Origin of the sequence: Vibrio kanaloae, assembly GCF_024347535.1 — a bacterium.
GTDB lineage: Bacteria > Pseudomonadota > Gammaproteobacteria > Enterobacterales > Vibrionaceae > Vibrio > Vibrio kanaloae.
Window position 1 is genome coordinate 576,714 of the sequence record NZ_AP025498.1, and the last position, 230,686, is coordinate 807,399.

Genomic DNA, 230,686 nt, shown 5'->3' on the forward strand with positions numbered 1-230,686 from the left:
CAGGCCTATCTAAGCTAATTACTGGTAAGATCGGTACTGAATGGCCAGCAAAACTTGAGCAGCTAGAAGGCATCGCTAAGTTTGCAACAGACGCGAAATTCCAGAAAGAATTCATGGCGGTTAAGAAAGAAAACAAACAGCGTCTTGCTGATTGGGTTCAAGAGAACATGGGTATCGAGCTAGATACTAACGCTATCTTTGACGTTCAAATTAAACGTCTGCACGAATACAAGCGCCAGCACCTAGATTTACTACACATTCTATCTCTGTACCACCGTATTCTTAACGAACCTGGTTTCGAATGTGAGCCACGCGTATGTTTCTTTGCCGCGAAAGCAGCGCCGGGTTACCACCTAGCGAAAGAGATCATCTTCGCGGTTAACAAGATTGCAGAGAAGATCAACAACGATCCTCGCATCGGTAACAAGCTTAAAGTGGTATTCATCCCTGACTACCGTGTAAGCATGGCTGAAATCATCATCCCTGCAGCAGACGTTTCTCAGCAAATCTCACTGGCTGGTAAAGAAGCATCGGGTACGGGCAACATGAAGATGGCTCTAAACGGCGCGCTAACTATCGGTACGATGGATGGTGCAAACGTTGAAATTCGTGAAGAAGTGGGTGATGAAAACATCTACATCTTCGGCCTAGACGTTGACGGTGTTGTGGCATTGAAAGCTCAGGGTTACAACCCATACGATTACTACAATGCAGATCCACTACTGAAAGCATCTCTAGACTTATTGACTGGCGATGAGTTCACTCCGGGCCAGCCAGGCCTTCTATGTGCAACGTTTGATAGCCTGCTAGACGGTGGTGACCCTTACCTATGTCTTGCTGACTTCGCATCTTATGTGAAAGCGCACGAAGACATGAGCGCGCAATATAAAGACCAAGCAGGTTGGGCTAAGAAAGCGATTCTTAACACAGCATTGGTTGGTAAGTTCACATCAGACCGCTCTATTCGCGACTACGTGAACAACATCTGGAAACTTAAAGCGGTTAACCGTTAATACTTCTAAAGTAGCCAAGGCAGTTTCTGCCTTGGCTCAATTAGCTTGTGGGCAAATAGATGGTTGAGGCATTTTTTGTTTATAAACTGGTCGCTTACAAACTGATTGTCACAAGCTAATTGATCAGTAACAAATTAAATAAACAACCCTACAAAAATTGAAAGCGTTAAGGCGTTTTCGGAGAGAGCGATGAAAGAACAAAACGTATTAAAACAAATCGCAGAAATGGCAAATATTGCCGATAGTTACGTTAGTGCGTGGGGCGATGAAGCACAAGTATCAGACGATACTATTACGTCTCTATTGGCTTCATTGGGCTACGATACAAGCAGCGATGATGCACTATTAAAGTCAGCAGAAAGAAAACACAAAAAAGATGTACTAAACCCAGTTCTTGTATTGCGTGACGGTGAGCCAGTAGAAGTGGCGCTGAATTTAGGTGTTAGTGCTCGTGAGAGCGAGTTCAACTGGCGTCTAGAAACCGAGCAAGGAGAGGTACTCGAAGGCTATCTTCAATCTCAAGTCATTCGTGATGAGCGTGCAGAAGGTGGCCCTTTAGTGTTTGAATTGCCAAGTGATTTGGCATGGGGGTACCACAAGTTAATTGTAAGCCGTAAGCGCCGTAAGAAGCCTTATGAGATGACACTGATTATTACGCCAAAAGCGTGTTTCAAGCAGTCACCAATCGAGCAAGGCAAAAAGCTTTGGGGCCCAAGCGTTCAACTTTACACACTCAGAACTCAGCACAACTGGGGTATTGGTGATTTCGGTGACCTAAAACAGCTTGTTGCGGATATCGCTTCTCGCGGTGGTGATTTCGTTGGTCTAAACCCAATTCACTCATTGTTCCCTGCAAACCCTGAAGGTGCGAGCCCATATAGCCCGTCTTCTCGTCGCTGGTTGAACATCCTATACATTGATGTGAGTTCAGTACCTGAATTCGCACTAAGTGCAGAAGCACAACAGACTGTAGGCAGCGCAGAGTTCCAACAACGCCTACAAAAAGTGCGTGAAGCGCATTGGGTGAATTACACCGAGGTGTCTGAACTGAAGATGGGCATCTTGCCTCTGTTATTCGCAGAATTTAAGACTCGCCATCTAGATAAGAACAGTGACCGTGCTCAAGCCTTCCTAGCTTTTGTGGAAGAGGGCGGCGATAGCTTGATGCATCAGGCGGCGTTTGATGCTCTGCATGGGGAATTGCATACTGAAGACTCTGGCATGTGGGGATGGCCGGTATTTCCTGAGAAGTACCGTACATTCGACAGCCCAGCGACACAGAAGTACATCAAAGATAACTTAGATCAGGTACATCTTTACATGTACCTGCAATGGTTAGCAGATTGTCAAATCAACGATGTTCAATCGCTTGCTGAAGAGAAAGGCATGGCCGTTGGCTTATACCGAGATCTTGCGGTAGGCGTTGCGGATTCAGGCAGCGAGACTTGGGCTGATCAAGGCAATCTAGTGATGGATGCAAGCATTGGTGCTCCACCAGATATTCTTGGTCCTTTAGGCCAAAACTGGGGATTACCACCACTGAACCCTGAAGTGCTTCAAGAGACAAGCTACGATGCATACATTAAGTTGCTTCGTGCAAACATGAAACACTGTGGTGCGCTGCGTATTGACCACGTGCTAGGTTTATTGCGTTTGTGGTGGATTCCAAAAGGTGAAAACGCAACGAAAGGTGCGTACATCTACTACCCAGTGCAAGATATGCTGTCGATTCTGGCGCTTGAATCCCACCGTTATCAATGTAGCGTTATCGGTGAAGATTTAGGTACAGTTCCAGATGAGATCGTCGACATCCTAGCAGATGCTGGTGTGCACTCTTACAAAGTATTTTTCTTTGAAACATCAGAAGAAGATGGTGGTTTCATTTCACCAAAACATTATGCATCACAATCAATGGCGGCACTGTGTACGCACGATATGCCAACACTACGTGGCTTCTGGCACTGTGATGACTTGAAGATGGGTCAAGATATTGGTCTATACCCAGATGCAGCACAGCTAGAAACTCTGTTCGATGACCGTCTAGAGTGCAAACAAGGGATCTTAGATTCGGTGGCATGGCATGGTTTCCTACCTGAAGGTGTTGGCCGCGATGCAAGCCAAGTACCGATGGACTCGTACCTTGCGGAAGCACTTCAACTGCACGTTGCGGCTGGTGGTTCAACATTACTAAGTGTTCAACTAGAAGATTGGTTAGAGATGGACAAGCCAGTCAACATTCCTGGCACTGTAGATGAGTACCCTAACTGGCGTCGTAAATTATCAATGAACTTGGACGAAATCTTTGCTCACGAAGGGGTAAACCGTATTGCTTCTAAGCTGACAGATGTTCGAGAGAAAGCAGCTAAGTAGTGGTATTGAGTGACTTGAATATACGTGGTTTTTTGCTTACGCCGTACGAAACTATAACCTCGGTCACTCAATGATCAATGCTCATCTGGTAGAATAAATAGTCGTTATATTGCCCGCACTAATAGCGGGCATTTTTGTATTATATTTTTTTGGATGTTTGGTTAGGGAGAAGCGTTTTGGAACTAAGTTCTATTTCAAAGCAAAAACAAATATATGCCCAACTATCACAGGCTTGCTTCACAGACCCATTTGCATTTTTAGGGCCATACTTACCTTCTAATCAAGGAGCATTACGTGTATGGATTCCTGGGGCAGATAAAGTCGAGTTGATTGTTGGAAAGGAACCTCGTATAGAGTTAGCGCGAGAGGGTGAAAGTGGTTTCATTCTTAAGCAGAAAAGAGACTTACGCTTTACTCACTATAAGCTTGCAGTTGATTGGGCTGGAGTCGAGCAGATCATCGATGATCCGTACCAGTACCATGATCTGTACGCAAGTTATGAAGATCTTCATACACCGAAAGATATGTATCATCACATGGGGGCTCAGTTTATTACGCTAGAGCGTGATGGACAGACGATTTCAGGTACGCGTTTCTTGGTGTACGCTCCGCATGCTACAGCGGCAAGCTTGGTGGGAAACTTCAACGCTTGGGATGGTCGTCGTCACCCAATGCAACGTCTGGACTACGGTATGTGGGGCCTATTCATTCCTGAACTGGAAGAGGGCGCTCAATACAAATTTGAATTAAAAGGACCAAATGGCGAAGGCTTACCACACAAAGCTGACCCATGGGGTTTCTACTCCGAACAATACCCATCGTTCTCATCTGTGACTTATGATCACGCTCGTTACGAGTGGCAAGATACTCAATGGCAGAATCGCCCAGTCACGCAAAAGCGTAAAGAAGCGCTTTCATTCTATGAATTACATGCTGGTTCTTGGAAGCGGAACGCTGACGGTGAATTCTTAAATTACCGTGAGCTAGCTGCAGAGCTGATTCCATACCTAACGGATCTTGGTTACACGCACGTTGAATTGATGCCAGTTTCAGAGCACCCATTTTATGGCTCTTGGGGCTATCAGCCAGTAGGTCTATTTGCACCAACGAGCCGTTTTGGCTCACCAGATGACTTTAAATACTTCGTAGACCAATGTCACCAAGCAGGTCTTGGTGTGGTACTTGATTGGGTTCCAGCTCACTTCCCAAGTGATGATCATGGCTTAGAAAACTTCGATGGTACGCCGTTGTTCCATGACCCGGATCCTCGCCGCGGCTGGCACCAAGATTGGAACTCGTACATCTATGATTTAGGTCGTGAACATGTACGTCGCTTCTTAGTTTCTAATGCTCTCTACTGGTTCGAGCAATTCCACATTGATGGCATTCGTGTTGATGCCGTCGCTTCAATGCTCTACCTCGATTACTCGCGCAGTCATGACCAATGGATTCCAAATGTGGATGGTGGTAACGAAAACTACGACGCTATCGCAACGCTGAAGTGGATGAACGAAGAAGTTTACAAACACTTCCCAAATGCGATGACGATAGCTGAGGAATCAACAGCTTTCCCTGGTGTTTCAGCCCCAACTTTTATGGGCGGCTTAGGCTTTGGCTTTAAGTGGAATATGGGTTGGATGCACGATAGTTTGTCTTACATCCAAGAAGATCCAATCAACCGTAAATACCACCACAATACAATTACGTTCCCATTGGTTTACGCACATAGTGAGAACTACGTATTGCCTCTGTCTCACGATGAGGTGGTTTACGGTAAAGGCTCTATCCATAACAAGATGCCTGGTGATGAATGGCAGCAAACGGCTAACTTACGCGCTTACATGGGCTACATGTACGCACAGCCGGGTAAGAAATTGAATTTCATGGGAACTGAATTTGGCCAGACGGCGGAATGGAACCATGATGACCAGCTGCAATGGTTTTTGCTAGATTATGATCGCCATCAAGGTGTTCAGCGCTTGACCAAAGATTTGAACAACTTATACCGCTCTGAAGCCGCTATGCACGACCTTGATTTTGACCCGAAAGGATTTGAGTGGCGTCTTCAAGACTCTGCAGAAGCAAGTGTCTTAGCTCATGAACGTATTAGTGAGTCTGGTGAGCGTGTCTTGGTGGTATCTAACTTTACCCCTGTTCCTCATGAGCACTTCCGTTTAGGTGTTCCAGCACAAGGCAAGTACTCACTATTGTTGAATACGGACTCGACTGATTACGCTGGTAGTGGTTTTGAAGTGAAGCAGACTGCTGAAATTGAATCCGTAGAAAGCGAAGGCTTAGACACATCGATCGAGCTACGCCTACCACCGTTATCGACGATTTTCTACAAGCTCAATTAGCCTATAAGTGAAATTAACCAGCGGTTAAAATAAAGAATGGGAGCACTAGTCTCCCATTTTTACTGCTTAAAAACTCTTTCTTACGGTGCTCTAAGGTTCGTTAGTTGTAGAAGGGATCTACCTAAAACGATCTCAATGATTTGTTGAGTATCTTCACCAAAACTTTCCATCATTTTGTGACGAAATACGCCATTAACCTGTAGGTTAAGCTCTTCAGAAGCTGGGTTCTGTGAGGCATGGAAAAACATAAGCTTGATAGCGTTTTTGAATGGCTTGTCATTCAACGCTGCTTTCCAAGAGTCATAGAATGCAGACTTCGTAGAGAAATCTAAAGGTGCCATCATAATAGACAAAACATGTTCGTGTAGAACAGCTCTTATTGCACGTGTTGAAGGAAAATATCCCTGTAAAGTTGTGAGGCTAACGCCCGTTTCTTGAGCAATCCTTGCATAGGTGAGCGCTTCGTGTCCTTCAGATAGAAACAGCTGTAATACAATATTGTTGTATTTCTTTTGGTTTTCTATTTTCTGTAGTTGAGTTATTCGAGCCATTACAAACCTATATTAGGTGTGACATTCTGTATAGAAATTACGGAAAATGGATGTTAACAAAATCTCGAACCATAGACCTTAAAAAAACAAAAAATCGCGTATAAAAAAATATAATTAATACATATTTTAGACTAATTTATTGTTTATTTAAAAAAGACCGCTTTATCAAACGGCCTTTAGGGAGGCATTAATATTTTATATTGTTGTACGAGCCTAGAAAGGGTACCAAAACAGTTGCTCTTCGAGCACTCGCTTTGCGATAGCGACTACCACTACTAATGTAATGACAGCGAGACAAATGAAGTCAACACGCTGCAAAGGTGCGTAGCTATACCAAGTTCGATCTTTGTGTCTGCCAAAGCCTCGTAACGTCATCGCATTTGAAATTTCGTCTGCGCGGTCCAAGCTAGAGAAAATAAGCGGGCCTAGAACCTTAGCCACATTTTTGATTCGAGTAATTAGGGGAGCCTTCTTTGAAAGCTCTACACCACGAGCCTGTTGAGCATGCATGATATTGATGAAGTCTTTTTTAACTTCTGGCAAGTAACGCAGTGTTAAGCTCACCGCGTAGGCGATCTTGTAGGGAACACCCATACGGTTGAGGCTAGCTGCAAACTCAGTCGGATGCGTTGTGAAGACAAAAATCAACGCTATCGGGAACATGCTCATGTATTTGAGCGTCACAGTGACTAAGTAAAACAGGGTCTCTTGGCTCAATGAGTAATTGCCAGGAAGCGTCAGTAATAGCGTTTCACTGCCGATAAGTTCAGTACCCTGCTGCGGCGCAAGCAGGTACATGAACAAAGCATTTAGGCTTAATACACTCGCCGTACCCACTAACAAAGGCTTATATACGCGCATTGGCACATTGGTGAGCTTTAATAGATATAAGCCCGTCAGGATCAAAACAACGATGAGTCTGAGATCGAACGTTGTAAGTACAACGGTTACCCAAGCTAAAAACAACGCAAACTTGGTGATGCCATTTAGATCGTGTAGCGGAGATTTGGTATCAATATAATTGATGCCGAATTTTACTTTTGATGCATTCATTGAGCGCTTCTCTCGTAGTCGATGAAGTACTGCATAAATGCATTAGTGTCGTCGATTTTCATCATAGTCGCGAGTTCATAAATGCTAGTGGTACATAGGTTTGCGCGTTCTAGAAGTGATGGCTGACTGAATACTTCCGTCATCGCGGCATTGGCAATCAGCTTGCTGTCGGCAATCACGATTGAGCGTGTGGTGTACTCTAGAACGAGATGCATATCGTGTGAAATGATCACAACGGTGATTCCCAAGTCGCGGTTGAGTTTTTGAATAAACGCCAGCATCGATGTGTAGTTCCGGTAATCTTGACCAGCGGTCGGCTCATCTAAGATCAGAAGTTCTGGTTCTAGAACCAAGATAGACGCAATTGTAACGCGCTTTTTCTGGCCGTAGCTCAGTGCTTCGATTGGCCAGTGGCGGAATTTGCTCAAGCCACAAAGCTCAAGAACGTTTTCTACTTTCTCTTTTATTTCGTCTTCTGTAACGCCACGGTTACGAAGGCCAAATGCAACCTCGTCAAAAATCATATGATGCGAGATCATATGGTTTGGGTTCTGCATTACCACACCGACTTTCTGACTTCTTTCGAAGATGGAAAGCTCAGATAAGTCTTCGCCGTTCAGATACGAAGAGCCAGAATCCGCGTCAATCACACCCATGATAATCTTGGTAATGGTCGATTTACCGGAGCCGTTTTTACCCAGTATTGAAACAAACTCACCCTTGCCAATCTTAAAGCTGACATCTTCGAGTGCGTTTTTATCACCGTCATAAGAGTAAGTTAGTCCATGAACTTCGAGTAAGGGAGTGTATTGCTTCTCTGCTATCGGGGCAGGGCGCTTTGCAAACCAATCTTGAACCGCAGGACGGAACCTTTTGTAATCCAAAGCTTTTAGGTTGGACAGCTTGTCTTCGCTTGTTAAAGGTGCTTTGGCTGCTTTAAGTGCTGATAGGTAAAGCGGCTCACGAATACCGTGTGTCTCAAGCAGTTCAGAAGCCAAGATTTCATCGGGTGTCATGTCGGCAACGATTTCGCCGCGTTCCATTAAGATCACACGATCAATATCGCGATGCAGAACATCCTCAAGGCGGTGTTCGATAATCACAATAGTCTTGTTGGTTTCTTTATGAAGTTGGTCGATGATCTCAATCGTTGCCTTGCCTGTTTTAGGGTCAAGGCTTGCTAAAGGCTCATCAAACAGTAAGATATCGACATCATCAACTAAGATACCCGCTAACGATACTCGTTGTTTTTGACCACCAGAAAGGTCATGTGGAGAACGATCAAGCATATCCACCAAGTCGACCATTTTTGCTGTCGACTTAACCAACGGATACATATCTATGTTCGACATCAGCTGGTTTTCCAATGCGAATGCGATGTCTTCGCCGATACTTAAACCCACAAATTGGCTGTCCGTATCTTGCAATACCGTGCCGATTTGCTCGGTATAGTCGTGCATTGAAAATTCAGAGATGTTATTGCCGTTGATCTCTAAAGAACCGGTGACCTCACCTTTAATAGCATGAGGTATCAAACCATTCAGACACTGGCCTAGGGTAGATTTACCACTACCACTTGGTCCAATAATGACGATTTTCTCTCCTTTCTCTATCCTTAGATTGATATTTTTTAGCGTCGGTTTATCCAGCGACTCATATCTAAAAGAGAAGTTCGAAAATGCTATAGTCATTATCGCCTATGCCTCAGTCAGGTTACGGCTTTGTTTGTTACGCTTAGCGACTGATTTTAGGATCAGGAAGCCAACAACTGCGATCAGAACGGTATTACCCGCTGCGATGATAGACAGTTGAGTAAAGACTTTGGTAAACGGTTCTGCGTATAGAATGGTATCTAGGAATGCGGAACAGCCGTAGCCGACAACGTTACCTGCGAGAGCAAGCACGACAAATAGCGCGAAATCTTTCATTGGTAGTTCGCCTTTTTGAAGACGGTTTTTAGTCATCATAGGGAATAGACCAATAACCAACCCTACGATACCTGAACCTAATACCCACGTTAGCCATACGCCCCAACCTGCGAATAAGTCTGTTACCCAGTGACCGATAAAACCAACCAGGAAGCCAACAATCGGGCCGAACAAAACAGAAAACAGTGCTAGGACTGCCATTGCTGGTTTCAATGTCGTGTTAGCAAACACTGGGACACCAAACATAGGTAGACCACCAATGCCGTACAGTGCCGCGCCAATGGCGATAACGACGACTGTTTTCGCTGAAAAGTTCATAGATAACCTCGAATACTGAAAGATAAAGCATGATAAAGAACGAATATTCGCCATTATTAATATGCGTCTCAATGAGAACGTTTTTTAGGCAAATATGAAAAATAAGGCGCGCATTATACAGTAGAATCCTTCCATAAGGGAAGGTAAGTGTCTAGATGTCTAAAATTCCGTCTGAACGCCCAAATATCATAAAAAATGCGTGATTTTACGGTTAATTGAGCAACAAAAAAGCCAGAACAGGTCCGGCTTTTTTACTTATATTAACAATATGTTAGGTCCACTTGAGGGCCAAGTGCCGTTAATTTAGTGACCTAGAGAGCAGTGACTTAGTGATCTAGGTATAAATAATTCTGCCAGCTCTTCATGCGAATAAGGACCTTACGCATGATAGACACGTGAGTGAAGCTGTCTGAATAAACAGCAACCTCAACCGCGGTACCCATAGGCAAGTGGTATTCCGACAGATCGTCCGTTATGGATAACTTAACAAATACACGGCCGTTAGTGCGTAGGGCATCAGTACCTAATAGTGCGCCTCTGGCTTGGAATTGACTCTCTCCAATTGCTGGAATTACTTCGTCAATACGTCCTTTAAAGACTTTCCCTGGTAGCGCTCTGAATAAAAATTCAGCTTCGTAGCCAGGCTTTAGACGTTGTAATGAATTTTGTCTGAATGCTGCGGTATAGAATTTATCTTCGGTATGAACAAAAGTCATAACTGGAGCGAGAGGCAGCGGGACTGACATTACGCCAGGGCGGAGAGCTAATTGAGTCACGTAACCATCGGTTGGTGCTCTAACTACGGTTTGCTCAAGGTCGAACTTAGCTTTGCGCAATTCAGCTAACAAGCTTAAAACGGCTGTGTTCTCGCCACCTATTTCAGAATCTAAGGCTATTTTTGTTTGTTCTAGGCTAGCGTTGGCCACTTTTACCGCAGCTTCCGATGCCTTGTACGCTTGCCTGCGAGTGTCGAGTTGTTGCTCGGTAAAGGCCCCGCTGTCATAACCACGCTTATAACGAGAGAATTCACGCTGGGCTTTATCTCTCTCTGCTATCGCTTTGATTCTTGCGGCCTCTGCTTCGGCTACTTCTGATTCCATCCCAAGAGCACCTTGGCTTGCTTCTTTTACTTTAGCCTCTAATCTTGCGACTTCAGCTTCGAATGGAACAGGATCGATTTTGAAAAGTATATCCCCTTGTTTAAGAGGCTTGTTTGCCTTTACAGGCACTTCGATAACTTTGCCCCTAACGCCTGAAACGACTGGCGTTGTTGAGTAAACTTGGTTACCAATTTGCGTGAAAGGGTGGTTGTAGTTCATCAGCAGGATCAAAGTACCAATGATGATAACACCACCAAGAACAGCCGTTGGTACAGTCCACTTGTTTAGCGGGATCTTAAATACTTTGAATATGGTGATACAAAGTGCCGCATAGGTCATTATCAGCAGTAAATCCATTATTTAGCCTCCTGATCTTGAACGTTATTTGTCTCTTTCTCTAGACTGCTTTGCTTTGTACTCGCTTGCTTGAGTTGTACGATTTCTTCCTGAAGGGTACTCACTTGATCGATGAGAATATCGACGCGATGATGAATGTCGTGCTGTTCTTCTTCAAGCTTAGCGAAGCCCCAACCACGATCTTTGCGCCATAGAGTGGCCCAAATCCAGAGAAACGGCCATATTGCATGTAAGGTGAATAGGCTAACCCAACCAGAGACGTGAATAGCATCTTGATGAGGGTGGTTACGTTCTTTTGCTATTTCATAAGGAATATCGTGAATAACGATGATGCCGTAAAAGATTACTAATGCTACGAATACAAGTAAACCTAGTGCAAAGTAGTCTAAAAACATAACAGATCCTTCCAATGATAGATATTAGTTATAAATATATTACGCTATGATCCAAGTAATTGTTATAGAAATGATTTACCAAGTTGAAAATAAATGTGTTTGCTTTTAACACGAGTACTACCCTTGTGAAATCTTATTGAATCCTATTCACGTTAAGTTAGGAAGCTACTGTTATCTTGGTTGGAGTTGTCAGAACGAAATTTTGTCGTAAGCCTATTCACTCATAATTGCTCACAACCAGAAATTGAGGTGATGAAGATTACTATTTTTAGTGAAATGCATAATTACTGAGGATAAACACGGATGTATATAGGGGAATTAGCGGCCATAGGTGCTGCGATTGTATGGGCCTGCGCGACATGGATTTATGGGCAATTCGGACATCGCTTTTCAGCTATGCAACTTAACATTGTTAAGGGTATTGTGGCTTCAGGCATGATGCTGCTTGTGATGCCTTTTATCCCAATGCCTGAATTTGAACTCAGTGCCAACCATTTTTGGATATTGGCTATTTCGGGTGTTATTGGCATCGCTATTGGAGATAGTGCTTATTTTGCGGCATTGAAAAGAATCGGTGCCAATAAGACCTTATTACTTGAGTCTTTAGCTCCCCCTCTTTCTGGCGTACTGGCATTAATGTTCCTTGGCGCTGTATTGACGTTACAAAGCTGGTTTGCTGTCGTAATAACGACGGTAGCGGTGACGTTTGTCGTCTTTCAACCGTCTGGGCTAGCGAGCGGAGACTCTCTTTATAATGACAAAGTACAATGGAAAGGTATTGGATTTGGGCTTGTGGCGAGTGTGTGTCAGGCTTCGGGCGTGGTCATTTCTCATTACGCTCTTGTGGCGGGCGATCTTCCACCATTGCTAGGGGCATTGATTCGCCTGACCGTCGGTGTACTTGCTGTGATGTTTATTATTCCTTTTGTTGAGAGTAAGCCTTACTCATCTATAAAAAGAGATTTATGGGAAATGACGAAGCTCGACAAACTTTGGCTATCAGGGGCGATATTTGTTGGAACGTTTTTGGCGTTGTGGCTTCAACAAGTTGCGTTGAAAAATGCTAACCCTGCTATCGCACAAACGTTGATAGCGACTAGCCCAGTCTTTATTTTGGTGATTTATGCCTTACAAGGGGAAAGAGTCTCAAAACAGAGTGTTATTGGGACTATTGCTGCTTTAGGTGGAATCTCTCTTTTTTTCTATCAATAGTTCTTTTTCTATCAATGGGTGTATTTTTCTATAAGTAGTGGCATGCCGGTCCATTGTGACCTTAGAGGGAGTGAAGGTACAGACCGTTATTTACATAGTAAAAATACTACTCTATACATACTTGATTTCGGCCATTAGCTTTGGCTCGGTACAGAGCTTTGTCTGCTCGGTAGAAGGTGCGCTGAGTATTTTCTCCCTCGCGATGCATAGTGATACCAATACTGACGGTTAAGCCTCGCTCTCCCAATATCTCATGCCAGCCGAATTGGAAAATGCGTTCTCGATAATTTTCAGAGTGCATTTTTGCTTTTTCAAGATTGGTGTTCTCAAGAATGACCAAAAACTCTTCACCACCAAACCTGACGCATGACGCGCCTTTAAACTTAAAGTAAGAGTGTAATTCTTGAGAAACACTGACAATCGCTTTATCACCGACTAAATGGCTAAGCTCGTCGTTAATCGATTTGAAGTGATCAATATCGACAACCATCAACGCGAAAGGTGTTTCGTGCAACAGCATATCTTTAAGCTTTACATCTAACCATCGTCTGTTATGTAGGCCTGTTAGTGGATCGGTGAATACATCTTGTTGTAGTTGAGCAACTGCATTTTTATGTTGTTCAGTGGTTTCTTTCAACTCACGATTTTCTTGCTCAGACAGAATTAGCTTTAGTTGTAGCTCAAAACGCGAAAGACGGCGCAGTTGGCTCGACCCGAGTTCGCTGATCGGGATCTGTTTCATGAGATCCGTTTCAATCCGGTAGCCCTTTTTCTCATAGTTCAGTGCTTCTTGAAAGCGACCTTGATTCATACACACATCGCTCAAGGAGTCGTAGAAACGCTTTGCAAGAACGGGGGATGAGTATTCATTCACACGTTTGCTTGTATTCGAAAGAATCATGCTGGCGTATTCTTGTTTGCCATTCGCGCTGAAGCAATGCGCGAGTTCTAGACGCGTCATGATAGAAAGCCAACTCGCTTGGGTGTTGTTAGCAGAATAGTGAACTTTAGATAGGCAGCGTAGTGCATCGTGATATTTTTTCTTGGCGCGGAGCACTTTTGCTTGATAAAGCAGTATCTGAGCCGTGAGTAGCTTGTCACTTACCAAAATACTCAGTTCTTCACATTCGTTCAGTAAATCATTGGCCGCTGTAATACGGTTGAGCAACAAGAGGCTAGCCACCATATGCAGTTTGAATTTGAGTCGCAGTGAACGACTACTTATCGCATGGTCAATGCTATTTATTTTTTGGTAATAACGTAAAGCTCGGTTGTGATCACCATAGGCATCACACAGGTTGCCCATACCTAAAATGGCCATCACGTACTCATCGATGTAGCCGTATTCAACAGCGATGGACGAAGAACTTACGAATTCATTCAGTGCAGAGGTGTAATTACCTATTTCAACTAAGCGATCACTTAGGCTAGTCTTGACCGTAAGAATGTCTTCTATATCAGTGGGTAAATGCAGTAAGTCGAGAGCAAGTTTCAATTCTTCTATACTGGTTTGATTTTGTTGCAACTCAGCTCGATATTCAGAGCTGATAATATAACAGTGTGCTTGTTCTGTTTTTGTTGTTGAAACGTGCTGACGAATATGATTCCAGAATATGATCGCCTCTTCACCAGAAACTGATGATGGGTCTAAACCAGCATCCGTGATCTTGCTTAATAGGATTTCCATCATAATCTTACCTTTGCATCGTCTTCTTCAAGTTGTTCAAGAGTAAACGGGAACGTCAATATGTCGTTGAGACTAACGGTAGGTTTCGAACCTTTTAGCCCTTTTCTGTGCCATGGGTATATATCAAGCATGGTGGTAAGGGTTTGAAAAGTTTTCTCTGCGGCCTCTCCTTTTTCGGAAAGCATAAGAGCAACACGTTCTGAACTTAACCTTGAAATGAAATCGTTTTGGTTACATAAAGTGTGAGCAATTTCGGTGCAGACATCTAAGTAATCGGTATCGATGTGCTGAAACATAATAATGCTGTGGTTTGAACGTTTGAGCTCTGTTTTAAAGAGAACCAGTTGCTCCCACCAAAAGGTTTCAGAAACGACATGAGAAAGGTGTTTTTCGGGGTCATACTCATGTTGACCACGAATACGATTAATCAGCTTTCGAGCTCTCTGCTCTAATTGACGCTTTGAACTGCGTGCTTTATCTAAACCGACTCGGGTAGTTTGCTCTCGAAGCATATCGATAGAATACTGGCGATACTTTTTAAAAGCGATTAACGCCACTTTAAACTCTTGGTTTTCTTCTGCAACTAGAGACTGTTGGTAACAAATTTGACTAAGTAACTCACCGTTATCGAATTCGTTCGCAGATTGTTCGGCGAGTCTGAGTAGTTCTGCCGCTTGCTCTGGCCTTTTTCTTAGGAGCTCTAATCGAGCTCGACTGATGTAGGAGTGTGCCTTCATCCATACTAGATTGTGTTTTACTGCCAAATTATGTGCTTTGGCTGTCGCGCGTTCTGCGTCATCTATACGTTCAAGGCCAAGTAGTGCTAGACCTCTAAAATCCCATACCTCTGCATGCCAAGTATTGTCTTTATGATCTTTTAATGCTTCTTCTGCACCGTCGAGTACCGACAGCATTTCAACATAGTTGTTGAGCAGATAGTAATCCCAAGCGAGCAGTATCCTGGCTTTACCTTCTAACCAACCAATACGGCTGTTGTTAGCGACTTTCACGGCGAGCTGGTGGGTTGAGCGTGCTAGCTTATATTCATGGGTCATTCGCCAAATATTACCTAGGCCAATGAGACATTCAATTTGTATCTCCACTTCATCAACTAGCGCTGATTGTTCTAATGCATTGATCCAAAACTGTTGGGCGGAGTAGTACTTGGCTTGCCCCCAAAATTGGAGCGCGTGTAAATGGAGTATTTCAGGGAGAAAAAGATCAGTATCTAATCGGCTTTGTCGTTTGAGGGCTTCTTTGATGTACTTTAAACCTTTCTGGTAGTCCATTAGGTTCCAGCAGCATCTGGCCATTAACATCAGTGACTGGATCGCGCCCTCTTCAAACAGAACTTGCTCTGACCTAACGAGGCATTGCTGTGCAATCTCTAAGATCACCAATGGTTCAGAGTCGACGCGAGTTTTGAGTTGTTCTAGTTCTGTTTCAAGAAGGTACTGATTTTTGTCCAAGGCTTAGATCCATAATTATCGAGCATATTGATAGCACAACCATTATAAGAGTGTGATTTAGGATAAACACTAATTATCTTTCTTAGAGCATTAAAGGAACATCTATCTTTTACAATTATGGGGGATACATCATGTTGCTACTTTTAAATCAACGAGTTCCCGAATAAATCGCTACATGTTCTATTTCTATGAAAGCAGTTGCTTTAGGGTCAATGGTTGCTCCGCGACACCTAAACGTTGCGCTGCAGTAAGCCCTTGCTTATCTTGGTAGCACAGATTGTGCCAAGCTCTAAATATGTCGAGTAATGGAAGAATTCCTCCAGGACGAAGTTTACGTCTAGGTTCATTAATGAAGCTATCAAATAAGACTTGAAAACGCTGTTGATAGAACTTAGTTTGCTGTATTGAGGCGATGTTAAACCACTGTTTTGGCTCGGGATTACTACCAGTTAGGTAGCAAATTCCTTTTTGATTATAACCTTGATTTGCGATAGCCCAACGATCACGCCACCAACTCATATGAACAATGTCGATTTTTTCAAAACTTTGACCATCTTGCCAGCCCGAATCTTCCTCTACATACATAAGGTCAATATTTTGACTCTGGATGCGCGGCAAACATACGCTTAGGGCGGCAGACCTTAGTAATGGGTCTTGTGGCATATAGATAGCGACGTGTTTATTCTCATCACACATGTCAAGTACATGTAGAAAGTGAGCATAGGAGGTGTAAGGTGGTCGAACTAGCGCCCCTTTCGAAGGGTAGCTAAACGTGGTGAGGTTACCCATAGGATCCTCAACGTTTCCTCTCGCAAGAATGACTTGGTATTGCTGTTCAATGCGTTCTTTCAGTTTGTCAGAGGGCTGAGGTATTTCTAGGTTAGCTTCTGAAGAGTGTTCTTTGGATACAAAGCGCGCAACATCATCATAAGGGTTATGATCAACATTCCCTGACGGTTCTTCATTTTGAGAGTAATTAACGTGTTGGCAAAGGATATAGCCGGAATGGGCCTCGCCAGTCGCGATCCAAACGACGCCATTATTACTTTGCGGCTGCAAGCGCTGATAATGGGAAGCGAATTGATAGTCTTGAGCATGGTTAACCCATCGTGCATCTATCATCGCTAACTTGCGACGACAACGGCTCGCGATATGGTCAACATGATCGTAGAAAGTCTTAGGGTTGATATCAAGCTTTCTACAGATTTCACGTACGGAATAGCCCATGAACAATAAGCCCATAAGGTTTTCTTGAAACTGAAGTTTTTTATTGGATCCAGACCACTTGTCAACGAAGGTGGATTGACAGTCTTTGCATCGATATCTTTGCTTGTCGCCACTATAGCCAAAGGCATGATAAAGGTGCTTGTGGGTATGGACCGATAAGCCGAAATTATCGCAATCATCATTGCGACAAGCAGGAAGGCCATCGCTGTGAAGTTGTCGTAGGCGATGAAGTTCGCTTAACACTTCACGATTGTTAAGTAAGGGGGGGAAAGCTCCACACTCACGACAAACCATCGCTGGACGCTTAGGATTCGCATGTTGCAAAACATATCGTTTTGCATCGCTCAAGCCAAAGTTGTCACACGCCAATGTTTTACAAAAGTTGAGTTGTAATCCATCCGCATCTTTTGGCAGCTTGTCGTTGGACACAATCGCCCCCTCGGGGTTATTTAGGCAGCCAAGCGAACTTGGCTGCGTGGTATTGCGTTTCAAACTATCTATTAGCAAAAATACAGTTAGTGTTAGAAATGCATCTATTGTCTAATGATTAGATGTTGATTGCAGTCTCTAAAGCGACTTTCATCATGTCGTTGAACGACTTTTGACGCTCTTCTGAGCTTAGTTTCTCACCACGAATTATATGATCAGAAACTGTCAGAATAGTCAGTGCTTTAGCACCTAGATCCGCAGCAACACCGTAAATACCAGCCGCTTCCATATCAACACCAAGAATGCCTAGTTTTTCCATTTTTTCGAAAAGGTCAGCTTCTGGTGTGTAGAAAAGGTCTGCAGAAAATACGTTACCTACTTTTACTGGAACTTCCTGCGCTCGTGCTTGATTTACCGCTTCTTCTAGAAGATCGAAATCAGCGATAGCTGCGAAGTCGTGGTTGTTGAAACGAATTCGGTTAACTTTTGAATCGGTAGATGCACCCATGCCAATAACAACGTCCATTAGTTTAACGTCGTCACGTACTGCGCCACAGCTACCAACACGAATAACATTTTTGACGCCGTACTCAGCAATAAGCTCGTGTACGTAGATGCAACATGATGGAATACCCATACCGTGACCCATTACAGAAACTTTTTTACCTTTGTAAGTGCCTGTGTAACCAAACATGTTACGAACGTCACAAACTTGCTTCACATCATCAAGGAATGTTTCAGCAATGTATTTTGCGCGAAGCGGATCGCCCGGCATAAGTACTGTTTCTGCGAAATCACCAGCTTGCGCGTTAATATGAGGTGTAGCCATGGTCGTTCTCCAAAGTTTAAACGGTAATGATAGGAACTAGATTGAGTAAATTACCGATTCTGTTGAATTGAATTCATTTTGTTGAGGCAATATTAGCGAGTTAAAACGAGGCTCCATGAGATGTTTGTCACAAAATGGTTCTGCACTTACAGTTTTATTATTATAGATAACTAAATATGTTGAAATCGTAAAGGCAATCGATTTTGTGTGGTTAAATCGCTTGGAATCAAAAGAAGAACACGCATATTAAGAGCAAGATGGATATGCATTTACGTCAACTAATCATTGTAGAGACGTTTTATCAGCGATAATCTAAACTTTGATAAAAGACAAACCAAGGAATTGTATGTCCTATTGCGCTAACTCGACGCTTTTGATCTCTATGAAAACACAACTACGTAAGATCGCGCTGTTTGCCGTGAAAACGACTTTGCTTGTCGGAGTGACGACGGCTTCATCGTGGGTATCAGCGGCGACTTTTGAGTTACCTTCTGCTGAAAGTCGCATAGTAGGCAGAATACAGCAACATGAAGTCGTTGAGGGTGAAACGTTAGCGATTATTGCCAAGCAGTACGATATTGGCTTTCTTTCGTTGATGGCAGCAAACAAAGGTGTGGACCCTTTTCTCCCAAAGGTAGGTTATGTATTAAGTATTCCTAGCCGTTTTATTTTACCGGACACTCCAAGGGAAGGGATTGTCATTAACCTTGCAGAGCTAAGGTTGTATTACTTTGAGCCTACTAAAAATCTGGTCCATGTCTTCCCAGTCGGAATCGGGCGGGTGGGGCGTGATACTCCAGAAATGATCACCAAGATAAGCCAGAAAAGACCAAACCCGACTTGGACCCCTCCCAACTCAATTCGTAAAGAGTATCTAGAGAAGGGAATTGAGTTACCACGAGTGGTTCCCGCAGGGCCGGAGAATCCGCTTGGTGAATATGCATTGAGACTTGCATATGGTATCGGGGATTATTTGATACACGGCACGAACAAAGATTTTGGAATAGGCTTGCGAGTCAGTTCTGGGTGTATACGTATGGAACCTAAAGATATTGAATGGCTCTTTGAGCAGGTCAGCCGTGGTGAGCAAGTCACAATAATTGATGAGCCGATTAAAGTATCTCTCGAACCAGACAGAAGTGTGTTCGTTGAAGCGCACGAACCATTGACGAGAAGTGACGGTTCTAAGAAATCTCTACAAATTCCGGTCGAATTGAAATGGTGGCTGGAAGATGCAGAGCTGCCTAACTCAAAAGCGAAAGCGGTTATCTTTGCTCAAAACGGTGTGCCTGTTGAGATAGCACCACCTGTGATTGAGTTTTAATTCGATGACTCCTGTGGAAAGCGATACGGCTTCTCTCTCCTTGACCTTCATTTTTCTTATTTCAAATAAAAGCACCACTTCCGTCAAGAGGTGGTGCTATCTAATTACTGCTTTTTATTTCTACGACTTATTTGATTTAAAGCGCAATAGCGCTTGTATCTCAATTACTTCGTGTAAGACTCTGCAATGTTGTCGATACGGTCGTTAGCACGATCCGCTTCTTCTTTTGCTGCCATAGCGGCTGCAGATGCTTCTTGAGCCTTCATTTCAGCGGCAGCTTTGTCACTCTTAAGCGCTTCAACTTCGTTGCTTAGTTCAGCAACTTGGTTAGTCAATTGATCCATTTCTGACATTGCAGCCTCTTCTGGCTCAGAAGAACAACCAGCTAGAATGAAAACTGAGGCTGCAGCTGCGATTAATGTCTTATTCATAAGAACTCCTTGCTTATTTATCATCAAAAGATGCGCTATACATTTTTTATCATATAGTCGCTTCATTAATGATTGTAGCGACTAATTTTTTAAGCGCAAAATCAATAACTAAAGAAATTGTTAAATTTTTGAGGTAATTAGCTAGCTATCACAGTCTGTTTCATTTTTGAGATGGCGGTATTGGAATCAATTTTTGTCTCATTTAGTAGAGCTATCCCTTTGTTAGCAATGTATACAATGCTCTAGTGAACTTATAGATAACGGGATAAATTTACTGTGATCTCTATCCTTAGAAAGTACTTTCGCGGTATCATGTCACGTTAAAATAATTTTATTCAATACCATCATGACTGGAGAGTCCTTTGCACTTTAAAGATTTAGGCTTAGATAATCGCTTACTGAAGAACTTAAAACATTATGACTTTAAGAAAGCGACAGAGATCCAATCGAAAGCGATCCCTGTTGTTATTGCCGGTAAGGATCTATTGGCTTCATCAAAAACGGGATCCGGCAAAACATTGGCGTTTGTGTTGCCGATGATACACAAAGCATTAAAAACCAAAGCGTTTTCTGCTCGTGATCCTCGTGGTGTAATTTTGGCTCCTACTCGTGAATTAGCGAAGCAAGTCTACGGCGAATTACGTAGCATGCTTGGTGGCTTGTCTTATGAAGCGGCACTGATCTTAGGTGGTGAAAACTTCAACGACCAAGTTAAAGCATTGCGTAAATACCCTCGCTTTATCGTGGCGACTCCAGGCCGTCTTGCTGATCACCTAGAACATCGCTCATTGTTCCTCGATGGTGTTGAAACGCTAATCCTTGATGAAGCTGACCGTATGCTGGATTTAGGTTTCGCACCTGAATTGCGTCGCATTGCGAATGCAGCTAAGCACCGTCGTCGTCAAACGTTGATGTTCTCTGCGACGCTTGATCACGCGGAAGTGAATGGCATTGCAAATGAAATGCTAGACGCACCTAAGCGAATCTCTGTAGGTGTTTCTAACGAGCAGCACCTTGATATTACTCAGAAGTTTTACCTGTGTGATCACCTCGACCACAAAGAAGCTATTTTAGATCGTGTATTAGAAGAAGCTGAGTACCGTCAAGTGATGATCTTTACAGCAACTCGTGCCGATACTGATCGTCTAACAGAAAAATTGAACGAGAAGAAGCTTAAAGCGGTGGCCCTGAGTGGTAATCTAAACCAAACGCAACGAAATGCCATCATGAGCCAGTTCGAGCGTGCGGTTTATAAGATCTTAGTAACAACAGACGTTGCTTCACGTGGTATTGATATTCCAAATGTAAGCCACGTTATCAACTTTGATATGCCTAAGCACACGGAAGAGTATGTTCACCGTGTTGGCCGTACTGGTCGTGCTGGCAATAAAGGTGACGCGATTTCTTTGGTTGGCCCAAAAGATTGGGATAGCTTTAAGCGTGTTGAACTATATTTGCAACAAGACCTGACTTTCTCTGTGCTAGAAGGCCTAAAAGGCAAATTCAAAGGCATTAAACCACGTAAACCTGCTTTTGCTAAAGGTGCTCCAGCGAAGAAGAAAGCGAACACTCAAGCTAAGAAAACACCTAAGAAACCGGTTAAGCGCGATAAGAGCTTCCACCAGAATGTGGCTGTGGGCGATACTGTCTTTATCCCTAAGAAGAAAGTCGCACCAAAATTGGACGACGAGTAACCAATCAGTGTGAGCTAAACTGACGTAAATAAAAACCGCCGATAATGGCGGTTTTTTGTATCTGAAGCTTATTTGTATCGACTTTCGCTATTGAAGGCACCCCCAATTGAAAAAGTGAACTAAAACAGTAGAACCTTTCATTTACGTCTGACGGTCATTTCAATGATTAGAAATCGAACGTCGAGAATGAATACGCCAAGATATGATCTGCGATGTATTTGTGCGTTGCTGTCGTTGGGTGTGTAACTCCCCAAAATACATAACTGTCAGAACCATATGTAGCACAATCGTTTGTTAGGTTATGGCTTTGCAAATAGTCGGTTGATGAGCTTCTGCGAATATCCAGGCAAGCGTCACTCGCGTTTCGAAATCCATGCTGCTCTGGGTTATCAGTAATACTTGCGAAGAGTGCATTTGCGTCAAACAGTACCACGTTTTTTCCCATGCTTTGGTAATACTCGGCTTGGGTTTTGATAAATTTATTGAACTCCAAAATCTTGCCACGAACTTTGATAATTTCTTGCTCTGTCGAGTATTTGAATTGCGGAGCCTCTGTGGCATCTGGCAATGTGAACAGCAAGATATTGTTTGCCCCAGACTCTGTTAAGCGGATCAAAGCGCTGCTGAAATCGGCTTTGACATCAGCGACTTCTCGGTTGTAATTCATGAAATCATTGAGGCCAAACTCTAGAGTAAACAGTGAATTCTCCGGACGATAGTTTTTCGCTAATTTCATATAGGTTAAGTACGACGTTACCTGGTCATAAACGCCAGTCAGCGCAACGTATTGATTAGTCCCGGCCGCTCCACCGACAGCCCAATTATACAACGGGACATCTTTGGCTTTTGCTAAATACTCAGTCCAGACGAGCCCGTTTGAAAAATGGCCTAAAAACCATGAGTTAGCATTGGGGAAAATCCATTGAGAGCCATTAAATAGGTTCCCTGTATCTGAAAGGCTATCACCAAAAGTGACAATGCGATTAATGGCATTGGATTGAACAACGTTATCGTTGGTCCAGATGGAGTGGTTGTAAGAGAAGCGATTGTCTGCCGCAAAGTAGGTGATATCTGCGACATCATGTTGGATGTCGAGAGTTTGTTCACAACGCTCTTTGATTTCGGATTGAGGTACATCGCTGTAGAACATGTTTTTGAAGGAAACAGAAGACCACCAATATCCGTTAATCGTGTAATCATCGCCATTTTCTTTTTTTGCCCATTGCCAATCTGTACCTGGAGAGTCGTGCGATGCATCGGTTCGGTACCAACATCGAACATACGAATAGGTTTCTGAACCCTGTGTGCTGAGAACCTGCGCAGATGTGATGGATTGCGGTGTTGGCACCGAATCTTCAGTTGCATAAGCACCAAAAGGTATAGTTAACGCGAGTATTAAAGCGGTATTTTTCATCACTGGATCTCTTGTTGTATTTAGGTAAGCCAAACAAAGACGTTGTTGCTTGTTTATAATTGAACATCTGTGTAACTGGTACGACCTATACCTAAAATCAATAACTTACGTCAATGCATTCGGGCTTGTTTCGATTCATAACTGGCATAAACATCAAATTTTCAACGAGTTTTCAGTTGTGCAATCACCAAGGTAAGAGACGCAATGTGCTAATTTATCTTTTGTCTTACGAGTAACAATTATCGATGTTAATTGCAGCTGTTTAATTTAAGTTAGAAATCACAAATATCGATCCCTTATTTTTTATTTTACAAAATTATAACCTACGGTTCTTTTACTCATCAGAGGTCTAATCTGTTTAAGGAAAGAACATTGAAAAAGATATTCATTTGGGTAATTACCTACCTATTTTGCTTTAGTGCCTATGCTGGTACGAGTGCTTCGGCATTGGAAGCAAGCGGTTACACTGAAACGAAATATCCTATTGTGTTAGTACATGGGTTATTTGGTTTTGATACCTTGGCTGGTGTTGATTACTTTTATGGCATACCAGAATCTCTAGCAAAAGATGGCGCGAGGGTATACGTCGCTCAGGTATCGGCGACCAACAGCTCTGAAGTTCGAGGAGAGCAGTTACTTGCTCAAGTTGAAACGCTTATAGCAGCGACGGGGGCGAGTAAGGTTAATTTGATAGGGCATAGTCATGGAGGACCGACAGCCCGTTATGTGGCATCAGTTCGCCCTGATCTCGTTTCGTCTGTTACGAGTATCGGTGGTGTCCATAAAGGCTCAAAAGTGGCCGACCTAGTACGTGGAACTGTCGCAGAAGGCTCACCAACAGAAGATATTGCCGTTAAGCTAGCTGGTGGGTTAACGACACTTATTAACTTGTTGTCTGGTGGTTCAGACCTAGACCAAGACGGGCTTGCTTCCCTAGAAGCCCTAACGACAGAGGGCTCATTGGCGTTTAATCAGTTTTACCCTGAGGGGGTTCCTACCTCTGAATGTGGTGATGGTGAGTGGCAGGCGAGTAATGGCGTTTATTACTATTCGTGGACAGGGTCATCCACTTTTACCAACCTTCTTGATCCTACCGACGGAGCGATGACAATCCTTGGCTTAGCCTTCAATGAACCGAATGACGGACTAGTGGGAGCATGCAGCGCGCATTTAGGCAAAGTGATAGGGGATGACTACAAAATGAATCACCTCGATGAGATCAATGGAATGCTGGGTATTCATCACCTGTTTGAAACCGATCCGGTGACTTTATATCGTCAACACGCTAATCGATTGAAGTTAAGTGGCCTGTAGTTCGCAGTGTCATTGATTAAGGTAACAAGGAAACCATGATGACAAAGACCGCCATTTTTTCGATAACTACGATAGCCCTGATGAGTATAGCGGCGGTCTTTTTATATGTAGAAAAAGACGATTTGAAATCAAACAATAATAGGGAACAAGAGGGCTCTTCATTGAAAATAGCTTCGCAGCAAGATACCGATATTGATACAGCTTCAACCAAAGACATGATGGAATATTTCGTATCAGGTAATACAAAGTTAACCCTTGAAGATATTCGGACTAACGTTGAGAAACACTACGCGCAATCACAAGTTGCAGTTGTTGATGAAGCACTATTTTCAAAATATATTGCGTATAAGTCGGCACTGGCTTCACTGGATGTGGGGGTTAACATTGTCTCAGTTTCTGTTGAGGATTTACGTCTGCTTAATCAAGCGCTGCTCGACCTTCAAGCTCAGTTTTTTAATGAGGGCGAGATAAGTATCCTGTTTACGCATGATAATCGAATGAGGGAGATCGCTCTTGAAAAGTTGTTACTTAAACAAGAGGGGTTGCAAGGGGAGGAGTACCAGCAGCGGCTTGAGTTATATATGTTAGATCAGCCTGATTATGTGCAGTCGAGTTTTACAAACCAGAGATTACTGCAACAGCTATCAAATTCCGAGGCCATGGATCAGCAGGACAAATATTTGCTGAGAAGTGAACTCGTGGGTGAAAAGGCTGCTCTGAGGCTTGAAGCACTTGATAAGCAAAGAGCGAACTTTGAAGGAACCCTAGAAATATATCTTACAGAACGAAATGAGATTTTGGATGATTCAGTACTCTCGGCACTTGAACAACAAGAGAGGATTACTCAGCTTAGGAATACACATTTTCTGCCACAGGAGTTTAGAAGAGTAGAAGCGATTGAAAGAATCAGATCAGCAGAGCTTAGCCAATAAAATTTTCCCAGAATCAAATAGCCACTATTTTTCCTAAATGTTAGCTAATTAATTGATTATAAAAGGAGTAACCTCCTAACCACGTAGACTCATTAACCCCCCAATATTTCAGTTCATTGCAAGCTCAACCGATCGTTAATTGACACACTCTCTGTGATTTCTGTCACACAATCATGCAAATGATAATTGATCTCATTATCGTTTGAGTGCAGTATACGCGAAATTTATTAAATTAGCGTGTGGATTTGTTGTATTTATGAAAGCGTTTGTGTTGTTAGTTTTTGTTCTCGCACTCTCGGGAACGGTTAGCGCTTCTGATGAGTTCTCTTGGCTTAAGGATGATTCACGTAGCGCTAGCAAAGTCCTCGATTATCTCTATAAGCAAAATGATAGGACTCATCTGTATCAAAAAAAAATTCGATCTCTGAGTGAATCTCTACAACAAGATTGGCAAGACAAGCGTCCGGTACGTGCCGATAAACCATGGCAGGAAATCAGTGGGTATGAGTATGCGATCCTAAACCGGAATGGTAAAAGAACCTTACTGTCTCGATTAGTTGGGAGTGAAGATTCAACCGAGTTGCTTAACATTGATGCTCGAGCTGCTGATCTCGACTATTACCAGCTCGGTGCTTGGGCATTAGACCCAACCAGAACAAAGCTTGCAATAGCAGAGGATGTAAGCGGTGCAGAACAGTACCGAGTGAGTGTTGTCGATCTTGAAACTCATCAAGTGACACCCATTGCTCAAAATGCAGACAGCTCACTGGCGTGGTCGAAAGGCGGTCAGTTTCTGTATTTGATTGAACTTGATAAGCAAACGTCTAGACCTTATGCGTTAACAAAATACTCCTTAAACAAGTCAAAGCCAATTCGCCTAATTGAAGAGGCAAATTCCGCATGGTTGCTTTCGTATTACCTTTCCAGTGATAAGCAATTTGCTGTGGTTCAGGCAAACAGTGAAAACTCCAGCGAGCAACGCTTACTAAATCTTGATAACGGTGAGGTCTCTGAACCAATTTTACCACGCAAAGCAGGAGTGGAATACTACGTTGATGTTGCGGGTTCTATGTTGTTTGCCAACAGCAATCACGAGCGCAATGATTTTGCTTTTTACTCTGCACCACTTACTCAGGCTACACATATCAACTTTTGGCGAACGGTTTTTGAACCAACGGACGAATCTAGAATCAGTAACTTTTACTTGTTTGAGTCTGGTACCGTGATTATTAGTCAAAGTGGAGCAATTCAGTCTCTACACTTTTTCGATACGGATAACCGCCATCGAGCAAGTCAGCTTTTAGCAAAGCCGGGTCAAGTTGCTTGGGTAAGCCAAGTGGGTGACTATCAAAGTAATAAATTGCACATTCGTAGTATGTCGCTGATTCAGCCAGCAAAGTGGGAACGGTTGAACACTGACACTCTAAAACGAGAAGTCTTCTCTCAGGATCGTTATCCAGAATACCAAAAATCTAAGTATCACACAGAGCAAGCTATGGTGAATTCTGATGGGGTAATGATCCCGGTCACTTTGGCTTATCGTAAAGATAAACTTACCGATACCACGCCAGTGTTTTTATACGGATACGGGGCTTATGGCATGACGATGAAGCCCTACTTTATGCCTCAAATCATTAGCCTACTTGATGAAGGTGTAATTTATGCGATTGCACATGTTCGAGGTGGTGGCTTCTATGGTGACGCTTGGTATCAAGCTGGGAAAGGAATTAAAAAAGAAAATGCCATCTTGGATTTCATCGCCGCTGCTCGTGATTTGACTGCATACAATCTCGGTAAGCGCCCTATTTACGCGATGGGGGGAAGTGCTGGAGGCACTCTGGTTGCTGCTGCATTAAATGAGGCTCCTGACTTGTTTGATGGTGCGGTCCTGAAAGTGCCATTTGTTGATGTTGTGAATAGCATGTCTGACTCGTCGTTACCTTTAACTGCTCAGCAGTACGGTGAATGGGGAAATCCACACATTGCTGACGAATTGAAAGTGATGCAGCAATACGATCCTTATTTAAACCTTCGTGAAAAAAACTACCCACCGATATTGATTCAAGTTGGCCTTAACGACCGCCGCGTTCCCTATTGGGAAGGGGCTAAATATTACGCAAGATTAAGCGAGCTAACGACTGGAAGTGGGCCTTATCTATTGTCGACAAACTTTACTCAAGGGCATTCGACAGACAGGCGACAGTCCCAATCGCAACAAGCGTTTGAGTACGCATTTCTTTTATCACTTACCCTGAAAGACATTAAAGCGGAGCAGTAAATGAAGCTTTCCCCCCTATCAGCGGCAGTACTGAGTGTACTTGCTGCCAACCTCGTGCACGCTGAATCTGAGGTTTATCACTTTGAAGAAGTGATTGTAACAGCCAATAAAATAGAGCAACCATTATCTGAAGTAGCGGGCTCAGTTGCCGTGATTACTGGTGAAGATCTAGAAAGAAAAGGCGCAACGGAGCTTTATGACGCAATAAAGAGCGAGCCTGGAGTCAGTGTTTCTGGGGGAGCTGGTCGACCTCAAAACATTACGATCCGTGGGATGACAGGCAACCGGATTTTGATTGTGAAAGACGGAATAAAGTCTGCTGATGGCTTTGGCGCCAACGACATCAATGACAAGGTAGGGCGTAACTCGTTTGATATGTCTAACTTGGAAAGTATTGAGGTTATAAAAGGGGCGAGTTCATCCGTATATGGTTCAGGCGCTATTGGTGGCGTGGTGGTTGTTAGGACAAAAAAACCGGGAGATTACCTCGGAGATAAAGATTTCTACAGCGACGTATCTGCAACCTATACCGGTATCAGTAATAAATACAAAGGCGCGACAAACCTTGCCTTCCGTTCGGGGAAATTCGAAAGCTTGGTCAATCTTTCTTATTGGGAAGGTGAAGAAACCCGTAATTTTGATGAAGACCGATATAACCGAAGTATCGATGGCGTCGGTGGTGGCTATACCCTGAATTACTGGTCAAGTGATGCCTTGATGCTCAAAGGCAATGTTGAGTACTACAAAGATAATCTAAGTCGAAAAGAAGGATCCTCTAAGATCCAAAAAGACGGAAAATGGGACACTGAAGATTTTGACCAACAGTCTTATACCGAGACGTTTTCTGCGTATGCGGGGTTTGAGTACCTACCTGCCAATACTTGGTTTGAAGAATTAGATGCCAAGATCTATTGGCGCGATATGACTAATGAAGATACCACCAATCGTTTGATGTCTCGAACCAACAACAACGTTTCTGAGTTACGTAGAACGATTGATTTTCGTGGTTTTACGGATCAACTTCTGGGTGCAAACGCTGATTTTATTAGCGCATTTCAACATCACGACATGAGTCATACGCTGTCTTATGGTTTGAATATGGAGTCGAACCTTCATGAGCGCCCTAGCCAATCTTCTGTTTTAGACTGGAATGGAGTGTCACTTAACGCGGATGTGCCTTTTGCTCCAGCTCGTTCGTACAATTTTGCTGCTTTTATCCGTGATGCGATTGAGATCGATGATTGGACTGTAACAGCAGGTGCCCGTTTTGATTTACACCAGTTGAAGCCTGAATCACAGAACTCGATTAATGGCTATGAAGTGAAGGAGCAAAATTCGAGTGAGTTCTCACCTAGCTTATCGGTGAGTTATCAGTTAACAGAATCACTCAACACATACCTTTCTTACAACCACGGCTTTAGAGCACCGGGTTATGACAAAATTTATGGTTATCAGAACCATGATTTTGTCCCAATTACCCCATTTGTCATTGTGCCGAATATGGACCTAGAGGCCGAAACCAGTGATTCATTTGAATTAGGCAGTAAGTTTGACAATGGACAGACGCAATTATACGCCGCCGTTTTTTATCAGAAGTTCGATAATTTTATCGACGTGAAGCAGGTTACATTTGTCCCAGACTCAAATACGGGTAACTACTACAAGCAATACCAAAATGTAAATGGAGTCGAGACATATGGCATTGAGGCTTCTATCGCGCACCGCTTAAGCGAGTTTTGGAGTGTGGGGACCAAAGCCGGCTATGTTGATGGGGAAGATGAGGATGGCGAAAAAGTTCGCACACTAACGCCTTGGGAAGGCAATGCCAGCGTTACTTATGATGACAACGCATTATCAGCGTATGCACAAGTTAATTGGGCGCAAGCGATGAGCAGCGTGCCTCAATGTGAAAATGATTTAGGTATCGTTACTGACTGTGCGACTACTTCTGGTTGGGCGAGTGTTGACCTTGGCGTAAGTTACTCTTGGAACTCTGGCTTGGATATCAGCGCCAATGTGATGAACTTATTCGACAAAGAATATATTCGTTACCAAGACGTTGCGGGTATTGCGAACAGCAATAAAACCTACTCCACAGAACCTGGTCGTTACTTCACCGTCAACGCCAAGTACGCATTTTAAGGAGGATATATGAAAAAGAGTCCTCTTTACTTAGCACTATTATTAGCATCAGTAACCAGCTCTGCTGCTGAGTGGGATTACCCGAGTGGCAATACGGTAGTGACAACGCAACAGGAAGCTAAAGCCTATTTAGAACAAGCTTACCCAGAGGTGGGTACTTTTAGGTTTCGCTATGAAACCCTGTCTAAATTAGGGCATCACTATAACTTTGATGTGCTAATTGAAGGTGAATATCAACCGCAACAGTCCGTTGTTTTATCAACTGACACAGATGAACAGGTCTCACGAGTTTTCAGAAGTTTAGAAAATACCGTGTTACTGAATGGAAAGCCAACAACGGCCGCCGAACTGGAAGCTCCCCGCCAATTGGAGGCAGAGCACGCGCCAAGTTTAAGCAGTGGACAAGTTGTGTCGACTCACGTGAATGTGTTCAGCCCTGATTTGAGAACCATGGACAGAGCGGCACCACCAGAAACTTTATTAACCGATGTCAGCCAATACCCGAGTCTTCCACATTATGTACAAACTGATGTGGAGGTATTGAACCACAACGATGGTATCTACCTTACCAATGCTCGTGTATCTCAGGTTGATGCAACAGCCTTGTATTCTCTTGACCCAGACTCAGGTGCGACAACGAACCGTGACTCTTCAAATTTTCTCGCAGCTGAAGGTGTCACAAAGTTTGCCGATCTGAACGAGCTACAAAATGTGGATTGGCAAGATACTCGATTCTCGCAATTAATGGTTTTTGCTCATCTTGACCAGTCTTTACGCTATATCAGTAGTTTAGGTTTTGATGTGTTTGATTCACCTCTTGAGTTTGATGGCAGAGGCTTATCAGCAGACAACTCAACCTATTATTACGGTCCTAAAGCCGTCTTGTTTGGTATCGGAGGGGGATCTCCAGACGCATTAGACGGTGATGTGATTCTGCATGAGCTGGGGCATGGGATTCACTATCACATCGTGAAAGATTGGGCATATGGGCATACAGGTGCCATCGGTGAAGGGTTTGGAGACTACTGGGCGGGGAGTTTTAGCTTTCGTACTCAGTATGAAAATGCCCAGACTCGAGGACAAGAGTTCGAGATAGATACTGTTTTTAACTGGGATGGGTACTTTGGCGTCAGGAATACTACTCGTAGCCTATGGAACCAAAGAGCACGTTACTTTAGACAAGCGGAATATCGCCCTCATGAAAGTGTTGCTGGCGAACTAGGTGATGAGCTTTGGTCAACGCCTTTGTTCCAGGCTCTGAAAGCCTCGGTTGAACAATATGGTGATCTCGCTTTTAAAGAGTTTGATTCCATCATACTTGAGTCTATGTACGGGCTAGGTCGTGGCTTGAAAATGCACGATTTAGCTGAGAGCACACTGTTTGTGGCTCAACAACTATATCCAAATCGAGATTATGCTGAAATATTGAAGCAAAAGTTTGATGTGCATGGATTGATCATCGAGCCATTTAAAGTAGAGGCTCTTGACCGTTATGTTGATCCAAAGAAGCCGTTGATGATTGAGTTGTACCCGACATTAAGACAGGCTCAAGTGGATGGCCAAATCAATATTTCAGAATTAGTGAAGTCGTTCGTTAGCGAGCCTGTTGATCAATTGTCGATAGAGGCGACACTTCCAACAGGCGAGATGTGTGGTTCTTCAGTCACCATGAATACGAGTGTTGACTATCGATACAGCGACGAACTGAAATTACAAAACTGGCAACATGATTTGTCACTTGTTTATGGCTTACCTGTATTCGAATCCGATATTAAAGAAGTAAACAGCTACCTTCCCGATAGCCGGTTTAGCTCAACCAATCAGCCGATCGTTGGCTTTAAAACATTCAATTTCATTCTAAATGGAATGGGTCAGATCGCAGACGAGAATTTCGGTCTGTATTTAGATATCGACCACCCTCGGTTGAGCGATTTAGTGGTGACCCTTATTTCCCCGAAGGGAACACGAGTTGATTTACTTAACCATAAATCGACGCGATTTTCTGGCTTTGATGGTTATTTCACACTTAAGCATGACTCGGTTCTTGATTCGTTTAAGGGGGAGCCTATTAACGGGTCTTGGCGTTTAGAGATCGCCGATTATGTGAATGGTGAAACTGGGAACCTAAAGCGTTGGGGACTCGGCACTATTTCGAAATACGAATGCGGCGAAACGACGGTTCCACCTCAAGAACCAACAGTTACCAGTGGCTCTTCTGGTGGTTCAGCTTCACCCATATTGATTCTATTCATGTCCTTGCTCTCGTTCGGCAGGTCATTTGGTACGCGTTACTTGTCTTTAATGGCAAGGCTCTTTAAAAACAAAACAAGAAGATAACTCTATGAAACCTCAATTGACAATTTTGGCCATCTCTTTGGCTCTTGCTGGCTGCGGTGGTTCAGGCGGTTCCGATACCTCTGCATCAGCAGCACCAACCTATACAGTGTCAGGTACAGTGACAGCACAGAATATAGATTTACAAAGTAAGGTCTGCGCAGACTTAAATCAAAACTACATGTGTGATAGTGGGGAACCAAGTTCGACGGCAAACACGAGTGGCGAATTTAGTATCACCAGCACTAAGAAATCGATTTTATCGGTTCCTTTATTAGCTCAAGTGGATTCGGGTATAGCAGCCAATAGCTCAGGTGGTTCTGCATCGTCTTACGCTTACATTGCCGCTCCCGGTCTTCAAAAAAATACGGGGAATCAGATTAATGGTATCAGTTCACTATTGGCGGGTTATGTTGCTGACGGATTGACGGTAGCTGAAGCTAACAAAAAATTAAAAGCGCAGTTGGCGAAAAGTGGCATCACTATATCTGGCGATATTCAAGACGATTTATCTGCATCTGAACTCGCGAGTCTGGAACAAAATATCGTATCAACAATTAAGGCGTTTAAGCACTCTAATCGTGCGTTCATGCTGGCTCAATTGAGTGCGAAATTTGATAAGAGTGCGGCCGATTATGTAGGTGGAGTACTCACTAATGACCAAGTTACTGCTTTTGCAAATTTCCTCGAAGGAGAGCTAAAAGCTGCGACAGCATTGAATGATACGGGTGTTTTACGCTATTTCTCAGATATCGATGACACACAAAATGTCGTTGAACCACAGAGTTCATTCCCAGGTCAAGATGCAGAATACGGCTTTGATAAAACAGAGCTGAATGACAATACCGGCAATGGTTTCCAGTTCGCAAAGTTAGATTCAAGTGGTCAGGTGCTTGCTGATGATGCTGCGGAGTGGTCTTGTGTTTTGGATCAACGCAGTGGCTTGATTTGGGAATCGAAAACGGATGACGAAAGCTCTATTCAATATAAAGATCGCATATTAGCGCTTGAGCTACCCGGACTAGTAACGCCTTACGATCAAGATGTTGCCCTAGCCACGTGTCACACAAAAGGCGATCACGTTTGTACTACCCAAGACTATGTTGAATATATTAATTCCATTAATTTGTGTGGTAAGTCAGACTGGCGTTTGCCAAAGTTCCATGAGTTCTACAACCTTCTCGATTTTGGCGAAACCGAAAAAAATAAAGATGGTGAAGTTTACGGTTTAACTTACAAGTACTTCCCACATCAGACTCTTGGTATTGAAAATACGACTTATACTGGCTCGGTATGGACTCAATCCATTACTTATAACCTATATACGAACACTGCCGTTGAAGGTGGCTTCTATTATAACGAAATTGGTACCCAGGGAGCCGATAGAGGAAACGTTGGTCCTGTTGAAATCTATTCAGGTGATGTTGATTCTTCAGCCAATAATGACTCGTACCAATTCCCTGCTCGTCTAGTTTCACTACAAGGTAAATAGCGATGAAAAACTTACTAACTATAACTTTACTTGGTCTATTTTCTGCGGGTGTAATGGCACAAGAGTGCAGTTTAGATATGGAGAAATCTGCGGCTAGTTCGCGTTACATCGCGAATGATAACGGTACGTTTAGCGATGAATCGACGGGGTTGACTTGGATGCGTTGTCAACTGGGAAAAACCTGGGATGCAAAGTCTTTATCCTGTGAAGGAACTGCCGAAACGTATCACTGGCAGAGTGCTCTCGTGATGGTCGAATCTATTAATGATAAGAGCGGTCATCATGCTTTGCATCAGTTTGCTGGGCAGAAAGAGTGGCGTATGCCAAATATTAAAGAGTTGGTATCTTTAAAAGAAGTGGCTTGCCATTCTCCTGCAATGAGTACCAAAGTGTTCGGTGATACGTTCAATTTTGAAACAGGTAACCTAGCCGCTTATTTATGGAGTTCGACTCCTGCGGGTGATGGACAAAACATAGTGACGCTTGATTCAATTAATGGTGAGGTTTACCAGTACAACGCTGCGGAATATAAGTTTAGTGTTTTGTTGGTAGCTGAATGATCATCGAGTAATGTTCTACTACAGAGGCCGTGGTTTACCACGGCCTTTTTGTTCTATAGGTTTGGCTACACCTGAGCCTCGAATTTTATACTTTAAAAAAGCCTAACTGCTGCTTCTGCTGTTCAGCTAGGTTAGACAGCTCGTAGCTTGCTGCTGCGGCTTGAGTAATACCGGTTACGTTTTGGCTCACCAAATTATAGATGTTTGAGATATTGCGGTTGATGTCTGACGTCACCTGGCTTTGCTCTTCGGCAGCAGAGGCTACTTGAGTGTTAATTTCTGTCATATCTGTTACTGAGTTGGCAATGCCTGAAAGCGCTGAGCTAACTTCACCTGCTAAGTGTTGGTTATGCTGTAGCATTGACAGTGAACTGTTCATACTCTCGTTTGCGTTACCAGATTGAACCTGTAAGCCCTCGATAATTGTTTGTATCTCTTTGGTTGAATCTTGCGTACGAGCCGCTAGCAGTCGTACCTCGTCTGCAACCACGGCAAAACCACGGCCACTTTCACCTGCGCGAGCGGCCTCGATGGCTGCATTAAGCGCAAGCAGGTTGGTTTGTTCTGAGATGCTTTGAATCACTTCGATGACGTTCCCAATTTGTTCAGAGTGTTCTTTCAGTGTGCTTACAACGTTAGCGGCTTCGCTAAGTTGAATAGCCATTTGTTCGTTAGCTTGGCTGCTTTCATTGAACAAGCTCATGCTGTGAGCCGCCATTTCATCTGCTTGTTTCGAAGCCGAATCGGCTTGTACCGCATTTTCGTTAACGTGCGATGCTGTGCTCTCAAGTTGGTTTACAGCAGAAGCGACTTGTTCGACTTCTTGCTTTTCTTGGTCTGAGTTGGCGCTTGATTGTGTCATTACTGCAGCCAGCTCTGTAGATGCAGAAGCGACTTCGATACTGATGCGAGACAGTGAGCTGACGGTTTCTCTTAACTGTTCAATGGATGTGTTTACGTTTTGTGCAAGGCGTGATACTTCGTTATCTCCACACTCTTCGGCTTTAACCAGTAGATTGCCTTTGGCTACTTCACGCATGGTTTCTTGAATATTGCTAAGCGGCTTAACAATGATGCCTGCAAGCGTCCAACTGATGACTAATGCGATAGAAAGAACCACTGGCAGGGCTATGGTCGCGGTATCCAGTGTGTTGGTGTGTTGCTGACCATTCACGCTGATTGCTTGAGTAGCGAGGTGGTTAAGTTGTTTTGAAAGCAGGTTGATTGATTTGACCATTTCATTGCCAGCGTGACGGTATTGGTCAGTGGCAGCTTGATAACGAGCATCGAAATCGGAAGTCTGGGCGTCGGTGTTGTGTTTCATTCTTAATAGAGGAAGCATCGTATTACGTGAGAAATCAACGTAATGTTCCATGGCCTTACGCATGCCCGCGACTTCGTTTTGCATTCCTTGTACGGTGTCCAATGAATCCAATAGGCGAGTATTCTGATCACGCTTTTGGTTAAGCGTTTCTACTAGAGTTTTTACATCATCGGCGTTAAATAAACTGTAAATTGCTTTAATGCGCATACCGTAGCTGTTGTCGACGATTTCGCTAAGCTCTTCTTTATGTAGGATGAGTTGGTCCGTTGCTGTTGATACATCTTTAAATGCGCTTTCCAGCTTATCACCACCGATAATGACGCCCGCTAAAAGTACTACAACGGAAAATAGCACTGGAATAAGAATCTGTATTTTTATAGATAAGCCACTGAGTAGTTGGCGCATGTATTGTCCCTCTTTGAATAAACGAATAAATGAGAATTGTTCTTATTAGAATTGATTGGCGATTTTAACTAATAAGATTGATAATTCAATCAGTAATGGCTTCTGCTTTGATAAATGCGATAGATATTTGATATGTATTATTATTTCTCGTTTTAAATGGCAGTTTGGTAAATCTTTCCATCATTCATGGCTGTTTAGTAAGAAATAGTGGCAGCGTTCGAGATAAGTAAAGCCGTTACTTGAAGTTGAGCGCTTAGATTTTTTGTGAGGAGTGGATGGAATAAGTGAATCAATGGCTATGACTATCAAGTGGTGGAGTAGGGGAGAAATTAGTCATTCATCTGTAGTTGTCATATAGGCTTCAATTTAGTGAAACACAACTGTCACATTCAGATTCTAAAGTGGGCACCGTTCAAGCAAAACATAACATTACGGCAATAACGCCACTAAAGGAAATTTGTGATGAAAAAGACAGTTATCGGTGCAATCGCCCTTCTAGGTGCACTAACAGTGACTCCAGCTTCAGCTAAAGAAACTATTTCAGCAGTTGGTTCAAGCAGCGTGACTCCACTGATGGAAGTTTTCTCTGAAACATACATGAAAACGAATTCAAATGTATTTATTGAAGTGCAAGGCCCTGGTTCTTCCGCTGGTGTTAAAGCGGCTAAGAACGGCAGTGCAGATTTAGGCATGTCTTCTCGTAACCTTAAAGACAGCGAGAAAGAAGCAACTTTAGTTGAAGAAGTGGTTGCTCGTGATGGTATTGCAGTCGTCGTTAACCCTAAGAATAGCCTTCCGGGTCTAACCGCTGAGCAAGTTACAGCTATCTACAAAGGCGAAGTAACAAACTGGAAAGACGTTGGTGGTGCAGACAAGCCAATCGTAGCAATCACTCGTGACACAGCATCTGGTACTCGCGGTGCATTCGAAGACATCATGTCTCTTAAAATGAAGATTTCTGGTAAGAAAGTGTCAGCAATCTCTCAACGTGCTCAAGTTGCTAACGGTAACGGTGCACTAAAAACAATGGTTGCATCTAACCCTTATGCAATCGGCTACATCTCTCTAGGTACAGTAGATAACTCAGTAAACGCGCTTGCAATTGACGGTACTGAAGCATCTGTGGACAACGTTAAGAACGGCTCTTACAAAGTAGCTCGCCCTTTCTTAGTTCTCTATAAAGAAGGCCAACCTTCTTCTGAAACTCAAAAGTTCCTAGATTGGATGCTAACAGACGAAGCTCAGTCTTTAGTTGAGAGCAACGGCTACATCTCAATTAATTAATCTAAACCTAAATTAATAATATTGCTCAGCCTACCTTTTCAGGCTGAGCCTTTTCTATCCCACTTCGAGTTAACCCGGTACGCTCATGTTACGTGCTAGGGATTATCGATATGTGAGACTTGTTATGACCATCGCAACGAATAGTGAACAGCTTATGAATAGCGAAGCGACTCAACTGAAACGCAGCTTACGTCAAAAGAAGCGTGTAGATTGGAAAGAGCGTATTTTTCACGGCTTATTTCTTACAAGTGCAATTATCGGCATCGTATCTCTTGCTGTTATTGCTTACTTCATCGTTAAAGAAAGTATCCCCGCATTCCAAGAAGCGGGCCTATCAGGTATCGTTTTAGGGCAAAACTGGTTACCACCTGCACTTTACGGCGTTGCTACCATGATTGTAGCTTCTGTTGTGTCGACATTAGGTGCGGTCGTTGTTGGTGTCCCTATTGGTGTACTAACGGCAATATTTATTGCGGAAATTGCACCAAAGCGTCTCGCGGACATCATTCGCCCTGCTGTTGAATTGTTAGCGGGTATACCATCGGTAGTTTACGGCTTCTTCGGCCTAGTCATTATTGTCCCTTTGATTCAAAACGTCTTTCAAGTCCCTGCGGGCAACACCATCTTGGCGGGAATCATTGTACTCGGCGTGATGATCCTTCCGACGGTAATCACGGTGTCAGAAACGTCCATTCGTGCAGTGCCAAGAACATATAAAGAAGGATCTTTAGCGTTAGGTGCTTCAAAGATCTTTACCATCTTTAAGTTGCTCGTTCCTGCTGCTCGTTCAGGCATTATGACTGGTGTTATTTTGGGTATCGGTCGTGCGCTAGGTGAAACGATGGCAATCATCATGGTGATGGGTAATGCGCCAGCTATGCCGGAAGGTATTTTGGATTCTGCTCGTACACTTACCGCGAATATTGCGATTGAAATGTCTTACGCAAGTGGTGTTCACGCAAGTGCGCTATACGCAACGGGTGTTGTTCTTCTTATTTTCATCATGTCTCTAAATGCGATTCTCCTTTACTTGAACCGTGAGAAGGCGAGGTAAACATTATGTCTTTAGAAAATAACGTAACACCTCAAGCTAAAACAATAATGTCACAAGGTAGCAAGATGGATAGAGTCGCATTGAAGAAAGCACGTGTACGTACAGATGTCGTTCTAAGTGGCTTTATTTGGGCGGCAGCCGCTTTAACAGTTGGCTTCCTGTTCTGGATTATGTGGTACATCCTTTCTAACGGTTTACAACACGTAGATTGGAAGTTCATTACTGATGACTACACTCGTACTGGCGATGAGCACGGTATTTTCCCGATGATAATCTCTACGATTTATATGGTTATCGCTTCGATTGCTGTTGCCGCTCCACTTGGCATTATGACGGCAATTTATCTAACGGAGTATGCCAAAGTTGGCAGTCGTTTGGTTAAGATCATTCGTTTTTGCACAGAATCGTTAGCGGGTATCCCGTCGATCATTTTCGGTTTGTTTGGTATGACATTCTTCGTAGCTATTTTAGGTTTAGGCTTCTCTATCCTATCGGGTGCGTTGACCTTGAGTATCCTGATTCTCCCGGTGATTATTCGAACCACAGAAGAAGCGTTGATGGCTGTTTCTCAAACTTACCGTGAAGGTTCGTATGGTTTGGGAGCTTCTAAAATATATACAATCTGGCGTTTGATTCTTCCAAGCGCAATGCCAGGTATCTTAACTTCGGTCATTCTTAGTATTGGTCGTGTAATTGGTGAATCTGCGCCAGTATTTTTGACCGCAGGTATGGTTGCTCGTATCCCAGATTCATTATTGGATTCTGGTCGTACACTAACGGTTCACTTATATAAATTAACGACCGAACTGTTTACCATTGAAGAATGGAATCAAGCATACGGCACAGCAACAGTACTGATTGTTCTTGTACTGCTGATCAACACACTCACTAAGTTGATCGCAAGACGTTTTAATACTGCAACTTACTAAGCAGGTTTTTCTAGAGCTAAATGAGCTCATAAAACAAACACAGTACAGACTTTGACGAATTACGAGATTACGAACATGAACAAATTTAATATTAAAGACCTAGACCTTTTTTATGGTGACAACCAAGCACTTAAGTCAATCAATTTACCCGTACCTGAGCGTCAAGTTACCGCGCTTATTGGCCCGTCTGGTTGTGGAAAATCAACGCTATTACGCTGTCTTAACCGCATGAATGACCTAATTGAAGGTGTTAAGATTACAGGCCTTCTTGAGATGGACGGTACCAATATCTACGGTAACATCGATGTTGCAGACTTACGCATTAAAGTGGGCATGGTATTCCAAAAGCCAAACCCATTCCCAATGAGCATTTATGAAAATGTAGCTTACGGGTTACGTGCTCAAGGCATTAAAGATAAAAAGCACATTGATGAAGTTGTTGAAAGCTCACTTCGCGGTGCAGCATTGTGGGATGAAGTAAAGGACCGACTGAAGTCGCACGCTTTCGGTCTATCTGGTGGTCAGCAACAGCGTCTATGTATCGCTCGTACCATTGCAATGGAACCGGATGTAATCCTGATGGATGAACCAACATCGGCTTTAGACCCAATCGCGACACACAAGATTGAAGAATTGATGGAAGACCTGAAGAAAGATTTCACTATCGTAATCGTAACGCACTCAATGCAGCAAGCGCGTCGTATTTCAGACCGTACAGCTTTCTTCCTAATGGGAGAGCTTGTAGAGCACAACGAAACAAGTGTTATCTTCAGCGAACCCAAAGATGATCGTACCAAAGGTTACGTAAACGGTGACTTTGGTTAATTGAATATTTAAGTGTTGTATTTGACCTTTTGTTTCCGCTGTCAAATACCCAAGCACGCTAACTGAAACGCAGGCTAGATAATCGAATAGATCGACAGAATTATCACTATAACTATAAGCGATGGAAGTTTTGCCCCACTTTGGTTGGGGCTTTTTTGTGCTTCTAAAAAAGCACCAATGTCGATGTAACTTTGGGCAAGAAATCCCATTTTTGTAGTGCTTCTCATGTCTGTAATAATGTTAAAAGTGAAATTGCGATCCGCTTAACATCTCATTTTTAGTTATATTGATTGCATATTAAGGCTTCGGTATTTTTGCTTCATTCTTAATAGCCAATGGACGATCGCTGTGTCTGTAAAAGCCTTTGCAAAGCAAATATCTGCTATTCGTGATCATCGTTTATTGGCTGAATCTCTTTTTGAGTACCTTGTTGAAGTGCTTATTCCCAAAGGGATTGGAATATTTTCTGAGCCGAAACCGGAAAGTGAGTCGTTGCTGCTATTTTCTGGCGGTAACCTAACTCCATTGTCGAGCTACCCCGCGCCATTTTGGTCATGGATTTCACAATTTGATACTGCTGATGGAATGTTGCCTATGGCCTCTAATCCATGTCAATGGGAGCATGTGGACGTATTGAGTCGTGAGTCATTCATCATGGTACTCGACAATGCCCCTGATTGTAGAACTTATTTAATGGTTCAGAATTGCAATACTGAAACACTCAATCAGGCTTTTGAGCAGAAGTTTGATATTCTTCAGTTAGCTGCAGCCCGTTGGCAGTGTATTCGCGCAGAAAAAAATACGGCGATTGAGATGAAGCACAGAGATATTCGTGAAGCTCAATACCTCGATGAGATCAAGCTACGTGATCTATTTGTCGATAACATGAAGTTAGTCCATCAGGTGGCATTAGAGCTTTCTAACCCTGAGTCATTGGATGCGTTGTACAAGGCTTCAGTTGAAGCGGTTCGCGACCGATTAGGCTTTGATCGTGCCATTTTCATGCTACTCGATATGAAGAAGCGTTGTTTCAGTGGTACTTATGGCACTGACGAAACGGGTAAAACAAACAGCGAACACCATACTCAGTACGATTTACATCAATTAGAAGCTGAATACATTGAGGCGCTCTCTGACAACCACACCAACTTAGTCATTATTGAACAAGCGCCACTCTACACTGAAGGCAAGGTGGTGGGGCAGGGCTGGAATGGGATGCTTATATTGCGTGAAGGGGACAAACCTGTCGGCTGGATCGCCATGGATAACTACATTCACCGCTCGCCAATTACTAACTATCAAAAGCAGATGCTCGAATCCTTCGGCTCTCTGTTGTCTCAGATCTACATTCGCAAACGCCAAGAGCAGAACATACGCATGTTGCATTCGAGTATGGTTGAACTGTCTCGTTGCGACAGCGTCAGTGAAGTGTGTAAATCAGCCGTCAGTTTTGCGATTCAGCACTTAGGCATTGACCGATTAGCGGTTTTTCTCACGGATAAAAACTGTAGCTATATGCAAGGCACGTGGGGCACCGACATTAAGGGCGATATTGTCGATGAATCCTATTATCGTTCAGAACTGGTGGAGCGTGACATCGTAGCTGCGGCTCGTGCTTGTCCGAATCAAGTCGCGTTCGAAGAGTCTGTGCCTATTTATCACGATTTCAATATTGTCGGAGTCGGTTGGACGGCAATGACCATGCTCACCACAAACACCGGTGAGCCGATTGCGTTTATTGCCGCCGATAACTTGTTAACACGTAGCCCTTTAACTTCTCAACTACGCGAAGTGATTCGTATCTTTGCCTCTAGCCTAGCAGAGGTGTTGCAAAGAACTATGGCGCAAGAAGAGCTCAAAAAGCTCAATGAAACGCTAGAGCAAGAAGTCAGTAAGCGAACTCAAGAGCTGGAATTAGCCAATGAGCAACTGGATGTGATTTCTAAGCTTGATCCGCTGACTCGCCTTGGCAACCGCCGAATGTTGGCTCAGGTTCTAGATGATTTAAATTGCGACGATCAAGGCGCATTCGCCACGCAATGCGAAGTCACATTTGGATTAGTTTTAGTCGACCTCGATCACTTTGGTTTGTACAACAGCGTATATGGTCATACTGAAGGGGACGCAGCTCTACGCACCATTGGCAAGATACTTAATGCTCATGTTCATAGTGACAAGGAAACCTTCTGTCGTATTGGGGGAGAGGAGTTTATGTTGTTGATGATCGGCACCAACCACTCTGAGACCAAGCGGCGAGCAGAGTCGATCAGAAAATGCATTGAAGAGGCGAAGATCCTCCATTGTGAAAGCAGTATCAGCCAGTATTTAACTGCGTCTGTCGGGTATGCCTCGATAACTTCTGATCAGCACCAGTTTGACTTCGACTTACTGTATGGCAAGGCGGATAAAGCTTTGTATCAAGCCAAAGACTCAGGGCGAAATCGGATCGTTTCTGCGTTGAAACGTAAAAAGGTCGCAGTTTCAATTTCTTAGTGCGGTATTTGTTTCTTCCTAGCGTAAAAACGAATGAAGCCGTGATGGTCACAAGGTGGTCATCACGGCTTCGTTCATTTTTATTTACTTAGATTTTCTGCTTACTTAGATTGCTGGTTAACTAAAGCGTTTCTAGTGAGCTTTTACGCGTTTTGCTTGTGACTCGCTTTGGTTTTTTAACTGCTTTGAGCACCTCAGAAGGGTCCCATGACTGAATTGGTGAACCTGCTTCACCATAGAGGCTCTGATTGAGCTTCGTTAGCTCAGTTTCAATCACTTCTATTGTCTCGTCACTCAAGTCTGGATTTTCTGCTTTCCATTGATCAAACAAGGTTCTGGTCATCACACCATTTTTCGCTTTCAGCGCTTCAATAAGAGCGTCTGCCGTATCTGATTGATGTTGAACTGGGCGCTTTGGTTTTACTGCTGCGCCGCGGCGTGACCAGAAGTAGAAAGCAACCGCAGAGCTGATTACCCACAAGACTGCAAATAGCGCGGTTAGGTAAGGCCATATCCCAGGGCTATCCACAGTAACAACCGTCGGGCTTACTTGTTGGGCGGGCGTAGCAGTAACTGGTGGAGTGCTTGACGCTGTGCGATCACTTGCTTTGACAGCTAACTCTAGCCCCTGCGCTTTGCTGGTTTGTTCTGATTGCGAATCGGTGTTAAACCAAGCTTGAGACACATCAGGGAGCGAGGTAGTTCCTGCCTCTTTCGGAATCAATACTTGCTTGTAAACAACGACAGCATCACCTGACTGAGTTGTGCCAAATTGCGGCTTCTCTTCATAAACACGTACCGAATTAGGGTACGTGATATTCAGTTTTGGCAGCTGGTGTTGCGTTAAATTGCTAGCGGTCATGGTGATGGTTCGAGTTAACGAATCACCGGCTTCCATTTTAATGGTTGGGTTACCGCCTTCTAAACCATTACTATTTCCCAGTTGATTGCCTTGGCTATCGGACCATTGTTGAATCAGTTTAAAGTTTGATGTTGGTAACCACTCACCTTGGTAGCCTTTTGGCACCTCTTTGACGGTTACGTTTAAGGTTTCAACAGGTGTATCGAGCTGGAACAGACGCGTTGTACTGGAGTTGTTGGTTGAGTAAACAACGGCTCCAGTCAGCTTGGGTCCGTTTAGCTTAAAGTGTCCGGCCTTTTGTGAAGAGATACGGAACGACTGCTGAACAACTGTGACTTCTTGTCCATTGAGAACATCTTGAAATTGCTTCGATTCACCAATAGGTTCCACATCTAAGCCCGGCGAGCTCGGTGGCGCAATTTTAGGATCTTGCAGCCTTCTTGGGTCTGCTTTGATGATGAGTTTTACATCAAGCTCAGCCACTTCTTGTGGGTACAGCGAGTTCTTGCTGAGATTAAGCTGGAACTCTGCCATGTCATGTTGAGTGGGTGCAGCTTTATTAACGGCAACATTGATGGTGATTGGCTTAGTTTTCGCCCCTTCAATATCGAAGCTAGGAATTTGGATCTTGCCTAAACGTAGAGGAGCAAGGCTGATGTTCCATTCACTTGACACCGAACGGCTGCCATTGACGATTCGCATCGATGACCCAAAGTTTGGTGTGCCGACATAGAAATCCTGCTGGAGCACCGTTAGATCTAAAGCATCAGAAGAGACCTTTTCATCGGTTGCGACTCTAAGAAGAAATACTTCATCTTTGGTGACACTGTTATGTGAAACACTCGCCACGGCGTTTGCAGCCAATGCTGAGAAGGACGAGAAAGCTCCCAACAACAATGTTAGGAGTACGGATAAAAATGGCTTGTTTAGAAATCGCATGGTTACCACTTTTTGTTCTGGTTGTTAGGAGCACTTTTTTGTCGTGCTTGTAAAATCATTTGCGCTTTAAGCAGTTGGCTCGGGTCACGGGCGCTTTCTACTTGCTCAAGTTTTCGCATGTCCGGATCGCTCGACAAAGGTTGATCTGAGGTTTGTGCTATAGCTTGCTGACCACTTTGCTCACCATCTTTTTTTGAAGCTTGTTGTGCGCTAGCACTTTGAGGTTTAGCGCTTTCTTGGTCACTCTGTTTCGGCTGATCACTCTTACTTTGTTGAGCGGCTTGCTTGTCGTCTTGTTTAGACTTTTCAGAGTCAGAGTGATTTTCAGGTTGGCCTTGAGATGAGTTTTGGTCTTGGCTATCGCGCTGCTCTTGGTTACTGCTTTGATCTTGTGACTTGCCATTGTCAGCAGGGCTTTGTTGTTGATCCTGAGAGCTTTGCGAAGAATCATTTTGCTGACCTTGCTGGTTTTGGTCTTTCTGGTCTTTGGAGTCAGAATCGCCTTGCTGTTGCTGTTGCTTCTGGGCTTGTTTGACGATCTCTAGATTCTTCTTCGCATAGGCATGCTCAGGGTTGTTTTCTAAAATGTGTTGATACTCTTCTATTGCTTGATCGTACTTGCCTTGCTGAGCTTGCGCATTCGCCAGGTTGTAGCGAGCATCTTCGCCATTCAAACTTTGTAGTGTTTGCTCTGCAGCTTCGAAGTCTCCTGCTTTGTATTGTGCGATGCCTTTCCACTCTTGTTGGGTAAATTGTTCAGCAGCTTGTTGGAAGTCCTCGTCCTGATACAGCTGGTAGCCTATTTGATCATCGGTTTTCCACGGATTTGCAAACGCAGTATTTGGTTGGCTGAAAGAGATAACCACGGCTAAAGCACACCAAATAACCCCTTTTCTGAATAATCCAAGAGCCGAAAGTAATAGCAAAGGCAGTAACCAGAAACCGTTGTTCACTCTGGTGTTGAGTGAGTTATTGGTCTTGGTTACTTCCGATGTTGTTGCCACTCGATCGAGGTAGTTCGCGATATGCTCAACATCTGAGTTATCGAATTGCACCTCAGTGAACGTGCCACCATAACTGCGAGTCAGGTCGCTCATGTTCTCTAAGTGGGTTCTCGCGACCACGGTTTGCCCGGAGCCGGTTAGCAGCATCGACCCGCTTGGCAAAGAGATTGGGGCACCGCTTTCAGTACCGACGGCTAAAATTGACAATGTCCAATCGTTGCCAGAGAGTAGGGAATCGATCGCTTCCTTCTCTTGAGCATCAATATCGTCAGCAATCAGCACTAGATCGCCTTGGTAGATATGAGCGCGAGTCATCATATCAATCGCTAGCTTAACGGCTGATGCGGCATTACCGCCTTGGTAAGGCATGATATCCGGGGAGAGATTCGGCACTTGGCTCTTAATGGTGTTAATGTCTGACGTAAGCGGGCTAATGGTGTAAGCATCGCCAGCGTACGCGATCATTCCAGTTAAACCTTCTTTCCACAACGAAAGCAGATCAAGAGCCTTGTATCGCGCTTGAGTCAGACGATTTGGTTTTATGTCGGTAGCGTATAGAGACATCGACATATCCATTATCACAACTCGTGCCTGCGTTTTTTCAAAGCTCGGCTGTTCGTTTTTCTCGAAGCTTGGTCCAGCTAATGCAATAACGCCGACCAGCCACCAAATACCGAAGTAAGTACTGCGATTTTTCGACGGCTTACTCGATTCAGGAGCCAGATAACGGGCGATGTGTGACGCGAGTAATCCTTGCTTGGATTGTGTCTTGCTCAGCCACCAAATAGCGGGCAGCACGGCAAGCGCCAAGAACCAATATGGGTAGATAAAAGTAAAGTTAGACATTGTTTCTCCTAATGGCTAACAGCATAAATGCGAAGAACATTGCCGCCGACAGTGGCCATACAAACCACTCTTGTTGCGGTCGCCAGATCTTAGTGGCGTTCGTCACGGGCTCTAACTGGTTGATGGTGTCGTAAATCGTCGCTAGCTCTTTGCTGTCTCGCGCACGGAAGTACTGACCGCCAGTGCGTTTGGCAATTTCCATTAGTGTGCGTTCATCCAAATCTTGAGCAGTATTGACCTTACGCGTCATGAAGAACTCTTTGACCATCATCTCGCCTGCACCGACACCCACGGTGTAAATTGTCGCGTCGTATTTCTTGGCAATATCCGCCGCTTCTAATGGGTCTAATACCCCGGCGGTATTACTGCCGTCACTGAGTAGAATCATCACACGCTGAGGGGCATCGCTGTCGACAAAGGTCTTGGTGGCAAGGCCAATACCATCACCAATCGCAGTTTGAGTACCGATAAGCTTTAACACCGCTTGATTGAGCTGTTGTGAAAGCGTATCCCTATCTAGCGTAAGAGGGGTCTGCAAGTAAGCGTGATCAGCAAAGAGCACCAACCCCACTCGGTCGCCTTTACGACGCTCAATAAAGTCACTCAATACATGTTTGACTGCTGCTAATCGGTCTATGTATTCTCCATTGAACTGCATGTCCTCTTGGCTCATCGAGTAGGAAAGGTCGACAACCAACATCAAATCACGATGTTTCGGCTGAAATTCCACCGGTTCGCCATACCATACAGGGCGTGCGCTCGCCGTAACTAGCAGAAGCCAGATAACCACGGACAACGCCTTTGGTAAGCGACTGCTCGGTGTTTTGGTATTGCTGTCTTCGGGCAGAAATGGAAGCCTTAGGGCATTGCTTGATTCTGACTTTGGTGAGAACAAGTAAACGAGCAACGGCAGTGGCGCGATGAAGAACATCCACCACCAAACGAACTCGATGTTTAGCAAGTCCCTGCTTAGAAACATAGGGCTTAGAAAATCACTCATAAAGACCTCGCTTAGGAGGAAGGGCTTTACGAAGCCAAGTTTCGCAATCATTAACCAATTGCTGTTGAGCCTTTTTCTGTTCGTCGTTCATTAGGGCTACATCTTGATAGAGCGCTTGTTGCCACTGGGATTGTTTTGCTACAAATAACGGCTTCGCCAATTGCGCATCTAAGAACTTCAACCAATCATCACCAGACAAACCTGCAATTTTTTCGCGTGGGAAATAGCTCAGTGCAGCCTGACGAACGATGTCTTGAGCTTTGCTCGGAGACAAGCCATCTTGGGACTGACTATTACTAAAGTAAGACAGCGCTTCTTGCTTCGCTTGTTGATTGTTTTTTCTACGTTTTAGAATGAAAAACACCAAGGCAATCAGGGAAATGGCCGTGATAATCACGGCCCACCAACCCCACGCCAAAGGCCACCAAGTCGGTGCGTCTGGCGCAATAACCGGACTTAAATCTAAGGGCTGTTTCATGACTGAGCTCCTGATATCTGGCTCATGAGTGACTGCGCACTCGACAGCGAGCTATAAGGTATCGCGAGAGACAACCCCATCTGTTGCAGCTGCTGTTTCTTAAGCGAAAAAGCATGGTTGAGCTTTTGCTTTTCTTTATTAGAAGAGAAATTAAACCATTGAGTTTTGCTGCCATCGGTGACCTGTTTAGAACCTTTATAGGCGGTTTCACCTTGCTCTAGCGGATCGTAGAAATGCACCAGACGTACTCTGTTGTGTCGGCGAATTTGACTGATAAGTGAGTAGTCACTTTCTTGGTAACGCACAAAGTCACTGAGCATAATAATATCGCTTCCTTTAGGGCAAAGCTGGTGCAGAGATTTCAGCCCATGCTCTAAGGTCGTGTCATTATGATTGTCGTGATTAGATAGTGCCGCATTATTGATTTCTATGACTTTTTGCAAAATACGCAGTGGAGCATGGTTGCTTGCACTTGGCTTAATCTCAATGACCTCTTTGCCCGTATCAATCACAGCACCAATTCGGTCTTTTTGAGCCACAGTTAGCCAACACAGTTGACTGGCAAAGTGCGCAAGTTGAACCGATTTAAGCAACAAGGTTGAACCAAAAATCATACTGCTTGATAGATCCAAGAACAAAATGACAGGCTGCTCCCTTTCTTCAGAGAACAATTTGGTATGCGCCTTGCCCGTTCTGGCTGTCACGCGCCAATCAATGCTACGAATGTCATCGCCTGCTTGGTACTGACGAACTTCCGAGAAATTCATCCCGCGACCTTTGCGGTTGCTTTCGTGTTGACCATTGAGCTGTGACCATAGGCTCTTCGCCGGAGGCAACCATCGAACAGACTGCGCCTTGTATTGCAGCAGCTCATCCAGATTCAGCATCACGCCGTCACTGTGGTTAGGTAGTTGATTATTCATGCGCGTATCCCTATGCGCTACCAACCAGTGAAATAAGGTGTGCGATCACTTGGTTTGCAGTGACACCTTCAGCTTGTGCGTGGTAGCTACGAAGTAGGCGGTGACGCAGCACAGGGTATGCCATCGCTTGAACGTCTTGTGGCGTTACATAATCGCGGCCAGCAAGCCATGCGTGAGCACGCGCGCAGCGATCCAAAGCAATAGTTGCGCGTGGGCTGACACCCATATCTAACCATTGATCAAGTTGATCGCTGTATTGCTTGGGTTGGCGAGTCGCCATAACCAGTCTGATGATGTATTGCTCAATGGTGTCTGCCATATGAATGTTGAGCACTTCTTGGCGCGCTTCAAAGATCGTTTGCTGAGATATCTGTTGTGGCTGAATAGATTCGTCACCTTGAGCTTCGCCTCGGTTCAGGCGCAAGATCTCCAGCTCGCTTTCCATATCTGGGTATTCAACTTCTAGGTGAAGTAAGAAACGGTCTAACTGAGCTTCCGGCAGCGGATAAGTCCCTTCTTGTTCAATCGGGTTCTGTGTTGCCATGACCAAAAAAAGTTCAGGCAGAGCATAGGTTTTTCGACCTGCAGTGACCTGTTTCTCTGCCATTGCTTCTAGCATAGCCGCTTGTACTTTCGCCGGAGCACGGTTGATCTCATCCGCTAGAATGAGTGAGTTAAAAATCGGGCCAGATTGGAAGGTAAACTCTCCTGTCTCTGGCCGGAAAATGTCGGTACCCGTTAAGTCAGCAGGCAGTAAGTCAGGGGTAAATTGAATGCGGTGAAAGTCGCCCTCGACACAGTCTGCCAGTGATTTTACCGCACGGGTCTTTGCTAACCCGGGAGGCCCTTCGACTAGGATGTGACCATCCGCCAGCAGGGCGATCATCAGTTGTTTCACTAGTTCTTGTTGACCAATGATTTGAGACTCTAAATAGCTTTGAAGGACTTCGAAATTTGTTTTGTGCATTTTGGACTCTCTGGGTATCCATTTGATTTTTATTTTGAGTATTAGTCACTGATTTGTTGGAAAAAGTTCCAGTACATTTGCGGAATTTATTTTTCCAAAATTAGAGTGGTTTAAGCGCGGTTAGCTAAAATACCGTTAGCAATGATTTTTATCATATCAATCGCTTTTTATATACTAAAGCTCAAAAAAGTGCATCGTTGTGTGAGTTAGGTGAAATCTAAAGTTCAGATTAGAAATTCATAACAAAAATCATTATATTTGCCTTGGTTATCATAACTTAAGAATAAGCGGAGCCTGTTGTTACATCATATTTGCAAATTTTTGCGAGAATCCTCTCTAGTTTTATAGGCATTGGCCGATATATTGCTCAGGTTGTGCATTGCTTGTTGGAGTGCACTAAACAAGTCCTGTTCAGGGTATACCAATAACGAGCGATTCTTTTAAAGGTCCAAATATGTTGAAAACTAACTCTCTGAGTATCAAACAAAAAGTTGTACTTGGAATTACCTTTGCGGTTCTTGCATCGACAGTGATTGTTGGTGCGATGGCCCAGCAACAAGCAAGAGATGTATTGAGTCATCGATTGATCGATATTGAGCTTCCAGGGATGCTAGAGCGAATCAATGGTGAAGTTGATCGCGAAGTCTCTCAGCTGTTGTTGGCGGCGGAACAAATTGCTTCAAATGAATTTGTTTCTGATGCTATCGAATCGACCGATCGCGATGCAGCATTAGAGAATAAGCTGGTTAAACAACTGAATAATGTTCGTAACCAATATCAGTTGAACGATGCCTCGGTAGCTAACCGCGAAACGGCTTACTACTGGAATCAAGATGGTTTTTTACGTCAACTTAATCAACAGCAAGATGACTGGTTCTTTGGCTTTACACAATCTGGTCAGAAGACAATGGTCAGTATGTTCCAAGAAGCCAATGGTGATGTGAAAATGTTCGCTAACTACCAACAGCCTTCAGGTTTGGCAATGTCTGGCTTATCAAAATCGATGGATGACATGGTTAGCCTACTTAACAGTTTTAAGATTGAAGATACAGGTTTTGTGTTTTTAACGGATAGTCAAGGTGACGTACAAATTCACCGCGAACGTTCTCGTAGTGATTCTTCACTCCAACAACTTTACGGTTCTCAATCAAGCCAATTATTGAACAAGTCGGGTTTCAACCTGATTACCACTGAAAGCCAGGGACAAGAGCTGTTCGTTGCGAGTTTATACGTGTCGTCAATGGACTGGTTTGTTGTTGGCGTAGTACCAACCGATGAAGTCTTTGCTGAGCTCGATGCTACCGCGCAAAAGATGCTGATCATGACTGCTATCGTTGCTTTAGTCTTTATCCTAATGGGCGTAGTGCTAGCAAACAGCATTACTCAACCGATTAAGCTGTTGGCTAAGCGTTTTGGTGATCTTGGTGAAGGTGATGGCGATCTTGCACAGCGTATTGAAGTGAAAGGCAATGATGAAATTGCACAGCTTTCTGCTGGCTTTAATGGATTCATTGAAAAAATCCATGAGTCGATGAAAGAGGTATGCTCAACCAGTCAAGCACTTCAAGTGGCGGCGGAGAGCGTTTCTAACAAAGCACATATCACTCATGACAACAGCCAAGAGCAGCGCGACCAAACCCTTCAAGTGGTTGCTGCTATTAACCAAATGGGCATGACCATCAGTGAGATTGCATCAAATGCAGCAACAGCAGCAGAAACAGCCACGCAAGCTTCGGGCAATACTGAAGTGGGTCGTTCTGTTGTGAACAAAGCAAAAGACGCGATTAGCCGTTTAGCTCAAGACATTGAAAGTACAGGTCAAGTGGTTGAGCAGCTTGCTTCAACAACGCAAGACATTGGCTCTATTCTGGGTGTTATCCGTGATATTTCAGAGCAAACTAACTTACTTGCACTGAACGCAGCGATTGAAGCAGCCCGTGCGGGTGAGCAAGGTCGTGGTTTTGCCGTGGTAGCAGATGAAGTACGAAACCTAGCAAGTCGTACTGCAGATTCAACGGAAGAGATTCAGAAGATGATCAACCAATTGCAAAGCGATGCGAAAGATGCGGTAACTGCAATGAGTGCAGGCAAGGTTATTACTCTTGAGGGTGTATCTGCATCGGATGAAGCGGTAGACGTGCTGGGTGGTATCTCAGACCGTATCGTTGATATTACCGACCGCAACACGCAAGTTGCTACGGCAACGGAAGAGCAATCGACTGTGGTTCACACCATCAACCAGAACATTGAAGAGATCAATGCGATCAACGAAGTGACGACGGGCACTGCTGAGCAACTTGCAGAAGCGAGCCAAGAGCTTCGCGACCTTTCTTCTCGTCTAGATAAGATGGTTGGCTCATTCAAGCTTTAATGCCTTTAAGCTTTCATACTGTAGGTCATAGCATGGCTTAGATAGTTACATAGACGAAGAGCTGGATTCATTTAATCGTGACTCCAGCTCTTTTTATTTACGGGCTTGTTTTCTTCTAACTGGCCTTAGCTTGATCTGGTTTCGGGCTTTAAACTCAATCACCCTAGCATCACAGGGCGTAAATGAGTAAAATCTGATTAGGTTTAATATTTAGGTAAGTATCATGAGCGATTTTGAAAAAGAACTAGAGCAGATGACTCAAGAGATGGGCGATGAGCCCGAAGTGAAACTGCCATCACTTGAAGAGCAAAAAGCGATCGTTGCTGAATTTAAGCGACTAGAAGCGGAAGGCGAGCTAACACCTGAAGTGTTAGAAAAGCATTTTGGCCAGTTCAATAAAAAAAGTGATACGCCAATCCACTAAGCTCAAAACAAACCATAGTGCTTAAAGTATCTGGTTGTGCTGAAGCTCAAATTAAACAGATAAAGGTCTAGCACATGCTAGACCTTTTTTATTGCCGTGATCAAAAACCGCCTATTCAATGAAAGAGAAATGAGTTTTAGAAAATGAAAAAATCCCCCTTGTACTAAGTAAGAGGGATTTGATATGGGCAAGTTATATCTTAAAAGGCGAACTGGTTAATCTGTACCGTACTCTTTGTACAAACGACGACATCCGCGGCCATCGCTGTGGAACAGGTGACAACGGTGTGCTGGGATACCAATCGCCAACTTGTCACCTGATTCGATTGTTAACGTGTCTGGCTGGCGATAGATAACGTCAGCATCGGCACTTTCAAGGTTTAGGTAAACCTGAGTTTCGTTACCTAGCTTCTCAACCATCATCACTTCAGCTTCAATTGTCGCATCACCTGATTCAGCAGACATCAAGTGTTCAGGACGAACACCCAGAGACATACGGTCACCAGCATTAACGGTTGTACCATCAACAGGGATCCAGAAAGTCATGCCGTTTGAAAGCTGTACCAATACGCGTTCTGCTTCAGCCTGTTCAATGTGTACAGACATAAAGTTCATCTTCGGCGAACCAATAAAACCAGCAACGAAACGGTTTTGAGGGTAGTGATAAAGGTCTAGCGGCTTACCTACTTGAGATACGGAACCACCGTCAAGAACAACGATCTTATCTGCCATTGTCATCGCTTCGACTTGATCGTGGGTCACGTAAATCATGGTACAACCAAGTTGACGTTGCAGCTTAGTGATTTGCGAACGCATTTGAACACGTAGTGCAGCATCAAGGTTTGATAGCGGCTCATCAAGTAGGAATACGTTTGGTTGAGAAACCAGAGTACGACCAATCGCAACACGTTGACGTTGACCACCAGAAAGTGCTTTAGGTTGGCGCTCTAGTAAGTGACCAAGCTGAAGAATCTCAGCAGCATGTTCAACACGCTTATCAATTTCGGCTTTGTTAGCGTTTGCTAGCTTCAGGCCAAAAGACATGTTGTCGTAAAGGTTTAGGTGAGGGTAAAGCGCGTAAGACTGAAACACCATACCTACGCCACGTTTGGAAGGTTCAACGTCATTCATGCGTTGGTCACCAATGTACAAATCACCAGACGTAATGTCCTCTAGACCTGCGATACAGCGTAATAGCGTCGATTTACCACAACCTGATGGTCCCACGAATACTACGAACTCACCTTCGTTGATGTCTAAGGTTACGTCCTTAGAAATCTGTACATCACCATATGATTTATAAACGTTTTTTAACGTGACATTCGCCATCTAGCTAGTCCTCGATCGATCAAATTTTAAGTTTTACTGCTTATCATTATAAGAAATTTTTGGGTCAGCAGTAACTGTAGGAATTGGTAAGTATTGAATGAGTAAGAAAAAAGTGGGTGAGACTTGGATTCTGTAACCAAGCCCACCCGTCATAGCCAAACTGGTGCCTATTTCCCCCACATCCAGCTAAATCTCCCCCGTGATTCAATCACAGATTTAGCTCGATGCTTAATAAAGACACCAGCGGGCAGTGAAGCCAACTAAATGAACAATGCTTAAACGCATAACATCTGCTGGTAAAGGGTTCTTACTATCCACTCTTGGATGAATGCAGTTTCGGTGAATTGGTGCAATCGTACATCCTCCCAATGAAAATTTAACGAGGGGGAGTAGGAGGGGAGGAGTAGATAAATGAGGTTATTGATAATAGCCGATCCAGTTCAAATAAATCCACGGCATAACGGTGACTGTGATCACGATGAGTATGTGTTTTGTGATTTTAGTCTCTAATCTGACCGGATGATGATCACGAAATTAAGCCATAATAGCTAGGGCGTAGTGGCTAGGATGATGAGTTAAAGTCTATTTTCTCAGATCATAAGCGCTGAAAACTGGCTCGTCTTGGTTGATGTGCCCTACGTATAAATATAAAAAGGATATTCACATGAAAAACGCTCTAAGCGCTGTAGCTCTAGGTACATTAGTTGCTCTGGGTTCTTTTGGTGCAAATGCTGCTATCGAAGAAGGACAACTAACAATCTGGGTAGGTGGTGACAAAGCTTATGAAGGCATGGCTGAAGTAGGTAAACGCTTCGAAGAAGATACTGGTGTTAAAGTAACAGTGGCTTTCCCTGACAAACTAGAAGAGAAATTCTCTCAAGTTGCAGCAGCTGGTGATGGCCCAGACATGATCTTCTACGCACATGACCGTTTTGGCGGCTATGCAGAAGCAGGGCTTCTTGTTGATATTAAACCTTCTAAAGAAACGAAAGAAGGTATCGTAGATTTCGCATGGGACGCTGTTTCATACGAAGGTAAAACAATCGCATACCCTGTAGCGGTTGAGTCAGTTTCTCTAATTTATAACAAAGCGCTTGTTCCTAACCCACCTAAGTCTTGGGAAGAAATTCCAGCACTTGATGCTGAGCTTCAAAAAGATGGCAAAAAAGCGATCATGTGGCCTCTACGTGGCGGCGCTTACTTCACATGGCCTCTACTTGCAGCTGACGGTGGTTACGCATTCAAACAGACTGCAGAAGGTTATGATATTAAAGATGCGGGCGTAGCGACTGACGGTGTTCAGAAGTCTCTAGGTTTCATCGAGAAGATGGTACAAGACAAAGTTATCTCTGCAGACATGGATTACTCAGTTGCTGAGTCTGAATTTGTAGCGGGTAACGTTGCAATGACAATCAACGGCCCTTGGGGTTGGGAAAACATCAAGAAAGCTGGCGTAGATTACGGCGTAACAACTTTACCTAAGTTCAACGGTAAAGCGTCTAAACCTTTCGTTGGTGTATGGGCGGGTGGTATCAGCACGGCGTCTCCAAACCGCGACCTAGCTGTTGAATTCATGGAAAACTACCTACTAACAGATGAAGGTATGAAGAGCCTGAACGACGACAAGCCACTAGGCGCTGTTGCTCTTAACTCTTTCCAACGTCAACTAGACAGCGATACTCGTATTGCAGCAACAATGGACAACGCGATGAACGGTGAAATCATGCCTAACATCCCTCAGTTCACAACATTCTGGTACAGCATGGAAGAAGCGATCGGCAACGTAGTTGACGGCCGTCAATCAGTAGACCAAGCACTAAAAGCTGCTGAAGGTCGTATGGTTAAGTAACACCTAAGCACTACCTTTTAAGGAGGGGGTAACCTCTCCTTACTTTTCTATTTTTTATCTATATCGCTAGCAGGTTCCTCTATGCAGTCAGTTCAAGGTACAGATGCTATCCCAGCACCATCAAGCCTTCCAGGCAGTAAAAGCGTCTTCATCAAATGGGGGTTGCTTGGTAGCGTTGGCTTAATAAACGGCTACGCTACAATTCTTATGTATTCTCGCGGTGAGCTCGCTTTTGCGCTGCTTACAGTGATCTTAACGGCTTTGGCACTTTACATTTTTGGCAGCAAAAAAACTTACGCCCACCGTTATATTTACCCAGGTATTGCCGGAATGATCTTGTTCATTCTTTTCCCTTTGGCATACACCGTAGGGCTTGCGTTTACTAACTACAGCGCGAAAAACCAGCTTTCTCTGGAGCGTACTCAAACCGTTCTTTTAGACCGTTCTTTCCAAAGCGGTGAGAGTTACCCATTTACTTTGTACAAAACAGGTGATGGTCACCAGATCGTCGTAAAAGATGGCGACCAGCTGTTAGCGACTGATGTATTTTCTCTAGACAATATGACATCGTCAGAGATGGACCTATTTGTCATCGAATCTGCGCAAGGTGAGAAAGAGAAGATCAAGGCGATCATCCAAAACCGAGCAGCGATCAGTGGTGTTGATTTTAATTTACCAAACGGTGATGACATCCGAATGAGCGGCTTACGTAAGTTTGCTTCTGTTGCTCCGCTTTACACGCTACAAGACGATCAAGAAACGTTAATCAACAATGAAACGGGTGAAGTTCTCAAGCCAAATATGGATGTGGGTTTCTACCAGCCTGTTGATGCAAACGGTGAGTTTACAGGTAATACAATCTCTCCAGGTTTTGTAGTTAGCATTGGTACGCATAACTTTGAACGTGTTTGGAAAGATGATGGTATTAAAGAACCATTCATCAGCATCTTTATTTGGACGGTGATCTTCTCGGTATGTACCGTAGCGTTCACACTTGTTATCGGGCTTGTACTTGCGAACATCGTGCAATGGGAAGAGCTGAAAGGTCGTTCTATCTATCGTGTTTTACTGATTCTGCCTTACGCCGTACCCGCGTTCATCTCGATTCTTATCTTTAAGGGTCTATTCAACCAAAGCTTTGGTGAGATCAACATGGTGCTCGAGAATATATTCGGCTTAAGCCCGAACTGGTTCTCAGACCCTATCTTAGCGAAAACCATGGTGTTGATGGTTAATACATGGCTAGGTTTCCCTTACATGATGATTCTATGTATGGGTCTGCTTAAAGCGATTCCTGATGATTTATACGAAGCGTCAGCAATCGATGGTGCGAACTTCCTTGATAACTTCAAGCGCATTACGTTCCCATTGATGATTAAGCCGCTAACACCGCTATTGATTGCAGCGTTTGCGTTTAACTTCAACAACTTCGTAATGATTCAACTATTGACGAATGGTGGACCGAATATGATTGGCACTTCTGAGCCAGCGGGTTACACAGACTTGCTTGTAAGCTACACGTACCGAATTGCATTCGAAGGTGGCGGCGGTCAAGACTTTGGTCTAGCAAGTGCAATCGCAACGCTTATATTCCTATTGGTTGGTGCACTCGCGTTACTCAACCTTCGTTTCACTAAACTGTCTCAAGATTAAGGAGCACGACAATGGCTATGGTACAAGGTAAAGGCCTTAAATACCGAGTGTGGGCAACGCATGCAGTGTTGTGGTGCTTCTTGGCAATGATTATCTTCCCGCTATTGATGATCATCGCGATCTCGTTCCGTGAAGGTAACTTCGCAACCGGTAGTTTGATTCCAGATAACCCATCATTGGAGCACTGGAAGCTAGCATTGGGTATGTCAGTGGTGAACGCAGATGGCTCGGTAACGCCGCCTCCATTCCCAGTACTAACTTGGTTATGGAACTCAGTTAAAGTAGCGGGTGTGACATCGATTTTAATCGTGGCACTGTCAACGACATCGGCTTACGCATTTGCTCGTATGCGCTTCAAAGGTAAAGAAACTATCCTGAAAGCGATGATGATTTTTCAAATGTTCCCAGCAGTACTGGCTCTTGTGGCTATCTACGCGCTGTTCGACAAACTTGGTCAATACATTCCGTTCTTAGGCTTGAACACACACGGTGGTCTAATCTTCTCTTACCTAGGTGGTATCGCACTGCACGTATGGACGATTAAGGGTTACTTTGAAACGATTGATAACTCTCTGGAAGAGGCTGCAGCCCTTGATGGTGCAACGCCTTGGCAAGCATTCAGACTGGTTCTACTACCGCTGTCTGTGCCAATCCTAGCGGTTGTGTTTATCCTATCTTTCATCGCGACAGTGGGTGAGGTGCCAGTAGCGTCTATCCTACTTACAGATGTGAACTCTTACACACTAGCAGTAGGTATGCAGCAGTACCTATACCCTCAGAACTACCTATGGGGTGACTTTGCGGCAGCGGCTGTACTTTCAGCACTTCCGATTACTATCGTGTTCTTACTTGCTCAACGTTGGTTAGTTGGCGGTTTGACGGCAGGTGGTGTAAAAGGATAAGCTGTAGCCTATAAGAAAGAAAAGAGCGACCTTTAGGTCGCTCTATATTGGCATTTTTATTACATCATTTGGTTTGGCCGCCGATCAGTAATAAAAATAACCCTCAGGTTACGCATAGCTGGCTGCTAATCAGGTTCCTTACGCTATTAATGATTAGTGGTTTTTGTAACTCTAACCCAGGTATTTACTTGGGTTTTTTTATGCCTGCTACTTTTTGCTTTTTATGTCAGCTTTACTCGTCAAAGCTTCGAGTCATCTCTCTTCCAACTCTTTCCTACTTCAATCTTCTTACTTGAAAAATGAACGAGTCTCACAAATCAGGCTCATCAGTATAAGGAGCTGTTGTTATATTGACATATTACTAATAATCCAATGCGTGATACTTCAATTATTTGCATGCAACGAATCCCTAGGTTGCATAGAAAGTGTGTATAGAGACGGAAGGCAGTTGTGAATCTTAAGGAGTTATAATTCAGGGTTATGGAATGGAGCTAAAGCAATAGTGAATGGCTAATGGCCGAAACTCAGCGCTCAGGCCAACTTAAGATTGATAGTCATAGAATATGAACTTTGAGCTTTCGAAGCTAAAACTCTCGACTCGAAGGCGCGCAACCCAAATGTTGCAACAACACATAGATGCTTTCTTGATCGAGTGCTACGCGACGAAATAAATCCGCAAACGTTGGGTCACCGCCGAAACAAGTCTGGATATAGTGGTTAATTTCACTGTTGTCGTAGCCTTCGACGTACAACGTTCTAACCCATTGATACTCAACCGCCTTCAAGTTGTTCAGTGTAGCTTCGCTAAGAGTAGGGGGTGTCACGCTCAAGTTTGGCTCCGGGGAAATAAAATACAATCTATTATGAGTGGTGGTATTTAATCAGAGCAAAATGACGACTTTATTACAGTCAAAATAAATCAGTGAACCAGCGTTAAATCATTCCAACCTTTGGCTGAATATCACGTTTTATCGACAACATTGAATTTGTAGCGGTTTTATTTGTGTGGGGTATTAGATACAAAAATGCCAAGCATGTGCTTGGCATTTTAATAAATCTATGTAGGGTAGCATGACCTTATTTGAGGTACCTCACGTGCGCTTCCATCTCTTCGCCAATTTGTTTTCGCATTTTCATTAGGCGAATAGCAGAATCTCTTAACTCGATGTCTTCTGGTGTTTCAGGGACCCATTCAGGCACTTTAGTTGGAGTGCCATTTTCATCTACAGCCACCATTATAACAATACAGTGAGTCGTCAGGCGGTTGTTAAGGTCTTTTGGATCGCTCGCTTGAACGTCTATTGCAATATGCATTGAAGATGACCCCGTGTAGATTACCTTCGCGCTGACCTCCACCAAGTTGCCTACATGGATTGGTGCGACAAATCGAATACCGCCGGCATAGGCCGTTATACAATACTTACCACTCCACCCTGCAGAACAGGCATAAGCCGCTAAATCGACCCATTTCATTACTGCTCCCCCATGAACCTTACCACCAAAGTTCACGTCCCCAGGCTCAGCTAAAAAACGCAGTATAACGTCTCGTTTACCATTTTTTTGGCTATTGTTACTGCTCATCTATCTTCCTTCATTATTATTGTTCTGCATAACATGCTTGTTACTTGCTAGTAACAATATACTTAAGATGACATAAATTAAAGCGGATAATTTCACGGTTAAGACTATTTTTTCAAACAGATGACAAACCGGTGAATATTGATGTCTATTGGGATGGGAGGCGAGAGGTAAACGCTAGGTGGCTATCTTGTGAGTAAGCTGAGAAGAAGAAAAAACACCTAGCGCGATGCTAGGTGTTTTTAAGCCGTTAGATACTCATATTGGTACCTTTTTATATTTGCCAACTAACCGCTGTTTGTCTGGTTTAGTTTAAATGATTCTAGCTTATTTACCACTAAAGTGGTAGTCAGGTTGTTTTGTTAATCAGCTCATCTTTTACTCTTTTGCAAAGTATAGATCCTTTACGTGAGTTTTGCCTTTCGGAATATTGATTGGTAATTACTTATTTACACTTGGTACTAACTTCAATCTTGTAAAGGTATTCATGTTAAAAGTACATTAAGTGATTTCTTAATTACGTTACACGTTCAAGTTGATTCTCCCACCTTGTGAACTTGTTGCAAAAGCTCACTGTGGCTAACGGAGCAGGTACTGAGGAAATGTCGATGAAAGTGTTTTCACTAATCTAACCGAGCTAAAACGAGCTTAGCTTTGTTGTGGCAAAGGCGCTTCAAGTATCGGTTTTCTTTTAATTTGCGCGAGAATAACACCAGAGATCACCATCACACCGCCAATGATATGGAATTGATTAATCTCTTCACCTAACCATGTAGCAGCCAGTACAATCGCGACAACAGGCATTAAGTTCATAAACATCGCACTGGAATCTGCTCCTATGGTGTCAATCGCCTTCACCCACATCCATGGCGCGAGAATAGAAGCAGCAACCGCAGCGTAAGCTATGAGCGGGATGGCTTGCTGTGATGGTATTAGTTGCTTACTTGTCAACCAAAGTGGAGTCAACATCGCTACGGCAAACAAACCTTGAACATAAATCACAACTCCGCTGCTAACTGGCATTTTCCAACGTTTTAGCAAAACACAATAAGAAGCGTAAACGAGTGCTGCAATCAGCATGTACCCATCACCTTGAGTGAGTTCTTGGTGAATGAAGAACAGAGGGTCTCCTTTACCAAGCATGAGTGCCAAACCCGACAATGACAATACACCACCAATAATACTTAAGCGAGAAATCGATTTGTGTAGCAAAGGAACGCTCAAGAAGACACTGAACAATGGTACCAAAGAAGTGATCAATGCCATGTTAGAAGCGGTTGTCGTTAAACCCGCGTAATAACCCAGAGATTGGTTCATCGCCATGCCTAAAAAGCCAAGGAAAGCAAGCTTAGGTAGGTTAGGTTTGATTATTGCCCATTGTTTTATCACTGAACGTATACAAAAAGGAGTAAGGATTAACATCGCGATGAACCAGCGGTAAAAACTCATTGCACTAGGTTCAATGGCGCTTGCTGCAAGTTTATTGACGATTGCATTTGCGCCCCATATACAGACCGTAAAAAATGGTAAGAGGTAATACATGTTAGTTCCGTTGCAAATGATTTGATGTGGCTAGTTTGACAGGTCGTTATACTTATAGATATCTTTAAAAAGACATCAGGCGCGATAGGAAGACAAGATTGAAAAAACACTCGAGAAACCTTCACCCATCCTTATCAATTGATAAGGCACCATCCAACGTATTTATGAATTTCGAAGCGTTCTTATCGAACACCGAAACTCGTGTACATAGCCACCCTTGGGGACAAGTGCAGTTGATTAGCGGTGGAATTCTTGAAATGGAAGCTGAAAATACTCGCTTCCTAGCACCACCACATTTAGCTATTTGGGTACCTGCTGGGGTGACGCACTGTAGTTACAACCGTAAGCCATTGGACTACTGTTCACTGAACATCGCTCGTGAGTTAACTCATCACTTGCCTGAAAAAACAAGCTTAATAACAATCACTCCCATTGTGTCTTCGATCATTGATGACTTTCGTCAGAGAAGCATCAATATTGCTGAGAGCGAGCAAGACCAAAGACTAATCCAAGTCTTACTGGATCAATTGGCTGAGCGTCAGGTTGAGCATCATTTTTTACCATCGACAGACAACAAATACTTAGCGCCGATCCTATCCGCTATAGAAGAAAACCCGACTGATGATATTTCCTTAAAAGATTGGGCAGAAAAAGTACACACGACAGAGCGTACTTTGTCACGACACTGCCAGAGTGAGTTAGGGATGAGTTTTACGGAGTGGCGATTGAGAGTACGCTACTTGTACTCTATGGATTTGTTGAGAAACGGCCAATCAGTCAAAGAAGTAGCACTAACTTTAGGTTATAACCAAGCGAGCCCGTTCATTTCAATGTTCAAAAAGTATTCGGGAAGTACCCCTGAACAATATAAGAACCGGTTGTTGTAATTCACTTATCTCGCTAAAACTGTATATTTTTCTGCTTTCTTTGATATTGAAGTATGCGTAACATAATTTTGCGTCATCACTTCGTATACTAATAGTTCATCGACATCTTCGAGCGATTCACCTAGGCGGGTATGGTGAAAACTATCGGTATTCTGTTTCTGAACGATTTCGGCATTTGGTCTTGAGATTGGGGTGTTTGGTATACATCTACCCTCAATAACTGAAATCTGTGATGTGCAAGTCAAGCCGCCACGTTATTGAGGGTTATGTTCATCAATTCTCACAACTACATAGCCAATACAAAATCTAATCTAGATTTGGGTAGATATAGCTTCCTCGTTTTTTGTAGTCTAAGATTGAAATTATACGATAAGTTACTGCAGGGCTTTAAAAATGAAAGGGATTATAGTTGCTGTGATTGCCACCTTAATCTGTGGATGGTCGAGTTTTGCTGCAAGCAGAACAATCCAAACAGGCCATATTCCCAAGGTAAAAATTGCCGTTTCTTTAACTCCGCTTAGTACACCTTTGTTTATAGCAGAAAGATTGGGCTTTTTCGTTGATAACGATATCGATGTCGAACTCATCCCATGCGAAGGTGGCGTAAATTGCGCAAATTTACTTCAAAATAATGCTGTGGACTATGCGACGGCGTCTGGAACTGTTGCTCTATTTAATCAGCATCAATACAATAATATATTAATACTTTCAAGCTTCGTTACTTCGAGCAATGATATAAAACTACTGACCCTTGATCAATTGAAGATAAATAGCCTTCAAGAATTATCAGGGAAAAAAGTTGGAATTATTAAATCAAGTGCCAGCGAACTGTATTTTGATTTTCTCTTAATATCAAATGCACTTCAGGAGCTCGATGTTGAAAGAGTATATCTTGAACCTCATGAAATGGTACCCGCTTTACTTTCTTTTCAAGTTGATGCCATATCCGTCTGGGAGCCATATGGATATAAAGCTTCGTTATTATCGACGACGCCTGTCATTGATTTAGGATTAAAGGGTATTTATCAACTTTCTTTCAATTTACTCGCAAAATCGCCTAGAACCATATTAAGCTCGACAGATAAAGAAATTTTATCTGCAATTTACCAAGCTACTCAATGGGTTGAAAAGCATCCTAGTGAAAGTATTTCGTTGATCTCAAATGAATTAGGAGTTGACCCTCAGCAGGTTAAGTGGGCGTGGGGGGATTACATATTTGAATTAACTAACGGTTATACTTTGCTTTCAAATCTACAGCTACAAGCGAGGTGGGCCTCAGAGAGAAAAATAATAGAAGGAGAGCCCATAGACGTTAGGTCATTTATTGACAATACCGCGTATATTGATCTTCAAACAAGTGGAGTCATTGAATGATTCATTCTTTAATATTTAAGATGAAAATTTTACTCGGTATTAGCGTGGTGATGGCTTTTTCGACGGCATGGTTGCTTTATGACCTCTACAACAGCCATATCGTTGCTACTAATAACCAAAACCAGCTTGTTAAGCTTCAAAGGGAAGTCAGTTCTCTACAAGGGCAATTATGGCTATTCTTAGAGTATCAAGACAATAAGAGTTATAATAACTTAGTTAATCAGCAGGCCAAGTTTTCTCTTGGTATAGAAGAATCTAATATCCCAAAACCTCAAATAAAAAAAATCAAATTGCTAAATACCCAACTTGAAGAATTGATAGAGCAAGACAAGAAGTTTCAAATAGTTGTAAAAAATTCGATTCGAGATTCAAACTCCCTGATGCAAAGGCGTGCATTACTAAACGCTCGATATAACATGTTAATACAAAACATACATGAACACTTAGCGACCCAGCAAAAAAGAGAGTTATTACAAACGGAGAAGAGGACCGAAAATACAATCATTGATATTACGCGAGTACTCGCTCTGTTTTTTTTCGCTATCACAGCAATCTCTTACCGTTTGCTTAGAAAGTTCCGGACAGGATCGACAGCTATATCTGAAGGGATAATGAAGATCAAGGCTCGCGATTTTTCTCATCGGATAGAATGTACCAATATTGACCTAGAATTTAGTTCTTTAGGTGAAGCTTTCAACACCATGAGTGAAGAATTAGAGCAAAATGTAGTGACAAAATCTGTATTGGAAAATGAAGTTAATAAACAAACACTAGAGCTTAAACGGCAAAAGGTTGCACTGGAATATTTGTCTGGTCACGATTCCTTAACCGGAGTGATGAATCGACGTTCCTTTGAAGAGAACCTTAAGGCGATGATATCAAGAGCCCAACGAACGGGAAGAATTATAGGAGTTCTGTTTATAGATTTGGATAAATTCAAATCTATAAATGATAATCACGGACACCGAATTGGTGATCAAGTTTTAGTTAAGGTAGCCGAACGCTTGCGAGAAAATACTCGATGTACCGATCTTGTCAGTCGATACGGAGGTGATGAATTTGTTATTGGTTTAGATTTGCTTGATGATAAAGAGTCAGTCTTAGACAAAAAAACACAATTAGTTAGCGCTATAATGCGAACAGTTTCTATTGAAAGTAATGATTACCAAGTGGGTGCAAGTATCGGTATATCCTACTATCCCGATGACGGTGATAGCTACGAGCAACTTATTAATTCAGCTGATAAGGCCATGTATGTAGCGAAAAATAAAAAATTGGACTCTGCTTTATTGAAAAGTTATCAAGTCAATAACAAAGTAGTGTAGTTAGCTAACCACTGGATCGTTCATTAAGTCATGCATTTAATTGGTTACTTGTGCCAAATGATTAGCGCCATCACTAATCACTTTCTGTGACTTTAAAAGCGTCGGGCTTAACGTAATTGCTTAACCACTTGTCGAGCATATGTTGTAGTGCACCTAATGAAGTAGGTTTTTCTAGGCGGCCATCCATCAATTTACGTATCATATCTAATTCGTATTGTCCTGACTCTCCAGAAAGAGCAATGATAGGTACATGGGGCGAACGAGCCTTTATTACTTGGCTTGCGTCAAAGCCATTCATGACTGGCATTTGCACATCCATTAAGATCAAGTCTACTTGGTTCGTTCTACACAGCTCGATGGCATTTTCACCGTTTTTTGCTTGTATGCTGTTAACCCCAAGTCGAGTTAAATACATTTGAACAAGCGTACGTTGTACTTCTTTGTCGTCGACAATGAGTACTGTCGGTGCTTGGCTACCACTTCCGGCTTGTTTTACTAAGTGAACGTCGGCTTTGGCTTTATCTTCTGCTGTTGTTTGGTTTTGTTTCCAATCATTGAAGTAAGGTGTACGCAGCGTTGCTGCTTTGGGAGCGTTAGGCACAACCGGGAAATACAACTTGAACTCAGTAAACTCACCAAGTTTAGATTGACATTCAACTCTGCCACCAAATGAGCGCATAACGCGTTGGCAATAACCTAAGCCTAAGCCGCTACCACCGCTTTTTTGATGAGAAAAAAAGTCATCGAAGATCTTGTGAGAAATGGTTTCGTCAATGCCCGGGCCGGTATCACGAAATGTGAGGACGTTCTCGTAAGCCCCTGTTTTGGTGCTGATCTCAATTTGGCTATCTGGATAGGAGTCAAAGTAATAGATCGCATTACGTATTAAGTTAAAAATAACGAAGTTAAATAAGGTCTCATTCAATTTTACAACAAAATCATCATGTTGTGGCAAACGAATCCGCTCAATAATATTCTCATTTTCGAAACCATAGTGGCTTACAGCCTGATCTACGGCTTTGTGAATAGAGGTCACCGTAATTGGTTCATGTTCTGGTGAGCTATCACTGACTTCGCGTAAGATGATGTCAATCAACTGTCGTCCACGTTGGATGGCAGCTTGACCACTCTCAATATCAAGTTGGATTTGTTTAGCTGGTGCTTGATTATCAATGTGCTGTTTTAATACTTCAAAATGCAATTGTACTTGGGCGAGTGGGTTACGCATTTCATGAGCAATTGAATTAGCAAGTGCACGGCTTTGTCGGATGCGCTTATCTGCTTCGATGGTACTTTGTACACGAGTTAATAAGGTCTGTAGCGCAGAGATCTCTTCATTAGAGAACATCTGATCATTGCTCTTGTGTGAAGAGACCAATAAGTGTGTGACCGACTCACCCTGGCCAAACAACGGCATCACCAAGGCGGTGTTGTTGGAACGCATTTTTTCATACAGTGCTTTTATTGAGCGTTTCATCGGTGCTGTGTAACCTAGCTCCTCAGAAAGTTCATCGAACACCAAAACTGACTTGTTTGTCGAAAGGTAATCCTCGTAGAGGGTTTCATTGTAGTTACTGTTAATTAGTCGCAGCTTGTCCTCTGGAATTTGTAGTAGGTGGCCTAAGCGACGCATCGCATCATCAATAGAGAGCTTGAAATCTTCTTCCAGAGCAAGGATTTGCTGGACTGGTGTTTTTGGGTTTCCGTAAATCAAGAAAGAGGCATAGCGACTCACGCGTTTGTAGAGAACATGCCAGGTGATACCAATAAGTGCGCAGATTGGGACTGCTACTAGCCATTGATTGTTGTCGGTCAATGGGATGAATATAGCGCCGAAAGGTATCACTAAAATAACACAAGCCAACAGCGCGTTGAGGCTCATGTAGGCGAGATACTTCACACTGTAGAAACGCGAGGTTAGCAGGGCATAACCAACGAATAACATTTCACTAATAGACAATGCTGGAGGCAACCAAGTGAGTGAGAAATCACGCAAAAAATAGGTCATACCGAGGTGAATTGTCGCGGTAGACAGCATGAATACCAAGATACCTGCAATCATGTAGCCGGTTTTAGTTAATGTGAGCTTGCTACTGTTGGCGCGCATGGCCATTAGGTTACTTAGTGTAAGAACAACAAAACTAATCATTCCAATGAAAAAATATGGCGTATGCGGACCGAATTCAATAACGAATTTGCTAGGGCCAGTAATGATGACATCTTCAACGGTTAACCCCGGACTTAAGTTAATAAAGAAGGAGTAGACCGTAAAAGTAACGAAAATAGCTTGTTGCCACAGGTGGACCTTACCATTACGTTGTTCTGCAGCGAGTTGGCACGAGAAGTAGTAGGCGAAGGCAAATGCAAAGAACGAGGCAAGATTAGCAATTTTTGCGGTCAATATTGCGGCTGAAGTACCAAGATCCGGCAACAAGTCGGAATGGAAGTAGGCGTTACTGCTGATCCACGCAACAATACAAACCGAGTACGCGATGTAAGGTGCATGGTGTGTACCTGCGATCACTTCGTTCTTTTGTTTAAGGCGATAGCAATAGTAGAGTAACCACATCACGACTACAGCAACCGTCGCAAGAAGCGTTATCGCTTTGGCGTGGATGACCGCTTCTAAGCCGAAATCAAACATGTTCATCCTTATTTACCGAGTTTGGTTTATGTACAGAGTTTTGTTTTTCTATCGAGCCAAGTTTTCTGCTTTCACGAACTCGGTGTTTGTAACGGCGAAAATCTGTGTTACTGAACACTTTTACCATCATTTCGAAATTCCAGAACCCGCGATAAATTGTTGTACCATCACCATTTAACTCGCAATATCCAGAGTGGAAATAGGCTTTTGGGTCGATAGCTTGATAAAACTGAAGCATGAAAGGTTGCTCAATAATGGTGAAGCCGATTTTGTAGCCAACTTGGTGTAATACGCTCATCAACTCTTTTTGAGCGAGATAGAGGAAGTAGAGCTTTTGTTGGGTATTCCCGCTTACTGTTAGACGGAGGATTTCACAAATAGCGCGCTCATCGGTCAATTGTAATTGGAACTGGTTATCAAATTCAGGCAAAGAGTAACATTTTGAGAGCGTCGATGGCGTGAAAAGCTGTAACTTTACTAATTGATCGTAACCATGACTTGGTAAACAGTATTGCCATTGCTCATTACTGAACGGTGGTGCGTAACTTAACCAAGTTTCATTTTTTGACCAATCTTGAATGAGCGCAGAAGAAACCAGTGTCGGAAAGGCTTCGCTGGCTGGGTGCTTGAGTAGAATAAAGTGCTTACCCGTTTGAGATAGGTGCAGTAAAGGCAGCATCTCAAACCATTTTTCACCCTTTATGAATACCTCAAGATTGCTCAAAGCGATAGCATCGCATATTGGCATTCCTTGTGGGTGACTCGGTGTTTGTACGATAAGTTGATCATTCTCTATCTGTTCAATGATCGCACCATAGTAAGCACTATCTTCAACGGGGAGATCTACAGAAGAGTGGAGCGGGGCTTTTAATGGTGACTTTGCTTTTATTACGGCAATTTCACACTCACACCAAAATTCTAACCAATGCATGTAGCACTGGCCTACGACTGCTTCAAGTTGAATTATCTCGGATGATAAGGTGCTTGGATAGCGCTGAATGAGATCTCGATAATCCATTAAATCAAATAATACAGAGAAGCTCTTGTTTTGGTGTTCAGAGAAGAGTGATTCTAATTGGTTTCTACGATAGTTTGTTACGGTATGGAAAAGAACTGTGCGCTCTTGTGGCTGATAAGCACCAATAACGAGTTCTATTAGCGCTCGTTGTTTTTTTTCGATAGACAGACTGCTAGCCAACAGTGAGCCTAAAGACGACGTTAATTTCATGTAGTTAGCCTAGCCTGGGTTTATTGATTATTATTCGATCTGGCACCAGTCACCGGACATTTATTTTAAGTATTTGATGTAACGTTACATAGAGTGAGCACAACAACTCTCGTCTATTGCGTGAACATAAGCTGCACAATCGGGCCAAGTTTACTACTTAAGCTTACCCTTAACAACAGCGCTTTATCATGTGGATTTTAATTTGTAAATTACAATATTATCAGTATCTTGCGTGAGTTTTTGGTACGTTTAGCCTGACGTATTCAAGTCGATCATTAACTTTTTGGTTCGATAAATGAGTGTGAAATATCTATTTTTTGAACCAACCTCATAATTAATACGCAACTGAATTCACCTTATGAATTACAAGGAATATAACGGCGGCCTTAAATATATAATCAATTCATGAGTGTTGTTATGTCTCATACCCGTTTATTCCCACGTCGTCGTTTGGCACTGGCTCTTGTTCTTGCCAGTATTTCCAGTTTTACTTTTGCTCAACATCAGTGTGATGTTCCTGACCTTCAGCGATCTCCTGATCTCGCTCTCGCTGTATCAGCTGCGGATAGCAGCTGCTATAGCTCTTGGTTCTCAGCCCCGGATAATTCACTAGACAATATCTACAGTGAAGCGAGTCTAAGCCGTATTCAAATTGCACTTGACTTAGAAATTGCCCGTTACCGAGGTGAAGCTGAGCAAGCACGTAAACTGGAGAACTTTGGCGAGTTTATTCGTGCGGCTTATTACGTCCGCTATAACGCGCAAGTACAAGACTTCAGCGAAGCGTTGAGTCAGCGATTTGCTCAATCAACCAACGCTTTTTTAGCTAACCCTAACGCGCTAGATCAAGGCCGTGAACAAGTGGGGGCAATGAAAAGTCTGACGTTGATGGTCGATAACGTTAAGCAATTACCACTGACCATGGATGCACAACTTGCGGCACTTCGTCAATTCAACCGAGAAACCGCACAAGACACTCAATGGGTTGATGGTCTCAACAATTTATTTCGCGCAATGGCAGGACATGTTGCTCGAGATGACTTCTACGATTACATGGCTAATCATACACAACACATCGATACGTTGGCGGCATTCGCGCGTGATAACATGTGGGCTTTGGACACGGATGCGAGCTTTCTGGTTTATAACGCAGTTCGTGAAACGGGTCGCTTGTTGGTAAGTCCAGATAAAGCAACCAGAGACAAAGCACTGCGAGTGATGCAACAAGTGATGGCACAAAACCCACTGGGTAGCGAGCACGATAAGCTTTGGTTAGCGGCGGTTGAGATGATGGGGTATTACGCACCTGACGGCTTGAATGGATTGGATCTAGAGCAAGCAAAACGTGATCTAGCAATGCGTATACTTCCTAACCGTCATGAGTGTCAAGGGCCTGCGATTATTCGCTCACAAGATTTAACGCAAGCACAATCACTTGAAGCGTGTGATGTGCTCGCGGCGAAAGAGGTGGACTTCCATCAAGTTGCGAACACAGGTCAACAACCTGTGACTGACGACAATAACGAACGAGTAGAAGTCGTTGTGTTCGGCAGCAACGGCAGTTATGTAGATTACTCCTCTTTCTTATTTGGTAATACGACTGATAACGGTGGTCAGTATCTAGAAGGCGACCCTTCACAGGTGGGTAATGTTGCTCGTTTTATCGCTTATCGCTACGCCAATGGCGATGACCTTTCTATTCTCAACTTAGAGCATGAATACACTCACTATCTCGATGCACGCTTTAACCAATATGGATCGTTTAACGACAATCTGGCACACGGTTATGTGGTGTGGTGGTTAGAGGGGTTTGCCGAGTACATGCATTACAAGCAAGGCTACGATGCCGCGCTAGGCCTTATAAGCAAAGGAAAAGTGAGCCTGTCGGATGTGTTCGCGACTACATACTCTCACGACACTAATCGTATCTATCGCTGGGGTTACTTAGCGGTGCGCTTTATGTTGGAAGAACATCCGCAAGACGTAGAAAGCTTATTGGTATTATCTCGTTCTGGTCAGTTTGCTGAATGGGCGAAGCAAGTGAAATTCCTTGGGTCGCAATACAATGGTGAGTTTGAGCGTTGGTTAGACACAGTTTCAAGTGAGCCAACAGATCCGGTTGATCCTACAGAGCCGCCGGACCCTACAAAACCGACAGAACAAGTCAAAGTACTTGCTGAAAATCAAAGTGTGGTGTTGAGCGGCGAGGCGTACAGCGAGCAGTTGTTCTATGTTGATGTGCCAGAGAACGTAACGCATTTTGAAGTTGCTATTCGGCGCGAAGGTGAAGGGCACGGCGATGCGGATCTGTACATGAGTTACAACAGAGAAGCACATTACTATGACTTTGAGTTTAGCCAGTATCGAGACGACAGTAATGAGTTAGTGACGTTTGACCCTGAACTGTCAGGTTATATTAAATCAGGTCGCTACTACATGAGTATCACAGGTCGATCTGATTTTAGTAATGTGACATTGGTGGCATCTCTGGAGACAGAAACGCTAACACCACCAACACAAGATAAAGATGATTTAACACCGGTAGTATTGGAATCAGGTCACGCTCAAACCCTTACCGTTCATCAACGACGCTACGCTGCAGTCTATGTTCCGCAAGGTGTACAAGAAGTTCGAGTGTGGCTGAACGATAAAAGTAACAATGCGGAAAATGGACAGTCAAATACAGGCAACGTCGACTTATACGCAAGCAATTCATATTGGCCAACGGCAGGGCAACATGAATATCAGTCTGACTCCAATGGAAGCAATGAATATTTACAAATACCGGTAACTGAAGCGGGTTATCTGCACTTCTTGCTCGATGCAGAGCAACAAGGGGATGAAGTCGAAATGTTGGTGTATTTTCATTAATAAAACAGACATTAACACAAACAGTATTAACTGAAACGTCACCTACTTAAATGGTTTAAATATCAGGTAGGTAGACAGATAAAAGCCGGGCATCAGTGTCCGGCTTTGTATTTTTTAACAGTGTTCTGTGTTTATGGGGTAGTTACAGTGTCATCTCTGATGAAGTGATGACATTCGAGGTTTAAGCTTTCCTGCATATAAAACATCATTTTGAGTAACCTCTCGTGAATGATAGATGTAGAGAGAATTTATGAAGAAAGTACTATTGGCAACCTTGTTTAGTGTTGTTGCGTTAGCTGGATGTAGTCAGAAAACTGAGGTTTCTGATCAATCACAAGAGGAAATGAATCCTATTTGCAGCACTAAGAACCTGACCGGCGGTTGGTCACAAAGTGACATCACGCGAGAAGCTAAGCAAGCGTTAGATGTGGTTCTAGGGCAAATGAATACCACTGCTAAGCTCAAAAAAATATTAGGTGTTCGAACTCAGGTAGTCGCTGGTTTAAACTATGCTATCGAGTTTGAAATGGATAATGGTGAGGTGTGGAATACCATCGTTTACCGTTCTCTACAAGGTGACATCGAAATGACGCAACCTGCACAGAAAGGTCTTCTGTGCTCATAGTCTAGATACGCCTGTACCTTGTGAGATAGGCTGATAGCAAATAAAAATGGCTCCGTATTGGGAGCCATTTTTGTTTTAAGAAGACTGATTCACTGAACGATTTCAGTCGGCCAGCTCGGGCTCAGCTAACTCCTGAACACAAGCTCGGCTGATGTCTTCATCAATGTAGGCCATACCGAGTTTATTGAGGTAGTCCATGCGATCTGCAGTGCGAAGCTCGATGTCGGGGCCTGCAATGTTGTTGGCTTGATAAATTTCAGTGAGGTGAGACATGAATTGCTCGCCCACGCTCATCATCAATAGGCTCATTGCGCCTACGTCCGGTCTTACTTTGGTGCGTTGCTTTTCAGATAGGTTTACCGCTAGTACGATAGGTTGTTCTTCACCTTCGAATCGAACGCCTCGCTCACGAACGGTTTGTTGAGCCCAGTAGTACGCCAGTTCTTTACTCTGAGTGAGAAACACTGGCTCAACCGATTCGGAATAGTTGTTGCCGATGGTTGCCATAGTTTTTGAAGCTGCTTCGTTGAGCGCTTTGTCACCAGAGCGTTTTAGGCCTTGGCCTTGAATAGAAGCCAATAAAGCTGAAGATGTGCCGTGATACCAAGTATCACCCGTCGCGAAACCATTCTCTGATAACAGTGTTTTTGCATCTTGTAGGTGTGTAGGTATTGAAGTCATAGGCACTCTCAACAAATAGGAATCTGAACAAATATGTATACAGTTAGCTTAAACAGAAGTTGTTCGGTTAACCGTGGTGTGGAACACAAATCTGAGGCTTTGAGATAAAGCTGGCAGTACAAGCTTTATCTCAAAGCCTTCCCCCGGATCTTACCTAAGTAAGAGAGAAGGGCGGGGGAGGCTTTAGCGTTAACGATTAATCAAGAGCGTTAGCGACTAATCAAAGTGTTAGCGATTAATCAAATTGGTTCGATGTATTCGCTTCACCCGCTGCTTTTAGTGCATTTTCGCCAGCAAAGTATTCTTTGTGGTCGTCACCCATATCTGAACCAGACATGTTTTGGTGTTTAACACATGCGATGCCTTGGCGGATTTCTTTACGCTGAACATTCGCAACATAACCCAACATGCCTTGGTCGCCGAAGTACTCTTTCGCAAGGTTGTCAGTAGACAGCGCTGCAGTGTGGTAAGTCGGTAGAGTAATCAAGTGGTGGAAAATACCCGCTTCACGTGATGCGTCCGCTTGGAATGTACGAATCTTGTCGTCAGCACTTGCAGACAGTTCAGTTTCGTCGTATTCCGCGCTCATTAGATTCGCACGATCGTAAGCTGATACATCTTTACCTTCAGCAACCAATGCATCGTAAGCTTGCTGACGGAAGTTTAGCGTCCAGTTGAATGATGGAGAGTTGTTGTAAACCAGTTTCGCGTTAGGGTGAACTTCGCGAACGCCGTCCATCATCTCTTTGATTTGACCGATGTGTGGTTTCTCAGTTTCAATCCAAAGTAGGTCAGCACCTGCGTTGATTGCTTCGATACAGTCAAATACACAGCGGTCTTCACCAGTACCTTGGCGGAATTGGTATAAGCCTGAAGGTAGACGCTTAGGTCGAACTAGCTTGCCGTCACGGTTGAAGCAAACATCACCTTCAGCCATATCAGCAACATCAACCTCTTCAACATCTAGGTATGAGTTGTAGATGTCACCTTGGTCGCCAGGCTCTTTCACTACAGCGATTTCTTTTGTTAGACCAGCACCTTGTGAATCGGTACGAGCAACAATGATGCCGTTATCGATGCCTAATTCAAGGAATGCGTAACGAAGTGCGCGAAGTTTTGCGTGGAAGTCAGCGTGTGGCACCGTTACTTTACCGTCTTGGTGACCACATTGCTTCTCATCGGCAACTTGGTTTTCAATTTGTAGACAGCAAGCGCCCGCTTCAATCATCTGTTTAGCCATTAGGTATGTTGCTTCCGCATTACCGAAACCCGCATCGATATCTGCGATGATTGGCACCACGTGTGTTACGTGATTGTCGATTTTGTCTTGGATAAGGTCTTGTTGGTTAACGTCGCCCGCTTCACGTGCAGCGTCTAGCTCACGGAATAAACCACCCAGTTCACGAGCATCAGCTTGGCGCAGGAATGTGTATAGTTCTTCTACTAGGCCTGCAACTGATGTTTTCTCATGCATCGATTGGTCTGGAAGTGGACCGAAGTCTGAGCGAAGTGCCGCAACCATCCAACCTGAAAGGTAAAGGTAGCGGCGATCTGTCTTGCCATCAAAGTGCTTCTTAATAGAAATCAGCTTTTGTTGACCGATAAAACCATGCCAGCAACCTAAAGACTGAGTGTATTGAGAGCTGTCTTTATCGTAAGCCTCCATATCCGCACGCATGATATCTGCCGTGTATTGCGCGATATCCAGACCTGTTTTGAATTTGTTTTGAGCTCGCATACGAGCAGCAGATTCAGGGTTAATTGCATCCCATGGAGCACCTGCAGCGCTTTTTGCAACTTCAATCTTTTCGATATCTTGTGTAATTTGCGACATAACTATTCCTTAGTTTCACGTGGGGTATGGTTGCCAAATTGGCTTGGATTAAAACTTTGCTATGGACAAAGAATAACCACGCATGTGATAATTTTGTTAATTTATAGTTATTATATTCGGTATTTTTCTTATGAATATTGCTCGTATAGACCTTAATTTGCTTGTGTATTTAGACATGTTGCTACGTGAAAGAAACGTTACACGAGCGGCAAATCAATTGGGAATAACTCAACCAGCCATGAGTAATGGCCTTCGTCGATTACGTGATCTGTTTGAAGACCCACTGTTGGTGAGAACCAGTGAAGGAATGGTTCCTACCGAGCGAGCGCAAAAGTTGCAGCCGCTGGTTCGCAACATCTTGGCGAATGTAGAAAAGACGCTACAGCCCACCACTGAGTTTAGGGCTGAAGATAGCGAACGTGTGTTCCGTATCATGGCGAGTGATTATGCTGAATCAACCCTTATTCAGCCGCTATTAAAAAAACTGAGTGAGATAGCGCCGAAAATACGACTGGATATAATGACGCCAAGTGATGTGAGCTATCAGGATGTAGAACAAGGTACTGTTGATATTATCATCAACCGTTTTGATGATATTCCACAGTCCTTCCATCAGATGAGCCTTTGGCACGACGGGTTTTCTTGCCTATTTAGCTGTGACAATCCAATAGCCGACAACTTTGATATTTTATCTTATTTAAAGGCGCAACACATTTGGGTAAGTAAGACGGGTATGGGAACTGGAGTCGGGATCAATCCAAGTGAAGCGCAAAAGCTCGGTTGGATAGATGAAGCATTAATGCGCATTGGTAAAACCCGCAATATCACGGTGTTTACCCGACATTATCTATCTGCGATTCTCTTTGCTCAGCAGAAAAACCTTATCCTTACTATTCCAACTAAAGCCGCGCAATTACAGCGCAACAATCCTAATTTATTAATCAAACCAGCCCCATTTGCGATTGAACCTTTCGAGGTGAAAATGGCGTGGAGCCCATTGTTACAAACCAATCCAGACCACCAGTGGATGCGTCGCTTGATTAAAAGTGTCGCCAATGAAATAGAAAGCGGTGTGACGGAGTAACATAGTTTGCAGGGTATTTTTTATATGAATATTCAGTATAACAGGCATAAATTAGCTAAATTTACACCTGTTAAGTAAGTTTAAACTAGTTATTTAAATTTAAGTCAGTTAAGTAAATATATTGAGTAGTCATCAGTTAGCTTGAGAGAGATTTTATGAGCAGTCGTATTCAACAGGGAAGCTTGAACATTGATAGCACCCTCTACCAATTAATTAATGAGCAGGTCATTCCTGGAACAGGCATTATCGCTGAAGACTTTTGGCAATCTTTTGCAGCGATCCTTAAAGATCTGGCACCAAAAAATCGTGCTTTGCTTATCAAGCGTGAAGATCTTCAACATCAGATTGATGCTTGGCACCAAGAGCGTGCTGGTCAAACACTCGACGCAGCAGAGTACAAACAGTTCTTGCAGCAGATTGGCTACCTAGTGCCGGAAGGTGAAGACTTTCAAGTAACCACCGCAAGCGTTGAGCCTGAAATTGCGACACAAGCAGGCCCACAGCTTGTGGTGCCTATCATGAACGCGCGATTTGCACTTAACGCAGCAAACGCGCGCTGGGGCAGTTTATACGATGCGCTCTACGGCACAGATGTCATCAGTGAAAGCGATGGTGCAGAGAAAGGTGGCAGCTTTAACCCTGTTCGTGGCGCTAAAGTAGTGAGCTATGCTCGCGGCTTCCTTGATGACGCCGCACCGTTGAATGGTGTTTCTCATAAAGACGTGACCAAATACAGCATCAGTAATGTGAGTATTGGTAACACGCTGACAGCAACGTTAGATAACGGCGAAGAAGTCACTCTCATTGATCGCAACCAGTTTATTGGTTATCAAGGAGACGCAAGCGCGCCTTCTTGCATTCTGCTGAAGCACAATAATCTCCATATCGAAATTCAGATCGATCCGAGTGCGCCAATTGGCAGCGTTGATGTGGCTGGAATTAAAGATGTGTTGGTGGAATCGGCTCTCACCACCATTATGGATTGCGAAGACTCTGTCGCTGCGGTTGATGGTGAAGACAAAGCACTGGCTTACCGTAACTGGTTAGGTTTAATGAAAGGTGATTTACAAGAGTCGCTTGAGAAAAACGGCAAAACTATCGTTCGTAACCTCAACCCAGATCGTCAGTATACCAGCGTGACGGGTGGCGAGATCTCGCTGAAAGGCCGTAGCATGTTGTTCATTCGCAATGTGGGCCACCTAATGACCAACCCTGCGATTATTGATGCGGAAGGTAATGAAGTGCCTGAAGGCATTATGGATGGCATGGTGACATCGCTCATCGCAATGCACGATTTAAAGGGTAATAGCCCGTATCAAAACTCAACCGCGAACAGCATTAATATTGTAAAACCTAAGATGCACGGCCCTGAAGAAGTGGCTTTCACCAATGAGTTGTTTGGTCGAATTGAAGATGCATTAGGTTTAGATCGCTTTACGATTAAAGTCGGCATTATGGACGAAGAGCGTCGTACCTCTGTGAACTTGAAAGAGTGTATTCGCGCAGCCAAAGATCGTGTCGTGTTCATCAACACAGGTTTCCTAGACCGAACGGGTGATGAAATCCACACCAGTATGGAAGCAGGACCATTCGCTCCGAAAACACAACTGAAAACCATGACTTGGATTGGCGCATACGAAGATCAAAATGTTGATCTTGGCTTAGCTTGTGGCCTGCAAGGTAAAGCTCAAATCGGTAAAGGTATGTGGCCAGAGCCAGATAATATGGCGAAGATGATGGACGCGAAAATCGGACATCCACAAGCGGGCGCGAATACGGCTTGGGTACCATCGCCAACGGCTGCGACTTTGCATGCTTTGCACTATCACAAAGTGAGCGTACCAAGCCGCCAGAAAGAGCTTAGTGAGCGAGTGAGAGCCAATGTAGACGATATTTTGACTATTCCGCTACTAGGCAATCAAAAGCTGACCGCGAAAGATATCCAAAATGAATTGGACAACAATACGCAAGGTATTCTTGGTTACGTAGTTCGTTGGATTGACCAAGGAGTAGGTTGTTCGAAAGTGCCAGATATTAACGATGTAGGGCTAATGGAAGACCGAGCGACGCTGCGTATTTCAAGCCAACACATCGCTAACTGGTTACGCCATGGTATTTGCGATGAAGTCCAAGTAATGAAAACCATGAAACGTATGGCGGCCGTCGTTGACGAGCAAAATGCAGGCGATCCGAGTTACCGCAATATGGCACCAGATTTTGAAAACAGCATTGCTTTCTCAGCAGCTTGCCAGTTGGTATTTGAAGGTTGTGCTCAGCCAAGTGGTTACACCGAGCCTGTATTGCATGCTATGCGACTGAAGTTAAAAGCACTTGCATAAAACAAGGCTGCTAAATTGTTAGATAGCTAGAAAACAAAATAGCAAAGCAACGTAACCGTGTTACAGAATAACTAAATAACAACGTCACTTAATAATAAAACCACTAAGAAAAGAAACATCCATTTAAACCGAGCCCAAGGTGCCGCGCTTTATAGCGCGGCTTTTTTTTTGAGTGTTCACGGGGAATGGAAAGGGAAGAAAAGAACTGACTTAGTGATGAAACGTATTACTACTAACCTCATTTTCCACCAAAGCATAGATACTTAATATCCATGTACTCGTCGATGCCTTCTTTAGCGCCTTCGCGGCCAATACCTGACTGCTTAACCCCACCGAAAGGTGCAACCTCTGTTGAGATGAGGCCGTCATTAATGCCAACCATACCGTATTCAAGTGCTTCTGCTACCTTCCACACACGGTGGATATTCTGGCTGTAGAAGTAAGACGCTAAACCATAGATCGTATCGTTCGCCATTTCGATCAGCTCTTCATCGCTATCGAACTTCATAACAGGAGCGACAGGGCCAAAAATCTCTTGTTGAACGATGTCCATGTCGTGCTTCACGTCTTTAAGAATGACAGGTTGAATGAACAAGCCCGCAAGCTCTTGCGTTGGGGTTACAGGCTGGGCACCTTGTTCAATGGCGCGGTCAATCAAACCTTGGATGTTCTGTTTCGCTCTTTCACTGATCACAGGGCCAATGTTGATGCCTTCGTCTAAGCCGTTGCCAATTTTGAGTTGCTGCACCGCTTGGTCGAATTTAGCCACAAACTCATCGTGTACTTTGCTGTGAATATAGAATCGATTAGCACAAACACAGGTTTGGCCTGCATTACGGAATTTCGAAGCCATTGCGCCTTGAACCGCAGCATCGATATCGGCATCGTCAAACACAATAAACGGAGCATTACCGCCAAGCTCCATCGAGGTGCGTTTGATTCCTTTTGCAGCTTGAGCCATTAAGATACTGCCGACACGGGTAGAGCCTGTAAAAGAGATCTTTTTGATCAATGGGTGTGAGGTGAATAGCTCGCCAATCTGTTCTGGGCTGTCACCCAATACAACTTGAAGCAGATTTTTAGGAATACCCGCTTGGTAGGCCAGTTCAACAACAGCAAATGCTGAAAGTGGCGTTTCGTCAGAAGGCTTAACAATAAAACTACAGCCAGCCGCCAGTGCAGGCGCGGCTTTACGTGTGATCATCGCTATCGGGAAATTCCACGGTGTGATGGCACACGCCACTCCGATCGGCTGCTTGATCGTCACTAAGTGTTTTCCTGCGACTGTGCTTGGAATTGAATCACCATAGGTACGCTTTGCTTCTTCAGCGAACCATTCGATAAAGCTTGCACCATAAACCACTTCGCCCGTTGCTTCTTCCAACGGCTTGCCTTGTTCGATCGTCATTAAGTGAGCAAGGTCGTCCTTGTTTTCAAGGATCAGTTGATGCCAAGCTTTCAGTATCGCAGCGCGAGATTTAGCCGGAATTTTTGCCCACTCTTTCTGTGCAATATGAGATCGCTCGATAGCTCTGTCTAATTCTGTCTCAGATGATATAGGAGCATGTCCAATAAGCTCACCCGTTGCTGGGTTGGTTACTGCTACTGCTTTATCCGCTTCAGTCACCATAAAAGAGAGTAAGCGCTGGTTATTAATTTCTAGCATGTGATTCCTTCTTGATGATTACTAACACGTATTGATGCGGTTATTGAGTTGATGTCTATGGCAGTGCTGATGATTCGTTTTAGCCTACCAATGTTATTCTTGCGCCCAGTTGTCTGCTTCTATCTTCGCCAATGCTTTCGCGGCTTTTTGAAGAGCAGGTAGGAACTTGATCGCTTCGTCTGGTTTCACTCGAATCACTGGTGCTTGGATTGCCAAACCGAGATTGGATTGACCGGTTGGTGATGGAATGAGTACTGCGATACACACCAAACCCGGTAGAAACTCTTCGTCATCAATCGCAAAGCCTTGGATCTTAGCTTGTTCGATGTCTTGCTCTAACACTGAGTAGTCGGTGATGGTTTTCACTGTGTACTGAGTCAGTGGCACGTTTTCGATCAGTCTTCTGCGTTGTGATTTCGACATGTGAGCCAAAAACAATTTGCCTGTCGCTGAGCAGTGCACAGGAACGCGAGAGCCAGGTTGCAAATGGAAGCGAAGTGGCGCTTCGGTTTCTGCGCGGTCAAGGTAGATGATCTCACCGCTTGATAGTGCGGTTAGGTTGCAGCTCTCTCCTACTTCTGCTCGAAGGTTTTCAAGAATCGTGCGCCTCGCGCTGTGCATGGTGCTGTTGAACAGTAAGTTTTCAGCCAACTTTCTGAGTCGAATGCCAGAGCTGTAATGCTTTTCATCACCGTCTCTTTGAATGATGCCTGCGGATTCTAATTGTTGCAGCATGCGGTGTAGGGTGGGTTTCGGTAGTCCTGTTTCTTCGACGAGCCCTTGAAGAGAAATAAACTCGTCTTTTTGCGCTATCACCTCTAATAGTGCAAAAAGTCGGAGAGTGGGCGTATCTCCTTGAACTTGTGGTGTTTCTGTTTGCATACAGTGATTCATCCTTGCGATATGTCTATGTGTAAGAGTGTACATATCAAATCAATATTCTTCAATTATCTGAATAAAATTTGACCTTTTTTATTATTTAAATAATATAAATACAAATTATGGAACAATTAATCTCAATAAGTGGAATTTTAAAATGAAAGCAATTGAACGGATTATTGATAAGGCGCACTTAGATCGTAAGCGTGTGGTTTTGAGTGAAGCTGAAGACCCTCGTGTACTCAAAGCGGCACGATTAGCGATAGATAAACAGCTCGCTTATATCACGCTGGTGGGCGACGAAAAGGCGGTTATCGAAGCCGCTCAGCTGCATTATATTAACCTTGCGGGCATTCATATTGTTTCACCACAAACATCAGCACTTAAAGCCGTGTTGGCTGAACGGCTCTATGAGTTAAGAAAAGCCAAAGGCATGACTTATGAAGATGCATTGGAGAAGGCCACAGACCCACTGATTTTTGCCAACTTGATGGTAAGGGAAGGACTGGTTGACGGCACGGTTAATGGAGCGGTTTATACCACATCAGATGTGGTGCGAGCCGCGCTGCAGATCATTGGGCCTGCACCAGACAGTGAATTGGTCTCGAGCTTTTTTCTGATGATGTTGTGTGAACCTTTCCATAATCTTAAAGGTGGCATGATTTTCAGTGATTGTGGTTTGGTAATTAACCCTAATGAAACTGAACTTGCATCGATTGCAGTGGCGGCATCAAACAGTGCACAAACGCTGTTGATGGAAGAACCGAAAGTCGCAATGCTCTCCTTTTCGACCAACGGCAGTGCCAAACACGAATCGGTCGATAAGGTTCGTAATGCCGCTCAACTCGTGAAACAACGTTGTCCCGGTATTGCGGTTGACCAAGATGTTCAGCTTGATGCAGCGATTGTCACCGAAATAGCGGCTAAAAAGTTGCCAGATTCAGAGGTCAAAGGCCAATCGAACGTGTTGGTATTCCCCAATTTAGAAGCTGGTAATATTGGTTATAAGCTTGCGGAAAGGTTGGGTGGGGCAGTTGCGATTGGTCCGTTGTTGCAAGGGCTGAATCAGCCTGCCAATGACTTATCCAGAGGGTGCAGCGCCGAAGATATCTTCAATGTAATTGCAGTGACTGCCGTGCAAGCACAACAAGGTAAAACGGCAAATCCAATGACGGGTGTTGAAGCTGATGCTCAAGAAGCTAAAGAAAGAGAAGAATCAGAATTTGAGTTTAGATACTAAGACTCAATACCTAAAGCTCGCTACATACTAAGTAAAAAAACTAATTAGGATTACCAATGGAGTTACCTGTTTTACTCGCCATTCTTACCACTATTGCGATAGGTACCTACTTCCAAACGGTCACGGGTTTTGGCCTCGGTATCATCGTGATTGGTTTAACGGTCAGCCTTAATTTGGTTTCCTTACCAGTTATAGCCGCTGTGGTCAGTATTGTGACCTTGTTCAATTGCTTGGTTGCGTTGATGGGTAAGCCATTGCTTGGGGAACTCAAGATTTTGGTGGTGTTAGTTATCGGTATTATCCCCGGCGTGTCTATGGGGGTGTTCTTGCTAGACGAGTTGAGCGATTCGGCCACGAATATTCTCCGAGGACTATTGGGTGCGATGGTGTTATTCGCAGGTTTGAGCTTTATGTTCAAACCTAAAACCAGAAAGGACCGTTCGGCAACGGTATCTTTCTTGTTATCTGGTTTTAGTTCTGGGCTCGCGGGTGGGTTATTCGGTATGGCAGGCCCACCGATTGTTTACCATCTCTATCGACAACCTTTTACGCTCGATCTGGTGCGAAGCACACTGCTGATGGTGTTCGCGTGTACGTCGATGTCACGTACTGTCAATGTCTACGCTGCAGGCGACATGGAACCGAGCATACTATGGTTATCAGCGATCGCTGTTCCCTTGGTGGCGCTTGTCACGATGTTTGCTCGACGTTTTCCACCGCCGTTGTCCAATGATCAACTCAGAAAGTTGGTGTTTATTGTGTTGATGTTGATTGGTGGGTATTTAATGGCTGTCTCTGCATGGTCGTTACTTGCGGCTTAGAACGTTTTCTTTATCAAAGTTATCTTTGAAGGAGGAGGGTTTGATTCCGTTTAATGTTTGATTAAACCCTCCTCACAGACACATCAACGCTTTAGCATCTCGAAGATGCTCTTAGATAAACCAAACAGGCAGCTTTCTTGTACATCTAAAGTGATGTTACTGCGGTAGTACGGGCTTAAATCGACACCCATTCCCACACCATGAATTTCGATACTGTTCTTGGTTGATTCACGCTCAATGACTTGTTTGAGGTGGTTATCCAAATAGAACTGATCGTTGGCTGTGCTGGTGGCGGTATCCATCGGGCAGCCGTCTGAGAACACGATTAAAACCTTTCTTTGTGCAATGTGCTGTTGCAACCGCTGACTAGCGAACTGCACCGCTTCGCCATCAATCCCTTCTTTAAATATATCGGCTTTGCGAAGGCTCGCAATGCCAAGGCGAGAGCGTCTCCAATGTGTATCAAAATCTTTAAACACAATATGTCGAACTTCGTTTAAGCGGCCTGGGTGTTTCGGCTGACCTTGCTTGAGCCACTGTCGATAAACTTTGCCACCGTTCCAGTTATTGGTGGTGAAGCCAATAATCTCAAATGGGATATCAGCCAATCCTACGGATTTGAGAATTGTATCTATCAGTAGACTTAGCTTGTGACTGTGTTTCTGCATTGAACCTGAGCAGTCCATCAAAAACGTGATGGCACATTGATGAGATGCGCCGATGTCAGGTTGATAAAAGACAGTGCGATCCAATGGCGACGTGATGAGCTTGGTTATGGTGGTGGCGTTAACAATGCCTTCTTCTAAATGATCCTGACGTCGGTTCGTTTGTGGAGTGGCAACAAAGCGAGTGAGCATCGCGGCTAAACGGCGAGTGTTGACTTGTCTCGCCATGATGTCATCAGTGAGCTTTTGCCTCAGATCGAGTAACAGAGCGCGCCTGACGAGTTTATCTGCGGCGACCACGTGGTCAAATTCTGAATTAAAGACCTGATAATTGGCGCCCGACAGTTCGAATACCTTGCTACTGCCTGTGATGTCGGTATCGACGTCTTCATCTTGAATGTCGCCATCAACAATCAATGCAAGCTGAGCAAGGATCTTAATGTCTTCTTCAACCGTAGGTGTCGGCGAGTTATTACTCTCTTGTTCTTGGTTGATAAGCTCTTGTGCTAAAGAGGCTAGCTCAGTGGCGCAGTGTGCAAACTGTTGTTGGTTGCTTCTATGTTGCTTTAAGCGCCTCAGGCTGTGCCCAAAAGTAGGCACGATGCCGGCACGTGTCGATTCAATGGTTTCAGCAACCGGTTCCGAAACTGGAACACCGGTTAAGCGAGTGTGGATAACCTGCATCAATGTGAAGAGCAGCATGCCAATGCGAGATTCAGTGAAACCATTCTGATGATATTGGTCGCTCCAATACGCAAAGTTGAATTGAATACTGTTGGTTACACCTTTTAGATAAGATGGAACTTGAGATTCAATTCGCACCTGTTCGCAGAAGTCGTAAAGCAGACGTTCGACTTCGTTTTTCGGTCGCAATGAGTAATGAAGTTCAGCATCAGAAAGCAATAGTCGCAGTGCCGATGAATCGATCTTACCTTGCATCGATAGCTTGCTGCTTTTTAGCTCGTGGCGAGACACAAAGGTCAGATCGTTGGTGTGCGCGGACTGGTAATAAAAGGGCTTATTGCCTTTATAGAGACGCTCTCCTCGATAATTCAGGCTCAACTCGCCACTGATCGCTCTGGCGACAGACACACCAAGGTCGAGGATCTTTTTCTGCTGGGAAGAGACATTGGCCATGGTTTACGACTCCGAGTGCGAATAGTTTTGAGTATGTGTTTCCAAGGCTTCCCCAAAGCAACGGAAATAGTATTCGCTTACCAACTCTTTCTCTTCGTCTTCGCAGCGATTTAAGAATGACAGCCTAAATGCGGTGGCTACATCGTCGAATATTTGGATGTTTTCGGCCCAAGTGAGCACCGTTCGTGGCGACATCACAGTCGAAAGGTCGCCAGCCCGAAACCCGTTGCGTGTTAATCCTGCCGTTGCGATCATTTTCTCAACCAGTTGTCGGCCACTTTCATTATTCAGCTCCGGCAGCTTAGATAGCACGATCTTGGTTTCATGTTGTGGGTCTAAATAGTTGAGCGTAGCGATGATGTTCCATCTATCTAACTGGCTGTGGTTAAGCACTTGAGTGCCGGAATATAACCCCGAGAAATTACCCAAACCAAGTGTGTTACAGGTAGCAAATAGACGGAAAGAGGGGTGGGGAGTGATCACTCGATTTTGCTCTAAAGAAGTGTATTTGCCGTCTTGCTCTAAGAGTTGTTGAATTACAAACATCACGTCAGGGCGACCAGCGTCGTACTCATCCAATACCAGTGCGATGGGTTGTTGAATGCTCTGAGGAAGAATGCCTTCTTTAAACTCTGTTACCTGCATTCCGTCTTTAATGACGATGCTGTCTTTACCTATGAAATCCAATCGACTTAAGTGTCCGTCTAGGTTGATCCTCAAACATGGCCAATTCAATCTCGCGGCAATTTGCTCAATGTGAGACGACTTGCCCGTTCCGTGTGTACCTTGTATCAACGTACGGCGATTAGAGGTGAACCCCGCCAATATCGCCAGCGTCACTTCAGGATCAAAACAGTAGTTAGGATCGACTTTTGGCACATACTCTCCCACATGTTCAAACGCCATCACCGTTAGGTTGCTGTCGATGCCAAAGCACTCTCTAACACTTACCTGTCGCGTTGGTGTCAATTCCGACTCTTTCATCATTCTTCCCTCTATATAACCCATTACTTGTCGATGTTATTGCGCTATGTCGTCGATTATTAACAGCTCCAGTTAAGTTAACGGCACTTTTTGTACGAAAAACTATCAATAATGTGATCTAGTTTTGTTAATTAGAATGAATCGTTCCAATTTAATATAAAAAGTTGACGCGCAAAAAATCTACAACTAAGGTGAAAATGAATTCAAAAAAGAGACAAATCATTCCGAAAAATGAAATTTTGGTTAACTCAAGGAGAATGGAAGAATGAGTGAGCAAGAAAAACGTACGGTTGTTTCCGGCACAGTAACAATGACACCATCAGAAGCGTTCGTTGAAACTATGGTTGCTAATGATGTTACCGACATGTTCGGCATCATGGGGTCAGCATTTATGGACGCAATGGATATCTTTGCTCCTGCTGGCATTCGATTGGTCCCAGTAGTACACGAGCAAGGTGCTGCTCACATGGCAGATGGTTACTCTCGTGTATCGGGTCGCCACGGTGTGGTTATCGGGCAAAATGGCCCGGGTATCAGTAACTGTGTGACTGCGATTGCAGCGGCGTTCTGGGCACATAGCCCGGTCGTCATTGTGACGCCAGAGACAGGCACTAAAACAATGGGCTTAGGTGGTTTCCAAGAGTGTAACCAGCTACCAATGTTCCAAGAGTTTACTAAGTATCAAGGACACGTAACGCACCCAGACCGTATGGCGGAATACACAGGCCGATGCTTCGACCGTGCGATGAGCGAAATGGGTCCGACTCAACTGAATATTCCTCGTGACTACTTCTACGGTGAAACTCAAACTGAGATCCCAAAACCCGCGCGTTTAGACCGTGGTCCGGGTGGTGAAAAATCTTTGAATGAAGCGGCAGACCTGATTGCAGAAGCGAAATTCCCAGTCATCATCTCTGGTGGTGGCGTGGTAATGGCTGACGCAGTTCAAGAGTGTGCAGCATTAGCAGAAAGGCTGGGTGCGCCGGTTGTGAACAGCTACCTACACAATGACTCGTTCCCTGCTAGTCACCCATTATGGTGTGGCCCTCTAGGCTACCAAGGTTCGAAAGCAGCAATGAAATTGATGGCTCAAGCGGATGTGGTTATCGCTTTGGGTACACGTCTTGGTCCATTTGGTACTTTGCCTCAACATGGTATGGACTACTGGCCGAAGAACGCGAAAATCATTCAGATTGATGCAGACAACAAGATGCTTGGCCTTGTTAAGAAGATCTCTGTTGGTATCTGCGGCGACGCGAAAGCAGCTGCGGTTGCTCTATCTGAAAGATTAGAAGGCCGTGCACTGTTGTGTGATGACAACAAAGGCGCTCGTCAAGACACCGTCGCTACAGAGAAAGCACTTTGGGAAAAAGAGCTTGATGAGTGGACACACGAACGTGACTCTTTCAGCTTGGATATGATTGAAGAAAACTCACACGAGACTCCGTTCTCTGGTGGTGAATACCTACACCCACGCCAAGTACTGCGAGAGCTAGAAAAAGCGATGCCAGAAGACGTAATGGTCTCGACGGATATCGGTAACATCAACTCAGTGGCAAACAGCTACTTACGCTTTGAAAAACCACGTAGCTTCTTTGCTGCAATGAGTTTCGGTAACTGTGGTTACGCATTCCCGACCATCATTGGTGCGAAAGCAGCGGCACCTCATCGTCCAGCTATCTCTTATGCAGGCGACGGTGCGTGGGGCATGAGCCTGATGGAAACCATGACATGTGTTCGCCATAACATTCCAGTGACAGCCGTGGTATTCCACAACCGTCAATGGGGTGCAGAGAAGAAGAACCAAGTCGACTTCTACAACCGACGCTTTGTTGCTGGTGAACTGGATAACCAAAGCTTTGCAGAAATCGCACGAGCAATGGGTGCTGAAGGCATCACGGTTGATAAGCTAGAAGATGTAGGTCCGACTCTACAAAAAGCCATCGACATGCAAATGAACGAAGGCAAAACAACCATCATTGAAATCATGTGTACTCAGGAATTGGGCGACCCGTTCCGCCGAGATGCACTATCAACGCCGGTTCGTTTCCTAGATAAATACAAAGATTACGTATAAGTCATAGGAAGTTTGTCCGACCAAAACAGTCTCGTGAATGCAAGATAAAGAGTTATCGAGAATGTGGTCGGGCAAACGAATTAAGTTCTAACACTAGGTATTAATTTAAAACTGGATGATGAAACAGAATGGTTAAACGACCGAGTCTATTTTAAAGATTATTAATAGATTTATTATGTAAATATTGGGTAATATATTTTTATTATTTCGTTTTAAATGTTAGGGAATTAATGAAATTATTAAGATGAATAGGTTGACGATTACAGTAATATAAGCTTATCAATAATTATTATGAGTGACTTTTAAATAGTAATTATCGATAAATAGATAGAGTTATGAGTCTTTAGTCTATGTGTTTTATTAGATGTCAGTATTATTTAATAAATAAAAATTTATTTTTTATATTGTCGGTTGGTTGGAACCAAATATGAACAACAAACTTTATATCAGCACACTCGAGGAACTGTATAAAATAATCGAGTCATTAATGACTGAATGCAGTGATCAACGTGGTTTGATTTATAACGTATGTGATTATGAAAACAGTAATCTGATGCCAAGTTTAGGCCGTTCAAATCGTAGGAACATACGCCGTGTCGAACAAGAGCTGCTTGCTACGGTGAGACTTTACGGTGGTCACTCGCTGAGTTCTAACGATATAAATGACTGGTTATTGATGTGTTTAGCCAAGAAACTGGGCTTTCCCACCCGTTTACTGGAATGGACTGATAACCTGTTAAATGCGCTGTGGTCGGTGTGTCACAGCCAAAGTAAAGACTGCATAAATATAATTAAAGCTGTTGATTATCAGCGGGTTAGTTTCTTTATTTCACCGTGTGATCTCAACAAAACACAGATATTTAATGTGGCGGATTGCGATAAACAAGAGCCACGCAAGGACAAGTGGTATTCCATTCACCCATTTAAGGAAGGTGGCAATGATGCCATTCAGCCTTTGTACGATGAGAAAGAATATTCAAACGGTCTAGTGTCCGTTCATATTCTTCCATCAATGAAAGTAAACCTGATAAAGGAGTTAATATCCATGAATGTTTTAAATGAACCGAAAGAATATGTCGAAGAGAAACTAACAGATTTAAAAAATGAAGCACATGTAGATAACAACCAAGTAATAAATAAAGGTGATGGCAGTATCGAATTACAAGTTAATACTCATGATCGTCAACTTGAACAGTATGGTCGAAAGTATCATCAAGACTTTGATTTCGACTAAAGGCTAACACGTTCCAATTTAATTATATCTTTGATATCGAGAGTGAAAATCCGATAAAATAAAATTAGAACACTAATTAATTTATAAAAAGATGAAATCTGTGAGCTTAGAGATTGTTTATAACCTAACTCGAAGTTAGAGTGACTAACCTTGTTATCAGGTTGTTAAATTTTAAAAAGTCTAGTTTAAACACTCTAATAAAAAAGTGGCGCAAAGCTACTGAAATTTAAACCAATAACGAAAACATAAAGGATTCTGGAATATGAATATGCAAACCAATGCACCGACATTCGTGCTGGAAAACCAAGTCGACACCGCTTTTTTACAGTCTTTCAGTGATGCGTGGAATAACCATGATATTGAGGCGCTCATGTCTTTCATGACGGAAGACTGTGTATTCCACACGGTGGCAGGCGAAGGCTTGCTTGGAAACACTATCGAAGGGTACGAAGCGGTTCGAAATAGCTTTGAATTGGTTTGGCAGAACTTTCCAGATGCGGCTTGGAGCGACCCTGTGCATTTTGTGTGTGGTGACCAAGCAGTGAGTGAGTCAACGTTTTCTGCAACGAACCCGGATGGCAGCGTCATCGAAGCTCGCATGGTCGACGTATTTACTCTGAAAGATGGAAAAATCAGCGTAAAAAATGCCTTCCGTAAAACACGACCTCTTTTGACTCCTAACAACACTCCCAAGAGCTAGACACGAAACCACAACCCGTTCACGTGTTATGACTAGGAGAGTCGAATTATGAGTTTAGTAATGGAACAACCGGCAGCCGATGTGCCGCCAAAGGTGAAAAGCACCCAAGCACAAGAAAGTACCCAAGCAAAAGAAAGATACGATCCAAAATACGATCCACTTAAAGATAAAAGCCCAGGTTATGGTAAGGAATACGCTCCGACTTATTGGGTCGATACCGCAGGCGCACCACCTGAAGATGATGGTCCAATTACATCGGATATGGATGTTGATGTGGCGATAATTGGTTCAGGCTACACAGGCCTAAGTACCGCGATACACCTTGCTGAAATGTACGGCATTAAAGCGACTGTGATTGAAGCTAACCGTATGAGTTGGGGCTGCAGTACCCGAAATGGTGGTCAGGCTCAGTGTGCGTCAGGACGTTTGAAGCGTTCTCAGTGGATTGAACGCTGGGGCTTAGAAACGGCGCTAAAAATGCACCGCGAATGCGTCGATGGCATGAACACATTTAAGTCTCTAATCAAAGACATTGATTGTGACCCGCAGCCGGGTGGCCACTTATATGTGGCTCACCGTCCAAAAGTGATGGCAACGCTTGAGAAAGAAGCCAAGTTGCTGCGTGACACGTTCGATTACGATGCGCAGATCTTAGATGCGGAAACCGTAAAACGTGATTACGTTGGTGATCAAGAAGCGGCAGGCGCGATGCATGAGCCCGAAGGGATTGGCATTCATGCTGGGAAATTGGCGTTTGGTTATCTAAGAAAGGCGAGAGCTCTCGGCGTAAAAGTTCACCCAGCAAGCCCTGTGATGGGATGGGAAACTCGCAACGGTGTGCACTACCTGAAAACGCCAGGTGGTGTGGTTAAGGCACGTTCCGTTGGTGTTTGTACGGGTGGGTATACCAGCCAAGGTTTGCATTCAGAGCTTAAGAATCGCCTATTACCAGTCCTTTCTAACTCGATGGTGACGCGTCCGTTAACTCAAAGTGAAATCGCCGCGTGTAACTTCAAAACCAATCAAGTGATTACTGATACTCGAATTCTGCGCCACTACTACCGTTTGTTACCGGATAACCGAGTACAGATTGGTACACGCAGTGCCATCAGTGGCAAGAACGCACCTGAGAAGAAATATGAAGACATGTTGAGAGCGGATTTAACCCGAAAATTCCCGTCTCTCGATCAGATCCAAATCGATTATTCATGGTGGGGCTGGGTGGATGTTAGCCACGACATGATGCCGAGAATTTATCAGCCAAACCCAAAACAATCCATCTTCTACGCACTGGGTTATGGCGGCAATGGTGTGATGTATTCCGCTCAAGCCGGTAAACGCCTTGCTCAGTGGATAGCAGGTGAAGGTCACAAGCTCGACCTACCAATATTTGAATCAAAACTTCCGTTCCCCAACGTGAGGGAAGTGGTGGAATCTGAGATGTTTGCACCATTTCGAAGAGTAGGGCAACAGTTCCTTTATCAGTGGTATTCGTTAAAGGATGAAAAGCTGTAATCGCGACTCGAACATTGTTTCCAAAATAGGGAAATAGAACTACGACCAGGAAAGTTGTACCAGGTCACCTTGTGAGCAAAGTACAGGCAGGAAGTCTGTACGATATGAAAGGTTAAGACTATGAAATTTATTAAAAATAAAATTATTGCTGGTGTCACCATCGTAGCAACAGCGGTGCTATCTCATACTGCGGCAGCAGCGAATTTTAAAATGGCTATCGGCGATGCTGCTGGTGGTACGCAGTGGGAATTGGCGACCTCGTTTTCTGAACTGATGGAGCAAAAAACAGACGGTAAAGTGAAAATCGATCTTTTCCCGAATGGCCAATTAGGCAATGAGCAAGACACTGTCAACGATGCGGCAATCGGTCTTCTCGACTTCTCTGTACTGGCGATCAACAACGTAACCCCTTTCTCTCCAACTGTTGGTCTACTGACCATGCCTTATGTGATTCAAAGCGCAGAAGAAGCGGTTCTACTTACTCAAGGCCAAGTTGGCCAAGACTTAGTCGATAACACCATTCGTGATGCTGGCGTTCGTATTGTCGGTTGGGCTTATTCAGGCTTTAGGGTTTTGACTAACTCGAAAAAGCCTGTCGCTTCACCAGAAGATTTGAAAGGGCTCGTGATTCGTGTTCCCCGTAACGAAATCATGATTGCTTCTTACCAAGCGTGGGGTGTAAATCCAACGCCAATGGCATGGTCTGAGACTTTTACAGGCTTGCAACAAGGTGTGGTTGATGGTCAAGACAACCCATATATCACTGTTCATGCCATGAAGTTCAATGAAGTACAAAAGTACGTAACAAACCTCCGTTACATCTTCTCACTTGAGCCGCTAATAGTCAGTGAAACGGTGTTCCAGCAACAGACGCCTGAAATGCAAAAGATCATTCTTGAAGCGGGTCAGGAAGCGACAGAGCACAGCTTTGCTTACCTGGAAAATACTGAAAACAAGATCCGTGAAGAACTACAAGCAAAAGGCATGGTATTTACAGACCCAGCAGACAATGAGCAAGAGTGGATCAGCGATGTAACGAAATCAGTTTGGCCTAAGTTCTACTCAAGCATTGGGGGCAAAGACAAGCTAGACGACGTTCTTGAGTTACTAGGTAGAAAGTAACGATTAGATACGCCCTATTTACTGCTCTCCGCTACTTAATCACCTAGCGATAGAGCAGTGAGATAGGGCATTTACATGGCTTTACTTGTTGATCTGTTCAGTACCTGATCTTTTTAGGACCGTGAGCGACTGGTTGTCATGTGGAAATCAACATTGGAGGTTATATGTCAGTCGCTAAAACAATAAAAAAGCACTTAAACAATATTGAGGAATATACCTGTTGTCTGCTGCTCGCAAGTTTTGTCCTATTGCTGTTCACACAAATTATTACTCGTCAGTTCTTTGATTACTCTATCCCTTGGGGTGACGAAGTCGCGACTTACATGTTCGTTTGGTTTGCCTATCTAGGCGCTGTTGTGGCGGCCAAAATGTCAGCCCACAACCGAGTGAGCTTCCACTTTAAATTCTTTCCGCCAATTGTGCAGACCGTGAGTGAAACCATTGCTGACTTCTTATGGCTCTGTTTTAACGGTTACTTTGTTTACCTCAGTTACGACTTCGTGTTTAACAAAATGAACCTGTTTTGGAAATCTCAAACAACAGGCATCCCGATGAAGTATTTCTACATGATTTTACCTATCGCGTTTTCCCTAATGATGATTCGAATTATCTGGAATAACTACGAGCGTTTATTCAAAGGCGCAACCAACGAAGATCCAGAAGTCAAAGAGCTGCGCAAAATGACGGCACAAAAGTCCGCGCAATAGTCATCACAGAGAATTGTCGTAATAGAGAGATGTAATAATGGAATCCTATTTAACTCTAATTTTATTTGGTGGCTTTTTAACGCTGTTAATCCTAGGCGCACCAATCACAGTATCACTGGCCGGCGCTTCGATGGCGGCCTATATGTTGCTCGACAAAAATCCCATCGCTTTAGTACAAATCGCGTTTACCTCGGTGGGTAACTTCCCCTTAATGGCTCTGCCAGCCTTTGTTCTTGCGGGTGCATTAATGGAGGCTGCGGGGATCTCCAAACGTCTGGTGGATATCGCCGAAAGCTTAGCCGGGCCCGTAACGGGTGGCCTTGGCGCGGCAACGGTTATGGCGTGTCTTTTCTTTGGCGCTATCTCGGGCTCTGGCCCTGCAACAACGGCAGCGGTAGGCATGTTAATGGTGCCCGCGATGGTTAAGCGTGACTACGACAAGAGCTACGCTTCGGCAGTTACGGCTGCATCCGGGGGCTTGGGCATTATCATCCCGCCATCCATTCCTTTGGTTATCTTCGGTATTTCTGCAATGGGCTTAATGGCGCCACCAGAAGCCATTGCTCAACACGGCCAGTTTGCTTCTTTATCGATTCCAAAACTGTTTGTCGCTGGGGTTGTGCCGGGTTTCATTATGGCGTCGACGCTGGTGGTGACTAACTATTTTATTGCTAAACGCGAAGGCTACAAGGGGCTGACCGAAACGTGGTCGTTTGGTGATGTAAGGCATTATTTGCGCCGTGGATTATGGTCGATCTTAGCACCGTTCTTGATTCTTGGTGGTATCTACAGCGGTATGTTCACACCAACAGAATCAGCGGTTGTGGCGATATTCTATTCGTTGTTTGTGGGGCTTTTCATTCATCGAGAGTTGTCGTTTAAAAGCGTGATGAAATCTTTGTCGACCACCACATGGATCACAGGGCGTGTATTGTTAATCCTCTTCGCCGCTACTGTGTTTGGACGCTTGTTGATCGAGCAAAAAATCCCAGTTGTTGTGGCGGAATCTCTACTCAGTTTTACCGACAACATGTACATGGTGTGGGCACTAACGATTACCTTGCTGCTGTTCATCGGCATGTTCATGGAAACCTTGGCGGCGATCATGATCATTGTGCCTGTTCTACTGCCAATCATGTACATGTTAGGCGCGGATCCTACCCATGTTGGTATCGTGGTGGTGTGTACGCTCTCGATAGGTTTTGCGACACCTCCGCTGGGTGAAAATATCTTTGTCGCCTCGGGGATCGGTGGCTCTACAGTCGAGCAGATCACCGCCAAGATCCATCCCTTTGTACTTGCATCTGTCGTGGGCGTTTTCGTTATCGCTTTCTTCCCACAAATCACACTTTGGCTACCGTCCTTAGTCGGCTATTAGGAGACACAACGATGAATTTATCCAGAATAATCCTTATTGGCTGCGCCTTGTTTGCTGTAGTGAGTGGCATTGGATTGCGTGCTGAGCATTCAGAAGTCGAGAAAGAAACTAAGCCAGTCAATGTGCTCGATATTTCTGAGCCACATGTGGTCAGTGACGCTGAAAGAAGAGCTAAAACCTTGCTTGCGAAAGCGGTGGTGCATGTTCAAAAAGAAGGTGATGACAGCGTGAAAGACTTCATGAGTGATGCCGAATATATAGACGGTGAGCTCTATGTGTTTGCTCTTGGTATTGATGGCCAATTTCTTGCCAGTGGCGGCTCTTCGATGGTGCTGGTGGGCGACAGTGTGTTGGATACCCAGGACGTTTACGGCAATCCTTTTTTCCGTGAAATGATCACCAAAGCAGTACATAACGGTTTTGGTGAAGTGAAGTATCACTGGACCAATCCAACCGACCGCATGGGAGAGCCGAAAACCACTTTCTTTGAGCGAGTGGGAGATGTGATTGTCGCGGTGGGTTATTACCCAGAACGTTCCAGTGCTGCAGAAGCTAAGCGGTTATTGGCGAGAGCGATGACCGCGATAGTGGAATCAGAACAAGAGAGCCTGGCAGAGTTCAATGATGCCGAGGGCAGTTTTGTGGAAGGAGACTTGTATGTGTTTGTGATGGATATGCTCTCTGGAAAGCTGCTGGCGCATGGCGTATCTCCTGAGCTTGTTGGGCGGTCACACAGCGAGATTTTAAGCCCTGACGATAAACCGATTCTTACTGAGATGTTGAATCTCGCGAAAGAAAATGGTCGCGGAGTTTACAGCTACCGATGGTTAAACCCTCAGTCGAGTAAAGTTGAAACCAAGCATACTTACTATCGAGTCATCGACAATAAGTTGGTCGGGGTCGGTTATTACACAAATTCAAACAACACGTAAAATGGTTTCTAGCGAGCCCTCAGCCCAGTGAAATAAAGGGCTAGGGGCCCAAAATATCAGTGTGTGTAAAAAAGCAATTTAGTAAAATTAACAGTGTGAAATTTTTGTTGTGAAATTGTTTTATAAATACAGGTAGTATGAAATACATGGAAGCCACACAGTAAAGAACAATTTTTAATAAGGTCAATCAGGATGTTTGACCTAAATGAAATTCAAAGCCGTACGAGGGATAGACTATGAATATGCTGACACTAGACAAAACAGAACTTCACAGAAACCATTCAACATTTATTGCTGAAGCTGTCTTTGCCGTCGAAATGGTGAAAGCAGACAAGCAACTCGAAAAACAGAAAATGGCAAAACAGTTGCTTGATACTTTATTTCCTCTAGAGGCAGGCTCGCACGAAGACGCAGTGAGCTATGAGATTGACTACAGACACGTTCAGGTTTACTTCAAAAACGGTGAACACACAGGTCTAAAACGCGCTAAGCACTTTGTGGCTTACACCGGTGATAAATCTAAACCTTCTGCAATCTTGTTCCGTGACGAGAGCGGCACGCACGTTGAAGTGACGATAGGTGCTCGTAAAGGTACGGGTCACCTAGAATTGGTTGATATACAAGATATTCAGCTAGAGACATGCACCACGTTTGGCCAAACTGAGGCTAGTTGTTCTTCAGGAATCCGTCACTGGGTGAGCTTGGTGAAAGGCGATGAAATCGGTCGACCGAATGCATCGAGTGAAGACAAAGAATTCACGGCAAAAAATGGTGAAGACTACAACCTAGGTTTTTGCTTTGCGATCTAACGCTCTTTAGCGACTGAATTGAGCTTCGGCGATTAAAATACCTGAGCGCTGCGATACGTGGCGCTAATATCGCACTATCGATTTCTCTTTACCTTTGGTAATTTCCCCGCCCCTATAGCGGGGCTTTTTTATTAGAGGTATAAGTAAATTAAGCGCTTCTTAAAGTTATCTAACAAAAGTTTTTTAAAATTTCACCCCATATCTTTGTTGGTTTAAGTGTTTGTAATTAAATGATTTATCTGTAGGTTCTAGTCTTTTTTTTATAGCGGGAATGACCATGGATGACAGTGCGCTGAGTGACTATTGAGCAAAAACTCAGTCAAAATACTTCGTGCTGTGCTATTATGCGCGGCCTGGGATTGAGCTATTAAGTCCATTTGTCGCCTCTCAAGGTGGTTTTTATCACGTTTATTTAAGTGGTATGGCGAGCCAATCAAGTAGTAGTTGGATATGGAGAACGTCCTTATATTCGTTGATTCGGATATGCGAACATCATAATTTATGAGTTTTAAATCAAAAAAATACAGTATTGATTCTACTGACTATCAAGTCGGTCAAGATAACGTCAGTAAATGGGGCATGGATGTCCATAACACCGTTTTCGTAGCCTCGGTTGGCTTATCTCTTCTCTTTATCATCACTCTTCTTGCTCTTCCTCCTGCGGATGCTAAAGCTGCTATTGATTCTATTAAGGGTGCAGTTCTATCAAAGTTTGACTTCCTGTTTATGTGGGGAGCCAACATCATGCTAGCGTTCGCTGTGGTTATCGCGTTTTCACCGTTGGGTAAAATTCGCCTAGGTGGTGAAGAAGCTACGGCGGACTACTCAATGCCATCTTGGATTGCGATGTTATTCGCTGCAGGTATGGGGATTGGACTTATTTTCTGGGGTGTTGCAGAGCCAACCGCCTTCTTCACGAACTGGTTCGGAACGCCATTGAATGCAGAACCCTTCACTGAAGCAGGCCGCGAGTTAGCGCTAGGCGCGACAGTATTCCACTGGGGCTTTCATGCGTGGGCTGTCTATGGTATGACGGCGCTTTGCCTAGCATATTTTGTTTACAATAAAGGCCTACCGTTATCAATGCGCTCTGTGTTTTATCCAATACTGGGTGAGCGAGTGTGGGGTAAAACCGGTGATGTGATCGATGTGCTAACCGTACTGGTTACTCTGTTTGGCCTAGCGACTTCATTGGGCTTAGGTGGTACACAAGCGGCAAGTGGTATCAGCCATGTGTTCGGCTTGGAAAATAACATCTTCCTTCAGCAAGCTATTATCGTGTTGATTATGGGCTTGGCGATCATTTCTGTTCTGCGAGGCATGGACGGTGGTGTTAAGTTCCTAAGTAACCTGAACATGGTTATTGCGTTCGTATTCCTGGGCCTTATCGCAGTATTGAACTTTACAACTGTGCTTGATTCAATGGCGACGGCAGTAACGGGTTACGTGAAAAATATCGTAGCGTTGAGCCAAAGCTCTGGCCGCGAAGACACAACCTGGCTGCATGGTTGGACTGTGTTCTACTGGGCATGGTGGGTAGCGTATGCACCTTTCTTCGGTATGTTTGTAGCGCGTATTTCTAAAGGCCGTACGGTTCGCGAATTCTTACTTTGTGTACTGATTATCCCAACATTGGTAACGTCAGCTTGGATGTCTATTTTCGGTGGCGTGGCTATCGAACAAGTGATTAATCAGGTGGGGCAACTTGGCCTTGACCAAGGCATCACAGACGTATCTCTAAGCTTGTTCTACATGTTAGATGCTTATGAGTTTGGTAGCATTCTGTCTGTTATCGCTGTCGTGTTGATTATCGTATTCTTCGTTACAACGTTAGACTCTGGTTCTATCGTTATTGATGGTATGACGGCGGGTGGTAAACTTGAAGTACCAGTGAAGCAGAAAGTGGTTTGGGCGGTTATTTCAGGTGCCATCGCGATGGTAATGCTATGGATTGGTGGAACTCAATCAATCCAAGCACTGCAATCTATTACTATTATTGCAGCACTGCCGTTTACGATCATTCTTCTGATTGGTTGTGTGAGCTTGTTGAAAGGCCTACTGACGGAAGTGGGTAAAGGGCAAGAAACCGTTAGCCCCGCCCCTGAGTAAACTGCGACGCAGAAATAAGCAGCTAATGCTTTAATTTTACTTAACATTATTTCAAAGCTCTCTTGTACTGTGTGCAAGGGAGCTTTTTTATGGTTCAAAGAAACAAGAAACAAGAAACAATAAAGATAAAAAAGAGCCATAAGTGAATAGTCACTTATGGCTCTTTTAACTCTTACTCTTAGGAACGCGGTTCTAGCTATTATCTAATGTGCGCTTACGCATCCAATTCGTGCTGAATAACGTAATCCAAAGCACCGACTACCGCAGCAACTTGAGCGTCGTTACACTCTTCGTTTGTCACTTTGTCGCTGTCCGGGTAAACCTCTGTGGTTGTACCGTACTTACAATCAGTCACACCGCCACATAAGCCAAGCTTCTTCATTGGGTAGTTAATCACACCATGTTGGGTAACTTTAGAACCAATGATCTTGCCGTCTGCATCTGCTGGTGCAATGTGCGTTACTTTTTCAACTGAAGCAATTACCGCCTCTTGGAACTCAGGCTGTGGGTTTTCTGTATCGCCAACCGTGTAGAAACCGTCTGGAATCATACCTTCAATGTACTCAATACCATCACGCGCTGCGAGTGCTGGTCGGAATTCTGTTTCATCAGAATCCGTCGTTTCATGTAGATCAACGTGAACCAACACTTCTGGTAAAGAAGCGACTAATGCACGTAGGTTTGCTGATTCTTCTGATGGCGTACCGTCGTAGAAAGAGCGGTTTGGATCGACAGCATTTGGGTTCCAACGGTTGATCACTTCGTAACCCCAAGGGCTTACACAAGGTGCAACAACAATGTTGAAGTGCGCTGTATACTTTTCCGCTTGAGTGGCAGCGAATTTGATCGCGCCATGGACACCACTGGTTTCGTAACCGTGAACACCACCCGTTACAAGAACAGTTGGTTTTGATGAGTCCCAGTTCTTACTCTTAATAGCGAAAAGCGGGAAGCGAGCTTCGTCGTAGCTCAGTGCGCCGTATTGCTCGATGTCAAAGCGGTCTGCTAGTGCTTTAATCTTTGGTACGACGTCTTGTTGGTATTCACGCTTAACCGTTCTTTGAGCAAACCATGCTTGACGCTCTGCTTCTTGCCATTTTTTTCCTGGCTCACCAATAGGGTAGGTGTAAGTACTTTCCATTGTTTTATCTCTGTCAGGGACGTTGCGATGAAGTGAGAATAATCAGCGCAGCGGGATCGTGCAACTTTTATTGAGTGAGTTTATGCTTCGAACGATTGGTATTCTAAATACTGTTTCTAAAAGTCGTTATTCTTGGAAGCTTTAGGCTGTTAAGAAAACAAAAAACCTTCACATATGTGAAGGCCTTGATAATTCAACAATATAATTTATGAGCTGAAACAGCTTAAAACTCTGTTTACTTAACTGTCCAAGCAATCGTCTCACCGCCACGAATTGGCACCACGATGTCTGAACCGAAAGGCATTGTTTCAGCAACATTCCACTCTTCTTTTACTAGAGTGATTGTGTCTGTGTTGCGTGGAATACCGTAGAAGTCAGGACCGTTGTGGCTTGCAAACGCTTCTAGGTTCTCAATTTTACCTTCTAAGTCGAACACTTCTGCGTACAGTTCAACCGCCGCGTGCGCAGTGTAAGAACCGGCACAACCACATGCTGACTCTTTTGCGCCTTTTGCGTGTGGTGCAGAATCTGTACCCAAGAAGAACTTCTTGCTGCCGCTTGTTGCAGCTTCGATAAGCGCCAATTGGTGCGTGTTACGCTTCAGGATGGGAAGGCAGTAGAAGTGTGGCTTAATGCCACCAACCAGCATGTGGTTACGGTTGTAAAGTAGGTGGTGAGCGGTGATGGTTGCCGCTACGTTGTCGTTTGCGTTCTTAACAAAAGTCGCTGCATCTGCTGTCGTGATGTGCTCTAGAACGATCTTCAGGTTAGGGAAGTCGTTTACAATCGGTGCTAGAACTGTGTCTAGGAACTCTTTTTCACGGTCAAAGATATCAACATCGTGAGCCGTTACTTCACCGTGTACAAGCAGCAACATGCCCACTTCCTGCATTGCTTCTAGTACGTGGTAGATGTTTTTAGCAGAGGTTACGCCTGAATCAGAGTTTGTTGTTGCGCCAGCAGGGTATAGCTTCGCCGCTACAACAGCGCCAGACTCTTTCGCCTTGCGAATTTCATCAGGTGTTGTGTTGTCTGTCAGGTAAAGTGCCATTAGAGGCTGGAACTGTTCACTTGGCTGCTCTGCCATGATGCGTTCACGGTAAGCAAGCGCCATTTCGGTATCGGTTACCGGTGGGACGGTATTTGGCATGATTAACGCTCGACCATTGTAACGGCTGATATCGCGAACTGTATCTTTTAGTACGTCGCCATCGCGTAGATGAACATGCCAGTCGTCAGGACGAGTAATCGTAAGTTGTGTCATTGAAGGCTCCCACCAATTGAAGTGTTATGTAGTTGGAGCCTAAACTCGGCGAAATCTGTGAAAGCAATCGCTTACGTTTAGGCGACAGGATGATAGTGGAAAAGCACTTTCATTTCATCCTATTTTTAACTCTTCATGGTTAGGAGCTTGTTTTTATAGGGTTTTAATTCGCTATTTATTCCTGGATATGGGTTAGCGGGTGGCCACCCACAGACCGTGGATCATTCCTGGTACCCAGAAGAAGAAAGTAAGGATGATGTTAATTAGTAAATCTTTACCCGCACCACGAGCGAAGAACACACCAACAGGTGGAAGTAGTACACATAAAATAATAATGACGAGTTTGTTCATGATAAATCCTTTTTTATTCAATGACAGTTCAATGCGATAAACGTGTTCAAATTATAGAACGTATGGAAAGAGTTAGTGTATTGGTGTCTTTATGTATATAAGACAGTCGTTTAAACATCTCAATATATTAGCTTAGTATCAAGTGTTTAATACCTGCCAGTTTATCTATTTATAACCATTTGCTAGCATTGGGACAAACTACAAAACATTGGAATCGTTATGTCGCAGCTATCTTCAGGTCAAAGGGCGTTAGATCAAAGGGCTTTGGAGCAAGAGCCTTCTGATCAAGCTCCTTCTTTATCTCAAATCAATGTGTTTCCGGTAAAATCAGTGGGCGGTATCTCGCTCTCTTCTGCTTGGGTCGAAAAGCAAGGCCTTACTTTCGACAGACGCTTTATGCTCGCATTGGCTGACGGTTCAATGGTCACGGCACGTAAGTACCCGAAAATGGTCAAGGTATCTTCAAGTTTGCAACCAGACGGTTTGATTTTCACTTACGAAGGTAAAGAGCCGTTACGCCTAAAGTATGCGGATTTCAAGATGCAAGAAGCGCCAGCAACGGTTTGGAAAGATAGCTTCACCGCATATACCACCAATGATGACGCCGATGATTGGTTTAGTGACGTATTGGGTGTTCGTGTTGAGCTATTGTTCTCTGGTGAGCAATCGAATCGTGTTCGTGAAAAGCTCGGTCATAACGTAAGTTTTGCTGACGGCTATCCAATGTTGGTGATCAGCCAAGCATCGCTTGATGAGCTGAATCGCCGCAGTTCTGAAGTTCATTCGATGGATCAGTTCCGCACTAATTTTGTTGTTTCCAATACCGAAGCCTTTGCTGAAGATGGTTGGAAGCGTATCCGAATCGGCGAGGTTGAATTCGAAGCTGTGAAACCTTGTGAGCGCTGTATTCTAACCACGGTTGATGTTGAACGTGGCGAATTCAGAGCAACAAAAGAGCCGCTCAATACCTTCTCCACATTTAGAGCTAATGAACGCGGTGGGGTTTTCTTTGGTCAGAATCTTGTGGCTAAAAATGAAGGTTTAATCAAAGCCGGTGATGTGGTCGAGGTGCTCGAGACCAAAGAGAAAGAGCTTTATGAAGACACTTGGGTTGAGTCACTGCATCTAACCTGTGTTGAGCGCGAAGAGATCGCACGCGACTTTACAACCTTTTGGTTAGAGCCTGCGAAAGAAAACCACTCACTGCCACTTTACCAGCCTGGCCAACACCTACCGATTGAAATGGTGATTGATGGCAAAAAAGTGTCTCGTCGGTATACGCTATCTTCTAGCCCGTCACGAGCGGGTCGTTTAGCGATTTCAGTGAAGCGAGTGGATGATGGTCAAATCTCCAACTGGCTAAATGATCATTTCCAAGTGGGCGATACTTTAGTCGCGCAAAACCCAGACGGTGCGTTCTACTTAGAAGAGAATCCAACTCATCCATTACTGCTGTTGTCTGCAGGTAGTGGCATTACCCCAATGTTGTCGATGCTGCGTTATTTAGCCGACCACGCTCAGATTGATGATGTGGTTTTCTATCATCAATGCAGCAACGAACAAGATATCCCTTATCAAGCTGAGATTGATCAGATCGCTAGCGAACATGCAGGCCTACGTGTGATTTATTCGTTAAGTCAGCCAAGCAAAGAGTGGGATGGTTTATCAGGCCGTTTGAGCATTTCGCATATCGCTAAGATTGAAGAGCTGCATAAGCGCCAAGCGTTTGTGTGTGGCCCTGATGGCTTTATGGATAACGCAAAGAAACTGCTAATTCAAATGGGCCTAAACCCTCAGCATTACCACCAAGAGGCGTTTGGTATCGCTCAGTCAACTGAAGAAGCGGTGAAACAACTGCAGTTAAGTGTGAACGGCTACTTATTCGAAGGTAATAACCAATCAACTTTGCTAGAGCAAGCTGAATCGGCGGGCGTACCTATTGCTTCCAGTTGTCGTGCGGGTTTCTGTGGCGCTTGTAAAGTGACTCTTGAATCAGGACAAGTTCACCAACCCGACGTGCCAGCACTACAAGATCACGAACGGAACATGGGTCAGATACTAGCGTGTTGCAGCGTTCCTCAAACTGATATCGAAGTTGTGGATTAAAGCCCTCTCTGTTCAATAAGAAAAGCACATTAAATAAAAGGCCGGGAGTTCACTGAAATGAACTTCCGGCCTTTTTGATTCTGAGGCTAATTCAGAAAATTAATCGTAGATCGTTGGGATTGGTTGACGCTTGTGCTGTGTCGCTTTGTAGATGCTTACTAAGCGATCTGACACGTCTTGAGGGACTTCTTTGCCTTCAAGGAAATCATCAATTTGATCGTAAGAAAGGTTCAAGGCTGCTTCGTCGGCTTTCTGTGGTTCAAGCTCTTCTAGGTCGGCAGTAGGAACTTTCTTAACCAGTGTTTCTGGGGCACCTAGCGTTGCTGCAAGTTCACGAACCTGACGTTTGTTCAGACCAAACAAAGGTGCTAAATCACAGGCACCGTCACCGTGCTTAGTGTAGAACCCCGTGATGTTTTCCGCCGAGTGGTCGGTCCCAATCACAAGGCCGCCAACGTAACCTGCAATTTCGTATTGAGCGATCATGCGAGCACGAGCTTTCACATTACCTTTCACAAAATCAATCTTTGCAGAGTCTGTTGGTAATAAGCCTGTGCCATCTAAAGCAACGTGAGATGCAGTGTGAAGCCCATCAACTCCCGCTTTAATGTTGACAGAAACGGATTGAGAAGGCTGGATGAAAGAGAGAGCAAGCTGAGCTTCATCTTCATCTTTTTGCTCGCCGTAAGGCAGGCGAACCGCAATGAATTGATAGTCGTTACTGCCTGTGCTCTCGTTCAAGCTGTCGATGGCCATTTGAGCCAACCGGCCACAGGTCGTTGAGTCTACACCGCCACTGATACCAAGAATGAGAGACTTGCAGCCTGACTGTTGAAGTTTCGTTTTAATAAAATCCACACGACGAGTCACTTCGAAGTGAGGGTCAATTGAAGGTAGTACGCGCATTTCGTCACGAATTAACTGTTCCATTCGTATTCCTTTCCTGCAAGCAAATTAAAAATCTAGTGTTATCATACCTAAATCATCTGATTTAAAAACCTCTTTGCACAAGCTTAGAAAGAGAAGGCAGTAATAAATAATGGAAAAAATAGCCATTTTCGGTAGTGCGTTTAATCCGCCGAGCTTAGGGCATAAAAGTGTGATTGATTCGTTAGCCCATTTCGACAAAATTCTACTCGTTCCAAGTATTGCCCATGCTTGGGGAAAAGAGATGCTAGACTTTGATACTAGATGTCAGTTAGTTAGCGCATTTATTAACGATCTGTCACTGGACCAAGTTGAGCTATCGTTGATCGAAAAGAGCTTGTTTACCCCAGGTGAAAGCGTGACGACTTATGCAGTGCTTAGTGAACTCCAAAAACAACACCCAGAGGCAGAGCTAACGTTTGTCATTGGACCTGATAATTTCTTCAAGTTTTCATCGTTTTATAAATCAGATGAGATTACTGAGCGATGGTTCGTAATGGCTTGTCCTGAAAAAGTCAAAATCCGCAGCACAGACATACGTAATGCGCTGATAAGTGGAAGCGATGTAGCAAACCTGAGTACTAAGTCAGTTACAAAGATGTTGCAAGACGGTGGGCTGTATCAGATAATGTGAGCTCATTAATAAGAGGTCAGAGGACTATGCTAAAGAGCACGATACCAGCGGCGTTGATCATAGCTGCATGCAGTTTGCCTGCGTATGCTGAATGTGATTTTTTTAGCTTAGATTCGATCATGCTGACCTCTGATAGTGAAAACAATTGTTTGGACTTTTCTACGAGCATCGAATCTTTTGGCCAACGTATGATGGAAATCAGTGGGCTGAGCGCTGAGGAAGCGGAGAGTACACCTGATTATTGGACTGACTGGGTACTTCAAAGCAAAGAGGCACCATTTATCACACAAAGCCTAGAATCAAATTATGTTGGTTTGGGTATGTGGTTTCCTGAAGATCTGGAAGACGAACAGTATGAGATGTCTACCGAAGAGTGGCTGCTAAATCATGGCTTACAACTTAGTATTGGTTTTGGCGAAAAAGTCCAAGGGCAACCTCGGATGCGTTTTGATTACCGTTGGCATGATTCAAGTGACGCCGACCTAATGATGCAAGTTGAGTTACCTTTCTAACGAATGATATGGTAGTTTTGCTCTGAATCTTGAGCAGGCATTAAAAAGTTAAAAAAGCCGCAAAACTGAAGTGCCTACATAAAGTGGACATTTCTGTTAGCGGCTTTTTAGTATCTTGTTATTTTTGGCTTGGTTTACAGATTGGCTTGAAGTGGAAATAAGTACTCTCAACGATTGAAGAACGGTAGGCCCGCTTCCCCTTGATTATAGGTATTCACCAAACACTAGCATGCACAGTTGTTCGAACTCTTCTTCTTTCCCTGAAAATAAGTCATCAATTACAAGCGAACGTTTTTGGCCAGACTGCATGCGCTTCTTTGCTTCTCGCATCACCATTACTAGGGTGTGTTCTTGCGGTAAGTTTGAATCATCAATGCTCCATTGATTGAATCGCAGAGACAGGGCACTCTCATAAAGCAGTGGCTTAAACGACAATACCTCTTGTTTCAGTACAGAAAGCATATCTTTACATGCTTGATCGGTATTGTTGGCACTTGAAGCGTGGGACTTGGTCAGTTCCAACTTTTCGAGTAGCGCTAAAGAGAGGTTAGTTTGCGTGATGTAACCCGCTTGTCTTGGAAATGAGTCCGTTAAACGAACAGAGAAGTCAACACGGTTAATCTGAGTGTTTGGAAAGTAGGTCAGTGATGTTAAGCAGTCGTATGGAATCCAGATGCTTTGGCCTGGCTCAACGGCATACTCTTGTTTACCCAGCTTAATCAAAACCAAGCCACTTTGAACCGATACAAGGCTATGTTTAAGTACTTTCTTGCGTGGTGTGATCACCAAGTGTGAAAAGTAAGCCGATGTATATTCAATAGCGAAGTTCATAGATAGTACCTTAATTTTGGGGCGTCAAGATTACCGTTAATCTTAAAGAATGCCAACAGTAACAGGGGATTTTCAATATTTCTGGTCTGACCTTGTCAAAAGTATGGGCTCTGTAGCTGCGATAAGTCAAAACAACGCGTAGAATGAGCCAGCTTTTTATTATATGAATTAAAAAATGACCTCTCCAACCGATCCATATGTTGATATTCGTCCTTACGGCGATAATGAAATTCCAGCGGCATTAAACCGTCTAATTAATGATGAAGAATTTATCAGTGCGATTCTGCACTACCGTTTTTCGAACCATGCGTCTTGGTTCAAAGCATTAATGAGCCCCATTCTGCGTGTGTACTTAAAAATGAAATGGAGTAAGCTGACGAGCGTTGAAACCATTCAGATTGAAGTGAAAAAGTACTTGCGAGACACGTTAGCGAGAACTACAGATGGTGTGACGTACACTGGTGTAGAGTCATTGGATACGAATCAAGCTTACCTTTTTGTATCAAACCATCGTGACATTGCAATGGATCCGGCGTTAGTAAATTACGCTTTGCATCAAAACAATCATCAGACTTGTCGCATCGCAATTGGTGACAATCTGCTAAAGAAGCCATGTGCGACGGAATTGATGCGCTTGAACAAGAGCTTCATCGTAAAGCGTTCTTTGAAAGGGCCACGTGAAATGATGAAAGCGCTAAGCCAACTGTCTTCTTACATCAAACACTCTCTAGAAACAGGTAACTCTATCTGGATTGCTCAAAAAGAAGGCCGTGCAAAAGACGGTAATGATTTTACTGAGCCTGCAATTTTGAAGATGTTCCATGTTGAAGGGCGCAAGCAAAAAATCGAATTTCCTGAATACGTTAAATCATTAAAGATTGTCCCTGTGGCTATTTCTTACGAAAACGATCCGTGTGACACGGCTAAAGCCGTCGAGCTTTTTGAAAAAGACGTCAACGGTAGCTACGAAAAGGGTGAGTTTGAAGATATTGAAAGTATCATTCAAGGCATCATTGGTAACAAAGGCCGTGTTCATGTTGGTTTCGGTCAGGTTATCGACCAAGATTTTGCGACGCCGGAAGAATTGGCTGAAGAGATCGATCGTCAAATCCACGAAAACTACAAACTGTTCCCAGTAAACCTGTTGGCAGCTGGAAAAGAAGATGAGTCGATTACTGCTGAAGTGAAGCAAGAGTTTGAAGAGAAGCTATCAAGCCTACCAAAAGGTGCTCGCCAGTACTTGATTGATAGCTATGCGAACCCAGTGAAGAATATTGGTTAGTTAATGCTCTTGTTAGTTTACGTATACAGAGATAGCTCTAGCAGATGAGTTAATAGCTAGAGTTGAAAAAAGGAGCTTTGAGCTCCCTTTTTGTTCTCTGTGTTTGCTCACGTATAGACCAAGCCTTTATAGTTTTAGCCTGAGTTAGCGAGCGACTGCGCCACCGAGTTCTAAGTTTGTTGGCCAAGTAGTAATGATGTTCCCACCTAGATAAATATTGCCTTTGACTGTCATGGTGTCAGGAAACGCCGTAATCGCAGAGCCACCTATATATAAGTCACCATCAATAATGATTCCGTTAGGTAGCTCTGTTAAAGGCGTACGAATCACACTCAGGTCTCCTTTCACTCTAAAACCATTCGGTAGCCTTTGCAGTGGGGTGTCAGTAAGGTTAATAAACCCACCCACTCTTACACCTCTTGGCCAGCTGGTTATTTGGCTACCAATCAGATCAGCGTAACCTTTTATCTTAACCCCGGTAGGAATTCTGGCTAATTGGCTGTTAGATGCTTTCAGGCTGCCGTTCACTTCCAATCCTTTAGGTAGGCGCGCAATTGCCGTGTTTTCTATATTGAGATTGCCATCAATGATCAGTCCTGTTGGTAGTGATGTATAAGGCTTGTTTCGTAGATATAAGTTTCCGTAATTATCGAGATGGTTCAATATTTGAGAGTGATCGAGCGGTTCGGCACTGACATTTGTTATGGTTAAGGCACCAATAATAAGTGCAATTATTCTGAGCATAACGGGCTTCTTATTACGATAGACGTTAACACTATAATGGAAAAATTATTCTCGCACAGTGTTTTACCAATTTGATGGTAGATTAAATTGAATCGAGTGGTTAAATAGGGGGAAGTCAACAATGGCAGGTAAATCAATGACTAGAGTAAAAAAACAAATAATTAAGGCTTTTCTCGTCGCGGCTTCAACGTTTGGTTCAATGTCTGTGGATGCGAACAAAGTAATTTCAACACCCGCAAAGGCCGCAGTATTGGTGACTCAAGGCGGTCAACCGCAACGTGTTTGTTATTACGATGATAAGGCTTATAGTATTGGCTCTGTGTTAGAGATCGGCGGAGTTGTGATTAAATGTGCGGTCGAAAATGATTTTGAGCAAAATGGTGCGCTTAGGTGGGTTGAAATAATAAAAAAAGACGAGTAATAAACTCGCCTTTTTATTTTATGAGTATAATTGCTTATATTAGCGTACTAGAGAGCGGCTCTTCAGTTCGAAAATAATCTTCTCAGCGCTGACTTCAAATTTAAAGCGCGCTTGCAATTCAGTGCTATCTTCTGTCATCTCTGACGCTTCAAACTCAACGTTACTAGACACTTGCTTTGCCAACTCAACGTACTTAGCAAACTCAGCTTCAATAAGGTCTTTGGAGTTACCGTAAACCGTTACTTCGGCAACATCGTCGCCTTCTTTTATGATGAACCCGATTTCGCCTGCACAGCCGCAAGCCTCACATACATCGTTGTTGCCCATATCTTGGCTCATAAATAATCCTCTTACAAAGTCTGAGGTTATTCTAGCGAGCAATTTGAATGGTATCTACAAAAATTGAAACCTTTGAACTAATTCGTTGTAGTAGGCTATGTTGTTTACTTGAAGGTAAATAAATATAAACATTTGTGATAAAAATACATATGTGATCTTTATCATGTTTTTTTGAGGATTAATGTTATTAATTCGTCAGAATATCATTCACTTAGTTGCGCTAGAAATGATTTTATAAGATTATCTATTGATTGATAGGTATTTATAAAATGAATTTTTTGTAGAGTATTTCATATTCTAAGTCGTTATTTAAAACTATCGACTTAGGGTAGTAAGGTGATTTTTGAAGAGCAATTAAACAAAGTGTCTACAGAGATATCAATGTAAAATTGTTCGTACAAAGTATTTGTGTGAGTTTAGTGAAAAATACTTGCGAAAAAATACCTTGCTCACATAATACTGATAACGATTTTCATTCTTACTTCAACTCATCGAGTTAGATGGATTTACAAAGAGAAGAACCTGAATATGCCAAAGCGTAGTAAAGAAGATACAGAAATCACAATCCAGAAGATTATGGATGCCGTCGTAGACCAGTTACTAAGGTTGGGCTACGACAAGATGTCATACACGACGTTGAGTCAGCAAACGGGTGTTTCTCGTACAGGTATCAGCCACCATTTTCCAAAGAAAACAGACTTTACGGCTGCTCTAGACGGGCGAATCTTCAAAATGTTTATGGAACATATTGATTCCGAAAATGGTCTTGATGCATTCTCTGCAAGCTGGGTTAAGTCTCTAGAAGACGCTGAATTTATAGCAATCTTACGTTTACTTTTCCATCATATTGTTACTGCTGAAAGTGCGCATGAGTTCGCTGCAAACGGTATTGATCGTCTTTACAAGCTGACAGAAACTCAGTTTGGTGATACTAGCGGTAAAGAATTAGAGTGGCTAATTGGTAAATCATTGATCCGTATGAGTAGGTAATGGTCATATGGATTCAAAGAAGCTCCCTGGGGAGCTTTTTTTGTGCCTGTTGTTTGAGTTCGGATTCCTCAACCTATGCCACTCTCTTAAATCTGTTTTCTTCTCTTGAGCTTCCCTATTTGTTCTAGGATTTAAAGTGTTTAGTCAGGTGTGAGTAATCAAAGCCCCGAATGAGTCGAGGCTTTGATGAACCAATACTTTGGAATGGAATGAGAATTAGCAATAGTTATTGAGCTGGATGAACCTGAGGGAAGCTCATGGTTGGGTGTTTTTCAACAATACTTCTGTAGCCATAGACATCCTCAATCATCGAGGGCTGAAGTGCCTCCCAAGGGCTGCCATCGCAAACTAAGTTACCATCTTTCAATACCACGAGTCGGTCGGAATACTGAGCGGCTAGGTTTAAGTCATGCAAAACTACGATAACCGCGGCATTGTGGTTGTCGGCTAACTCTCTCGCGATCTTTAAGGTGTTGTGCTGGTGGGCAAGATCTAGTGCTGATGTGGGTTCATCAAGCATCAAGATACATTGGTCACCAGAATAGTGAAGCTGGGTTAACACTCGAGCCAAGTGCACACGCTGTTTTTCACCACCAGACAGAGAAGGGTAGAGCCTTTCACTCAAGTGAGTCACATCGGCAATCTCCATTTTTTGGCTAGCGATGCTAGTGAGCTTTTTGTTGGACTCTTGCAGAGGGATGCCACCGAGTTCGACGACTTCATGTGCCAGGAATGGGAAGGTCAACGTGCTGTGTTGAGGAAGCATCGCCAAGTGTTTAGCCAGCTTGTGAGAAGGCCACTTGTCTTTGGTGTGTCCAAAATATTGGACATCACCCGTGCTCGATATCTCTTGGCACAAAGCTTTAAGCAGCGTGCTTTTACCTGCGCCATTTGGCCCAAGCAGTGTGGTTACCTTTCCCGCTTCAATCTCAATAGAAACGCCATCTAATATCACTTTACTGCCGAACTTCACTTCGATATCGGTCGCTTTTAAAGCTGAAGGAAACATTAAAGGATTCTCCCTTTCTGTTGAAATAGTAGATATAAAAAGAATGGAGCGCCGATAATCGCAGTGACGATACCCACTGGTAATTCTGCTGGTGCAAGCACCATACGTGAGAACATATCTGCGGCGGTTAATAGCAGTGCACCAAGTACTGCAGACAGTGGCAACAGAACTCGGTGATCGGGGCCTGCTAACATACGACCTAAATGTGGGATCACCAGTCCAATGAACCCAATCATACCAGACAAGCTAACCGTAATTCCGACACCAGCAGCCGTGAGGAGAATCAGCTTTCGTTTGAGCTTTTGTACTGGAATACCAAGATGTTGCGCTTCTGACTCACCTAATAACAAAGCATTTAGCGACATCGCTTGACGGTAGAACACAACAAATAATCCAACGAGAGCCACAGCAGCAAGTAAAATGCCTGACCATTTTGCGCCTGCCAATGAACCCATCGACCACAACGAAAGATCACGCAGCATTTGGTCATCAGCAATGAAATTCAAAAAGCCAATACCAGCTGCTGATAGCGCGCTTATTGCTACACCTGCTAGCAACATGATGGTCACTGAAGTACCGAATTTGCCAGTACCAAGTTTGTAAACCAGCAGCGTGGTTAATGCGCCACCCAGAAAGGCGAAAACAGGCACGGCCATAAAATTCATGAAGGAAGGATACTGCAGTGAAAGCTCAGAGAACAAAACGATAGCCAACGCTGCACCTAATGCCGCGCCTGCAGAGACACCGATGATCCCCGGCTCAGCAAGCGGGTTGCGGAATAGCCCCTGCATAACCGCACCACACAAAGCGAGGATTGCGCCAATCAGCATGCACAAGATGGTTCTAGGTAAGCGAATTTCTTGAATGACTAAGTTGATGTGAGGTGCTAAGTCATTGTTTGGTTGAATTAAGCTTGTGGCGCTGTCGGCTAAGCTAATGTTCATTGGCCCAACAGTGATCGAGTACAGCGCGACAAAGGCTAGGGTAGCACCTAGGCCTAACATCGATGTTTTCAGTGGGACGGAGCGTAACAACATAAAGGGCCTCAATATACATTACCCGCTTTAATACTCCTCACCGGCTCTACGAAAAGTGAGTTGGCGATGAGTATTAAGCAAGCAATAGGAATAGGGTATTCGCGTTATAGCGGGTAGATAAGTGCGTTTAATCGTTTCGCTTCAGAAAGGCTTTCAAGGCCAAGCCCTCCAACCAAAGCACTGCCATTTACGGTAATGATTTGCTTGTTCATTCCAGCAGGAGTCGCCGCGAGCATAGGGAGTGATTTCAGGATGGCATCTGCACCGCCCATTTTTTGGTAGCTACGACCACTCACCAAAATGATATCAGGTTGCATTTCTACCAGTGATTCCATCGACAATGGTTTGTAAGACGTCAGGCTTTTAGCCGCAGGGTTTACACCACCAGCTAATTCAATGATCGTATTTGGTGATGTTTCACCACCGGCAACGTTCGCATTACGGCCTTCATGCAGTAGTAGGAACAGAACTTTTTTTGCTTCGTTGCTGGGGATTTGGTTTTCTTTTAGTGCCGCAATCTTCTGATTTACTTCTGCTTTAATTTGTTCTGATTGATCTTCGGTATGGGTAATCTTGGCGATTTGATCGATACGCTTTAATAGCCCTTCAACGTTTGCTTCGGTGTTAACAATCTCGACATCGACACCTGCAGACCTCAGTTGAGAAATCGCATTGTCTGGCCCCATTTCATCTGAGCCAATCAGTGTGGTTGGTTCAAGAGCTAGCAAGCCTTCAGCAGACAGGTTTCTGTGGTAGCCAATCTGTGGTAGATTTTCGGACTGAGGGAAGCGACTGGTCACATCAATACCTACCAATTGTTTTTCGGCGCCAAGCGCTAAAACTAGTTCTGTAATGGCACTGCCTGCACTGATGATTCGAGGTTGTTCAACGTCATTTGCCATCGCAATTGGCGCGGTCAAGGCCAAGCTCATAGCGGCAGCTGAAAGGAGATGTCTCTTGGTCTTTAATTTGTTGAGCACGTTTAAGTTGTTCATAATAATTTCTTTATGTTTTCTTTTAGTATCGCGAAGATACTCAGTGAGCAGTCCGTTCGCATTGTGAGTTCGAATCGATAGAGAGGCTTAGCTCTGGCTATTTAGTCTTATCAATCAAGAGTGAAATCTCGTGAAAATTGAGTGTTGTCTAACCATCATCAGTCAGTAATTGGGTCGCAGCTATTCCGTTTTCTTGCAGGAACGACAGTAACTTAACTAGGTTCTCAACGTTGGCGGCCTTATCGGCGCCAATAGTGATCGGCTTTTTATCCGTTGACCCCGTCTCTTCTAGCAATGCAATTTTGAAGTTTTCCCAGTCGATATATTCTTGGCCGTTAATCCCCCAATAAGGTTCGTGGTCTAAAATATTGACGTTAATCGAATCTTTATGGACCTCGGAAACGTTTTTAATATCAGAACTAGGCAGTTCAACTTCTAGTGACTCCAGCTTTACTGATGCCGTAAGCAGTAGAAAAACCATGACGATAAATATGATGTCGAGTAGCGGTGTTAAATCTGGCGCTAAACTCTGTGTGTAAGACGATTGAGGCGTTTTAATCATGCTTGACTCACATCACCAACAGCGACTTTGTTTATTGGCTTGCCTTTAGTATCGTCTGATGGGTTTGCTTGAATCGACATGCCTTCTAGCCACACATTCACATAGTTCAGAGTATGTTCTAGTTGAGCGAGCACTCGATCGGCCCAAAGGCCTAATAGCTGTGCGCCTGAAATCGCCGGAAGCGCGATCATCAAGCCAGCTGCAGTGGTTCTCATAGCCAAGCCTAACCCGTCTGCTAGATCGTTTGGCGTAATACTCCCGGTCGTAGCTGCTACACCTTTGAACATTTCAATAAGGCCAAGCACCGTACCAAGCAAGCCAATTAGCGGGCTGATCACGCCAATCAAACCAAGTAGCCTTAAACCTGCGTGCAGCTGGTGGCGTTTTTCTTGTAGCCATATCCCTGCTGCATCTTCACGTAACCCTTTCGAAAAAGAGTGGTGAGCAAGCAACATCGAGACGCCCTTGTATAGCAACGGTCGTTTAGCTGAAATAGACTGAGCGAGAGCTTCGATGTCTTTGCTGTTGGTTGGTGAGATCTGGTTGAGCTCGCGACGAATGGCGCGTTTGCCAACACCAATACTTAGCATCACTTGGAAGATACGCTCAGAGATGATCATTGCGGTAAGGGCTGAACAGATAAGAAGAGGCCAAGTCATTAAGCCCAGCTGTTCTTGTAAATAACTGATTTGTTGCATGATTATTCCAATTTAAAACGAACGGGTAGTTGTACGCGGTGAGCAATCGCTCTACCATTGACAGTGTGAGGTGAAAATTTCCATTGTTTAATGGCGTCTAAAGCGGCGTTGTCGAGTATTAGCAGACCTGATGAATTGATTAATGCTTGTTTAATTTGTTTACCTTCTGCATCTAACCAGACCTCATAGATAGCGACGCCTTCAATACCACGACGTACTGCCTGTCTAGGGTAGTTCGGCGGTGTAGGGCGTTCAGAGAAAGAAGGCTTAGTCACTAGTACCGGCTCTTGGTTTGATACGCCTTGGTTTACTTCCTGAGGTTGGCTCGCAGACTCGTTCATATTCTTATCTACTTTCTTGTCGGCCAGCTTCTCTGGTTGAGTGGCTGGTTGTGGGCGTTTTTTCTTCACGACCTTTTTCTCAGTCACCGGTCTCTTTTGAACCGGCTTTTTCTCGACTTTCTTTTCCACAACCTTTTTCTCTACTTTCTTGGGTTGAGGCTTATTGGTGATCGCTTTTTTCTTTGGTGTAGATTTGGCTTGCTCTGTCTCAACGGCCTTTGGCTCGACAGGTTTAGGTTCTGCTTGTGAGACCGTTTCTTGGGGTGGTTCTGGTTCAACCGGTTCTGTAACGGTTTTTTGTTGAGCCGGGGAAGGCGTGCTCTTTGGAGTGAAGTTGATCGATACCGTGTTCGATTGGCTACCTGCAGGCATGGCAAATACTTTGGACTCTTGAGCAACAAATAATAGCGCCGCATGAATCACTAACGATGCACCGCTGGCAATAACATATCTAGGAACGTTCACATTCAATCCTTAATCCACTCCAAAATCTGTATCGGATTATTGCTTACAATCTAAATAAGATCAATTATCAATTGCATTATCATTTGCGTCTATCTATGATTCTTTCAGTTTTAGCGAATCGTTTTTCAGACTTTGCTATGTAAGTGTTTAGAGAGATTATATGAGTCTTGACGTTTATAAATTGGACGAATCAATTCTAGGTGTGTCGAGCCCTGATCCGCTTCGTTTTGCGTTTACAAAATTCTGGACAGTAAGCCTCGCTTAATATCGAACCTTTTAGTTTGTAACTTACGTAAATTACTCGTTTATACGGAAACATATTCAATGACAGATACAACATTAGAACTAACAGAAACTCTAGAACAACGTGTCGCTCGCACTATTGAAGAAGAACCAAAACTGCTTCCTACCGCGGTTGCTGAGAAGTTAGGCGTTTCAGAGGTTGAAGTCGTTGCTGCTTTTCCAAATGACATGGCGGTGATGTTAGATGGTAGCCGTGCTCAGGAGATTCTAGAAGGCCTAGTGGGTTGGGGCCCTATGACCACAATCATGCATTCATTCGGCTCAATCTTCGAAGTAAAAGCGCCGTTCCCGAAAGGTAAAGTAGCGCGTGGTTATTACAACCTTATGGGCAGAGAAGGCGAGCTCCATGGCCACCTCAAGCTCGACAACATTAAGCACATTGGCTTAGTGAGCAGGGCGTTCATGGGGCGTGAAAGTCACTACTTCGGTTTCTTCAGTGAAACGGGCGAGAACATTTTTAAGATCTACCTAGGCCGTAATGAAAAGCGTGAGCTAATTGCCGACCAAGTTGAACGCTTCAAAACGTTAAAAGAACAAGCTTAAATACAATCAATAGCAAGCTTAAATAAGATTGCCTATTAGCTTAAACAGTACATCAATGCTCGAGGATCGTTGAGTTCGCTAATGATCGCTCAACCTCGGGCAAAAATAATAAATCAGAGAAAGTGAAGAAAGGAATTACCCATGGAACAGCAAGTAAAACAAGAACGTCTACAAGGTCGTCTAGGTCCAGAAATTAAAGAATTTCGCCAAGAGCGCCGTACCCTTCAACTTGCAACGGTTGATGAAGAAGGCCGCCCAAACGTAAGTTACGCCCCTTTCGTTCAGAACCAAGAAGGTTACTTTGTTCTAATTTCTGATATTGCTCGTCATGCTCGTAACTTGAAAGCAAACCCTCAAGTCTCTTTGATGATGATCGAAGATGAAGAGAGCTCGAAGCAGCTTTACGCGCGTAAGCGTTTAACGTTTGATGCTCAAGCGAGTGTTGTAGCGCGTGAAACGGAACTTTGGACTCAAGTGATTGGACAGATGCAAGAGCGTTTTGGCGAAATCATCGATGGCTTGAGCCAGCTTCAAGATTTCTCTCTATTCAACCTTAAAGCAGAGAACGGCCTGTTTGTGAAAGGCTTTGGTCAAGCATACCAAGTGTCTGGTGATGATCTGGTGGATTTCGTTCACCTGCAAGAAGGCCACAAAAAAGTATCTAACGAGTAATCTCGTTTAACCTATTTCTTAAAGAGCCCTCCACAGAGTGAGGGCTTTTTTATGTCTAAAAATCGTCGTTAGCACGTCGAAGAGTTTTGTAATTACTTTGTAAATATATGGAGCGTTGCAAATACAATGGGCGCAGATGTCAGAAAAAGCAGACTAAATCAAAGAGTTTGCTATATTGGCGTCTGATTACTATTTATGTGTAAGGATCACTACGTGAAACCAGTAAGTCGAGATTGGGACGAGTTCTGTTACCCTTTTATTTATGAAGACAGTCCTATCTGTGATTTTGAGATTCTGTCGGACGAACTATGCTGCCGAGTTGGGTTGGTGTTGTCTTTGGAGCTGGAACCACAAGTTCGCGATATCTTGCAACGCCTGCAACCAAACATCTACCACCTTAATGGATCTGTACGTGGGAAATTAGCGATCACTGAATCCGAACTGGTCGAGCTAAAGCAAGATTACCACCGTATCCGTGAGCAGTTAGAAGGTGGTTTCAAAGGTTTTGTATTACCCGGAGGGCATCGAGTGTCAAGCGAGCTTCACTTATGTCGCTGTCAGGCTAAAAAAGTCGTGCGAGCATTGGTGAGTATTGAGCATCATGAAAGTAAAAAGTCACCTGACCCGGTTCTTTTTAAATACGCTAACTTAGTCGCGAACACTCTCTATGCATTGGCCTCTTTTACCAATCATGTCAATGAAGTTGAAGAAGTGGAGTTTATGAGTAAGAGTTATTCTATGCCAAAGAAATCTTAAGGAAGAGTTCTACACTGATTCATCTCTAAGCTAAGAAGCTAAACCATTAAGCATGATGCTAGGTTTAGCTTCTAAAGTCGCGCTTAAGCGGGTGTAGAGGCGTCGTTTAAGACTTTTGCTCCGCGTAGCATCGCTTCGATTAATTCGCCCGCGTTGAACTTCTCAAGTGCTTCATGTGCACCCACCTGATTGGCACGGTCAACACAGATTTCACTTGATAGTGAGGTATGCAAAATACAGTAGGCATGACTTAGGGCGTTGTCATTTTGAACTTCAAACGCAAGCTCGTAGCCATCTAACCCTGGCATCTCGATATCACTCACCAGAAGATCAATGGCATTGCCAGTGCTGGCTTGGCGTCGCATCAGGTCGATAGCATCTAAGCCGTTGTTACATATGCTGTAAGGGATGTTGATGCTGTCTAAGGCATCAGATAACTGTTTACGTGCAATCAAAGAATCATCAACCAATAAGATATTCAGCGCTTTGAGGCGTTCCCTTTCAACATCGGTAAGCATCGGAATATGCGCATTCTCGTAATGTGGGTAGATTTTAGAAAGCAATAACTCCACATCGAGCATCTGAACAATACGATCTTCAAAGCGTGTAATGCCGGTAACGAAAACATTGCGCCCAACGCTCGCTGGTGGTGATTCAATGCTCTTCCAATCACATTCAATGATTTTATCAATCGAACGAACCAAAAATGCGACTACCGTCCTCAAACAATCGGTGACGATGAGTACACAGCTTTGGTATTCAGTGGGTGCTATTGGACGAAAACCTATTGCTGCTGACATATCAATGACAGGTACGGTAAGTTCTCTGATGGTCACTGTGCCGATGACGTGATGATGAGAATAAGGGATTTGAGTCATCGGCTGAAAAGGCACGATTTCTCTTACCTTAAGCGTGCCAATAGCAAAACTCTGAGTTAGGGATAATTTGAACATCAACATTCCCTGTGACTGGCTAGCTTTACTGATCGGTTTCGCCATAAGTGGCTCCTGCTTTACTACGTACTTAGTTTATAAGGAATAATCTAAAGGGAAATAAGGGTGGCGGCAAGTCGCTATGCGGTTTTTAGGCGCTTTAACTCTGCTGTTTTCGGTTATAGAGTGAAGAATGGCAGTTCTTGGGGTAAAATCATGAAAAATGCTCGCTGTCGATAGTTTTATGTCTACAAGTCGGTAGCGTTAAACAGATATACAACCGTCAGTGATTGGTGGTTATTTGAACAATTAATGGTTCGAAAATCGAGTGTTGAAGTAATCGTCTCATACAAACTGACAGTAACAAATTGAGAATTATCATGGCAAGAACAGCAGCAGCGCTTCATATTTTGGTGAAGCATAAAGAACAAGCAGAAGACATCATTAAACAGCTTAAAAAAGGTGCTAAATTTCAAACACTAGCGAAGAAGCACTCAACATGTCCATCTGGCAAAAAGGGCGGCGACCTAGGCGAGTTCAAGAAAGGTCAAATGGTGCCTCAGTTTGATAAGGTTTGTTTCTCTGGCGAGACGCTTGTACCACATCTTGTAAAAACAAAATTCGGTTGGCACGTAGTAAAGGTTCTCTACAGAACCTAGTGTAAGATATGTGTTTGATGGAATACAAGGAGCGTATATACGCTCCTTTTTTGTGACTGTTTGGTGCACTTAAAAGCACAATGGCTGAGCGTTCATCCCTGACGTTATAAGATAATTGGGGCTACGCCCTCGCCTATCCACCGTGACTAATTGGTAAGAGGATGAGGGGTTTTAATGAGTAAGTCATATAATAAATGCCATTCTTAAGGAAATTTAAGCAGCTTTGCCTTTTTAGTCTTTGTCTTTATCTAGAAAGCTGTAACTGAGTTTGGTAGGAGAACAACATGGAGAGTTCAGCTATGTTAAGCAATCCAGCGACAGATGTCATATTGCATGCTTTTGACTGGTGCTATGCTGACGTAATGAAGAACGCCCCACAGATCCAAGAGTTGGGTTATAAATCTGTTTTAGTTTCACCGGCAATGAAGTCGTTACGTAGCCCTAAAGGCTGCGACAGAGAGTCTGGCACTCAATGGTGGCAACGCTATCAGCCACAAGATTATCGTGTGATCGATAATCAGTTGGGTGATACACAAGATTTTAAAGCGATGGTTGATGCGTTAAAGCAGCATGGGCTTCGTACCTATGTGGACGTAGTGTTTAACCACATGGCAAACGAATCTGGTATCCGCAGTGACTTAACGTATCCTAATCTTCAAGATATGGCGTCTTACCAAAAAGACGCCGAATATTACGAATCAATACGCTTGTTTGGTGATCTTTCTAAGCCTTTATTTGATGAAAACGACTTCGTTGAAGCGTTTGGTATCAAAAACTGGAAAGATACGTGGGAAGTGCAGAATGGGCGTATTACTGGCGGAGCCAGCGATCCTGGCTTACCAACGTTGTTAGTCAACGACAATGTGGTTGCACAGCAGCGAGCGTATCTAAAAGCCTTGAAAGAGATAGGTGTGAAAGGTTTTCGTATCGATGCGGCAAAGCACATGACACTTTCCCATCTGTGTAGGGTGTGGACCGATGATATCTGCGAAGGAATGCACATCTTTGGTGAAATCATTACTGATGGTGGTGCGACCCAAGAAGAGTATGAGCTATTCCTTGAACCATACCTGAAGCACACTCGCTTAGGCGCTTACGATTTCCCTTTATTCAATACCATCTTCAAAGCCTTTGAAGAGCAGGGCAGCTTTAAGTCTCTGATCAATCCTTACTGTTTTGGTCAGGCGCTATCGAATATGCGAGCCATCACTTTTGCTGTGACTCATGATATTCCAAACAACGAAGTGTTTTTGGAATATGTGATGGATGAAGTTGACGAACGCTTGGCTCACGCCTTTATTCTTGGTCGAGATGGCGGTGTGCCGCTTGTCTATAGCGAATTAAGTACCAGTGGCATTCTGGATCAGAATGGTCAGCCTCGTTGGTTTAATGACTGGCGAGCGCCATATATGAGAAGAATGATTCAATTCCACAACCATGTTCATGGCGAAACGATGCGTGTGGTTGAAGCGAATGATGACTTGTTGGTATTTGTCCGTGGTGATAAAGGCATTGTTGTGATTAATAAATCTAAGCGAAGTAAAACAGCATCACTGACTTGGACTGGTGCAGTGACCGATTTGTTGTCTGGTGAAGTGTTCGAGTGCGTTGGCAAGGATTTAACCATTAAGATTGAACCTAACCAGTGCATGATGTTGACAACTAACTAGGTCGAGCCTGTTATGATACCAATCGTAGTAAATAACTGGTCATCCTAGCTTGTTAAAACGCTCGATAACTTCGTTATAAATTTTGATTGTAGAATAACTACTTATCGGAACTCTTTGTCGAATAGAGCCGCCTTGTTCTCAAGCCTTTTTCCTGCGCTATTTATGATCACTTACTTACTGTTGTTGGTATGAGTTAAGCCCAACCGGTAAGTAAGATAAGATTGAAAAGAAAGCCCCGCTACTGGTAATCAGTAAGCGGGGCTTTTTATTTGAAGCTGTTTATTGGTTACTAAGCAAAGCGTTAGTTAAACTGACAGGCGATTAAACCGTGAACTTGTTCAATAGTTCATCCTGTGCTTGAACATTGTCAGTTTGTACCTGCATTGCCGTGTTTGCTTCTTGAGCCGCGTTTGATACTTGCGTTGAAAGGTCTTTGATCTTAACGGTGTTGTTGTTGATCTCTTCCGCGACCAAGCTCTGTTCTTCTGCTGCCGAAGCAATCTGAATATTCATATCAGAAATACGTTGAATTGCGTCACGGATGCGGTCAAGTGAAGAATTCGCTTGTTGAGCGCGTTCAACGGCGTCAGTCGCCGTATCTTTACTCTGATTCATCGCGTTAGATACTGAGCTTGCACCAGCTTGGAGCTGCTCAATCATGTTGCGAATTTCAGTCGTCGACTGTTGGGTACGTTGCGCCAGAGTACGAACTTCGTCGGCTACGACAGCGAAACCACGACCTGATTCACCAGCACGTGCGGCTTCAATCGCTGCGTTCAATGCCAGCAGGTTCGTTTGGTCTGCAATGTCGTTGATGACTTTAAGAATTGTTTCGATGTTCGCGGTTGCTGATTCAAGTACCTGTACTTCTGCAACGGCTTGGTCGATACGAGTTGATAAGTTATCAATCGCTTGAGTGGTGTCACTGACTACAGAAGTTCCGTCTAACGTTGCTTCATCTGCTTCACGAGCCGCCGCCGCCGCGCCTTGAGCGTTGTTTGCTACTTCTGTCGCGGTAACCGCCATTTCGTTCATTGCTGTTGCTAGCTGTTCCAGCTCTTGCAGTTGAGTGTTCATTGCGTTTGCTGATTCGCCCGCACCTTTAACCGTGATTTCAGTACCACGCTTAATCTCGATACCAATCGCTTTCGATTGAATTATTTGGTTCTGCAGATTTTCAGTAAAGGTATTGAAACCTTTTGCTAGGTCAGAGAACTCTTTATCTGTATTCGTATCTAGGCGTTTGGTTAAGTCACCTTGTCCGCTTGCGACATCTTGAATCGCGTGGTTAAGTGCATCAAGTGGGCGCATTAACACACGTATTAGAATCGTCAGTGCGATGATACTGAGAATTACCGCTATCAACGAATAGATCATCGAGCTGTTCTTGAGATCTGCAACGGCTTGGTAAGCGATCTCTTCATCAAGAATTGCGCCAATATACCAATCTTCACTTGGGATGTGCGTGAAGTTCACTAGGAACATTTTGCCGTCGACTTCAATTTCTTGAGAGCCTTCGCGAATGTTAGCTTGTGGCATGTAGCTCGAGAGCGTTTCACCGTTGTTTTTAGCATTCGGATGGGCAATTGTCGTGCCGTCGGCTGTGACCAGGAATAGGTAGCCCGCATCAAACAAGTTCACTTGGTTTACTAAAGTAGCAAGGTTGGTCAATTCTAGGTCGTAGAACATACCAGCAGTGAAGCGGCCGTTGTCTTTAACTGGCGTACCCACTGAGATAATGACTTTCTTACTTGATGCATCCACATAAGGCGCGGTAACAACTAAACTGTTTTTGGATTTAGCATCAATGTACCAAGGGCGAATTCGTGGGTCGTAATCAGGGCCGGCGTCCCAACCGTCATCATTTTCAATGACGAAACCGTTTGCTTCATAACCAAAACCAACCGCAAGGAAACTGTTTTTAAGTTTAGGCTTTTCTAAGATTTCTTTTACGTAGGTACGATCTTGAGGGTTGATTTCGATGACTTCAGTCGTCGATTGCGCCAACGCTTTCTTGGCGTTCATCTCTGAGACTACGGTATTCCTGACTCCAGAGACCATTTCCTCTAGGCTCGCATTGACGTGGTTTTCTACAGCACTTCTTACGGTGTAAAGTTGTTGTATTGAAAGCAATGATACTGTTACTAGCAGCAAGGCTGATGATGCAGCAACCACCTTATGGCTAAATTTCATTGAATATTCCCCTTCTCACAGGCTTTGCGAAGACTAAAGTTAATCGTGTTTTTCTAATTATATATATCGACGAAACTGAAATTTACTTGAATGTAAATTCACAAAATAGACTACAAAAATATAACAATTCACACAACATGAAAATCATTCAATCAAAGTATCGTTATTTTTATTATTCTATTCAATGATTTAAAGCTCAGTTCAGCCTGAGTTAGTTAACTTGAGTATTTATTAGTTAGACGTTTATGCGTGTGATTTTTTATTAAGAAAATAGGAAATGAGTCAATTCATATGAAATTAAATGATATGCCAGTTTTATATTTTGATAAGATTTAAAATGGGGATATGAATATATTCAGTAAAAAAAGCCTCACAAAAGTGAGGCTTTACAAAACTGTGTCTTTACTGATTTACATCAGTAGTCTCTAATTTAGAATATTAAATGAGCTACACCAGCGATAATTGGAAGCGTAATTAACGTACGTAAAATAAAGATAATAAACAGTTCTAAGATGTTCACTGGAATCTTACTTCCGAGAAGCAGAGCGCCCACTTCAGACATGTAAATCAGTTGAGTGACTGACATAGCGGCAATAACAAAGCGAGTCATTTCATTGTCAATAGAAGCGGCAAGGATTGCTGGAATGAACATGTCCGCAAAACCAACGACGATAGTTTCAGACGCTGCTACCGCTTCTGGTACACCAAGTAGATCTAAGAATGGAATGAAAGGCTGACCTAGGATTGAGAACACAGACGTGTATTCCGCAATTACCAATGCCATGGTACCGAGACCCATAACAACAGGTAATACACCAAATACCATATCTACGGCGTTACGCACACCTTCAGAAAATACTGACTTAGCAGACTTAACCTGTGATGCCTTATTTACCGCTAACTCAAAACCCCAAGAGAATGTTGAGTGGCCAGCAGGGATCGCGTCAGCATCTTTGTTCGGCTTGCTACCATCAATGAAAGTATCTTTCTTCATGCTTAGTGGTGGAAGGCGAGGGATGATAACAGCTGCCACAATGCCAGCTAAACAGATCGCTGCGTAGAAAGGCAGGAATAGGTGTTCTAGCTCTACTTGTGCAATAACCACAAGGCTGAATGTAATAGATACTGCTGAGAAAGTGGTACCAACAACTGCTGCTTCACGTTGAGTATAGAATCTCTGCTCGTATTGTTTACTTGTCAGCAGAATACCAACACTACCGTCTCCTAACCAAGAAGCCATACAATCGATAGCACTGCGGCCCGGTAGGTTGAAGATCGGACGCATTACTTTACTTAGCAAGGTACCAAAAAGTTCTAATAGACCAAAGTTCAGTAGTAGGGGCAGTAGTAAACCAGCAAAGATAAATACGGAGAAAAGTGTTGGAAGCAGGCCCTCTAAGACTAGGCCGCCCGTATTTTCTTCCCAAATAATTTCGGGACCTATTTGGAAAAAAGTCATCAGCGCTGCAGCACCACCAATGAGGCGAACCGACAGCCATAAAGGAGAGGGGTTGAACAGACCGTTTAAAAATGAACTGGATGTAATGAATGTAGGCTTGAAAATCGTGCTCAATACTGAAGTGACAGACATAAAAGCAACGATCGCAGTGATAATAGAGACTAGATATTCACCGAAAACCGCTTGGATTGATTTCGCCAAGATAGCGACAGGGATGGTGAGATCACCTTGATAGCTGATTGGCGCCATGAAAAGGAATAAACCAATCAATGATGGGATTAAGAAAACCCAGAAACTGCCTTTAGATTTCTCTGTTGGATCAGTATTCGTGTTGTTAGACATGTTATTGTTCTCGAATTTCTACACGTAAAAAAGCCACATCCTTGGCATTTTTATCCACTAAACATCCGTATTTTCTTATAGGATGCAAGATTACCCAGTATTAATATCGCTTGCAATACTATTCATCAAATATCGCTAAATATTCAGGATGCTTATTCTGCGACTCTGCGTTACTTTGGAATAAAGTGTTGTGAATGTTACGTATCTTGAGGATATATTTCCAGATATTTATTAGTTAACTGGGGCTTCAGTTCGATAAGTTAAATAGAGCCAGTAGCTAAACGCAATAATAAAGGCGAAAGAGGCAGGGAAAGCCAGGGCTAATATTTCGAAGTGTTGGAATAAGCAAGCGCCAGTTAAGCCACCAAATAGAAAACCGACGACGATGAACATCAGCAGTTTGGCTTTACGGCGATCAAAGGGCATACCTTTTAGGCGAGCGCCAATCATGATTCCAAGATCGGTAATGATTCCGCTCATGTGCGTAGTACGAATGATTGCGCCACTATAGGTGGTGATCATCGCATTCTGTAAGCCACATGCGGCTGAAGCGAAGTATTGGCCAGAGGTGTAGCCTTGTAATAGTGCCCAAAGTGCCAAAAACAGCAACCCACCTTCAATACACAGTGCGACACCGTAGCGGCGTCCTAGCTTCAGAGCTTGGTTTTCAATAAAGAACCCGCTGAAAGCAGCGCCTAACATAAAGCTCATAATCACCAATAAAAGGTGCACGGAAGCCGAAGTTGGAGTGAGCAGGCTGCTGCCTAGTAAAGACATGGTGCCCGAAACATGGGATATGGCTTGATGTTGGAAGCCAAGTAATCCAATAGAATTAACGCTACCGGCAAGGCCTGCTAAGAGTAAGGCACCGTATTCAACCCAACGAGGTAGCTTAGAAATCATGTGGTTCACTCCGGGTTAAATAGAGGAACAAGATTATAACGCTCGCAAAAAGATACGCTAGTGTTGTCGGGCATTCATGTTTGATCTTAGGCAACAGTATTGCAGTTTGTTTCGATGAAGCATTGTTATAATGCGGACTGCCGCTACTAAGATACTGTAGCTATTACGCAGCCTGTCGCTCAAAAGAAGTTTGTCGTTATAAAAAGTGCACCGTTATATAAAGACAAAGATAAGGATAAAGATCAGTTACAAGCTAGTTGTAATGGCTCATTTGGTGCTCAAACTTAACCCAGCCGTATTTACGTTCTTCATAAACGGAAAAGCTAGGAAGTGGAAAATCTTGTTCTTTAAATAGCCCGAGTGGGACGACATAAAAATCGACGGCGGCAACGGATTGTAAAAGCATGGTGGTGCCACACTGAGGGCAAAATTGATAAGTGACTTCACTGCCCGTATCGCTGATGCGTGAAAAATAGGTCACTTCTCCGCTCAGTGTGACCTGTTCAATTGGGAACCGAGCTTGAACGCCGAACACACTTCCAGTTCGTTTCTGACACTCATAGCAATGACATACAGAGGTTCGCTGGGGCTCACCTCGGCATACTAGGTTGACTGCTCCACAGCGGCATTCACAACTTCTGATATTTCTATCTTTAATATGCTTGATATCCATCTATGTTTCACTTCTGGTTAACCCTGTATTGATAATTATACTAAAGCCCTTTATGGTCTGCACAACTGGATGAAAACAAAAGAATACAATTGCTCATGAAAAAGAAAATCTTACCTATACCTCTGATTTTACTGATTCCTATCGTCATGTTAGTTGTGGTCATATTGGCGGGTGTTTATCGCTTTAGTTTAAGTGATGAAGAGATTTTGGCGAAGTTTCCTTCTTCACAAGTCAGTTATGATCCCGTGGTTGAAACCGTTTTTGATTTGAAGACCACTAACCCATGGACAATTAAAGTTCCTGAAACCAACGCATACGCCTTTATTAATGAAGTCGACGTGCCAAAAGCAATCGCGTTTGGTCGTTATGACTCTGGTGTTGAGCGCGGTGTAGCAACCGTCGATACAAAAAGCCTGGCAGCCGTGACGCTAGGCGAAGCGAATTTCTTTGTTGCACCTATGTGGATATCGAATCAAGGCAGCGGCGTATTCTATTACCTTGGCCTCTTTAAGCATGACCAGCAACGAAGCCGCGTGGTGTTGGTTGACCAACTTTTCTTGGGTGATCGCGTGAAAATTCAGACTTTAGATGTTGCCCAACAGTCAGATTCAAAATCACAGAATAAACTCACAGGGCAAGGTTTTATCGGTTTTACTCAACATTCTGCGGAACAATCATTTGCAGAAACCCCTTCTGAAAAGGTGTTAATGAGTTTTTCTTTTGATACACAATCAATTGGTAAGTAATAACATTTTTGCGAGCACAAGGATGTGTTGTTTATGTGAGTCAAATTACATATTATCTTAATAGATTGAATGAAATTTAGACATTCTTTGTGTCTGCTTACTTTTACAAATGGAGCTTGCGAATGATTAGTAAACGTTTTTTTAAGACGAAAGACGAAGTTGAAGTGACTTTTGAGCTAGAAGCTCAAGAAGCGAACTCAGTATTCATCGTTGCTGACTTCCTTGATTGGAAAGCCACGCCAATGAAAAAAATGGCGAAAGGGAAAGTGTACAAATTCAAAACTCGCCTACCTAAAGATGGCGAGTTTCAATTTCGCTACTTAGTTGATGGCCAACAATGGGTGAATGACGTGAATGCTGACCGTTATATCCCTAACGAATTTGGTCAAGATAACTGTTTGGTATCGACGATTCCAGCCTAATTTCTGGACACTTATTGTAAGCATAAAGCTGTGTTTTTCGGTTCAAATCGTTTTACTTTAATAGTGAGAAGGGATTGGTGAGTTAAGGTCGCGATTTGCTTAATAACAGCAATTAATGCGCGGTGTTTATTAATTGTTCGATACAAAATAACGTAGATAAATAAAAAGCAGTAGCTAGCCGTTTCTGCTTTTTTATTTCTCAATTTAGCTGTTAATTTTATTTATAGTGAAACGATTTTTCACTTTTTATAACTCAATGACTTAGCGGGATAGAGCAAGATTCGCATCATATTATTGCAATGTATTGATGATTTATGCGTCCGAAAAGCATATCCTATGCTTTTATATCGTAGAAAGACTTGTTTACCGTGTATTCAAAAATATTTCCCTCTCCGTTTGCTGAGCTTTCACCTGTAAAAAAAGTAGCTATTTTAGGACTGCCACTTATTGCAGCGATTGGTGTTGCTCTGCAATCGTCACAATCGGATCTGACGAAAACGATCGATCTTGATTTACCCGACTCAACCGTTATTGAGTCTATTCTGTCACCTTCTTCTGTTGCTGTTGTTATTGAGCCGCCGACGTTTGAGTATCAAATTCAAACGGGTGATAACTTGAGTAGCATCTTCAATCAGCTTGGATTTTCTTATAAATCTATGATGAGCGTGATGGAGACCGATTTGAACTTTCTTGCGTTGGACACGCTTCGCCCAGGTAACACATTGCGCTTTTGGCGTGATGAGGCAACAGGCGAGCTTTCCAAAATGGAGCTTAAATTTAGCGTTGCTGACAAAGTTGTTTATCGACGACTTGAAGATGGCAACTATGAATTCGAAGATATCTCTATTCCTGGTGACTGGAAGCAAAAGCCTCTCGTGGGTAATATTCAAGGCAGTTTCTCTATGTCGGCAAATAAAGCTGGCCTGAACAGTATCGAGATTGACCATATTGTTACTCTGCTTAAGGATAAGCTGAATTTTAGCCGAGATTTACGTGCAGGCGATCAATTTGAAGTGCTTCAGAAAGCACAATTTGTCGATGGTGTTGCTACCGGAAAACGTGAAATTGAAGCCATTAAGATTATGAATCGTAATCGTGTGGTGTCTGCGTATTTACATACCGACGGACAATATTATGATGCTAATGGTGATAGCTTACAACGCGCGTTCCAACGTTACCCTGTGAGCAGTGGTTGGCGTCAAAGTTCTCAATTTAACCCTAAGCGCTTGCACCCAGTGACTGGTCGAGTTTCACCACATAACGGTACGGATTTCGCGACGCCAATTGGTACGCCAGTTCAAGCAACGGGTGATGGCAAAGTGGTGATGACTCGTAAGCATCCATACGCGGGTAACTACGTGGTTATTCAACACAGCAGCACTTACAAAACGCGCTATTTACATTTGAGCAAGATCCTCGTTCGTAAAGGGCAAACGGTATCTCGTGGTCAGCGTATTGGTTTGTCCGGTAAAACTGGCCGAGTGACTGGCCCGCACCTACATTACGAATTGATCGAACGCGGTCGTCCTGTCGACGCGATGAGAGCGAATATCCCGATGGCCAATTCTGTACCTCAAAAAGAAAAAGCAACGTTTGTGGCCGCTAGAGATGAGGCAGATAAGTTATTAAAGAAAGCTCTGGAAACTCAGTCTAACAATAGTTAACTGATGTACTCCTTTGTATTCCCAAAAGCCACGAATTCTTTACTAAATATGTAAGTATCTAGTAATGCTTCGTGGCTTTTTGATCTTTGGATAAGGTATAGCTCTGGCCTAGCTTTTTAGGTCATGAGAGATTCTGAGTGAATAACATAACTGATGATAGCTTCTGGTCGCATAGGCGGTGAGTAGAGGTACCCTTGGATCTTGTCACATCCCATGGCGTGCAATTTTTCTAATTGCTCACGTTTCTCAACGCCCTCTGCAACTAATGACAAATCAAGCCTATGAGCCAATTGAATAATCAGCCAAACAACACTCTCAGATGTCGAATTCGTTAGCAGGTTTCGAATAAAGGTTGCATCAATTTTGATGCAATCGATAGGATAACTGTGGATGTAATTCAAACTCGAGTAACCAGTACCGAAATCGTCTAACGCGATCGAAAAGCCTTGCTCTCGTAGATAGTTGAGTGCCGATTTTGTCTCTTTGGTGGGAGATAGCAGCACCGTTTCAGTTAGCTCGATAACAAACTCATTTGCTTTAAAGTTATGTCGCTCAATGGTTCGAGTGAGATAGGAGATGTAACGCTTAGAATCGCTAAGCTCATGAGCCGAACAGTTTATCCCAAGCTTAATTTTATAGCCTAACCCCTTTTCTAATGTTGTTTTTGCGCGACAAACCAGATCGATAATATGTTCACCCAGTTCAACAATAAGACCAGACTCTTCTGCGACTTTGATGAACTCCATTGGCGATACATTGCCATGCTTAGCCGTTTTCCAACGAGTGAGTACCTCGAAGTATTCCCATTGCTTTTCACTTTGACCAACGATTGGCTGCACAACCACGTACATTTCATTGTCATTTCCATTCGGTGTAAAGCTAGGTGAAGTTGCACTTTCAAGTTCATTTCGTAAAGCCGCAACCAACTCCGTTTTTCTTTGATAGCGAGATATTAGATGGGTGTCATAACATTGAATGTGAGTATCTTGTCTTTGCTTGCACTCTTTTAGAGCCAAACTGGTGTTAAAAATTATTTGTTCTACGTCTTTGTTGCTCCCTTCCGAGCGAGCAATACCAATGCTGATGTCGAAAGCGACTTTCATATCGACGCTATTGTAACCCTTTTTTATTTTGGCCAATATCTGCTCACAGATAAAAATAGGGTCTGAATGGTAGGTAATGAAGGCAAATTCGTTTCCTGCCGTCCGGAAAGTCAGATTGTTCTCGGGTATGGTTCGGCGTAAGGTCTCTGCTACGTACTGAAGCACTTTATCGCCAATATAATTACCGTGCATATCATTAATGGCTTTGAAACTATTTACGTCGAGCAAGGCTAATGTGAATGGGGTGCTTCTCTGTTGAGTAATCGATTCCAAAGTGTCCGATAAGCAACTTCGGTTTAGTAACCCAGTTAAGCTATCGTGTGATACTTCATAACTGAGTTGATTGACCAGTTGCTCAGAACGCTCGTTGAACCATATTTCCCTTAGTGTGTGGATGACGATGTTTGCGAAAAGTTGATGGTGTTTAATCACGTTTTGCAACTGATTCGGGTTAAGAGGAGAAGTAAACGTAGAAAACAGCACACCCATGACCTCGCCACTCTGAGTTCGAGTAGGGATTGCAATTGAGTTCTGTGAGGTGATTTCCTGCTTAAATGCCGATGTAGGCAACGACTGAATGATATATTGAGCGAATGAACAGTCTGGGTGCTGTTGATGGACAGCTTGTTGGTAGATGTGACCGTGACGTGCGTTGATTTTATCATGTAGTACATGGTCCGAATGGGCTATAACCAAAGGAACCATCTGATCTGGAAAGTACTTTTTCTCAATGATGGTGGTGTATTGAGTGCCGAACATTTGGTGCAAAATGAGCACGGCCGACTCTAGAAGGTCGATGCCTTCTAATTTAAGTAAACGACCAATGCGTTCTGCATCTATCATGCTGTTATGCGTATGTTGAGTCATAGTCACCATCCGTAGTTAACCAGAACCTATTTGTAAGCTGTATATGTGCATACTTGTATAATATTTATGCGTCTAGTTTATTATTGGCCGTGTTGTATAACTTTTCAAATTTAAATGTGATTTATTTCACAGAGCCAGAGTACTGCGCTCTTTGTCTAATCGATCTTTCAGATGGTCCAAAAACAGCTTGGTTCGTGTATGTGAGTAATCAAGCTTAGGGTAGTAAGCGTAAACCATCACTTCATCAGCCGTGATATTTGGCAATACTGGAACTAATGTCCCTTGCTTGAGCTCTTCTTTTATCATCGCGTTAATGGTCAGAAGTATTCCCATTCCTCGTTTGGCGGCATGAAAAAGTGCTTCTGGGTTGGTGGTTGCAAAGTTCCCGTTCAAGGTAACCCTTTGGCCTTTGGTTAGCGTTACTTCTCGAATCGGGCGCTCGCCCCAGATCAATGAGTTATGCCGTTCTAAATCCTGCTCGCAGGTAGGGTGACCATGTTTTGTTAGATAGTCGGGTGATGCATAAAAGCTGGCTTTGTGTTCGAAAAGCGGGGTTTTCTTAAAGCTTAATGAATTGAGTTGTTCCAGCTCACGACTGATCACGAGATCCAAGCCTAGTTCAGGTAATTGACCCGGAGTCGTGGTGATAAGTTGTACTCTTATGTCTGGATATTTCTCCAAAAAATCATCTAAGTACTGAACTAAGAATTTAGAACCAACCGCAATGGTAGCCCCAACTTTTAATAGGCCAGCAGGGGTTTGGTTAACCGAGCGAGTTTCATCAATAATGGACTGCCAACTATCGAGCTGATCTTTCGCTCGTTGATAGAAAAGTGCACCGGCCTCGGTTTGGCTGATAGATCGAGTGGTGCGCTTTAAAAGTTGGGTGCCGATGCGCTCTTCTAGCCAGTTTACTCTTTTGCTGATCGCTGAGCTGGTGGTATTGAGTTTGCGCGCCGCGCCATTGAAGCTGCCTTCTTCCACCACTTTTACATAACTTTTTACGTTAAGAATCCAATCCATATTATTTCCTATCTGGACCTAATTAAATTCCAATTTGGTTAATTATCAATTATTGGTTTTGAATGTAAACTTATTTTATGAATGAAAATCGAACGAATAGGGAATTTTTTGAGCCAATTGATCTTTAAAAAAACGCCGTTACTTTTAGCGATGATGATCATTGCTACGGGGCAAGTAGGTGTGAGTATCTACTTGCCAGCACTGCCGTTAATTTCTTCTGACTTAAGTGTTACTCAGGTAGAAGTACAACTACTCGTCACGTTGTTTCTGGTTGGGTTTGGTTTGTCTCAGCTATTTTACGGGCCGATGTCTGATGCGGTAGGAAGAAGGCCTATCTTCTTGTTGGGTCAGGGGGTTTATCTGATTGGTACCGTTGTTTGTTTCGTATTTTCCGACAATATGATGGCGTTGGAAGTCGGCCGGTTACTTCAAGGTTTAGGGGCGGGTAGCGCCTCGGTACTAGGGCGAAGTGTGCTTCGTGATAGCTATGATGGTTCTCAGCTTACCAAAGCGTTGTCTTATATCTCCATTACCGCTTCGATCATGCCAATTATTGCGCCGGTATTTGGTGGTTGGATTTCATTTCATCTCGGTTGGCAGGCGGTGTTCCTGTTCGTTTTATTGTACTTATTAGCGATATTCACGCTGGGTTACTTTGTTCTGCATGAAACTTTGCCATACAGAAAGAGCCGTTTTGATGCCTGCCAGGTGGTGAAGAACTACGGGCACTTGTTGACCAATCGCCAAGTGTTGACCAGTGCCAGTTATAACTGGATGAGCTATATGGCGAGTTTGGTTTCGTTGTCGTTGTTTCCATTCTTAATGCAAGAGCAATTGGGTTTGACTGCGGCCGAATATGGTTCTTTGATGATTGTGCCTTCAGCAGGGTTATTGATTGGGAGCGTGACGTTAAACTTACTTCATCGTAGGTTTAGTACACCGCAGTTGATGAGCCTTGCGATTTTGATTGTTATGGCTTCAGGAAGTTGGTTGCTTATGCATGAGCTAACAATTTTCAATCTAGTATGGTCATTTACTTGGTTGGCGATAGCTCAGGGAATATCGTTCCCGCTTTCTATCAGCATGTTGCTGGAGCCTCATAAAAATCAAGCGGGTGCAGTTTCTGCTCTGTCAGGCTCAATTCAGATGTGTTTGGCAGGTTTATTAGGTGGATACTTGGTTGAAAGTTGGGTGACAAATCACCTGCAACTCGGCGTATTTTACTTGGTCATTGGGACTATTATGGGAGGAGTGCTTTGGTCTTCAGTCAGAATGGACAAGAAATTTGGTGCAACAGAGGTTGAATACAGTTCAACAACGAGCACTCCATAGTTCATCGTTAAAGCGTTGTATTTATGTTGATGGTTTCCTACAATACTTCGGTCCACTTAATAGGTAAAAAACATGCAGCAAAATGAATTTGAAGTACTGGTAAAAGGTATTTGCGCACTAGATGGCCTGCCTCAAGCGCTTGAGCTATTGAAATCTAATGAGGACACTGAAGTCGCTGAGGCTGCCGCATCACTGACTGGTCAATTTGCGCTAGCGGAAGTAGAAGGTGAAAAACGTATTTACCACGTGACGCTTCAAGAAAACGAACAGGGTGAAGAGCAAGAGTACATCGAACATGTTATGAATGAAGGCGATGACTTAATCAAATTTGCAGCTTGGTTCTTTGAAACTATGTTCGAATTAAAGCAAAAAGACACATACCAAATTGCGGGTAAAACTTACAGACAGCCAAAGCGCAGCTAGGTTTCTAAGCAATTAGGTTTCTAGAAAAACTATTTTTAAAGCAGCTCTCTTGAGCTGCTTTTTTTATGGATGTTTAAATGAATATTTTGATTGTAACTTGATGGGTCTGTTACATTAAAGTGTGATTTAAGTCTTGTTTTTGGGCGTTTTAAGTGTAGAATCCGCGAACAATGAAGTTGATTAAGTGCGGAGATAAGCATGAACTACGAACTAGGCAATGTATACCTTGGTCAAATTGCAGCAAAAAACATGATGCACGAAGCGTTATACGGCAAGCCAAAGCCAAAGAAACCATCGTTCTTTAAGCGAATGAAGAAGAAAATGGCTAAATAAGCACTTTCCCAAACGGAATTTTAAAAGGCCTTAAACTCATTGCAGTTTAAGGCCTTTTTCGTTTTAGCTATCGATGACTTTTATGGCTCTGTTTTGTTGTGGATAGGTACAACAAAACATTGTTAGTTAATTATCGGAAGTCTAACTCTCTCTAAGCGAGATCAGCTTGCTGATTGATTAGATAAATCGACAACATTGTTTGGAATGGAATTTAGACCATTTTCTTTCATCCATGCTTCCAAATTGTCTGCACCGCCGATGTATTTCCCATCAAGCCAAATCTGAGGGACCGTAACTGGTGTTTTATTACCAATGTGCGCTTTCACCTCTGGGATCATACGAAATAGAGCGGCGCCGTCTTTTACGACATCGTGGTATTGGTATTCAACCCCCGCTTCATCAAGCATTTTCTTTGCCTTAACGCAGAATGGACAGGTTGCTTTGCCATAAACGATGTTGCCTTTTAGGTTGTCTCGTTTGGTCCACTCTTTGATTACTGACTGAACTAGCACGCCACGATTAAGAGCTTCACCTTGGCTGACGACCTTACCTTCAACGACAAGGATAGGCGCATGCCAAGAGCCGAGTTTTAGCGGTTCCCACCAGTGAGATAACCAATCTTTCACTTCCAGTTCGACATCGACATCGGCCAATTCATTCTCAAAAGTATCCTTTAGAATGTCTTTGGTAAGGGTACATTCTCCACATGGGATGTTTACTTTAAATGGCCCCCAGCTGCCTGCCCAACGGTATAGTGTAATCTTGACTGGTTTCTTCATGGTTACGATCTCGCTTAAAATTCTCTTATCAATATAGAACGGACTGTAGACGTATTTATTTCATTGGCCTTAAATTTTATTAACTTTCGCCGGCTTTTTTGTTTCCCAGTGAGTAATAAACGCAACAGATGCAATAATAATTGCCGCCCCTAACCATAAGCGGCCTGGTGGAACCCAGCTGAATACCAGCCAGCCAGCCAGTACATTGAGTGGTAATTTTGCATGATCAAACGGTTGAACAAAAGAAGCGTCAGCGACGGAATATGCTTTTACAATCGCCCATTGAGCCAGGGCCGTCATAACACCGATAACGATTAAGATAACCCAAATGGTCCCACCGCTTGGCGTTTGCCAATCAGGCACGGCCAACAAGATGTTAAATGGCGTGATCAATAGCAAAAGGTAAACCACCATAGTTGAAGGACTGTCTTGTGAGGAGAGCTTTTTCACCATCAGTGAATAGCATGCCCAAAAGAAAGCCGCGCCAACCGGTAGTAACGTTGCCCAACTAAAATCTTCGGACCATGGTTCGAGAATAACCATAGCACCGGTAAAGCCTGCTAACGTTGCCCCCCAACGAGCCGCGCCCACTTTCTCTTTGAGGAAAAGTCCAGAGCCAATGGTTGCAAAAAGTGGAGAAGTCATGAGGAGAGCAATACCTTGCCAAATAGGTACAGGGTAAGCTAACGCCCATATCCAAAGTTGAATACCGATAACCGATAAAAAAACACGAAATACATGAAGTTTGAGGTTATCTGTTCTGAGCGCGCGACGAATGCCTAACGTTTTTAAGTAAGGAAGAATGGCGAACAACGCGATGGCGTATTGAATGACGGCGACGGTGGTAGAAGTCAGTCCGAAGTGAATACTCGCGATTTGGGTCAGGCTATTAATCACGGCAAAGGCTAAACCAGCGGTTAGCATCCAGCTAGCGCCTTGGATCGGATGGTGTTGTGACATGATGCTTCTAATTGTTTGATATGGTTTGTCGTATGATACGGATTTAACACCACGAAACCAGAAAAAGCATTGCTGAAGTTGGTTAGAATATTTGAATAACAAAAAAGGTTGAGCAAATGCTCAACCTTTCTATTTATAGCTAAAGTGAATCTAGATTAGAAGTCGTAACGTACACCTAGACGAAGTGTATCTTCGCCTTGAGTGGTTAGGCCTGTCGTCGCATCTTTCACTTCGTCTAAGTTGTTTAGTTGGTAAGCAATGTATGTGCGAATTGATTTGTTGAATTTGTAAGTACCCGTTAACTCGAAGAAGTCAGCGGTATCTACGGTTACGTTTTGAGACGCATCTTCTTCTTGTTTTTGGTAAAGAGCTGCGAGTTCAAACTGACTGGTTAGTTTGTACTTCGCGGCAACTTCTACACCAGAGAATTCAGTGTTAGCCTTGTCGTCAAGGTCGCCCATCGTATAAGTTGCACCTAAGTACAGGGCATCCAATTTATAGTTAATACCAGCGATTACAGCCGTTGCTGAACCATTTCCAGCCCCGTTGTCATTGCCTGAATAACCAAGGCCAAAACCTAACCCCATAGGTAGAGTGTAAATACCAGAGACACCGTAACCGTTTGTATCTTTGTCTTCACCAGCAATTAAACTTCCTTTTAAAGAAAGAGCATCAGCATCGTAAGCATATACAAACGTGTTGTTGACTTGCTCGTCGCCGGCATTAATGAAGGCTTTTTGATCACCAGAGAAAATGGTAACGTCCGACATTTCTGAAATTTGAGCTGCTGCTGTATCTTGGCGACCTACCGATACTGCACCGAAGTCACCTTCAAAGCCCGCATACATGTAACGTTGCTTAAAGTTATCGGTTTCATCATTGTCAGCTGAGGAGTTTACGCTTTGTTCTGCTTCGTAGAAGCCAAAGCCAGATAAGCTATCGTTGATTTCTGTATTACCACCAACATTTAAGCGAACACGGCTCTTGTTTTTCATTGAACCGTCTATTTCAGCACCACCTGAACCGATGAAATCACCACGGAATTCTGCACGACCGCCAATTTTAAGTTCAGTACCATCAGAGCTGTAAACGGTTGCTGCTAGAGATGAACCTGAAACTAGTGCCGCTACCACTGCAGAAGCTAGAACTGCCTTTTTCATAATCACTTACCTTATATTTTAAATATCCGCGAGCAATGTGCCCTTCGTTTCGATATGAAGCTAATTTAGAGCAGATAAATTAAGCTTTCATTTCTATAGAATTACATTTTCGTGAATGAGGAACTTTTTAAGTGTTGATTTTATTGCACTTTTACTTCAATTGGTTGAGTGGTTTGTAAATAGACATACAAGCTTGAAGTTTTGCAACCGTCTCTTTGAAGGGCTTACTTTGAAATATGTGAGAATAATATGAACGGAGTTTATGTATCGAGTAGAGCTTGCGGATCAATTAACTGCTTGTACTGGTTACGATATCCTCTATGATGCAAAAACTTAAAAAGAGAATATATTTTGCTCAACAAGACGGAGATAGTTGGATGAAAACAGAGTACTTAGGCGATGTTTTACAAGGCCGGCAGGTTATAGGCTCCTTGAATGTTGAAGATCTACCCGTTGGAGCGCATCAGTTTTGGTTCCAAGTGACCAGTGATGGGCTCGGGCAACCTAAAAACATGCCAGTTTCTGTTTTCAAAGGCAGCCAAGACGGCCCTAAGCTTATGGTTACCGCTGGTATTCATGGCGATGAACTAAATGGTGTACTGGCTGCACAACAAATTATTAGAGACTTGGTGGGTAAAACACTGAATGGTACGGTGACAATTGTACCTACGGTGAACTTGTCTGGTTTGCTAAATCACAGTCGTGACTTCATCTCTTCCGATCCGGGTTCATGCCCTGCCAACCTCAACCGACTCTTTCCTGGCGATGCCCACGGACTAGCAGCGGAACGCTTTGTTGCGTCACTGTGGGAGCGCTTACTCAAGCACAATGCAACATTTGCCGTTGACCTCCACACCCAAACTCGTGGTGCGGTATACCCACTTTATGTTTTCGCTGATTATCGAATCGAGCAATGTTTGGAGATGGCAAGACTGATGCAACCAGATTGTGTTCTTAATGATCCCGGCGACCCTGGGATTCTTGAAACAGTTTGGAATCGCAGTGGTATTCCGAGCATCACTGTAGAAGTCGGGATGGGTAAGTTTACTCAACCAGACATGATTCAAAGAGCGGTAGATGGCGTATTAAATATGCTCTCCTATTACGAGATGCTTGAGGTCGATGGACAACATCCGTTAGAGGCAAAGCAACTGCCAAGCATGGATTGGATTGAAGGCAACAACGTTGTGTCCATTCGCGCTGATATTGGTGGTTTTGTTCTGCCTCAAGTCGAGCTTTTGCAAAGCGTGGAGCAAGATGATCTGTTAGCCATCCAATATGATGCGTTCGGCAATGAATGTCGTCGTTATCACGCGCCGTCTTCTGGCCGTGTACTCAGTTATAACGTGGATGCACTAAGAGAGCCGGGTGCGTTGGTGTGCCGCTTATTGAGCTAGTAATAAGTTAGACAGTGGCTAGGTTTGCCATTCGAAACGCATAAAAAAGCCTACTGCGGGTTAACGCAAGTAGGCTTTATCAATTTCATCTTCAATTTTTGCTAAGACTCACAACCTTTCTACACTCAATTAGAAAGCGTCATCCACGATGTCTTTTAATCGGTCGTAAGGCACATAGCCTGGTAAGACCTGGCCATTCATCATCAGCGTTGGTGTGCCTGTTAAACCTAATGCGCTAAAGGTTTGATGGTTTGTCATCAGTGTGTTGCTTTGGTCTGAAGTGGTGTTCAGTTGTGCTTCTGTTCCTGTTTTCTTTGCCACAGCTTGCAGTGAAGCCTTTGTATGGAGGCCGCTTTTCGCCATCAATAACCTATCAACTTCAGTAAAGGCTTCGCGGTTATCTTTCCAAACCTTCATAGCGTATAGAGCGGCATTAGTATTAAGTTCGTTTATTTGTTGCTGTTTAAATGACAGGTATACATTGATAATTTTGATATCACTATTTTCAGAAGCTAATTGAACTAGGCCTTTTTCTAAACGTTTACAGTAAGGGCAGTTATAGTCGGTAAAGTTAATGATTACCGATTTTCCATCTGGGTTTCCTGTGATTGGGTGCGCGTCATTGCTGTACAGCCAGTCGTGGCTTTCCGCTTGGGCTTTCTGCACTTGTGCTTGGCTCGCGACATATTGCTCTAAACTGGTATGCAGACCCGAAATAGTAGAAGGGTTCTCTTTTAGAAACTGATTAATTTCTTCAAGCTGTTGAGTTTGCTCTTTATTTAACTCGGCAAAGGCATTAGCACTCATTAGTGAACCCAAAATCAGTGTGCTTATCAGGTGTTTTTTCATGTTATTTGTTCTCTCATTCTTGATAATTGTGCGCGTTTATTGGGTCGCGCTCGCGATAATTATATTGTTTGTTAAATTGGCTTAATCGATTTATTTGCTTTGCTCTGCTTTTTCTTTGTAAGCGAGTTATGCCAAATAGGTTCTGATCCAAAGCCCAATAGGTGAAGTTACGCCCGTTGCGATACTAGTGATCTTTCCGTCTTTGATGATGACGATGCTTGGAGTGACATTAACGCCCCAACTTCTGCTGATTGAGCCAGAAAGATCATTTATAACAGGGAAGTCATACTCTTTTGCATCCAAGTAGCGCTGGACACGTTCGTCTGGACCAGACGATAGAGCGACCGAAACCACCTGATGGGAATCGCTGAAGCTATTGACGGTTGGGCTTACAAATTTGCAGGCACCACACCAAGTCGCCCAGAAATAGACAATGACTGGCTTACCATTTTTGCTTAGCTCGATAACATCAATATCTTCGCCTTGGAGCGATTGACCCACAATTGGAATCGCATCGCCCTGAGGCATGCTTCTGCTGTGATAAAAGTCCATGGCAAATGAAACTACGCCAACGATCAGTATCATTGAAACCAGTTCCTTTCCCCACTTCTTAAGACGACTTGGCTTTTTGGCCTCACCCTTTATAGCGTTGTCTTCAGTCGCGCTAGATTTCTCTTCATTGTTGGGAGTCTTCATCAGTTATCTCGCAGCGTCGATGGCTTGAACGACAGTGTCACTGTCGAGGAGCACAGGCAGTGGAATACCGCTTTTATAACTAGGACCATAGACGATATTAAATGGCACACCAAATCGCCCATTACTTTGTAAGTATTGAGTGACACTTTCACTTGGTGTTGTCCAATCGCCTTTCATCAAAACAATGTCTTCTTGCTGTAGGTGGCTGTGGACAGGATCTTGAAGGATGACACCGATCTTGTTGGCTTTACAGGTGATACACCAATCAGCAGTCACATCAACAAAGACCGTTTTGCCTTCATCAACTAACTGAGGGATTTGCTTCGCATCCAGCTTTTGCCAAGCGAGATCGTCAACAATGGGTGTCGCCCAGTTCTCAGCGGTGACACTACCGACGATCAATGCAGCACCAAACACCAAGGTTGTAGTTGCCATAATAGGAATCAGTACCTTGCGACCCAGTTTCATGCCAATCCAAACCAATACTGAAATCACGATAAACAGTGACAGCAGGATAGTTGAGAATTTACCAATGAATGGGCTCAGAAGGCTTGTTAACCAAAGGCTGGTAATGAACATCATTAAGCCAAAAAACAGCTTAACTTTGAACATCCACGCGCCCGGCTTTGGTAGCAGTTGGGTGAGGCTAGGGAACAGGGCGAAAATAAGCCAAGGTGCACTCATGCCGATGCCAAGTGCGATGAAGATAACCCATAACTCTTGATAGCTTGCTCCAAGTGCATAAGCAACCGCAGTGCCAAGGAATGGCGCGCTACACGGCGTTGCTAACAGCGTTGCAAACATGCCTTGAACAAAGTGGCCTGAATGTGAGTCATCGCCTTTGGTTGCCATCCAAGTGTTTAAACCTGATGGTAGTCTGAATTCGAATAACCCAATCAGGTTAATTGAGAACAGCAAAGTGATGATCAGCATGAATCCGATAAACCAAACATTTTGGAATTGGATTCCCCAACCAATCGCATTACCACCCATTTTTAGAGCGGTCATACCTAGGGCTAACAGTCCAAATGATGTAATGACACCTGATGCAGAAGCTAAGAATGAGAGTCGAATATGACGATTAGATGCCCCTTGGTTTTGAATGATGCTGTTTAGCTTCATTCCTAATACTGGCAACACACATGGCATGATGTTGAGAATCAAACCACCAATTAAAGCGAAGCCTATCATCGCAATAAAGCTGGTGTTACTTGATTGATAGGCAATAGGCTCTGAGCCAACCTGCGCCGTCATCTCTTCAGCAAAGTTAATATCTGAAACCGTGACGCTAACCGTGCGATCGGTTAAGTCGACGTCACCGAGCCAATTACTTACATCGAATACAGCAGTCATTGTGTTGTTATTGATATGAACGGTTGGCTGAGAGAAGAAGTCATCAATCACTTCTTGCCCATCAATCAACACCATCGGCTTATCCCAGCCTTCTTTACTCATGAGCTGAGTCACTAGTTGTTGCTTACTCTTATCCCAGAACAGACCGTTCACCGACGTGCGGTTAGCTTCGCGTGGAGATTGGCTCATGCCTTGATTGAACAAGAACATGGCTTCTTCATCGAGCGCTAATGCTTGTGGGTCGATCGGCAGTTCGATGTCGTAATCGGTTAACACACAGATATTGGTACACGACGGAAAGGTAAACGACGCCCTGAATATTGCAGGCTTCGTGTTGTCTTTCAGGGTTAACGTGACAGGAAAGCTAACGTGCTTTTTGTAGCCTAGCGTCATGATGCCAAGCTGCTCGTAGTACTTAGGTATTGGCCAATGCCACTCTACTGACTCAATGTTTGTTGAATCAGACCAGTCCCAGCTTGGTGGTATACCACCTTCGCCAGGGCTACGCCAATAGGTTTTCCAGTCGCCGTCGAGCACGACATCTAACACGGTTTGAATCTGAGAACCGTCGTCCGACTGTTCACCCGTCGACATCATTCGCATCTTGACTGGTGGATGTTCAGGCGCGCTGAGCCAGCCCGTAGTCTGTGCTAAAGCAGTAAATGACGTCATAACCAAAAGGGCAGTGACTAAGGTTTTCGCGCATGTACGCATGTAGAATGCCAAAGAATCGACAAACTTAGTTAGTAGTGTGTTGTACACAAATGTATCTCCAAAAAATAAATAAAAGGGTGTAGTAGCCCGGTTATTTACTCTCTAAATATACAGTGCGTTAGATGTAAGCGGTGTTTCGTAGGTCGAGAAGAGCGATGGTTATCTCTAGACAATCTCGATATGTGAGGTGACAGGCTGTATGCGACAGCGATAAATAAAATAAAAGGTGTCAGCCAACCTGTTTTAGGTGTGGAAAAGTTGAGCAGTTTCGAGCTCAGACTGCATGAGTTCGAATTAGACTCCGTTAGTGCTTTAGATGCTTCTGAGCCAAACACGCTGCCATATAGTGCTGATATTCTCTCTAATGATGCGACTACCACTTGTGGGCCATTCGTTTCTGCACCAACGATTACTGATTGGCCAATAAGGAAGTTGGAAACTGTTACTTTCTTTGCCGATAGCGTGCTCGCCAGACAAGTTACGATAACCAGTCCGGTAAGAAGAAGCGCCCAAAGCGATTGCCTTTGTTGGCGGTTCTGTTGGGATAAAAAAAGCAGTTGTGTATTCAGCAAATCAGTCAGTAATCGAATCAGTTAGTATTTAACACGGGTTATAAGCAGGCTAGCTTAGATAACTTTGCTTCGTGCCACAAGTCATAAAATTGTTAAAGTGGCAAGGATAGGTAGATGCAAAGCCTAACGTCTAAGGCACCAACGTCCAACTTAAGTTCATAATAATTTGTTCTTTTTCTATGAGTCGTGTTTATATTTAAATGGCATCAATATAAGCGGTGAGGTGCGATATTGATATGTACTAAAGTGCAATAGACATGAGGTGCTTTAAGCGTCAGACATGAAAAAGCCCAATCGTTCGTTAGTAGTCACATTGGGCTTTTTCAATTGGTTTTTAGTGCTTCGTCGCGACAATTAGAGCGCCTTAGTGGGTACGACGAGGACCGTTCCGTACTAGGTCTTTGCCATTATCAAACACTTCTTGGGTGATCCAACGTGCAAGTAGAACTTTGTGGCTGCTATTGAATACAGCGACGAAGTGGCGGCCATCTGCGTTATTGGTTGCCATACCTACGCCTTCAACCCCTTCAAGGCCTAAGCCGCCGGCTTCCACTGAAATTAAGAATTTTTCTAGGTCTTCTAGAGACTCAATAAGATCAAGTTCGTTATTCATTTATATGCTCTCTTGCTGTGAGCCAACATCCAGCTGATGACGTTTTAGTGCATGCGTTTAAGTGGTGATATTGGCCGTTGTTCTTTGTGGGGGCGTACTCTACAGATCATAAGAAGGGATTGGAACTCTCAAATATTAGATGCCGACTAATTTTTTGCAAACTTTTAACATAATATACGTTTAAATGTTTGTTATTCATCTTCTTTTTACTACTATTGATAGGGTCGATGTAGACAATGGTAAGGATTAGTATGATGAAGGTTTGGCGTTGTCTATTGTTAATGTTGACGTTTGTAGCATTTGGCAGTTTTGCGCAAAGCGTTGAAAAAATAGCAGCAGTACAAGAGCAGTTATTGCTTGATTTAGCAACACTAGAAACGGCGCATGATGCTGAGAAACCATTTCTGGAAGATATATTAAGGCGTAAGAACCAAAGCTTACGAGAAGAGATTATTTCCCAGTTATCATCTGATACAAAAGAGGGGCTTGATGTCACTCTTGCTAAGCAGGTTGAACTCTTACAAAAATTGCTGGCATTGAATGAAGTTAAAATTGCTTCAATGACCAAGGAAAGCCTTTCCGCTGAAAATGATGTTCAAAAGCGTCTCGAATTACAAATCCAAAGACGAGTCCGAATGATGGACACTTACTATCAGCAGTTGGCTAAGACACTAAATTGGTCGAAAAATCGTGGTGTAGATGTCACTGTCCATGAAAGTGAGTTAAAAACGGCGTTAATCGCTCGTTCTCAATATCTTACTAATGCCATTTTATACACGGACACACAGCGTCAAGACTTAGAGGTGCGTTTGTCTTTTGTTGGTGAAGAAGACAAAGCCGCCATTAAAACCGAACTTGAACGCTTTAGTGAACGTATTAGTACCATGGTGGCGAGCTTAGAAAAGACCATCACTTTAATGGAACCGTTTGGCGTGGATATGACTTCCTACAAGCGGGTACTACTGACCACGACAGGTGATATCAATGTCGATGTGTTAGAGGTTGATGTAGCGCTCGAATTGTTGGATGGGTGGCTTCGCTCGTTGAGCTCATGGGCTTTTGAAAACGCCCCCTCTTTTATTGTCAAACTCGCCTTATTTTTAGGCATTTTGTATGTGACTCGTTTAATTTCCAATATTACTCGTAAGACAGTCCGGAAAAGTGTGTCGCACTCAAAAATGGACTTTAGCTTATTAATGCAGGAGTTCTTTGTATCAATCGCATCTAAAGCCGTTGTTTTTATCGGTTTGCTTATCGCACTCTCTCAAATTGGGATTGAGCTAGCTCCGTTACTCACTGGTTTTGGTGTCGCGGGCATCATTATTGGTTTCGCGTTGCAAGATACGTTGTCAAATTTTGCATCGGGTTTGATGATCTTGATCTACCGTCCTTACGATGTTGGAGACATGGTTAAAGTATCAGGCGTTCAAGGTACTGTAAAAGACATGAACCTAGTCTCTACCACTGTTCAAACGATCGATAACCAACGTTTGGTTATCCCAAACAACAAGATCTGGGGGGATGTGATCAACAACATCACTGCAGAACGTGTGAGACGGGTTGATATGGTTTTTGGTATTGGTTACTCCGATGACATCGATAAAGCAAAATCTGTGTTGAACGACATCATCATTGCACACCCTTTAGTGCTAAAAAAACCAGAGCATATGATCAAGCTTCATACCTTGAATACCTCTTCTGTAGATTTCGTGGTAAGGCCTTGGGTTAAGACCGATGACTACTGGGATGTGTACTGGGACGTAACAGAAACGGTTAAGAAACGCTTTGATGAAGAAGGCATCACGATTCCATTCCCTCAACGAGATGTTCATATTTATAATCATGAAGAGAGTTGATTTTTTCTCTAAACGAACAGTTTAAGACTAAGGAAAGTTAATCATAAATGGGCTCCTGAAACGGTGCCTATTTTTATGTGTGTTAGATAGGCAGTGCCAGCACCACTGACAATAATAAATAAGCTATGATGATAGACGTTCAGCAAATGGTGTACAGAAAGTAAAGCAGTATACCGAGTGCAGGTTGAGGCTAGGAGTAAACGACATGAATGATTCACAGCAAAAAACCAATACAAGAAATACAACGGTAAGAAAAGCGACACGAATCGAAAGTGTTATGAACTCTGCGATGTGGCATCTAACTCAGAGGGATATGACAGAGAGTGAGCTGATTGCGAAGCTGAGAGTGAAGACGGACAATCAAGATTGGATCGATGAAACTCTAGGAACTCTGAAAGGTTTTGGGTATCTCAAGTCTGACCAAGTGTTTGCAGAACAATTCGTAGAACAAGCATTCTCTGGTGAATTTGGTTCTCGATATATTGTAGAAAAGTTGAAAAAGAAAGGGTTAACAGACTCAATTATTGCTGATGCGATTCATAAGGTTTCTGCAGACAAAAATATAGATGAGCAAACCATCTTGATAGACAGAATCAACAACTACTATACAAGTTTTAGTATGAGCCGTGAAAAGCTTGTCGCAGCATTACAAAAACGTGGTTTTAGCTATCAACAGGTGAAAGTTGCCATTGAACAGCACCCGCAAGCGTATGAACTGAAAAGTAATATCCAAATTAAGGCAGAAAAAGCCGATTTGGAGAAAGAAGTGCTCAAGTATGCTCGAAAAGGTAAAGGCATGACCGCTATCCAACAAGAGCTTAGGCAACGAAAAATCGACACCAGCGAGCTGTCATCGTTAGTTGACCGATTGATTAATGAAGAGCAGCTAGATTTCTATTCTTCGTGTTTAGAACAGTTGCAGAAGAAGTCTTATGACCTAAACGATCATAAAGAACGCTCAAAGGCTTACGCCATGTTGAGTCGTAAAGGCTTTTCATCCGAAGAGATCAAGTTTGCATTGAGTGAGGGGAATGAGGCGAGTTGACGAGGGGAAAGCTTTTAGATCGAGTACTAGGTATGCTGAGTATCCGTTAATGATTGCCATTTAGACCACTAAGTCACTGAGTTTCAGCTATAACATTCATGTTTGTATTTACATTGTTGATACTTTAATCACTATGGTGCAATATTAGTCTATTAGAGTAATGTTTAGATATCGCTAGTGGCCTTATGACAGCGATTGAGCATTTTCACCGTGACTATTTTTAATATTACAGACTTATTATTATCTCGAATTAACGATAACTTCTAGATTATCAATACCATATCTTGAAGGTAATTAGATGTATGAGCAGAGTTCATGATTATATTTTGAAAATAGTGATAACACATTACCAAGATAGAGCGAAGTTATCGCGTTAACCTGAATTATAAAAAGGTGCCAAGTCGTTACATTAATGGGGAATATATAACCTGTGTCATATCGAGATGTTCTATTAACGCTGTTTGGAGTAAGTTTATGAGTATTAAAGACTTAAGTGTCGTAAAAAAAATATGGTTGAGCTATTTAACCGTATTTATTGTATTTGCAGCAGTATCGATTATGTTGGTACTGAGTTTATCGACGCTTAATAAGGATATTTCAGTTCTTACAGAGAAGAGTTTACCTTCTGTCGCTATTCTGAAAGGAATCCAAGTAGACATTACTAAAGTGCGAAAAGATGAGTTTTCATTATTACCAAATGGAAATAGCCCTCAAATTGGTGAATGGCTGAAAGATCTAGATCAATGGCGTGCAGATGTACAATCAGGTATTGCTGATTTTGAATCTCTGGCTCTTAATCTTGAAGAAAAGAAGTCGTTTAACACCTTCAAGGATACTTGGAGTCAATATATACAAGAGACTAGGCCTTATAATGACTTGTTGAGTCAGGGGAAGCCTGATGAAGCAAATAAAATCGTGCTATCCAGTTTTTCCACCTATTCAAAAGCACTTAAAAGTTTGGACGATACGCTTGCCTTAAATAATGAGTTGGTCAACCATATTGGTGAAGAGGTTCATGCAGAAGCGCTTGCTACTAAATATAGTGCAGGCATTGGTGCAGTAGTGATTTTCATTGTTATAGGACTGTCTTCTGTCGTACTTTCTCGTGCGATTTGTCGCCCTGTTGATCGTGCATTGGCGTTTGCTTCCAAGATAGCGCAAGGCCAGTTGACCAACACGATTGATGAGAAAGAGCTTACTAAAGATGAGTTAGGTACTTTGTTGAAAGAGCTAGTAACAATGCAAGGCAACTTGCATTCATTGGTTTCTGATATCAGCGATTCCACAATTCAGCTTACAGCTGCGGTAGAGGAAGTGAGTGCTATCTCCTCTCAAACCGCTTCTGGCATGCAGAATCAACAGCTTGAACTGAGTTCTGTTGCTTCGGCAATGACAGAAATGCAAGCAGCAGTAGGGGAAGTGGCACAAAACACCGAGGTTGGTGCGACGTCTGCTTACTCAGCTACCGAGGTGACAAAAAAGGGAACAGATACTCTTCAACGTACCACTGCTGTCATACAGCGAGTGTCACAAACTATTCAAGACTCTGATGATTTAGCACAAGAGCTTGAATCTAGCTCGAATAACATCAACCTAGTTGTTGACGTGATTCGTGGTATCGCAGAACAGACAAACCTACTTGCACTCAATGCGGCCATTGAAGCTGCGCGTGCGGGTGAGCAAGGACGAGGATTTGCGGTAGTGGCTGATGAAGTTCGTTCATTGGCTCAACGTACGCAAGATTCTACCTCGCAAATTGTCGAAATAGTCAATCAACTGCAAGAAAACACCAACAAGATGGGGAGCTCAAGCCGTGATTGCCAAGCCGGGATTGCTCAGTGTGTCGAGCAGGTCAATGAGGCCGGTAGTCAAATCCAAGAAATTGAACAATCGGTAGATAATATAGCTCAAATGAGCACTCAAATTGCAACGGCGTGCAGCGAACAAAATTCAGTTTCTGAAGAGCTTAATCGTAGTGTCGATCAGATTAACAGTACATCTACAGAAATGGCTGAGGGGGCATCGCAAACCGCGGTAGCTTGTCAGCAAATTAGCAGCCTTGCTCATAATCTTAAAGCTAGGATGGAAACGTTTAAGCTCTGACTTATTCCCACATTATCCGCTCAATTTTATATTGAGGCTGAAAATAAAAAGGACGAAGAATATCGTCCTTTTTTGTATTTATGGGTACTCGTTAGTTTTTAGCTTCCTTTAAAACAACGCTTGAATTTCAAGATAATGGCAAATTCATCAAATGTATTCGGTGATGTTGCATATAACGGAATGTAAGTCACAAGCTCACGGTTTACTTTATGGCATATGAGTGCTAATTAATAAACTGTTTTGCTGCTAGTATTAACTAGGGAAAGTTCGCTGATTCTCCCGCCTTTCATTGAATCTATTCATGTTCTCAGGTCAGCGTTTTTGTAAGGAAGAGGTTTAGGATGGATCCTATTTTATATATCGAAGTTGGTGGTGTTGTATGGCAAGTCTTCCCTGATGGCACTTGGCTTCAACTGCCTGCATCACAACTTAAAGTTGAAGGTGTGCAAGTCGTTACTATTGAGCCTCAAAGTTTGGAACAGGCTCAACCCCTCACAGCAATACAAATAGCCGCTGTTGAGCAGGAGCTAGAAGAGGTGGTGACTCAGCTTGTCAACAACATCGAAAGTGCACCTCAACAGCAGAGTCCTGCCTATGATCAACCCAGCGCAAGCGCCTCTTTCATTGCTTATGTCCGCTCTACATTAGACGAAACCCTTGCGAAAGCAGGCTTTGATACGCGCCCTACAGAATATGAAGAAGAAGACACTACCTCAAACGACGGTAACCTAGATGCGCTACTACCTAGCACAGAACTCACGGTTGATATACTCGATGGCGGTGATGGATACGAAAACCAATTTGAAGTACCAGGTGTTACGATTACGGGCACGGCTGCGGATGTTCGAGATGGACGTACCGTTGTTCTTACCATCACTGATGTTAATGGCAACACGGTTACCACAACGGCAATTACTAATAACGAAACTTATGTTGTAAACGGTGTCGACCTTTCTTTATTGACTGAAGGCGATCTTCAGGTCGATGCGATCATTGCTGATGATTTTGGTAATAGCATTACAGCCAACGATTCCACAATCAAAGATACGCTAGCGACGATTGATGTCGACTTTGATGGCTTTGGTGATGAGTTTTACAACCAATTTGAAATATCGAATGGGGTGCTAGTTGGTACGGTTGCCAATGTTGAAGATGGTCAGACGATAAGCATTTCAATTACCGATAGTCAAGGTCTCACACAAGACTATACAACGACAGTATCCGGTGGAACTTGGACTCTGACCCTTCAAGATTACTCAAGCTTCGCAGAGGGTGGGTTGACGGTTGTTGCTAACACCATCGATATGGCCGGAAACCCCACTACAGCGACTGACACCATTGTTAAAGATACGCTCGCAAGTATTACAGCGAGTGTTGACGATGGAGGTGATGGCGTTCTCAACAGCTTCGAAATTCAATCCGCCAAATTTTTCGGTACAGTCCAAAATGTTGAGGATGGTCAATCGGTCAACATCCGTATTTCAGACAGTACCACCAATGTTATCGTGCTGACAGCAACGGTTGTGAATGGCGCTTGGTCTGTGGAGGGTGTGGACTTAACAAGTTTTGCTGACGGTAGTATTACCATCGAGGCTGACACGATTGATGTAGCAGGTAACCCGGCTTCTGCAGCAAATAGTGCAGGGGTAGTTGTTATCGATACCGTATCTCCAGTTATTGACATTGATACGCTAGACGGTTTTAGCATTTTGGCATTTCGTAGTGGCCAACTTACAACCATGCAGGGGACAACTAATGTTGCCGAAGGGCTCCCTGTTTACATTGAAGTAAGCGACGGGACTCAGACTCTAGTCTTTGAGGGCGTAGTTGATTCTTCGGGTAACTGGCAGGCGGAGAACATTGACATCTCTACTTTGGATTCGTCTGCAGAATGGACGGTTGACGCAAAAGTTTTCAATACAGTCGGCAACGAAGCCATTGATGACATGCCGACGATTATTCTTCCTGAATCTGTGGTGTTTTCGGAGAATGTCATCGGTATTTTCGGAGATGAAACACAAACGTCTGATATTCGCATCGATTTTGCAGACTTCTCGTTTGGTGATGATCAAAGTTTAGCTGAGTCAATAACCTCTCAAGGCCTGTCGATCACTATCGCGGTATCGGCTGACAAGCAAAGCCTTATTGGAACCCGAAGCGATGGCCAAATTGTATTCGATGCTGCAATATCTGGCAGCAGCGTAAACATCAACTTCTATAAGGTGATCGACCAAGAGGCAGGATTAGATTCAATTCAGACAGCTCTGATCATTGAGGGCTTACAGACGGATGCGGACGGCACGACTGAGCTCGTCATCGGTCATTTACCTATTGTTATCAAGGACTCGGATCCACTCATTTTTGATGAGTCTTATGAAGTCATTGAAGGTCAAGTCGTATCAGGAAACGTACTTAACAACGACATCGATCTTGATACCCAGCTAACTATAAAAAGTGTCGAAGTTGATGGTACGACACAAACACTATCAGGTAGCACCCCTGTTTCTTTTGCTTTGGATGAAGGTGTTTTAACTGTTTTTTCAAATGGCCACTGGACGTTTGTCGCCAACAGAAATTTGGATCACACCATAGCTCAAAACATCACTTTCAACTATGTCGCAGGCGATAGCAGTAATGACTTCGGAAATGGCACTGCAGTCATCGATATTTTTGATGGTGAGGCGGGGTTAGTTGTTGATGGGACAACGACCAGCTCAGAAGGTGACGTGTCTGATGGGGTCCAAACTGTAGTCGGTCAGTTTACCGTTTCCGCTGGCTCAGATAATCCAGATCCCGCTTCGATTGTCTTTAATGCTAATACTCTGGTCCAGTTAGACACTTTGGGCTTGACGACTGGAGATGAGGAGTCTCCTCTAACCTATACGTTATCGAATGATGGTAAAACGATTACCGCGCAAGCAAATGGAGAAACGATATTCACACTAACGTTGAGTGCAGCCGCTAGTGGTATTGATGTTCTAGCAGATGTATCCCTAGTGTTAGAACAACCTATAAACCACCTGAACAGCAATGATTCCATCACTTTACCGCTTATTATTGATGGGGAAGATTTAGACGGTACTTCTTTAGAACAAGGGCGGTTTGATTGGATTATTGAGGATGGTGCGGACCCTGCTTTAACGTCGATCAGTAATGCCAGCATCGATGAGTCAGACCTTGTTCTCGGCAGTGTTTCTGATACTGGCACCTTCAATCTCAACGTCGGAAGTGACTTTGTCGAGTCTGTATTTTTTGATGTAGGAGATCAGCCGCAGTTATATAGTGGTGGCGAGCAAATTATTTATGTGGTGTCGGCCGATGGAAATGAACTGATTGGTTATGTCGGCTCTGAAAGTGTTGAAAATAAAGCGTTTACCTTGAGTTTCTCGTTACCTTCAGGTGAGGAAGATACTGATGTCACTTATACCTTTGAACTGTTTAAGGGGCTTGACCAAAAAAACATTACAGACGAAATACCGTTTGTTATCACTGCCAGAGATGATGATAACGACGAAACACAATTAACCTTGAACGTCTCGATTACTGATGGCGGAGAACCAACGATTGGTTCAGGGACCGTTGAACTCAGTGAAGCTCCTGTTGCTGATATCACTCCGTCGGGAGTCGGTTCTACAGCAAACGTGAGTTTGGCGGTTACTGCGGGTAATGACCCTCTGGTTTACTTGGGGTTAGATGTGGCGAATGGCCAAGTTGTATTAGGCAGTGATGGTGCTGCTGTTACCAGTAATGGTGAAGCATTGACTTGGCGTGACAACGGTAATGGTACATTTGATGCTGTTCTTGGCAATGGTGATGCTGTTTTAAAAATCCGACTACCAGATGACTTTACTCTTGAAGCAAATGGTTCAACAAACGTAACGGTTGTTATTGAGTTATATCAGTCCATTGATCATGGATCTGGTTTGAAAGATACCGAGCTGACCATACCAGCTTCTATCGTCACTATCGATTCTGATGGGTCGAGAGACACTCAAGAGTCCGACATTAAAATATACGATGGTAAGGACCCTGCATTCTCAATTGTAGGTAGTATATCTGTTGATGAAGATGGACTCATTGGTGACAGCGAACAAGCCGGTACTGAAGAACCGAGTCCATCAATATCCATAATTCAAGGCTCAGACGATATTGCTTCCGTATCAATTGATACTGATGCATTTGATGCACTTGGTTACAGCAGTGCCGGAAAAGCGATCTCCCTTCAGGCTGCTGATCCTGATGGTTGGTATTACGGGCAAGACTCTGACGGAAGCAACGTATTTAGAATTCGTTTTAATACTGACGGGACGACAGAGTTTGATCTATATGCGCCACTTGATCACGACTACGGTAACAACGGTGAAAACAATCTCGCCCTCAATTTTGAACTTACAGTTAATGATGCGGATGGAGACCGTTCTGATCCCGCTATTTATTCTGTCAACGTAAAAGATGATGTTCCGACTGCTCGAGATGGTTCTATTGAAATGGTTGAGGGTGATAACCTCAATGGGCAGTTCTTAACCGAAGAATTTTCAGGCGCAGACAGCGCAGAAATCATTAGTTTCACTTATCGAAATGTCACCTATACCTTTGATAACGCAGGTACACCAATTACGATCAATTTGATTAATGATTATGATGGTGGGTCGACTTACGGGCAGTTTACGCTTTCACCTGATGGTAGTTATCAGCTGATCACCAATCCAAACGTATCGACAGACCCCGCTGATCCTAAGATCGTTGATGACATCGATTATCTGGTGCGAGATGCGGATGGCGATGAAGTCATTAGTAACGCTGAGCTTATACTGGATGATAACGAAGGTTTTATTCGTTATGAAAATTCTGAAACCACAGAAGACAACGATGCCATTATCGTTGTGAGCGTTTCTACTGGAGACGTTGACCAAAGTGAAACTGTTACGGCCATTGAATTTTCAGAAGATTCTTTGCAAGGCGGTAGCCTGTATTTAGATGGTGTATTACTTCAAGTAGTTGATGGCAAGGTGACGCTTTCAGGTAATCAGCTAACGGCGATTGACAGCCAGTTTACTGGCCCAAATGGTCAATTGACTTATCGACCTGCACTTCATGAATCGAATACGACTTCAACGGTTATTCTAGCAATCAACGCCATCATTAGTACCGATACGGTTCCAAAGGAACTTACAGCCGATATTGCGGTTTCTGTTTTGCCTGTGGCTGACGCGCCGGATTGGTCTGATTCGGTCTTCACCTATCAATCTGTTGAAGATGACGCAGATCCAATTAAATTAGATATCACCGCTCAGTTGGTTGACCAAGATACATCTGAAGAATTGTCTTACACCATTAGTGGCATTCCAGATGGTCTGAATATCACCTTGAACGGAAATGCAGTTAAAGAGGGTAAAGAGTACACTCAGCCCCAAATCGACAAAATGGAAATTAGAGCCGATGAAAACCTCGCGGGTCGATTTGAATTTGATATTACTGCGATTGCGACTGAAGCGGGGAATACCTTTGCTGAACCAGATGATAAAACGGCCGATATCGTCAATACCGTCGTGGTTGAGATTTCACCGGATGCTGATACTCCACATGTATCGGTTAAGGACTACAAAGGCCTAGAAGATGAAACCATCTTCCTCAAGAACGTGATTGATGGATCGCTAACGGATACCGATGGTTCTGAATCGTTAAGCTATCAAATCGAAGTGCAAGATGGTTGGTCTATTCAAGGCGGACTATTTGAACTAATTGCCCCTAACACTTACTTAGTGTCGGCTGGTGCGATTGAGAACGATGTCGCTTATTTAGTACCAAAAGAAGACATCAGTTCATTCACCGAAGATCTGTTTATTAAGGTTACGGCGGTAGCGACGGAATCGACCGTTGATTCATTAGATCCAATTAACGTGACCGCGCTTAGCGATACCAAAACCATCAATATTTTCCTCAAAGGTGTCGTCGATGAGCCTATTGTTGTGGATGGCGGCAATGCACACTGGGAATATGACAGCGATACCAAAGTTATCAGCAACCAATCTGTTCTCAATGAAGATGGTTTGATTCGTCTCGATTTTGTCGTCCAAACCTCAGATGACGATGTTTCAGAAGAGATTAATATACTGCTGACCGATATTCCTGACGGCACCTTGCTGGTGGATTCATTCGGCGAGCCAGTGTCGTTAACCATCGCCTATATTGACGATGTTACTGGCCCAGTATTTCAGGTCTCTAACGCTCAACTGAATGGCCTGTATCTCAAGCCGGTTCCTGACTTTAGTGGTGAATTAGAACTCACCGTTATTGCTATCTCAACTGAGCCCGATGGTGATTCGGGCGAGTTTCCGATGACTCTTAAAGTAGAGGTAGCGCCGGTCGTTGATCAAGAAGACGGTCAAATCGTTAACACTCAAGGTATCGAAGACAGTCAAATAGGTCTGAACCTTGAGCCTTCAGTGAATCAGGATATCGATGGCAGCGAATCCTTGACGGGATATACCATTGATAGCCTACCTGCAGGTCTCACTCTTTATTTTGATGGGAGTGTTATTCAGGTTCCAGCTTCAGGCTTAGATTTGGACACTCTACTGGATTCGACAACTCCAACGCTTTCGGATCTTCTAAGCAGCGGTAGGCTTTCTGTTACAGCGACAGAAGATTTAAGCGGAACATTCTCACTTCCTATCACCTATGAAGTCACGGATATCTCTCCAACTGGTGCCACGGATATTAAAGATATTAGCGGTTCCATTAGCGTGACTGTAGATGCTCGCGTCGAGTTAGACACTCGATTAGAAGGCTCTACAGAGCTATTACAGAGTACAGATGGCTCGCCTGTTGATATATCTAACGCCGTGACGTTCGTCGACGCGGACATCGATGGGTCAGAGTACCTCGATTATATTTTGATCGAAATTCCAGACGGCTATTCGTTGATTGTTGAGCACCCTAATGGTGCCGCGCAAGATAGCTCTGGGAATTGGATCATATCGGCGGATGGGCTAACGAGTGACTCTTTCCAAGAGCTTGCAGCGTACATTTTAGATAATGCGACGATTTCCAGCCCAAGTGATACTCCGGTACTGGATATTGTGGTTCGTGCTCGTGTGATTGATGGTGAAGATACCAGATATATTGATGCGACTTTCCCGCTGCAAATTACTGGTCATGACGGCGGTGGCGGTTCTTGTGACCCTGTTGGCCCACCGAGCCCGATTCAACCCGATGGCGAAATTAAAACACCTGAAGGGGAAGATATTGATCTCACTGGCTTGCTAAACACCGATGTTGGCAGTGATCCAGACAATGAAATCTCTTTCTATATTCCTGCCGATTCACTTCCTGAAAGCGTTGAGATTTCCGGTGATGGTGTTATTGCTGAATACGATGCTTCTGGTGAGATCGTCGGTTATTCAATCACTGCAGATGGACTCTCGAAACTAACGTTAACGGGCTTGGATGAAGATTTTGCAGGGTGTATTGATTTCACCATAGAGACAATTGAGACTTCACCATGTAGCGGTGATACGGTGACGACGGCCCAAACCATTAGTATCCAAGTTTTGCCTGTGGTCGATGACATTACGGTTGAAGCTGACTCCACAACCATTCAAGAAGACATCGCGACAGACCTTAACCTTGAACTGGTTCTTGGTGATAGCGTTGAAGATGGGCAATTAATCGCAGGTGAAGGCAATAGCGCTACCGGTAAAGAAACCGTTAACTCTCTAACGGTGAGCATTTCGAATGGAGCGACCTTGTCTGAAACTCCAACAGACACCGGGCTGTTAGTTGACAATGGCGACGGGACTTGGACGGTCACGGACCCTAGCCGTTTGAGTGATGTGTTAGTCACGCCACCTGAGCATTACAGTGGTGAAATCACCCTCACTGTGACAGCAAATATTACCGATGAAGCGGATTGCGTAACAGAAACGGATACGCAAGATAAAACGACGGTCGTGACTATTACTGTTGAGCCAATCGCTGATGCGGCGAACTTGATAACAGAGGATATTATCGGAGATGAAGATAATTACATTTCATTGTCATCACTGAGAGCAGAGCTGATTGACCAAGATGGTTCTGAAAATATGTCGCTTTCGTTGAAGGGAGTTCCTGAAGGCGCAGTTGTCGCGATTAAAGTAGGAGACACCTATGAGTTGGTTCCAAACAACGGCGCCGATGGCGGTACCTTTAATGGAAGCCCTACTTACGAGTGGCAGCTCGATCCAAGTCAGTTAGCTAATCTAGTTATTCTGCCACCAAGAGACTTTAGTGGTGATATGAATCTGTCTCTAGAGGCTATTACTCAAGAAGTTGGTACTACGGATATCCGTTATACCCAATCTGAATTTACTGTAGGTGTTAATCCTATAGGTGACAAAGTTGAATTATTCGAGTTGCCAGAGCAACTATCAGGTAGTGAGGATGACGGCATTGTTATACCGCTCGATGCCAATAGTTTTGAAACCAACAGTGATGAGTTTTTAGAGATTACGGTAATAGTGAATGGAACTTCGGATCCATCAGGTTTAGTCGGGCTAGATCGAATTCGAATTGGCTCTGAGACCTCTTCATTTATTTCTTTAGGTAATGGTAGTGTACAAGCAACGATCCTCGTTGCTGCTAGCTCAGTGGATGAGCTCGAATTCTTTGCTGGCGACGCGTGGGGCAATCTCGACATCACGATTACTGGTCAAACTGTCGACCAAAATACGGTGCTTGGTGACTTGGTCAAAGATATTGGAGATCCAAGTTCACAAGATATGACCTTGGTTATCACACCAGAACCTGACGCTCCGTTACTGAGCGTTGAATATCCATCAATAGTCGCGGAAGCAAGCGGCACGATTCCTCTTGGTCTAGATCTTTCTCTAGTTAACCCTGCCGATTCTGAGGAAGGTTTTATTACCATCTACGATATTCCTGCAGGTTTGACGTTCTCACACGGATCGATGGTTGATGGTCAGTATGTGGTGGATTTAGCGGATGTGTCTAATTTAGCAATTACTGGCGGTTATGATGGCGTTGATCCATTTGAACTCACCATCGAACCTTCTGCTGAAATAGGCAACAACCAAGCGGTAGGGTTGCCTCAAACGGTATCGGTTGAATTTGTTGCTGACGGCGACTCTACCATTACCGCGACAGACGATAACGACTTACTGATTGGCGGTACCGGCTCAGATAATTTTGTATTTGAATCATCAGGTTTGGGCAGCGCTGAGGCACCAAGCTACGATGTAGTTCAAGATTTTGATGCATCTCCAAATACGGATGCAATTGACCTCTCGGGTATTTTGGGAAGCCTAGGGCTTAATACAGGGCTAGGGGCAACACAATATCTAGATTTAGAAGAATCTGGTGAGGGCGTGACCATTTCTATTAAGCCAAGTGGAGATGATGACGTTCAACAAAACATCTTATTAACCGATGTTACGTACGACGATCTGTATCAAGGCGACAGTAGCAGTGCATTAGAAGCACAAATTTTACAAAAAATGATAGAAGACAATAATTTAACGCTGTAAGTTAGATGTAAGGTCTATAAAAGGAAGTTTAGATTGGTAGAACATAAAGACAGCTGGCTAGGTTGTGTTGAGTGGTTATGTGAGCATTTTAATGTTCGAAGCCACCCTTCCAAAATAGTGTCTGGCCTACCTTTAGTCGAAGGAAGGCTCAATGAGTCCCTTTTCCCAAGAGCGATTGAGAAATCGGGCTTAACTCTGAGCCACGTAAAAAAAGAATTACTGACTCAATGTCAGTTCCCCGTTGTTGCTGTTAATTCTGCCACAGGGAGTCCCATTGTCGTCACTCAAGGCTCCGGTGGCGATTTTCAAGTATTGGACTGCGAAATCAATTCAAGGCAAGAAACTTCCTTAAAAGACTTGGTTGCTCGGGTGGAATCGTATGTGTGGCAAGTCGGTGCTCAAGCTCTTGATGATTCGCGTGTTCAGTCACATGAGCGCAGTGACAGCAAATCCAACACTCGCTGGTTATGGCGGGTGGTCAAAGAAGTGAAGCCTTGGTATCGCGATCTGTTTATCGCTTCATTCTTGATCAACTTGCTCGCGCTAGTCGTGCCTCTTTTTACCATGAATGTATACGACCGTGTAGTGCCAAATCAAGCATTTAACACCTTATGGGTGCTGGCGGCAGGCGTTGGTATTGTCGTTATTTTTGATTGGATATTGAGAAGCTCGCGAAGCTCTGTGACAGACATGGCTGGACGCTATATTGATAACAAGTTGTCTTCTCAACTATTCTCTAAAGTCCTTGGTATGAAGTTAGAAAACCGACCGCAATCGGTAGGCGCATTTGCTAGACAGCTTCAAGATTTTGATAGCGTTAAAGATTTCTTCACCTCCATCTCTTTGGTGACCTTAGTCGATTTGCCATTCACTTTGCTCTTCCTGTTTCTTATTGGTTGGCTCGGTGGCGCGATGATGTTCATTCCTGTCGCCATTATGTTGGTATTAATTGTGTTGAGCATTGCGATGAAGGGTAAAGTCGAAAAAACATTCGATGAAACCGCGCGTTTGTCGACACAAAGACAAGCACAATTGTTTGATTGCTTAACAACCCTTCCTGATATCAAGCAAAACAACGCTGAGGGGAGCACCCAAAAGCGTTGGGAACAGACAATTTCATCATTATCTCAATGGCAAACTCAATCTCGTCATTACTCCAATATCGTGACGCACTCCATTCAATCGAGCCAGCAGGTCGTCACTATCACTCTGATCATTTTCGGTGTTTATCAAATATCTGAAGGCTTGCTGAGCATGGGTGGTTTGATAGCTGTAGTGATGTTGAGTGGACGTGCTGCGAGTTCGGTGAATCAACTTTCTCTACTACTGCTGAGGTTCCAACAAACACGTTCGGCCGTTGAAGGCTTGAATCAGATTATGGAGCTACCTCAAGAAGAATCCAAGCACCAAGTAATTGATAAGGGTGACTTTGATGGCGGGGTTAGGTTAGATGAAGTTACGTTTACCTACCCAGAAACACAAAGCCCAGTGTTAAAAGAACTCTCTTTTGAGATAAAACCGGGCGAACGTGTCGGCCTTGTTGGTGCGGCAGGTGCAGGAAAAACCACGCTGTTATCAATTGTTGCTCGCCAGTATCTACCAACAACAGGACAAGCTTTCTATCAAGACATTGACGGGCAATTATGGCCAGCTAGTGTTTTGCGTAGCAGCATGGGGTGGGTTGGGCAAACCACCAATCTTATCTTTGGCAGTATCTACGACAACGTCACTTTGGGTGCAACCAACGTTGATGAAGAAAAGCTAAGGCAAGCGCTGCAACAATCAGGTTTGAATGGCTATATGGGGCGCTTAAGTAACGGCTTAGAAACGCCAGTCGGTGAAGGTGGTAGATTGCTTTCAGGAGGCCAGCGCCAAGCCGTGGCTATTGCAAGGGCGCTTTATCGCTGTCCAAAGTTATTGATCATGGATGAGCCAACCAGCGCGCTAGATAATCAAGCTGAGATACAGTTCTTCAACGCATTGCAAAGTATGCCGAGAGAAACCTCAATGCTGATCAGTTCACACAAGTCTTCATTCTTGATGATGTGTGATCGTGTGATTGTGTTGGATAAAGGCCAAATCGTGGCTGAGGGTGAACCGAAAGACATTCTCTCTCTGCAGAAGAAAAGCATACCGAAAGGAGCGAGCCGTTTTAAAACGGTTTCTGTGGTGAAGGGAGGCCGGCATGAGTAATGATATTCAATGGACTAATAACCACTTGGCATTTCGTTCTCGTAAACTGATCTGGCTAAGTGCGTTATTGATAGTGTCGATTATCGGTTGGGCTATGTGGGCAACATTAGAGGAAGTCGTGATCGGTGAAGGAAAAGTTGTGCCGAGTCTTTCGGTACAAACGATTCAAAGTCTAGAGGGCGGTTTGGTCCAAGAAATCTTGGTGCAACAAGGCCAACCCGTGGTGAAAGGGCAACCTCTGGCCAAGCTAGAAGAGACACGTTTTAAAGCGGCTTTTTTAGAGTCAGCCCAGCAAGCTGACACCTTACTTGCTCAGCAATTAAGATTAAAGGCCGAGCTGTCGACAGTCGTTTTAAATAATGATGCAAAAGAATGGTATGAGCGAGTGGTCTTGGTACCGCAAGATATTGCTGTCGATGTATCAAGCCATCCCGCTTTAATGAACGCGAAAGCTAACTACCGAGAGCGTTTAGGGCAGTTGAAATCGGAACTGGAAGAGGCGGCACTTCGCATCGAGCAACAAGACCAAGCACGTGTCGATACGCTGAATAATATCCAGACTCTTGAAAGCAGCCTCGAGATTGTGATTCGAGAGCGCAACATGTTGAAAGACGTGGTAGCGAGTGGTGCGGTTGCGGAAGTTGAGTTGCTAAAACTGAACCGTGATGTGGTCAAGCTGAAAGGTGATATTGCCAGCTCAAAAGTGGCGGCTCAGAAGCAGAGAGCTGCTTACTCAGAGTCGATAGCGGATCACCGTAGCATAGCGTTAGATTTTCGCGCCAAAGCACAAGGTCAATTGAACGAAGTGGCCAGCAAAATAGCGCAATTGAATGAAAGCCAGCAGGCGATCGCAGACCAACTTAAACGAACGCAAATTTTAGCGCCTGTTGATGGCACAGTAAAAGAGATCTTTGTTCGGACTATCGGTGGTGTCGTCCGTCCGGGGGAGCCTATTATTGAGATTATCCCGTCAAACAGCGAGCTGATTGTTGAAGCAAGAATCTCTCCTCAAGACATTGCATTTGTTCATAAGGGGCTGGATGCCACAGTCAAATTCACGGCCTATGATTTTGTCATTTATGGCGGACTTAAAGGTGAGGTGATTTATGTCAGTGCCGACGCCTTACAAACCAAAGACGGCAATGCTTATTATCGCGCCCATATTCAGTTAAACGAAGACCAACAACAAAACTCTGCTTTTAGCATTATCCCTGGGATGCAAGTCGCGGTTGATATCTTGACCGGAGAAAAAACAGTATTGAGCTATTGGTTAAAACCTATTTTGCGAGCTAAGGCAAATTCACTTCGCGAACGATGAAGTGAATTAGAGCATAAATATAAAAGGAAGTGTAATGCATTCAAAATTCTTACTCTCTTCTTGCTTACTAATGAGTGGGCTGTCTCAAGCCGCCTCATTAGAAGAGTCAGTGGCGTTTGCTATCGACTATAGTCCAGAGATATTGGCGCAGTATTCCCGATACCAATCGGTGATAAGAGACGGAGACGCTGCGGGTGGTTTATATATGCCACAAGTCAACCTTTATGCGGCGGCAGGTTACGAAGAGACGCGCTATAACAGCAGCAGCAAGCTTGATACCGATGACCGTGGCCTAACGCGAACGGAAATTGGCGTTAAAGTATCTCAGTTACTATTCGATGGCTTTAAAACCACGTCGAATGTTGATCGACTAACGTACGAAGCAGAAGCTGAGCGTTTAACTCTGATTTCACGAGCTGAAAATGTATCGTTAGACGTAGTTAGAAACTACTTAGATATCCTGAAAGCCGAAACGCTTTTGGAGCTTTCTAAACGTAACGTAAAAGAGCACCAAGAAATCTATCAAGACATCCAAGATAAAAAGAGCAAAGGGTTGAGTAGTAACTCGGATCTGGCTCAGATCTCTGCGCGTGTCGCGACCGCGCAATCTTCACTAATTGCCGCTCAGAACAATCTGTTTGATTTACAAACTCAGTATCTACGGCTAGTCGGCAAGCCTGCGGTCAATATGGTTTACCCACGTTTTGATTACGCGTTGTTACCGAGTTCTGCACAGATAGCCCTTGAACAGGCGATAGAGAATCACCCTGAAATCAAAGCCGCTTTGCTTGATATCGACGCAGCTCGTAAAGAGATGCGTCGCGAGAAAGGGGACTACTATCCAGAGGTGAAACTTGAGCTTCATGCTAATAAAAACGACAACGTGTCTAACCCGCCAGGCGGTGTCGATGAAGATGCTCGACTAATGCTAACGATGGATTATGACTTGTTTAATGGCTTCTCTACTGATTCTAGAGTTGAATCATCGGCTTGGCGAGTTGAAGAGGCTAGGGCGATACGGTTAAGAACGGAGCGTGAGGTTAAAGAGGGTACTCAGCTAGCTTGGAATGCATATAAGATGCTTGAACAGCAAAAATCCCTACTTCAACAGAATGTTGATGCTGCCAAAATCGCAGAGCTTGGCTATATCCAACAATTCAATGTTGGTAGGCGGAGCCTTTTAGATGTGCTGGATGCGAAGGTCGAAGTGTTCTTGGCTCGACGAAATTTCATCAGTACTGAATATGATCAAACATTAGCGGCATATCGAGTACTGAATGCGATGGGCATGTTGACTTACGCATTAAGGATTGAACATCCAGATGAGTGGCAAGGGGAGAACAAGTAATGAGATATTTTAAACTAGCGCTACTTAGTTCTATCTTGTTGATGGGATGTGCGGAAACGCCTGATACCACAATGACTCGACATCAAATTGATGACTTAGCGGATAATGATCGCGATGGTGTGATAAACCAGCGAGACCTTTGTGCTGATACGCCAGAAGGCGTACTTGTTGATATTAAAGGGTGTGCCGATTGGAAGATTATCGAAGATGTTGAGGTCTTAAGCGTGGCATTTGATTTTGATAAATATGACCTTAAACCAGAGCACACAACCGTGTTAAATGAGTTAGTGCGTTTACTGGGTGAGCAGCCAGAGACCTCAGTTACCTTGGTCGGCGATACAAGTTCAGAAGGCACCAACGTTTATAACAAAGCACTGGCTAAGAAAAGAACGGGTGTCATTCGAGATGCACTGGTTGATAGAGGTGTCGATGGTGAGCGAATTTTCGAACAAGAATTTACTCAGATAACCAGCTTAACTCAGCACCTTCACAAGCGTAAGCGCAGAACGATAGCGGTGTTAAAAACAGAGAGCATGGAAGTTAACCCATCTTGGAACATATTCACCTCAGAGATGCAACTCGACAGTAACAGCGATGTTGAATCTAAGACACCGATTGATCCAGTAGGGGGCATGTAATGAAACGTCTATCTAATAAATCGGGCGTGCTGTTTGCTGCTGTGCCTGTGCTTTTTTCGGTATCGGTATCGGTATCGGTATCGGTATTGGCTAATGATGTCCGTGATATTGGTTTGGTGGCGATTGAACCGAATATGCAGGGGCTCGTTGAAGATTTGCTTAAAAGCCAAGAGATCGATCTAGAGCTTTTACTGAGTGACAGTGTTCCAGAGCAGATGATCATGCAGCGCTCGCGTGTTGGTATCACTTCTAAAAAGTGGACTGACAAGGAGATGGCTAGATTTGACATGCGTTATGGTTATAGGCCGACAGAGCTGATGTTTACCGCTGATGTGATTGCGATTCTAGCGAATGAGAATAACCCTGCGACGTCAGTTACTGTAGCAGAATTAATAGATGTGTTTGGTTGTTCTAATGAGCTTAAACATCCCAAATGGAAACCAAGCAGTGATATTCGCGATGGTGAAAGCTTAGATACCCACATGTTGCCTTTTGCTATCGACCACAATCTGCAAGGCCATACTACGTTTTCGAGTTGGGTCGAGTGTGGAACTAACGGGGAATATGCGAATACGCAATTCTTAGCGGATCTGCCTGAGCTTGTTAATAAGATCGAAGGCGAAGAAGCGGCAATTGGTTATACCGTTTACTCGGACCAAATCTCGGATGTGAAATGGTTGAGCGTGGTCGATAACCTAGGCGTGAACTACGACCTAAACAAGGAAACGATCCTCTCTGGTCGCTACCCGTTAGCAACGGTTTATTATATGTACCTGAATATTCCGGCGCACCGAAAGGGGTTCACTGAACAAGAGAAGTTCTTTATCGGGCTCACGCTCTCACAAGATCATCAAGCAGTGTTGAACCGTTACGGTTTCATCAGTTTGCCACAGGAAGCGATTCAGCGTAATAAAGTTAGGTTATCGCTTGAAGAACCAGCGATCGAAGGCGGTTATAAGTAATTGATGAGACGTTCTGTACTGAAGTTGACGGAGTGATCTTGTCACTATCGTAATGGTTGTCAATGTGACGGGTTATGTGATTCGGCGATAGAATTTATTTAGCGGGCATGTATGCCCGTTTTTTTGCCTAAAATTTGTGCCTTGATCGGTTGTTTGGTCATTGGTCACGTATAATGTGTGCTCCATAGTAAGCAAAATAAGCACAATTAATGAGAACTCGTCCTGTCTTAATTCTCCCTTTTTTATTGGCTCTGAATGTTATTTCACTTTCCGTACAAGCGACCGAGGCTTGGTGGCTACGAACGGTATTCAACAGCAGTTCAGTTCAAGCGAGTTCCAAACACTATATTAACGATATCGACCTTATGGATTGCGGCGAGATCGAAGGCACTGTGTTGTGCAGTGACCTCACTCAATATTACGACCTGGATGTTTACGTTGAACTGGAGTTGGATGAATCGAGTATCGAAGTGGTTCGCTTAAGCCTACCGTATTCAAAATTAAGTTATACGAAGCTTCAGGCTTACCTTCGTCAAGATGGCTTTGCTCTGAGTTCAATTCGTATAGGGGAAGATGAGTTCGATGTCGTCGCTCAACTCGAACAAGCGGAACGTGAAGGCGTAGGTTTTGGTGAGGTAGATAAGCAGCTCGTTGAGTTTATCAATGCGCCACACCATTCATCCGAGCAAATGAGCCTATGGAATGTTCCTAATTCTTCCTCATCATCTTCTCGTACTTCAGAGCCTTGGGTTCAGTTACATACTGATGGTGGCGACCTAACAGTTGAACTAAATCGTTTTTAATCGCTCAAATTTATAGATACTCTCGTATTTCATTAGAGCAACAAGCCTTTTGGGTTAACGGTTCACGGGCAGACAGCAAGCTATTCTTCATTTCTGTGCTCGTTTTTCATGTGGCTCTCACATTTTTAGTAAGCGTTTAGTTTTGCCAATTGTTATACGTTGAGCCTTCAGTAAAACGAGCATAGGATACGCTCAGTATTGATAAAGGAGACAACCCATGGTTGCAAAAGTAACGACAGCGCCGCAAGGCTTAGAACTTTCTGAGCTGGTGCAAGGATACTGGCGTACAGCAGAGTGGGGCATGACCCCTAAACAACGCCTGACTTTCCTTAAGCAGCATATTGATCTTGGTATCACAACGGTTGATCACGCCGATATTTACGGTAACTACCAATGTGAAAAGTTATTTGGTGAAGCATTAGCGCTTGAGCCAAGCCTTCGTGATGAGATCCAAATCGTCACCAAGTGCGACATCAACTTGTGTGGTGACCACACTCCTGATCGTAAGATCAATCACTATGACACCAGCGCGCACCATATTTACCAATCCGTAAATAATTCTCTTGAACGTTTGGGTGTAAGCGAACTTGATGTATTACTGATTCATCGCCCTGATGTACTTATGGATGCGGATGAGGTTGCAGAAGCTTTTGCAGAATTGCATAAGGTCGGCAAAGTTAAACACTTCGGTGTATCAAACTTTTCACCGCGCCAGTTTGAACTGCTGCAATCTCGACTAGGTAAGCCACTCATTACCAACCAAGTAGAAATTAACCCGTTGAACTTCGAAGTTGCCCATGATGGCACCTTAGATCAACTGCAGATGAATCGTATACGCCCAATGGCGTGGTCTTGTTTAGGTGGTGGTAGCATTTTCAATGGCGATTCAGAGCAAGCGATTCGCGTACGTGATGAACTAGAAGCGATTCGCCAAGAAGTGGGTGCAGACAGCATTGACCAAGTTATTTATGCTTGGGTTCGTCGTTTACCGTCTAACCCAATTGCGATTATCGGTTCAGGTAAGATTGAACGTGTGAAGACAGCCGTTGATGCATTAAAAATTGAACTGACTCGCGAACAATGGTATCGCGTTTGGGTTGCATCTAAAGGTCACGGTGTGCCATAGGAAGCAATTCGAAAATGACTATAAGCCAGCTAACAAAGCTGGCTTTTTTGTGTCTGCCTAACATGTTTCTTCAAAACTGTGATTAAGGTGGAATAATTTTCAAAAACACTCATAATGCACTCTGTTTTTCACCAGTTGGATATTTCCATTGAGCATTTCAAAATTCTCTTCAATCGCCCTTAAGCCAGAGCTTCTAAATACGTTAGATTCTCTTGGTTATACTGAAATGACGCCGATCCAAGCGTTAAGTCTTCCTACAATCCTAAATGGTAAGGACGTTATCGGTCAGGGTAAAACGGGTTCAGGTAAAACAGCTGCTTTTGGTTTAGGCGTGCTGCAGAACCTACGCGTTAAGCGTTTCCGTGTTCAGTCTTTAGTGTTATGTCCGACTCGTGAGCTTGCAGACCAAGTAGCAAAAGAGATCCGTACTCTTGCTCGTGGTATTCACAATATTAAAGTGCTGACACTATGTGGCGGTATGCCAATGGGCCCACAGATTGGTTCACTAGAGCATGGCGCGCACATTCTTGTGGGCACGCCTGGCCGTATCCTTGACCATCTAGAAAAAGATCGTATTGACCTATCTGAGTTGAACACGCTTGTGTTGGATGAAGCCGACCGCATGCTAGAAATGGGTTTCCAAGACGCTTTGGATGCAGTGATTGAAGCGGCTCCAAAAGAGCGTCAAACTCTGCTCTTCAGTGCAACTTTCCCTAAACAGATCAAATCTGTTGCAGACCGCATCATGCGTGATCCAGAAATGGTGAAGGTTGAATCAACGCATGATCACTCAAGCATTCAGCAACACTTCTACAAAGTGGAAGGGACTGAAGCTCGTGATGACGCGTTAGAGTTACTTCTTCTTCATCATCAACCAGAATCAGCGGTTGTGTTCTGTAACACTAAGAAAGAAGTACAGAACGTAAACGATGAGCTAAGCCACCGTGGTTTCAGCGTGATCGAGCTTCATGGCGACATGGAGCAGCGTGAACGTGACCAAGCTTTGGTTCAGTTCTCAAACAAAACGATCTCGATTCTAGTCGCGACAGACGTTGCGGCTCGTGGTCTTGATGTTGATAACCTAGATGCTGTATTCAACTTTGAGCTATCTCGCGACCCTGAAGTTCACGTACACCGCATTGGTCGTACTGGCCGTGCAGGAAGCAAAGGCGTAGCTATCAGCTTCTTTAGCGAAAAAGAGATGTACCGTGTTGCTCAAATTGATGAGTACATGGACATGCCTATCGAGCCATCTGAGCTTCCAGCAAAGCCAATTGCCAAGCCTTACTACTCAAATATGGTAACCATCCAGATTGATGGCGGTAAGAAAGCTAAGCTTCGTGCAGGTGATATTCTTGGTGCATTGACGGGTCAAGGTGGTATTGATGGTAAATCAGTCGGTAAGATCAACTTGTTTGCAATGCGTGCTTACGTAGCGGTAGAAAGATCTGTGTCTAATAAAGCGCTAGGTAAAATAGAATCAGGAAAAATGAAGGGTCGCCAATTCCGCGCCCGAATCCTGAAGTAATTCGAGACTAAAGCCCTTTACTGCAAAGTGCAATATTTACGACAATGCAGTAAAGGGGTTTCCACAGTTGATCTATTCATCAGGTCTGATGGAATAAAGATCGTTGATATGTTTTCCTTCGCTAAGATACCAAGTCATCGCTTCCTGTCGATTATTAGCGAATATCGTAATTGTGGTTATTTTTCCAGCGTCAAAATAGCAAAGCTCATATTCTAACTCGCTTGTATGATGAGGAATAGCGGCCATAGCTTGCCTCCCAAATACTAACCATTATAATTCTATGCAAAATACATACCGTTAATATGTATTGCATTGTTCTTCAATGAACAATAAAAAGTCGAATAATATCACTGCTAGTCGTAATTTTTATTTTAATCATTTGCCTAAATAGACGGTTTAGCAAGGTGAAGTCTCAATTTATCTGAAAGTTTTTACGATAAGGTGCTTTTATAGCTAATGTTATAAGGTCAACAGTAATCTGATAAGACCATTTTGGTGTTCGTTGACCAGTAACATGTGATGAGAGGGTGTAATGAGGAAATGCCGTTGGTTAGTCGTATTCGTGTGCTTTCTATTTGCTGGGTGTGGGACGAAATTCGCCTATAACAATATCAGTTGGTTTGCGGTTAGCTATATCGAAGATTTTGTTTCTCTATCTAATAGTCAAGAATCAGAGCTCGAAGAACGCTTCGATTTATTACAGCAATGGCATAAAGAAACTCAACTGCCGCTGTATATTTCGCAATTAGAAGTGATTCAAAGTATTGCTCGTTCCGATATTAATTCTGCGTTTATCGTTGACCAGAGTGAGCAAGTTAAACATCATATTCGTTCTATCGTTAATAAATTAGCTCCCGATGTCTACGGATTAAGTATGCAGCTTACCCTTAAGCAAGATAACGAATTCTTAAAGAACTTCAGGGAAAAGCAGCAAGACTATTACGAAGAAAGGTTATCATTGAATGATGAAGATTCGAGGGAACGATATCGAAGTCGAATAGAAGATAGGCTAGAGCGGTGGCTTGGATCAGTATCGAAAGAGCAACAACAGATTATTTCTACTTGGTCTCAAGAGTGGATTAATACCAATGATAGCTGGCGCCAATATCAAAATAACACTTATCAAGATCTATCGACACTGATGCAAAAGAAGACCGATCTGCATATTGCGCAGCCAATTATTATGAACCTGCTTTTGAACAACGAAGCTTATTATCCAGAGCAACTGAAGTCTCAGCTTAATAAGAATATGCAGACATCAGCTAGGTTCTTAGTCGAGATCGCCACAGTGAGCAGTGAGAAGCAATGGTCTTATTTCATGAGTGAATTAGAAAGTATCAAATCAACGCTGGTGACACTGCAGGAGTAGGGAACAAGTAATCTTCGTTAATAGATGATAAGGCTGATCTTGTTAAATCAATCAACTTTCCAGCCATTATCGTACTGTAAGGGTATTAACCTCGATTACTCATCAACAGTTTTGGAATAGAGCCTTTAGCGGTCTTAGATATTTTCTGCATCAATTGAAAGCTCGGTTGTTGAATACCGTGATCACTTTGCAGTTCATCAATCATTAATAACCATAAGCGTGCTGTCATTTCTGAATCGGCTAACGCTCTGTGGAAAGTACCGTCGTTGTCGATATTCTTAAAGCGCACAAGGTCGCCTAGCTTATGGGTCGGTGCATCTTGGATCAAGCGGCGAGCAATCAACATTGAGCAAGCGAACTTACCTGTATAGTCTCGGCCAATAAAGTCGAACTCGGCATCGAGAAAGCGCTTATCAAACGACGCATTGTGAGCAACAAGTTGGCTGCCTTGAATGAAGTCTGCAAACTCATCCATCACTTCACTACAACTGGCCGCTGTGATTAACATACGGTTACTGATCCCTGTATAACCTTCAATGAATCCACTGACACGAAACCCAGGGTTCATGAGTTGTTGGAAGGTGTCGACAACTTCGCCGTTAACGAGCTTAACTGCACCGATCTCAATCGCTCGGTCGCCCATGTTGGGAGATAAGCCTGTGGTTTCGAAATCGAGAACGATAACGGAATCTGCGGAGTTTGAAGCCATCGTATTTCCTAATTGCTGTTTAGTAGTATTGCTTTATATGGGGCGTTTGCTGTTGCTATGGGTCAATCTATTACGTGTTGTTGTTCTATTGAGTGTTGCTACTGACAGTGAGCTCAGTGTAACCCGTCGAATCATCATGCTCTCTGTTGAAGGTCAAGGTATCGTAGCGGTGAACAATCAATTCAGCGGTGGTCGCTATAATCGTTCCTTCAAGTAAATGCCCGCCAATCACATCGCCATTTTCATCAGCAACGGATATATGAACGTGCTGGTGGTTAGGCGTTAGGGTTGCCATTACTGATACGATTTCGAACGGAGCTTTGATTAGCTTGGTGTTGTTCGCATTGGCCAAACGAATATTGAGTTGAGAAACACACCCGACACAAGACGCAATAGAGCCTGCCGAGACATTATGTGCTGTGACTAACCTCTGGATCTCAAGCTTTAGATCTTGGCCTCGGGTTAATCTCTTTGCGATAGGAGTGAGCATCTTATTGCCTCCGTTTTATTTGTATTTCAAGAACAAAACGAAGCCACATTGGGCTTCGTCTTATTTTTGTTTTAGCTAACGCGACTTTCGCATTTTCTAAATCTGAAATTACTCAGGTTGCTGCAGATCTCTTTTCTTTTTAGGCACGAAGTTCAATACAGAGATTGGCACTTCTTTGCGTGGTTCGAAACCTTCAACTACGCGACGCTCAATCAAGTGACCAAGACGTTTTTCGATAATGCACAGGTTCTTAAAGTTGTCTTTCGATAGGAAAGAGATCGCTTCACCAGACGCATCAGCACGGCCTGTACGACCAATACGGTGAACATAGTCGTCCGCTGGGAATGGTATGTCGTAGTTGACTACGCGGCTTAGGTTGTCGATATCAATACCACGAGCAGCAACGCCTGTCGCTACTAAGTATTTTAGGCGACCTTTCTTGAAATCAGCCAAGATCTTTTCGCGGATCGCTTGGCTACGTCCACTGTGGAAAGCTTCTGCCTGAATGCCACGCTTTTCAAGTTGAGCCACCAACTTAGCCGCACCATGCTTGGTTTCGATAAAGATAAGCGCTTGGTCCCAGTTACCTTCGGTAATCATGTGGCTCAATAGTGCTGACTTACGGTCTTTATCTACGGTCACTAACCATTGCTCAATGTTCGCTTTAGACGCATCAGTCTTGGCAATCGAAATCTCTTCCGCTTCACTGATTGCACTTTTCGCTAGCGCACGCACTGGCGTTGAAAGTGTTGCCGAGAACAGCAGGTTTTGGATGTCTTGTGGTAGACGTGCGATGATCTTGTTGATGTCTTCAATGAACCCCATGTCTAGCATGCGGTCAGCTTCATCAAGAACCAGAACTTCAACTTCATCAAAATGAACCGCGCGTTGTCCGTACATGTCGATTAAACGACCTGGTGTTGCCACAAGAATATCGACGCCTTCAATCAAGCGGTCTTTCTGGTGCTGGTAAGACACGCCACCGTACATCGCTAGTGATGTTAGGTTTAGGAACTTCGCGTACTTAGTAATGTTCTGCTCAACCTGAATCGCAAGCTCACGAGTTGGTGTCAAAATAACAGCACGAATACGTTTTTTACGTTGTGTTTCACCTTTACTTAGCATTTCTAAGATAGGGAGAACAAAGCTCGCAGTTTTACCTGTACCTGTTTGTGCTGCCGCAATAAGGTTCTTACCAGAAAGCACAATCGGAATTGCTTTTTCTTGAATAGAGGTTGGCTTTTCATAGCCTTGTTTTGCAACGGCTTTAACAATAGGTGAGCTTAATCCAAGCTTGGAAAATGGCATAAGTTTCTCGGTATGATTTGGCTAAATAGCGATGGAAAGGTTCAACAATCTTATACAAGGATAAGATTAATGGCGGCATTCTACCATGTTGCTTGTGTACCGCTAGTCACATGCACATAAAAAATCCAGTGCGTTTAGGGCACTGGATTTTTTGGTTTTGGCTTATGGTTAACAGTTAAGCAATATCAACCTTTTCAGCTTGGTTCTGTTCTGCCATAGACAGTGCTAAAGCTTCAGCGACTTTAATGCCGTCGATACCAGCAGACAGGATGCCGCCAGCGTAGCCTGCGCCTTCACCTGCAGGGAAGAAGCCCTTAAGGTTGATGCTTTGGTAGTCTTTACCACGCTTGATACATACAGGAGAAGACGTGCGAGTCTCAACACCTGTTAATAGGCCGTCCGGCGTAGAGAAACCTTTGATCTTCTTCTCGAACGCTGGGATGGCTTCACGAATCGCTTCGATAGCAAAATCAGGCAGCGCTTTTGAAATATCAGTCAGGTGGATACCTGGCGTGAATGACGGTTGTACTTCACCGATTGCACTTGGATCGCGACCTTTCAAGAAGTCACCGATTTTCTGAGCTGGGGCATCGTAGTTTTCACCGCCAAGAACATAAGCGCCGCTTTCTAGTTCACGCTGTAAACGGATACCAGCCAGTGCATCACCAGGGTAATCACGTTCTGGGTCGATACCTACAACGATTGCGCTGTTTGCGTTACGCTCTGCACGAGAGTATTGGCTCATGCCGTTAGTTACAACGCGGCCTTCTTCAGACGTTGCAGCAACTACAGTACCGCCTGGGCACATACAGAAGCTGTATACAGTGCGGCCATTCTTACAGTGGTGAACCAGTTTGTAGTCCGCCGCACCAAGGATTGGGTTGCCTGCGTTCTTACCGAAACGAGCTTCATCGATCATCGATTGCTTGTGTTCGATACGGAAACCAACAGAGAAAGGCTTCGCTTCCATGTAAACACCACGATCGTACAGCATTTCAAACGTGTCACGAGCACTGTGGCCAACAGCCAATACCACGTGACGAGAGTTGATCTCTTCACCGTTAGAAAGCGTTAGGCCAGTGATTTGACCATCTTCCATATGAACGTCGTCAACACGAGTGCTGAAACGGATTTCGCCACCAAGTTCAATGATAGAAGCGCGCATCTTTTCGATCATGGTAACCAGTTTAAAGGTACCGATGTGCGGCTTACTTACGTATAGAATTTCTTCTGGTGCACCCGCAGCAACGAACTCTTCAATTACTTTACGGCCGTAGTGCTTTGGATCTTTAACTTGGCTGTACAGCTTACCGTCCGAGAATGTGCCTGCGCCGCCTTCACCAAACTGTACGTTTGATTCTGTGTTCAGAGCGCGCTTACGCCAGAAACCAAAGGTATCTTTCGTACGTTCACGAACTTCTTTACCACGTTCAACGATAATTGGGTTGAAGCCCATTTGAGCAAGCACTAGGCCAGCGAACAAACCACAAGGGCCAAAGCCGATAACCACAGGGCGCTCAGTTTGGTTTTCAACGGCTTTAGCAACGAATTTGTATTCCATGTCTGGAGTGATTTTTACGTGCGGGTCACTGATGAATTGCTCTAGCAGCTCAGCTTCGTTTTCAACAAGAACATCCAGCGTGTAGATCAGTAGGATCTTCGATTTCTTACGAGCATCGTAGCCACGTTTAAAGATATTAAAAGAAAGTACCTGATCAGAGTTAATACCAAGCTTCGCTTCAATCGCGTCTTGAATGGCAGACTCTTCGTGGTCTAGTGGGAGTTTAATTTCGGTTAAACGTATCATTTCGATGTCTCGTTTTTTATAGGTGTCTTAGCTAGACCACATCTAAACACAGAGTTTGATGAAAACGCTGATGTTGAAAGAAGCGATAAGCTCACAATGGCGCGCATTTTACGAGAAATTGATTTATCTGTCATACTAATTTGGAAACATGGAGCAAATAGACAGGATATTAGAGTCGTATGATGTTGAATTTTGCTTTGGGATGAGTATTATCCCCATTCTTCAATTTTGACTAACTTATAGAGCAGAGCATCATGGCATTTGTCGTAGGCGATAATTGTATTCAATGTAAATACACAGACTGTGTGGCCGTGTGCCCCGCAGATGCGTTCCATGAAGGCCCGAATTTCATGGTAATTAACCCAATCGAGTGCATTGATTGTGGTTTATGTGTACCTGAATGTGATGCTCAAGCGATCTTCCAAGAAGATGAGCTGCCAGAAGATCAAAAGATCTTTATCGAAGTGAACGCAGAGCTCGCTGAGATTTGGCCTGTGCAAACGGAAGTAGCCGCACCGATGGATGACGCTGAAAAGTGGAATGGTGTGTCTGATAAGTTGGCAATGTTAGAAAAGTAATTGTTGAAAATCACTCAAATAAAAAGGCGTACTGATTTAATCAATACGCCTTTTTTAATATCTGAACACTGTCGATTGGCTCGTTAGCTTATGGGGTCTAGCTGTGCTGACGACGCATGTTGTCGAGAATAATACCTGTCGCCATTGCTACGTTTAGTGACTCTGCATCACCGAATGCTGGAATCGTAATCTTGTCAGTCACGTATTTAGCCGCATGTTCACGGATACCGTGAGACTCGCTACCCATCAGTAAAATGCCGTTGGCAGTGAAATCAGTCTTATGAATGCTTTCACCTTCTAAGAACGCACCGTAAACAGGCAGGCTCGCTTGCTCTAAGTATTCAGGTAAGTTTGTTTGGCTTACGTGTACTCGGCCAAAGCTACCCATAGTTGCACTGATCGTTTTAGGGTTGTACGGGTCTGCGCAATCGCTGCTTGCAACGATATGCTTGATGCCATACCAGTCTGCCACGCGAATAATCGTACCTAGGTTGCCCGGGTCTGAAACGCCATCAAGCGCAATCATCAGTCCTGTTGCTTCTGGTAGTTCAAACGTTGGGATCTCAACAACCGCAATCGCGGCATTGTTGCTTACCAAAGTGCTCGCTTTGGTGAGGTCATCCAGCGAGGCTTCAACACAATCAAACTCAATCAGTGAAGCATGATTTTCAGATAAGAAATCAGCAGTAGCAAAGACGTTCTTCACCACTAAGTCACTATTGAACAGCTCAAGAACGTTCTTTTCACCTTGAACTAGAAACAGGCCGTGGGCTTTACGTTGTTTCTTGTGACCCAAAGCACGAAGGAGTTTTAATTGGTTTTTTGAAATCATGTTTTTATCCTAGATATAAGCCCGCGCATTATAGAGCAAAGGTTGGCGAACCAAAAGCGTGATAGCTCAATGCGATCCATATAAAAAGCAAAAGCGACCCACTTACAAAAAGAAAAGCGCACTAAATAGCGCGCTCTTGTCTGATGTATTTACTCAGGGTTAAGCTGAACTGAGAAGGCTAGGCTGAACCGAGAAAATGAGCTGACCCTTATGATTAATATGGGGCAGGGTAGCGCTTAAACACGGTGTTGATATCGGTGAGGATCTCTTCTGAAAGCGGCTTACTGAAAGCGGCTACGTTTTCTTTAAGCTGTTCCATCGTGGTTGCACCAATAATGGTCGAGGTAACACCGTCGACTTGATTACACCACGCTAATGCAAGCTGGCTCGGAGTGAACCCGTGAGCGTTTGCCACTTCAACATAGCCTTTAACCGCTTCATTGGCAGATTCAGTATCACGGAAAATGCCTTTACGCTGCATGTATGTCCAGCGGCTACCTTTTGGTCTTGCGCCATCAATGTACTTTCCACTCAACATACCTGCGGCTAAAGGTGACCACGGCAGGTAAGCGACGTCTTCATGCACACAGTTCTCAATTAAATATGGCCAATCTTTCGCGTGCAGTAGGCTGAATTCATTCTGAATCGAGACCATTCGTGGCAAATCATGTTTTTCACTTAGCTTAAGATACGTGTTAATGCCCCAAGTGGTGTCATCTGAAAGACCGACATGGCGGATCTTACCCGCTTTAATACAGCTCGCTAATGCTTGTAGGATCTCCAACATCTCCGCTTCATGCTGTTTTCGGTCGATATCGCTGAATCGAATGTGATTTGGGATATGTTTGCCAAAGTGAGGTGTGGTGCGATTTGGCCAATGAAGTTGATAAAGGTCGATATAGTCTGTTTGAAGGCGTTTTAATGATGCATCAACGGCTGCGATCACGGCTTCACCGGTTATCGGGCCACCATCTCGAACCCAAGGAAGCCCTGGCCCGGCAATTTTGCTCGCAATGATCAACTCTTGACGACGCTGTGGGTTACGCGATAACCAGTTACCAATGATTGCTTCTGTTTTGCCATAGGTATCTGGAGAAGGTGGAACCGCGTACATCTCTGCCGTATCGATAAAGTTAATACCTTGGCTTAATGCGTATTCGATCTGTTGGTCGGCTTGCTGTTGCGTATTTTGTAGCCCCCAAGTCATGCTACCAAGGCAGATACGGGAAACGGGAATTTGACTACTTCCTAGTTTTGAATATTCCATTGAATTAGGGATTCCTGTGGTTAAGTTCTCTGGTACTCGCATAAAATCATTTGAAAAGACGGCGAGTGAGGAATGAAAACGAATATGAATTATTAGCACAAAATTGCACGACAAGGTATGGCTGGGGGATGTTTAATGAGTCATTTTTCAGCGCGATAAGCTAGCGTGTGTCATGCGTGAAAATACATTCGCGAGAAATTATGAGCCGAACGGTGAGCGAGAAGTGAAGAGCAAGAAGCGACGAGTGAAGGTTTAATGTTCAGCTTTTTTGGGAGTTGGGGAGAGGAGAACAGTTCAAAAATAAAAAAGCTCTACAGGATAGAGCGCAGAGCTTTTTTATAGGGGTCTTTATTGAGTTACGAGGTCGCGTTTGTGTCTAACCCACCCTGGGTCTGCGCCTGTCTTAGAGCTTCTTGCCTTTGAACTTCTTTCTCAGTCAATATTGGTTGAAGCGTTTCCTCAGAGGCTTGAGGAGAGAAAATAAAATACTTATTAATCGTCATAACTGTGTCTCCGTGTAACGTATGACAGATACTGCATGAAGGATAAACCGTGATCATCATCCCCTTTGTACTTTTTTAGGCTGAGAGCGGAGGGCGTAGAATGCGTACAAAGTCATCATTTATCATCCTTATACAGGGTGTAACTGACGAAACCTTCTTTTTACAGTATAGGCGGCTCATTTAACTTCGTTCAACAATGATTTAGAGCAATTACATACGCGGTCAGGGGCGTAAGATGAAAACCTCGTGACTGACTCTACGTAAGTAACTCTTCAATAATAAATTACTTAACTACATTTATTATTAAGTCAGTGAACCAATTACTTAATCCATGGTGAGATGAATTATGGAAAAGCTTGTCGAACGCTTTCTGAATTACGTTACTTTTGATACCAAATCCGATCCCTCTCATCCGCTATGTCCAAGTTCGCCGGGTCAAACCACGTTTGCTGAAGCCTTAAAGTCAGAATTGAATGAATTAGAGTTAGCTAACATTTCTTTAGATGAAAATGGCTATTTGATGGCGAAACTGCCATCGAATGTCGATTACCCAGTGCCAGCGATTGGTTTTGTGGCGCACATGGATACCGCTCCTGATGCTTCTGGTGCGAACGTGAAACCGCAGGTGATTAAAGATTACCAAGGCGGATCCATTGAACTAGGAGCAAGTGGTGAGTGCTTAACCCCGAGCCAATACCCAGACCTCGATGCTCTGCACGGTCATGACCTGATCACGACCGATGGTACGACTCTGCTTGGTGCCGATAACAAAGCGGGCATCGCTGAAATCATCAGCGCGATTGCTTACCTGAAAGCGAATCCAGACATCAAACATGGCGATATTTGTATTGGATTCACGCCAGACGAAGAGATTGGCCGCGGTGCGAACCTGTTTGACGTTGAACAATTTGGCGCCGAGTGGGCGTACACCATCGACGGTGGGCCAGTAGGGGAATTTGAATTTGAGAACTTCAATGCCACGAGCGCTGACGTTATCTGTCATGGCGTGAACGTTCACCCGGGTACCGCAAAAGGTAAAATGGTGAACTCGATGAATATAGCGGCGCAATTCCAACTGATGATGCCAACGCAAGAAACACCAGAATGCACCGAAGGTTATGAAGGTTTTTATCATCTGAAATCGGCTGAAATGGGCGTGGCTCGCTCTGAACTGGGTTACATCATCCGTGATTTTGAGCGTGATGGCGTAGAAGCGCGTAAGATATTCATGCAGCAGAAAGTGGATGAACTGAACGAGCGTCTTGAGAAAGGTCGTGTCGAGTTAGTGCTAACAGACGGCTACTTTAATATGAAAGAGATGGTTGAGCCGCATCAACATATTATTGAGTTGGCGAAGCAAGCAATGATTGAGTGCGATGTTGAGCCAATGATCAAGCCTATTCGAGGCGGTACAGACGGTGCTCGCCTATCATTCATGGGTTTACCCTGCCCGAATATCTTTACTGGCGGTTATAACTTCCACGGTATTCATGAGTTCATTACCATTCAAGGTATGGAACAGGCAGTGAAAGTGATTGTTGAGCTGTCTCAACGTACTGCTTTGTACTACCAAAAATAGCAGCTTATAACGCGATATCTCTTTGTATTTTTGGGACTATTCAATAATACTCTCTTTAAGTATAAGGGAGTACGCGATGAAAAAGTTAGTTTTACTTTGCACCCACCTAGCCGTGGGTGTTGTTGGTTTTGGGCTTGGTGTTTACGCCTTACCTATCTTAATTGAGCCTGATTCTCCATCTTCGAGTTCAGTTGAAGCTATCTCACAACAAGCTATTTATACGGGCGAATTTAGCAAAGATCGCCAAGACAGTGATTTCTTGCATTGGGGAGTGGGCATCGTCTCGGTGTCTGAAAGTGCGATTGCGTTTGAAGGCGAATTGGCTCCGGGACCTGACTACAAGGTTTATCTCTCACCTAAGTTTATTGAAACTGAGCAAGCCTTCAATGACAGCAAGAGTGAGTTACTTAAAGTCGGAGATGTGAAAACATTCGACCGATTTATGGTTGAGCTTCCCGAAGGTGTTGATTTTAATAGATTTAATACCGTAGTGATTTGGTGTGAAACTTTTGGCCAGTTTATTACTTCTGCCAAGATAAAATGATAGCCTAATAGCTGATATCAGCATGAAAGAGCGTTCTACAATTGAGTGCTTTTTCATAGCGCAGTTTTTCGCTAATCGTTGTAATGCTAAAGGGATAAGTAATGGAAAAGATGTGGCAAGTAATAGACTTTCTACTCACTCATAAGTTTATTTTTAGTGCTCTGATCATTTGCATTATTTTGATCATTCGCCGAATCACTTTGTCTCAAATTCGAGGTGATGTTGCTTTTCTAAGCGAAGACCAACGTAATTGGATGTCACGAACTAAGAACGGTACGGTTGCCGTGGTTGTGTTTACGATGTTTGTTTTATGGAAATCTGAAATCAGCGAATTTGCACTGTCGGTAACCGCTATTGCTGTCGCGATCGTTGTAGCCTCGAAAGAGATTATCTTGTGCTTCACTGGTTCAATTCAACGGGCAAGCTCACGTTCATTTCGAATCGGTGATTGGATTGAGGTAGGGAAAATAAGTGGTGAGGTGATAGAGCATAATCTGATGGCGACTGTGATCCAGGAAATTGATCTTTATCATGGGCAATATCACTTCACAGGTAAGACAGCAACACTACCCAACAGTATGTTTTTCACTTATCCCGTGAAGAACCTTAATTTCATGAAGCGGTACGTCTATCATAATTTTTCAGTGACGGTGAGGGACTTTGTCAACTTGTATCCTATGTTGCCAGATCTTACCGTTAAAATTGAAGAGCATTGTGAAGAGTTTATTGATGTTGCGCGTCGTTATAACGGTATGATTGAGAAACACGCAGGTGTCGATCTTCCAGGCTCAGAACCTCATATCCACATCACTAGCAGCCCTACGGGTGAGCAAGAAGTTCACTTTATGATTTTCTGCCCAACCGAAAAAGCGGTCCACCTAGAGCAAGATATTCGCAAAGATTTTATGGAAGCGTACGCTGAAGAGTTTCCTGTTACCGTTTAATCCTCGTTTTTGTGAATGAAATTAGCCGAATAAAAAGAAAGCCGAGAGCGATATAATCGACTCTCGGCTTTTTTGTCTGTTTCTAATCAATCGAGACTAGTCTAAGTCAGCAATTGGCAACCAATCGACTTGCACGCCAGCTTGCTCGAACATATCTTGGCTAACTTTGATTTTATCTCCCCAACGAGAAAGGAAGTCTTCACTTTGCTCAGGACAGTGAACCGCGGAGATACCCGTTTGGATGATCTTTGCAGCACAGTTTGGACAAGGGAAGTGAGTCACCCAGATTTCACAACTGTCTAAATCACGCTTAGCGAACAAGATTGCGTTTTCTTCTGCATGCAACGTTTTTAGGTATTTCATTTCACGATCATCAGTATCAGCACTATCAGATACGCCATGAGGGTAGCCGTTAAAGCCTACTGAAACGATACGGTTGTGTTTGGTGATGACAGCACCAACTTGAGTGGATGGATCTTTACTCCAAGAGCCAACCAGCTCTGCCATTTGATAGAAACGTTTAGCCCATTTTGAAATCATGAGAATTACCTTAAGTAATTAAATATGAATGCTTATGTTGGAAGATACATGATGTTAGTCAAAACACCTAGTTACTAAGCGCGAGAAAGGTTCATTTGAGGCAAATTTGTTATCTGTTTGTAAGTGTTTTATAAGCATCAGGTTGCCCGTTACACGTTGAAACACTTTTCAAGTGATAATTGATACTCCTCGGACATTTTAGACATTTGTGTTACGTAACTTTTATGCTGTTCAATTTCTCATTAGTGACGGTATAACCATGCGTAAAAAGTTAATCCTTACGGCTCTTGCAAGCTCTCTTATTCTTGCTGGGTGTGGGCAAGATGCTCAAAATGCCAAGCAAGCGCCATTACCTCTCGTAGCTGTACAGGATGTTAGCGTCGTTTCTCACCAACAAAGTAAGTCGTACATCGGTCGTATTGAAGCGGTTGAAGACACGGCAATTACTGCACAAGTCTCTGGCTACCTGCAAAGCCGCCATTTCAACGAAGGTCAAATGGTCGAAAAAGGGCAACTGCTTTACTCGATTGAGCCTTCATCATTTGAAGCTGAAGTCGCAAGTGCTAAAGCGGCTGTTGCTCAAGCTAACGCCAATCTTAAGAAGGCTGAGCTAGATTTTAACCGTGGTAAGAACCTACTTCCTAAAGGCAGTATTTCTCAATCGGAATTCGATGCTTTAACCGCAAACTTGTTAGGTTCTCAAGCACAGCTTGAAGCTGGTCAAGCTCAGTTACATGCTGCTAATGTTCAGCTTTCTCATACTAAGATTGTTGCGCCTTTCTCTGGACGTATTAGTGATACCAAAGTCAGCACGGGTGACCTGGTTTCTCCATCTTCCGGCATATTAACGACTTTAGTTAGCTTAGACCCAATCCATGCATCGTTCAGCATCAGTGAGCGTGAGCGTATCGAGCTAGGTATGGATCGTATTGAAGGTGACGGTACTGGTGACAGTGAGCGAGTGGAAGTTCAGATCATGCTTGAGAATGGTGAAGCGTTCGAACACCTAGGTCAGCTTGACTTCTTAGGTAACCGTATCAACCTCAATACTGGTACGATCGCGATGCGCGCGATTGCTGATAACCCGAATCAGCAACTACTTCCAGGACAACACGTTCGTGTTGATCTACGTGAAAAACAATCTATTGATGTAGTGACCATTCCTCGTCGCGCAGTGCAGACCGACCTCGAAGGTGACTTCGTGATGGTATTGGTTGAAGGCGAAGCTGAACCCGTTGCTGAGCGTAGAAACATCGAGATGGGTCGCCAGGTTGAAGGTGGCGTGATTGTTCGCTCTGGACTAGAGAGGGATGATGCGGTCATCACTCAAGGCTTACAGCGTGTACGTAATGGTATGTCTGTTCGTATTCAAGCTTCTGCTGACCAAGCTGAGTAAGGGGGCTATTTATGTTAAGTCGTTTCTTTATTCAAAGGCCTAAGTTTGCCCTTGTCATATCCATAATATTAACGCTGGCGGGTGCGATCTCTCTCGCTATCTTACCAGTGGCCGAATATCCAAAAATTAGCCCCCCATCGGTCAGTGTATCGGCATTCTACACAGGTGCCAGTGCTGAAGTGGTGGAACAGGCGATAGCTGACCCCATAGAAACGTCGGTTAACGGTGTAGAAGATATGATCTATATGTCTTCCAAAAGTGCGAACGATGGTTCATACAACCTTAACGTGACCTTTGATGTTGGTACTGATCCAGATATGGCTCAGGTCAACGTTCAAAACCGAGTGGCTCAAATCGAATCGAAGCTTCCACAAGAAGTTAGAATGGTAGGTGTAACGGTTAAGAAGCGTTCACCTGACCTGTTGATGGTATTGAATTTCTATTCGCCAAACGGTGAGTACGACGACCAGTTTCTTATCAACTACATCAACTTAAACGTTAAAGACCAGTTAGCGCGTGTTACTGGTATTAGTGAGGTGAATGTACTGGGTGGTGGTGAATACGCAATGCGTGTTTGGTTAGATCCTGAAAAAATGGCTAACCTCAATATCACCACCTCTGATGTGAATCGTGCGTTGGCAGAACAGAACGTTCAGGTAGCGGCTGGCCGTATTGGCGCAGCACCTTATAACAACGCGCAAGAAGTGCAGTTCAACTTGGTAACAAAAGGCCGACTAGAAACGGCTGATGAGTTTGAAAATGTAGTGCTTCGCGCAAATCAAGACGGTTCGACGGTTTATTTAAAAGACGTGGCGCGTGTTGAGCTTGGTAAAAAGTTCTACGATGGCAATGGTAAATACCGTGGTCAAGACGCTTCAATCGTAGCACTGTCACTTCAGTCAGACGCGAATGCGCTGGAAAGTGGCCAAGCGGTAATGGCGATGCTAGATAATCTAAGTAAGAACTTCCCTGAAGGCTTTGCTTATGAAGCGAGTTACGACACCACACTGTTCGTTGCTGAATCGATCAAAGGGGTAGTAAAAACGTTGATCGAAGCTATCTTGCTGGTTATTGCGGTGACGTACCTGTTCTTGGGTAGTGCGCGTGCGACCTTGATTCCTGTGGTCGCGATTCCCGTATCTTTGATTGGTACTTTTGCTGTTATGCAGATGACGGGTTTTACCATTAACACGGTAACCCTGTTTGGTTTGATATTGGCGATTGGTATCGTAGTCGATGATGCGATCTTGGTTATTGAAAACGTTGATACCACAATGGCAAAAGATCCAACGATTTCACCACGTAAAGCCACGCTTATCGCGATGAAAGAAGTAACGGGTCCGATTATTACGTCTACTTTGGTACTGTTAGCGGTATTCATTCCAGTCGCGATGCTGCCAGGTATTACCGGCATCATGTATCGTCAGTTCGCTCTGACTATCTGTATTGCAGTTGTTATCTCTTCTATTAACGCTCTAACGCTGTCACCAGCACTGTGTTCATTGGTTCTTAAACAGGGCGGTGGTAACACAGCACGTTGGTATCAAGCGTTTAACCGTGGTCTTGAATCCGTAACTAACAAATACGGTCAAGTTGCAGGTTTCTTAGTCAAGAAAGGCGTTCTGCTGTTCACTTTCTTCGTTGTTGCTTTGGCGGCTGTTACTTACTTCGCGAAAACCACGTCTACGGCATTTGTACCTCAAGAAGATAAAGGCATCTTGCTGGTTAACGTGCAGCTTCCTGACGCGGCATCACTGTCTCGTACAGAAGATGTCACCGAGCAATTGCTAGAGATGGTTGAGCAAGAACCGGGAGTTGATGGTGTGACACTGGTGAACGGCTACGCATTCATGACGGGCGCTTCTGCTTCGAATGGTGCGTCGATGTTCATCAAGCTTCACGATTGGGACATGCGTAACGCATTGGATGGTCAGCATTCTGCGCAGGCTATCTCACAACGTATTAATGGCCAAGCAGCGACTGAACTGCCTCAAGCTATTGTGTTTGCCATGGGGCCTCCTGCAGTGCCGGGCATGGGTGCAGCGTCTGGATTTGAGTTTGTTCTAGAAGATACATTAGGGCGTAGCCGAACTGACCTGGCGATGGTAATGAATGACGTGATTGCTGAGGCGAACAAACAGCCTGAGATTTCACATACGTTCAGTACTTTCCGTGCCAACGTTCCTCACTACTATGTCGATATCGACCGTGAGAAAGCACAACAGTTAGGTATTCCATTGTCGGAAATCTTCCAAACTCTGCAAGGTAATCTTGGTTCACTGTACGTGAATGATTTCACCATGTTTGGTAAGAACTTCCGCGTAACCATGCAAGCTGACAGTGAACACCGTAGCAGCATGGATGACCTACAACGATTCCATGTACGTTCGTCTAATGGCGAGATGATCCCGCTAAGTACGCTTGTGACTTACGACCAGATCTTTGAACCAGATGTCGCATGGCGTTACAACATGTACCGCAGTGCGGTGATTCAAGGTCAACCAGCGCCGGGTTATTCAAGTGGTGATGCGATTGCGGCAATGGAACGTGTAGCCGCAGAAGTATTACCTCAGGGTTATCAGTATGAATGGACAGGCATGGCTTACCAAGAAGTACTAGCCGGTAATCAAGCTATCTTTGCTTTCGCACTGGCTCTGATTTTCATTTACCTGTTTATGGTGGCTCAATACGAGAGTTGGACAATCCCGATCGCGATTATCTTAGTGGTACCGGTTGCAACCTTAGGTTCCTTCTTAGCGTTGAACCTGACAGGTACACCGTTGAACCTCTATGCACAAATTGGTTTGGTTCTTTTAATAGCCTTGGCCGCGAAGAACGCAATCTTGATTGTGGAATTTGCAAAAGTAGAGCGTGAAGAGAAAGACGCACCGATTGAAGATGCGGCGGTGAAGGGCGGTACGCTACGTTTCCGTGCTGTGAACATGACGTCTTGGTCGTTCATCTTAGGTATTTTCCCACTGATCTTCGCTGCGGGTGCCGGGCACGTGAGCCAGAACTCTTTAGGCATCTCACTGATTGGTGGTCTGCTATGTGTGTTACTGGCAGGTACGTTCTTAATACCAGGTTTCTACGCATTCGTGCAACGTAAGCGTGAAAAAGCACACGGTGGCAATACCAAGTTGATTCCACTCGATGATGAATAAACGAGTTATTCATATATAAAAATTAAGACTTAGTGTAGAGCTAGGTCTTTTTTATTCATATTTGGAATGGCAAGTCTTGTTTATATAACAAAATGTTTGTTATGTGACGGAACTAACACTCTAATTGGGGCTGTCTAATAAAATGATGTTTTATTTATAAGTGATTGTTTTAAAATTAAAAAACAAGGTTGAGCTAACGGTTGTATGCTCGAAAATGTTTGCACAATAATGTGAAGTGTTTCAAAATTAACGGATTGTATTGAATTTTTTGTGAATTGAGGTTCTGATGAAAGTCATTGATTTATTTAAACACCGAGGCGATAGCATGTCTTCGCAACACTCAGAGTTTATGCAATGGATGTCTCCAGCTCTTAGAGATTACTGGGACGACTTTCTTAATCGTACGCAAAATAGCCATTTCTTTGCGTGGGTTCGTGATCACCATAAACCTGCAGTAAATGAAGATACACCAGAGATGCCGATAGAACAGCCGATCGTGTTAAAGCCAGAAGCGCAGCTTGTGTTTGATGAGCTTAACCAGAAAATCGGGCAAGTCATTCATACTGGCGACTGGATCAATGTAAGTCAAGAGCGTATTAACCAGTTCGGGCTTGTGACAGAAGATATGCAGTGGATTCACACTGAGCCTACTAAAGCAGAAACAGATTCTCCGTTCAAAACAACTATTGCACATGGTTTTTTAACCTTGTCACTGCTTCCTAGACTGACTGACAGTGTTGACCCTGATAAGTCTCAATTCCCGACAGCGAAGATGGTTGTAAACATTGGTCTTAACCAAGTACGTTTCCCATACCCTGTAAAGTCAGGCAGTAACGTTCGTGCTAAAAGTACGCTAACAAAAGTGACGCCAATTAACAAAGGCCTAGAAATTGAACGCGAAATTCGTGTAGAGATCGAAGGCATTCGTCGTCCAGGTGCTGTTATCGTTTCGGTGATTCAACTTCACTTCTAAGCGATATCTATAGATTCCTAAATAAAGAGAGAGCGTAATGCTCTCTCTTTGTGTTTGTGCCATATCAAATCGATCTTGCCAGCATCATTAATAACATCACTAAAAGCATTTCGCTTACTTAATGCGTATGTAGCCGTACTCTTCGATAAGATCTTGCCCGCGTTTCGATGTCACGAATTTGATGAAATCTTGGCTTTCTTCAGAAACAGAGTCTGTTTTGTGCAGCAACAAGAATGGGCGAGCCAATTCATAGCTGTGGTTAGCAATGTTCTTAGATGTTGGCTCTACGCCTTCAAATGTGATTGCTTTAATCGAGCGGTCAACAGAACCAACAGAGATAAAACCAATGGCGTGTGGGTTATGGTTAACAATCGTTTTCACCATGCTGTTGCTGTTCACAACCAAGTTATTTGGGTTGATGTCAGACACTAGGCGGTCATTAATGATTTTCGTTAAACCAAGTAAGCTCTCGAAGCTGTAGCGTGAACCAGAAGACGCTTCGCGAGTCACAACTGCGATAGGTTTATCTGCTCCCCCTACGGCTTTCCAGTTAGTGATTTTTCCTTTGTAGATATCGAACAACTGATCGCGAGTAACGTTACTCACAGAGTTTGAACGGTTGGTCACCACGGCCAGGCCGTCAAAGGCAATTGGAAATACCGTCAACTTCTCGTTTTGTTCAAGCTCGGTTAAGTAGCGTGAGCTCATACCGATGTCAGACACACCTTTATCAACCATGGTAATACCAGCTGTGGAACCAATCCCCTGAACCGCAATATAGTTATTAGGGTGAGTCTTGTTGTACTCCTCAGCTAATACATCCATCACTCGTGACACCGAAGTGGACCCCGAAATATTGGTTTCTTGTGCAAAAGCGGCTTGAGAAGATAGGGCCAAGGACAAAAGAGAGGCAAGCGCGACTCGTAACATAAACAACTCCTAGTGAATAATATATGTAGAGCATGATAAGTCGGTTATGTGACGCTTTTGTGAAATTCCATTTGCTCGACGTATAGCTGTTTGCTTGATGAGTGATAGCTTTCTGGGTTTACGAAAGCAAGATTCGTTTCTGGGAGCAGGGCGGGTATTTTTATTGCGTTTGTTCGCTAAAATGTTTGTTGAGTCCTAAGCTAAGTAGAGGAATTCACTACTTAGAAGTTTCTATGAAGTTACAAGGGGTGTTATGTCCGTCATTCATATAGAGCGGAATCGTCTTTTAATTGGGGCTGAAAGGATCTGTACTTCTCGAAATTGCAGCTTACCCGTAGAGCTAGGCAAGTCTCTATATGAAGAGTGTGAGAGAGGTGTACTGTTTTCTCAGGCGTATTACTTGCTTGATTCATCTCATAGCTATTATATAAATGAGATCGCCCGCGTTACCTTTGATGAGTCGCTATCTTGTTGGTGGGTGACAGTGCCACTTGAAGATGATACGGAAACAGATTCAGTGAATTGGGGACCTTATCCCTATCTTCCTAAATCGAAGGATCTTGATGCAATTCTAACTGAAATAGAAAAAGATCCTAAATCGTACTTCTGGTCATAACTCTTTTGCTTTTTGATGGTGTAATGCCAGAGTGGAATTGTCTGCATAAGCTTTTAATTAAGACACTTCCAGCGAATACGTCCAGTATCATTTTTAGACTCACGGTTTTATTTTTTGCAGTTGTGCTTGCGCTATTACTGCTCGGAAATCTTTTGGTGTTTGACCGTGATGTGTTTTAAATGCGGTACTGAAGTGAGCTGCACTTTTAAAGCCAGACTCATAGGCTACTTGAGTAATCGACTTATTCGATGTTCTGAGTTGTGTTGTAGCATGGGCAATTCGCTTTATCTTCAGTAGATTTGAAAACGACAGATTTTCAGCAGACAAGCGGCGTTTCAGAGTGGCAGGGGACATCTCCATGTAACTGGCTAGTGATTCTAACGAAATGTTGTTTTCAATGTTCTGCTCGATGTAATGTATAACCTTTTGCACCACTGTTAAACTGGAAGCTCGTGCAATGAGGACTAGTAATGCAGGGTACTTCTCTACCATTAGGGATAATAGAGCCAAACTCAGTTGAACAAGTGCATAGTCATTTTGAGAAGCCGAGTCAGCAAGCGATATGATCAGCTCTTTTAAATGAAAGATCTCAGTGTCAGTTTGATTGAACTTAAGGTACTTGCCTGGAAGTTGAGCCGAGTCTAAATCGCTGAACTGATTGATGAAATTTTGGTAAATAGCCGAGTCAAAATCTAAGCAGGTTGCGCTGAATTCACCATTTTCAGTGTTAACTGTGATGTCTTTAATCTGACCAGAATTGTAAAGTGTGAAATCGCCAGCTTGTAACGAGGCTTCAGTGCCGTTAGGCAGCTTGAAAGAAATACTGCCCTTCGATACCATGAAGATACCGTTTTTTGAAATGGGGTAACGCTCCCGTTTTCTGGGGATAAAATTGCTAAACTGAGTAATAGTGATTGATGGCATAGCGTGCTTCTTTGAGGTTGTAATTTGATTGCTTTTTTAAGTATTGTTTAAGCATGAGACATTTACAAAAAAGGCGCTAACAATTAGCGCCTTTAGAAGGTTGAACTCAGAAGAATTTAAGCTTCTGTTCCATTGGTCGTTTCAGGTTCGTTAGGTAAGTCTGCAAAAACTTGAGTAGGTTTTGCTACTAAGTTACGGTTTTCCTGATTAACTTCAGAGAGAACTACTTCTAAAACGTCTCCCAGTTTGTATACCATTTCTTTATCGACAGATACAGTGCCCATATCACTGTTGCATTCGATTCTTTCTTTATTATCAATAATAAGAGAACCAGGGATAAATGCAGCGGCACCATTTTCGAGCAGGCGCACACGCATACCTGCACGGTTAATGTCGAAGATCTCTGCTTGGAAGCGAGTTTCATCTGCTGGAGCATTCGCTAGAGTACGAGCATATAACCAATCGCCTACATTGCGCTCTGCCATACCGTGGTGACGGCGGTGTAAGGCAAGCTCATCACCGATGGTTTCATCCGGTGTTTGAATTGGTGCTTTACCTAAAATGTGCGCTTTAAGCATACGGTGGTTAATCATGTCACCGTATTTACGGATTGGAGAAGTCCAAGTTGCGTAAATGTCTAAACCCATCGCGTAGTGCGGCGCAGGCTCATTGCTGATTTCGCTGTACGCTTGGAATTTACGAATACGGTTGTCGTAGTAGCTGTTGTCCAAAGAACCCAACCAACGACGTAGAGTAGCAAAACCTTCTAGAGAAACGATTTGCTCTTCAGTGAATGGTGTTTCCGTTTGCGGGTTTACTAGCTCAAGCACGTCAGCGACTTTCTCAGCCTTGAAACCAGAATGGCAGTTAAATACACCTTGGTTGAAGCTTTCTTTTAATACTCGACCTGCACAGATGTTTGCGCTGATCATAGACTCTTCAACTAACTTGTTCGCGCTACGACGCATGTCTGCATGAATAGCAACAACATCATTATCTTCGCTAAGTTCAAAGCGGTAATCGGGACGGTCAGGGAATACAACTGCGTTTGCTGAGCGCCAGGCTGAACGTGCTTGAGCGAATTGGTGTAAGTCAGAAACAATCGCAGCGATTTCTTCTGATGGTTGCCACTTCTCTGATGCGCCGGTTTCTAGCCAGTCTGATACGTTGTCGTAGGCAAGACGAGCGTGAGACTTGATGTTTGCAGCGAAGAAGTTGATGTCGTCGCCAATAACGCCATCTTTAGATACTGTTACTGTGCAACATAGAGCAGGGCGAATTTCATTCTCGATAAGAGAACATAGGTTGTCTGCGAGATCTCGAGGCAACATTGGGATGTTACGACCTGGAAGGTAAATCGTGAAACCACGCTCACGAGCTACTTTATCCATTGTGTCATCTGGAGAGATGTAAGCCGTAGGATCAGCAATCGCGATAGTCAGTTCAAAATCGCCGTTCTCTTTCTTTTTCGCGTAAAGTGCATCGTCCATATCTTTTGTGCTTTCGCCATCGATAGTCACAAAAGGTACGTGAGTCATATCTACACGTTCAAGATCGGCGTCATCATTGATCTGCCAGTTGTCGATGCCTGCAGGCTCACTGTTTGGCAGATCGTTCTGTGCCAGCGTAACCCACCAAGGAGCGATCTTATCATCAGCGTCTGTGATTTTTTCGGAGATCTGAGCCAGAAAGCCGTTGTCACCTTTTAATGGGTGCTGAACGATGTGAGCAACAACCCAGTCACCTTCTTTTAGCGTTTCAGGGTTTAATCCCTTCATTGCTTTCGCTTTAAGTTGCAGCTTTTTCAGTTGCGGGTGATCAGGAACAACGTTCAGTCGGCCTTTAAAAAGCTTAACTCGTGCGATGAAGCGAGTAAGACCTTGTTCAACCAGTTCCTCTGGCTCGGCTACTTCGCGTTCTTTCTCTGTACGAATGATGGCAATGACTTTGTCGCCATGCACACATTTTTTCATGTACGGAGGCGGGATGAAGTAGCTTGTTTTGCTATCGACTTCGAGAAAACCAAACCCTTTCTCAGTGGCTTTGATCGTACCTTCCTTTTTAGGGAGGGTTTCTTGGATTTGCTGTTTTAGCTGAGCGAGCAGAGGATTATCTTGAAACATCTTACTTTTATCTAACGAGGATACTTGAGCATACTATAATGATTGCGAGGCTCGATTACTACTTAAAGCCGAAGTGGGAGTGAATTAATTGCGCACTCATTTAAGTCTATCAATTTGACGATTGAAGCAAGCAGTGGCGAGATGTTCATCAAGTTTTGACGATATGGTAGCCAATAATGGTATAAAACCGAAAAATATGTGATGTATTTCAATTTTTTCTGGATTTTTTTATGCATTTAGGGAATAATCCGCCTCCCTTAGACGTCCCTAATGGCTTGAAGTGTTTTATTACTGCTTCGTAACTCTGAATGGAATCAGTATCTGATTGGATCAGTATTGGAATTGGTAGAGCTCCCGGGACCTTTTGTTTACTTATATATAGTGGGATCCCAATGTCCGAATCTGTAATTCAATTTAATGAATTAGCCCTAAACGATAACATTCTTTCAGCTCTTGATAGTATGGGTTTCGTTTCTCCAACTCCAATCCAAGCAGCAGCTATTCCTCTTCTTCTCGAAGGCCGTGACGCACTAGGTAAAGCACAGACAGGTACTGGTAAAACAGCTGCATTCTCTCTGCCTTTACTTAACAAAATCAACCTAAATCAACACAAACCGCAAGCAATCATTATGGCTCCTACTCGTGAGCTAGCGATTCAAGTTGCTGCGGAAATCAAAAACCTTGGCCGTGATGTTAAAGGCCTTAAAGTTCTTGAGATCTACGGTGGTGCTTCAATTGTTGACCAAATGCGCGCTTTAAGCCGCGGTGCTCACATTGTTGTTGGTACTCCAGGTCGTGTTAAAGACTTACTAACTCGTGACCGTCTACACCTAGATGAAGCGCATACATTTGTTCTTGATGAAGCAGATGAAATGCTGAAAATGGGCTTTGTAGATGACGTAACTTGGATTCTTGAGCAGGCTCCAGAAACTGCACAACGTGTACTTTTCTCTGCAACTATGCCTCCAATGGTTAAGACTATTGTTGACCGTTACCTACGTAACCCTGCACGAGTTGATGTTGCAGGTACTAATCACACCGTTGATAAAGTAGCGCAGAATTACTGGGTTGTTAAAGGCGTAGAAAAAGACGAAGCAATGTCTCGTCTTCTTGAAACTGAAGAAACTGACGCGTCAATCGTATTCGTACGTACTCGTCAAGACACTGAGCGTCTAGCTGATTGGCTATCTGCACGTGGTTTCAAAGCTGCTGCACTGCACGGTGATATTCCTCAGTCTCTACGTGAGCGCACTGTTGATCACATCAAACAAGGTGTTATCGACATCCTAGTTGCAACTGACGTTGTAGCACGTGGTCTTGATGTTCCACGTATCACTCACGTATTCAACTACGACATCCCATTTGATGTTGAATCTTACATCCACCGTATTGGTCGTACTGGTCGTGCTGGACGTAAAGGTAAAGCGATCTTACTCGTTCGCACTAACCAAATTCGCATGCTTCGCACTATCGAGCGCGTAACTAAGTCATCTATGGAAGAGATCCAACTTCCGCTACGTGATCAAGTTGCCGCAGCTCGTGTTGCTAAGCTTGGTGCTGAACTAGAAACTGAGAAAGAAAGCAAAGCAATAGAAAACTTTGCAGGTCTTATCTCTACGCTTCAAGAGTCTCTAGAAGTTGATGCTGCTACTCTAGCTGCAATGCTTCTTAAGCGTCAGCAAGGTAAGAGCCCACTATTCTACGTTGGCGAAGACCCAATGATCGCTGCTATTGAGCGTGATAAGAACCGTCGCAAAGAGCGTCGTGAAGATCGTGACAACGGCCGTGACGGTGGTGGTCGCAACTTCAATACTCAAGATTGGGATACTTACCAACTACAAGTTGGCCGTGAGCAAGGCGTTCAGGTTAAAGACATCGTTGGCGCACTAGCAAACGAACTTGGCCTAACTAAAGGTTCTATCGGTGCTATCAAGCTAGACCAAGGTTCTACTTACGTTCAACTGCCTAAAGCAATGAACTCAGAAACGGCTGGTAAGCTAAGCAAGCTTCGTATTCGCCAAAAAGAAGCTGGCGCTGTAGTTGTTGATTTCAACGACTTCCGTGAGCCTCGTCGTGGCGGCGGTGGTCGTGATGGAAACCGTGGTGGCGGTCGTGGTGGTCGTGATGGTGGCGGCTACCGTGGTAACCGTGAAGGCGGCAATCGCGAAGGTGGTAACCGTGAAGGTGGAAACGGCGGTCGTGGCGGCTACCGTGGTAATCGTGACGGTGCACGCGATGGTAACTCTGCTGGTGGACGTGATGGCGAACGTCGTTTCGACCGTAACCGTGGTGGCGATCACCGTGGTAACTTCCGTGGCGAACGTGGCCATGGTAACGGCAATGGCGGTGGTAACCGTGGTCGTCGTCCAGAGCGCAGCGAAGGTTAATTAACCTGTCTCTTAGACGCGTTAGTCTAGACCCTGAATTTAAAAGCCGAGCGTAATGCTCGGCTTTTTTGTGCCTGCTATTTGAACTTAAGCTTTGGTTGGTTCGATATATGTAGCCAGCTTACTTCAACTAAACTTCGCGCCTATAACTTATGTTAGCGCTTAAACTTAGCTGTATCGCGCTCTAAGCCTATACAGAAAGAATGTGCTACATGATAATAAAACAAAGAGTAAAGGCTATCTAAGCGACGTTACAGTGCATCTATTAGTAGAGTTGTGCTCGAAGGCAATCAAAAGAAGATCGGATCACTATTCTGAACTCCTGTGAGCTTTTTGATGTAAACACTGAGCAATTGAGAAATCGATCAACAAACTATCAGTAATGATAAGCAGACGAAAGGGAAGGGCGGTGTTTTCTAGGCGGGTTGCCTGTATTTGTTCGAGTTGCTCTAATTAACGGAATCAAGTTAAAAATAACGTGATCACTTGTTTTCGTCACCTGTTCATTAATTTTATTATTCAACTATTTTTTAATTTCCCTCTCGAAATAAATAGTTTTATGACTAAGGTCAACTTAATTGTGTTCATTTGGTGATTTTTTCAAAACAAAAGTTGAAAGATTCAAAAAATATTGAATAATGGACTTAACTAAAATTGAAGTAAACACTTCATCCAATTCGTACTGAAACAGGATCCATATCCAATGTCTAATTCGTTTGTTCTGGTTATTAACTCGGGTAGTTCATCCCTAAAATTTGCTGTAATCGATTCTGTTTCTGGTGAAGCAGTATTAAGTGGTCTAGGGGAGTGTTTTGGTCTTGAAGATGCTCGTATGAGCTGGAAATATCAAGGCGAGAAAACTGAGATTGCCATTCAAGGTGAAGATAACCACCACAAAATTGCCATTGGTAAATTGGTTGGTCTAATGGAAGAGTTGGGTTTCACTGCTGATATCGTGGCGATTGGTCACCGTATCGTTCACGGTGGTGAGAAGTTCACTCAGACTGTTCGTATTACTGAAGAAGTAACAAATGAAATTGAAAGTCTATCAGACCTAGCACCACTTCATAATCCTGCTGGTGCTATTGGCATCCGTGCTGCGATTGAAGCTTTTCCTTCTCTACCTCAATTTGCAGTATTTGATACGGCTTTCCACCAAACAATGCCACAACGCGCATTTACTGGTGCAATAGCAAAAGAACTGTACACAGATTTCGGTGTGCGTCGTTACGGTTTCCATGGTACTAGCCACTACTTCGTTAGCCGTGAAGCTGCAAAAATGCTGAATAAGCCAGTGGAAGAATCTAGTTTCATCTCTGTTCACTTAGGTAACGGCGCATCTGTATGTGCAATCAAAGACGGTAGCAGTGTTGATACTTCAATGGGCTTCACACCACTTTCTGGGCTAATGATGGGTACACGTTGTGGTGACCTAGATCCAGGTATTATCGAATATCTACTTAAGAAAGGTTGGTCACAAGAACAAGTATTCAACTCTCTAAACAAGGAGTCTGGCTTCCTTGGCGTGTCTGGCCTAACGAGCGATGCTCGTGGCATTATAGAAGCCATGGAGGAGGGGCACGAGGGTGCCAAGCTTGCATTTGAGGTATTTACCTACCGCGTAGCGAAGTACGTTGCATCTTACCTTGCAGCGCTAGATTCTCTAGACGGCATCATCTTCACGGGCGGCATCGGAGAGAACTCTTTACCAATTCGTCGCGAGATCCTAAATAACCTTAAGGTTCTTGGTTTTATTGAAGACGTTGTGGGTAATGAAGCTGCTCGCTTCGGTTCTGACGGCATCATTGCTAAGTCAGAAATGTTAGGTGCAGTAGCAATGGTTATCCCTACGAATGAAGAATTTGTGATTGCTCAACAGTCGGTAGAACTTCTGTAATAGAATCTAAGAAAATCAGATAATGAAAAGCGAGCCCAAGTGGCTCGCTTTTTTGTTTTATATGTTCGTTAAACCATCACGAGCGATACTTTCTTCATCTAGTAGTTCTTCCAGTTAACGAGGCTAAAGCTGACTTATTTATGCTCCTTTTTAAGTTAGTGCTTTTACCTTTAAGATTCTGCTACCAAAACTTTTCCACATCAAAAGTAATCTGAAAAAGTAAGCTGTGTTTAGATATCGTTGACGAGTTTGTTGAGTTTAAGCCGAAGGTTAACAGAACGGATTGAAACTGAGGTAATTCACAATCCCTTTCTCCTCCTTGACTAACTGCCAAGGTTTATGCAAATTTATGCTTAAATATTAGGAGACTATGTGGTTATTGTGAAGATCGTAAAACTGGTGTTGACTCTCTGTTTGGTTAGCACCGTCCATGCCGAAAATTATGTTGAAATTACAGATACGGGGGAGGCTTACTCAAATAAATACTATACAATAAATGATGGTAAAAAAGACGTTCCCAAGGAAATAAGGGGAGAACTTAATTCAAGAACTAATGAGTTTTATCATGTAGCGAAAGGTCATGTTGGTAAGTTGGTCTATACAATTAAGAAAAATGATCAAGCTATATCTATAATAGATGTGTTGGGTAATTACGTTTTACACAGCCAGGACGGATGTAAACCAGTAACGGAAGAAGATTTCAAAGTATTTAGAAGAGAAGTGCAACCATTACATAGCTTTTTTGGGTATGACGTAGGTGTTGATAGTTACCTGGACGTAATAGAGAATCTAAAGCAATCTAATATAAGGTTTGAGAAAAGATGGTTTACAGGTTCTTCGAAGAGACCAGTTTTATACGTTTATGATGATCCAAGAGCGCCTGTGATTAATGGAGTAAGAGTTAAAACTCATAAAATGCAGTTTATAGATGATAGACTTTACAGTATTGAATTTTGGTGGGAACCAGAGTCTAACAAATTATCAGATAAAAATAATTTTACGTCAGCTAAAATCTACGATGGCTTAATTGATGGGTTAAAAACTAAGTATTTGAAAGACAAATCAATAGAAAATAAATTTGCTATTGCTACTGACTCAATTGGTTATGGCACCGATATAGGGCATAATTTTAATCATTTTTGGTTAAATAATTCACAGCATATTACAGTGCAACGTTGGCATAACTACCCAAATATAAAGCTAACCTATAATTCAACTAGATGGTTTAAAAAAGCAAGAGAAATTAATAAGGAGTTAAATACTCAAGCTAAAAAAGATGAGGAAGAAGCAAAGGCTAAGAAAAATGCTTCGTCATTGTAACCTGCCTAACCTAGAGACTAAAACCGAAGTAAGGGCTTAAGCCTGTATGCTAAAGGAATGACTGAATAGCCACCGAGTCAGTAAGCCTTTATCTAGACTGCCACTGCTCTCCTAGGCGATTTTCGCCTATTCTTGGATTTCACCACCAAAACTAGACAGCGACTTTTCAATACCTAAAGTCATTCATGAACCGCTAAATTAGCAAAGCCACTGATACGTTTTTGTCCAGATACCTGCCAGAGACAATCTGTCTGACAGTTATTGCCCCACAGTTGTTTAAATGACGTGACTATTTGAATTTTATTCAAGCCACTTTTCATTACCAAGTTTAGCAATGAATGTGTGAAAAAATTGACCTAATGAGGTTAATTCGCTTCAAAGCGCTGCATGACAAATTCGATAAATAGGCGTACCCGCATCGGCAGATGATCCCGATCGCGATAGAGCATAAACAGTGTGCGTTCTTTGCTACGCCAGTTGGGCAATACATGGCTCATTTCACCCTGCGCGATCATTGGCAACGCAAAATAATCCGGTACATACCCGATCCCTAAGCCCGTCTTTATAGCGTGAGTTAGCATCACAATTTCATCCAATTCCAGTCTGACGCTTTTTTGCGAGTAATAGTTGAATTCTTCGCCACTCTCTTTGTGTATCAGTTGCCATGGTGTCATCGGATGGCAAATGATTGTTGGATGATCGCATAATTTGTCTGGTGTGATTATTGTCGAAATATCGTAATCAGGATGAGAGCACAAGATGAAGTGAATGTGTTTTAACTGCCGAGCAATCCAGTTATCGACTACTACGTTTCCGACACGAAAAACCACATCCATTCCTTCGGCTTCGATATCAATCAATGAATTTGATAGGTTCAGATCCAGCTTAATATCCGGATACTGAAGTAAGAAATCATAAAAAATCGTGCGCAGAAATTGCGAACCTGCGTTGATTGGCGCGGATATGCGAATTTTTCCCTGTGGTTGATGTTTATCTCGATGCAGGTCTTCGTCGATATTATCAAGTTCATCAAATAATAAGGCTGAACGTTGAAAGTATTGCTCGCCAGTACTGGTCAGGACAATCCGGTGTGCGTCGCGGTTGAGCAGGCGAAGTTGCAAATCGGCCTCTAACTGACGGATGCGGCGGCTTAAGGTTGAGAGCGGCATACCCAAAGATAGTGCTGCGTCTTTAAAACTGCCTGAACGTGCTACAGCACAAAAACAACGCAGATCGTCTAACGAATAATTAGGTTTCATAAATGGCATTTACCGTCTTAGTTTTGCTTGTTTATCTAACTATTGAAATCAATACACTAGAGAACACATTTTGACAAGTCATTCGGAGTGACGATGAAATTTGATTCAACTTTTAACGCAGCTGTTCTGCTCATTATCTGTACTTTCTTTTGGGGCAGTTGTTTTCCTATTGGTAAACTCGTATTAAACGAAGTGCACGCGCTGACACTAGTGTTCTGGCGTTTTATAATTGCGGCTTCGTGTCTGGCGATATACCTCAAAGCGGCGCGGATGCCCAAGCCTTACTTAAGTTTGTGGCAATGGTGTTGGGTCATCGCCGTTAGCGTTGTGGGCGTGGGTGGGCTCAATCTTTGCTTATTTACCGGATTAGCTTACACCAATGCGACAAATGGCTCGTTAATCATGGCGCTCAGCCCACTGATGACTTCGCTGATTACGTGTATTGCTTTGAGAACGCTGCCGTCTTTCGCCCAGTGTTTTAGTCTGCTAGTTAGCTTGACCGGCGTACTGATCGTAATCACCAATGGGCATCCGAAAGAACTGCTCTCAATGCAAATCAACCACGGTGATAAACTCATCTTTTGCGGCATGTTGGCTTGGAGTTTGTACACTTACTTCAGTCAGGGTATCAGTCGCTGGATGCCTGTTATTTCTTATACTTTTGTCGGTATGCTAAGCGGAGCGACGGTGATTGGTGCGATGTGCCTGGCATCGCCAGAAGTACTTCCGTTCACTGAGCTTTGGAATAGTAGCGCGTTGGGAGTATCGGAAGTGGTGTATATCGGAGTTTTTGGTACGGTTGCTGGTTATTTGCTGTGGTTAAATGGTGTGCGTCACCTCGGCTCGGCGAATGCTGCACTGTTTTTTAACTTTGTACCGATTTTCTCTGCGCTGACTTCATTTATGCTCGGACAGGCAGTCACTCCGTTACAATTGATCGGTATTGCGATTGTTATTGCAGGCCTACTGCTACCATGTATTAAAAGTTTAAACGCACGTCGCGAACCTGAACTTAATTTTAAATCAGGAACTTAATCTATCAATATACAAAGGCAGGAGGTCTCTTTTCCTTACCAAAAGCTATACGAAATTCTCGAATTATCTGCATCTTGATTGTGTAAGTGGTGCTGTCTGAGCATTAAGTTCTGTTCAAAGCTGTTTAGTTTTAGTTCTAATAATCATAATTTAAATGAAAGCATAAGAATGGTGTTATTTGAGGGCTTTAGATATTGAGGCTTAATTGCTCTCTTGTATTAGAATCAGGTGAGCTATTTATCGATGGCTTGAAGGTATCGGATAGGGTGTGAACAACACTGGATACTGTCGAGTCGACCACGAAGCGGGTAAGACAGGTTTCATCGAGACGGTCATAATAGAGAACCTGGTATTCTATTATGACCGTCTACTTGTTCTTATTGTTGTCCAAATCCGTGTTAGTAGGTGCAGTACTAATGCCTTGCAACCAATGAAGAGTTTGTGATTGCTCAACAGTCGGTAGAACTTCTGTAATCGAAGCTAAAGCCTGAGCAAGAAAAATATTGAAAAGCGAGCCCAGAAGGCTCGTTTTTTGTATCAAATTTTTGCACGGTTGTCCTATTTTACTTCTTCATCACCCCTGAATCTCAGTGAACAATGATTGATCAAAGAGCTTTGTTGTGTTGCTTCCTATTAGGCCTTTCAGCAACGGCTTTAGCATGTAGGGTTATGATTGCAGAGAAATGTGAAACGATGGCTAATATCGACTCTCTTCATTATTGCATGTGAAAGTATACACGTTCCTCTTTAGCCTATTTATCCTTTTATGACAGTCAAGGTGGATATGGATCTAGGCACTATCTCGCTGAGCGTGTTTATGGATTGTCGCCTGTCGGATATCGGCGGGGTCAAGTCACGCTCAATCAAAGTCCCAAGAAAAACCAACACTCACATCACCATCCTCATTCGACTGCATACGAGTCCTGATATCACTTTTCGGAAAGTGAGTGACGTAGCATTTTACATCTTGGTTTTTAGTCGAGTCTGGATGCGAGCCAAGCTGCTCTTTGCTTATCTGTGTGCATTTGTCTCCAGTAAAAGCATTTGATTCGGATGTCGCGTCAATAGCATAGGGGGAGTTTTCCCATGAGTTGTCGTTTGCGATCTTGTACTCAGTATCAAGGTTATCCACAAATATGCCATTGGCTATACTAGGCTCTGCGGTCATAAATAATGCAATGGATAGGAAAATGTGTTTTTTCATAATGGTCATTTTTATTCATCATTCTGTTTACTAAGGTGGTATATGTTAAGTAGTAGTCATAAAAAAATCAATAATAATTTATCGTTTTACGATAAATTATTATTGATTTTTATTTTTAACTGATTAGTATTGCTAAAAAGCTAATCAATTATAAGGTCTATCATGTCGAAACAATCCATCAGCAACTTTAGCCGTAAACTTCTTACTCTATTCTGGTTTTCTATAGTGTTTTCAGTTGTGCTGAATACCGTATTCTGGTTTAGCGCTACTATGTTCAATGCAGCATGGTTTAATGCCAGTTTTCCGATTGAAGTGTCACTCCCTTTATCTACAGGGCGCTCTTTGATCGGTTACTTCCCTAGCATGATTTCTACACTACTTACAGTGGCATTATTGTGGCAGTTAATTGTGCTATTTCGTTTGTACGAGAAGGGAATTATTTTTGAACTTCAGAACTCTGAGTGCTTTAAAAAACTCAGCTATCTATTAATTGCTACGCCGTTTGTTGAACTTCTGATGGACGTACTTCTTAGCTTAGCTCTATCTTTCAATGATGGTAATTGGAACATGTCGTTTACAATCGACGATAGCCATATAACTATGATGATCATCGGTTTTATTGTGAGAGTAATTGCAGTTGTGATGGAAAAAGCAGCCGTTCTACAAGAAGAAAGCGAGCTGACAATTTAGTATGGCGATTATAATCAATCTGGATGTCATGTTGGCAAAGCGGAAGATGCGATCAAACGAGTTAGCCAAGCTCATTGGTATTACTGAACAAAACTTATCCGTTCTCAAAAATGGGCGAGCAAAGGCGGTCAAATTAGCGACGCTGGAAGCTATATGTACTCATCTAAATTGTCAACCGGGAGACATTTTAGAATATGTACCGAATAGCCAAGAGGATTCACCATCGTGACGTATCGCTGATAAAATGAATCTCAAAGGTGAGGAGTTTCAACATCTCTTTACCTTTGTCTACTTGAGCCACTATTGCTCCCGAAGCAATGTATCCTTAACGTCGAAACGTATTCCTGTGCATTTCCGTATTAGTTTCTAGCGAATCTTGTCCATATTTATAGTGAATATCAATTTATAGTTATTCACTCATTCCAATCATTAGAAAACAAGTCTGCCTTACTTATAAGTAACAATACTTTACTTAATTCTTAACAAGCCTATTGACCCAATCACACCGTTCGATATTATGGACGTCTAGATATCTAAGTGTCTTTATTTTTTATATGGAGTGACCATGAGAAGCTGTAAAAAAATCGCAATATTGCTACTGGCATTAACATTTGTATTGGGCGTAACAGGATGCGAGAAAAAAGACGAATCGGTTATCAAAATTGGTGCAACGGTGGGTCCACATGCTCAAGTTGTAGAGGCGGTCGCTAAAGAAGCAGAAAAGCAAGGGATTAACATTGAAGTGGTTGAATTTTCGGATTATATCACCCCGAATGCTGCGTTAAGCGATGGAAGTATTGACCTTAATAGCTATCAACATCAGCCGTTCCTCGATAACTATAACGATAATCACAACAGTAATTTAGTCTCGATTGGCCGTTCAATTTTGATGCGTATGGGAGTTTACTCCAACAAATACACTGCACTTGACGCGCTCCCTGAGAATGCTCGTATTGCGATCCCGAACGATCCGACTAATGGCGGCCGTGGGTTACTGCTACTTGAAGATGCAGGATTGATTTCGTTGAAAGAAGACGTTGGCTTTAGCGCCTCTTTGAAAGATATCGTCGCCAACCCAAAAAACATTATATTTGTTGAAGTAGAGGCTGCTCAACTGCCACGTACACTTGATGATGTAGATGCAGCAGCAATTACTATGAACTATGTGATGTCTTCTGGACTTGACCCGAAGAAACAGGGGATTTACTTGGAACCCAAAAATGCACCCTTGGCGGTAATGGTTGTTGCTGCACGAAATGAAGATAAAAACAAAAAAGTGTTTGAAACAATCCTCTCGATTTATCACTCTAAAGAAATGAATGACTTCTTAGATGCTACCTTTAAAGGCACCATCGAAGCGGCTAATTAAGCCAGACAGCAAGGTCCATCTCATTGTGTAACAAAGCCGGGTAAGTCATGAGTGACTGGTAGATAAGGGTATGTACTGTTAGTAAGCAGAGCATGTGTCTAATGCTCTGCTTGCTATCTCATTTGTAAATGGTTGGATTCAGAGTCGCTATTTAATAATGTCAGCAACATTTGCGATTAAACGACCAAGTTCCTCCCATTTTTCGTCATCGATAAGATCTGATGGGATCATCCATGTTCCGCCACAGGCAAACACGGCAGGAAGGGCTAGATAGTCATTGACATTTTTAGGGCTAATCCCGCCCGTTGGCATAAAGCTTACAGGATAAACCGCTGTGAGTGCTTTTAGCATATTCACACCGCCTGAAGGCTCAGCTGGAAAGAATTTTAATGTATCGAGGCCGAGTTCTATAGCTTGTTCAACAAGGCTAGGGTTATTGACACCTGGTACGATTTGTACGCCACGCTGCTGACAGTATTTGATGGTTGTTGGATTGAGCCCTGGGCTTACCACGAAATCGACCCCCGCTTCTATTGACTCGTCTACTTGCTGAGTGGTGATGACCGTTCCCGAGCCGATTAGCATGTCAGGGTAAGCTTTGCGCATATTTTTAATCGCTTGTGGCGCGGCTGGAGTACGGAAAGTCACCTCAGCGCAAGGAAGGCCATTATCAACGAGAATTTTTGCGAGCTTACCCGCTTTACTTGCATCTTTAATAGTAATTACAGGGACGACTTTTATATCACTTAAACGTTGTTTAACAGTGGTCATGGCTTGTCCTTAGTCTAATCGAAGTTTGTCGAAATAATATGAATTAAAAAATGCCCTAACGCTATGATTAAATGCCATTTTTATTTAGAGTTGAACTCTGTTTATACTTAGGGATACCGACTAAATGCATACTTGGAATAATGCGATAAAAACAGCACTTGAACCTTTGGCAAATAGTGACAAAGCGCTACAGATGCAAGCTTACATGCGTCATCGGTTTCATTTCTATGGAATTCAGGCAACACAAAGAAGAGAGGTTTTGAAGCCTCTTTTTACAAAAGAACAGCTCCCCAATATCGCTGACTTACCTCGTATTATCAGAGAGCTATGGTTACTTCCTGAAAGGGAGTTTCAAATGGTTGCTGTCGACTTGCTCATTAAACGCAAAAAGCAGCTTCCAGAAACATTCTTAGCTGAAGTAGAGTGGTTGATCATAACGAAATCATGGTGGGACACAGTTGATTTGCTCGCTTCACACATTGTTGCCGCCCTGCATATCAACCATACTGCTCAAACTCAAGACTATATAAGCCGTTGGCGCGTCTCTGATAATATTTGGTTAAGGCGGTCCGCATTGCTTTATCAATTAAAGTTCAAACAGCAGACTAACGAAAGCCTTCTTTTTGAAGTAATCAAAGAAAATCAGGCTGATGAGGAATTCTTTATACAAAAAGCGATAGGTTGGGCATTACGGGAGTTCTCGAAAACTAACGCAAATTCTGTGGAGTCGTTTATTGACCAGCAAAACATTCAAGGGTTGGCAAGGCGAGAAGGACTGAAATGGCTGAATTGTGATGATTAGTTTCAATCCTTCATATGTAAGTCTTGAGATGATTTCCCTGATTCTTCGACCTAGATTGAATACTTGTCCCTCAGGGCCAATCACCTTATGCTTTTTACCAGTCAAACATTGAGGAATGTCAGCGAGGATTCACTGGCATTGCTACTAAATGTAATGTCTGACCCCTTACCGTGTTATACATGAATAACCTAATGATCCTGAGATCTTATCAACTTATCCTTGATTACTCTGCTTGTAACGGTCAAAAATAACAGCGGCTAGTAATATAATGCCTCGGACGACATATTGAGAAAACGGCGACATGTTAAGCAGGTTCATCGCATTTTCTACCGTTCCCAGAATCAATACCCCAGCAATAACATAGGACACTTTGCCTATGCCACCTTTGAGAGATACTCCCCCGAGCACACAAGCTGAAATGACGACCAATTCGAAACCTACGGAGGTCATTGGTTGACCACTTGTCATACGTGCTGCCAAAATAACCCCAGCAAGCGCTGAGATTAATCCTGACACGGTGAAAATGATCATCTTAGTTTTGACTACATTGACACCAGCCAAACGCGCCGCTTCTTCGTTACCACCTATCGCTAACGTATTGCGACCGTAAACAGTACGATTGAGAAGAAAAGCGAATAGAGCAAAAGTAATCATGGTCAGCCATATCGGTGTCGGAATTCCTAGGATGGATGAGTTGCCCAAAGCAAAAAATTTCTCTTCTGTGATACCTACTGCTCTGCCGTCGGAGATGATGTAGCCGAGACCACGAGCGATCTGCATGGTTGCTAACGTAGTGATTAACGCATTGATTTTCAGTTTCGCTATCACGAAACCGTTAAGTAGCCCAAATGCTGCACCAGACAATAAGCCAGCACCAATACCAAGTACCAAACTGCTCGTTGCATTAATTGCTACTGCGGTCACGACACCTGAACAGGCGATAATTGAAGCGACAGACAGGTCGAGATCACCGCAAGCTAAGCAGAACAGCATCGCACATGCCACCATGCCACTCATCGAAATTGCCAGACCAAGCCCTTTCATATTGATGAAAGTCGCAAAGTAAGGCACAAATAAGGCACATAGAATAAATAGGGCAGCGAACACGATCAGCATTCCGAATCGGTCCCAAATTCCGGCCAAATTAAAGGAGCGTTTTGCGTCCTGTGGTTCAAGAGGTTTTGTAGAGCTTGTTACAGACATAATAATATTCCTTAATTTTAAGCGTTAAGCGGCGGCCGAACCTTCTTGGTCTAACATTGCCAGACGAAGCGCAGTTTGCTCGTTAAATTCGTCGCGTTGTAATTCACCGGTCACAGCGCCTTCTTTCATGACAACGACGCGATCTGAGATACCCAATACTTCCGGTAAGTCGCTGGAAACGACGAGTACGGTCACCCCGTTTTCCGCCAGCTTAAAAATGAGTTCGTATATTTCTGACTTTGCTCCAACATCGATACCGCGGGTAGGCTCATCTAACAAGATGACGCTCATTGCTGTTGACAACCAACGGCCAAGAATGACTTTCTGCTGGTTACCACCGGACAGTTTTCCAATAGGTTGTTCTAAAGAAGAAGTTTTTACATTAAGTGCTTCTTTTTGCTTCGAAGCGTTTTTTTTCTCCCAGTCGAAATCAATCAAGCTTTTGAACTTTAGATTCCAAGGGCGAGCGCTAATGTTGGTGTTTTCTTGAACCGACATGATAGGAACGATGCCGTCGGCTTTGCGGTCTTCCGAGCACAGCGTAATGCCAGCTCGAATGGCATCTTGCGGGGTTTTCACGCCAATTTTGATATTGTGAAGAAACAGGTCTCCTGCATTTTTCTTATCTGCACCAAAAATAAGGCGAGTTAGCTCGGTTCGTCCAGCTCCCACTAAGCCAAATAGCCCTAAAATTTCACCTTGTTTGATATCCATTGATAGCGGCTGGCTTAACCCTGGGCCTTCGAAGTTTTCTATACGCAGGCCACTTTTACCATGCTGACGTGAACGATAGTTGTAGATATCGTTGATTTCGCGACCTACCATCAATTCCACTAAGCGGTCATGAGTCAGTTCTGACATATCATGGAATGATTGCACGTGCTCACCATCTTTGAAGATAGTAATTGCATCACAAAGGTCGAATATTTCTTCCATACGATGTGATACATACATGATGACTTTTCCAGAATCACGCAGTTCACGAATAACCTTAAATAGATTCTTAATTTCTCGTTGCGATAAGCTACTGGTTGGCTCATCAAAAGCGATAATTTGTGCATTGCGACTCAATGCTTTGGCAATCTCAACCATTTGCCATTGGCCAATAGAAAGATCCTTTAGTTGGCATGAAGGATCGAAGGTTTCACCTAAGCGTTCTAACTGAACTCGTGCATTTCTGTTTAGAGTTTCGGTGTCCACTCGGCCGCCCTTGGTTGGCAACTGTCCAAGATAAATATTCTCGGCTACCGTCAGCTCAGGAACGAGGTTGAGTTCTTGATAAATAATGGCAATACCGTGAGCAAGGGCATCATTAGTTGAGTTTAGCGCTACTTCTTTACCGTCAATGGCGATATGACCGTCAGTTGGTTGATGAAATCCGCTGAGAGTCTTGAGAAGCGTTGATTTACCAGCACCATTTTCGCCCATCAAAGCGTGAACACTGCCCGCATCGGCGCGGAAGCTAACGTTGTTCAATGCTTTAACACCGGGGAAGTGCTTAGAGATATTGCGAAACTCTATGTAAGAGGGGGACTTAGCCATGACATTCTCTCCGTTTAGTCAGGTGGTGACGACCCCATAAGGTCGCCACCGAAAGTGAGCTTATAGCCCTTTCTTAGCTAGTTCGTCTTTGAAGTTATCACGCGTGATAAGTACAACGTCTGTAACTTCTACAAACTTCTCTGGCTGGATATCGTCGGTCACCCATTTGTAAAGTGACTCGATACTTTTGTAGCCATGTACGTCTGGGCTAGGTAGCAGTGAACCGTAGAACCCTGTCGGCTGAGATTTAGCCAGTTCGTTCACTGCATCGACGCCATTGATACCAATACCGATTACGTCGTTTGCACTGAACCCCTGACCTTCAGTAGCTCGTACACCGCCTAGTACAGTATTGTCGTTCATGCCTAAAACTAGCCACTGTTTAACGGTTGGGTATTGAACAAGCAGAGAGTTTGCTGCGTCTAGCGCACCTGGGATGTCGTTGGTTTTCGTTGGTACACGATAGATCTGATCGACAGGGAAGCCAGCTTGTTCTAGTGCCGAAATCGAGCCATCTACACGACGACGTGCTGTATCAAGCTCGTCAGCGGTGATTGCCATTACACCTGTTGTAGAGGCATCCCAGTTACGTCTCTGCATTTCATTGTAAAGCTCCGTTCCTTGGCGTTCGCCAATAGCGGTTGCTGCCATCATAACCAATGGAACGTCGGTCATCGGCTCGCCTTTCGCATTCAGGAATTGGTCATCGACTGTCACAACTTTCAGGTCATAACTTTTTGCCTTCGCCATAATTGCAGGACCTAATTTAGGATCAGGTGTGCAAATAACGAAACCTTTCGCACCTTGTGCCGCGAGGGTGTCGATAGCATTAAGGGTTTTTTCGCCATCGGGCACAGCCATTTTTACGACTTCAAAGCCTAAATCTTTACCTGCTTTTTCAGCGAATGACCATTCTGTTTGGAACCATGGTTCCTCCGGTTGCTTAACTAGGTAGCCTAATCGAGTTTCATCGTTAGAGCCGAAAAAGGCATTGGCAGAAGCGCTTAGTAAAGTAATGCCAGATAAGGCCGCGACTGTGAGTAGTTTTTTTAGTTTCATTGTTATCCATCCGCTGGTAGAGGTGAGTGTTCGTCCTACATATTTGTGGATCTTGGAATAATTATTAGTGATAAGAATCACAGCTGAGGAATGTAGCGTTTTTGTCCATTTATTTAGCCGCAGAGACTATGATGTAGCTCTCGGTTGGTGGGTTTTTCGTGATTTGAGATTAATTTGCCAGCACTTGAAATGTTAAATTTGCTAATTATTGTGTGATTCTAGCTCGATTTCCCCAGGTGTTAGAGAGAACACAAAAAACGTCTCGTGGCGTTTTTGTCCATAAAGTTAGCGAGCCTATTTATGGGATAACGGCTTCGCTCTCGCTATAACTGCAAGAGGATTTAGTTTGCTGACCAAAAGTTGGAGCTCTTATGGACACATTGAAAACACATCAGCAGCATGTAATTGGTTTAGATTTCGGATCGGACTCTGTACGTGCTCTTGTCGTTAATACAGACACAGGCAAAGAAGTATCTTCGTCTGTTGTCTATTACCCAAGATGGATCAAAGGACTTTATTGTCAGCCTGATCAATCTCAGTTCAGGCATCACCCCCAAGATTATCTGGATGCGATGACCGACGCTATCCAAGAAGTGTTGAGCACAGTTTCACCTACCGTAACTTCTTCTGTCGTGGGTATTGGTGTTGATACAACTGGTTCGACACCTGCGCCAATTGATGAAAACGGTACCATTCTCGCTTTACTTCCAGAGTTCGAAAACAGCCCCAATGCGATGTTCGTTTTATGGAAGGACCATACATCGGTAACTAAAGCCGATTTGATTAATGAGCTAGCACACTCGGGAACCTATACCGATTACACCCGCTACATCGGTGGGGTGTATTCATCGGAATGGTTCTGGGCTAAAGCTGCGTGGGTCAGTGAACAAGATGAACAAATTGCAAAGCGAGCCTATAGCTGGGTAGAGCTTTGTGACTGGATTCCAGCCACTCTTTCCGGTAATCAACATCCTCAAAAACTACGCCGTAGTATTTGTGCTGCTGGGCATAAAGCCATGTGGCACGACAGCTGGGGTGGTTTGCCTGACCAAGCGTTCTTAAGCGCAATTTCTCCAACACTCGATGGTATTCGTGACCGCATGTTTTCGGATGTATTCACATCAGATCAAGCGGCTGGGTATCTCTCGAAAGAGTGGGCAGAGCGATTGGGGCTACCGGAAGGTATTGCCATCGCCATTGGTGAGTTTGATTGTCATATGGGGGCCGTTGGAGCGGGTGCTGGCGCCAATGACTTAGTGAAAGTCATTGGAACCTCGACCTGTGACATTTTAATGGTGGAAGCAGAGCAGGTCGGTGACCGCACTATTCATGGGATTTGTGGCCAAGTAGAAGGCAGTGCTATGCCCGAGTTGCTCGCTTTAGAAGCGGGGCAATCAGCGTTTGGTGATATGTACGCTTGGTTTAAAAACGTATTGATGTGGCCATTGCAGGCTTATGTAGAGCGTAACCCAGACTTTGCGTTGACCGCAGAAGAAATCGCTTCTGACTTACTGCCAATGCTTTCGGAAGTAGCAGAGCAGCAAGGTATTGACCAGTACACACCAGTGGCAATGGATTGGCTTAATGGTCGACGTACTCCCTATGCAAATCAGCGTTTAAAAGGTGCTATTTGCGATTTGAATCTTGGCAGTGCTTCACCCGCTATATTCTCAGCGCTTGTAGAGTCGACAGCGCATGGTGCAAAAGCGATTGTGGATTGCTTTATTGAACAAGACGTAACCGTTGAACGCGTGATTGCCATTGGTGGTATTGCTCAGAAATCACCGTATGTAATGCAAATGTGTGCTGATGTGATAGGCCGCGAAATCGTCGTCGTAGAGTCGGAGCAATGTTGTGCCTTGGGAGCTGCGATATTTGCTGCAGTAGCCGCGGGCGTTTACCCAAATACCAAAGCAGCACAAAGTGTGATGGCCAGCCCCGTTCGTCAAGCCTATTTACCAAACCCAGAAGTACAAGCGATGAGAGCGGAGCGATATGCGACCTATCGTCAATTAGGGCAGCACATGGAGCAGCTTGCTGAATTTCATCAATCTCAGGAGCGTGACAATGTCTGAACAAACAGTATGGACCGACGTTGATTTAACCGCAGAACGCCTTAAAGCACTTCGTCATCAAGTTTGGCAAGCCAATATGGACCTCCAGCGCCATAACCTTGTGACCTTCACTTGGGGGAATGTTTCAGGCATCGACCGTAAGTCAGGTTTGGTCGTCATTAAACCGAGTGGTGTTGAATACAGCGAACTCAGCGCCGCCAACATGGTAATTGTGGATCTACAAGGCCGAATCGTTGAGGGAGAGATGAATCCTTCTTCAGATACCGCGACGCATTTAGAGCTTTACCGTCAATATCCCGATATTGGAGGTATTGTCCATACTCATTCGCCACAAGCGACAGCATGGGCTCAAGCAGGTCGCGCCATTCCGGCACTAGGGACCACCCACGCGGACTATTTCTATGGTCAAATCGATTGTACTCGAGCATTGAGTGACAAAGAGATTGCTGAAGATTATGAGTTAAACACCGGCAAAGTAATTGTTGAAACCATTGGTGACGGAGACGCGATGGCTGCTCCCGGTATTCTTGTTAAAGAGCACGCGCCGTTTACTTGGGGGAAAGATCCACATCAAGCTGTACATAATGCTGTGGTGGTGGAGGTGGTTGCTGGTATGGCATTACAAACATTACAAATCAACTCGAGCGTAAGTTCGATTAATCCATCGCTCTTGGATAAACACTATTTACGTAAGCACGGCACAAACGCCTACTACGGTCAAACCAAAAAATAAGGATACATGATGAATATTTTCAATGAGAAACAAATATGGTTTGTAACAGGTTCTCAGCATCTGTATGGCCCAAAAGTTTTAGAAAGTGTGGCAAATAACAGTGAAGAAATCATTGCTGGCCTAAATGCAGCTCCAGGAATTTCTGTGGACATCGCTAACAAAGGCACAGTAAAAACGCCTGACGAAATCCTTGCTGTGTGCCGTGCGGCGAACAACGATCCGAATTGTGTCGGCTTAATGCTCTGGATGCACACCTTCTCTCCCGCGAAAATGTGGATTGCAGGCTTAACTCAACTTAACAAACCATTCCTACATCTACATACACAGTTTAATGCGCAACTGCCATGGGATGAGATTGACATGGATTTCATGAATCTCAATCAAAGTGCGCATGGTTGTCGCGAGTTCGGTTTTATTGGTACTCGTCTGAATATTGAGCGAAAAGTGGTTGTGGGCCACTGGAAAGATGAGCAAGTGCATAAAGATGTCGATGAATGGTGCCGCGCCGCAATTGGTGTAGAAGCCGGTAAACAACTTAAAGTCGCACGCTTTGGTGACAACATGCGCCAAGTCGCCGTAACGGAAGGCAATAAAGTCTCTGCACAAATTCAATTTGGTTACGAAGTGAATGCTTATGGGCTGGGTGAGCTGAGTGATGTAGTCAACTCGGTATCAGAATCAGATGTGAATCATTTGCTTGACGAATATGCATCAACCTATGAGATGGCGCCAGAGCTTCTAAATGATAAAGACCAAAAGATATTGATGGTGCAAGAAGCTCGTCTCGAGTTGGGTATGGAATCTTTCCTCAATTCGGTTGGTGCGAGCGCTTTCACTAATACGTTCGAAAACTTAACGGGCCTAACTAACCTACCAGGACTCGCGACACAGCGATTGATGAGTAAAGGCTTTGGTTATGGTGGTGAGGGTGACTGGAAAACGGCTGCTATGACTCACATTATTAAAGTAATGGGGCAAGGCAGGGAAGGTGGAACTTCATTTATGGAAGACTACACCTACAACTTTGGCGGGAAAGGCCAGGTTTTGGGTGCTCATATGCTCGAGGTCTGCCCATCTATCGCCGCGGCAAAACCTAAACTAGAGATCCACCGTCACACAATAGGTTGTCGTTGTGATATCCCACGTCTGATTTTTAGTGGTCAATCTGGTGAAGCACTGAATGTATCTGTTATCGACCTTGGTGATCGCTTTAGAATGGTGGTGAATATGGTTGATACTATTACTCCACCAGCATCATTACCGCATCTTCCTGTTGCTCATGCATTGTGGGAGCCACAACCTAGCCTTAATGTGGCAGCGGCGGCTTGGATTCACGCTGGTGGCGCGCATCATGCGGTTTATAGTCAAGCGGTAACCTTGTCTACACTGGCTGACTACGCAGAAATTCTAGGCATCGAAATGGTCGTGATTGATAATGACACTAACTTGCGTCAGTTCAAACAAGACTTACGTCACAACGGCGTTTACTACCGCTAATTAATCTCAATAATGTGCTCCTACAAGGGAGCACTTTGGAGTCAATTTGTGAATGATACAGATGTAGTTGCTACGCCCATTTATCAATTGGATAAATCATGCTGGGTACTTAAGCTCGACAGTGCGCACCCCACGAGTTTTGAACTTCAATTCGATGGTGAAATTCATTATGTTGGTGTTATTGAGGTTATGAATAACGGAAACCTGATTTCAGTATCGGAAGCTAACTGGAAGTTTCGTCACAAAACGGATCGGCTAGAGCAATGGTGTCAGGTGCAACATTCAGAAACGTTGTCGATTAACATGAATTACTATTTTTCTGGCGATGCTCTGGTGATTGAATACCTAGCGCGCAATAGCGTACCTACACGTTTAGATATCCGCCATGAAATCCAACATCTACCGCGCCCTATTGATAAGGAAGCCCTCCCTAAACCTCACTTCCCTTGGCAACATAGAAGAGACGGTCTGCCGAGTGACTTTCTATCCAAAACGGAGAAGACCGATTTTTTCAGAGAAGCGTTTTCTGCTAAACAGTGGATTATTCTGGATAAACTGTGAGGAATCACGGTGACACTATTTCGTAGCCAGAATAGACTGACATAAACCTCAATATAGATAATGCATGCAAAACAACGATCCATTAAAGCCCGGGTATAACTTTGACGCTCACCTTGTGGCTGGCCTCACTCCTATTATTGAAGGAGATGAGCTAGATTTTGTCATTGACCGACCAAATGGGATGAAAGGTTTCATTATTAACCTCACTAGCCAAGGAGAGGGTACTATTTTCCATGGCGATGAGGCTTTTGATGTAAAAGCGGGTGACTTACTGCTCTTTCCACCGAGTGCGACTCACTTTTATCATCGTAAAGAAGACAATGCCTCTTGGTTCCACCGATGGATTTATTTTCGTCCACGTGCATTTTGGAACGAGTGGCTTTGCTGGCACGAACAGCATAAAGGGGTATATCTCACCAAGGGAATAGAAAGCAGCACGGTTTCAATGTTAGAGAAGCTGTTTATCGATATAGAATATATTTCCAAATCCGATATGCCTTATCGCGATGATTTAGCGATCAACCTTCTTGAACAACTGATTATTCGCTGTAAAAGTATCCAGCCAGATGTCGTCAATAAACCTCTCGACCCACGTGTGATTGAGGCGATGAACTATATGGCACAAAATTTAAGTCAAAGTTTCTCTCTAGAAGACATTGCGGATTTTACTTGTTTATCCGCTTCACGTTTAGGTCACCTATTTCGTGATGAAGTTGGAATGACGATTACTCAATGGCGAGACGACCAACGAGTCAGCCGAGCTAAGCAACTCTTGGTGACCACCAACTATTCGGTCAACAGGATAGGCAGGGTTGTCGGCTATACCGATCCCCTCTATTTTTCACGAGTCTTTAAACGCAAGTCTGGTGTTAGCCCTAAGCTTTATAGAGAGCAAATCACTTAGTCGCGGCAAGAAAATATCTTGCTTTCCCACATAATAAACTCGGTATATCGCATGAATTACCAATTGCTCGCTTTGGACCTTGATGGTACGGCACTCAGAAATGATCATACTTTAAACCCTTGGGTCAGAGACTATGTTCAAAAAATTGTAGATAAATATCATGTTGTGGTTGTTACAGGGCGCCACCATACAGCAGCAAAACCTTATTATGACCAATTGGGTGTTACCTTGCCGATTATCTGTTGCAACGGTGTTTACCAATACAACTATGTAAATCAGCAGGTTGAAAGCGGGACACCAATTCCCCCAACCTTGGCTAATGCGTTCCTGCAACTCGCTTTTGACTATGACTTGAAAATAGTGATGTACACTGATTCTGGTATGGCGGTTTGGGACCAAGACCCCATGCCATATATCTTACCTCTAAAACAATGGGCTGATAGTTATCCCATCGATAAACGACCTAAAATTTACTTTGTGGAAAACCTAGTTCAAGAACAGCAAAGAGCAGAGTGCATTTGGAAGTTTGTGGTTCAAGGCAGTACGGATAACTTCAACCAGTTTTTGCAAGAAGAGCTAATTACCACTCATTTTTCGGGTTCTATTTCAGGAACCAACCGAATTGATTTAGCCATTAAAGGACACAGTAAAGGCCGAGCGCTACTGGACTATGCATCTAATATGTCGCTTGATATAAACCGAATTGTTGCGATCGGAGACAATTTCAACGATGTTTCAATGCTTTCTATGGCGGGTTGTGGTGTCGCGATGCTAAATGCTAGCGAGAAAGTACAAAACTCCGCTGATCGGGTGACAAGCACGGACAATCAAGGAGAAGGGTTAGCTTTATTATTAAAAGAACTTTTTCCATTGAAGTGAAGCGTTAACTGGTAAATGACTCGCTTTGTAGCACTTTTTCTCATGTCTTGTATGAAGACGTAGTAAGTATTTGGTCTTCGGTGTCTATTGAGATAGTATTTTACAAGAAAACGCGCATAATCTTGCTATATAACACCTAAAGAAGAAATTACCTATGACTACCTTTCAATACTACTTTCACCAACTGCCTTGCTTCGATTGTAAAAAAACAACCGTAAGTACTGATCTGGGTTGGTTAACGCCTGCGATGAAAGATGATGCTATCGCACAAATAACGGCGACGCTTGCGCAAGGTGAGGTTACGCCTGATCTTTCAGCAAACGTGGTATGTACTAAAGAGGAAGCCCGTGATTACTTATTACTGAATTTTTTCGGTTATTCGGAAGAAGAGCTAGAGAGTGGGATCGAAGCGGAAGATGAGAAAGAAGTCGCGGATGAAATCGTCGAGTTGCTAGAAGAAGGTAACGATACCATCACCTTTGAACATGAAATCGCACTGCAGTGCTGTGCAGACTGCGACGTTGAAGAAGAGTCAAACTAACTCTCGTATTAGACTAGGCACTCGCATTAAAGTCAGCGTGTTTATCAAACACGTATGATGTTTAAATGATGGAAGGCGTTAGCGGATTGAAGTTCGCTAACGCTTTTTTGTATCTCTATGACCTATTTCTAAGCTGAGTTAGATCCTATGGTGTCTTACTTTCTACAATACCTTGTGCATTCAGTTGGGAAATGATCTCCGCAGTTTTTTCTCTGAATAAATCTCTTAATAAGCGTACGGTCGGTGTGATCGATTGTCGGCTTGGACACACTAACCATAGCTCCGTAGGTGTTGGCTTAAACGTGCGCATCACATTGACGACATCACCAGAAAGTAGCTCGCTTGACATATCTAGACAAGATTTTATCGCAACCCCTTTTCCCGCAACACACCAACGTCTCACAAGGTCGGCGTCGTTCGAAGCTCTATTTCCTTTCAACTTCACTTTATGGTCATGAATTCCATCATTAAATACCCACTCATCTTGCAAAATGTCATGGAGTTGGTAGAGCAACCCATTGTGTTGAGACAAGTCTTTGGGTTCATTTGGTGCTCCCTTTTCAGCTAAATAATCAGGGCTAGCACACAGGATTCTGGGGACATCACAAATTTTAAAACCGTACATATTGGCGTCAGTCGGGGAGCCATAACGCAGCGCCATATCAACAGAATCTCGATAAAAATCTATATTACTATCACTGATGTTAGTGCGGAGTGCAGCGTTAGGGTATTCAAGTAAAAACTCATCAAGCCAAGGTGTGACTAAGTTTCGGCCTAGATCGGATGAAAGCGCAATACGAATTTCACCATCGACAATACCAAGCTCTTCGCGGATGTTGATCTTAGCTTGAGCTAATATTTTTAAGGCTTGTTCACATTCCGGTAAATAACGTTCACCTGCTGAAGAGAGCCTTAGGTGGCGAGTCGTTCTTACAAATAATTCAGAGCCCAACGCGGCTTCAACACGTTTCACGGCGGCGCTTGCAGTCGCAGTGCGCATGTCAAGATTGGTTGCTGCTGCGGTGATACTGCGAAACTCCGCTACTTTTAAAATGACCTGTAAGTCTTCAAGAAGCATATTATCTACCTGTATTGAATTATATTCTAAACATGGAGTTGGGATATTTCCTTATCCCAATCTGCAAATGGGTTATCTCTACTTATCTCTTCTAAGTTAGCTTCAAACAGTTAATTTTCAAAACTAATTTGATAATAATTCAAATGTGAGGCTGTTTTTCATTAGCAATCTTTTCACTATCATTTTTCCATATCGACAACGTAGCGCAATACACATTGTATGGACGAAATCTACGATCTAGGGAGACAAGATGACTAAGAAAATCACAATGGGTGTAACGGATTTGTCGTTCCACCGTACAACGGCATCACTGGTTACCAATGTATTGAAAGCGTTGGGGTTCGAGGTAGAGCGTGTTTTCTCTCCTCATCAAGAAAACTTTGAGAAACTGAAAGCGGGTGAAGTTGACATGCTCTCTTCGGCTTGGCTTCCATCAAGCCATGGTATCTACAAAGCTGGTGTTGAGGAAGTCGAGCCATTGATCGAGCTTGGACTTCATTATGAACCTTATGCGTTGTGGGGGGTACCTAACTATGTACCCAAAGAAGCGGTGTCTGAAGTCGCCGATCTTTTGAAGCCTGAAGTAGCAAAGAGAATGAAAGCCCAAATTCAGGGTATTAACCCAGGTGCTGGCATAACGCGTTTCTCGATCCAGATAATGAAAGAGTATGGGCTTAGTGATTCGGGTTATGAGTTTTTCACGGGTAGCGAAGGCGATTGCTTCGATGCTTTTGAAAGTGCAGTCGCAAACAAAGAGTGGGTGGTAGTGCCACTGTGGAAACCACAACTCCTGCATTATCGCTATGACATTCGGGAGATTAAAGAGCCTAAAGGTTTGCTTGGAATTGTTGACAGAGCGGTACTTCTTTTAAGACATGACAAGAAGCATTTGTTTAGCGAAGAACAGATTCAGAAGCTCGATTCATTGCGATTCTCAAACGATATTATTGCCGAGTTGGATTATAAAGTTTGCCGTGAAGGTAAGTCACAAGATGCAGTAACACATGCTTGGTTGGTTGAGAAGGGCCTGATTTAGTCGCTATGTCGTCTGCAATACCGTTACATTTTTATGTTACCTAATAATGGTAATACGATTATCAAATATTAATTGGTAATAATTCAAATATGAGGCGGTTTATCTGGAATGGAAATTCACTAAGATTAACTCGTCTAATTCAAGGAGAAAGCACAATGTCAGTACCATCAAAAATGAAAGCGATCGGATTTACTCAATCACTTGCGATTACAGAACAAGACAGTTTATTTGAGTTTGAAACGAGTCTGCCAGAACTAAAAAATAATGACTTACTGGTAAAAGTAAGCGCGACTTCAATCAACCCTGCCGACGCAAAAATTCGTATTCGTAATGCCAAAGATAAAACTCTTGAGCAGCCAAAAGTGCTGGGCTATGACGCAGTCGGCGAAGTTGTTGGCAAAGGTGTTGACGTTGAAGGCTTCGAAGTCGGTGACCGTGTGTACTATGCGGGTGACGTAACACGCATGGGGGCTAACGCAGAATTCCAAGCTGTGGACTACCGTATTACGGCTAAAGCACCTAAGAGCTTTTCTGATGAAGCTGCGGCTGTTATGCCCTTAACAACACTTACCGCTTGGGAAGCGTTGTTTGACCGCCTGCGAGTTCGTCCTGAAGAGAAAAAGTCTATCCTGATCATTGGTGGAGCGGGCGGTGTTGGTTCAATTACGATTCAACTGGCTAAGCAATTGACCAACCTAAATGTTATCGCAACAGCTTCAAGACCTGAAACCGAAAAGTGGGTAAGGGATATGGGAGCAGACTATGTGGTGAACCACCGTAACCTTGTCGAGTCGGTGCGAGAGCAAGGCATTCAGCACGTCGATTACATATTTAATGTCGCTGATACCAAAGGGCACTGGGATGCAATGGTAGAACTGATTGCACCACAAGGCATGATAAGTTCGATTGTTGAGTTCGATGGCGGAATCAACCTATCGGCATTACAAGGTAAATCTGCAGGCTTTATTTGGGAGCTTATGTTTACACGTTCACTGTTCAACACAGACGATATCCAGAAGCAGCAAGATATCCTATTCCAAACGGCTAATCTGATTGATGCGGGTCGCATTAAATCGACGCTTACGACAACGTTGTATGACTTTAGCGTCGAGACACTTAAAGAAGCACACCAGCGTATTGAAAGTAGTGCATCTATTGGTAAAACGGCTATCAAATACTGATCTTGATAATTAAATACTTATATTGATAGTTAAATAATGGTCAGTTCGAATAGAAAAGCCCCTGAACTCTGAACTGAATTGATTTCTGATCGAAACTTCAACAGGGGCTTTGTTTTATTGTCATTCACTTTGCTTCTAGAACCTTCTTGAGTTGAAGTTGGAATAAACTTAATGCAAAGATTTATTAGCGAGTATTGCTAAGCAATGGTTGATGAAGTCTTCATAGTTAGATGCCTTATCGTATTCAATTTTCAATGAACCGTGGAACATCAGTGTCACTGTTACGTCTTTATAGCTTAACCAACAAGTGTAGCCATCATAATCGTGCCGAGCAGAAATTTCTCCCAATTGATATTGGTTATCCAGTTGCTTGCCAGATGAACGAATATAATCAAACACTCGAAGAAACTCTTTAGTTGTGATTTTGTTGTCCATATATCGCTCCAGCTACGTATTCAATGATAATTTATTAAGTGCTTGTATTTAAAATCATTACGGCTTAATTCTACATTCCGATCACAAAAATAACTCTATGTGTTTTATATAACCCACCTCTTAATTGAACAAGGTGCTACTTCCGACTATTCACTTTATTTTTTCTACATTGGGCCGTTTTTTAGTTTATCCACTATTCTGCCATACACCTTAAATATAGCGTATGTCATAAACAGGCATAACGACGCTGGCTCTTGGATCTAAAGATAACGAGCAGGGAGGTATGGTAGCGTAGGGGGAACTTCGTAGAACAGCGCTTAATAAAACTGATTTAGAAAAGTCACTGAGATGGAAATGCCCAATTGTCAGTTAGAGTAAATGGCTATTCCCCCCTGTCAATGTGAGTTTGGCCTATAGAAAGTGATCCGAAATATTTGAACATAAATATCCTTCCAATAATTGGTTGTCCAACTAATAGGGGGGGGTGGGGGAGGGGCGGCATAGATGGTGATTCTATATTCAAAGTTAATGCCTTCTAGGGCTTTCTTTCCCGCACAAACTGTTTCGGCGTCATGCGCGCAATCTGCTTACATTCACGCGTCATGTGTGCCTGATCGGCAAAGCCTTGCTCCAGCGCCAGATCCGCCAAAAATATATCTGGCTGCGCTCGAAGCTGCTCTAAAGTCTGCTTCACCCGTATGATACGCTGGTAATGTTTAGGAGTAATCCCCAGCCATTTCTGAAATTTACGCTCTCTCTGGCGCTGGCTGAGCGTCCCTATCTGCTGATGAATAATGTGACCGACATCCTGAGGTTCACATTCTGCAATCAGAGCTTGGGTCCAGCGGTATAACGCAGAAATTCTCGCCGATGGCGAACGCGCTGCTTGCAGAAGTACAAATGTCGGGAACGCCGAAGAAGCAAGAGGGTGATCGCCCTCAATCCGCAACGGCCGTTCTAGGCGTTTACCAAACAACTGATAATCGACTGCCGGATGAAAACGCACACCTGCCATCACTGTGCCAGGCGGCAGACTGATCTGACGCGCCAGGGTGCTGACTGGTAGTAGAAGAACCCCCGGTACCTGCCACTCGCCGTCCATCTGCACCTCATTTTGCAAAATGAACATCACTCCTGTACCGGCGTCACTGAGTAATCGCCTACGCACGATTTGTGTCGTGTTAGGTTCTACAGAAACCGACCAGATTGCTTGAATATGGCCGGCTAACATCCCCTGTGGTTTGAAAATATCAAAGTCCAAATTCAAACGTATTGTCCTATTTAGCCTCAACTTAAATAATAAAGTCGTATTATTTACTTTTTATAGTATAGAGTTGAGGTGTAAGTAGTGAATTACGGCTTAGATTAGCCCGAGTTAAGTTATTTAGGTTGGTACACTCCCACCTGTGGCTTGAATGCTTTCACTATTCGGTTCCAACTGTTGATGGCATTGATTGCAATCGTTAGGTTGACCGTAGCTTTATCTCCAAAGGTATTCAAGGTGAGCTGATAGGTATCATCACTTACTGGCAGACCAGCCGTCAGCAACTCAGCCCAGCCCAGCGCAACATGTTCCGCATCGCTGTAGAAATGCATGTCTTTCCACGCACTAAGCCCCCAGATACGTTCAGGCTTTTCACCCAGTCTGAGTGCATCTTTACTGTGCATGTCGATACAAAATGCACACTGATTGATTTGCGAAATACGCAACTTTACCAGTTCCCATATAGTCATGTTCATTGTGTCTGACTGACGAAATTGCTCATGGAAATACGCTTCCTGAGTATACAGAATGTTCATTGCCTTTGGCGCTATGTCAATGTAGTTTAGTCGTTTTTGCATGGTTTCTCTCCTGTGTTTTTCACATAATAAAAAACGCGCTTAGCAATAGATTGAAGATTTTCGACACTTGTTTGGGAAAGGTAAACGTTCGGTTCAGACTTTCTCAGCTCCCTAGGTAACCAGGCTCAAATTATGATGGTGTTACGAAAGCCAGTAATAAGAGTTCATACTGAATATTAAAGTCTAATATTGGAAAGGCGGGAGTGCCATAAATTCACTCTCATTTCTAACTCGAAAATGTCCATTTCCGCGTTAACGTAATTACTCCGTGGAAGATCGAGCTACTGGAATTTCAATACTTTTTCTCATGGCAAGCTATCGACGTGGAATTGCCAGTTGGTGATGTTGTAGTAGAGAGTATGCATATGAAAAATAATGCTTAACGGTATTTTACACTTTCAATTATCTAGTCCCACAAATCAACTATTTGCACAAAATCTAATATACACCTCACTAATATATTTATTAGTGAGGCATAATTACACCTATTATTTTATATAATAAGACCAAAATTAACGTCATGGTTAAACTCCATAGAAAACAATTAGTAATAGGTGTCTGATGCGTTTTTTAACTTGTTTTGCTTTAACTAGTTCTATTTTTTTGTCAGCTTTGAGTTTTGCTGAAGAGCTAAAGATTTTCACTTGGGAAGACTATATCTCTAACACTCTGATAGAAGAGTTTGAAGAACAGTACGGTCATACTGTTTCTCAAGTTTATTTTGAAAATGAAATGTTGCGTGATGCTGTTGTGTATTCAGGTAAAGCCCTAGCCTATGATTTGTTTATCATTGATGGGCTAACCATTGGCGAACTGGGCAAAGCAGGCATATTAGGGGATTTGTCTAATACTTTGAAGGAAGGCAATGCAAACTTTACAGAGGTGTCTCGCAGAGTTTGCGGAGTTAACGGAATTCCGTACTCTAATGGTGCCATGGGGGTCGCCTTTCGGTCTTCAAGAGCTACCGAAGGTATAACCTCTTGGATGGACGTTTTCGACTACGCATTAGAACACCCTCAAACGGTTGTGATTCCTGATGACGATGTAGATACCATTGCAATCGCATTATTGGCGTTAGGATTTGATCCTATGACCGAAAATGAAGTCGAATTAGCTCAAGCGTACAAACTGTTGATGAAGGTCCGTGAACAGTTATTAGTAATAAGAGCGGGGGTTAGCTATGCCCTAGACACAAAATCGGGCTCTAAAATGGAAGTTGCCGTTATCTATTCAGGAGAAAAAGAACAAATAGCGTCGTATACAGAGCAAGATGATTGGATCTATACCATTCCTCAAGAAGGTACTTTGATGTGGCATGAATGCTTTAGTGTCCATAAAGACAGGCCTATTAGCAAAGCGTCAATAGAGTTCCTTAACTTTATTAACACACCTGAAGGATCGGCATTAAATGCTGAAGAGGTGTGGTTCGCAAGTTCGAACAGACACGTCCTGGACTTAGCATCTGATGATTATCTGTTAGATGAAGAGTTGTTCCCAAAGCGATTAGACAGCGGTTCATCGTTTACCTATAAGACACTAAGCAAAGAAGCTTCAAACCTGAGAAGCCAAATACTCTTTGTTATTCATAACCAAAGATATAAAACCAACAAATGAAACTGTCTCTAAAGATCAATTATATTCTACTCCCTGTTATGGTAGTAATTTTCTCCATCGCTGGAGCTTTTTCGTACACCAGTCAAAAAATGCAACTGAACTCGTCGCTATCGGAACAATTACAAAGCGAACTTACTCATATCTCTCATGACCTTAATGAAGCGCTTAGAGAGCTCGATTTTGCGATTAGAATGAGTCTAGAGAACTACTATATTCAAAAGTATCTTATTGAAATATATGATGACACCGCTCAGTACTACACGGAGAAAGAACTGGCGGGGTATATTAATCAATTAAAGCTCAATCACGGTATGATCGAGAGCTTTGCTCTAGTGGATATTAATGGCGAAGAACTTATCTACTTTAATACGTCGGACCCATTTGCCAAATACTCTGCTGATACGGTTGTGACGGATCACCTTGCTGCGATTCAACAAGAATTAGACTTGAAAGGTGTGGCTCGAGTTAATGCCTCTACCTACAAACTGAACGATGGTGTTGAAGGCCCTGAATTTTTAGTTGTAAAGACATTTACACCCGAGCAGAGTTTTACTGTCCCAACTTTTTCTTATGGGCAGACATTACTTACTGCAGTGGTTCGCTCCAAAATTAGGCACTACAATGAATTTCAAGAGTCTGTGAAAAGTAAGCTTGATCCTGGTGCTCAACTGATAATTAGACCTAATACTACGTCGTACTCGCTGGGGAACGAAGAACAGATAAAAGATATTACCCTGCCAGACTATGAATTGGGTTTTCAGTTAATACATGACTTATGGTCTATCAAAATTTGCCTACCTCAAATACATCTCAATGAGTTGTATAAGCCCTTTCAACTTCTTTACGCTGTTATTGTTTTGTCAGTAACGGCTGTCACTTTCTTACTACTAAAGTGGCTTATCGTAAAACAAATCATTAAGCCAGTGGAGATACTTACTAAGAACGTGGAGTCCGTAAATTATGATGACTTAGTCTACATAGAGCGTTCCAAAAGTAACGACGAAGTCTCCATCCTTACCAATAAGTACATTAATTTGATTACTGATCTCGATGATCTGGCAAAAAGAGACTCTCTGACAGGCTTACCAAATAGGAAAAAATTCAATTTAGATATCATGCGTATAATGAATAACTGCACCGAAACAGATACAAAGTGCGCCATTATCTACTTTGATATTGATAACTTTAAACACGTAAATGACAAGTACGGACATCATGTGGGTGACCACTTATTCGTAGTGTTTGCAGAACGCCTTGTCGAGAGCTTTGTTGATTTTGAGTGGGAGAGTCTGACTATCTCTGAGTTTGAGTTCGCCAGGCTATCTGGAGATGAGTTTGCCATCATAGTTGGTGGATTGGACGACTTAGATATACTTACCGAGTTTTCCCATCGAATTCTCTCTCTCTTTGAGGACGGCTTCGAAGTGGATGGTACTCAATTTGATATTGGGGTCAGTGTCGGTATTTCTGTTTACCCTGATGATGCTAAGTCTGTCACCGAACTGGTTAACAATGCTGATTCAGCGATGTATGCCTGCAAAAATGTCGCGGGAAGAAACCATTATCAATTCTATTCAAAAGAGATGGATAGAGAAATAAAGCGTCATACTCAAATTAATGAAGACTTGAAAGATGCGATTAAATCTAACGAGTTCTATCTAACCTATATGCCTGTTTATGATATCGAAAAAGGTAAGATAAAAGGTGCAGAAGTTCTAATCCGAACGAGCCACGAGGCTCTACTCTCCTACGGGCCAGCGGATTTTATACCTGTAGCAGAATTGTCAGGCTTAATTAAACATATTGATTATTGGGTTTTTGAAAATGCTCTTCAAAAACTGTCCGTCTGGATAGAAGAGCTGGATTTTGATGGTACATTAGCGATTAACTTCTCATCTTGGCAACTCTCTAATTCCGACTTTGTCAATGTACTTTCTGGGTTACTGACACGCTATGAGATTCCAGCCCACATGGTTGAAATGGAAATCACCGAAACCTGCTTTATACCCGGTGATGAACAAAATATAGAGAGACTGAAGGCGTTGAAAGAACTTGGAGTGAAGGTTTCTCTTGACGATTTTGGCACCGGCTATACGGCCTTTAGTCAACTGATAAATTATCCTATTGATACGCTTAAGATCGACCGTATGTTTGTTAACGCAATTGACTCTGAATCAACAGACAAACAGCTTATTGAAGTGATCATAGAAATGGCCAAAATTTACGACCTCAATATAATTGCAGAAGGCGTAGAAACTGTGAGTCAGTTAGATTACGTTCGAAGCAAAGGATGTCAGGAAGTACAAGGGTTCTTGCTATCTAAGCCCTTAAAAGAAGATGATTTTATCGCAGCATGGAAGAGAGGAGTTTGCCTGAATACAGTTAAATATTTGACACCATAGAATATGGTCTAGTTCTGCGCCTTAGAATGACATATTACTCTGCCCGCTCGATTGATGGCTGTATGTTGTGGCCTGATTAATTTAGCCTCCTGATTAGAATTGTTATCATGAGCTTTGACATGGGTAACGATAAAAAGCCAGATGTACCTCTATTTGAGGCGAGCCAACTTCAGTAAAGCGGTGTTTTCGATACTATATCTAATCCGTATTCTATTAATTTAGCAAAGTCGCTGACTCACATCTGTCCAGAGGCTTCGTAGACCTGAATTTTGACTCGTGGCACTTTTCTCTCAAAGTGCCTGCTAGCTCAGATCTGTCCGAAAATAAGTTATAAAAAACGTGAACGGTATTGATTGGGGCTGATCCCTACGACCTTTTTAAAGACACGCGTAAAATTGCTGACATCATTGTACCCAGTCATAAAAGCCACTTGTTCGATGGTGAGTTTATTTATGTTCAGTTCGCGCTTGGCGATATCCATCTTGTAACGCAGCCTGTATTGCTGAGGGGTTAAACCTAATACCTTTTTAAATAACCGCGTCAACGTTCGTTCACTGACATAACAAAGCTCAGCCATTGCATGATTGCTTTGCTCGTTTAATGGAGTGTGTTCGCAATATTTTTGTGCTTTCAGAACGATCTTATTGCCGTGGGTATAATCAGGCATAAATCGTTCATAATGAGCCTGCAGTCGCCCGGTAAAATCTAACAGGCAAATATCAGCAACCTCTTTGGCGAGTTCATAACCACCATGACGGGCAATGACGTGCAGTGTTAAGTCCTGAAATGCGAACAAGCCGGAACCGGTAATAATTCGGCCCTCATCAACAACCATCTCATGTTGTTTAACCTCCAACACTTCTGGAAAATCAATAGCAAGCTGGTCGCATAATTTCCAATGAGTTGTCACTGCTCGTTGGTTGAGAAGTTTTGCATGGGCTAACCAAAAAACGCTTGCGCAATTTGCAGCCAATGTTGAGCCTTGTGAGTACCAGTGCTTAAGTGCTTTAAGTATCTTTTCATCATACCGTTTTAATGAGCCGAGATTGCTAGGAGGAATGAACACTAGATCTGGAGTATCAGCGATGTTGATCTGCCCAGGTAGCGTAACCGTGACATCAAAAAGTGGATGACTATTCACATGATTGGCAATCGATAAAATGTCTTCTATCCCCGCTATAGCAGAGCGCATCGCGTGCTCAGTAACAAGAACGGTGACTGCTATTTTTTTATTGTCCATATATGACCTTTATATGTCAAATTTGGACATTATATCGTTCTAATGATCGGAGTAAAGTCGTTAATCTCAAATCAAGGAGAATAATGACTATGAACCAAGCACTAATTATTATAGATATTCAAAATGATTACTTTGAAGGTGGTGCCATGCCTTTGAACAACCCTATGACTGTGGCAAACAAAGCAAAGGAGCTATTGACTTTCTACCGTGAATCACAGAAGCCTATCATTCATATTCAGCACCTAGCTGCGAGACCAAAATTGAAATTTATGCTTGAAGGAACGCACGGGCAAAAGATTCATTCTAGTGTTGAGCCTAAACATGGGGAGCGTATTATCACCAAAAACTACCCAAATTCATTTGCGGGAACAGAGCTAAGCGAAGTGTTAGATGAGCTGGGTATTACTCATGTTGTATTAGCCGGTATGATGACACACATGTGCATTAGTAGTACCGCACGAGCAGCCCTAGAGTATGGGTTAAATACAACGATTGCTCATGATGCCTGTGCAACATGCGATTTATCTATTTTCGAACATATCATTCCTGCCAAAGAAGTACATTTAACCGCGCTCGCGGAAGTATCAAGTATCGCTAATATTGTAAGTAGTGAAGACATTATTAGCAGGTAAGCATAATATGGGTAAGCTAGCGTGTAAAAAGCTAGCTTACTTCTGCCCCAAAGCTTGTTAGAGCAAATACTCATTCACATCGAATTAACGTGATTTTGGATTAGTTTACCTAATGATTCAATCTGACTCAGGCTTGCTCATAGTGTGGACTTTTGTGTCCACAATTCTGGCAGCAATTCAATCACTTTACTTTTTGATATAGAGTGTAAGCTGTTGTTTTAATTCGTCATACAACTGTTCCTGTACTTTTTCTAACTTATATTGATTACGATCGAGGCACAACCTAAGTTTTCCAAGGACCGGCAAACCATCCAACTTACTAATAGTATCCGGGTGACTGAAAGAAGAGCGAACCGTAACTCCTAAGCCGGCATCAACAGCGCTCCATAAGTTACTCAGACTTCGGCCAACAAAGGTAATTTTCCATGGAATCCCCTCGCGATCTAATGCTGCTATGGCTTGTTGTCTGATAATGCAAGAACCATCAAGCATGACTAGTGGTACAGGTTTAGAAATATTAATGGATTCTTTAAGATATTTATTTGCTGGCCCATACCAGTACAGTGGTAATTCTGCCAGAAGTTCACTATATGACGCCGATTTTTCACCTCTCCAGCCCAATGAAAAGTCTAACTCACCAGATTGAATGCCATCCATCAACTCCTGATGGCGTCCAACAATGGATTGCAATTGTAAATTTGGATGTGAGCGAGAGAATACACCTAGCAACTGAGGCAATAGTACGTCACTAAAATCTTCTTGTAAGCCAAAAACCACTTTCCCCGTCAATGAATTTTCCACTAACTGGTTTAGAGCTTCGTCATTTAACTGAAGCATGCGACGGGCATAAGCCAGAATAATTTCACCTGCTTCAGTCGGCTCTAGATGGCGGCCGATTTTGGTCACTAATGGTGTGTTGCACTGCTGTTCGAGCTTTTTTAACTGGGCACTGGCCGCAGAAGGTGAACGATTAATTCGTTCAGCTGCAGCTGCAAAGCTGCCTAACTCAATTCCTAAGACAAAACATCGTAAGGCATCTAAATCCAGACTCCGCATGTTCAACTATCCTGAAAATTAAAACTATATATCAAAATAGTTTTGATTTTTTATATTAAAAAATCAACTTATTCTTTTCCAGTAGACGAAAAAACAGGGGAAATATATGGATACAAAAGAACAATACTTAATGAAACTGTTTGCTGAAATTGCTCCACAATTTCATAAAGTTACGGAAGATATCTTATTTGGACAGATATGGCGTGATGAGAGTCTGAGCACTCGTGATAGAAGTCTGATAACCATCACCGCGTTAGTGGTCTTAAATCGTGTGGAACAACTACCGGGTCATTTAGCTCGGGCATTCAGCAACGGACTGACAGTAAAAGAACTGAGTGCAACAATGACTCATCTTGCTTTTTATGCCGGTTGGCCTGTAACGGCTTCTGCACTTGAGCGGTTAGATGAGATGGACCACGAGAGGAATGACTAATGCCAATGACACGAATTTCTATAGGTAATGAGTTATTTGAAAACTATAAGCATCAAATATCATATATTCTACAGCAATGTTTAGAAGCTTATTTTGCAGTACCGAATGGAGACTGTTTTCAAATATTCGACATTCATACCCCACAGCAAAAGGTTTTTAATTCGAATTATCCAAATCTGGCTCAAAGTCGTAGTGAATCTGGAATTTTGTTTCACATATTCGCTGGAAAATCACGTGACCATGAACAAAAGCGAGCCTTGTACAAAGCGTTGTGTGAGCAACTTCAGGCCAAAACCCCCATTCGTAAAGAAGATATTATGATCATTGTTCAATTCAATGGCCCAGAAGACTGGTCTTTTTCCTCTGGTCAGTCATGGAAAGATGAAATGGAGATAATACAGTGATAGCAATGCAATATAAAATCGTTCTCCCGTCTGATTATCCTATGGAAAAAATAGAAGCTCGTATCAAGGAAAAAGGTCACTTATTAGATGGGTTCCCAGGGTTAATTTTTAAGGCCTATCTATATTCGCGTAAAGACGCTAAAAGTTATGAAAATCAGATGAATAGCTACGCCCCGTTTTATGTTTGGAGAGATCATCACGCAATGGTCTTATTTCTCCAAAGTGATGGATTCAAAGCTCTTTGCGAACAATTCGGTCGCCCAAAGGTTGATATTTGGTTCGTTGACGACGAGCCAACGGTTCCTGATTCGCACCATTCTCTTGCGTGTATTCATAATAAAGTCAGTCAACATACAGATGTACACGGCTTAGATTATATCTCGTGGGAAACGCTCGGTTTAACGTGGTTGAGTAGCTCAGAAGGTATTGATGATAGTAGCGGTGAAGTTTACTCTGTGGGGTATGTTGCTCATGGTCAAAATGATATTGAGTAATGAGATGCATTAGGTTCACTAACATAATTAAGTGTGTTTTGAACTAAGCCAAAACACACTTTTGGCCAGATGCTTCATAGACCTGAATTTTGACTCGTGGCACTTTCTAGCTCGAAAGTGCCCCAAAACAATTCAGAGCAAAGTTCTTGCTCAATAAAACGGCTTTGTTGCGTAATTCGATGCAACTCAATCAGGAAGTTACGATCTGATCGGCTACATCAGTTAATCATTGTAGTCTTATGCCGAAACCTCGTTACAAAACAATTAACTGGAAACAGTACAACAAAGCCCATTTTTTCTTTACAAAACCACTGTGTGCATGCACAGCTTAGGTGCTTTTTTTTATACACAGTATCTATTGAAAATCTCAACGTAATTGGTTTTAACTTTCTAGAGCAACTTAACCCACAAAAGTAAGGAATCAAAATGTTCGAAGAAGCTTTGAAAACCGCTAAAAATGACCTATCTGAAATTCAGTTCAATAAGGCGCATGAATTAAACAGCCGTATTGCCTTTGGTGCGCTGACTCAAGAAGTAGGCTTAAATGATCTGAAATACGATGATGTGATTGGTACTAGCTTTACTGAAAAAGTAGAGATGGTGAAAGCTAAGAGTGTAGTTTCAGGTAATGTATCCCCTGAAGAGGCAGAAGCAAAGTTTTTGCGCTTTATGGAGCTATTCCGTAAGATCGGGAATCGTAATATGTATAGCAACAACTGTACTGTATTTAGACCGCCTTCAGGCTTTAGATTTAACGATGAAGTAGCTAATACTTACTATCACATGTAATGAGTGTACTCTTAAGGCATCCGAAGCTTTGAGCCTTCTAGAAGCGTTTTTGAATGCTAGCCTAGAGTACGCAGTTGCCGGTGGTCCAAAGAGTATGCTTCGATGGATTCTCGAAGTTGGTCGTGCAATTGCCATACAAGAAATTGATAACCAAATTAAAGAAAGATCCAAATGATGTTCTGAATCCTACGCTAACTTACCTAGAAAATCATTCATATCAAAGCCCGCTCAGAACAGCATATAGCTTTGGTTAACAACCTTTTTTAACATTTAACAGGCCTCATTCAAAAGTACCTTGTAGTGTTTAGGTAAGAACAATTCACCTTTTTGCCATTCTAATTGAACGTGTTGGCATCGGCTTTGGTAAAGATAGTTACCGTCGACGTAGATTGATTTGCCTTTATCAATCAGCTGATTAAGGAACACTGCTTCTTCGATTTTATCGTCCATTCTGATTTTTGTTTGCAAGTCTCTATCATCATCTATTGCTATCGTCAGAATCCTATTTTTGGCGCTGAACTCTACAGATCTAAGATTATTAATTTTGGCTTCATCGCCACTGGTGTAAAAGTAGAACGCTACTGCAATTAAACCCAGAATAACAAATATTTTCATTTCATCCTCAAAGGATATTAGTTGTATAATTGGCTACTTTAACACGATGTTTTAGAAAGAAAAATTAATTGAAACTGCAGTTTTGTTGGAGTATTCAATAAAGAAAGATGTTTCAAAGGTCTTAGTAGATCAGAGAAGTTTCTTCACGTTAGGGCTTCTGACTCTAACGATCGTAAAGAGGTTGAGGACGGGGCTGCTGAAGAGTACATGAAGGCAAACCAAATGGAGCCAGTAGAAGTTGCGGTATACGATGTGATTTTTCCTCTGCCTACAGACAGCACAACGTCACCAACAATGCTACGAATTAGTTCAAGTTATAAGGTACTAAATAACAAGTGGGCTACATTAAATTAGCACATAACAAAGCATTTAGAGTGATTCGCAACGCGTGGCATTTTCTAGCTCGAAAGTGCCCCCAAGATTGTTAGCTTCAACAGGTCGGTCACCTGAAGATCACCGAATTAGACCACTGGCACTTATCGCTTCTTCATTAATCCAAAAGGTCAGATAGCCACGGTTAATGAGTGATTGATTGTATTGCTTCCAGTTGATTTTTAGTAACGAGGTTTAAGCAGGAGGCTACGAGAGATAGTGGACGTAGCTGTTCAGCGTAGGTTGTGGGTTGAGTTGCACATAATTACGCAAAGCCCATTTATTCGAGAAACTTGCGCGAACCCATCAAGAAGCACACAATAATGCCAGTCAATGCTCTTCTCAAACAGTTGACTGAATTTGCGTTAAAGGTCAAAAATGTAAAATTTACACTTCTTCGCTTAAATCAGCATAGTTGTTTCTAACGATATTTCATAAATTTTCGTTAGTTAATCACAGCATCGAGAAAAACTTACATTAGGAAATGATATTTTGAATGTTTCACCAATACGACGCCTTAGACGTCTGCGTAGCTCCGAAGCCATGCGAGATTTATTACGAGAGAATCACGTACAGTTATGTGATTTAATTCATCCTATATTTGTTGAAGAGGGCATAGAACAAGCAGTACCCATTTCTACACTCCCTGGTATAAGTAGAATCCCTGAGTGCCTCTTAGCGGATGAAGTTCGAGAACTACATTCTTTAGGTATACGTTATGTGATGCCTTTTGGAATATCCCATACAAAAGATGCACAAGGAAGCGACACTTGGAATGACGATGGCTTGCTTGCACGCATGATTAAAGTGATAAAGTCCGCCGTGCCTGAGATGATGGTCATTCCGGACATCTGTTTCTGTGAGTATACTGAGCATGGGCATTGCGGCGTCATGCATGATGGCAAAGTGTGCAACGACCTTACGGTTGAAAACTTGGTTAAGCAATCTTTAACAGCAGCTAGAGCAGGTGCTGATATGTTAGCTCCATCAGCAATGATGGACGGTCAAGTAAAAGCGATTCGTTGGGCTCTTGATGCCGCCGGGTATCAAGATGTTGGGATTTTAGCGCACTCTGCAAAGTTTGCTTCTTCGTTTTATGGGCCATTTAGAGCGGCTGTAGATTGTGATCTCAACGGTGACAGGAAGGGCTACCAGCTTGACTATGCTAATGGTCGACAAGCTTTACTTGAAGCGTCTCTTGATGAAGCTGAAGGAGCTGATATCCTTATGGTTAAACCTGGCACCCCTTATTTAGATGTACTCTCCCGTTTAAGACAAGAAACTCATTTACCTCTAGCTGCTTATCAGGTCGGTGGGGAGTATGCGAGTATAAAATTTGCGGCCCTTGCTGGCGCACTCGATGAAAAGTTGGTGGTGAACGAGACTTTTACTGGATTAAAGCGGGCTGGTGCAGATTTAATTATTAGCTATTACACAAAACAATACGCCCAATGGTTGAGCTGTGAGGTTTAGCTAAA

Annotated in this window: 189 protein-coding genes and 2 pseudogenes (1 of these 191 running past the window's edge); 106 read left to right on the plus strand and 85 right to left on the minus strand. The window is 43.5% G+C overall.

The window, feature by feature from the left end:
- The 3 genes from OCV24_RS16830 to glgB all read left to right on the plus strand — a co-directional run.
- A protein-coding gene (locus tag OCV24_RS16830) for a glycogen/starch/alpha-glucan phosphorylase (RefSeq protein ID WP_150877495.1) crosses the window boundary here: on the plus strand, nucleotides 1-1,013 show its final stretch. Its footprint begins 1,441 nt before the window's first position; 1,013 of the gene's 2,454 nt are visible here — the last part of the coding sequence; its start codon lies off the left edge, out of view; the stop codon is at nucleotides 1,011-1,013.
- A gap of 189 nt (nucleotides 1,014-1,202) precedes the next feature.
- A complete protein-coding gene (gene malQ / locus OCV24_RS16835; RefSeq protein WP_146449056.1) occupies nucleotides 1,203-3,383 on the plus strand; it encodes a 4-alpha-glucanotransferase in 2,181 nt (726 codons plus the stop codon).
- A gap of 176 nt (nucleotides 3,384-3,559) precedes the next feature.
- Entirely contained in the window at nucleotides 3,560-5,740 is a 2,181-nt protein-coding gene (gene glgB / locus OCV24_RS16840; protein WP_150877493.1) for a 1,4-alpha-glucan branching protein GlgB, read from the plus strand.
- A gap of 80 nt (nucleotides 5,741-5,820) precedes the next feature.
- Here the strand turns inward: glgB and OCV24_RS16845 are convergent, their stop codons facing one another.
- From OCV24_RS16845 to OCV24_RS16870, 6 genes are all read right to left on the minus strand, one after another.
- Nucleotides 5,821-6,291: a TetR/AcrR family transcriptional regulator gene (locus tag OCV24_RS16845; protein WP_046223198.1), complete on the minus strand. Its 471-nt coding sequence runs from the start codon at nucleotides 6,289-6,291 to the stop codon at nucleotides 5,821-5,823.
- Between the two features lie 213 nt (nucleotides 6,292-6,504).
- A complete protein-coding gene (locus OCV24_RS16850) occupies nucleotides 6,505-7,344 on the minus strand; it encodes an energy-coupling factor transporter transmembrane component T family protein (protein WP_136998336.1) in 840 nt (279 codons plus the stop codon).
- Nucleotides 7,341-9,035 (minus strand): ABC transporter ATP-binding protein, encoded by a 1,695-nt coding sequence (locus OCV24_RS16855; RefSeq protein ID WP_136998337.1) that lies wholly within the window; start codon nucleotides 9,033-9,035, stop codon nucleotides 7,341-7,343. The genes OCV24_RS16850 and OCV24_RS16855 overlap by 4 nt, the downstream gene beginning before the upstream one ends.
- Before the next feature lie 6 nt (nucleotides 9,036-9,041).
- The gene (locus OCV24_RS16860; protein ID WP_046223195.1) at nucleotides 9,042-9,590 is read right to left on the minus strand and encodes an ECF-type riboflavin transporter substrate-binding protein; all 549 of its coding nucleotides are present in this window, start codon (nucleotides 9,588-9,590) and stop codon (nucleotides 9,042-9,044) included.
- Between the two features lie 326 nt (nucleotides 9,591-9,916).
- Nucleotides 9,917-11,047 carry an HlyD family secretion protein gene (locus OCV24_RS16865; RefSeq protein WP_017057879.1) on the minus strand — a complete coding sequence of 377 codons (1,131 nt, stop codon included), beginning with the start codon at nucleotides 11,045-11,047 and terminating at the stop codon, nucleotides 9,917-9,919.
- On the minus strand, nucleotides 11,047-11,442 hold the full coding sequence (locus OCV24_RS16870; RefSeq protein ID WP_017057880.1) for a DUF3302 domain-containing protein: 396 nt from the start codon (nucleotides 11,440-11,442) through the stop codon (nucleotides 11,047-11,049). Before OCV24_RS16870 ends, OCV24_RS16865 begins: the two co-directional genes overlap by 1 nt.
- Nucleotides 11,443-11,745: 303 nt before the next feature.
- Between OCV24_RS16870 and OCV24_RS16875 the strand changes: the two genes are divergently transcribed.
- Complete coding sequence (locus OCV24_RS16875; RefSeq protein ID WP_017057881.1) at nucleotides 11,746-12,654, plus strand: DMT family transporter; 909 nt, start codon at nucleotides 11,746-11,748, stop codon at nucleotides 12,652-12,654.
- A 106-nt stretch (nucleotides 12,655-12,760) separates the two neighbouring features.
- Here the strand turns inward: OCV24_RS16875 and OCV24_RS16880 are convergent, their stop codons facing one another.
- The 4 genes from OCV24_RS16880 to deoD all read right to left on the minus strand — a co-directional run bounded on the left by OCV24_RS16880 (nucleotide 12,761) and on the right by deoD (nucleotide 18,295).
- Nucleotides 12,761-14,341: a GGDEF domain-containing protein gene (locus OCV24_RS16880; RefSeq protein WP_150877746.1), complete on the minus strand. Its 1,581-nt coding sequence runs from the start codon at nucleotides 14,339-14,341 to the stop codon at nucleotides 12,761-12,763.
- Nucleotides 14,341-15,810, minus strand: a complete 1,470-nt coding sequence (locus OCV24_RS16885; protein WP_150877491.1) for a hypothetical protein — start codon at nucleotides 15,808-15,810, stop codon at nucleotides 14,341-14,343. Before OCV24_RS16885 ends, OCV24_RS16880 begins: the two co-directional genes overlap by 1 nt.
- A 186-nt stretch (nucleotides 15,811-15,996) precedes the next feature.
- Nucleotides 15,997-17,466: a hypothetical protein gene (locus tag OCV24_RS16890; RefSeq protein WP_060469274.1), complete on the minus strand. Its 1,470-nt coding sequence runs from the start codon at nucleotides 17,464-17,466 to the stop codon at nucleotides 15,997-15,999.
- 118 nt (nucleotides 17,467-17,584) lie between these two features.
- On the minus strand, nucleotides 17,585-18,295 hold the full coding sequence (gene deoD / locus OCV24_RS16895; RefSeq protein ID WP_017057885.1) for a purine-nucleoside phosphorylase: 711 nt from the start codon (nucleotides 18,293-18,295) through the stop codon (nucleotides 17,585-17,587).
- Between the two features lie 346 nt (nucleotides 18,296-18,641).
- On the opposite strand from deoD, the gene OCV24_RS16900 reads away from it, so the two are divergent.
- Entirely contained in the window at nucleotides 18,642-19,619 is a 978-nt protein-coding gene (locus OCV24_RS16900; RefSeq protein ID WP_077681277.1) for a L,D-transpeptidase family protein, read from the plus strand.
- A 164-nt stretch (nucleotides 19,620-19,783) separates the two neighbouring features.
- Here the strand turns inward: OCV24_RS16900 and OCV24_RS16905 are convergent, their stop codons facing one another.
- Entirely contained in the window at nucleotides 19,784-20,050 is a 267-nt protein-coding gene (locus OCV24_RS16905; protein ID WP_017057887.1) for an Lpp/OprI family alanine-zipper lipoprotein, read from the minus strand.
- A 362-nt stretch (nucleotides 20,051-20,412) separates the two neighbouring features.
- On the opposite strand from OCV24_RS16905, the gene OCV24_RS16910 reads away from it, so the two are divergent.
- A complete protein-coding gene (locus tag OCV24_RS16910; RefSeq protein WP_017057888.1) occupies nucleotides 20,413-21,744 on the plus strand; it encodes a DEAD/DEAH box helicase in 1,332 nt (443 codons plus the stop codon).
- A 166-nt stretch (nucleotides 21,745-21,910) separates the two neighbouring features.
- Here the strand turns inward: OCV24_RS16910 and OCV24_RS16915 are convergent, their stop codons facing one another.
- Complete coding sequence (locus OCV24_RS16915; RefSeq protein ID WP_150877489.1) at nucleotides 21,911-23,158, minus strand: SGNH/GDSL hydrolase family protein; 1,248 nt, start codon at nucleotides 23,156-23,158, stop codon at nucleotides 21,911-21,913.
- Nucleotides 23,159-23,530: 372 nt separating this feature from the next.
- Here OCV24_RS16915 and OCV24_RS16920 point away from each other — a divergent pair, with 372 nt between their 5' ends.
- The 7 genes from OCV24_RS16920 (at nucleotide 23,531) to OCV24_RS16950 (ending at nucleotide 34,210) form a co-directional block, all read left to right on the plus strand.
- Nucleotides 23,531-24,472 (plus strand): lipase family alpha/beta hydrolase, encoded by a 942-nt coding sequence (locus OCV24_RS16920; RefSeq protein ID WP_275658592.1) that lies wholly within the window; start codon nucleotides 23,531-23,533, stop codon nucleotides 24,470-24,472.
- Between the two features lie 38 nt (nucleotides 24,473-24,510).
- On the plus strand, nucleotides 24,511-25,404 hold the full coding sequence (locus tag OCV24_RS16925; RefSeq protein WP_046223186.1) for a lipase secretion chaperone: 894 nt from the start codon (nucleotides 24,511-24,513) through the stop codon (nucleotides 25,402-25,404).
- A 256-nt stretch (nucleotides 25,405-25,660) separates the two neighbouring features.
- Nucleotides 25,661-27,682, plus strand: a complete 2,022-nt coding sequence (locus tag OCV24_RS16930; RefSeq protein ID WP_150877487.1) for a prolyl oligopeptidase family serine peptidase — start codon at nucleotides 25,661-25,663, stop codon at nucleotides 27,680-27,682.
- Nucleotides 27,683-29,824 (plus strand): TonB-dependent hemoglobin/transferrin/lactoferrin family receptor, encoded by a 2,142-nt coding sequence (locus tag OCV24_RS16935; protein WP_150877485.1) that lies wholly within the window; start codon nucleotides 27,683-27,685, stop codon nucleotides 29,822-29,824.
- Between the two features lie 9 nt (nucleotides 29,825-29,833).
- On the plus strand, nucleotides 29,834-32,161 hold the full coding sequence (locus tag OCV24_RS16940) for a proprotein convertase P-domain-containing protein (protein ID WP_150877483.1): 2,328 nt from the start codon (nucleotides 29,834-29,836) through the stop codon (nucleotides 32,159-32,161).
- A 4-nt stretch (nucleotides 32,162-32,165) separates the two neighbouring features.
- The gene (locus tag OCV24_RS16945) at nucleotides 32,166-33,650 is read left to right on the plus strand and encodes an Lcl domain-containing protein (RefSeq protein ID WP_146443180.1); all 1,485 of its coding nucleotides are present in this window, start codon (nucleotides 32,166-32,168) and stop codon (nucleotides 33,648-33,650) included.
- A gap of 2 nt (nucleotides 33,651-33,652) precedes the next feature.
- Nucleotides 33,653-34,210, plus strand: coding sequence for an Lcl C-terminal domain-containing protein (locus tag OCV24_RS16950; protein WP_017057896.1), 558 nt, complete (start codon nucleotides 33,653-33,655; stop codon nucleotides 34,208-34,210).
- Between the two features lie 85 nt (nucleotides 34,211-34,295).
- Here the strand turns inward: OCV24_RS16950 and OCV24_RS16955 are convergent, their stop codons facing one another.
- Entirely contained in the window at nucleotides 34,296-35,939 is a 1,644-nt protein-coding gene (locus OCV24_RS16955; RefSeq protein WP_146443179.1) for a methyl-accepting chemotaxis protein, read from the minus strand.
- A gap of 462 nt (nucleotides 35,940-36,401) precedes the next feature.
- Here OCV24_RS16955 and OCV24_RS16960 point away from each other — a divergent pair, with 462 nt between their 5' ends.
- The 5 genes from OCV24_RS16960 to OCV24_RS16980 all read left to right on the plus strand — a co-directional run bounded on the left by OCV24_RS16960 (nucleotide 36,402) and on the right by OCV24_RS16980 (nucleotide 42,524).
- On the plus strand, nucleotides 36,402-37,223 hold the full coding sequence (locus OCV24_RS16960; protein ID WP_017057898.1) for a phosphate ABC transporter substrate-binding protein: 822 nt from the start codon (nucleotides 36,402-36,404) through the stop codon (nucleotides 37,221-37,223).
- A gap of 124 nt (nucleotides 37,224-37,347) precedes the next feature.
- Nucleotides 37,348-38,277, plus strand: coding sequence for a phosphate ABC transporter permease subunit PstC (gene pstC, locus OCV24_RS16965; RefSeq protein WP_017057899.1), 930 nt, complete (start codon nucleotides 37,348-37,350; stop codon nucleotides 38,275-38,277).
- Nucleotides 38,278-38,342: 65 nt separating this feature from the next.
- Nucleotides 38,343-39,206, plus strand: a complete 864-nt coding sequence (pstA, locus tag OCV24_RS16970) for a phosphate ABC transporter permease PstA (protein WP_029627204.1) — start codon at nucleotides 38,343-38,345, stop codon at nucleotides 39,204-39,206.
- Between the two features lie 75 nt (nucleotides 39,207-39,281).
- Nucleotides 39,282-40,031, plus strand: coding sequence for a phosphate ABC transporter ATP-binding protein PstB (gene pstB, locus OCV24_RS16975; protein WP_017057901.1), 750 nt, complete (start codon nucleotides 39,282-39,284; stop codon nucleotides 40,029-40,031).
- A gap of 348 nt (nucleotides 40,032-40,379) precedes the next feature.
- A complete protein-coding gene (locus OCV24_RS16980) occupies nucleotides 40,380-42,524 on the plus strand; it encodes a sensor domain-containing diguanylate cyclase (RefSeq protein ID WP_150877481.1) in 2,145 nt (714 codons plus the stop codon).
- 121 nt (nucleotides 42,525-42,645) lie between these two features.
- Here OCV24_RS16980 and OCV24_RS16985 read toward each other — a convergent pair whose 3' ends face one another.
- Genes OCV24_RS16985 through OCV24_RS17010 form a run of 6 tightly spaced genes read right to left on the minus strand, consistent with a single transcriptional unit; the run spans nucleotide 42,646 to nucleotide 49,543 of the window.
- Complete coding sequence (locus OCV24_RS16985) at nucleotides 42,646-44,325, minus strand: BatD family protein (RefSeq protein WP_136998345.1); 1,680 nt, start codon at nucleotides 44,323-44,325, stop codon at nucleotides 42,646-42,648.
- A 2-nt stretch (nucleotides 44,326-44,327) separates the two neighbouring features.
- Nucleotides 44,328-46,175: a VWA domain-containing protein gene (locus OCV24_RS16990; RefSeq protein ID WP_150877479.1), complete on the minus strand. Its 1,848-nt coding sequence runs from the start codon at nucleotides 46,173-46,175 to the stop codon at nucleotides 44,328-44,330.
- Nucleotides 46,168-47,175, minus strand: a complete 1,008-nt coding sequence (locus tag OCV24_RS16995; protein ID WP_136980994.1) for a vWA domain-containing protein — start codon at nucleotides 47,173-47,175, stop codon at nucleotides 46,168-46,170. The genes OCV24_RS16990 and OCV24_RS16995 overlap by 8 nt, the downstream gene beginning before the upstream one ends.
- Nucleotides 47,168-47,653: a DUF4381 domain-containing protein gene (locus OCV24_RS17000; RefSeq protein ID WP_136998346.1), complete on the minus strand. Its 486-nt coding sequence runs from the start codon at nucleotides 47,651-47,653 to the stop codon at nucleotides 47,168-47,170. The genes OCV24_RS16995 and OCV24_RS17000 overlap by 8 nt, the downstream gene beginning before the upstream one ends.
- Nucleotides 47,650-48,576, minus strand: coding sequence for a DUF58 domain-containing protein (locus OCV24_RS17005; RefSeq protein WP_077681292.1), 927 nt, complete (start codon nucleotides 48,574-48,576; stop codon nucleotides 47,650-47,652). Before OCV24_RS17005 ends, OCV24_RS17000 begins: the two co-directional genes overlap by 4 nt.
- A gap of 10 nt (nucleotides 48,577-48,586) precedes the next feature.
- Complete coding sequence (locus OCV24_RS17010) at nucleotides 48,587-49,543, minus strand: AAA family ATPase (RefSeq protein WP_137007584.1); 957 nt, start codon at nucleotides 49,541-49,543, stop codon at nucleotides 48,587-48,589.
- A gap of 454 nt (nucleotides 49,544-49,997) precedes the next feature.
- Between OCV24_RS17010 and OCV24_RS17015 the strand changes: the two genes are divergently transcribed.
- Together OCV24_RS17015 and OCV24_RS17020 are read left to right on the plus strand one after the other, a co-directional pair.
- Nucleotides 49,998-51,914 (plus strand): methyl-accepting chemotaxis protein, encoded by a 1,917-nt coding sequence (locus tag OCV24_RS17015; RefSeq protein WP_017057909.1) that lies wholly within the window; start codon nucleotides 49,998-50,000, stop codon nucleotides 51,912-51,914.
- A 223-nt stretch (nucleotides 51,915-52,137) separates the two neighbouring features.
- Entirely contained in the window at nucleotides 52,138-52,338 is a 201-nt protein-coding gene (locus OCV24_RS17020; protein ID WP_150877477.1) for a restriction endonuclease subunit S domain-containing protein, read from the plus strand.
- Nucleotides 52,339-52,553: 215 nt separating this feature from the next.
- Here the strand turns inward: OCV24_RS17020 and malK are convergent, their stop codons facing one another.
- Nucleotides 52,554-53,666, minus strand: coding sequence for a maltose/maltodextrin ABC transporter ATP-binding protein MalK (gene malK / locus OCV24_RS17025; RefSeq protein WP_077681294.1), 1,113 nt, complete (start codon nucleotides 53,664-53,666; stop codon nucleotides 52,554-52,556).
- Nucleotides 53,667-54,330: 664 nt separating this feature from the next.
- Here malK and malE point away from each other — a divergent pair.
- From malE to malG, 3 genes are all read left to right on the plus strand, one after another.
- Complete coding sequence (gene malE / locus OCV24_RS17030; RefSeq protein ID WP_017057912.1) at nucleotides 54,331-55,515, plus strand: maltose/maltodextrin ABC transporter substrate-binding protein MalE; 1,185 nt, start codon at nucleotides 54,331-54,333, stop codon at nucleotides 55,513-55,515.
- Between the two features lie 81 nt (nucleotides 55,516-55,596).
- Nucleotides 55,597-57,168, plus strand: coding sequence for a maltose ABC transporter permease MalF (gene malF / locus OCV24_RS17035; protein ID WP_150877475.1), 1,572 nt, complete (start codon nucleotides 55,597-55,599; stop codon nucleotides 57,166-57,168).
- Nucleotides 57,169-57,179: 11 nt separating this feature from the next.
- Nucleotides 57,180-58,070: a maltose ABC transporter permease MalG gene (gene malG, locus OCV24_RS17040; RefSeq protein ID WP_046223169.1), complete on the plus strand. Its 891-nt coding sequence runs from the start codon at nucleotides 57,180-57,182 to the stop codon at nucleotides 58,068-58,070.
- A gap of 584 nt (nucleotides 58,071-58,654) precedes the next feature.
- On the opposite strand, the gene OCV24_RS17045 is transcribed toward malG, so the two are convergent.
- The 3 genes from OCV24_RS17045 to OCV24_RS17055 all read right to left on the minus strand — a co-directional run bounded on the left by OCV24_RS17045 (nucleotide 58,655) and on the right by OCV24_RS17055 (nucleotide 61,190).
- The gene (locus tag OCV24_RS17045) at nucleotides 58,655-58,900 is read right to left on the minus strand and encodes a hypothetical protein (RefSeq protein WP_017057915.1); all 246 of its coding nucleotides are present in this window, start codon (nucleotides 58,898-58,900) and stop codon (nucleotides 58,655-58,657) included.
- Nucleotides 58,901-59,147: 247 nt separating this feature from the next.
- Entirely contained in the window at nucleotides 59,148-59,651 is a 504-nt protein-coding gene (locus OCV24_RS17050; RefSeq protein ID WP_046223168.1) for an acyl-CoA thioesterase, read from the minus strand.
- A 645-nt stretch (nucleotides 59,652-60,296) separates the two neighbouring features.
- Nucleotides 60,297-61,190: a DMT family transporter gene (locus OCV24_RS17055; protein WP_017057917.1), complete on the minus strand. Its 894-nt coding sequence runs from the start codon at nucleotides 61,188-61,190 to the stop codon at nucleotides 60,297-60,299.
- Nucleotides 61,191-61,288: 98 nt separating this feature from the next.
- Here OCV24_RS17055 and OCV24_RS17060 point away from each other — a divergent pair, with 98 nt between their 5' ends.
- The 3 genes from OCV24_RS17060 (at nucleotide 61,289) to OCV24_RS17070 (ending at nucleotide 64,776) form a co-directional block, all read left to right on the plus strand.
- Nucleotides 61,289-62,077 carry an AraC family transcriptional regulator gene (locus OCV24_RS17060; protein ID WP_029627205.1) on the plus strand — a complete coding sequence of 263 codons (789 nt, stop codon included), beginning with the start codon at nucleotides 61,289-61,291 and terminating at the stop codon, nucleotides 62,075-62,077.
- Between the two features lie 393 nt (nucleotides 62,078-62,470).
- Complete coding sequence (locus OCV24_RS17065; RefSeq protein ID WP_077681297.1) at nucleotides 62,471-63,451, plus strand: ABC transporter substrate-binding protein; 981 nt, start codon at nucleotides 62,471-62,473, stop codon at nucleotides 63,449-63,451.
- A complete protein-coding gene (locus OCV24_RS17070) occupies nucleotides 63,448-64,776 on the plus strand; it encodes a GGDEF domain-containing protein (protein WP_150877473.1) in 1,329 nt (442 codons plus the stop codon). Before OCV24_RS17065 ends, OCV24_RS17070 begins: the two co-directional genes overlap by 4 nt.
- Nucleotides 64,777-64,849: 73 nt before the next feature.
- On the opposite strand, the gene luxN is transcribed toward OCV24_RS17070, so the two are convergent.
- Together luxN and OCV24_RS17080 are read right to left on the minus strand one after the other, a co-directional pair.
- Nucleotides 64,850-67,420, minus strand: a complete 2,571-nt coding sequence (gene luxN / locus OCV24_RS17075) for a quorum-sensing autoinducer 1 sensor kinase/phosphatase LuxN (RefSeq protein ID WP_150877471.1) — start codon at nucleotides 67,418-67,420, stop codon at nucleotides 64,850-64,852.
- Nucleotides 67,413-68,648, minus strand: a complete 1,236-nt coding sequence (locus OCV24_RS17080) for an acyl-homoserine-lactone synthase (protein WP_150877469.1) — start codon at nucleotides 68,646-68,648, stop codon at nucleotides 67,413-67,415. The genes luxN and OCV24_RS17080 overlap by 8 nt, the downstream gene beginning before the upstream one ends.
- 417 nt (nucleotides 68,649-69,065) lie before the next feature.
- On the opposite strand from OCV24_RS17080, the gene OCV24_RS17085 reads away from it, so the two are divergent.
- Together OCV24_RS17085 and OCV24_RS17090 are read left to right on the plus strand one after the other, a co-directional pair.
- Nucleotides 69,066-71,519 (plus strand): M9 family metallopeptidase, encoded by a 2,454-nt coding sequence (locus tag OCV24_RS17085; RefSeq protein WP_150877466.1) that lies wholly within the window; start codon nucleotides 69,066-69,068, stop codon nucleotides 71,517-71,519.
- A 250-nt stretch (nucleotides 71,520-71,769) separates the two neighbouring features.
- Nucleotides 71,770-72,144, plus strand: a complete 375-nt coding sequence (locus OCV24_RS17090; protein WP_150877464.1) for a cystatin domain-containing protein — start codon at nucleotides 71,770-71,772, stop codon at nucleotides 72,142-72,144.
- Nucleotides 72,145-72,246: 102 nt separating this feature from the next.
- Here the strand turns inward: OCV24_RS17090 and OCV24_RS17095 are convergent, their stop codons facing one another.
- Both OCV24_RS17095 and OCV24_RS17100 read right to left on the minus strand, forming a co-directional pair.
- On the minus strand, nucleotides 72,247-72,825 hold the full coding sequence (locus OCV24_RS17095; RefSeq protein WP_050620478.1) for a hypothetical protein: 579 nt from the start codon (nucleotides 72,823-72,825) through the stop codon (nucleotides 72,247-72,249).
- A gap of 235 nt (nucleotides 72,826-73,060) precedes the next feature.
- Complete coding sequence (locus OCV24_RS17100) at nucleotides 73,061-74,659, minus strand: isocitrate lyase (RefSeq protein ID WP_046223159.1); 1,599 nt, start codon at nucleotides 74,657-74,659, stop codon at nucleotides 73,061-73,063.
- A gap of 130 nt (nucleotides 74,660-74,789) precedes the next feature.
- Here OCV24_RS17100 and OCV24_RS17105 point away from each other — a divergent pair, with 130 nt between their 5' ends.
- Complete coding sequence (locus OCV24_RS17105; protein ID WP_017057927.1) at nucleotides 74,790-75,743, plus strand: LysR family transcriptional regulator; 954 nt, start codon at nucleotides 74,790-74,792, stop codon at nucleotides 75,741-75,743.
- 155 nt (nucleotides 75,744-75,898) lie between these two features.
- Nucleotides 75,899-78,082 carry a malate synthase G gene (locus OCV24_RS17110; RefSeq protein WP_146448728.1) on the plus strand — a complete coding sequence of 728 codons (2,184 nt, stop codon included), beginning with the start codon at nucleotides 75,899-75,901 and terminating at the stop codon, nucleotides 78,080-78,082.
- A 238-nt stretch (nucleotides 78,083-78,320) separates the two neighbouring features.
- Here the strand turns inward: OCV24_RS17110 and OCV24_RS17115 are convergent, their stop codons facing one another.
- Both OCV24_RS17115 and OCV24_RS17120 read right to left on the minus strand, forming a co-directional pair.
- Complete coding sequence (locus OCV24_RS17115) at nucleotides 78,321-79,748, minus strand: NAD-dependent succinate-semialdehyde dehydrogenase (RefSeq protein WP_017057929.1); 1,428 nt, start codon at nucleotides 79,746-79,748, stop codon at nucleotides 78,321-78,323.
- Between the two features lie 93 nt (nucleotides 79,749-79,841).
- Nucleotides 79,842-80,630: an IclR family transcriptional regulator gene (locus tag OCV24_RS17120; RefSeq protein WP_017057930.1), complete on the minus strand. Its 789-nt coding sequence runs from the start codon at nucleotides 80,628-80,630 to the stop codon at nucleotides 79,842-79,844.
- A 154-nt stretch (nucleotides 80,631-80,784) separates the two neighbouring features.
- Between OCV24_RS17120 and pta the strand changes: the two genes are divergently transcribed.
- Nucleotides 80,785-81,867, plus strand: a complete 1,083-nt coding sequence (gene pta, locus OCV24_RS17125; RefSeq protein WP_150877462.1) for a phosphate acetyltransferase — start codon at nucleotides 80,785-80,787, stop codon at nucleotides 81,865-81,867.
- Between the two features lie 56 nt (nucleotides 81,868-81,923).
- Nucleotides 81,924-82,688 (plus strand): sulfite exporter TauE/SafE family protein, encoded by a 765-nt coding sequence (locus tag OCV24_RS17130; protein WP_150877460.1) that lies wholly within the window; start codon nucleotides 81,924-81,926, stop codon nucleotides 82,686-82,688.
- 83 nt (nucleotides 82,689-82,771) lie between these two features.
- Here OCV24_RS17130 and OCV24_RS17135 read toward each other — a convergent pair whose 3' ends face one another.
- Both OCV24_RS17135 and OCV24_RS17140 read right to left on the minus strand, forming a co-directional pair.
- Nucleotides 82,772-84,490: a cobaltochelatase CobT-related protein gene (locus OCV24_RS17135; RefSeq protein ID WP_150877458.1), complete on the minus strand. Its 1,719-nt coding sequence runs from the start codon at nucleotides 84,488-84,490 to the stop codon at nucleotides 82,772-82,774.
- A 3-nt stretch (nucleotides 84,491-84,493) separates the two neighbouring features.
- The gene (locus tag OCV24_RS17140) at nucleotides 84,494-85,477 is read right to left on the minus strand and encodes an AAA family ATPase (RefSeq protein ID WP_167514243.1); all 984 of its coding nucleotides are present in this window, start codon (nucleotides 85,475-85,477) and stop codon (nucleotides 84,494-84,496) included.
- Between the two features lie 262 nt (nucleotides 85,478-85,739).
- On the opposite strand from OCV24_RS17140, the gene xsc reads away from it, so the two are divergent.
- The 10 genes from xsc to OCV24_RS17190 all read left to right on the plus strand — a co-directional run bounded on the left by xsc (nucleotide 85,740) and on the right by OCV24_RS17190 (nucleotide 98,057).
- Nucleotides 85,740-87,551, plus strand: a complete 1,812-nt coding sequence (gene xsc, locus OCV24_RS17145) for a sulfoacetaldehyde acetyltransferase (RefSeq protein ID WP_017057935.1) — start codon at nucleotides 85,740-85,742, stop codon at nucleotides 87,549-87,551.
- A gap of 427 nt (nucleotides 87,552-87,978) precedes the next feature.
- Nucleotides 87,979-88,785 carry an FRG domain-containing protein gene (locus OCV24_RS17150; RefSeq protein ID WP_150877456.1) on the plus strand — a complete coding sequence of 269 codons (807 nt, stop codon included), beginning with the start codon at nucleotides 87,979-87,981 and terminating at the stop codon, nucleotides 88,783-88,785.
- A gap of 262 nt (nucleotides 88,786-89,047) precedes the next feature.
- Nucleotides 89,048-89,485, plus strand: coding sequence for a nuclear transport factor 2 family protein (locus OCV24_RS17155; RefSeq protein WP_060469319.1), 438 nt, complete (start codon nucleotides 89,048-89,050; stop codon nucleotides 89,483-89,485).
- 48 nt (nucleotides 89,486-89,533) lie between these two features.
- Nucleotides 89,534-91,000, plus strand: coding sequence for an NAD(P)/FAD-dependent oxidoreductase (locus OCV24_RS17160; RefSeq protein ID WP_150877454.1), 1,467 nt, complete (start codon nucleotides 89,534-89,536; stop codon nucleotides 90,998-91,000).
- A 120-nt stretch (nucleotides 91,001-91,120) separates the two neighbouring features.
- Nucleotides 91,121-92,122, plus strand: coding sequence for a TRAP transporter substrate-binding protein (locus OCV24_RS17165; protein WP_046223151.1), 1,002 nt, complete (start codon nucleotides 91,121-91,123; stop codon nucleotides 92,120-92,122).
- A gap of 164 nt (nucleotides 92,123-92,286) precedes the next feature.
- Nucleotides 92,287-92,829 carry a TRAP transporter small permease gene (locus OCV24_RS17170; RefSeq protein WP_017097758.1) on the plus strand — a complete coding sequence of 181 codons (543 nt, stop codon included), beginning with the start codon at nucleotides 92,287-92,289 and terminating at the stop codon, nucleotides 92,827-92,829.
- Nucleotides 92,830-92,866: 37 nt separating this feature from the next.
- Entirely contained in the window at nucleotides 92,867-94,207 is a 1,341-nt protein-coding gene (locus OCV24_RS17175) for a TRAP transporter large permease (protein WP_017057942.1), read from the plus strand.
- Between the two features lie 11 nt (nucleotides 94,208-94,218).
- Nucleotides 94,219-95,139, plus strand: coding sequence for a cache domain-containing protein (locus OCV24_RS17180; RefSeq protein ID WP_017057943.1), 921 nt, complete (start codon nucleotides 94,219-94,221; stop codon nucleotides 95,137-95,139).
- 236 nt (nucleotides 95,140-95,375) lie between these two features.
- The gene (locus tag OCV24_RS17185) at nucleotides 95,376-95,948 is read left to right on the plus strand and encodes an aldolase/citrate lyase/malate synthase family protein (RefSeq protein ID WP_017057944.1); all 573 of its coding nucleotides are present in this window, start codon (nucleotides 95,376-95,378) and stop codon (nucleotides 95,946-95,948) included.
- Nucleotides 95,949-96,449: 501 nt separating this feature from the next.
- Nucleotides 96,450-98,057 carry a BCCT family transporter gene (locus OCV24_RS17190; protein ID WP_102506996.1) on the plus strand — a complete coding sequence of 536 codons (1,608 nt, stop codon included), beginning with the start codon at nucleotides 96,450-96,452 and terminating at the stop codon, nucleotides 98,055-98,057.
- A 214-nt stretch (nucleotides 98,058-98,271) separates the two neighbouring features.
- On the opposite strand, the gene OCV24_RS17195 is transcribed toward OCV24_RS17190, so the two are convergent.
- The 3 genes from OCV24_RS17195 to OCV24_RS17205 form a co-directional block, all read right to left on the minus strand.
- The gene (locus tag OCV24_RS17195) at nucleotides 98,272-99,198 is read right to left on the minus strand and encodes a M14 family metallopeptidase (RefSeq protein ID WP_150877452.1); all 927 of its coding nucleotides are present in this window, start codon (nucleotides 99,196-99,198) and stop codon (nucleotides 98,272-98,274) included.
- Nucleotides 99,199-99,433: 235 nt separating this feature from the next.
- Nucleotides 99,434-100,462, minus strand: a complete 1,029-nt coding sequence (gene pyrC, locus OCV24_RS17200; protein ID WP_017057947.1) for a dihydroorotase — start codon at nucleotides 100,460-100,462, stop codon at nucleotides 99,434-99,436.
- A 192-nt stretch (nucleotides 100,463-100,654) separates the two neighbouring features.
- A complete protein-coding gene (locus tag OCV24_RS17205; RefSeq protein ID WP_004731890.1) occupies nucleotides 100,655-100,813 on the minus strand; it encodes a YqaE/Pmp3 family membrane protein in 159 nt (52 codons plus the stop codon).
- A 219-nt stretch (nucleotides 100,814-101,032) separates the two neighbouring features.
- On the opposite strand from OCV24_RS17205, the gene OCV24_RS17210 reads away from it, so the two are divergent.
- Nucleotides 101,033-102,919: a hybrid-cluster NAD(P)-dependent oxidoreductase gene (locus tag OCV24_RS17210; protein WP_102506999.1), complete on the plus strand. Its 1,887-nt coding sequence runs from the start codon at nucleotides 101,033-101,035 to the stop codon at nucleotides 102,917-102,919.
- 99 nt (nucleotides 102,920-103,018) lie between these two features.
- Here OCV24_RS17210 and nadE read toward each other — a convergent pair whose 3' ends face one another.
- Entirely contained in the window at nucleotides 103,019-103,849 is an 831-nt protein-coding gene (gene nadE, locus OCV24_RS17215) for an ammonia-dependent NAD(+) synthetase (RefSeq protein WP_150877450.1), read from the minus strand.
- A 109-nt stretch (nucleotides 103,850-103,958) separates the two neighbouring features.
- Here nadE and OCV24_RS17220 point away from each other — a divergent pair, with 109 nt between their 5' ends.
- Nucleotides 103,959-104,480, plus strand: a complete 522-nt coding sequence (locus OCV24_RS17220; RefSeq protein WP_017057950.1) for a nicotinate-nicotinamide nucleotide adenylyltransferase — start codon at nucleotides 103,959-103,961, stop codon at nucleotides 104,478-104,480.
- Between the two features lie 26 nt (nucleotides 104,481-104,506).
- Nucleotides 104,507-104,992, plus strand: a complete 486-nt coding sequence (locus OCV24_RS17225; protein WP_017057951.1) for a hypothetical protein — start codon at nucleotides 104,507-104,509, stop codon at nucleotides 104,990-104,992.
- Between the two features lie 204 nt (nucleotides 104,993-105,196).
- On the opposite strand, the gene OCV24_RS17230 is transcribed toward OCV24_RS17225, so the two are convergent.
- Nucleotides 105,197-105,823, minus strand: coding sequence for a hypothetical protein (locus OCV24_RS17230; RefSeq protein ID WP_060469330.1), 627 nt, complete (start codon nucleotides 105,821-105,823; stop codon nucleotides 105,197-105,199).
- Nucleotides 105,824-105,998: 175 nt separating this feature from the next.
- Between OCV24_RS17230 and OCV24_RS17235 the strand changes: the two genes are divergently transcribed.
- Nucleotides 105,999-107,105, plus strand: coding sequence for a 1-acyl-sn-glycerol-3-phosphate acyltransferase (locus OCV24_RS17235; RefSeq protein ID WP_102507000.1), 1,107 nt, complete (start codon nucleotides 105,999-106,001; stop codon nucleotides 107,103-107,105).
- A gap of 144 nt (nucleotides 107,106-107,249) precedes the next feature.
- Here the strand turns inward: OCV24_RS17235 and OCV24_RS17240 are convergent, their stop codons facing one another.
- Entirely contained in the window at nucleotides 107,250-107,849 is a 600-nt protein-coding gene (locus OCV24_RS17240) for a hypothetical protein (RefSeq protein ID WP_077681315.1), read from the minus strand.
- Nucleotides 107,850-107,970: 121 nt separating this feature from the next.
- Between OCV24_RS17240 and OCV24_RS17245 the strand changes: the two genes are divergently transcribed.
- A complete protein-coding gene (locus OCV24_RS17245) occupies nucleotides 107,971-108,270 on the plus strand; it encodes a YnjH family protein (protein WP_017057955.1) in 300 nt (99 codons plus the stop codon).
- Between the two features lie 39 nt (nucleotides 108,271-108,309).
- Here OCV24_RS17245 and OCV24_RS17250 read toward each other — a convergent pair whose 3' ends face one another.
- The gene (locus OCV24_RS17250) at nucleotides 108,310-108,609 is read right to left on the minus strand and encodes a YfcZ/YiiS family protein (protein WP_046223144.1); all 300 of its coding nucleotides are present in this window, start codon (nucleotides 108,607-108,609) and stop codon (nucleotides 108,310-108,312) included.
- Nucleotides 108,610-109,137: 528 nt separating this feature from the next.
- Here OCV24_RS17250 and OCV24_RS17255 point away from each other — a divergent pair.
- Nucleotides 109,138-109,599 carry a TetR/AcrR family transcriptional regulator gene (locus tag OCV24_RS17255; protein WP_017057957.1) on the plus strand — a complete coding sequence of 154 codons (462 nt, stop codon included), beginning with the start codon at nucleotides 109,138-109,140 and terminating at the stop codon, nucleotides 109,597-109,599.
- Between the two features lie 226 nt (nucleotides 109,600-109,825).
- Here OCV24_RS17255 and OCV24_RS17260 read toward each other — a convergent pair whose 3' ends face one another.
- The 6 genes from OCV24_RS17260 to OCV24_RS17285 form a co-directional block, all read right to left on the minus strand.
- Nucleotides 109,826-110,608 (minus strand): heme ABC transporter ATP-binding protein, encoded by a 783-nt coding sequence (locus OCV24_RS17260; protein WP_077681316.1) that lies wholly within the window; start codon nucleotides 110,606-110,608, stop codon nucleotides 109,826-109,828.
- On the minus strand, nucleotides 110,608-111,645 hold the full coding sequence (locus OCV24_RS17265) for a FecCD family ABC transporter permease (protein ID WP_137008575.1): 1,038 nt from the start codon (nucleotides 111,643-111,645) through the stop codon (nucleotides 110,608-110,610). Before OCV24_RS17265 ends, OCV24_RS17260 begins: the two co-directional genes overlap by 1 nt.
- Before the next feature lie 104 nt (nucleotides 111,646-111,749).
- Nucleotides 111,750-112,640, minus strand: a complete 891-nt coding sequence (locus OCV24_RS17270; RefSeq protein WP_136980804.1) for a heme/hemin ABC transporter substrate-binding protein — start codon at nucleotides 112,638-112,640, stop codon at nucleotides 111,750-111,752.
- A gap of 148 nt (nucleotides 112,641-112,788) precedes the next feature.
- Entirely contained in the window at nucleotides 112,789-113,202 is a 414-nt protein-coding gene (locus OCV24_RS17275) for an ExbD/TolR family protein (protein WP_017057961.1), read from the minus strand.
- The gene (locus OCV24_RS17280; RefSeq protein ID WP_150877448.1) at nucleotides 113,199-113,900 is read right to left on the minus strand and encodes a MotA/TolQ/ExbB proton channel family protein; all 702 of its coding nucleotides are present in this window, start codon (nucleotides 113,898-113,900) and stop codon (nucleotides 113,199-113,201) included. The genes OCV24_RS17275 and OCV24_RS17280 overlap by 4 nt, the downstream gene beginning before the upstream one ends.
- Nucleotides 113,901-113,902: 2 nt before the next feature.
- Nucleotides 113,903-114,706: an energy transducer TonB gene (locus OCV24_RS17285; protein ID WP_150877446.1), complete on the minus strand. Its 804-nt coding sequence runs from the start codon at nucleotides 114,704-114,706 to the stop codon at nucleotides 113,903-113,905.
- A 324-nt stretch (nucleotides 114,707-115,030) separates the two neighbouring features.
- Between OCV24_RS17285 and hutX the strand changes: the two genes are divergently transcribed.
- The 3 genes from hutX to OCV24_RS17300 all read left to right on the plus strand — a co-directional run bounded on the left by hutX (nucleotide 115,031) and on the right by OCV24_RS17300 (nucleotide 116,980).
- Nucleotides 115,031-115,552: a heme utilization cystosolic carrier protein HutX gene (hutX, locus tag OCV24_RS17290; RefSeq protein ID WP_136998376.1), complete on the plus strand. Its 522-nt coding sequence runs from the start codon at nucleotides 115,031-115,033 to the stop codon at nucleotides 115,550-115,552.
- Nucleotides 115,553-115,693: 141 nt separating this feature from the next.
- Nucleotides 115,694-116,224, plus strand: a complete 531-nt coding sequence (gene hutZ, locus OCV24_RS17295) for a heme utilization protein HutZ (RefSeq protein WP_060469343.1) — start codon at nucleotides 115,694-115,696, stop codon at nucleotides 116,222-116,224.
- Between the two features lie 213 nt (nucleotides 116,225-116,437).
- Nucleotides 116,438-116,980: an ATP:cob(I)alamin adenosyltransferase gene (locus tag OCV24_RS17300; protein WP_136980801.1), complete on the plus strand. Its 543-nt coding sequence runs from the start codon at nucleotides 116,438-116,440 to the stop codon at nucleotides 116,978-116,980.
- An 83-nt stretch (nucleotides 116,981-117,063) separates the two neighbouring features.
- On the opposite strand, the gene OCV24_RS17305 is transcribed toward OCV24_RS17300, so the two are convergent.
- Nucleotides 117,064-117,978, minus strand: coding sequence for a chemotaxis protein (locus OCV24_RS17305; protein WP_137008567.1), 915 nt, complete (start codon nucleotides 117,976-117,978; stop codon nucleotides 117,064-117,066).
- A gap of 314 nt (nucleotides 117,979-118,292) precedes the next feature.
- Between OCV24_RS17305 and ppiC the strand changes: the two genes are divergently transcribed.
- Entirely contained in the window at nucleotides 118,293-118,571 is a 279-nt protein-coding gene (gene ppiC / locus OCV24_RS17310) for a peptidylprolyl isomerase PpiC (protein ID WP_017057968.1), read from the plus strand.
- Nucleotides 118,572-118,855: 284 nt separating this feature from the next.
- Entirely contained in the window at nucleotides 118,856-120,241 is a 1,386-nt protein-coding gene (locus OCV24_RS17315) for an alpha-amylase family glycosyl hydrolase (protein ID WP_150877444.1), read from the plus strand.
- Between the two features lie 321 nt (nucleotides 120,242-120,562).
- Here OCV24_RS17315 and OCV24_RS17320 read toward each other — a convergent pair whose 3' ends face one another.
- The 4 genes from OCV24_RS17320 to OCV24_RS17335 all read right to left on the minus strand — a co-directional run bounded on the left by OCV24_RS17320 (nucleotide 120,563) and on the right by OCV24_RS17335 (nucleotide 125,811).
- Nucleotides 120,563-122,434: a methyl-accepting chemotaxis protein gene (locus OCV24_RS17320; protein ID WP_150877442.1), complete on the minus strand. Its 1,872-nt coding sequence runs from the start codon at nucleotides 122,432-122,434 to the stop codon at nucleotides 120,563-120,565.
- Between the two features lie 430 nt (nucleotides 122,435-122,864).
- Nucleotides 122,865-124,235 (minus strand): YjiH family protein, encoded by a 1,371-nt coding sequence (locus OCV24_RS17325; protein WP_046223132.1) that lies wholly within the window; start codon nucleotides 124,233-124,235, stop codon nucleotides 122,865-122,867.
- 231 nt (nucleotides 124,236-124,466) lie between these two features.
- Complete coding sequence (locus tag OCV24_RS17330; RefSeq protein WP_017057972.1) at nucleotides 124,467-125,138, minus strand: YoaK family protein; 672 nt, start codon at nucleotides 125,136-125,138, stop codon at nucleotides 124,467-124,469.
- A 253-nt stretch (nucleotides 125,139-125,391) separates the two neighbouring features.
- A complete protein-coding gene (locus OCV24_RS17335; protein ID WP_029627212.1) occupies nucleotides 125,392-125,811 on the minus strand; it encodes a GFA family protein in 420 nt (139 codons plus the stop codon).
- 95 nt (nucleotides 125,812-125,906) lie between these two features.
- Here OCV24_RS17335 and OCV24_RS17340 point away from each other — a divergent pair, with 95 nt between their 5' ends.
- The 3 genes from OCV24_RS17340 (at nucleotide 125,907) to OCV24_RS17350 (ending at nucleotide 128,643) form a co-directional block, all read left to right on the plus strand.
- The gene (locus OCV24_RS17340; protein ID WP_077681323.1) at nucleotides 125,907-126,557 is read left to right on the plus strand and encodes a hypothetical protein; all 651 of its coding nucleotides are present in this window, start codon (nucleotides 125,907-125,909) and stop codon (nucleotides 126,555-126,557) included.
- A 122-nt stretch (nucleotides 126,558-126,679) separates the two neighbouring features.
- Complete coding sequence (locus OCV24_RS17345; protein WP_046223130.1) at nucleotides 126,680-126,979, plus strand: isoamylase early set domain-containing protein; 300 nt, start codon at nucleotides 126,680-126,682, stop codon at nucleotides 126,977-126,979.
- Between the two features lie 368 nt (nucleotides 126,980-127,347).
- Entirely contained in the window at nucleotides 127,348-128,643 is a 1,296-nt protein-coding gene (locus OCV24_RS17350) for a peptidoglycan DD-metalloendopeptidase family protein (RefSeq protein ID WP_137008562.1), read from the plus strand.
- Nucleotides 128,644-128,759: 116 nt separating this feature from the next.
- Here OCV24_RS17350 and OCV24_RS17355 read toward each other — a convergent pair whose 3' ends face one another.
- Both OCV24_RS17355 and OCV24_RS17360 read right to left on the minus strand, forming a co-directional pair.
- A complete protein-coding gene (locus OCV24_RS17355; RefSeq protein WP_017057977.1) occupies nucleotides 128,760-130,613 on the minus strand; it encodes a putative bifunctional diguanylate cyclase/phosphodiesterase in 1,854 nt (617 codons plus the stop codon).
- 126 nt (nucleotides 130,614-130,739) lie between these two features.
- Entirely contained in the window at nucleotides 130,740-131,636 is an 897-nt protein-coding gene (locus tag OCV24_RS17360; RefSeq protein WP_017057978.1) for a LysR family transcriptional regulator, read from the minus strand.
- Nucleotides 131,637-131,744: 108 nt separating this feature from the next.
- Between OCV24_RS17360 and OCV24_RS17365 the strand changes: the two genes are divergently transcribed.
- The 3 genes from OCV24_RS17365 to OCV24_RS17375 all read left to right on the plus strand — a co-directional run bounded on the left by OCV24_RS17365 (nucleotide 131,745) and on the right by OCV24_RS17375 (nucleotide 133,724).
- Complete coding sequence (locus OCV24_RS17365; protein ID WP_150877440.1) at nucleotides 131,745-132,968, plus strand: multidrug effflux MFS transporter; 1,224 nt, start codon at nucleotides 131,745-131,747, stop codon at nucleotides 132,966-132,968.
- 72 nt (nucleotides 132,969-133,040) lie between these two features.
- The gene (locus OCV24_RS17370; protein ID WP_150877438.1) at nucleotides 133,041-133,391 is read left to right on the plus strand and encodes a hypothetical protein; all 351 of its coding nucleotides are present in this window, start codon (nucleotides 133,041-133,043) and stop codon (nucleotides 133,389-133,391) included.
- 198 nt (nucleotides 133,392-133,589) lie between these two features.
- A complete protein-coding gene (locus tag OCV24_RS17375) occupies nucleotides 133,590-133,724 on the plus strand; it encodes a hypothetical protein (protein ID WP_261878794.1) in 135 nt (44 codons plus the stop codon).
- Between the two features lie 161 nt (nucleotides 133,725-133,885).
- Here the strand turns inward: OCV24_RS17375 and OCV24_RS17380 are convergent, their stop codons facing one another.
- The 3 genes from OCV24_RS17380 to OCV24_RS17390 all read right to left on the minus strand — a co-directional run bounded on the left by OCV24_RS17380 (nucleotide 133,886) and on the right by OCV24_RS17390 (nucleotide 136,623).
- Nucleotides 133,886-134,503, minus strand: a complete 618-nt coding sequence (locus OCV24_RS17380) for a glutaredoxin family protein (protein ID WP_137008554.1) — start codon at nucleotides 134,501-134,503, stop codon at nucleotides 133,886-133,888.
- Between the two features lie 69 nt (nucleotides 134,504-134,572).
- Nucleotides 134,573-135,463: a DMT family transporter gene (locus OCV24_RS17385; RefSeq protein ID WP_150877436.1), complete on the minus strand. Its 891-nt coding sequence runs from the start codon at nucleotides 135,461-135,463 to the stop codon at nucleotides 134,573-134,575.
- Between the two features lie 155 nt (nucleotides 135,464-135,618).
- Entirely contained in the window at nucleotides 135,619-136,623 is a 1,005-nt protein-coding gene (locus OCV24_RS17390) for a porin (protein WP_017057984.1), read from the minus strand.
- A 377-nt stretch (nucleotides 136,624-137,000) separates the two neighbouring features.
- Here OCV24_RS17390 and OCV24_RS17395 point away from each other — a divergent pair, with 377 nt between their 5' ends.
- Nucleotides 137,001-138,020, plus strand: coding sequence for a succinylglutamate desuccinylase/aspartoacylase family protein (locus OCV24_RS17395; protein WP_046223125.1), 1,020 nt, complete (start codon nucleotides 137,001-137,003; stop codon nucleotides 138,018-138,020).
- Between the two features lie 129 nt (nucleotides 138,021-138,149).
- Here the strand turns inward: OCV24_RS17395 and OCV24_RS17400 are convergent, their stop codons facing one another.
- The 5 genes from OCV24_RS17400 to OCV24_RS17420 form a co-directional block, all read right to left on the minus strand.
- Nucleotides 138,150-138,869 (minus strand): DsbA family protein, encoded by a 720-nt coding sequence (locus OCV24_RS17400; protein WP_137008552.1) that lies wholly within the window; start codon nucleotides 138,867-138,869, stop codon nucleotides 138,150-138,152.
- A 126-nt stretch (nucleotides 138,870-138,995) separates the two neighbouring features.
- A complete protein-coding gene (locus tag OCV24_RS17405; protein ID WP_146443077.1) occupies nucleotides 138,996-139,565 on the minus strand; it encodes a protein disulfide oxidoreductase in 570 nt (189 codons plus the stop codon).
- Between the two features lie 3 nt (nucleotides 139,566-139,568).
- Nucleotides 139,569-141,632, minus strand: coding sequence for a protein-disulfide reductase DsbD family protein (locus tag OCV24_RS17410; protein ID WP_137008577.1), 2,064 nt, complete (start codon nucleotides 141,630-141,632; stop codon nucleotides 139,569-139,571).
- Between the two features lie 95 nt (nucleotides 141,633-141,727).
- On the minus strand, nucleotides 141,728-142,204 hold the full coding sequence (locus OCV24_RS17415; RefSeq protein ID WP_167514242.1) for a hypothetical protein: 477 nt from the start codon (nucleotides 142,202-142,204) through the stop codon (nucleotides 141,728-141,730).
- A gap of 364 nt (nucleotides 142,205-142,568) precedes the next feature.
- On the minus strand, nucleotides 142,569-142,817 hold the full coding sequence (locus OCV24_RS17420; RefSeq protein WP_077681329.1) for a hypothetical protein: 249 nt from the start codon (nucleotides 142,815-142,817) through the stop codon (nucleotides 142,569-142,571).
- A gap of 251 nt (nucleotides 142,818-143,068) precedes the next feature.
- On the opposite strand from OCV24_RS17420, the gene OCV24_RS17425 reads away from it, so the two are divergent.
- The 12 genes from OCV24_RS17425 (at nucleotide 143,069) to dbpA (ending at nucleotide 167,261) form a co-directional block, all read left to right on the plus strand.
- The gene (locus OCV24_RS17425; protein WP_046223122.1) at nucleotides 143,069-144,673 is read left to right on the plus strand and encodes a mechanosensitive ion channel family protein; all 1,605 of its coding nucleotides are present in this window, start codon (nucleotides 143,069-143,071) and stop codon (nucleotides 144,671-144,673) included.
- A gap of 205 nt (nucleotides 144,674-144,878) precedes the next feature.
- On the plus strand, nucleotides 144,879-145,718 hold the full coding sequence (locus OCV24_RS17430; RefSeq protein WP_046223121.1) for a RecX family transcriptional regulator: 840 nt from the start codon (nucleotides 144,879-144,881) through the stop codon (nucleotides 145,716-145,718).
- A gap of 474 nt (nucleotides 145,719-146,192) precedes the next feature.
- Nucleotides 146,193-147,821 (plus strand): HAMP domain-containing methyl-accepting chemotaxis protein, encoded by a 1,629-nt coding sequence (locus tag OCV24_RS17435; RefSeq protein ID WP_136998381.1) that lies wholly within the window; start codon nucleotides 146,193-146,195, stop codon nucleotides 147,819-147,821.
- 341 nt (nucleotides 147,822-148,162) lie between these two features.
- Nucleotides 148,163-157,345 (plus strand): T1SS-143 repeat domain-containing protein, encoded by a 9,183-nt coding sequence (locus OCV24_RS17440; protein ID WP_150877434.1) that lies wholly within the window; start codon nucleotides 148,163-148,165, stop codon nucleotides 157,343-157,345.
- Between the two features lie 33 nt (nucleotides 157,346-157,378).
- On the plus strand, nucleotides 157,379-159,538 hold the full coding sequence (locus OCV24_RS17445; protein WP_017057994.1) for a type I secretion system permease/ATPase: 2,160 nt from the start codon (nucleotides 157,379-157,381) through the stop codon (nucleotides 159,536-159,538).
- Nucleotides 159,531-160,856: an HlyD family type I secretion periplasmic adaptor subunit gene (locus OCV24_RS17450; RefSeq protein ID WP_150877432.1), complete on the plus strand. Its 1,326-nt coding sequence runs from the start codon at nucleotides 159,531-159,533 to the stop codon at nucleotides 160,854-160,856. The genes OCV24_RS17445 and OCV24_RS17450 overlap by 8 nt, the downstream gene beginning before the upstream one ends.
- Nucleotides 160,857-160,890: 34 nt before the next feature.
- Nucleotides 160,891-162,204 carry a TolC family outer membrane protein gene (locus OCV24_RS17455; RefSeq protein WP_150877430.1) on the plus strand — a complete coding sequence of 438 codons (1,314 nt, stop codon included), beginning with the start codon at nucleotides 160,891-160,893 and terminating at the stop codon, nucleotides 162,202-162,204.
- Entirely contained in the window at nucleotides 162,204-162,842 is a 639-nt protein-coding gene (locus tag OCV24_RS17460; RefSeq protein WP_102507018.1) for an OmpA family protein, read from the plus strand. The genes OCV24_RS17455 and OCV24_RS17460 overlap by 1 nt, the downstream gene beginning before the upstream one ends.
- Entirely contained in the window at nucleotides 162,842-163,804 is a 963-nt protein-coding gene (locus OCV24_RS17465) for a PstS family phosphate ABC transporter substrate-binding protein (RefSeq protein ID WP_150877428.1), read from the plus strand. The genes OCV24_RS17460 and OCV24_RS17465 overlap by 1 nt, the downstream gene beginning before the upstream one ends.
- Nucleotides 163,805-164,013: 209 nt before the next feature.
- A complete protein-coding gene (locus OCV24_RS17470) occupies nucleotides 164,014-164,607 on the plus strand; it encodes a hypothetical protein (protein ID WP_146443084.1) in 594 nt (197 codons plus the stop codon).
- A 217-nt stretch (nucleotides 164,608-164,824) separates the two neighbouring features.
- Entirely contained in the window at nucleotides 164,825-165,733 is a 909-nt protein-coding gene (locus OCV24_RS17475; RefSeq protein ID WP_077681334.1) for an aldo/keto reductase, read from the plus strand.
- 148 nt (nucleotides 165,734-165,881) lie between these two features.
- Nucleotides 165,882-167,261, plus strand: a complete 1,380-nt coding sequence (gene dbpA, locus OCV24_RS17480) for an ATP-dependent RNA helicase DbpA (protein ID WP_102507022.1) — start codon at nucleotides 165,882-165,884, stop codon at nucleotides 167,259-167,261.
- 72 nt (nucleotides 167,262-167,333) lie between these two features.
- Here dbpA and OCV24_RS17485 read toward each other — a convergent pair whose 3' ends face one another.
- A complete protein-coding gene (locus OCV24_RS17485; RefSeq protein WP_017058002.1) occupies nucleotides 167,334-167,507 on the minus strand; it encodes a hypothetical protein in 174 nt (57 codons plus the stop codon).
- A 286-nt stretch (nucleotides 167,508-167,793) separates the two neighbouring features.
- Here OCV24_RS17485 and OCV24_RS17490 point away from each other — a divergent pair, with 286 nt between their 5' ends.
- Nucleotides 167,794-168,630, plus strand: a complete 837-nt coding sequence (locus tag OCV24_RS17490) for a DUF6279 family lipoprotein (protein WP_102507023.1) — start codon at nucleotides 167,794-167,796, stop codon at nucleotides 168,628-168,630.
- Between the two features lie 85 nt (nucleotides 168,631-168,715).
- On the opposite strand, the gene OCV24_RS17495 is transcribed toward OCV24_RS17490, so the two are convergent.
- The 4 genes from OCV24_RS17495 to OCV24_RS17510 form a co-directional block, all read right to left on the minus strand.
- Nucleotides 168,716-169,339, minus strand: a complete 624-nt coding sequence (locus tag OCV24_RS17495) for a 3'-5' exonuclease (RefSeq protein WP_046223113.1) — start codon at nucleotides 169,337-169,339, stop codon at nucleotides 168,716-168,718.
- 85 nt (nucleotides 169,340-169,424) lie between these two features.
- On the minus strand, nucleotides 169,425-169,829 hold the full coding sequence (locus OCV24_RS17500; protein ID WP_046223112.1) for a PPC domain-containing DNA-binding protein: 405 nt from the start codon (nucleotides 169,827-169,829) through the stop codon (nucleotides 169,425-169,427).
- Nucleotides 169,830-169,937: 108 nt separating this feature from the next.
- Nucleotides 169,938-171,137 carry a DEAD/DEAH box helicase gene (locus OCV24_RS17505; RefSeq protein WP_077681338.1) on the minus strand — a complete coding sequence of 400 codons (1,200 nt, stop codon included), beginning with the start codon at nucleotides 171,135-171,137 and terminating at the stop codon, nucleotides 169,938-169,940.
- A gap of 175 nt (nucleotides 171,138-171,312) precedes the next feature.
- Complete coding sequence (locus OCV24_RS17510) at nucleotides 171,313-172,944, minus strand: NAD(P)/FAD-dependent oxidoreductase (RefSeq protein WP_102507025.1); 1,632 nt, start codon at nucleotides 172,942-172,944, stop codon at nucleotides 171,313-171,315.
- Between the two features lie 254 nt (nucleotides 172,945-173,198).
- Here OCV24_RS17510 and fdxA point away from each other — a divergent pair, with 254 nt between their 5' ends.
- A complete protein-coding gene (fdxA, locus tag OCV24_RS17515) occupies nucleotides 173,199-173,522 on the plus strand; it encodes a ferredoxin FdxA (protein WP_102507026.1) in 324 nt (107 codons plus the stop codon).
- Nucleotides 173,523-173,619: 97 nt separating this feature from the next.
- Here fdxA and OCV24_RS17520 read toward each other — a convergent pair whose 3' ends face one another.
- From OCV24_RS17520 to OCV24_RS17530, 3 genes are all read right to left on the minus strand, one after another.
- The gene (locus tag OCV24_RS17520; RefSeq protein ID WP_150877426.1) at nucleotides 173,620-174,354 is read right to left on the minus strand and encodes an RNA methyltransferase; all 735 of its coding nucleotides are present in this window, start codon (nucleotides 174,352-174,354) and stop codon (nucleotides 173,620-173,622) included.
- Nucleotides 174,355-174,568: 214 nt separating this feature from the next.
- Nucleotides 174,569-175,561, minus strand: coding sequence for an aldo/keto reductase (locus OCV24_RS17525; protein WP_017058010.1), 993 nt, complete (start codon nucleotides 175,559-175,561; stop codon nucleotides 174,569-174,571).
- 416 nt (nucleotides 175,562-175,977) lie between these two features.
- On the minus strand, nucleotides 175,978-176,124 hold the full coding sequence (locus tag OCV24_RS17530; RefSeq protein ID WP_017058011.1) for a hypothetical protein: 147 nt from the start codon (nucleotides 176,122-176,124) through the stop codon (nucleotides 175,978-175,980).
- A gap of 346 nt (nucleotides 176,125-176,470) precedes the next feature.
- Here OCV24_RS17530 and pepT point away from each other — a divergent pair, with 346 nt between their 5' ends.
- The 3 genes from pepT to OCV24_RS17545 all read left to right on the plus strand — a co-directional run bounded on the left by pepT (nucleotide 176,471) and on the right by OCV24_RS17545 (nucleotide 179,191).
- On the plus strand, nucleotides 176,471-177,703 hold the full coding sequence (gene pepT / locus OCV24_RS17535) for a peptidase T (RefSeq protein ID WP_046223107.1): 1,233 nt from the start codon (nucleotides 176,471-176,473) through the stop codon (nucleotides 177,701-177,703).
- A 76-nt stretch (nucleotides 177,704-177,779) separates the two neighbouring features.
- Nucleotides 177,780-178,247 carry a DM13 domain-containing protein gene (locus tag OCV24_RS17540; protein ID WP_046223106.1) on the plus strand — a complete coding sequence of 156 codons (468 nt, stop codon included), beginning with the start codon at nucleotides 177,780-177,782 and terminating at the stop codon, nucleotides 178,245-178,247.
- Between the two features lie 101 nt (nucleotides 178,248-178,348).
- On the plus strand, nucleotides 178,349-179,191 hold the full coding sequence (locus OCV24_RS17545) for a mechanosensitive ion channel family protein (RefSeq protein WP_102507028.1): 843 nt from the start codon (nucleotides 178,349-178,351) through the stop codon (nucleotides 179,189-179,191).
- Between the two features lie 96 nt (nucleotides 179,192-179,287).
- Here the strand turns inward: OCV24_RS17545 and OCV24_RS17550 are convergent, their stop codons facing one another.
- A complete protein-coding gene (locus OCV24_RS17550) occupies nucleotides 179,288-179,731 on the minus strand; it encodes a dCMP deaminase family protein (protein WP_017058015.1) in 444 nt (147 codons plus the stop codon).
- Nucleotides 179,732-179,990: 259 nt separating this feature from the next.
- Here OCV24_RS17550 and OCV24_RS17555 point away from each other — a divergent pair, with 259 nt between their 5' ends.
- The 3 genes from OCV24_RS17555 (at nucleotide 179,991) to OCV24_RS17565 (ending at nucleotide 185,264) form a co-directional block, all read left to right on the plus strand.
- Entirely contained in the window at nucleotides 179,991-181,127 is a 1,137-nt protein-coding gene (locus OCV24_RS17555) for an efflux RND transporter periplasmic adaptor subunit (protein WP_150877424.1), read from the plus strand.
- 11 nt (nucleotides 181,128-181,138) lie between these two features.
- Nucleotides 181,139-184,291 (plus strand): efflux RND transporter permease subunit, encoded by a 3,153-nt coding sequence (locus tag OCV24_RS17560; protein WP_046223104.1) that lies wholly within the window; start codon nucleotides 181,139-181,141, stop codon nucleotides 184,289-184,291.
- A 286-nt stretch (nucleotides 184,292-184,577) separates the two neighbouring features.
- A complete protein-coding gene (locus tag OCV24_RS17565) occupies nucleotides 184,578-185,264 on the plus strand; it encodes a MaoC family dehydratase (RefSeq protein ID WP_017058018.1) in 687 nt (228 codons plus the stop codon).
- 114 nt (nucleotides 185,265-185,378) lie between these two features.
- Here the strand turns inward: OCV24_RS17565 and OCV24_RS17570 are convergent, their stop codons facing one another.
- On the minus strand, nucleotides 185,379-186,194 hold the full coding sequence (locus OCV24_RS17570) for a phosphate ABC transporter substrate-binding protein (RefSeq protein ID WP_017058019.1): 816 nt from the start codon (nucleotides 186,192-186,194) through the stop codon (nucleotides 185,379-185,381).
- A gap of 253 nt (nucleotides 186,195-186,447) precedes the next feature.
- On the opposite strand from OCV24_RS17570, the gene OCV24_RS17575 reads away from it, so the two are divergent.
- Nucleotides 186,448-186,810, plus strand: coding sequence for a DUF3024 domain-containing protein (locus OCV24_RS17575; protein WP_017058020.1), 363 nt, complete (start codon nucleotides 186,448-186,450; stop codon nucleotides 186,808-186,810).
- Nucleotides 186,811-186,909: 99 nt separating this feature from the next.
- Here OCV24_RS17575 and OCV24_RS17580 read toward each other — a convergent pair whose 3' ends face one another.
- Entirely contained in the window at nucleotides 186,910-187,734 is an 825-nt protein-coding gene (locus OCV24_RS17580) for a helix-turn-helix domain-containing protein (protein ID WP_150877422.1), read from the minus strand.
- A 116-nt stretch (nucleotides 187,735-187,850) separates the two neighbouring features.
- Nucleotides 187,851-189,857, minus strand: a complete 2,007-nt coding sequence (gene rnb / locus OCV24_RS17585; protein WP_046223102.1) for an exoribonuclease II — start codon at nucleotides 189,855-189,857, stop codon at nucleotides 187,851-187,853.
- Between the two features lie 308 nt (nucleotides 189,858-190,165).
- Here rnb and OCV24_RS17590 point away from each other — a divergent pair, with 308 nt between their 5' ends.
- The 3 genes from OCV24_RS17590 (at nucleotide 190,166) to OCV24_RS17600 (ending at nucleotide 195,461) form a co-directional block, all read left to right on the plus strand.
- Nucleotides 190,166-192,244, plus strand: coding sequence for a DEAD/DEAH box helicase (locus tag OCV24_RS17590; protein WP_077681346.1), 2,079 nt, complete (start codon nucleotides 190,166-190,168; stop codon nucleotides 192,242-192,244).
- A gap of 703 nt (nucleotides 192,245-192,947) precedes the next feature.
- Nucleotides 192,948-194,141 carry an acetate/propionate family kinase gene (locus OCV24_RS17595; RefSeq protein ID WP_017058024.1) on the plus strand — a complete coding sequence of 398 codons (1,194 nt, stop codon included), beginning with the start codon at nucleotides 192,948-192,950 and terminating at the stop codon, nucleotides 194,139-194,141.
- A gap of 372 nt (nucleotides 194,142-194,513) precedes the next feature.
- Entirely contained in the window at nucleotides 194,514-195,461 is a 948-nt protein-coding gene (locus tag OCV24_RS17600; protein WP_137009296.1) for a hypothetical protein, read from the plus strand.
- Between the two features lie 365 nt (nucleotides 195,462-195,826).
- Here the strand turns inward: OCV24_RS17600 and OCV24_RS17605 are convergent, their stop codons facing one another.
- Complete coding sequence (locus OCV24_RS17605) at nucleotides 195,827-196,729, minus strand: LysR family transcriptional regulator (RefSeq protein ID WP_017058026.1); 903 nt, start codon at nucleotides 196,727-196,729, stop codon at nucleotides 195,827-195,829.
- An 84-nt stretch (nucleotides 196,730-196,813) separates the two neighbouring features.
- On the opposite strand from OCV24_RS17605, the gene OCV24_RS17610 reads away from it, so the two are divergent.
- Nucleotides 196,814-197,755 carry a DMT family transporter gene (locus OCV24_RS17610; RefSeq protein ID WP_150877420.1) on the plus strand — a complete coding sequence of 314 codons (942 nt, stop codon included), beginning with the start codon at nucleotides 196,814-196,816 and terminating at the stop codon, nucleotides 197,753-197,755.
- An 859-nt stretch (nucleotides 197,756-198,614) separates the two neighbouring features.
- On the opposite strand, the gene OCV24_RS17615 is transcribed toward OCV24_RS17610, so the two are convergent.
- Nucleotides 198,615-198,959 carry a hypothetical protein gene (locus OCV24_RS17615; protein ID WP_046223261.1) on the minus strand — a complete coding sequence of 115 codons (345 nt, stop codon included), beginning with the start codon at nucleotides 198,957-198,959 and terminating at the stop codon, nucleotides 198,615-198,617.
- A 162-nt stretch (nucleotides 198,960-199,121) separates the two neighbouring features.
- On the opposite strand from OCV24_RS17615, the gene OCV24_RS17620 reads away from it, so the two are divergent.
- The 3 genes from OCV24_RS17620 to OCV24_RS17630 all read left to right on the plus strand — a co-directional run bounded on the left by OCV24_RS17620 (nucleotide 199,122) and on the right by OCV24_RS17630 (nucleotide 201,018).
- Nucleotides 199,122-199,649, plus strand: a complete 528-nt coding sequence (locus OCV24_RS17620) for a DUF2975 domain-containing protein (RefSeq protein WP_150877418.1) — start codon at nucleotides 199,122-199,124, stop codon at nucleotides 199,647-199,649.
- A gap of 1 nt (nucleotide 199,650) precedes the next feature.
- Nucleotides 199,651-199,878 (plus strand): helix-turn-helix domain-containing protein, encoded by a 228-nt coding sequence (locus OCV24_RS17625; RefSeq protein WP_017058030.1) that lies wholly within the window; start codon nucleotides 199,651-199,653, stop codon nucleotides 199,876-199,878.
- A gap of 336 nt (nucleotides 199,879-200,214) precedes the next feature.
- Nucleotides 200,215-201,018, plus strand: a complete 804-nt coding sequence (locus tag OCV24_RS17630; RefSeq protein WP_017058031.1) for a MetQ/NlpA family ABC transporter substrate-binding protein — start codon at nucleotides 200,215-200,217, stop codon at nucleotides 201,016-201,018.
- 147 nt (nucleotides 201,019-201,165) lie between these two features.
- On the opposite strand, the gene OCV24_RS17635 is transcribed toward OCV24_RS17630, so the two are convergent.
- A complete protein-coding gene (locus OCV24_RS17635; RefSeq protein WP_017058032.1) occupies nucleotides 201,166-201,789 on the minus strand; it encodes a bifunctional 4-hydroxy-2-oxoglutarate aldolase/2-dehydro-3-deoxy-phosphogluconate aldolase in 624 nt (207 codons plus the stop codon).
- 124 nt (nucleotides 201,790-201,913) lie between these two features.
- On the opposite strand from OCV24_RS17635, the gene OCV24_RS17640 reads away from it, so the two are divergent.
- A complete protein-coding gene (locus OCV24_RS17640) occupies nucleotides 201,914-202,591 on the plus strand; it encodes a DNA alkylation repair protein (RefSeq protein WP_017058033.1) in 678 nt (225 codons plus the stop codon).
- 213 nt (nucleotides 202,592-202,804) lie between these two features.
- Here the strand turns inward: OCV24_RS17640 and araH are convergent, their stop codons facing one another.
- From araH to OCV24_RS17655, 3 genes are read right to left on the minus strand one after another with little or no spacing between them, the layout of a single operon-like run.
- Nucleotides 202,805-203,794, minus strand: coding sequence for an L-arabinose ABC transporter permease AraH (araH, locus tag OCV24_RS17645; RefSeq protein WP_017058034.1), 990 nt, complete (start codon nucleotides 203,792-203,794; stop codon nucleotides 202,805-202,807).
- Between the two features lie 24 nt (nucleotides 203,795-203,818).
- On the minus strand, nucleotides 203,819-205,336 hold the full coding sequence (araG, locus tag OCV24_RS17650) for an L-arabinose ABC transporter ATP-binding protein AraG (RefSeq protein WP_150877416.1): 1,518 nt from the start codon (nucleotides 205,334-205,336) through the stop codon (nucleotides 203,819-203,821).
- Between the two features lie 60 nt (nucleotides 205,337-205,396).
- Entirely contained in the window at nucleotides 205,397-206,395 is a 999-nt protein-coding gene (locus OCV24_RS17655) for an arabinose ABC transporter substrate-binding protein (protein ID WP_077681349.1), read from the minus strand.
- 371 nt (nucleotides 206,396-206,766) lie between these two features.
- Between OCV24_RS17655 and OCV24_RS17660 the strand changes: the two genes are divergently transcribed.
- The 7 genes from OCV24_RS17660 (at nucleotide 206,767) to OCV24_RS17690 (ending at nucleotide 213,585) form a co-directional block, all read left to right on the plus strand.
- A complete protein-coding gene (locus tag OCV24_RS17660; RefSeq protein ID WP_137026453.1) occupies nucleotides 206,767-208,470 on the plus strand; it encodes a ribulokinase in 1,704 nt (567 codons plus the stop codon).
- Entirely contained in the window at nucleotides 208,463-209,203 is a 741-nt protein-coding gene (locus OCV24_RS17665; RefSeq protein WP_150877414.1) for an L-ribulose-5-phosphate 4-epimerase, read from the plus strand. The genes OCV24_RS17660 and OCV24_RS17665 overlap by 8 nt, the downstream gene beginning before the upstream one ends.
- 9 nt (nucleotides 209,204-209,212) lie before the next feature.
- The gene (gene araA, locus OCV24_RS17670) at nucleotides 209,213-210,700 is read left to right on the plus strand and encodes an L-arabinose isomerase (protein WP_046223091.1); all 1,488 of its coding nucleotides are present in this window, start codon (nucleotides 209,213-209,215) and stop codon (nucleotides 210,698-210,700) included.
- Nucleotides 210,701-210,748: 48 nt separating this feature from the next.
- Nucleotides 210,749-211,261 (plus strand): hypothetical protein, encoded by a 513-nt coding sequence (locus tag OCV24_RS17675; RefSeq protein WP_077681352.1) that lies wholly within the window; start codon nucleotides 210,749-210,751, stop codon nucleotides 211,259-211,261.
- A 64-nt stretch (nucleotides 211,262-211,325) separates the two neighbouring features.
- On the plus strand, nucleotides 211,326-212,165 hold the full coding sequence (araC, locus tag OCV24_RS17680) for an arabinose operon transcriptional regulator AraC (protein WP_017058041.1): 840 nt from the start codon (nucleotides 211,326-211,328) through the stop codon (nucleotides 212,163-212,165).
- A 51-nt stretch (nucleotides 212,166-212,216) separates the two neighbouring features.
- Entirely contained in the window at nucleotides 212,217-213,044 is an 828-nt protein-coding gene (locus tag OCV24_RS17685) for a Cof-type HAD-IIB family hydrolase (RefSeq protein WP_137007909.1), read from the plus strand.
- A gap of 154 nt (nucleotides 213,045-213,198) precedes the next feature.
- Nucleotides 213,199-213,585, plus strand: a complete 387-nt coding sequence (locus OCV24_RS17690) for a hypothetical protein (RefSeq protein WP_017058043.1) — start codon at nucleotides 213,199-213,201, stop codon at nucleotides 213,583-213,585.
- A gap of 145 nt (nucleotides 213,586-213,730) precedes the next feature.
- On the opposite strand, the gene OCV24_RS17695 is transcribed toward OCV24_RS17690, so the two are convergent.
- Complete coding sequence (locus tag OCV24_RS17695; protein WP_046223088.1) at nucleotides 213,731-214,663, minus strand: LysR family transcriptional regulator; 933 nt, start codon at nucleotides 214,661-214,663, stop codon at nucleotides 213,731-213,733.
- Nucleotides 214,664-214,931: 268 nt separating this feature from the next.
- Here OCV24_RS17695 and OCV24_RS17700 point away from each other — a divergent pair, with 268 nt between their 5' ends.
- Together OCV24_RS17700 and OCV24_RS17705 are read left to right on the plus strand one after the other, a co-directional pair.
- Nucleotides 214,932-215,699, plus strand: coding sequence for a glycine betaine ABC transporter substrate-binding protein (locus OCV24_RS17700; protein WP_150877742.1), 768 nt, complete (start codon nucleotides 214,932-214,934; stop codon nucleotides 215,697-215,699).
- Between the two features lie 155 nt (nucleotides 215,700-215,854).
- Nucleotides 215,855-216,880, plus strand: a complete 1,026-nt coding sequence (locus tag OCV24_RS17705; RefSeq protein WP_150877412.1) for a zinc-binding alcohol dehydrogenase family protein — start codon at nucleotides 215,855-215,857, stop codon at nucleotides 216,878-216,880.
- 168 nt (nucleotides 216,881-217,048) lie between these two features.
- Here the strand turns inward: OCV24_RS17705 and OCV24_RS17710 are convergent, their stop codons facing one another.
- From OCV24_RS17710 to OCV24_RS17720, 3 genes are all read right to left on the minus strand, one after another.
- Nucleotides 217,049-217,315: a DUF3081 domain-containing protein gene (locus tag OCV24_RS17710; RefSeq protein ID WP_017058047.1), complete on the minus strand. Its 267-nt coding sequence runs from the start codon at nucleotides 217,313-217,315 to the stop codon at nucleotides 217,049-217,051.
- A 535-nt stretch (nucleotides 217,316-217,850) separates the two neighbouring features.
- Nucleotides 217,851-218,582: an AraC family transcriptional regulator gene (locus OCV24_RS17715; RefSeq protein ID WP_150877410.1), complete on the minus strand. Its 732-nt coding sequence runs from the start codon at nucleotides 218,580-218,582 to the stop codon at nucleotides 217,851-217,853.
- A gap of 113 nt (nucleotides 218,583-218,695) precedes the next feature.
- Nucleotides 218,696-219,157, minus strand: coding sequence for a carboxymuconolactone decarboxylase family protein (locus OCV24_RS17720; protein WP_150877408.1), 462 nt, complete (start codon nucleotides 219,155-219,157; stop codon nucleotides 218,696-218,698).
- Between the two features lie 561 nt (nucleotides 219,158-219,718).
- Between OCV24_RS17720 and OCV24_RS17725 the strand changes: the two genes are divergently transcribed.
- Nucleotides 219,719-220,771: an extracellular solute-binding protein gene (locus OCV24_RS17725; RefSeq protein WP_150877406.1), complete on the plus strand. Its 1,053-nt coding sequence runs from the start codon at nucleotides 219,719-219,721 to the stop codon at nucleotides 220,769-220,771.
- Nucleotides 220,768-223,157, plus strand: a pseudogene (locus tag OCV24_RS17730) (putative bifunctional diguanylate cyclase/phosphodiesterase). Before OCV24_RS17725 ends, OCV24_RS17730 begins: the two are co-directional and overlap by 4 nt.
- Before the next feature lie 344 nt (nucleotides 223,158-223,501).
- Here the strand turns inward: OCV24_RS17730 and OCV24_RS17735 are convergent.
- A complete protein-coding gene (locus OCV24_RS17735) occupies nucleotides 223,502-224,413 on the minus strand; it encodes a GlxA family transcriptional regulator (RefSeq protein WP_150877404.1) in 912 nt (303 codons plus the stop codon).
- Between the two features lie 89 nt (nucleotides 224,414-224,502).
- Between OCV24_RS17735 and OCV24_RS17740 the strand changes: the two genes are divergently transcribed.
- A complete protein-coding gene (locus tag OCV24_RS17740) occupies nucleotides 224,503-225,045 on the plus strand; it encodes a cysteine hydrolase family protein (protein WP_029627226.1) in 543 nt (180 codons plus the stop codon).
- 186 nt (nucleotides 225,046-225,231) lie between these two features.
- Here the strand turns inward: OCV24_RS17740 and OCV24_RS17745 are convergent, their stop codons facing one another.
- On the minus strand, nucleotides 225,232-226,101 hold the full coding sequence (locus OCV24_RS17745; protein WP_086962214.1) for a LysR substrate-binding domain-containing protein: 870 nt from the start codon (nucleotides 226,099-226,101) through the stop codon (nucleotides 225,232-225,234).
- Nucleotides 226,102-226,207: 106 nt separating this feature from the next.
- Between OCV24_RS17745 and OCV24_RS17750 the strand changes: the two genes are divergently transcribed.
- From OCV24_RS17750 to OCV24_RS17765, 4 genes are all read left to right on the plus strand, one after another.
- The gene (locus OCV24_RS17750) at nucleotides 226,208-226,534 is read left to right on the plus strand and encodes a carboxymuconolactone decarboxylase family protein (protein WP_086962216.1); all 327 of its coding nucleotides are present in this window, start codon (nucleotides 226,208-226,210) and stop codon (nucleotides 226,532-226,534) included.
- Nucleotides 226,534-226,938, plus strand: coding sequence for a tautomerase family protein (locus OCV24_RS17755; RefSeq protein ID WP_086962218.1), 405 nt, complete (start codon nucleotides 226,534-226,536; stop codon nucleotides 226,936-226,938). The genes OCV24_RS17750 and OCV24_RS17755 overlap by 1 nt, the downstream gene beginning before the upstream one ends.
- Entirely contained in the window at nucleotides 226,935-227,432 is a 498-nt protein-coding gene (locus OCV24_RS17760; RefSeq protein ID WP_058118984.1) for a DUF4865 family protein, read from the plus strand. Before OCV24_RS17755 ends, OCV24_RS17760 begins: the two co-directional genes overlap by 4 nt.
- A gap of 426 nt (nucleotides 227,433-227,858) precedes the next feature.
- The gene (locus OCV24_RS17765) at nucleotides 227,859-228,221 is read left to right on the plus strand and encodes a hypothetical protein (protein ID WP_150877402.1); all 363 of its coding nucleotides are present in this window, start codon (nucleotides 227,859-227,861) and stop codon (nucleotides 228,219-228,221) included.
- A 270-nt stretch (nucleotides 228,222-228,491) separates the two neighbouring features.
- Here OCV24_RS17765 and OCV24_RS17770 read toward each other — a convergent pair whose 3' ends face one another.
- Nucleotides 228,492-228,836, minus strand: coding sequence for a hypothetical protein (locus tag OCV24_RS17770; protein WP_137007917.1), 345 nt, complete (start codon nucleotides 228,834-228,836; stop codon nucleotides 228,492-228,494).
- Between the two features lie 474 nt (nucleotides 228,837-229,310).
- Nucleotides 229,311-229,411 (minus strand): annotated as a pseudogene (locus OCV24_RS17775) (IS5/IS1182 family transposase); the annotation flags it as partial.
- A 340-nt stretch (nucleotides 229,412-229,751) separates the two neighbouring features.
- On the opposite strand from OCV24_RS17775, the gene hemB reads away from it, so the two are divergent.
- Nucleotides 229,752-230,681: a porphobilinogen synthase gene (gene hemB / locus OCV24_RS17780; protein WP_239930068.1), complete on the plus strand. Its 930-nt coding sequence runs from the start codon at nucleotides 229,752-229,754 to the stop codon at nucleotides 230,679-230,681.
- Nucleotides 230,682-230,686 lie beyond the last annotated feature (5 nt).

Coding starts and splice junctions, on each gene's coding strand:
- malQ (WP_146449056.1), top strand. CDS start 1,203: ATGAAAGAACAAAACGTATTAAAACAAATCGCAGAAATGGCAAATATT.
- OCV24_RS16845 (WP_046223198.1), bottom strand. CDS start 6,291: ATGGCTCGAATAACTCAACTACAGAAAATAGAAAACCAAAAGAAATAC.
- OCV24_RS16850 (WP_136998336.1), bottom strand. CDS start 7,344: ATGAATGCATCAAAAGTAAAATTCGGCATCAATTATATTGATACCAAA.
- OCV24_RS16855 (WP_136998337.1), bottom strand. CDS start 9,035: ATGACTATAGCATTTTCGAACTTCTCTTTTAGATATGAGTCGCTGGAT.
- OCV24_RS16860 (WP_046223195.1), bottom strand. CDS start 9,590: ATGAACTTTTCAGCGAAAACAGTCGTCGTTATCGCCATTGGCGCGGCA.
- OCV24_RS16865 (WP_017057879.1), bottom strand. CDS start 11,047: ATGGATTTACTGCTGATAATGACCTATGCGGCACTTTGTATCACCATA.
- OCV24_RS16870 (WP_017057880.1), bottom strand. CDS start 11,442: ATGTTTTTAGACTACTTTGCACTAGGTTTACTTGTATTCGTAGCATTA.
- OCV24_RS16875 (WP_017057881.1), top strand. CDS start 11,746: ATGTATATAGGGGAATTAGCGGCCATAGGTGCTGCGATTGTATGGGCC.
- OCV24_RS16880 (WP_150877746.1), bottom strand. CDS start 14,341: ATGGAAATCCTATTAAGCAAGATCACGGATGCTGGTTTAGACCCATCA.
- deoD (WP_017057885.1), bottom strand. CDS start 18,295: ATGGCTACACCTCATATTAACGCGCAAGCTGGTGATTTCGCAGAAACA.
- OCV24_RS16900 (WP_077681277.1), top strand. CDS start 18,642: ATGTCCTATTGCGCTAACTCGACGCTTTTGATCTCTATGAAAACACAA.
- OCV24_RS16905 (WP_017057887.1), bottom strand. CDS start 20,050: ATGAATAAGACATTAATCGCAGCTGCAGCCTCAGTTTTCATTCTAGCT.
- OCV24_RS16915 (WP_150877489.1), bottom strand. CDS start 23,158: ATGAAAAATACCGCTTTAATACTCGCGTTAACTATACCTTTTGGTGCT.
- OCV24_RS16925 (WP_046223186.1), top strand. CDS start 24,511: ATGACAAAGACCGCCATTTTTTCGATAACTACGATAGCCCTGATGAGT.
- OCV24_RS16930 (WP_150877487.1), top strand. CDS start 25,661: ATGAAAGCGTTTGTGTTGTTAGTTTTTGTTCTCGCACTCTCGGGAACG.
- OCV24_RS16935 (WP_150877485.1), top strand. CDS start 27,683: ATGAAGCTTTCCCCCCTATCAGCGGCAGTACTGAGTGTACTTGCTGCC.
- OCV24_RS16940 (WP_150877483.1), top strand. CDS start 29,834: ATGAAAAAGAGTCCTCTTTACTTAGCACTATTATTAGCATCAGTAACC.
- OCV24_RS16945 (WP_146443180.1), top strand. CDS start 32,166: ATGAAACCTCAATTGACAATTTTGGCCATCTCTTTGGCTCTTGCTGGC.
- OCV24_RS16950 (WP_017057896.1), top strand. CDS start 33,653: ATGAAAAACTTACTAACTATAACTTTACTTGGTCTATTTTCTGCGGGT.
- OCV24_RS16955 (WP_146443179.1), bottom strand. CDS start 35,939: ATGCGCCAACTACTCAGTGGCTTATCTATAAAAATACAGATTCTTATT.
- OCV24_RS16960 (WP_017057898.1), top strand. CDS start 36,402: ATGAAAAAGACAGTTATCGGTGCAATCGCCCTTCTAGGTGCACTAACA.
- pstC (WP_017057899.1), top strand. CDS start 37,348: ATGACCATCGCAACGAATAGTGAACAGCTTATGAATAGCGAAGCGACT.
- pstA (WP_029627204.1), top strand. CDS start 38,343: ATGGATAGAGTCGCATTGAAGAAAGCACGTGTACGTACAGATGTCGTT.
- pstB (WP_017057901.1), top strand. CDS start 39,282: ATGAACAAATTTAATATTAAAGACCTAGACCTTTTTTATGGTGACAAC.
- OCV24_RS16985 (WP_136998345.1), bottom strand. CDS start 44,325: ATGCGATTTCTAAACAAGCCATTTTTATCCGTACTCCTAACATTGTTG.
- OCV24_RS16990 (WP_150877479.1), bottom strand. CDS start 46,175: ATGTCTAACTTTACTTTTATCTACCCATATTGGTTCTTGGCGCTTGCC.
- OCV24_RS16995 (WP_136980994.1), bottom strand. CDS start 47,175: ATGAGTGATTTTCTAAGCCCTATGTTTCTAAGCAGGGACTTGCTAAAC.
- OCV24_RS17000 (WP_136998346.1), bottom strand. CDS start 47,653: ATGAAACAGCCCTTAGATTTAAGTCCGGTTATTGCGCCAGACGCACCG.
- OCV24_RS17005 (WP_077681292.1), bottom strand. CDS start 48,576: ATGAATAATCAACTACCTAACCACAGTGACGGCGTGATGCTGAATCTG.
- OCV24_RS17010 (WP_137007584.1), bottom strand. CDS start 49,543: ATGCACAAAACAAATTTCGAAGTCCTTCAAAGCTATTTAGAGTCTCAA.
- OCV24_RS17015 (WP_017057909.1), top strand. CDS start 49,998: ATGTTGAAAACTAACTCTCTGAGTATCAAACAAAAAGTTGTACTTGGA.
- OCV24_RS17020 (WP_150877477.1), top strand. CDS start 52,138: ATGAGCGATTTTGAAAAAGAACTAGAGCAGATGACTCAAGAGATGGGC.
- malK (WP_077681294.1), bottom strand. CDS start 53,666: ATGGCGAATGTCACGTTAAAAAACGTTTATAAATCATATGGTGATGTA.
- malE (WP_017057912.1), top strand. CDS start 54,331: ATGAAAAACGCTCTAAGCGCTGTAGCTCTAGGTACATTAGTTGCTCTG.
- malF (WP_150877475.1), top strand. CDS start 55,597: ATGCAGTCAGTTCAAGGTACAGATGCTATCCCAGCACCATCAAGCCTT.
- malG (WP_046223169.1), top strand. CDS start 57,180: ATGGCTATGGTACAAGGTAAAGGCCTTAAATACCGAGTGTGGGCAACG.
- OCV24_RS17050 (WP_046223168.1), bottom strand. CDS start 59,651: ATGAGCAGTAACAATAGCCAAAAAAATGGTAAACGAGACGTTATACTG.
- OCV24_RS17055 (WP_017057917.1), bottom strand. CDS start 61,190: ATGTATTACCTCTTACCATTTTTTACGGTCTGTATATGGGGCGCAAAT.
- OCV24_RS17065 (WP_077681297.1), top strand. CDS start 62,471: ATGAAAGGGATTATAGTTGCTGTGATTGCCACCTTAATCTGTGGATGG.
- OCV24_RS17070 (WP_150877473.1), top strand. CDS start 63,448: ATGATTCATTCTTTAATATTTAAGATGAAAATTTTACTCGGTATTAGC.
- luxN (WP_150877471.1), bottom strand. CDS start 67,420: ATGTTTGATTTCGGCTTAGAAGCGGTCATCCACGCCAAAGCGATAACG.
- OCV24_RS17080 (WP_150877469.1), bottom strand. CDS start 68,648: ATGAAATTAACGTCGTCTTTAGGCTCACTGTTGGCTAGCAGTCTGTCT.
- OCV24_RS17085 (WP_150877466.1), top strand. CDS start 69,066: ATGTCTCATACCCGTTTATTCCCACGTCGTCGTTTGGCACTGGCTCTT.
- OCV24_RS17090 (WP_150877464.1), top strand. CDS start 71,770: ATGAAGAAAGTACTATTGGCAACCTTGTTTAGTGTTGTTGCGTTAGCT.
- OCV24_RS17095 (WP_050620478.1), bottom strand. CDS start 72,825: ATGACTTCAATACCTACACACCTACAAGATGCAAAAACACTGTTATCA.
- OCV24_RS17100 (WP_046223159.1), bottom strand. CDS start 74,659: ATGTCGCAAATTACACAAGATATCGAAAAGATTGAAGTTGCAAAAAGC.
- OCV24_RS17105 (WP_017057927.1), top strand. CDS start 74,790: ATGAATATTGCTCGTATAGACCTTAATTTGCTTGTGTATTTAGACATG.
- OCV24_RS17110 (WP_146448728.1), top strand. CDS start 75,899: ATGAGCAGTCGTATTCAACAGGGAAGCTTGAACATTGATAGCACCCTC.
- OCV24_RS17115 (WP_017057929.1), bottom strand. CDS start 79,748: ATGCTAGAAATTAATAACCAGCGCTTACTCTCTTTTATGGTGACTGAA.
- OCV24_RS17120 (WP_017057930.1), bottom strand. CDS start 80,630: ATGCAAACAGAAACACCACAAGTTCAAGGAGATACGCCCACTCTCCGA.
- pta (WP_150877462.1), top strand. CDS start 80,785: ATGAAAGCAATTGAACGGATTATTGATAAGGCGCACTTAGATCGTAAG.
- OCV24_RS17130 (WP_150877460.1), top strand. CDS start 81,924: ATGGAGTTACCTGTTTTACTCGCCATTCTTACCACTATTGCGATAGGT.
- OCV24_RS17135 (WP_150877458.1), bottom strand. CDS start 84,490: ATGGCCAATGTCTCTTCCCAGCAGAAAAAGATCCTCGACCTTGGTGTG.
- OCV24_RS17140 (WP_167514243.1), bottom strand. CDS start 85,477: ATGATGAAAGAGTCGGAATTGACACCAACGCGACAGGTAAGTGTTAGA.
- xsc (WP_017057935.1), top strand. CDS start 85,740: ATGAGTGAGCAAGAAAAACGTACGGTTGTTTCCGGCACAGTAACAATG.
- OCV24_RS17150 (WP_150877456.1), top strand. CDS start 87,979: ATGAACAACAAACTTTATATCAGCACACTCGAGGAACTGTATAAAATA.
- OCV24_RS17155 (WP_060469319.1), top strand. CDS start 89,048: ATGAATATGCAAACCAATGCACCGACATTCGTGCTGGAAAACCAAGTC.
- OCV24_RS17160 (WP_150877454.1), top strand. CDS start 89,534: ATGAGTTTAGTAATGGAACAACCGGCAGCCGATGTGCCGCCAAAGGTG.
- OCV24_RS17165 (WP_046223151.1), top strand. CDS start 91,121: ATGAAATTTATTAAAAATAAAATTATTGCTGGTGTCACCATCGTAGCA.
- OCV24_RS17170 (WP_017097758.1), top strand. CDS start 92,287: ATGTCAGTCGCTAAAACAATAAAAAAGCACTTAAACAATATTGAGGAA.
- OCV24_RS17175 (WP_017057942.1), top strand. CDS start 92,867: ATGGAATCCTATTTAACTCTAATTTTATTTGGTGGCTTTTTAACGCTG.
- OCV24_RS17180 (WP_017057943.1), top strand. CDS start 94,219: ATGAATTTATCCAGAATAATCCTTATTGGCTGCGCCTTGTTTGCTGTA.
- OCV24_RS17185 (WP_017057944.1), top strand. CDS start 95,376: ATGAATATGCTGACACTAGACAAAACAGAACTTCACAGAAACCATTCA.
- OCV24_RS17190 (WP_102506996.1), top strand. CDS start 96,450: ATGAGTTTTAAATCAAAAAAATACAGTATTGATTCTACTGACTATCAA.
- OCV24_RS17195 (WP_150877452.1), bottom strand. CDS start 99,198: ATGGAAAGTACTTACACCTACCCTATTGGTGAGCCAGGAAAAAAATGG.
- pyrC (WP_017057947.1), bottom strand. CDS start 100,462: ATGACACAACTTACGATTACTCGTCCTGACGACTGGCATGTTCATCTA.
- OCV24_RS17205 (WP_004731890.1), bottom strand. CDS start 100,813: ATGAACAAACTCGTCATTATTATTTTATGTGTACTACTTCCACCTGTT.
- OCV24_RS17210 (WP_102506999.1), top strand. CDS start 101,033: ATGTCGCAGCTATCTTCAGGTCAAAGGGCGTTAGATCAAAGGGCTTTG.
- nadE (WP_150877450.1), bottom strand. CDS start 103,849: ATGGAACAGTTAATTCGTGACGAAATGCGCGTACTACCTTCAATTGAC.
- OCV24_RS17220 (WP_017057950.1), top strand. CDS start 103,959: ATGGAAAAAATAGCCATTTTCGGTAGTGCGTTTAATCCGCCGAGCTTA.
- OCV24_RS17225 (WP_017057951.1), top strand. CDS start 104,507: ATGCTAAAGAGCACGATACCAGCGGCGTTGATCATAGCTGCATGCAGT.
- OCV24_RS17230 (WP_060469330.1), bottom strand. CDS start 105,823: ATGAACTTCGCTATTGAATATACATCGGCTTACTTTTCACACTTGGTG.
- OCV24_RS17235 (WP_102507000.1), top strand. CDS start 105,999: ATGACCTCTCCAACCGATCCATATGTTGATATTCGTCCTTACGGCGAT.
- OCV24_RS17240 (WP_077681315.1), bottom strand. CDS start 107,849: ATGCTCAGAATAATTGCACTTATTATTGGTGCCTTAACCATAACAAAT.
- OCV24_RS17245 (WP_017057955.1), top strand. CDS start 107,971: ATGGCAGGTAAATCAATGACTAGAGTAAAAAAACAAATAATTAAGGCT.
- OCV24_RS17250 (WP_046223144.1), bottom strand. CDS start 108,609: ATGAGCCAAGATATGGGCAACAACGATGTATGTGAGGCTTGCGGCTGT.
- OCV24_RS17255 (WP_017057957.1), top strand. CDS start 109,138: ATGCCAAAGCGTAGTAAAGAAGATACAGAAATCACAATCCAGAAGATT.
- OCV24_RS17260 (WP_077681316.1), bottom strand. CDS start 110,608: ATGTTTCCTTCAGCTTTAAAAGCGACCGATATCGAAGTGAAGTTCGGC.
- OCV24_RS17265 (WP_137008575.1), bottom strand. CDS start 111,645: ATGTTGTTACGCTCCGTCCCACTGAAAACATCGATGTTAGGCCTAGGT.
- OCV24_RS17270 (WP_136980804.1), bottom strand. CDS start 112,640: ATGAACAACTTAAACGTGCTCAACAAATTAAAGACCAAGAGACATCTC.
- OCV24_RS17275 (WP_017057961.1), bottom strand. CDS start 113,202: ATGATTAAAACGCCTCAATCGTCTTACACACAGAGTTTAGCGCCAGAT.
- OCV24_RS17280 (WP_150877448.1), bottom strand. CDS start 113,900: ATGCAACAAATCAGTTATTTACAAGAACAGCTGGGCTTAATGACTTGG.
- hutX (WP_136998376.1), top strand. CDS start 115,031: ATGACAGATACAACATTAGAACTAACAGAAACTCTAGAACAACGTGTC.
- hutZ (WP_060469343.1), top strand. CDS start 115,694: ATGGAACAGCAAGTAAAACAAGAACGTCTACAAGGTCGTCTAGGTCCA.
- OCV24_RS17305 (WP_137008567.1), bottom strand. CDS start 117,978: ATGGCGAAACCGATCAGTAAAGCTAGCCAGTCACAGGGAATGTTGATG.
- ppiC (WP_017057968.1), top strand. CDS start 118,293: ATGGCAAGAACAGCAGCAGCGCTTCATATTTTGGTGAAGCATAAAGAA.
- OCV24_RS17315 (WP_150877444.1), top strand. CDS start 118,856: ATGGAGAGTTCAGCTATGTTAAGCAATCCAGCGACAGATGTCATATTG.
- OCV24_RS17320 (WP_150877442.1), bottom strand. CDS start 122,434: ATGAAATTTAGCCATAAGGTGGTTGCTGCATCATCAGCCTTGCTGCTA.
- OCV24_RS17325 (WP_046223132.1), bottom strand. CDS start 124,235: ATGTCTAACAACACGAATACTGATCCAACAGAGAAATCTAAAGGCAGT.
- OCV24_RS17330 (WP_017057972.1), bottom strand. CDS start 125,138: ATGATTTCTAAGCTACCTCGTTGGGTTGAATACGGTGCCTTACTCTTA.
- OCV24_RS17335 (WP_029627212.1), bottom strand. CDS start 125,811: ATGGATATCAAGCATATTAAAGATAGAAATATCAGAAGTTGTGAATGC.
- OCV24_RS17340 (WP_077681323.1), top strand. CDS start 125,907: ATGAAAAAGAAAATCTTACCTATACCTCTGATTTTACTGATTCCTATC.
- OCV24_RS17345 (WP_046223130.1), top strand. CDS start 126,680: ATGATTAGTAAACGTTTTTTTAAGACGAAAGACGAAGTTGAAGTGACT.
- OCV24_RS17355 (WP_017057977.1), bottom strand. CDS start 130,613: ATGACTCAACATACGCATAACAGCATGATAGATGCAGAACGCATTGGT.
- OCV24_RS17360 (WP_017057978.1), bottom strand. CDS start 131,636: ATGGATTGGATTCTTAACGTAAAAAGTTATGTAAAAGTGGTGGAAGAA.
- OCV24_RS17370 (WP_150877438.1), top strand. CDS start 133,041: ATGCAGCAAAATGAATTTGAAGTACTGGTAAAAGGTATTTGCGCACTA.
- OCV24_RS17375 (WP_261878794.1), top strand. CDS start 133,590: ATGAACTACGAACTAGGCAATGTATACCTTGGTCAAATTGCAGCAAAA.
- OCV24_RS17380 (WP_137008554.1), bottom strand. CDS start 134,503: ATGAAGAAACCAGTCAAGATTACACTATACCGTTGGGCAGGCAGCTGG.
- OCV24_RS17385 (WP_150877436.1), bottom strand. CDS start 135,463: ATGTCACAACACCATCCGATCCAAGGCGCTAGCTGGATGCTAACCGCT.
- OCV24_RS17390 (WP_017057984.1), bottom strand. CDS start 136,623: ATGAAAAAGGCAGTTCTAGCTTCTGCAGTGGTAGCGGCACTAGTTTCA.
- OCV24_RS17395 (WP_046223125.1), top strand. CDS start 137,001: ATGAAAACAGAGTACTTAGGCGATGTTTTACAAGGCCGGCAGGTTATA.
- OCV24_RS17400 (WP_137008552.1), bottom strand. CDS start 138,869: ATGAAAAAACACCTGATAAGCACACTGATTTTGGGTTCACTAATGAGT.
- OCV24_RS17405 (WP_146443077.1), bottom strand. CDS start 139,565: ATGAAGACTCCCAACAATGAAGAGAAATCTAGCGCGACTGAAGACAAC.
- OCV24_RS17410 (WP_137008577.1), bottom strand. CDS start 141,632: ATGCGTACATGCGCGAAAACCTTAGTCACTGCCCTTTTGGTTATGACG.
- OCV24_RS17420 (WP_077681329.1), bottom strand. CDS start 142,817: ATGAATAACGAACTTGATCTTATTGAGTCTCTAGAAGACCTAGAAAAA.
- OCV24_RS17425 (WP_046223122.1), top strand. CDS start 143,069: ATGATGAAGGTTTGGCGTTGTCTATTGTTAATGTTGACGTTTGTAGCA.
- OCV24_RS17430 (WP_046223121.1), top strand. CDS start 144,879: ATGAATGATTCACAGCAAAAAACCAATACAAGAAATACAACGGTAAGA.
- OCV24_RS17435 (WP_136998381.1), top strand. CDS start 146,193: ATGAGTATTAAAGACTTAAGTGTCGTAAAAAAAATATGGTTGAGCTAT.
- OCV24_RS17440 (WP_150877434.1), top strand. CDS start 148,163: ATGGATCCTATTTTATATATCGAAGTTGGTGGTGTTGTATGGCAAGTC.
- OCV24_RS17450 (WP_150877432.1), top strand. CDS start 159,531: ATGAGTAATGATATTCAATGGACTAATAACCACTTGGCATTTCGTTCT.
- OCV24_RS17455 (WP_150877430.1), top strand. CDS start 160,891: ATGCATTCAAAATTCTTACTCTCTTCTTGCTTACTAATGAGTGGGCTG.
- OCV24_RS17460 (WP_102507018.1), top strand. CDS start 162,204: ATGAGATATTTTAAACTAGCGCTACTTAGTTCTATCTTGTTGATGGGA.
- OCV24_RS17465 (WP_150877428.1), top strand. CDS start 162,842: ATGAAACGTCTATCTAATAAATCGGGCGTGCTGTTTGCTGCTGTGCCT.
- OCV24_RS17470 (WP_146443084.1), top strand. CDS start 164,014: ATGAGAACTCGTCCTGTCTTAATTCTCCCTTTTTTATTGGCTCTGAAT.
- OCV24_RS17475 (WP_077681334.1), top strand. CDS start 164,825: ATGGTTGCAAAAGTAACGACAGCGCCGCAAGGCTTAGAACTTTCTGAG.
- OCV24_RS17485 (WP_017058002.1), bottom strand. CDS start 167,507: ATGGCCGCTATTCCTCATCATACAAGCGAGTTAGAATATGAGCTTTGC.
- OCV24_RS17490 (WP_102507023.1), top strand. CDS start 167,794: ATGAGGAAATGCCGTTGGTTAGTCGTATTCGTGTGCTTTCTATTTGCT.
- OCV24_RS17495 (WP_046223113.1), bottom strand. CDS start 169,339: ATGGCTTCAAACTCCGCAGATTCCGTTATCGTTCTCGATTTCGAAACC.
- OCV24_RS17500 (WP_046223112.1), bottom strand. CDS start 169,829: ATGCTCACTCCTATCGCAAAGAGATTAACCCGAGGCCAAGATCTAAAG.
- OCV24_RS17505 (WP_077681338.1), bottom strand. CDS start 171,137: ATGCCATTTTCCAAGCTTGGATTAAGCTCACCTATTGTTAAAGCCGTT.
- OCV24_RS17510 (WP_102507025.1), bottom strand. CDS start 172,944: ATGATACGTTTAACCGAAATTAAACTCCCACTAGACCACGAAGAGTCT.
- fdxA (WP_102507026.1), top strand. CDS start 173,199: ATGGCATTTGTCGTAGGCGATAATTGTATTCAATGTAAATACACAGAC.
- OCV24_RS17520 (WP_150877426.1), bottom strand. CDS start 174,354: ATGATTTCAAAAAACCAATTAAAACTCCTTCGTGCTTTGGGTCACAAG.
- OCV24_RS17525 (WP_017058010.1), bottom strand. CDS start 175,561: ATGACTTGGGGGCTACAAAATACGCAACAGCAAGCCGACCAACAGATC.
- OCV24_RS17530 (WP_017058011.1), bottom strand. CDS start 176,124: ATGACGATTAATAAGTATTTTATTTTCTCTCCTCAAGCCTCTGAGGAA.
- pepT (WP_046223107.1), top strand. CDS start 176,471: ATGGAAAAGCTTGTCGAACGCTTTCTGAATTACGTTACTTTTGATACC.
- OCV24_RS17540 (WP_046223106.1), top strand. CDS start 177,780: ATGAAAAAGTTAGTTTTACTTTGCACCCACCTAGCCGTGGGTGTTGTT.
- OCV24_RS17545 (WP_102507028.1), top strand. CDS start 178,349: ATGGAAAAGATGTGGCAAGTAATAGACTTTCTACTCACTCATAAGTTT.
- OCV24_RS17550 (WP_017058015.1), bottom strand. CDS start 179,731: ATGATTTCAAAATGGGCTAAACGTTTCTATCAAATGGCAGAGCTGGTT.
- OCV24_RS17555 (WP_150877424.1), top strand. CDS start 179,991: ATGCGTAAAAAGTTAATCCTTACGGCTCTTGCAAGCTCTCTTATTCTT.
- OCV24_RS17560 (WP_046223104.1), top strand. CDS start 181,139: ATGTTAAGTCGTTTCTTTATTCAAAGGCCTAAGTTTGCCCTTGTCATA.
- OCV24_RS17565 (WP_017058018.1), top strand. CDS start 184,578: ATGAAAGTCATTGATTTATTTAAACACCGAGGCGATAGCATGTCTTCG.
- OCV24_RS17570 (WP_017058019.1), bottom strand. CDS start 186,194: ATGTTACGAGTCGCGCTTGCCTCTCTTTTGTCCTTGGCCCTATCTTCT.
- OCV24_RS17575 (WP_017058020.1), top strand. CDS start 186,448: ATGTCCGTCATTCATATAGAGCGGAATCGTCTTTTAATTGGGGCTGAA.
- OCV24_RS17580 (WP_150877422.1), bottom strand. CDS start 187,734: ATGCCATCAATCACTATTACTCAGTTTAGCAATTTTATCCCCAGAAAA.
- rnb (WP_046223102.1), bottom strand. CDS start 189,857: ATGTTTCAAGATAATCCTCTGCTCGCTCAGCTAAAACAGCAAATCCAA.
- OCV24_RS17590 (WP_077681346.1), top strand. CDS start 190,166: ATGGAATCAGTATCTGATTGGATCAGTATTGGAATTGGTAGAGCTCCC.
- OCV24_RS17595 (WP_017058024.1), top strand. CDS start 192,948: ATGTCTAATTCGTTTGTTCTGGTTATTAACTCGGGTAGTTCATCCCTA.
- OCV24_RS17605 (WP_017058026.1), bottom strand. CDS start 196,729: ATGCCATTTATGAAACCTAATTATTCGTTAGACGATCTGCGTTGTTTT.
- OCV24_RS17610 (WP_150877420.1), top strand. CDS start 196,814: ATGAAATTTGATTCAACTTTTAACGCAGCTGTTCTGCTCATTATCTGT.
- OCV24_RS17615 (WP_046223261.1), bottom strand. CDS start 198,959: ATGAAAAAACACATTTTCCTATCCATTGCATTATTTATGACCGCAGAG.
- OCV24_RS17620 (WP_150877418.1), top strand. CDS start 199,122: ATGTCGAAACAATCCATCAGCAACTTTAGCCGTAAACTTCTTACTCTA.
- OCV24_RS17625 (WP_017058030.1), top strand. CDS start 199,651: ATGGCGATTATAATCAATCTGGATGTCATGTTGGCAAAGCGGAAGATG.
- OCV24_RS17630 (WP_017058031.1), top strand. CDS start 200,215: ATGAGAAGCTGTAAAAAAATCGCAATATTGCTACTGGCATTAACATTT.
- OCV24_RS17635 (WP_017058032.1), bottom strand. CDS start 201,789: ATGACCACTGTTAAACAACGTTTAAGTGATATAAAAGTCGTCCCTGTA.
- OCV24_RS17640 (WP_017058033.1), top strand. CDS start 201,914: ATGCATACTTGGAATAATGCGATAAAAACAGCACTTGAACCTTTGGCA.
- araH (WP_017058034.1), bottom strand. CDS start 203,794: ATGTCTGTAACAAGCTCTACAAAACCTCTTGAACCACAGGACGCAAAA.
- araG (WP_150877416.1), bottom strand. CDS start 205,336: ATGGCTAAGTCCCCCTCTTACATAGAGTTTCGCAATATCTCTAAGCAC.
- OCV24_RS17655 (WP_077681349.1), bottom strand. CDS start 206,395: ATGAAACTAAAAAAACTACTCACAGTCGCGGCCTTATCTGGCATTACT.
- OCV24_RS17660 (WP_137026453.1), top strand. CDS start 206,767: ATGGACACATTGAAAACACATCAGCAGCATGTAATTGGTTTAGATTTC.
- OCV24_RS17665 (WP_150877414.1), top strand. CDS start 208,463: ATGTCTGAACAAACAGTATGGACCGACGTTGATTTAACCGCAGAACGC.
- araA (WP_046223091.1), top strand. CDS start 209,213: ATGAATATTTTCAATGAGAAACAAATATGGTTTGTAACAGGTTCTCAG.
- araC (WP_017058041.1), top strand. CDS start 211,326: ATGCAAAACAACGATCCATTAAAGCCCGGGTATAACTTTGACGCTCAC.
- OCV24_RS17685 (WP_137007909.1), top strand. CDS start 212,217: ATGAATTACCAATTGCTCGCTTTGGACCTTGATGGTACGGCACTCAGA.
- OCV24_RS17690 (WP_017058043.1), top strand. CDS start 213,199: ATGACTACCTTTCAATACTACTTTCACCAACTGCCTTGCTTCGATTGT.
- OCV24_RS17695 (WP_046223088.1), bottom strand. CDS start 214,663: ATGCTTCTTGAAGACTTACAGGTCATTTTAAAAGTAGCGGAGTTTCGC.
- OCV24_RS17700 (WP_150877742.1), top strand. CDS start 214,932: ATGGGTGTAACGGATTTGTCGTTCCACCGTACAACGGCATCACTGGTT.
- OCV24_RS17705 (WP_150877412.1), top strand. CDS start 215,855: ATGTCAGTACCATCAAAAATGAAAGCGATCGGATTTACTCAATCACTT.
- OCV24_RS17710 (WP_017058047.1), bottom strand. CDS start 217,315: ATGGACAACAAAATCACAACTAAAGAGTTTCTTCGAGTGTTTGATTAT.
- OCV24_RS17720 (WP_150877408.1), bottom strand. CDS start 219,157: ATGCAAAAACGACTAAACTACATTGACATAGCGCCAAAGGCAATGAAC.
- OCV24_RS17725 (WP_150877406.1), top strand. CDS start 219,719: ATGCGTTTTTTAACTTGTTTTGCTTTAACTAGTTCTATTTTTTTGTCA.
- OCV24_RS17735 (WP_150877404.1), bottom strand. CDS start 224,413: ATGGACAATAAAAAAATAGCAGTCACCGTTCTTGTTACTGAGCACGCG.
- OCV24_RS17740 (WP_029627226.1), top strand. CDS start 224,503: ATGAACCAAGCACTAATTATTATAGATATTCAAAATGATTACTTTGAA.
- OCV24_RS17745 (WP_086962214.1), bottom strand. CDS start 226,101: ATGCGGAGTCTGGATTTAGATGCCTTACGATGTTTTGTCTTAGGAATT.
- OCV24_RS17750 (WP_086962216.1), top strand. CDS start 226,208: ATGGATACAAAAGAACAATACTTAATGAAACTGTTTGCTGAAATTGCT.
- OCV24_RS17755 (WP_086962218.1), top strand. CDS start 226,534: ATGCCAATGACACGAATTTCTATAGGTAATGAGTTATTTGAAAACTAT.
- OCV24_RS17765 (WP_150877402.1), top strand. CDS start 227,859: ATGTTCGAAGAAGCTTTGAAAACCGCTAAAAATGACCTATCTGAAATT.
- OCV24_RS17770 (WP_137007917.1), bottom strand. CDS start 228,836: ATGAAAATATTTGTTATTCTGGGTTTAATTGCAGTAGCGTTCTACTTT.
- hemB (WP_239930068.1), top strand. CDS start 229,752: ATGCGAGATTTATTACGAGAGAATCACGTACAGTTATGTGATTTAATT.